The organism is Pseudomonas sp. DCA-1 (assembly GCF_046523955.1).
GTDB classification, from domain to species: domain Bacteria; phylum Pseudomonadota; class Gammaproteobacteria; order Pseudomonadales; family Pseudomonadaceae; genus Aquipseudomonas; species Aquipseudomonas putida_Y.
This window is the reverse complement of the sequence record NZ_CP169881.1, coordinates 5,120,886-5,347,740: the sequence shown is the minus strand read 5'-3', so window position 1 is coordinate 5,347,740 and position 226,855 is coordinate 5,120,886. Positions and strand designations below refer to the sequence as shown.

General features: G+C 59.5%; 206 protein-coding genes, 2 tRNA genes and 7 pseudogenes (2 of these 215 only partly in view). 125 read left to right on the top strand and 90 right to left on the bottom strand.

Going from position 1 to position 226,855, the window contains the following annotated elements; genetic code table 11:
* Positions 1-1,373: the 5' portion of an HDOD domain-containing protein gene (locus tag ACE4QZ_RS25215; protein ID WP_021783868.1), read on the bottom strand. Its footprint begins 163 nt before the window's first position; 1,373 of the gene's 1,536 nt are visible here — the first part of the coding sequence; it begins with the start codon at positions 1,371-1,373; its stop codon lies beyond the left edge, outside the window.
* A 130-nt stretch (positions 1,374-1,503) separates the two neighbouring features.
* On the opposite strand from ACE4QZ_RS25215, the gene motA reads away from it, so the two are divergent.
* Together motA and motB are read left to right on the top strand one after the other, a co-directional pair.
* Positions 1,504-2,355, top strand: coding sequence for a flagellar motor stator protein MotA (gene motA, locus ACE4QZ_RS25210; RefSeq protein WP_003249507.1), 852 nt, complete (start codon positions 1,504-1,506; stop codon positions 2,353-2,355).
* A gap of 3 nt (positions 2,356-2,358) precedes the next feature.
* Positions 2,359-3,387 carry a flagellar motor protein MotB gene (gene motB / locus ACE4QZ_RS25205; protein ID WP_021783869.1) on the top strand — a complete coding sequence of 343 codons (1,029 nt, stop codon included), beginning with the start codon at positions 2,359-2,361 and terminating at the stop codon, positions 3,385-3,387.
* Positions 3,388-3,702: 315 nt separating this feature from the next.
* Here the strand turns inward: motB and rsgA are convergent, their stop codons facing one another.
* Entirely contained in the window at positions 3,703-4,722 is a 1,020-nt protein-coding gene (gene rsgA / locus ACE4QZ_RS25200; RefSeq protein WP_031322455.1) for a small ribosomal subunit biogenesis GTPase RsgA, read from the bottom strand.
* Positions 4,723-4,873: 151 nt separating this feature from the next.
* Here rsgA and orn point away from each other — a divergent pair, with 151 nt between their 5' ends.
* Both orn and ACE4QZ_RS25190 read left to right on the top strand, forming a co-directional pair.
* A complete protein-coding gene (gene orn, locus ACE4QZ_RS25195) occupies positions 4,874-5,416 on the top strand; it encodes an oligoribonuclease (RefSeq protein WP_021783870.1) in 543 nt (180 codons plus the stop codon).
* Between the two features lie 91 nt (positions 5,417-5,507).
* Positions 5,508-6,119 (top strand): trimeric intracellular cation channel family protein, encoded by a 612-nt coding sequence (locus ACE4QZ_RS25190; protein WP_021783871.1) that lies wholly within the window; start codon positions 5,508-5,510, stop codon positions 6,117-6,119.
* A 140-nt stretch (positions 6,120-6,259) separates the two neighbouring features.
* Here ACE4QZ_RS25190 and queG read toward each other — a convergent pair whose 3' ends face one another.
* Entirely contained in the window at positions 6,260-7,324 is a 1,065-nt protein-coding gene (queG, locus tag ACE4QZ_RS25185; protein WP_028698114.1) for a tRNA epoxyqueuosine(34) reductase QueG, read from the bottom strand.
* Positions 7,325-7,389: 65 nt separating this feature from the next.
* Between queG and ACE4QZ_RS25180 the strand changes: the two genes are divergently transcribed.
* The 14 genes and pseudogenes from ACE4QZ_RS25180 to ACE4QZ_RS25115 all read left to right on the top strand — a co-directional run bounded on the left by ACE4QZ_RS25180 (position 7,390) and on the right by ACE4QZ_RS25115 (position 23,410).
* The gene (locus ACE4QZ_RS25180; protein ID WP_028698113.1) at positions 7,390-8,250 is read left to right on the top strand and encodes an NAD(P)H-hydrate dehydratase; all 861 of its coding nucleotides are present in this window, start codon (positions 7,390-7,392) and stop codon (positions 8,248-8,250) included.
* Positions 8,238-8,711 carry a tRNA (adenosine(37)-N6)-threonylcarbamoyltransferase complex ATPase subunit type 1 TsaE gene (gene tsaE, locus ACE4QZ_RS25175; RefSeq protein ID WP_003249523.1) on the top strand — a complete coding sequence of 158 codons (474 nt, stop codon included), beginning with the start codon at positions 8,238-8,240 and terminating at the stop codon, positions 8,709-8,711. Before ACE4QZ_RS25180 ends, tsaE begins: the two co-directional genes overlap by 13 nt.
* A gap of 11 nt (positions 8,712-8,722) precedes the next feature.
* Entirely contained in the window at positions 8,723-10,153 is a 1,431-nt protein-coding gene (locus tag ACE4QZ_RS25170; RefSeq protein WP_021783874.1) for an N-acetylmuramoyl-L-alanine amidase, read from the top strand.
* Positions 10,153-12,051, top strand: coding sequence for a DNA mismatch repair endonuclease MutL (gene mutL / locus ACE4QZ_RS25165; RefSeq protein WP_021783875.1), 1,899 nt, complete (start codon positions 10,153-10,155; stop codon positions 12,049-12,051). Before ACE4QZ_RS25170 ends, mutL begins: the two co-directional genes overlap by 1 nt.
* A gap of 1 nt (position 12,052) precedes the next feature.
* Positions 12,053-13,024 (top strand): tRNA (adenosine(37)-N6)-dimethylallyltransferase MiaA, encoded by a 972-nt coding sequence (gene miaA, locus ACE4QZ_RS25160; RefSeq protein WP_021783876.1) that lies wholly within the window; start codon positions 12,053-12,055, stop codon positions 13,022-13,024.
* 94 nt (positions 13,025-13,118) lie between these two features.
* Positions 13,119-13,379, top strand: coding sequence for an RNA chaperone Hfq (gene hfq / locus ACE4QZ_RS25155; RefSeq protein WP_003258160.1), 261 nt, complete (start codon positions 13,119-13,121; stop codon positions 13,377-13,379).
* 12 nt (positions 13,380-13,391) lie between these two features.
* On the top strand, positions 13,392-14,693 hold the full coding sequence (hflX, locus tag ACE4QZ_RS25150) for a ribosome rescue GTPase HflX (RefSeq protein WP_012274456.1): 1,302 nt from the start codon (positions 13,392-13,394) through the stop codon (positions 14,691-14,693).
* A 96-nt stretch (positions 14,694-14,789) separates the two neighbouring features.
* Entirely contained in the window at positions 14,790-15,971 is a 1,182-nt protein-coding gene (gene hflK, locus ACE4QZ_RS25145; RefSeq protein ID WP_021783877.1) for an FtsH protease activity modulator HflK, read from the top strand.
* Complete coding sequence (gene hflC / locus ACE4QZ_RS25140) at positions 15,971-16,840, top strand: protease modulator HflC (protein WP_014592592.1); 870 nt, start codon at positions 15,971-15,973, stop codon at positions 16,838-16,840. The genes hflK and hflC overlap by 1 nt, the downstream gene beginning before the upstream one ends.
* A gap of 301 nt (positions 16,841-17,141) precedes the next feature.
* Complete coding sequence (locus ACE4QZ_RS25135; protein WP_021783878.1) at positions 17,142-18,329, top strand: ATP phosphoribosyltransferase regulatory subunit; 1,188 nt, start codon at positions 17,142-17,144, stop codon at positions 18,327-18,329.
* Positions 18,330-18,385: 56 nt separating this feature from the next.
* Complete coding sequence (locus ACE4QZ_RS25130; protein WP_021783879.1) at positions 18,386-19,678, top strand: adenylosuccinate synthase; 1,293 nt, start codon at positions 18,386-18,388, stop codon at positions 19,676-19,678.
* Positions 19,679-20,017: 339 nt separating this feature from the next.
* Positions 20,018-21,952, top strand: a complete 1,935-nt coding sequence (locus tag ACE4QZ_RS25125) for a methyl-accepting chemotaxis protein (RefSeq protein WP_021783880.1) — start codon at positions 20,018-20,020, stop codon at positions 21,950-21,952.
* A 686-nt stretch (positions 21,953-22,638) separates the two neighbouring features.
* Positions 22,639-22,902, top strand: a pseudogene (locus tag ACE4QZ_RS25120) (type VI secretion system tube protein Hcp); the annotation flags it as partial.
* A 133-nt stretch (positions 22,903-23,035) separates the two neighbouring features.
* Positions 23,036-23,410 carry a hypothetical protein gene (locus ACE4QZ_RS25115; protein ID WP_028698112.1) on the top strand — a complete coding sequence of 125 codons (375 nt, stop codon included), beginning with the start codon at positions 23,036-23,038 and terminating at the stop codon, positions 23,408-23,410.
* Positions 23,411-23,451: 41 nt separating this feature from the next.
* Here the strand turns inward: ACE4QZ_RS25115 and ACE4QZ_RS25110 are convergent.
* Positions 23,452-23,606, bottom strand: a pseudogene (locus ACE4QZ_RS25110) (IS110 family transposase); the annotation flags it as partial.
* Positions 23,607-23,625: 19 nt separating this feature from the next.
* On the opposite strand from ACE4QZ_RS25110, the gene ACE4QZ_RS25105 reads away from it, so the two are divergent.
* Positions 23,626-24,000 (top strand): hypothetical protein, encoded by a 375-nt coding sequence (locus tag ACE4QZ_RS25105; RefSeq protein WP_135192562.1) that lies wholly within the window; start codon positions 23,626-23,628, stop codon positions 23,998-24,000.
* A 63-nt stretch (positions 24,001-24,063) separates the two neighbouring features.
* Here ACE4QZ_RS25105 and ACE4QZ_RS25100 read toward each other — a convergent pair whose 3' ends face one another.
* From ACE4QZ_RS25100 to ACE4QZ_RS25085, 4 genes are all read right to left on the bottom strand, one after another.
* Complete coding sequence (locus ACE4QZ_RS25100) at positions 24,064-25,629, bottom strand: ABC transporter permease (protein ID WP_003249548.1); 1,566 nt, start codon at positions 25,627-25,629, stop codon at positions 24,064-24,066.
* The gene (locus tag ACE4QZ_RS25095; protein ID WP_021783883.1) at positions 25,629-26,642 is read right to left on the bottom strand and encodes an iron ABC transporter substrate-binding protein; all 1,014 of its coding nucleotides are present in this window, start codon (positions 26,640-26,642) and stop codon (positions 25,629-25,631) included. Before ACE4QZ_RS25095 ends, ACE4QZ_RS25100 begins: the two co-directional genes overlap by 1 nt.
* 239 nt (positions 26,643-26,881) lie before the next feature.
* Positions 26,882-26,968, bottom strand: a tRNA-Leu gene (locus ACE4QZ_RS25090).
* A gap of 88 nt (positions 26,969-27,056) precedes the next feature.
* A tRNA-Leu gene (locus ACE4QZ_RS25085) sits at positions 27,057-27,143 on the bottom strand.
* 272 nt (positions 27,144-27,415) lie between these two features.
* Here ACE4QZ_RS25085 and rnr point away from each other — a divergent pair.
* From rnr to ACE4QZ_RS25045, 8 genes are all read left to right on the top strand, one after another.
* On the top strand, positions 27,416-29,989 hold the full coding sequence (gene rnr, locus ACE4QZ_RS25080) for a ribonuclease R (RefSeq protein ID WP_021783884.1): 2,574 nt from the start codon (positions 27,416-27,418) through the stop codon (positions 29,987-29,989).
* Positions 29,986-30,732, top strand: coding sequence for a 23S rRNA (guanosine(2251)-2'-O)-methyltransferase RlmB (gene rlmB / locus ACE4QZ_RS25075; protein WP_003249554.1), 747 nt, complete (start codon positions 29,986-29,988; stop codon positions 30,730-30,732). Before rnr ends, rlmB begins: the two co-directional genes overlap by 4 nt.
* Before the next feature lie 305 nt (positions 30,733-31,037).
* Positions 31,038-31,463, top strand: a complete 426-nt coding sequence (gene rpsF / locus ACE4QZ_RS25070; RefSeq protein ID WP_021783885.1) for a 30S ribosomal protein S6 — start codon at positions 31,038-31,040, stop codon at positions 31,461-31,463.
* Positions 31,464-31,491: 28 nt separating this feature from the next.
* Positions 31,492-31,722, top strand: a complete 231-nt coding sequence (gene rpsR, locus ACE4QZ_RS25065) for a 30S ribosomal protein S18 (protein WP_003249563.1) — start codon at positions 31,492-31,494, stop codon at positions 31,720-31,722.
* A gap of 33 nt (positions 31,723-31,755) precedes the next feature.
* Entirely contained in the window at positions 31,756-32,619 is an 864-nt protein-coding gene (locus ACE4QZ_RS25060) for a hypothetical protein (RefSeq protein ID WP_021783886.1), read from the top strand.
* 20 nt (positions 32,620-32,639) lie between these two features.
* Positions 32,640-33,086, top strand: a complete 447-nt coding sequence (gene rplI / locus ACE4QZ_RS25055) for a 50S ribosomal protein L9 (protein ID WP_003249568.1) — start codon at positions 32,640-32,642, stop codon at positions 33,084-33,086.
* A gap of 113 nt (positions 33,087-33,199) precedes the next feature.
* The gene (gene dnaB / locus ACE4QZ_RS25050) at positions 33,200-34,597 is read left to right on the top strand and encodes a replicative DNA helicase (protein WP_021783887.1); all 1,398 of its coding nucleotides are present in this window, start codon (positions 33,200-33,202) and stop codon (positions 34,595-34,597) included.
* A 97-nt stretch (positions 34,598-34,694) separates the two neighbouring features.
* A protein-coding gene (locus ACE4QZ_RS25045; protein WP_087785413.1) for an IS3 family transposase occupies positions 34,695-35,845 on the top strand; the annotation gives its coding sequence in 2 pieces (ribosomal slippage) (positions 34,695-34,929 and positions 34,929-35,845; 1,152 coding nt in all).
* Here ACE4QZ_RS25045 and ACE4QZ_RS25040 read toward each other — a convergent pair.
* Together ACE4QZ_RS25040 and ACE4QZ_RS25035 are read right to left on the bottom strand one after the other, a co-directional pair.
* On the bottom strand, positions 35,842-37,512 hold the full coding sequence (locus tag ACE4QZ_RS25040; RefSeq protein WP_410480259.1) for an ATP-binding cassette domain-containing protein: 1,671 nt from the start codon (positions 37,510-37,512) through the stop codon (positions 35,842-35,844). The two genes, ACE4QZ_RS25045 and ACE4QZ_RS25040, sit on opposite strands and share 4 nt — an antisense overlap.
* Before the next feature lies 1 nt (position 37,513).
* Positions 37,514-38,668 (bottom strand): YcaO-like family protein, encoded by a 1,155-nt coding sequence (locus ACE4QZ_RS25035; protein ID WP_279935238.1) that lies wholly within the window; start codon positions 38,666-38,668, stop codon positions 37,514-37,516.
* 614 nt (positions 38,669-39,282) lie between these two features.
* Here ACE4QZ_RS25035 and tnpB (ACE4QZ_RS25030) point away from each other — a divergent pair.
* The 4 genes and pseudogenes from tnpB (ACE4QZ_RS25030) (at position 39,283) to ACE4QZ_RS25015 (ending at position 43,875) form a co-directional block, all read left to right on the top strand.
* On the top strand, positions 39,283-39,642 hold the full coding sequence (gene tnpB, locus ACE4QZ_RS25030; protein ID WP_019437365.1) for an IS66 family insertion sequence element accessory protein TnpB: 360 nt from the start codon (positions 39,283-39,285) through the stop codon (positions 39,640-39,642).
* 18 nt (positions 39,643-39,660) lie between these two features.
* Positions 39,661-41,217, top strand: coding sequence for an IS66 family transposase (tnpC, locus tag ACE4QZ_RS25025; RefSeq protein WP_323601765.1), 1,557 nt, complete (start codon positions 39,661-39,663; stop codon positions 41,215-41,217).
* Between the two features lie 32 nt (positions 41,218-41,249).
* Positions 41,250-41,396 (top strand): annotated as a pseudogene (locus ACE4QZ_RS25020) (DUF3077 domain-containing protein); the annotation flags it as partial.
* Between the two features lie 178 nt (positions 41,397-41,574).
* A complete protein-coding gene (locus tag ACE4QZ_RS25015; protein ID WP_012053852.1) occupies positions 41,575-43,875 on the top strand; it encodes a YgiQ family radical SAM protein in 2,301 nt (766 codons plus the stop codon).
* A 121-nt stretch (positions 43,876-43,996) separates the two neighbouring features.
* On the opposite strand, the gene ACE4QZ_RS25010 is transcribed toward ACE4QZ_RS25015, so the two are convergent.
* Positions 43,997-44,584, bottom strand: a complete 588-nt coding sequence (locus ACE4QZ_RS25010) for a TIGR00730 family Rossman fold protein (RefSeq protein ID WP_021784449.1) — start codon at positions 44,582-44,584, stop codon at positions 43,997-43,999.
* 348 nt (positions 44,585-44,932) lie between these two features.
* On the opposite strand from ACE4QZ_RS25010, the gene azu reads away from it, so the two are divergent.
* Complete coding sequence (gene azu / locus ACE4QZ_RS25005; protein ID WP_028697883.1) at positions 44,933-45,379, top strand: azurin; 447 nt, start codon at positions 44,933-44,935, stop codon at positions 45,377-45,379.
* Between the two features lie 103 nt (positions 45,380-45,482).
* Here azu and nadE read toward each other — a convergent pair whose 3' ends face one another.
* Together nadE and pncB are read right to left on the bottom strand one after the other, a co-directional pair.
* Positions 45,483-46,310: an ammonia-dependent NAD(+) synthetase gene (nadE, locus tag ACE4QZ_RS25000; protein ID WP_021784448.1), complete on the bottom strand. Its 828-nt coding sequence runs from the start codon at positions 46,308-46,310 to the stop codon at positions 45,483-45,485.
* A 3-nt stretch (positions 46,311-46,313) separates the two neighbouring features.
* Positions 46,314-47,519 (bottom strand): nicotinate phosphoribosyltransferase, encoded by a 1,206-nt coding sequence (gene pncB, locus ACE4QZ_RS24995; RefSeq protein ID WP_021784447.1) that lies wholly within the window; start codon positions 47,517-47,519, stop codon positions 46,314-46,316.
* Between the two features lie 500 nt (positions 47,520-48,019).
* Here pncB and ACE4QZ_RS24990 point away from each other — a divergent pair, with 500 nt between their 5' ends.
* The 6 genes from ACE4QZ_RS24990 to ACE4QZ_RS24965 all read left to right on the top strand — a co-directional run bounded on the left by ACE4QZ_RS24990 (position 48,020) and on the right by ACE4QZ_RS24965 (position 54,470).
* Complete coding sequence (locus tag ACE4QZ_RS24990) at positions 48,020-49,156, top strand: branched-chain amino acid ABC transporter substrate-binding protein (RefSeq protein WP_021784446.1); 1,137 nt, start codon at positions 48,020-48,022, stop codon at positions 49,154-49,156.
* 154 nt (positions 49,157-49,310) lie between these two features.
* Positions 49,311-50,225 (top strand): ABC transporter permease subunit, encoded by a 915-nt coding sequence (locus ACE4QZ_RS24985; protein WP_014592581.1) that lies wholly within the window; start codon positions 49,311-49,313, stop codon positions 50,223-50,225.
* 2 nt (positions 50,226-50,227) lie between these two features.
* The gene (gene livM, locus ACE4QZ_RS24980; RefSeq protein ID WP_021784445.1) at positions 50,228-51,529 is read left to right on the top strand and encodes a high-affinity branched-chain amino acid ABC transporter permease LivM; all 1,302 of its coding nucleotides are present in this window, start codon (positions 50,228-50,230) and stop codon (positions 51,527-51,529) included.
* Positions 51,526-52,401: an ATP-binding cassette domain-containing protein gene (locus tag ACE4QZ_RS24975; RefSeq protein WP_021784444.1), complete on the top strand. Its 876-nt coding sequence runs from the start codon at positions 51,526-51,528 to the stop codon at positions 52,399-52,401. Before livM ends, ACE4QZ_RS24975 begins: the two co-directional genes overlap by 4 nt.
* Positions 52,398-53,114, top strand: a complete 717-nt coding sequence (locus ACE4QZ_RS24970; protein ID WP_021784443.1) for an ABC transporter ATP-binding protein — start codon at positions 52,398-52,400, stop codon at positions 53,112-53,114. Before ACE4QZ_RS24975 ends, ACE4QZ_RS24970 begins: the two co-directional genes overlap by 4 nt.
* A 591-nt stretch (positions 53,115-53,705) precedes the next feature.
* Positions 53,706-54,470, top strand: coding sequence for an SDR family oxidoreductase (locus ACE4QZ_RS24965; RefSeq protein ID WP_279935491.1), 765 nt, complete (start codon positions 53,706-53,708; stop codon positions 54,468-54,470).
* A 49-nt stretch (positions 54,471-54,519) separates the two neighbouring features.
* Here ACE4QZ_RS24965 and ACE4QZ_RS24960 read toward each other — a convergent pair whose 3' ends face one another.
* The 4 genes from ACE4QZ_RS24960 to ACE4QZ_RS24945 form a co-directional block, all read right to left on the bottom strand.
* Positions 54,520-54,768, bottom strand: coding sequence for a hypothetical protein (locus ACE4QZ_RS24960; RefSeq protein ID WP_021784441.1), 249 nt, complete (start codon positions 54,766-54,768; stop codon positions 54,520-54,522).
* A 105-nt stretch (positions 54,769-54,873) separates the two neighbouring features.
* A complete protein-coding gene (locus ACE4QZ_RS24955; RefSeq protein WP_028697880.1) occupies positions 54,874-55,974 on the bottom strand; it encodes an AGE family epimerase/isomerase in 1,101 nt (366 codons plus the stop codon).
* A gap of 51 nt (positions 55,975-56,025) precedes the next feature.
* Positions 56,026-56,661 (bottom strand): TetR family transcriptional regulator, encoded by a 636-nt coding sequence (locus ACE4QZ_RS24950; protein ID WP_021784439.1) that lies wholly within the window; start codon positions 56,659-56,661, stop codon positions 56,026-56,028.
* A gap of 122 nt (positions 56,662-56,783) precedes the next feature.
* Positions 56,784-57,326 carry a phage infection protein gene (locus ACE4QZ_RS24945; protein WP_103463101.1) on the bottom strand — a complete coding sequence of 181 codons (543 nt, stop codon included), beginning with the start codon at positions 57,324-57,326 and terminating at the stop codon, positions 56,784-56,786.
* Between the two features lie 340 nt (positions 57,327-57,666).
* Here ACE4QZ_RS24945 and ACE4QZ_RS24940 point away from each other — a divergent pair, with 340 nt between their 5' ends.
* Complete coding sequence (locus ACE4QZ_RS24940) at positions 57,667-59,733, top strand: AsmA family protein (protein WP_021784437.1); 2,067 nt, start codon at positions 57,667-57,669, stop codon at positions 59,731-59,733.
* Positions 59,734-59,770: 37 nt separating this feature from the next.
* Here ACE4QZ_RS24940 and ACE4QZ_RS24935 read toward each other — a convergent pair whose 3' ends face one another.
* Together ACE4QZ_RS24935 and osmE are read right to left on the bottom strand one after the other, a co-directional pair.
* Positions 59,771-60,301: a bacterioferritin gene (locus ACE4QZ_RS24935; protein ID WP_020192925.1), complete on the bottom strand. Its 531-nt coding sequence runs from the start codon at positions 60,299-60,301 to the stop codon at positions 59,771-59,773.
* A gap of 42 nt (positions 60,302-60,343) precedes the next feature.
* Positions 60,344-60,685, bottom strand: coding sequence for an osmotically-inducible lipoprotein OsmE (gene osmE, locus ACE4QZ_RS24930; protein ID WP_021784436.1), 342 nt, complete (start codon positions 60,683-60,685; stop codon positions 60,344-60,346).
* A 124-nt stretch (positions 60,686-60,809) separates the two neighbouring features.
* Between osmE and ACE4QZ_RS24925 the strand changes: the two genes are divergently transcribed.
* The 4 genes from ACE4QZ_RS24925 (at position 60,810) to ACE4QZ_RS24910 (ending at position 64,840) form a co-directional block, all read left to right on the top strand.
* A complete protein-coding gene (locus ACE4QZ_RS24925) occupies positions 60,810-61,700 on the top strand; it encodes an esterase/lipase family protein (RefSeq protein WP_021784435.1) in 891 nt (296 codons plus the stop codon).
* A gap of 452 nt (positions 61,701-62,152) precedes the next feature.
* Positions 62,153-63,148: an IS110 family transposase gene (locus tag ACE4QZ_RS24920; protein WP_410480109.1), complete on the top strand. Its 996-nt coding sequence runs from the start codon at positions 62,153-62,155 to the stop codon at positions 63,146-63,148.
* Positions 63,149-63,475: 327 nt separating this feature from the next.
* Entirely contained in the window at positions 63,476-63,763 is a 288-nt protein-coding gene (locus ACE4QZ_RS24915) for a PsiF family protein (RefSeq protein WP_014592571.1), read from the top strand.
* Between the two features lie 69 nt (positions 63,764-63,832).
* Positions 63,833-64,840, top strand: coding sequence for an AI-2E family transporter (locus ACE4QZ_RS24910; RefSeq protein WP_021784434.1), 1,008 nt, complete (start codon positions 63,833-63,835; stop codon positions 64,838-64,840).
* A 52-nt stretch (positions 64,841-64,892) separates the two neighbouring features.
* Here ACE4QZ_RS24910 and ACE4QZ_RS24905 read toward each other — a convergent pair whose 3' ends face one another.
* Positions 64,893-66,164 (bottom strand): Hsp70 family protein, encoded by a 1,272-nt coding sequence (locus tag ACE4QZ_RS24905; protein ID WP_021784433.1) that lies wholly within the window; start codon positions 66,162-66,164, stop codon positions 64,893-64,895.
* Positions 66,165-66,328: 164 nt separating this feature from the next.
* Here ACE4QZ_RS24905 and cbpA point away from each other — a divergent pair, with 164 nt between their 5' ends.
* Positions 66,329-67,288, top strand: a complete 960-nt coding sequence (cbpA, locus tag ACE4QZ_RS24900; protein ID WP_019437188.1) for a curved DNA-binding protein — start codon at positions 66,329-66,331, stop codon at positions 67,286-67,288.
* 2 nt (positions 67,289-67,290) lie between these two features.
* Positions 67,291-67,596 carry a chaperone modulator CbpM gene (locus tag ACE4QZ_RS24895; RefSeq protein WP_021784432.1) on the top strand — a complete coding sequence of 102 codons (306 nt, stop codon included), beginning with the start codon at positions 67,291-67,293 and terminating at the stop codon, positions 67,594-67,596.
* Positions 67,597-67,654: 58 nt separating this feature from the next.
* Here the strand turns inward: ACE4QZ_RS24895 and ACE4QZ_RS24890 are convergent, their stop codons facing one another.
* The 17 genes from ACE4QZ_RS24890 to ACE4QZ_RS24810 form a co-directional block, all read right to left on the bottom strand.
* Complete coding sequence (locus tag ACE4QZ_RS24890; protein WP_021784431.1) at positions 67,655-68,170, bottom strand: GNAT family N-acetyltransferase; 516 nt, start codon at positions 68,168-68,170, stop codon at positions 67,655-67,657.
* Between the two features lie 31 nt (positions 68,171-68,201).
* Positions 68,202-68,900, bottom strand: coding sequence for an urea ABC transporter ATP-binding subunit UrtE (urtE, locus tag ACE4QZ_RS24885; RefSeq protein ID WP_003249634.1), 699 nt, complete (start codon positions 68,898-68,900; stop codon positions 68,202-68,204).
* Positions 68,901-69,038: 138 nt separating this feature from the next.
* Positions 69,039-69,896 (bottom strand): urea ABC transporter ATP-binding protein UrtD, encoded by an 858-nt coding sequence (gene urtD, locus ACE4QZ_RS24880; RefSeq protein ID WP_021784430.1) that lies wholly within the window; start codon positions 69,894-69,896, stop codon positions 69,039-69,041.
* On the bottom strand, positions 69,893-70,972 hold the full coding sequence (gene urtC / locus ACE4QZ_RS24875; protein ID WP_021784429.1) for an urea ABC transporter permease subunit UrtC: 1,080 nt from the start codon (positions 70,970-70,972) through the stop codon (positions 69,893-69,895). Before urtC ends, urtD begins: the two co-directional genes overlap by 4 nt.
* Complete coding sequence (urtB, locus tag ACE4QZ_RS24870) at positions 70,972-72,459, bottom strand: urea ABC transporter permease subunit UrtB (RefSeq protein WP_021784428.1); 1,488 nt, start codon at positions 72,457-72,459, stop codon at positions 70,972-70,974. The genes urtC and urtB overlap by 1 nt, the downstream gene beginning before the upstream one ends.
* A gap of 138 nt (positions 72,460-72,597) precedes the next feature.
* The gene (gene urtA, locus ACE4QZ_RS24865) at positions 72,598-73,863 is read right to left on the bottom strand and encodes an urea ABC transporter substrate-binding protein (protein ID WP_003249642.1); all 1,266 of its coding nucleotides are present in this window, start codon (positions 73,861-73,863) and stop codon (positions 72,598-72,600) included.
* Between the two features lie 187 nt (positions 73,864-74,050).
* Positions 74,051-75,457, bottom strand: a complete 1,407-nt coding sequence (gene cycA / locus ACE4QZ_RS24860) for a D-serine/D-alanine/glycine transporter (protein WP_021784427.1) — start codon at positions 75,455-75,457, stop codon at positions 74,051-74,053.
* Positions 75,458-75,678: 221 nt separating this feature from the next.
* The gene (locus ACE4QZ_RS24855) at positions 75,679-77,046 is read right to left on the bottom strand and encodes a PepSY-associated TM helix domain-containing protein (protein WP_021784426.1); all 1,368 of its coding nucleotides are present in this window, start codon (positions 77,044-77,046) and stop codon (positions 75,679-75,681) included.
* Between the two features lie 55 nt (positions 77,047-77,101).
* Positions 77,102-79,168: a TonB-dependent copper receptor gene (locus tag ACE4QZ_RS24850; protein WP_279934981.1), complete on the bottom strand. Its 2,067-nt coding sequence runs from the start codon at positions 79,166-79,168 to the stop codon at positions 77,102-77,104.
* Between the two features lie 66 nt (positions 79,169-79,234).
* Complete coding sequence (locus tag ACE4QZ_RS24845; RefSeq protein ID WP_101196734.1) at positions 79,235-79,666, bottom strand: DUF2946 domain-containing protein; 432 nt, start codon at positions 79,664-79,666, stop codon at positions 79,235-79,237.
* A gap of 22 nt (positions 79,667-79,688) precedes the next feature.
* Complete coding sequence (locus ACE4QZ_RS24840) at positions 79,689-80,174, bottom strand: copper chaperone PCu(A)C (protein ID WP_103463098.1); 486 nt, start codon at positions 80,172-80,174, stop codon at positions 79,689-79,691.
* Positions 80,175-80,221: 47 nt separating this feature from the next.
* Positions 80,222-80,611 carry a DUF2946 domain-containing protein gene (locus ACE4QZ_RS24835; protein ID WP_021784422.1) on the bottom strand — a complete coding sequence of 130 codons (390 nt, stop codon included), beginning with the start codon at positions 80,609-80,611 and terminating at the stop codon, positions 80,222-80,224.
* 121 nt (positions 80,612-80,732) lie between these two features.
* Positions 80,733-81,587, bottom strand: a complete 855-nt coding sequence (locus ACE4QZ_RS24830) for an SPFH domain-containing protein (protein ID WP_021784421.1) — start codon at positions 81,585-81,587, stop codon at positions 80,733-80,735.
* Between the two features lie 26 nt (positions 81,588-81,613).
* On the bottom strand, positions 81,614-82,051 hold the full coding sequence (locus ACE4QZ_RS24825) for an NfeD family protein (protein ID WP_021784420.1): 438 nt from the start codon (positions 82,049-82,051) through the stop codon (positions 81,614-81,616).
* Between the two features lie 128 nt (positions 82,052-82,179).
* The gene (locus ACE4QZ_RS24820; RefSeq protein WP_028697869.1) at positions 82,180-82,899 is read right to left on the bottom strand and encodes a cobalt-precorrin-6A reductase; all 720 of its coding nucleotides are present in this window, start codon (positions 82,897-82,899) and stop codon (positions 82,180-82,182) included.
* Entirely contained in the window at positions 82,896-83,990 is a 1,095-nt protein-coding gene (locus ACE4QZ_RS24815) for a cobalt-precorrin-5B (C(1))-methyltransferase (protein WP_103463096.1), read from the bottom strand. The genes ACE4QZ_RS24820 and ACE4QZ_RS24815 overlap by 4 nt, the downstream gene beginning before the upstream one ends.
* Positions 83,983-85,194, bottom strand: coding sequence for a bifunctional cobalt-precorrin-7 (C(5))-methyltransferase/cobalt-precorrin-6B (C(15))-methyltransferase (locus tag ACE4QZ_RS24810; protein WP_021784417.1), 1,212 nt, complete (start codon positions 85,192-85,194; stop codon positions 83,983-83,985). The genes ACE4QZ_RS24815 and ACE4QZ_RS24810 overlap by 8 nt, the downstream gene beginning before the upstream one ends.
* A 243-nt stretch (positions 85,195-85,437) precedes the next feature.
* Between ACE4QZ_RS24810 and cobG the strand changes: the two genes are divergently transcribed.
* The 7 genes from cobG to ACE4QZ_RS24775 are packed head-to-tail and all read left to right on the top strand — an operon-like array spanning position 85,438 to position 91,995.
* Positions 85,438-86,769, top strand: coding sequence for a precorrin-3B synthase (cobG, locus tag ACE4QZ_RS24805; RefSeq protein WP_031322568.1), 1,332 nt, complete (start codon positions 85,438-85,440; stop codon positions 86,767-86,769).
* Positions 86,762-87,388 (top strand): precorrin-8X methylmutase, encoded by a 627-nt coding sequence (locus ACE4QZ_RS24800; RefSeq protein ID WP_003257545.1) that lies wholly within the window; start codon positions 86,762-86,764, stop codon positions 87,386-87,388. Before cobG ends, ACE4QZ_RS24800 begins: the two co-directional genes overlap by 8 nt.
* Entirely contained in the window at positions 87,388-88,119 is a 732-nt protein-coding gene (locus ACE4QZ_RS24795; RefSeq protein WP_031322566.1) for a precorrin-2 C(20)-methyltransferase, read from the top strand. Before ACE4QZ_RS24800 ends, ACE4QZ_RS24795 begins: the two co-directional genes overlap by 1 nt.
* On the top strand, positions 88,107-89,804 hold the full coding sequence (cobJ, locus tag ACE4QZ_RS24790; protein WP_021784414.1) for a precorrin-3B C(17)-methyltransferase: 1,698 nt from the start codon (positions 88,107-88,109) through the stop codon (positions 89,802-89,804). Before ACE4QZ_RS24795 ends, cobJ begins: the two co-directional genes overlap by 13 nt.
* 45 nt (positions 89,805-89,849) lie before the next feature.
* On the top strand, positions 89,850-90,605 hold the full coding sequence (locus tag ACE4QZ_RS24785; RefSeq protein ID WP_173401669.1) for a hypothetical protein: 756 nt from the start codon (positions 89,850-89,852) through the stop codon (positions 90,603-90,605).
* 51 nt (positions 90,606-90,656) lie between these two features.
* Positions 90,657-91,346 carry a hypothetical protein gene (locus ACE4QZ_RS24780; RefSeq protein WP_028697863.1) on the top strand — a complete coding sequence of 230 codons (690 nt, stop codon included), beginning with the start codon at positions 90,657-90,659 and terminating at the stop codon, positions 91,344-91,346.
* Positions 91,339-91,995 (top strand): hypothetical protein, encoded by a 657-nt coding sequence (locus ACE4QZ_RS24775; RefSeq protein WP_021784411.1) that lies wholly within the window; start codon positions 91,339-91,341, stop codon positions 91,993-91,995. The genes ACE4QZ_RS24780 and ACE4QZ_RS24775 overlap by 8 nt, the downstream gene beginning before the upstream one ends.
* 18 nt (positions 91,996-92,013) lie before the next feature.
* Here the strand turns inward: ACE4QZ_RS24775 and ACE4QZ_RS24770 are convergent, their stop codons facing one another.
* The 9 genes from ACE4QZ_RS24770 to ACE4QZ_RS24730 all read right to left on the bottom strand — a co-directional run bounded on the left by ACE4QZ_RS24770 (position 92,014) and on the right by ACE4QZ_RS24730 (position 103,099).
* Positions 92,014-92,610: a MarC family protein gene (locus tag ACE4QZ_RS24770; RefSeq protein ID WP_014592545.1), complete on the bottom strand. Its 597-nt coding sequence runs from the start codon at positions 92,608-92,610 to the stop codon at positions 92,014-92,016.
* A gap of 76 nt (positions 92,611-92,686) precedes the next feature.
* Positions 92,687-95,458: a response regulator gene (locus ACE4QZ_RS24765; RefSeq protein ID WP_410480258.1), complete on the bottom strand. Its 2,772-nt coding sequence runs from the start codon at positions 95,456-95,458 to the stop codon at positions 92,687-92,689.
* A 135-nt stretch (positions 95,459-95,593) separates the two neighbouring features.
* Positions 95,594-96,889 carry a phosphoribosylamine--glycine ligase gene (purD, locus tag ACE4QZ_RS24760; RefSeq protein ID WP_021784409.1) on the bottom strand — a complete coding sequence of 432 codons (1,296 nt, stop codon included), beginning with the start codon at positions 96,887-96,889 and terminating at the stop codon, positions 95,594-95,596.
* 146 nt (positions 96,890-97,035) lie between these two features.
* Positions 97,036-98,643, bottom strand: a complete 1,608-nt coding sequence (gene purH / locus ACE4QZ_RS24755; RefSeq protein ID WP_003249687.1) for a bifunctional phosphoribosylaminoimidazolecarboxamide formyltransferase/IMP cyclohydrolase — start codon at positions 98,641-98,643, stop codon at positions 97,036-97,038.
* A gap of 81 nt (positions 98,644-98,724) precedes the next feature.
* On the bottom strand, positions 98,725-99,045 hold the full coding sequence (gene fis / locus ACE4QZ_RS24750; RefSeq protein ID WP_003249693.1) for a DNA-binding transcriptional regulator Fis: 321 nt from the start codon (positions 99,043-99,045) through the stop codon (positions 98,725-98,727).
* The gene (dusB, locus tag ACE4QZ_RS24745) at positions 99,042-100,055 is read right to left on the bottom strand and encodes a tRNA dihydrouridine synthase DusB (RefSeq protein WP_021784408.1); all 1,014 of its coding nucleotides are present in this window, start codon (positions 100,053-100,055) and stop codon (positions 99,042-99,044) included. Before dusB ends, fis begins: the two co-directional genes overlap by 4 nt.
* 207 nt (positions 100,056-100,262) lie before the next feature.
* On the bottom strand, positions 100,263-101,606 hold the full coding sequence (locus ACE4QZ_RS24740; protein ID WP_021784407.1) for a DUF3426 domain-containing protein: 1,344 nt from the start codon (positions 101,604-101,606) through the stop codon (positions 100,263-100,265).
* Positions 101,607-101,648: 42 nt separating this feature from the next.
* On the bottom strand, positions 101,649-102,527 hold the full coding sequence (gene prmA / locus ACE4QZ_RS24735) for a 50S ribosomal protein L11 methyltransferase (RefSeq protein WP_021784406.1): 879 nt from the start codon (positions 102,525-102,527) through the stop codon (positions 101,649-101,651).
* 116 nt (positions 102,528-102,643) lie between these two features.
* Entirely contained in the window at positions 102,644-103,099 is a 456-nt protein-coding gene (locus tag ACE4QZ_RS24730) for a MaoC family dehydratase (protein ID WP_021784405.1), read from the bottom strand.
* Positions 103,100-103,242: 143 nt separating this feature from the next.
* Here ACE4QZ_RS24730 and ACE4QZ_RS24725 point away from each other — a divergent pair, with 143 nt between their 5' ends.
* The 3 genes from ACE4QZ_RS24725 to ACE4QZ_RS24715 are packed head-to-tail and all read left to right on the top strand — an operon-like array spanning position 103,243 to position 104,918.
* On the top strand, positions 103,243-103,605 hold the full coding sequence (locus ACE4QZ_RS24725) for a CidA/LrgA family protein (protein ID WP_021784404.1): 363 nt from the start codon (positions 103,243-103,245) through the stop codon (positions 103,603-103,605).
* Positions 103,602-104,318 carry an LrgB family protein gene (locus ACE4QZ_RS24720; RefSeq protein WP_004576852.1) on the top strand — a complete coding sequence of 239 codons (717 nt, stop codon included), beginning with the start codon at positions 103,602-103,604 and terminating at the stop codon, positions 104,316-104,318. The genes ACE4QZ_RS24725 and ACE4QZ_RS24720 overlap by 4 nt, the downstream gene beginning before the upstream one ends.
* Before the next feature lie 9 nt (positions 104,319-104,327).
* Positions 104,328-104,918, top strand: a complete 591-nt coding sequence (locus ACE4QZ_RS24715; protein WP_021784403.1) for an LON peptidase substrate-binding domain-containing protein — start codon at positions 104,328-104,330, stop codon at positions 104,916-104,918.
* Positions 104,919-104,948: 30 nt separating this feature from the next.
* Here the strand turns inward: ACE4QZ_RS24715 and ACE4QZ_RS24710 are convergent, their stop codons facing one another.
* Positions 104,949-106,265 carry a bifunctional DedA family/phosphatase PAP2 family protein gene (locus tag ACE4QZ_RS24710; protein ID WP_021784402.1) on the bottom strand — a complete coding sequence of 439 codons (1,317 nt, stop codon included), beginning with the start codon at positions 106,263-106,265 and terminating at the stop codon, positions 104,949-104,951.
* Positions 106,266-106,267: 2 nt separating this feature from the next.
* Positions 106,268-106,657 (bottom strand): annotated as a pseudogene (locus ACE4QZ_RS24705) (DNA-3-methyladenine glycosylase); the annotation flags it as partial.
* A gap of 47 nt (positions 106,658-106,704) precedes the next feature.
* Between ACE4QZ_RS24705 and ACE4QZ_RS24700 the strand changes: the two are divergent.
* From ACE4QZ_RS24700 to ACE4QZ_RS24685, 4 genes are all read left to right on the top strand, one after another.
* Positions 106,705-108,348: a recombinase family protein gene (locus ACE4QZ_RS24700; RefSeq protein WP_410480257.1), complete on the top strand. Its 1,644-nt coding sequence runs from the start codon at positions 106,705-106,707 to the stop codon at positions 108,346-108,348.
* Between the two features lie 366 nt (positions 108,349-108,714).
* Positions 108,715-109,077: a plasmid mobilization protein gene (locus ACE4QZ_RS24695; protein WP_410480256.1), complete on the top strand. Its 363-nt coding sequence runs from the start codon at positions 108,715-108,717 to the stop codon at positions 109,075-109,077.
* Positions 109,078-109,094: 17 nt separating this feature from the next.
* Positions 109,095-110,945 carry a relaxase/mobilization nuclease domain-containing protein gene (locus ACE4QZ_RS24690; protein WP_410480255.1) on the top strand — a complete coding sequence of 617 codons (1,851 nt, stop codon included), beginning with the start codon at positions 109,095-109,097 and terminating at the stop codon, positions 110,943-110,945.
* Between the two features lie 155 nt (positions 110,946-111,100).
* Positions 111,101-112,129 carry an IS30-like element ISPsp7 family transposase gene (locus tag ACE4QZ_RS24685; RefSeq protein ID WP_011911495.1) on the top strand — a complete coding sequence of 343 codons (1,029 nt, stop codon included), beginning with the start codon at positions 111,101-111,103 and terminating at the stop codon, positions 112,127-112,129.
* On the opposite strand, the gene ACE4QZ_RS24680 is transcribed toward ACE4QZ_RS24685, so the two are convergent.
* The 4 genes and pseudogenes from ACE4QZ_RS24680 to ACE4QZ_RS24665 form a co-directional block, all read right to left on the bottom strand.
* A complete protein-coding gene (locus ACE4QZ_RS24680) occupies positions 112,118-112,294 on the bottom strand; it encodes a hypothetical protein (RefSeq protein ID WP_410480254.1) in 177 nt (58 codons plus the stop codon). The genes ACE4QZ_RS24685 and ACE4QZ_RS24680 overlap by 12 nt on opposite strands.
* 402 nt (positions 112,295-112,696) lie before the next feature.
* Positions 112,697-114,280, bottom strand: a complete 1,584-nt coding sequence (locus ACE4QZ_RS24675; protein ID WP_410480253.1) for a replication endonuclease — start codon at positions 114,278-114,280, stop codon at positions 112,697-112,699.
* A gap of 223 nt (positions 114,281-114,503) precedes the next feature.
* Complete coding sequence (locus ACE4QZ_RS24670; RefSeq protein ID WP_131727727.1) at positions 114,504-114,737, bottom strand: hypothetical protein; 234 nt, start codon at positions 114,735-114,737, stop codon at positions 114,504-114,506.
* A gap of 724 nt (positions 114,738-115,461) precedes the next feature.
* A pseudogene (locus tag ACE4QZ_RS24665) lies at positions 115,462-115,752 on the bottom strand (DNA-3-methyladenine glycosylase); the annotation flags it as partial.
* 38 nt (positions 115,753-115,790) lie between these two features.
* Here ACE4QZ_RS24665 and ACE4QZ_RS24660 point away from each other — a divergent pair.
* The 14 genes from ACE4QZ_RS24660 to ACE4QZ_RS24595 all read left to right on the top strand — a co-directional run bounded on the left by ACE4QZ_RS24660 (position 115,791) and on the right by ACE4QZ_RS24595 (position 128,614).
* A complete protein-coding gene (locus ACE4QZ_RS24660; protein WP_153811168.1) occupies positions 115,791-115,964 on the top strand; it encodes a hypothetical protein in 174 nt (57 codons plus the stop codon).
* A gap of 268 nt (positions 115,965-116,232) precedes the next feature.
* Positions 116,233-117,504, top strand: coding sequence for a glutamate-5-semialdehyde dehydrogenase (locus ACE4QZ_RS24655; protein WP_021784399.1), 1,272 nt, complete (start codon positions 116,233-116,235; stop codon positions 117,502-117,504).
* On the top strand, positions 117,473-118,165 hold the full coding sequence (gene nadD / locus ACE4QZ_RS24650) for a nicotinate-nucleotide adenylyltransferase (RefSeq protein ID WP_021784398.1): 693 nt from the start codon (positions 117,473-117,475) through the stop codon (positions 118,163-118,165). Before ACE4QZ_RS24655 ends, nadD begins: the two co-directional genes overlap by 32 nt.
* Before the next feature lie 43 nt (positions 118,166-118,208).
* Positions 118,209-118,628, top strand: coding sequence for a ribosome silencing factor (gene rsfS / locus ACE4QZ_RS24645; protein ID WP_003249719.1), 420 nt, complete (start codon positions 118,209-118,211; stop codon positions 118,626-118,628).
* Positions 118,629-118,638: 10 nt separating this feature from the next.
* Complete coding sequence (gene rlmH / locus ACE4QZ_RS24640) at positions 118,639-119,106, top strand: 23S rRNA (pseudouridine(1915)-N(3))-methyltransferase RlmH (RefSeq protein WP_012274378.1); 468 nt, start codon at positions 118,639-118,641, stop codon at positions 119,104-119,106.
* A 16-nt stretch (positions 119,107-119,122) separates the two neighbouring features.
* Positions 119,123-121,012: a penicillin-binding protein 2 gene (mrdA, locus tag ACE4QZ_RS24635; RefSeq protein WP_021784397.1), complete on the top strand. Its 1,890-nt coding sequence runs from the start codon at positions 119,123-119,125 to the stop codon at positions 121,010-121,012.
* Between the two features lie 38 nt (positions 121,013-121,050).
* The gene (gene rodA, locus ACE4QZ_RS24630; RefSeq protein WP_003249727.1) at positions 121,051-122,154 is read left to right on the top strand and encodes a rod shape-determining protein RodA; all 1,104 of its coding nucleotides are present in this window, start codon (positions 121,051-121,053) and stop codon (positions 122,152-122,154) included.
* 17 nt (positions 122,155-122,171) lie between these two features.
* Positions 122,172-123,182: a lytic murein transglycosylase B gene (mltB, locus tag ACE4QZ_RS24625; RefSeq protein WP_021784396.1), complete on the top strand. Its 1,011-nt coding sequence runs from the start codon at positions 122,172-122,174 to the stop codon at positions 123,180-123,182.
* Entirely contained in the window at positions 123,182-124,183 is a 1,002-nt protein-coding gene (locus ACE4QZ_RS24620; RefSeq protein ID WP_021784395.1) for a septal ring lytic transglycosylase RlpA family protein, read from the top strand. The genes mltB and ACE4QZ_RS24620 overlap by 1 nt, the downstream gene beginning before the upstream one ends.
* A 220-nt stretch (positions 124,184-124,403) precedes the next feature.
* Positions 124,404-125,564, top strand: coding sequence for a D-alanyl-D-alanine carboxypeptidase family protein (locus ACE4QZ_RS24615; protein ID WP_021784394.1), 1,161 nt, complete (start codon positions 124,404-124,406; stop codon positions 125,562-125,564).
* 73 nt (positions 125,565-125,637) lie between these two features.
* Positions 125,638-125,913 carry a DUF493 domain-containing protein gene (locus ACE4QZ_RS24610; protein WP_003249736.1) on the top strand — a complete coding sequence of 92 codons (276 nt, stop codon included), beginning with the start codon at positions 125,638-125,640 and terminating at the stop codon, positions 125,911-125,913.
* On the top strand, positions 125,913-126,560 hold the full coding sequence (lipB, locus tag ACE4QZ_RS24605) for a lipoyl(octanoyl) transferase LipB (protein WP_021784393.1): 648 nt from the start codon (positions 125,913-125,915) through the stop codon (positions 126,558-126,560). Before ACE4QZ_RS24610 ends, lipB begins: the two co-directional genes overlap by 1 nt.
* A gap of 2 nt (positions 126,561-126,562) precedes the next feature.
* The gene (gene lipA, locus ACE4QZ_RS24600; RefSeq protein ID WP_003249742.1) at positions 126,563-127,579 is read left to right on the top strand and encodes a lipoyl synthase; all 1,017 of its coding nucleotides are present in this window, start codon (positions 126,563-126,565) and stop codon (positions 127,577-127,579) included.
* Positions 127,580-127,675: 96 nt separating this feature from the next.
* Entirely contained in the window at positions 127,676-128,614 is a 939-nt protein-coding gene (locus tag ACE4QZ_RS24595; protein WP_021784392.1) for an LD-carboxypeptidase, read from the top strand.
* 33 nt (positions 128,615-128,647) lie between these two features.
* Here ACE4QZ_RS24595 and ACE4QZ_RS24590 read toward each other — a convergent pair whose 3' ends face one another.
* From ACE4QZ_RS24590 to leuS, 5 genes are all read right to left on the bottom strand, one after another.
* Positions 128,648-129,964, bottom strand: a complete 1,317-nt coding sequence (locus tag ACE4QZ_RS24590; RefSeq protein ID WP_021784391.1) for a lytic murein transglycosylase — start codon at positions 129,962-129,964, stop codon at positions 128,648-128,650.
* Positions 129,965-130,024: 60 nt separating this feature from the next.
* A complete protein-coding gene (arfA, locus tag ACE4QZ_RS24585; RefSeq protein WP_003257578.1) occupies positions 130,025-130,189 on the bottom strand; it encodes an alternative ribosome rescue factor ArfA in 165 nt (54 codons plus the stop codon).
* Positions 130,190-130,305: 116 nt separating this feature from the next.
* Positions 130,306-131,343: a DNA polymerase III subunit delta gene (gene holA, locus ACE4QZ_RS24580; RefSeq protein ID WP_021784390.1), complete on the bottom strand. Its 1,038-nt coding sequence runs from the start codon at positions 131,341-131,343 to the stop codon at positions 130,306-130,308.
* Positions 131,344-131,382: 39 nt separating this feature from the next.
* The gene (gene lptE, locus ACE4QZ_RS24575) at positions 131,383-131,988 is read right to left on the bottom strand and encodes an LPS assembly lipoprotein LptE (RefSeq protein WP_021784389.1); all 606 of its coding nucleotides are present in this window, start codon (positions 131,986-131,988) and stop codon (positions 131,383-131,385) included.
* Positions 131,989-132,049: 61 nt separating this feature from the next.
* Entirely contained in the window at positions 132,050-134,656 is a 2,607-nt protein-coding gene (gene leuS, locus ACE4QZ_RS24570; RefSeq protein ID WP_021784388.1) for a leucine--tRNA ligase, read from the bottom strand.
* 226 nt (positions 134,657-134,882) lie between these two features.
* Here leuS and ACE4QZ_RS24565 point away from each other — a divergent pair, with 226 nt between their 5' ends.
* Together ACE4QZ_RS24565 and ACE4QZ_RS24560 are read left to right on the top strand one after the other, a co-directional pair.
* On the top strand, positions 134,883-135,197 hold the full coding sequence (locus ACE4QZ_RS24565; protein ID WP_021784387.1) for a hypothetical protein: 315 nt from the start codon (positions 134,883-134,885) through the stop codon (positions 135,195-135,197).
* A gap of 134 nt (positions 135,198-135,331) precedes the next feature.
* Positions 135,332-136,093, top strand: a complete 762-nt coding sequence (locus ACE4QZ_RS24560) for a YdcF family protein (protein ID WP_021784386.1) — start codon at positions 135,332-135,334, stop codon at positions 136,091-136,093.
* Positions 136,094-136,239: 146 nt separating this feature from the next.
* Here the strand turns inward: ACE4QZ_RS24560 and lnt are convergent, their stop codons facing one another.
* From lnt to ACE4QZ_RS24540, 4 genes are read right to left on the bottom strand one after another with little or no spacing between them, the layout of a single operon-like run.
* Positions 136,240-137,757 carry an apolipoprotein N-acyltransferase gene (lnt, locus tag ACE4QZ_RS24555; protein WP_021784385.1) on the bottom strand — a complete coding sequence of 506 codons (1,518 nt, stop codon included), beginning with the start codon at positions 137,755-137,757 and terminating at the stop codon, positions 136,240-136,242.
* A gap of 8 nt (positions 137,758-137,765) precedes the next feature.
* The gene (locus ACE4QZ_RS24550; protein WP_003249762.1) at positions 137,766-138,605 is read right to left on the bottom strand and encodes an HlyC/CorC family transporter; all 840 of its coding nucleotides are present in this window, start codon (positions 138,603-138,605) and stop codon (positions 137,766-137,768) included.
* 25 nt (positions 138,606-138,630) lie between these two features.
* Positions 138,631-139,104 (bottom strand): rRNA maturation RNase YbeY, encoded by a 474-nt coding sequence (gene ybeY, locus ACE4QZ_RS24545; RefSeq protein WP_021784384.1) that lies wholly within the window; start codon positions 139,102-139,104, stop codon positions 138,631-138,633.
* Positions 139,097-140,095 (bottom strand): PhoH family protein, encoded by a 999-nt coding sequence (locus ACE4QZ_RS24540; protein WP_021784383.1) that lies wholly within the window; start codon positions 140,093-140,095, stop codon positions 139,097-139,099. The genes ybeY and ACE4QZ_RS24540 overlap by 8 nt, the downstream gene beginning before the upstream one ends.
* Positions 140,096-140,327: 232 nt before the next feature.
* Between ACE4QZ_RS24540 and ACE4QZ_RS24535 the strand changes: the two genes are divergently transcribed.
* Positions 140,328-140,654, top strand: a complete 327-nt coding sequence (locus ACE4QZ_RS24535) for a DUF1820 family protein (RefSeq protein WP_003249769.1) — start codon at positions 140,328-140,330, stop codon at positions 140,652-140,654.
* A 3-nt stretch (positions 140,655-140,657) separates the two neighbouring features.
* Here ACE4QZ_RS24535 and ACE4QZ_RS24530 read toward each other — a convergent pair whose 3' ends face one another.
* The 4 genes from ACE4QZ_RS24530 to ACE4QZ_RS24515 all read right to left on the bottom strand — a co-directional run bounded on the left by ACE4QZ_RS24530 (position 140,658) and on the right by ACE4QZ_RS24515 (position 144,138).
* On the bottom strand, positions 140,658-141,203 hold the full coding sequence (locus ACE4QZ_RS24530; protein WP_021784382.1) for a tetratricopeptide repeat protein: 546 nt from the start codon (positions 141,201-141,203) through the stop codon (positions 140,658-140,660).
* 200 nt (positions 141,204-141,403) lie between these two features.
* Complete coding sequence (gene hemL, locus ACE4QZ_RS24525; RefSeq protein ID WP_012053798.1) at positions 141,404-142,687, bottom strand: glutamate-1-semialdehyde 2,1-aminomutase; 1,284 nt, start codon at positions 142,685-142,687, stop codon at positions 141,404-141,406.
* A gap of 16 nt (positions 142,688-142,703) precedes the next feature.
* Positions 142,704-143,327, bottom strand: coding sequence for a thiamine phosphate synthase (gene thiE / locus ACE4QZ_RS24520; protein WP_014592524.1), 624 nt, complete (start codon positions 143,325-143,327; stop codon positions 142,704-142,706).
* 13 nt (positions 143,328-143,340) lie between these two features.
* Positions 143,341-144,138 (bottom strand): hydroxymethylpyrimidine/phosphomethylpyrimidine kinase, encoded by a 798-nt coding sequence (locus tag ACE4QZ_RS24515; protein ID WP_010955404.1) that lies wholly within the window; start codon positions 144,136-144,138, stop codon positions 143,341-143,343.
* 265 nt (positions 144,139-144,403) lie between these two features.
* On the opposite strand from ACE4QZ_RS24515, the gene ACE4QZ_RS24510 reads away from it, so the two are divergent.
* The 4 genes from ACE4QZ_RS24510 to ACE4QZ_RS24495 all read left to right on the top strand — a co-directional run bounded on the left by ACE4QZ_RS24510 (position 144,404) and on the right by ACE4QZ_RS24495 (position 150,460).
* A complete protein-coding gene (locus ACE4QZ_RS24510; RefSeq protein WP_021784381.1) occupies positions 144,404-146,392 on the top strand; it encodes a sensor histidine kinase in 1,989 nt (662 codons plus the stop codon).
* Positions 146,393-146,599: 207 nt separating this feature from the next.
* Positions 146,600-148,252 carry an acyl-CoA dehydrogenase family protein gene (locus ACE4QZ_RS24505; protein WP_021784380.1) on the top strand — a complete coding sequence of 551 codons (1,653 nt, stop codon included), beginning with the start codon at positions 146,600-146,602 and terminating at the stop codon, positions 148,250-148,252.
* Between the two features lie 105 nt (positions 148,253-148,357).
* Entirely contained in the window at positions 148,358-149,821 is a 1,464-nt protein-coding gene (gene amn / locus ACE4QZ_RS24500) for an AMP nucleosidase (protein WP_021784379.1), read from the top strand.
* A gap of 6 nt (positions 149,822-149,827) precedes the next feature.
* The gene (locus tag ACE4QZ_RS24495; protein WP_021784378.1) at positions 149,828-150,460 is read left to right on the top strand and encodes a pseudouridine synthase; all 633 of its coding nucleotides are present in this window, start codon (positions 149,828-149,830) and stop codon (positions 150,458-150,460) included.
* Between the two features lie 113 nt (positions 150,461-150,573).
* Here ACE4QZ_RS24495 and ACE4QZ_RS24490 read toward each other — a convergent pair whose 3' ends face one another.
* Positions 150,574-150,777: a DUF2788 domain-containing protein gene (locus ACE4QZ_RS24490; RefSeq protein ID WP_003249787.1), complete on the bottom strand. Its 204-nt coding sequence runs from the start codon at positions 150,775-150,777 to the stop codon at positions 150,574-150,576.
* Positions 150,778-150,831: 54 nt separating this feature from the next.
* Positions 150,832-151,308 carry an Lrp/AsnC family transcriptional regulator gene (locus ACE4QZ_RS24485; protein WP_003249795.1) on the bottom strand — a complete coding sequence of 159 codons (477 nt, stop codon included), beginning with the start codon at positions 151,306-151,308 and terminating at the stop codon, positions 150,832-150,834.
* A gap of 394 nt (positions 151,309-151,702) precedes the next feature.
* Here ACE4QZ_RS24485 and ACE4QZ_RS24480 point away from each other — a divergent pair, with 394 nt between their 5' ends.
* Positions 151,703-152,503, top strand: a complete 801-nt coding sequence (locus ACE4QZ_RS24480) for a DUF6515 family protein (RefSeq protein WP_021784377.1) — start codon at positions 151,703-151,705, stop codon at positions 152,501-152,503.
* 144 nt (positions 152,504-152,647) lie between these two features.
* Here ACE4QZ_RS24480 and ACE4QZ_RS24475 read toward each other — a convergent pair whose 3' ends face one another.
* Together ACE4QZ_RS24475 and ACE4QZ_RS24470 are read right to left on the bottom strand one after the other, a co-directional pair.
* Positions 152,648-153,520: a cation diffusion facilitator family transporter gene (locus ACE4QZ_RS24475; protein ID WP_021784376.1), complete on the bottom strand. Its 873-nt coding sequence runs from the start codon at positions 153,518-153,520 to the stop codon at positions 152,648-152,650.
* 22 nt (positions 153,521-153,542) lie between these two features.
* Complete coding sequence (locus ACE4QZ_RS24470) at positions 153,543-153,962, bottom strand: hypothetical protein (protein WP_014592516.1); 420 nt, start codon at positions 153,960-153,962, stop codon at positions 153,543-153,545.
* Between the two features lie 115 nt (positions 153,963-154,077).
* Here ACE4QZ_RS24470 and ACE4QZ_RS24465 point away from each other — a divergent pair.
* The 3 genes and pseudogenes from ACE4QZ_RS24465 to ACE4QZ_RS24455 all read left to right on the top strand — a co-directional run.
* Positions 154,078-154,491: pseudogene (locus ACE4QZ_RS24465) on the top strand (DEAD/DEAH box helicase); the annotation flags it as partial.
* Positions 154,492-154,695: 204 nt separating this feature from the next.
* The gene (locus tag ACE4QZ_RS24460; protein WP_410480252.1) at positions 154,696-156,372 is read left to right on the top strand and encodes a hypothetical protein; all 1,677 of its coding nucleotides are present in this window, start codon (positions 154,696-154,698) and stop codon (positions 156,370-156,372) included.
* Between the two features lie 175 nt (positions 156,373-156,547).
* Complete coding sequence (locus ACE4QZ_RS24455; RefSeq protein ID WP_410480251.1) at positions 156,548-157,045, top strand: P-loop NTPase fold protein; 498 nt, start codon at positions 156,548-156,550, stop codon at positions 157,043-157,045.
* Here ACE4QZ_RS24455 and ACE4QZ_RS24450 read toward each other — a convergent pair.
* Positions 156,984-158,134 (bottom strand): IS3 family transposase gene (locus tag ACE4QZ_RS24450; RefSeq protein WP_087785413.1). Its coding sequence is split into 2 segments (ribosomal slippage): positions 156,984-157,900 and positions 157,900-158,134, totalling 1,152 coding nucleotides; the frame shifts between segments, so codons are not numbered across the junction. The genes ACE4QZ_RS24455 and ACE4QZ_RS24450 overlap by 62 nt on opposite strands.
* Before the next feature lie 77 nt (positions 158,135-158,211).
* Here ACE4QZ_RS24450 and ACE4QZ_RS24445 point away from each other — a divergent pair.
* The 7 genes from ACE4QZ_RS24445 to hrpB (ACE4QZ_RS24415) all read left to right on the top strand — a co-directional run bounded on the left by ACE4QZ_RS24445 (position 158,212) and on the right by hrpB (ACE4QZ_RS24415) (position 166,356).
* Positions 158,212-159,654, top strand: coding sequence for a P-loop NTPase fold protein (locus tag ACE4QZ_RS24445; protein ID WP_410480250.1), 1,443 nt, complete (start codon positions 158,212-158,214; stop codon positions 159,652-159,654).
* Between the two features lie 196 nt (positions 159,655-159,850).
* Positions 159,851-160,552 carry a Qat anti-phage system associated protein QatB gene (gene qatB, locus ACE4QZ_RS24440; RefSeq protein ID WP_410480249.1) on the top strand — a complete coding sequence of 234 codons (702 nt, stop codon included), beginning with the start codon at positions 159,851-159,853 and terminating at the stop codon, positions 160,550-160,552.
* Positions 160,549-161,817, top strand: coding sequence for a Qat anti-phage system QueC-like protein QatC (gene qatC / locus ACE4QZ_RS24435; RefSeq protein ID WP_410480248.1), 1,269 nt, complete (start codon positions 160,549-160,551; stop codon positions 161,815-161,817). The genes qatB and qatC overlap by 4 nt, the downstream gene beginning before the upstream one ends.
* A 579-nt stretch (positions 161,818-162,396) precedes the next feature.
* Positions 162,397-162,651, top strand: coding sequence for a hypothetical protein (locus tag ACE4QZ_RS24430; RefSeq protein WP_410480247.1), 255 nt, complete (start codon positions 162,397-162,399; stop codon positions 162,649-162,651).
* Between the two features lie 310 nt (positions 162,652-162,961).
* Positions 162,962-163,249 (top strand): hypothetical protein, encoded by a 288-nt coding sequence (locus tag ACE4QZ_RS24425; protein ID WP_027592646.1) that lies wholly within the window; start codon positions 162,962-162,964, stop codon positions 163,247-163,249.
* 51 nt (positions 163,250-163,300) lie between these two features.
* On the top strand, positions 163,301-163,705 hold the full coding sequence (locus ACE4QZ_RS24420) for a hypothetical protein (RefSeq protein ID WP_027592647.1): 405 nt from the start codon (positions 163,301-163,303) through the stop codon (positions 163,703-163,705).
* Between the two features lie 116 nt (positions 163,706-163,821).
* A complete protein-coding gene (gene hrpB / locus ACE4QZ_RS24415) occupies positions 163,822-166,356 on the top strand; it encodes an ATP-dependent helicase HrpB (RefSeq protein WP_027592648.1) in 2,535 nt (844 codons plus the stop codon).
* 79 nt (positions 166,357-166,435) lie between these two features.
* Here hrpB (ACE4QZ_RS24415) and ACE4QZ_RS24410 read toward each other — a convergent pair whose 3' ends face one another.
* Positions 166,436-166,921, bottom strand: coding sequence for a helix-turn-helix domain-containing protein (locus ACE4QZ_RS24410; RefSeq protein ID WP_027592649.1), 486 nt, complete (start codon positions 166,919-166,921; stop codon positions 166,436-166,438).
* A 283-nt stretch (positions 166,922-167,204) separates the two neighbouring features.
* Here ACE4QZ_RS24410 and ACE4QZ_RS24405 point away from each other — a divergent pair, with 283 nt between their 5' ends.
* The 11 genes from ACE4QZ_RS24405 (at position 167,205) to ACE4QZ_RS24355 (ending at position 173,259) form a co-directional block, all read left to right on the top strand.
* Positions 167,205-167,525 carry a hypothetical protein gene (locus tag ACE4QZ_RS24405; RefSeq protein WP_033693948.1) on the top strand — a complete coding sequence of 107 codons (321 nt, stop codon included), beginning with the start codon at positions 167,205-167,207 and terminating at the stop codon, positions 167,523-167,525.
* 3 nt (positions 167,526-167,528) lie between these two features.
* Entirely contained in the window at positions 167,529-167,924 is a 396-nt protein-coding gene (locus ACE4QZ_RS24400) for a DUF6957 family protein (protein WP_410480246.1), read from the top strand.
* An 81-nt stretch (positions 167,925-168,005) separates the two neighbouring features.
* Positions 168,006-168,734, top strand: a complete 729-nt coding sequence (locus ACE4QZ_RS24395) for a metallophosphoesterase (RefSeq protein ID WP_410480245.1) — start codon at positions 168,006-168,008, stop codon at positions 168,732-168,734.
* A gap of 64 nt (positions 168,735-168,798) precedes the next feature.
* The gene (locus ACE4QZ_RS24390) at positions 168,799-169,170 is read left to right on the top strand and encodes a hypothetical protein (protein WP_410480244.1); all 372 of its coding nucleotides are present in this window, start codon (positions 168,799-168,801) and stop codon (positions 169,168-169,170) included.
* A 239-nt stretch (positions 169,171-169,409) separates the two neighbouring features.
* The gene (locus ACE4QZ_RS24385) at positions 169,410-169,637 is read left to right on the top strand and encodes a hypothetical protein (RefSeq protein WP_410480243.1); all 228 of its coding nucleotides are present in this window, start codon (positions 169,410-169,412) and stop codon (positions 169,635-169,637) included.
* Between the two features lie 59 nt (positions 169,638-169,696).
* A complete protein-coding gene (locus ACE4QZ_RS24380) occupies positions 169,697-169,885 on the top strand; it encodes a hypothetical protein (RefSeq protein ID WP_410480467.1) in 189 nt (62 codons plus the stop codon).
* A gap of 290 nt (positions 169,886-170,175) precedes the next feature.
* Positions 170,176-170,319 (top strand): hypothetical protein, encoded by a 144-nt coding sequence (locus ACE4QZ_RS24375; RefSeq protein ID WP_410480242.1) that lies wholly within the window; start codon positions 170,176-170,178, stop codon positions 170,317-170,319.
* Between the two features lie 59 nt (positions 170,320-170,378).
* On the top strand, positions 170,379-170,699 hold the full coding sequence (gene tnpA, locus ACE4QZ_RS24370) for an IS66-like element accessory protein TnpA (protein ID WP_014754842.1): 321 nt from the start codon (positions 170,379-170,381) through the stop codon (positions 170,697-170,699).
* Positions 170,696-171,031, top strand: a complete 336-nt coding sequence (gene tnpB / locus ACE4QZ_RS24365; protein WP_014754843.1) for an IS66 family insertion sequence element accessory protein TnpB — start codon at positions 170,696-170,698, stop codon at positions 171,029-171,031. The genes tnpA and tnpB (ACE4QZ_RS24365) overlap by 4 nt, the downstream gene beginning before the upstream one ends.
* Positions 171,032-171,094: 63 nt before the next feature.
* Positions 171,095-172,630 (top strand): IS66 family transposase, encoded by a 1,536-nt coding sequence (gene tnpC, locus ACE4QZ_RS24360; RefSeq protein ID WP_014754844.1) that lies wholly within the window; start codon positions 171,095-171,097, stop codon positions 172,628-172,630.
* A 32-nt stretch (positions 172,631-172,662) separates the two neighbouring features.
* Positions 172,663-173,259 (top strand): hypothetical protein, encoded by a 597-nt coding sequence (locus ACE4QZ_RS24355; protein WP_410480241.1) that lies wholly within the window; start codon positions 172,663-172,665, stop codon positions 173,257-173,259.
* A 160-nt stretch (positions 173,260-173,419) separates the two neighbouring features.
* Here ACE4QZ_RS24355 and ACE4QZ_RS24350 read toward each other — a convergent pair whose 3' ends face one another.
* Positions 173,420-174,832, bottom strand: coding sequence for an SH3 domain-containing protein (locus tag ACE4QZ_RS24350; RefSeq protein WP_410480240.1), 1,413 nt, complete (start codon positions 174,830-174,832; stop codon positions 173,420-173,422).
* A gap of 357 nt (positions 174,833-175,189) precedes the next feature.
* On the opposite strand from ACE4QZ_RS24350, the gene ACE4QZ_RS24345 reads away from it, so the two are divergent.
* Positions 175,190-176,572 (top strand): hypothetical protein, encoded by a 1,383-nt coding sequence (locus tag ACE4QZ_RS24345; protein ID WP_027592657.1) that lies wholly within the window; start codon positions 175,190-175,192, stop codon positions 176,570-176,572.
* A 174-nt stretch (positions 176,573-176,746) separates the two neighbouring features.
* On the opposite strand, the gene ACE4QZ_RS24340 is transcribed toward ACE4QZ_RS24345, so the two are convergent.
* Positions 176,747-177,496 (bottom strand): hypothetical protein, encoded by a 750-nt coding sequence (locus tag ACE4QZ_RS24340; RefSeq protein WP_027592658.1) that lies wholly within the window; start codon positions 177,494-177,496, stop codon positions 176,747-176,749.
* 332 nt (positions 177,497-177,828) lie between these two features.
* Here ACE4QZ_RS24340 and ACE4QZ_RS24335 point away from each other — a divergent pair, with 332 nt between their 5' ends.
* Positions 177,829-178,512, top strand: a complete 684-nt coding sequence (locus tag ACE4QZ_RS24335; protein ID WP_027592659.1) for a metallophosphoesterase — start codon at positions 177,829-177,831, stop codon at positions 178,510-178,512.
* A 414-nt stretch (positions 178,513-178,926) separates the two neighbouring features.
* Here the strand turns inward: ACE4QZ_RS24335 and ACE4QZ_RS24330 are convergent, their stop codons facing one another.
* Positions 178,927-179,193, bottom strand: a complete 267-nt coding sequence (locus ACE4QZ_RS24330; protein WP_053868132.1) for a hypothetical protein — start codon at positions 179,191-179,193, stop codon at positions 178,927-178,929.
* Entirely contained in the window at positions 179,190-180,746 is a 1,557-nt protein-coding gene (locus tag ACE4QZ_RS24325; RefSeq protein ID WP_027595103.1) for a tetratricopeptide repeat protein, read from the bottom strand. Before ACE4QZ_RS24325 ends, ACE4QZ_RS24330 begins: the two co-directional genes overlap by 4 nt.
* A 477-nt stretch (positions 180,747-181,223) precedes the next feature.
* On the opposite strand from ACE4QZ_RS24325, the gene ACE4QZ_RS24320 reads away from it, so the two are divergent.
* Positions 181,224-182,084, top strand: a complete 861-nt coding sequence (locus ACE4QZ_RS24320; protein ID WP_410480239.1) for a hypothetical protein — start codon at positions 181,224-181,226, stop codon at positions 182,082-182,084.
* A gap of 164 nt (positions 182,085-182,248) precedes the next feature.
* On the opposite strand, the gene ACE4QZ_RS24315 is transcribed toward ACE4QZ_RS24320, so the two are convergent.
* Both ACE4QZ_RS24315 and ACE4QZ_RS24310 read right to left on the bottom strand, forming a co-directional pair.
* On the bottom strand, positions 182,249-183,415 hold the full coding sequence (locus tag ACE4QZ_RS24315) for a reverse transcriptase family protein (RefSeq protein ID WP_410480238.1): 1,167 nt from the start codon (positions 183,413-183,415) through the stop codon (positions 182,249-182,251).
* Positions 183,416-183,578: 163 nt separating this feature from the next.
* Entirely contained in the window at positions 183,579-184,838 is a 1,260-nt protein-coding gene (locus tag ACE4QZ_RS24310) for a hypothetical protein (RefSeq protein WP_410480237.1), read from the bottom strand.
* Positions 184,839-185,628: 790 nt separating this feature from the next.
* Between ACE4QZ_RS24310 and ACE4QZ_RS24305 the strand changes: the two genes are divergently transcribed.
* On the top strand, positions 185,629-186,126 hold the full coding sequence (locus tag ACE4QZ_RS24305) for a hypothetical protein (RefSeq protein ID WP_410480236.1): 498 nt from the start codon (positions 185,629-185,631) through the stop codon (positions 186,124-186,126).
* A gap of 956 nt (positions 186,127-187,082) precedes the next feature.
* Here the strand turns inward: ACE4QZ_RS24305 and ACE4QZ_RS24300 are convergent.
* A complete protein-coding gene (locus ACE4QZ_RS24300) occupies positions 187,083-188,054 on the bottom strand; it encodes an Abi family protein (protein WP_410480235.1) in 972 nt (323 codons plus the stop codon).
* 68 nt (positions 188,055-188,122) lie between these two features.
* Positions 188,123-188,530: a hypothetical protein gene (locus ACE4QZ_RS24295; protein ID WP_027595093.1), complete on the bottom strand. Its 408-nt coding sequence runs from the start codon at positions 188,528-188,530 to the stop codon at positions 188,123-188,125.
* Positions 188,531-188,920: 390 nt separating this feature from the next.
* On the opposite strand from ACE4QZ_RS24295, the gene ACE4QZ_RS24290 reads away from it, so the two are divergent.
* Both ACE4QZ_RS24290 and ACE4QZ_RS24285 read left to right on the top strand, forming a co-directional pair.
* A complete protein-coding gene (locus ACE4QZ_RS24290; RefSeq protein ID WP_027595092.1) occupies positions 188,921-189,379 on the top strand; it encodes a hypothetical protein in 459 nt (152 codons plus the stop codon).
* On the top strand, positions 189,376-190,410 hold the full coding sequence (locus ACE4QZ_RS24285) for a serine/threonine-protein kinase (protein WP_027595091.1): 1,035 nt from the start codon (positions 189,376-189,378) through the stop codon (positions 190,408-190,410). Before ACE4QZ_RS24290 ends, ACE4QZ_RS24285 begins: the two co-directional genes overlap by 4 nt.
* A 548-nt stretch (positions 190,411-190,958) precedes the next feature.
* Here ACE4QZ_RS24285 and ACE4QZ_RS24280 read toward each other — a convergent pair.
* Genes ACE4QZ_RS24280 through ACE4QZ_RS24265 form a run of 4 tightly spaced genes read right to left on the bottom strand, consistent with a single transcriptional unit; the run spans position 190,959 to position 197,306 of the window.
* Entirely contained in the window at positions 190,959-192,362 is a 1,404-nt protein-coding gene (locus ACE4QZ_RS24280; RefSeq protein ID WP_410480234.1) for a tyrosine-type recombinase/integrase, read from the bottom strand.
* Positions 192,355-192,963, bottom strand: a complete 609-nt coding sequence (locus tag ACE4QZ_RS24275; protein ID WP_410480233.1) for a hypothetical protein — start codon at positions 192,961-192,963, stop codon at positions 192,355-192,357. Before ACE4QZ_RS24275 ends, ACE4QZ_RS24280 begins: the two co-directional genes overlap by 8 nt.
* Positions 192,950-195,046, bottom strand: a complete 2,097-nt coding sequence (locus tag ACE4QZ_RS24270) for a hypothetical protein (protein WP_410480232.1) — start codon at positions 195,044-195,046, stop codon at positions 192,950-192,952. Before ACE4QZ_RS24270 ends, ACE4QZ_RS24275 begins: the two co-directional genes overlap by 14 nt.
* Positions 195,033-197,306: a hypothetical protein gene (locus ACE4QZ_RS24265; protein ID WP_410480231.1), complete on the bottom strand. Its 2,274-nt coding sequence runs from the start codon at positions 197,304-197,306 to the stop codon at positions 195,033-195,035. The genes ACE4QZ_RS24270 and ACE4QZ_RS24265 overlap by 14 nt, the downstream gene beginning before the upstream one ends.
* Positions 197,307-197,394: 88 nt before the next feature.
* Here ACE4QZ_RS24265 and hrpB (ACE4QZ_RS24260) point away from each other — a divergent pair.
* A pseudogene (gene hrpB / locus ACE4QZ_RS24260) lies at positions 197,395-199,542 on the top strand (ATP-dependent helicase HrpB); the annotation flags it as partial.
* A 69-nt stretch (positions 199,543-199,611) separates the two neighbouring features.
* Here the strand turns inward: hrpB (ACE4QZ_RS24260) and ACE4QZ_RS24255 are convergent.
* On the bottom strand, positions 199,612-200,130 hold the full coding sequence (locus ACE4QZ_RS24255; protein ID WP_021784373.1) for a hypothetical protein: 519 nt from the start codon (positions 200,128-200,130) through the stop codon (positions 199,612-199,614).
* A gap of 86 nt (positions 200,131-200,216) precedes the next feature.
* Positions 200,217-200,873 carry a YciC family protein gene (locus tag ACE4QZ_RS24250; RefSeq protein ID WP_021784372.1) on the bottom strand — a complete coding sequence of 219 codons (657 nt, stop codon included), beginning with the start codon at positions 200,871-200,873 and terminating at the stop codon, positions 200,217-200,219.
* A 167-nt stretch (positions 200,874-201,040) separates the two neighbouring features.
* Between ACE4QZ_RS24250 and ACE4QZ_RS24245 the strand changes: the two genes are divergently transcribed.
* The 5 genes from ACE4QZ_RS24245 to ACE4QZ_RS24225 all read left to right on the top strand — a co-directional run bounded on the left by ACE4QZ_RS24245 (position 201,041) and on the right by ACE4QZ_RS24225 (position 205,504).
* Entirely contained in the window at positions 201,041-201,799 is a 759-nt protein-coding gene (locus ACE4QZ_RS24245; RefSeq protein WP_021784371.1) for a DUF2076 domain-containing protein, read from the top strand.
* A gap of 159 nt (positions 201,800-201,958) precedes the next feature.
* On the top strand, positions 201,959-202,438 hold the full coding sequence (locus tag ACE4QZ_RS24240) for an NYN domain-containing protein (RefSeq protein WP_004576858.1): 480 nt from the start codon (positions 201,959-201,961) through the stop codon (positions 202,436-202,438).
* A 10-nt stretch (positions 202,439-202,448) separates the two neighbouring features.
* The gene (locus ACE4QZ_RS24235; RefSeq protein ID WP_084851506.1) at positions 202,449-203,060 is read left to right on the top strand and encodes a PolC-type DNA polymerase III; all 612 of its coding nucleotides are present in this window, start codon (positions 202,449-202,451) and stop codon (positions 203,058-203,060) included.
* Between the two features lie 136 nt (positions 203,061-203,196).
* The gene (gene yedA, locus ACE4QZ_RS24230) at positions 203,197-204,117 is read left to right on the top strand and encodes a drug/metabolite exporter YedA (RefSeq protein WP_021784369.1); all 921 of its coding nucleotides are present in this window, start codon (positions 203,197-203,199) and stop codon (positions 204,115-204,117) included.
* Between the two features lie 55 nt (positions 204,118-204,172).
* Complete coding sequence (locus ACE4QZ_RS24225) at positions 204,173-205,504, top strand: DEAD/DEAH box helicase (RefSeq protein ID WP_003249817.1); 1,332 nt, start codon at positions 204,173-204,175, stop codon at positions 205,502-205,504.
* 33 nt (positions 205,505-205,537) lie between these two features.
* Here the strand turns inward: ACE4QZ_RS24225 and ACE4QZ_RS24220 are convergent, their stop codons facing one another.
* The 3 genes from ACE4QZ_RS24220 to ACE4QZ_RS24210 all read right to left on the bottom strand — a co-directional run bounded on the left by ACE4QZ_RS24220 (position 205,538) and on the right by ACE4QZ_RS24210 (position 208,622).
* On the bottom strand, positions 205,538-206,779 hold the full coding sequence (locus ACE4QZ_RS24220; RefSeq protein ID WP_021784368.1) for a TIGR03862 family flavoprotein: 1,242 nt from the start codon (positions 206,777-206,779) through the stop codon (positions 205,538-205,540).
* Between the two features lie 148 nt (positions 206,780-206,927).
* A complete protein-coding gene (locus ACE4QZ_RS24215; protein WP_021784367.1) occupies positions 206,928-207,842 on the bottom strand; it encodes a histone deacetylase in 915 nt (304 codons plus the stop codon).
* A 93-nt stretch (positions 207,843-207,935) separates the two neighbouring features.
* The gene (locus ACE4QZ_RS24210) at positions 207,936-208,622 is read right to left on the bottom strand and encodes a phosphohistidine phosphatase (protein ID WP_021784366.1); all 687 of its coding nucleotides are present in this window, start codon (positions 208,620-208,622) and stop codon (positions 207,936-207,938) included.
* A gap of 179 nt (positions 208,623-208,801) precedes the next feature.
* Here ACE4QZ_RS24210 and ACE4QZ_RS24205 point away from each other — a divergent pair, with 179 nt between their 5' ends.
* The 4 genes from ACE4QZ_RS24205 (at position 208,802) to ACE4QZ_RS24190 (ending at position 212,152) form a co-directional block, all read left to right on the top strand.
* Positions 208,802-209,371 carry a GNAT family N-acetyltransferase gene (locus ACE4QZ_RS24205; protein ID WP_021784365.1) on the top strand — a complete coding sequence of 190 codons (570 nt, stop codon included), beginning with the start codon at positions 208,802-208,804 and terminating at the stop codon, positions 209,369-209,371.
* Positions 209,372-209,520: 149 nt separating this feature from the next.
* Entirely contained in the window at positions 209,521-210,390 is an 870-nt protein-coding gene (gene tesB / locus ACE4QZ_RS24200) for an acyl-CoA thioesterase II (protein ID WP_003249851.1), read from the top strand.
* The gene (locus tag ACE4QZ_RS24195; protein ID WP_021784364.1) at positions 210,387-210,977 is read left to right on the top strand and encodes an HAD family hydrolase; all 591 of its coding nucleotides are present in this window, start codon (positions 210,387-210,389) and stop codon (positions 210,975-210,977) included. The genes tesB and ACE4QZ_RS24195 overlap by 4 nt, the downstream gene beginning before the upstream one ends.
* Before the next feature lie 164 nt (positions 210,978-211,141).
* Positions 211,142-212,152 (top strand): zinc-dependent alcohol dehydrogenase family protein, encoded by a 1,011-nt coding sequence (locus tag ACE4QZ_RS24190; RefSeq protein WP_021784363.1) that lies wholly within the window; start codon positions 211,142-211,144, stop codon positions 212,150-212,152.
* Between the two features lie 89 nt (positions 212,153-212,241).
* On the opposite strand, the gene ACE4QZ_RS24185 is transcribed toward ACE4QZ_RS24190, so the two are convergent.
* On the bottom strand, positions 212,242-212,943 hold the full coding sequence (locus tag ACE4QZ_RS24185) for a FadR/GntR family transcriptional regulator (protein ID WP_021784362.1): 702 nt from the start codon (positions 212,941-212,943) through the stop codon (positions 212,242-212,244).
* 259 nt (positions 212,944-213,202) lie between these two features.
* Between ACE4QZ_RS24185 and ACE4QZ_RS24180 the strand changes: the two genes are divergently transcribed.
* The 4 genes from ACE4QZ_RS24180 (at position 213,203) to ACE4QZ_RS24165 (ending at position 220,452) form a co-directional block, all read left to right on the top strand.
* On the top strand, positions 213,203-214,555 hold the full coding sequence (locus ACE4QZ_RS24180) for an MFS transporter (protein ID WP_021784361.1): 1,353 nt from the start codon (positions 213,203-213,205) through the stop codon (positions 214,553-214,555).
* Positions 214,556-214,574: 19 nt separating this feature from the next.
* Complete coding sequence (gene gudD / locus ACE4QZ_RS24175; RefSeq protein WP_021784360.1) at positions 214,575-215,930, top strand: glucarate dehydratase; 1,356 nt, start codon at positions 214,575-214,577, stop codon at positions 215,928-215,930.
* A gap of 520 nt (positions 215,931-216,450) precedes the next feature.
* The gene (locus ACE4QZ_RS24170; RefSeq protein ID WP_103469505.1) at positions 216,451-217,842 is read left to right on the top strand and encodes an amino acid permease; all 1,392 of its coding nucleotides are present in this window, start codon (positions 216,451-216,453) and stop codon (positions 217,840-217,842) included.
* A 216-nt stretch (positions 217,843-218,058) separates the two neighbouring features.
* Entirely contained in the window at positions 218,059-220,452 is a 2,394-nt protein-coding gene (locus ACE4QZ_RS24165; protein ID WP_410480230.1) for a TonB-dependent siderophore receptor, read from the top strand.
* 237 nt (positions 220,453-220,689) lie between these two features.
* On the opposite strand, the gene ACE4QZ_RS24160 is transcribed toward ACE4QZ_RS24165, so the two are convergent.
* Entirely contained in the window at positions 220,690-221,337 is a 648-nt protein-coding gene (locus tag ACE4QZ_RS24160; RefSeq protein ID WP_021784357.1) for a HEPN domain-containing protein, read from the bottom strand.
* A 219-nt stretch (positions 221,338-221,556) separates the two neighbouring features.
* On the opposite strand from ACE4QZ_RS24160, the gene ACE4QZ_RS24155 reads away from it, so the two are divergent.
* The 3 genes in view from ACE4QZ_RS24155 to ACE4QZ_RS24145 are tightly spaced (at most 23 nt apart) and all read left to right on the top strand, a layout consistent with a single transcriptional unit that may run on beyond the window.
* Entirely contained in the window at positions 221,557-223,032 is a 1,476-nt protein-coding gene (locus ACE4QZ_RS24155; RefSeq protein ID WP_084851524.1) for a hypothetical protein, read from the top strand.
* A gap of 23 nt (positions 223,033-223,055) precedes the next feature.
* Positions 223,056-226,457, top strand: a complete 3,402-nt coding sequence (locus tag ACE4QZ_RS24150; RefSeq protein WP_275966515.1) for a TM0106 family RecB-like putative nuclease — start codon at positions 223,056-223,058, stop codon at positions 226,455-226,457.
* Between the two features lie 20 nt (positions 226,458-226,477).
* Positions 226,478-226,855, top strand: partial view of an ankyrin repeat domain-containing protein gene (locus ACE4QZ_RS24145; RefSeq protein ID WP_279934973.1) — the 5' portion only. 282 nt of this gene lie beyond the right edge of the window; only the first 378 of its 660 coding nucleotides appear in the window; its start codon is at positions 226,478-226,480; the stop codon falls past the right edge of the window.

Sequence of the window (226,855 nt, the reverse complement as noted above, 5' to 3'; positions counted from 1 at the left end):
TCGCTGCGAAACAAAGCGCGCAGCGGGGCGGGCAGCAGCGCCGAGAACTGGCTGTGGTTTTCCGGTGTGATGCGCAGTTGTCCGGCCTGACTCAGCAGCTTTTGCAGCAGCTTGTTCTGCGATACCTGCAGGGCCAAAGCCCCGGCCTCCTTGGGCAGGCCGGCAATTTGCTGCACGCGCAGGCAGTCACTGGCCTTGTCCAGGCTAAGCAGCATGATGCGTTGCATGCCGCAGGCCAGCAGGGCCTCTTGTGCCTGGGTGGCCAGGTGCACGGCGTTGGTGAACGGGCTGGGTTGGGCCAGCAGGTGCTGGCACAGCGTGCGCCAGCGTGCCAGATCGTCGTTGCTGGGCGGGGGTGGGGCCAGCATATCCGGGTGAGGCCGGCGTTGGTGCCATGGCCAGATCAAAGCCTCGGCCGGGTGGAACAGGGCATGTCGGGCATGGCGGCGGGCACTGGCGGCCGCCTGCTGGTGCACTTGCTGCTGCACGTCTTCCAGCGAGGTTTGCAGGTACAGCGCGGTCAGCAGTTGCCAGCGCAGCAGGTGCGGGTTATCCCAGCCGACCTGTGCCGCCAGGGCCAGGTTGTTGGCCAGCAGCACGGTATTGGCCGGCTGGTTGAACCAGCGTCGCAAGCCGGGCTCGGCGTCCAGGCGGTGCTGTTGGCTGAGCAGGTCTTCGTCGCGGGCAATGTTCAGCACCTTGGCCAGTTGCTCGCGCTCTTCCAGCAGCAGGCGATAACCCTGGGTGACCCACTGGGGCAGGCGCCAATACTCGGCTATGGTCTGGCACAGCGCCATGATGCGCACGCCAAACAGTTCTTCCTCGACGTGGGCGGCGTCTTCACCTTTGTGGATAACCCGCAGTTCCCAGGCGTCGAGCAGCTTGGGGTAGGCCAGTGCCAGTGGCCAGAGTGGCGACAGGAACAGCAGGCTGCCCCAGTGAATCTCTTGCCACAGCCGTGCCAGGCGGCTGGCGAACAGGCCGCTGGCCTGCTGTGCCGCATGCTGGCTGATCATCTGGAACTGGCACAGTACCGGCGGAATCTCCTCCACGGGCAGTGTCGGCAAGCGTTTGAGAAGCTGCTCGCTGCGCTCCAGGCCCAGGCGGTTGAGGGCGACTTCCAGGCTCTCGGCGGGCTCGGCGAGGCTGGCATTGGTGGGGTGATTGGCTTCGCGCATCACTGACAGCACCAGCGCCGGGCTATCTTGCATCAGTTCGGCGATATCGCGCAGCGAGCGGCGGCTATCGTGGATGGCAGCCATGACCCGGTCGTAACTGTGCTTCGGCACGGGGATGCGAACACTCTCGAGCAGCTTTACCCAGGCCTCTAGCGTACGCGGGGCCTGAGTGGGCACCTTGGTTTCAATTGGCATTTTGACATCAGTCCGAACTGGCTTTTCGCATTGAGTGGCTATAGTCTGGCGCAGTTCTGCCGATAAGTAGAAGAAGAGTTTTAAAGCTCCCGTCTCTTCCCCTGACCACGACAGCAAGTGCTTTGAACCTATGGCTAAAATTATCGGCATCATCGTCGTATTCGCGAGCGTGCTCGGCGGCTACGTACTCTCCCACGGCAAGATCGCAGCCCTTATCCAGCCGTTCGAAGTACTGATCATCGGCGGTGCGGCCTTTGGTGCATTCCTGCAGGCCAACCCTGGCCACATGACCATGCATGTCATCAAGAAGTCGATGAAGATGTTCGGCTCGCGCTTCAGCCATGCCTTCTACCTGGAGGTGTTGGGCCTTGTTTACGAAATCCTCAACAAGAGCCGTCGCGAAGGCATGATGGCCATCGAGGCCGACATCGAGGACGCCGCTGCCAGCCCGATCTTCGCCAAGTACCCGACGGTACTGGCCGATGAGCGCATGACTGCGTTCGTCTGTGACTACCTGCGCATCATGTCCACCGGCAACATGGCCCCGCACGAGCTCGAGGGCCTGTTCGACATGGAACTGCTGAGCATGAAAGAAGAGCTGGAGCACCCGTCCCATGCGGTGACCGGCATTGCCGACGGTATGCCCGGCTTCGGTATCGTTGCGGCGGTACTGGGTATCGTGGTGACCATGGCCTCGCTGGGCGATGGCGACCAGGCCGCCATCGGCATGCACGTAGGTGCGGCGCTGGTGGGTACCTTCTTCGGTATTCTGGCGGCTTACGGTTTCTTCGGTCCTTTGGCCAAGTGCCTGGAACACGATGCCAAGGAAGAGCTGAACCTCTACGAATCAATCAAGGCCTCGCTGGTCGCCTCCGCCTCGGGCATGCCACCTTCGCTTGCAGTCGAGTTCGGGCGCAAGGTGCTGTATCCCAAGCATCGCCCAAGCTTCGCCGAACTGGAACAAGCGGTTCGCGGTCGCTGAGTCATGGAGAACAATCAGCCCATCATCGTCAAGCGCGTAAAGCGCTTTGGCGGCGGCCACCATGGTGGCGCCTGGAAAATCGCCTTTGCCGACTTCGCCACGGCGATGATGGCGTTCTTCCTGGTGCTGTGGCTGTTGTCCACGGCCACGCCAGAGCAGAAGATCGCCATTGCCGGCTACTTCAAGGACCCGATCGGTTTCTCGGAAAGCGGCACGCCCTACGTCATCGACCTGGGCGGTTCGCCTGAGCTGGCGCCGGAGAAGACCATCAACCCGGAAGTGAAGGCCGAACCGACGCAGGAGTCCACCACACAGCTAAGCAAGGACCAGGTCGAGACCATGGCCGAGCAGGTGGAGCGTGAGCGTCTGGAGCTGTTGCTGCAGGAACTGCAGAACAAGGTGGAAGAGAATCCACAGTTGCAGAAGTTCAAGGACCAGATCCTGTTCGAGATCACCCAGGACGGCCTGCGCATCCAGATCATGGATGCCGAGAACCGGCCGATGTTCGATATTGGTAGCGCGCGCCTGCAGCCATACTTCGAAGATATCCTGCTGGCCATGGCCGATACCATCAAGGCGGTGCCTAACAAGATCAGCATCAGCGGCCACACCGATGCCAAGCCGTATGCTGGCACCGGTGAGTACGGTAACTGGGAGCTGTCGGCCAACCGCGCCAACGCCGCACGTCGTGCTCTGGTGGCGGGTGGTTACCCGGACAGCCAGGTGGCGCGGGTGGTGGGTTACGCCTCGTCATCGCTGTTCGACCGCAAGGACCCGTTCAACCCGGTCAATCGGCGCATCGACATCATCGTGCTGACCAAGAAAGCCCAGCGCAATATCGAGGGTGAGCAGGGTACGCCACAAGCTCCGGCCGCCGAGCCCGCTGCACCGCCAGCCGGTGACGCGGCGCCAGGGGCTTCGGCACCGGCTGCGCAGAGCGAACAGGCGCCGATGCAGCCGCGTGAACTGCGCCAGAAGCTGAACATCTTCGAAGAGGGTACGCTTAAGATGGATGACGCCAAGGAGCAGTAGGTCCTGGCGGCATCAGGGCTGACAGGGGGTTGGCGGAAAGGTTGAAGCGCCGGTGAGATCGAGCGCCGCCCGCGCGGCGCATCGCGAGCTGCGCTCGCTCCTACGTTTGTTTCGGGCCAGTAACGCCAGTGCAGGCGCGCGCGACCGCCTGTTCGTGCCACGCGATATCGAGACATGCGCCAAGGCATTCGCGCACAAATCCCACAGGAATGATTGGCCCGAAACAAACGTAGGAGCGAGCGCAGCTCGCGATGCGCCGCGCGGGCGGCGCTCGATCTCACCGGCAGCGCAAATGCCACGGCGAGAGTAGCTGTTTCAAGTCAGGCTGGCGATGATCGAGCGATAGCTGTTCATGCGCTGCGGCTTGATGCGCCCCTCTTCCAGTGCCTTGAGCAGCGCGCAGCCCGGTTCGCGGTCATGCTTGCAGTCGCGGAAGCGGCAGGTGCCGAACAAGTCGCGAAACTCGATGAAGCCATCTTCCACGTCGTCGCGGCTGACATGGCCAAGGCCGAACTCGCGAATGCCCGGCGAGTCGATCAGGTCGCCGCCGTTGGGGAAGTGGTACAGCCGCGCCGTGGTGGTGGTGTGAGTACCCTGGCCAGACCATTCCGACAGGTCTCCGACACGGGTGCCGGCGTCCGGCAGCAGGCTGTTGACCAGCGACGACTTGCCTACCCCTGACTGGCCGACGAACACACTGATGTGGCCGTCAAGGAGCTGCTGCAGGCGCTGCATGCCGTCGCCCTGATGTGCCGATACTTCCAGCAGCGGGTAACCCAGCTCGCGGTAGACCTCCAGCAGCGCATGCAGGCCGGGGCCGTTCTCGTCGTTGATCAGGTCGGCCTTGTTCAGCAGCAGCAGCGGACGCAGGCCGGCGTGCTCGGCCGCTACCAGATAGCGGTCGATCAGGTTCGGGTGTGGTTCCGGCGCCGGGGCGAACACGATCACGATCAGGTCGACGTTGGCAGCCACGGGCTTGAGCTGGCCATGGTTGTTCGGCCGGCACAATTCGGTGCTGCGTGGCATCTGTGCCACGATCACGCCAATGCCCTGGTTGCCCGCACGCCATACCACGCGGTCGCCGGTGACCAGTGCTGGCAGGTTGGCACGCAAGTGACAGCGGAACACCTGGCCCGCGGTGTCGCCGTCCTGGGCTTCCACTTCTACCTGTACGCCGAAGTGTGCGATCACCAGGCCAAGTTGCTCCGGCCCCAGGTCGCCACCCTCCAGTTCCTGCAGTGCATGCTGCTCGCGTTTGGCCGCGCGAGCGGCGCGCTCACCCTGGATTTTTTCGATCCGCCAGTTTTGGCGGCGATTGAGCTGGCGTTTGGCCATGAAGGTACCGTAAGAGAGGCCCGGCGTGGGCATTGAAAACGGCACGCAGTTTAGCACGCCAGCCGCTGGACTATTCCGCCCAGCTTTATGCCGTGAATGGGCGTGCCTTGGCCACTAGGCTAATATGATCGCCTATATGAGGAGCCCCTGCATGCAAAACCCACAGAACCTGATCTGGATCGACCTGGAAATGACCGGCCTGGATCCGGACAGCGATGTCATCATCGAAATGGCCACCATCGTCACTGACAGCGAGCTGAACACCTTGGCCGAAGGGCCGGTGATCGCCATCCACCACAGTGACGAAGTGCTGGCGCGCATGGACGAGTGGAATACCCGTACCCATGGTGCTTCGGGGCTGACCCAGCGCGTGCGCGAGAGCAAGATCAGCATGGCCGAAGCCGAGGCACAGACCATCGCCTTCCTTGAGCAGTGGGTGCCTAAAGGCAAGTCGCCGATCTGCGGCAACAGCATTTGCCAGGATCGTCGTTTCCTCTACCGTCACATGCGCAATCTGGAAAACTACTTCCACTACCGCAACCTGGATGTCTCTACGCTGAAGGAACTGGCCGCGCGCTGGGCGCCGAACGTGCGTGACAGCTTCAAGAAGGGCAATACCCACCTGGCGCTTGACGATATCCGCGAATCGATCGCCGAATTGCGTCACTATCGCGAGCACTTCATCAAGTTGTGATTCAAAACGGCGCAGATATTGTATCTGCGCCCCCTTTTGGTGCCTTGGGCAACTGGTTAGACTGCGCGCCTTTCCTGCACGGACCCGCACCATGTTGCTGATGCTCTACCTTATCGCCATTACCGCCGAAGCCATGACTGGCGCGCTGTCTGCCGGGCGTCGCGGCATGGACTGGTTTGGCGTGGTGCTGATCGCCTGCGTTACTGCGCTTGGGGGCGGCTCGGTGCGTGATGTGCTGCTCGGGCACTACCCGCTGACCTGGGTGAAGCACCCTGAGTACCTGGTGCTGACCAGCCTTGCGGCGCTGCTGACCATTTTCATTGCGCCAATGATGCGCCGCCTTCGCTCGCTGTTCCTGGTACTCGATGCCCTGGGGCTGGTGGCATTTACCCTGATTGGCTGCATGACGGCGCTGGAGATGGGGCAGGGCATGCTGGTGGCGTCGATCAGCGGGGTGATCACCGGTGTGTTTGGCGGGATCCTGCGGGATATCTTCTGCAACGACATCCCGCTGGTGTTCCGCCGAGAGCTGTATGCCAGCGTGTCGTTTGCGGCAGCCTGGTTTTATCTGGGTTGCGTGTATTTCAAGGTGCCGGCAGAACAGGCGATGTTGCTCACACTGTTTGGCGGCTTCCTGGTGCGCCTGTTGGCAATCCGCTTCCACTGGGAAATGCCCAAGTTCCACTACAACGACCAGCAGTGACGCAATTTACAAGCGCAACATGGCCCTTGTGGGAGCGGGCGTGCCCGCGAACACCGGCGAAGCCGGTGCCATTACCTGTGTTGCCTGCTTCGCGGGCGCGCCCGCTCCCACAAGGATGGCGCATGCTCTGAGGCTGGTCGCTATTGAGCTCCGTGTCGGGCCAGCGCCCACTCCACATGCTCGCGCACCAATTCCGATTCATCGTCACGCCTGGCCTTCAGCGCCTCGATCACCGGAATCGTCGACGGCGCATTGCCCAACCCTACCGCCAGGTTGCGCAAAAAACGCTCGTACCCCGCCCGCCGCAAAGGCCCGCCCTCGGTCTTGCGCAGGAAGGTGCGTTCGTCCCACAGGAACATCGCCGCCAGGTCCGTATTTTCCAGCCCATGCCGTGGCTGGAAATCCTGCTCCTGGCTGTGCTTGGTAAAGCGGTTCCACGGGCAGACGATCTGACAGTCGTCGCAACCGAACACCCGGTTGCCCATCTTTGCGCGTAACTCGACAGGGATCGCGCCCCTCAGCTCGATGGTCAGGTACGAGATGCAGCGTCGCGCATCCAGCACGTAAGGCCCGACAAACGCCTGTGTCGGGCAGATGTCCAGACAGGCCTGGCAACGCCCGCAGTGTTCGCTGGTGGTGGCTTCGTCCACCGGTAGCGGCAGGTCGACGAACAGTTCGGCAAGAAAGAAATAGCTACCCGCCTTGCGGTTGAGCAACAGCGTGTTCTTGCCGATCCAGCCCAGCCCGGCCTGTTCGGCCAGGGCTTTTTCCAGTACCGGGGCGCTGTCTACAAACGCGCGGTAGCCGAACGGGCCGACAGCTTCCTGGATGCGGTCGGCGAGGAACTGCACGCGCTTACGCACCAGCTTGTGGTAGTCCCGGCCAAGCGCGTAGCGCGACACGTAGGCCTTCTCCGGCTGGGCCAGACGCTGCGCCATCTGCGTGTCGCCGGGCAGGTAGTCCATACGTAGCGAGACCACGCGTACGGTGCCGGGGATCAGTTGGTCGGGGTGTGACCTTTTGCTGCCGTGGGCGCCCAGGTATTCCATCTCACCCTGATAGCCGGCGTCGAGCCAACGCTGCAGGTGGTGTTCGTGTTCGCCAAGGTCGACCCCGGCGATGCCAACATGGGCAAAACCGAGTTCCTGGCCCCACATCTTGATCGATTGGGCCAATTGGGCGAGGTCAGGTGTGGAGGCGGACATGGATGGGCAAGGCAATACGGGCTCAGGTGCGTATAATTCTGCCAGACATTGGAGCCTTTGACCCCATGCCACAGACCAAACACCCCAGTAATGCCCCTCAATTGCTCAGCAGCGTGACGGTTGCCCGCCTGCCGGCACGGCATGCGCATGCCCACAAAGGCGACTTTGGCCATGTACTGGTGGTCGGTGGCGACCTTGGTACCGGTGGCGCTGTATTGCTCAGCGCCGAAGCCGCCCTGCGTTGCGGCGCCGGGCTGGTCAGCGTGGCAACCCGGCCCGAGCACGTGTCGGCCAGCCTGGCGCGCCTGCCCGAAGTCATGTGCCTGGGTGTCCGTTCGGCCAACCAGCTGATGGGCGTGCTGGAGCGCGCCTCGGTACTGGTGGTCGGGCCCGGCCTGGGGCAGGCGGCGTGGGGCTGCAGCCTGTTGTCGGCGGTGGCCAACGCCCAGCGGCCGCAAGTGTGGGATGCCGATGCCTTGAATTTGCTGGCGCGCACCCCGCTGGCCCTGCCCAGTGGCAGCATCCTTACCCCGCACCCGGGGGAGGCGGCGCGGCTGCTGGGTATTTCCACCGAGGCGGTGCAGGCCGACCGCCCTGGCGCCGCGCGCAAGCTGGCGCGCCGTTATAACAGCGTCTGTGTACTCAAAGGTGCCGGCACACTGGTGGCAGCCCCAAGCGGCCAACTGGCTGTGTGCGAGCGCGGGCACCCGGCGATGGCCGGCGCCGGTCTGGGCGATGTGCTGACTGGCGTGTTGGCGGCACTGGTGGCCCAAGGCCTGGATGCCTGGGGCGCGGGTTGTCTGGGGGTGTGGTTGCACGCCTGTGCCGGCGAGCGCCTTGGGATAAAAGGTAGAGGCCTGGCGGCCAGTGATCTGGCGCCGGTCATTCGTGAGTTGTTGGAGGAGCATTCTGCGTGTCTGGCTTAAATCTGTTTCTGGCCGATGAAGAGGCCACGGTCAAATTCGGTGCAGCACTGGCCGAGGTGACCGGTGGTCGCGGCGTGATTTTCCTTGAAGGCGACCTGGGTGCGGGTAAAACTACCCTGTCGCGTGGCCTGATCCGCGGTCTGGGCCATACTGGTGCTGTGAAAAGCCCGACATTCACCGTGGTCGAACCCTATGAAATCGGCGAGGTCCGAGCCTTTCACTTCGACCTGTATCGCCTGGTCGACCCGGAGGAGCTTGAGTTCATGGGCATTCGTGACTATTTCGAAGGCGACCCGCTGTGCCTGTTCGAATGGCCACAAAAGGGTGCGGGCGTTTTGCCAAAGCCTGACCTGACCATTACCATAAGCCCCCAAGCGAGTGGACGCTCGCTGAACCTTTCGCCGCAGGGGGCTCGCGGCGAGGCCTGGTGCGTGGCACTGGCCGAACACTATAAACAGTAAGTGGGGTAGGTATGCGCATACGCGCACTGGTCGCCATCGTTGGGCTGCTGCTGACAACGGTGACCGTTGACGCTCTGGCCGTCACTCAAGTCAAGAGCATGCGCCTGTGGCGCGCACCGGACAACACGCGGCTGGTTTTCGACCTGTCTGGCCCCGTGCAGCACAGTGTCTTCACCCTGAGCGCACCCGATCGTCTGGTCATCGACATCAATGGCGCAACACTGGCCGCGCCACTGAATGTGGCTACCTCCAACACGCCGATAAGCAATGTGCGTTCGGCCCAGCGTACGCCAACCGACCTTCGGGTTGTGATCGACCTGAAAAAGTCGGTAACCCCGAAAAGCTTCACCTTGGCGCCCAATGCACAGTACGGCAACCGCTTGGTGGTCGATCTGTATGACCAGGAAGCTGACGCTATCGCGGCCAGCGCGCCACCGCCTGCACGGGCACCTGTGCAAACGCCTGCGACCACGCCGGCGGTGCCAGTGACGCCGGCCCAGCCGGCGATCAAGCTGCCCCCGGTACCCAGTGGCAAGCGTGACATCGTGGTTGCTATCGATGCCGGGCATGGCGGCGAAGACCCTGGCGCTTCCGGCTCGCGTGGCCAACACGAGAAAGACATCGTGTTGCAAATCGCCAAAGAACTGCAGCGTCAGATCAACAGCGAAAAAGGTTTCCGTGCTGAGCTGACCCGCACCGGCGATTACTTCATCCCGCTGCGCAAGCGTACGGAAATCGCCCGCAAGAAAGGCGCCGACCTGTTCATTTCGATTCACGCCGATGCGGCCCCGTCGCGCGCAGCCTTTGGCGCCTCGGTGTTCGCCCTGTCCGATCGTGGCGCCACCTCCGAGACTGCGCGCTGGCTGGCCGACACGGAAAACCGCTCCGACTTGATCGGTGGTGCGGGTAATGTCAGCCTCGACGACAAGGACCGCATGCTCGCTGGTGTGCTGCTTGATCTGTCGATGACAGCTACGCTCAGTTCCAGCCTCAACGTGGGGCAAAAGGTATTGGGCAACATGGGGCGCGTCACCTCGTTGCACAAGCAGCGCGTTGAACAGGCCGGTTTCATGGTGCTTAAGTCGCCAGACATCCCGTCGATCCTCGTTGAAACCGGGTTCATCTCGAACAACAACGAAGCCGCCAAGCTGGCCTCATCCAGCCACCAGCAGGCTCTGGCCAGGTCGATCCGCACCGGGGTGCACCAGTACTTCCAGCAGAACCCGCCACCTGGCACCTATATCGCCTGGCTGCGTGACACCGGCAAGATTGCCGCCGGTCCGCGTGAACACACCGTGCGCCCTGGCGAAACCCTGGCGATGCTCGCCGTGCGTTACCAGGTCAGTGTGGCCAGCCTGCGCAGCACCAACAAGCTGAAGACCGATGAGCTGAAGGTTGGTCAGCGCCTCGACGTGCCCGCCACAACCTTGGCCGCGCAATAATGAGTGGCGGTTCGCGAATTCAGCTGCTCAGCCCGCGGCTGGCCAACCAGATTGCTGCCGGCGAGGTTGTGGAGCGCCCGGCATCTGTAGCCAAGGAGCTGCTGGAAAACAGCCTGGACTCCGGTGCCCGGCGCATCGATGTGGAAGTAGAGCAGGGCGGCGTCAAACTGCTGAAGGTGCGGGACGATGGCAGCGGCATTTCTGCCGACGACCTGCCGCTGGCCCTGGCCCGCCACGCCACCAGCAAGATCCGCGAGCTGGAAGACCTTGAAGGGGTATTGAGCCTGGGTTTCCGTGGCGAGGCTTTGGCCTCGATCAGTTCGGTGGCGCGCCTGACCCTGACCTCGCGTACCGCCAGTGCCAGCGAGGCCTGGCAAGTAGAAACCGAAGGTCGCGACATGACGCCGCGGGTGCAGCCGGCGGCGCACCCGGTCGGTACTTCGGTGGAAGTGCGCGATTTGTTCTTCAATACCCCGGCCCGACGCAAGTTCCTCAAGGCCGAGAAAACCGAATTCGATCACTTGCAGGAAGTGATCCGCCGGCTGGCGCTGGCCCGTTTCGATGTCGCCTTCCACCTGCGCCACAACGGCAAGAGCATCCTTAGCCTGCACGAGGCCCACGACGAAGTCGCCCGTGCGCGGAGGGTGGGTGCCATCTGTGGCCCTGGCTTCATGGAGCAGGCGCTGCCGATCGACGTGGAGCGCAACGGCCTGCGCCTTTGGGGCTGGGTCGGTTTGCCGACGTTCTCGCGCAGCCAGGCTGACCTGCAGTACTTCTTCGTCAATGGCCGGGCAGTGCGCGACAAACTGGTCGCCCATGCTGTGCGTCAGGCTTACCGGGACGTGCTGTTCAACGGCCGCCACCCCACGTTCGTGCTGTTCCTGGAGCTGGAGCCCAACGGCGTCGATGTGAACGTGCATCCTACCAAGCATGAAGTGCGATTCCGTGAAGGGCGCTCGGTGCACGACTTCCTGTATGGCACCTTGCACCGTGCCTTGGCCGACGTGCGCCCGGAAGACCAGCTGGCCGCACCTGCGGCGGTGCCTGAGCTGGTTCGCCCCACTGGCCAGCAGGCCGGTGAGTTCGGGCCCCAGGGTGAAATGCGCCTGGCCTCGCCGGTGCTTGAACAGCCTCGAGCCCCACAGCAGTCGTTTTCCAATGGCGGCAGTGGCGCCGGTTACCAGTATCAATACACCCCACGTCCCTCGCAGCCGCTGCCGGCCGCAGAGGCACAGGCGGTGTATCGCGAGTTCTACAAGCCACTGGAAACCGGTGCAGCGCCTGCGACGGCCCTGCCCGAAAGCCAGGGCGACATTCCCCCGCTAGGCTACGCACTGGCGCAGCTCAAGGGCATCTACATCCTGGCCGAAAATGCTGTTGGCCTGGTGCTGGTGGACATGCACGCCGCCCACGAGCGGATAATGTACGAGCGCCTCAAGGTAGCCATGGCCAGCGAGGGTCTGAGCGGCCAGCCGTTACTGGTGCCGGAAACCCTTGCCCTTAGCCAGCGTGAAGCCGACTGTGCCGAAGAGCATGCCCAGTGGTTCCAGCGCCTGGGCTTCGAATTGCAGCGCCTGGGCCCCGAGACCTTGGCGATTCGCCAGATCCCGGCCTTGCTCAAGCAAGCCGAAGCCAATCGCCTGGTGCAGGACGTGCTTGCCGACCTTATGGAGTACGGCACCAGTGATCGCATTCAGGCGCACCTCAACGAACTGCTCGGTACCATGGCCTGTCACGGTGCCGTGCGCGCCAACCGGCGCCTGGCAATTCCCGAGATGAACGCCCTGCTGCGCGATATGGAAAACACCGAGCGCAGCGGCCAGTGCAACCATGGTCGTCCTACCTGGACCCAGATGGGCCTGGACGATCTGGACAAACTTTTCCTGCGCGGTCGATGAAATGAGCGGCAAGCCCCCTGCAATATTCCTGATGGGCCCGACGGCGGCCGGCAAGACCGACCTTGCCATCGAACTGACCACAGTGCTGCCGTGTGAACTGATCAGCGTCGATTCGGCACTTGTCTACCGTGGCATGGATATCGGTTCGGCCAAACCGTCGAAAGAAATCCTCGCCGCCCACCCGCACCGGCTGATCGACATTCGCGACCCGGCCGAGAGCTATTCGGCCGCGCAGTTCCGTACCGACGCCCTGGAGGCCATGGCCGAGATCACCGCGCGCGGCAAGATCCCGCTGCTGGTCGGTGGCACCATGCTCTATTACAAGGCGTTGATCGATGGCTTGGCCGACATGCCAGCGGCCGATGCGGCGGTGCGCGCCGAGCTGGAGGCACAGGCTGAAGCCCTGGGCCTGGCCGAGCTGCACCGCCAGTTGGCCGAGGTTGACCCAGAGTCAGCGGCACGTATTCACCCCAATGACCCGCAGCGGCTGATCCGGGCGTTGGAGGTGTACCGGGTGAGCGGTGAGAGCATGACAGTTCATCGCCGGCGTCAATTCGCGGAAAGTCGCGGCGCAGACGCAGGCGCTGGCGGACAATTGCCCTATACTGTCGCCAGTTTGGCGATTGCTCCTACAGATCGTCACATTTTGCATCAGCGAATTGCGTTACGATTTTCGCAGATGCTGGAACAGGGCTTCGTTGACGAGGTCCGATCGCTGCGAGCCAGAAGTGACTTGCACGCCGGGCTGCCGTCTATACGGGCAGTGGGTTATCGGCAAGTCTGGGATTACCTGGATGGCAAGCTGACTGAGAATGAGATGCGTGAACGCGGTATCATTGCTACCCGGCAGCTGGCCAAGCGGCAGTTCACCTGGTTGCGTGGCTGGCCTGAAGTGCACTGGCTTGACAGCCTGGCCTGCGACAATCTGTCCCGCACCTTGAAATACCTTGGGGCCATCTCCATATTGAGCTGAGTCCCTGCTGATTGCCGTCTATTCTTGCGAAGGGGCGGCCTAATTTATCGATTTTATTGAATTTCTATTATTTATCCTTACAGGAGTGCGGCATATGTCAAAAGGGCATTCGCTACAAGACCCTTACTTGAACACCTTGAGAAAAGAAAAGGTCCCGGTATCCATTTACCTGGTCAACGGTATCAAACTGCAGGGCTCGATCGAATCGTTCGACCAGTTCGTGGTATTGCTGAAGAACACCGTCAGCCAGATGGTCTACAAGCACGCCATCTCGACCGTAGTTCCGGCCCGTCCGGTCCGCCTGCCAAGCCCGTCCGACAGCGAGCACGGCGACAGCGAGCCAGGCAACGCCTGATAGGAGCCTGCATTGTTCTTTGAGCGCCACGGCGGTGGTGAGCGGGCATTGCTCGTTCACTTGGAAGGTCAGAACCCTGAGGCGCGAGAAGACCCGCAGGAGTTTCAGGAGTTGGCATTGTCGGCCGGGGCCGACATCGTCTCGCTGGTCACGGTGACAAGGCATCAGCCTTCCGCCAAATACCTGATTGGCAGTGGCAAGGTCGAAGAGTTACACGACCTGGTCCATGCCGAACAGGTAGATCTGGTGATTTTCAATCACACCCTCACGCCCAGTCAGGAGCGCAACCTCGAACGTGTGTTCGAGTGTCGTGTGCTGGACCGAACCGGGCTGATCCTCGATATCTTCGCCCAACGGGCGCGTACCCATGAAGGCAAGCTGCAGGTCGAACTGGCCCAGCTGGAGCATATGAGCACGCGGCTGGTGCGCGGCTGGACTCACCTTGAGCGACAAAAAGGTGGTATCGGCCTGCGCGGTCCGGGTGAAACCCAGCTGGAAACCGACCGCCGCCTGTTGCGGGTGCGTATACGCCAGATCAAGTCACGCCTGGAGAAAGTGCGCAGTCAGCGCGAGCAGGCGCGGCGCGGGCGCAAGCGCGCGGATATCCCATCGGTGTCGCTGGTGGGTTATACCAATGCCGGCAAGTCCACGCTGTTCAACGCCCTGACCGAGTCCGAGGTGTATGCCGCGGACCAGCTGTTCGCCACACTCGACCCGACCCTGCGCCGGCTCGAGCTCAACGACCTGGGGCCGATTGTGCTGGCCGACACCGTAGGCTTCATTCGTCACCTGCCGCACAAGCTGGTCGAGGCATTTCGGGCTACGCTCGAAGAGTCGAGCAACTCCGACCTGTTGCTGCATGTGATCGACGCCCATGAGCCAGAGCGCATGGAGCAGATCGAGCAGGTGCTGGCGGTGTTGGGCGAGATTGGTGCCGAGGGGTTGCCGATCCTCGAGGTGTACAACAAACTCGACTTGCTCGAAGATGTCGAGCCACAGATCCAGCGCAATGCCGATGGCAAGCCGGAACGGGTCTGGGTATCGGCACGCGATGGGCGTGGTCTGGAGCTGGTTGGCCAGGCGGTTGCCGAGTTGCTGGGGGATGATCTGTTTGTCGGTACCCTGTGTCTGGAGCAGCGTTTTGCCCGCTTGCGCGCGCAATTCTTTGCCCTGGGTGCCGTGCAGAGTGAAGAGCATGATGAAGAGGGGCGCAGCCTGCTGAGCGTGCGACTGCCCATGGTCGAACTGAATCGCCTGGTCAGCCGCGAAGGCATGGAGCCGCAAGTGTTTGTCGAGCAACACACTTTGCAATAAATGCTCGTCGAGGTCGCCGGGCAGCAGTGACAGGCATTCTGTAGCATTGGACGGCGCGCCGTGGGCGCGTCTTTGCTTTATCAGATGGAGAGCGCTATGGCTTGGAACGAGCCGGGTGGCAACTCGAACAATCAGGATCCCTGGGGCGGCCGCCGTGGTGGCGGTGGCGGCGGTGGTGACAAGAAAGGTCCACCGGATCTGGACGAGGCCTTCCGCAAACTGCAGGACAGCCTGAATGGCATGTTCGGCGGCAGCAAGAAACGTGGCGGCGGTGACCGCAATGTCGGCAAGGGCGGTGGCCTGGGCCTGCTGGGCATCGGCCTGGCGGTGCTGGCTGCAATCTGGCTGTACAACGCCGTGTATGTGGTCGACGAGCAGGAGCAGGCGGTTGTGCTGCGCTTCGGCAAGTACTATGAGACGGTCGGTCCCGGCCTGAACATCTACTTCCCGCCGATTGATCGCAAGTACATGGAAAACGTCACGCGTGAGCGTGCCTACACCAAGCAGGGCCAGATGCTGACCGAAGACGAGAACATCGTCGAGGTGCCGCTGACCGTCCAGTACAAGATCAGCAACCTGCAGGACTTCGTGCTCAATGTCGACCAGCCTGAGGTGAGCTTGCAGCACGCGACCGAGAGTGCTCTGCGCCACGTGGTTGGCTCCACTTCGATGGACCAGGTGTTGACCGAGGGTCGTGAGCAGATGGCCGTGGATATCCGCGAACGCCTGCAGCGCTTCCTCGACAACTACCGTACCGGTATCACCGTTACCCAGGTCAACGTACAAAGCGCGGCAGCTCCGCGTGAAGTGCAGGAAGCCTTCGACGACGTGATCCGAGCCCGCGAAGACGAGCAGCGTGCCCGCAACCAGGCCGAGTCCTATGCCAATGGCGTGGTGCCGGAAGCCCGTGGTCAGGCCCAGCGCATCATCGAGGACGCCAATGGTTACCGCGACGAAGTCATCGCTCGCGCCAAGGGTGAGGCAGACCGCTTCACCAAGCTGCTTGTCGAGTACCGCAAGGCACCTGACGTAACCCGTGAGCGTCTGTATCTGGAGACCATGCAAGAGGTCTACAGCAACTCGAGCAAGGTCATGGTGGCAACCAAGGACGGGCAGAGCAACCTGCTCTACCTGCCGCTGGACAAGATGGTCGAAGGCAGCCGCAGGCCGTCCGTGCCAACCACCAGCGTGTCGCCATCGACCAACGATGCGGCCGCCCGTGCCGCGCAGGACATGCAACAGCAACAGCAGCCGCTGCGTACTAGGGAGAGCCGCTGATGAGCAATAGATCGCTGATCGCCCTGATCGCCGCTGTGGTCCTGGCTATCGTGGCCTGGAACAGCTTCTACATCGTGTCCCAGACCGAGCGAGCGGTACTGCTGCGCTTCGGTAAGGTGGTCGAGGCGGATGTTCAGCCAGGCCTGCACGTGAAGATTCCGTACGTGAACCAGGTGCGCAGGTTCGACGCCCGACTGATGACCCTCGATGCTCCTACCCAGCGGTTCCTGACCCTGGAAAAGAAAGCGGTGATGGTCGACGCCTACGCCAAGTGGCGCGTCAAGGACGCTGAACGCTTCTACACCGCCACGTCCGGCATGAAGCAGATCGCCGACGAGCGTCTGTCGCGCCGTCTGGAAAGTGGCCTGCGCGACCAGTTCGGTAAACGTACCCTGCACGAAGTGGTTTCCGGTGAACGTGACGCGCTGATGGCTGACATCACTGCATCGCTGAACCGCATGGCGAGCAAGGAGCTGGGCATTGAGGTGGTCGACGTGCGCGTCAAGGCCATCGACCTGCCGAAGGAAGTCAACCGCAGCGTGTTCGACCGTATGAGCACCGAGCGTGAGCGTGAAGCCCGCGAGCACCGTGCCAAGGGTAACGAGCTGGCTGAAGGTATCCGTGCCGATGCCGACCGTCAGCGCCGTGTGCTGCTGGCCGAGGCTTATCGCGAAGCAGAAGAAACCCGTGGTGATGGCGACGCCCAGGCGGCCGCTATCTATGCCAAGGCCTACAGCCAGGACGCTGATTTCTATGCGTTCCACCGTAGCCTGCAGGCATACCGCGAGAGCTTCTCGAGCAAGAGCGACGTGATGGTCCTGGACCCGAAGAACGAGTTCTTCCGTTACCTGGACAAGAGCAGGCCTTGATGCTCAGGCCCTGATTTTCATGCAGCGGCGTCCCGCCTGGCAGCTAATGCACCAGGCGGGGTGCATCCTGAATGAAAAGGGGTGTATGATGAGGCAGCCGGGAAATTTCCCGGCTTTTTTGCGTCTGCAAGGTTGATTGGCACAGCGCCAGTCGACAGTTTGGTCAGCTCGCAAGGCAATTTGAGGGTGTCGGGTACGGTGGCTGCGCTGGGATCAGTGCTGCCCGCTGCTGTGCGCGATACCGGCTTTTCTGACGGCTTGCCTGCTGGCAAGCCGCCCGGACCAGAGGGGAAATGGCGTAATGGCAACGGTAGACCGCTGGCTGCTGCCAGATGGCATCGAGGAAGTACTGCCACCTGAGGCTGCGCGCATCGAGATCGCGCGCCGCCAGGTGTTGGACCTGTTCCAGAGTTGGGGCTACGAACTGGTCGTCACCCCGCATATCGAGTACCTGGAGTCGCTGCTTACCGGCGCCGGCCAGGACCTGGATCAGCGCACCTTCAAGGTAGTGGACCCGCAGTCCGGCCGCCTGATGGGCTTCCGCGCCGACTTCACCCCGCAGGTGGCGCGTATCGATGCGCACACACTGCGCCGTGAAGGCCCGAGCCGCCTGTGCTATGCCGGTAGCGTGCTGCACGCCCAGCCGCGTGCCCTGTCCACCTCGCGCAGCCCGATCCAGCTGGGTGCCGAGCTGTACGGTGATGCCAGCCCTACCAGTGATGTCGAGGTCATCAGCCTGATGCTCGCCACGCTGCAGCTGACCGATGTGCCGGATGTGCACATGGACCTGGGCCATGTCGGTATTTACCGCGGCCTGGCCCGTGCCGCCGGCCTGTCTGGCGCGGTCGAACAGCAGCTGTTCGACGCCATGCAGCGCAAGGCTGTCGATGAAGTGCAGGCACTGACCGCCGACCTGCCGAAAGACCTGGGCAGCATGCTGCGCGCCCTGGTCGAGCTGTGCGGTGGTCGTGAAGTACTGACTGAAGCCCGCGTGCGCCTGGGTCGCGCCCCGGCCAGCGTACTGGCGGCGCTGGACGACCTGCTGGCGATCGCTGATCGCCTGGCGTCGCGCTACCCGGACCTGCCGCTGTACTTCGACCTCGGTGAGCTGCGTGGCTACCACTATCACACCGGCGTGGTGTTCGCCGTGTTCGTGCCGGGCGAAGGCCAATCGATCGCCCAAGGCGGGCGCTACGACGATATTGGCGCTGATTTTGGCCGGGCGCGCCCGGCCACTGGTTTCTCCACGGATTTGAAGACCCTGGTCACACTGGGGCGAGCGGAGGTCGTATTGCCAACTGGCGGCATCTGGATGCCGGACAGTGGCGACGCGGCCCTCTGGCAGCAAGTCTGCCAGTTGCGCAGCGAGGGCCAGCGTGTGGTTCAGGCTCTGCCTGGCCAGCCGTTGAGTGCTGCTCTCGAGGCGGATTGTGATCGTCAATTGATTCAGCAAGACGGGCGCTGGCAGGTTCTGCCGCTGGCCCAGTGAGTTTCTGCGTCGGCAACAGGCCGGCAACCAAGTTTGCGTGAATGAGGACCAATGTAATGGGTAAGAATGTCGTCGTCCTGGGCACCCAGTGGGGTGATGAGGGCAAAGGCAAGATCGTCGATCTGCTGACCGAACATGCTGCCGCCGTAGTGCGCTACCAAGGTGGCCACAATGCGGGTCACACCCTGGTGATCAACGGTGAAAAAACCGTTCTGCACCTGATTCCGTCCGGCATCCTGCGTGAAGGCGTACAGTGCCTGATCGGTAACGGCGTGGTCGTTGCCCCGGACGCACTGATGCGCGAAATCACCAAGCTGGAAGAGAAAGGCGTGCCGGTGCGTGAGCGTCTGCGCATTTCCCCGGCTGCGCCGCTGATCCTGTCGTACCATGTGGCCCTGGACCAGGCCCGCGAAAAAGCCCGTGGCGAAGCCAAGATCGGCACCACTGGCCGTGGTATTGGCCCAGCCTACGAAGACAAGGTGGCACGTCGCGGCCTGCGCGTGGGCGACCTGTTCCACCGCGAGCGTTTCGCTGCCAAGCTGGGTGAGCTGCTGGATTACCACAACTTCCAGCTGGTGAACTACTACAAAGAGCCGGCGATCGACTTCCAGCAGACGCTGGACGAGTGCATGGCTTACGCCGATCAGCTCAAGCCGATGATGCTCGACGTCACCGCCGAGCTGCACAACCTGCGTCGCGCCGGCAAGGACATCATGTTCGAAGGCGCCCAGGGCTCGCTGCTGGACATCGACCACGGCACCTACCCGTACGTCACCAGCTCCAACACCACTGCTGGCGGTATTTCCACCGGTTCCGGCGTTGGCCCGATGTACCTGGACTACATCCTGGGTATCACCAAGGCCTACACCACTCGCGTGGGTTCCGGTCCGTTCCCGACCGAACTGTTCGACGAGACCGGCGCTACCCTGGCCAAGCGTGGTCACGAGTTCGGTTCCACCACCGGCCGTGCCCGTCGTTGCGGCTGGTTCGACGCCGTCATCCTGCGTCGCGCCATCGACGTCAACAGCATCTCGGGCATCTGCCTGACCAAGCTGGACGTACTGGACGGCCTGGAAACCATCAACATCTGTGTTGGCTACAAGAACGAGAACGGTGCCGTCATCGACGCGCCTTCCGATGCCGACAGCTACATCGGCCTGGAGCCGGTGTACGAAGAGATGCCAGGCTGGAGCGAGTCCACTCTGGGTGTGAAAACCCTGGAAGAGCTGCCGCAAGCTGCGCGTGACTACATCAAGCGTATCGAAGAGCTGGTTGGCGCGCCGATCGACATCATTTCGACCGGCCCGGACCGCAACGAGACCATCGTGCTGCGTCATCCGTTCGCCTGATCTGCCCTCCAGGCTGATCTGACGCCGTGGCCCTGAAAAGGGCTGCGGCGTTTTCATTTGTGGGTATGCCGGGGCTGGCCAATCCATCGGCAATCCACCGTTGCCGCCGCTACCGTATTCGCGGGTAAACCCGCTCCTACACTGATTGGGTGTGGGCACGCAACGGAGGTTGGGCGCAGGCCGTTGTAGGAGCGGGTTTACCCGCGAAAGGGCCGGCACACGAAACCCCATTGCTAGACCTTGGCGCATTTCCCTGCTGCCTACGGCACAACCCTTGCTGTAAGAAGTTTCTGTAGATGCCATCAAAATAGTGGCGCCAGAAAACACGAGGGTTACACCGTGTCTGCCATCCTCTCACTGTTACGAAGCCGCCTCTTGCGGCCTGTGTTTGTTGCCCTTGGTATCGCTCTTTTGGTGCAGGTGCTGGTTGCCGTTGCGCTTACCCGAAGCACAGTCACCGCTTTGGAGGCTGACCTTGGCGAGCGACTGGGTAATGACAGCCGCCAACTCGCAAGCGAACTGGAGCAAGCCGGGCAAGATGTGCGCTCTGGGCTCGACGGCCTGTCCAGCAGCACCCGCCAGCGCCTGAGCGCAGGGTTGTCGGAGCGCCTGCAAAGCGAACAGCAGCAACTTCGCAGTACCCTGGAAAAGAACCTCAAGGATTCCGCCAACGACATGGCCGAGCTGCTGGCTTCGGTTGCGCCGCGGGCGATCTGGGACAACGACGTGCCTGTACTTTCGGACTTTGCCCGACGCGCGCAGCGCAATCCGAACGTGTTGTTCGTGGTGTACGACGACGCACAGGGTCAGCACCTGACTCGCTACCTCAACCGGCAAAACCCGATCAACCAGGCCTTGATGGAAAAAGGCCAGGGCGAGCGTGCGCTGGACAAGGTGATTGATGCTGCCCGGCGTGACCCGGCGGTGTACTTCGTCGAAGCCTCGATCAGCCCCAATGGCACGGAAATCGGTAAGGTGGTAATGGGGGTTTCCACTGCCGGCATCGACCATGAGCTAAAGGCGCTGGACCAGCGCTTCGCGGCGCTGATCGCTAGCGGAGAGCAGTTGGTTGGCGACAGCCTGGTCGGTGCTGCTGCCGATAGCGGCAAGACCCTGCGTGAGCGCCTTGAGAAGGCGCAGGGCAGTGCTGCCGCCATGCAGGCCAATACCGCGCAAACCGTGCGCGATGCCGCTGCAGAGCTGCGCTGGCGTATCGGTCTGGGCCTGGTGCTGGTCGGCCTCGGGGTGTTGGTAGTGGTGGCTCTGGTGTTAGGCCGCCGGGTACTGAGCAAGCTGCGCCTGTTGATTGCCGCTCTTGATGACCTGGCGGCCGGCGAAGGTGACTTGACCAAGCGCGTGCCGCTCGACAGCCGCGATGAAATCGGCGACATGGCCTCGGCAGTGAACCGCTTTGTCGACAAGTTGCAGCCGATTGTGCGCGAAGCCGGCGAGGTGGCGCAGCGCACGGGTGTGGAGATTGGTGCGATGGCCCAGCGCAACGCCGGCGCAGATGCTGCCGCCGCGTTGCAGCGCGACGAAGTAGCGGCGAGCCTGCGCGACCTGTCGAGCATGGCTGATGAAGCACAAGCCGAAAGTCATGCGATGCAGGCGGCGTTGCAGCAAGTGGTGGATATCCGCCAGGCGACCGATGAAAACAGCCGCACCTCGACCCAGCTTGCCGGGTTGATCGAGAACCTGGCTGGGCAGGTGGATGCCGGCTCCCAGGTGATCGAGCGCCTGGCCAAGCAGAGCGAGCAGATTGAAGTGGTGCTGACGGTGATCCACGGCATCGCCGAGCAGACCAACCTGTTGGCCTTGAATGCCGCCATCGAGGCGGCCCGTGCTGGCGAAACCGGGCGCGGCTTTGCCGTGGTGGCCGACGAGGTGCGCGCGCTGGCGAGCAAGACGCAAAGCTCTACGGGCGATATCCAGGCGCACATCGCAGCGCTGCAGAAGGGCGCCAAGGAAGCTGTGGCCACCATCAGCCAGGCTGGGCTCAAGGCTAGCGAAGGCTTGCTGGTGCTGCGTGACAACGAGCGTCGGCAGCAGTCAGTGCAGGCGGCGGTGGAGCAGGTGCATGCGGCCATTGGCCTGGCGACCCGAGCGGCCGAGCAGCAGGCGAATGGCGCGCAGGCGGTGCGTGGGCGAGTGGAGACTATCCATGCTCAGGCTGAGCGTTCGGCTGAGGTGGTGATGCAGACTACGGCCAGCAGCAAGGTGCTGGATGAGTTGGCCGCGCAACTGCGGGCGAGCCTGGGTCAATTCAGGGCTTGATTGCCTGGGCTGGCCCTGTCGCCGGCGAGCCGGTTCCCACAGGTATTGCGCAGGTTTTGGAGCGGCGCGGTGGCCGTCAGGGTTGGCAGGTGTTCGTCACAGCATCTTCATCGCGTGTGAGATCGAGCGCCGCCTGCGCGGCGCGCATCGCGAGCTGGCGCTCGCTCCTACGTTTGTTTCGTGCCAATTATTCCTATGGGATTTGCGCGCGAACGCCTTGGCGCATGGCGCGATATTGCGTCGTACAAACAAGGCGGTCGCGCGCGCCTATCACAGGCGTGACTGGCCCGAAACAAACGTAGGAGCGAGCGCCAGCTCGCGATGCGCGCCGCGCGGGCGGCGCTCGATCCCACACGCGCTGCATATCTTGTGGCAAACACCTGTCAGCCCTGATGCGATCCCTGTCTGAGCTGGCTATCGGCCGATTGTGTGCCGAATGTTGGCCAATCTCGACTCGAAACATTTTTGACGTGATCACCCGGCATTCATCATCAAATTTGTAGGCAATTTCCCAAATTGGCCCTGGCCGGACGCGTATGATTCCGGCATCGGGCCTAGGGCGCTAGGGTCAGTCGCATCTGAAGGCACGCAGCGCCAATCCGCCATTCGCCTTCGGGAACAACCTCACGGCAGCGATGTCCGGACACCGTCGTTATCAGTCCAATCATTACCAAGGAGAGGTAAGCTTGGCCTTCGATGCTTATATTCAAATCGCAGAGATCACTGGCGAAGCACTGGACGAGCAGTACGCCAACTGGGTCGAAATCATCGGCTACAAGTTCGGTGCCAACCAGAGCATCTCTGCCACCGCAAGCTCCGCGGGCGGCGCATCATCAGGCCGCACCACACTCACCAACGTCACCTTCACTAGGTATCTGGACAGTGCCAGCTACAAGCTGCTGGAGGCGAGCTGTGCCGGGCAGCACCTGAAGGAAGTGAAGCTGTCGCTGTAGGTATTCCCACCGGTGGAGCAGCAACTTTCGCATGTGCGGTATTGGGGGGAGCGGCTGGAGGTATTGCTGGCGGTGAGTTTGGTGAGGTATTGGGAGAAAGCGTAGGGGAGATTTTGTATGAGGCAGTGCGATGAGTAACTTGCACCTGGCAGTGCTTGGTGTGTTTGTAATTATCTCGCCGTTTTTGATGTTTGGTGTGTGGGTATTCGTTGCGTATCGATATCTGGATCGTATCGAATCAATCTTGTCAAATAGCCGAATGGTGGCTGTGAACAGAGAAATATATTCTCATGCTGGGCTACTTGGGAAAGTCATGCGGCTAGGATCAATTTCTGCAATGCTGTCTATGAAATATTTTAGCGTTCGAAAGGGCCTATTAGATCGCAATGATATTGCTAAGGTTTCCGCCGACCTGCAAAGGCTGTTAGTGCGCTTGTGGACTGTACAAATTTTGCTGATTGCATTGATTGTTCTTTTTTTTGTTTGGATAGAGTACTTGAGGTAAGCTCTGGTCAAACAGAATGCAACCCATTGTTTTCTAAGCACTCAAGCAGTCACCAACTGATACCCCAGTTTTCGGGCTTTGCGAAGCAAAGCCCTGACCTGCCGGTCTCGGTTCCGAACTCTTCAAGACCTTGTTCAACATAAGCCTGCTTCTTGGTTAACAGGCTGTACACCAGACGTACCAACTGATGCGCAGTGATTTATGAGAGTGCGGAAATGAGTACCGAAGCAATGACGATAATCGCATCTATCCTGCTCGCTTGTATGTCAATCAGCGTGTGTGTGATGATTTACTTTGCTTGTCGATCTATAGAAGCTATCGAAAAAGCTTTAGCGAAATGCAAGTATATTCAGGATAATAGGGGGAACTTTTCAGCGGCTGGCCTTGCTGGAAAATTAATGCGTACTTGCCTGGCGGCAAATATGCTCATGATTCCAGGGTTGTTTGTTCGAAAAGGTGTGGCAGATATTTCAGATCTCGAGAGTTTCCCAAGGTCTATGGAAAGAGTTTTGTTGCCCTCTTGGGTGGGGCTTGTAGTATCTACGACCTTGTTCTTTGCTTTCAACTGGCTAGTGGGAGTTTTAAAGTGAACTTGTGATGAAGTCTAGGCACTCAGGCTTGTGCCCAGGCCACATGGCGGCCTGGGCAAGCTTTCAAGCCTTGTTCAAATACATCCGCGTAGTCAGCAAGTAAACCGGCAACCCCGACACCACGATCAGCAGCGCCGCATACGGCGCCGCCGCCGCGAACTCGACATTGGCCGTATGCGCCCACACTTCGGTGGCCAGGGTGGTCATGCCGGTCGGGCTGAGCAGCAGGGTAGCCGTCAGCTCCTTCATGGCATCCAGGAACACCAGTGCAAAGGCCGCTGCCATGGCCGGGAAGATGATCGGCAAGGTCACCCGGCAGAACGCGGCAAAGCTGCTGGCGCCCAGGGTGCGTGCGGCTTCTTCCAGCGTCGGCGAAGCCTTGTTAAGCGCGGTGCGCACCGGCGACTGGGCCAGCGGCAGGAACAGCAGCGCGTAGGCCAGCAGCAGCAGCGCCGTGGTCTGGTACAGCGCCGGCACGTAGTGCAGGGCGAAAAACACCAGGGTCAGGGCAATCACCAAGCCGGGCAGGGCGTGCAGCAGATAGGGCAGGCGCTCGGCCCAGATCGCCAGGCGGCCTTTGTAGCGCACCACTAAAAAGCTGATAGGCAGAGCCAGCAGCACACAGAAGCCAGCACCGCCCAGCGACACCGACAGCGAGGTGAACAACGCCTTCGAGATGGCCGCCACCGGAAATGCCGCCGACGAACCTACGCTCAGCCAGTAACCGAGCATCGCCAGCGGAATGCCGCTGCCCAGCACCGCCAGGCCCACGCAGAACAGTTGCGCCAGCACCGCCCAGCCGCGCAGCCGCACCGGTTGCGCACGCCGCGCTACGCCCTGGCCAATACGTACATGGCGGGCTTTGCCGCGCACCCGCAGTTCCAGCCACAGCATTGCCAGGCACATCGCCAACAGCACGGCAGACAGCATGGCCGCGTTGGCATTGCTGAACTCCAGTTCGAACTGCTGGTAGATCGCCGTGGTAAAGGTTTGCAGGCCGAGGATCGACAGCGCGCCAAACTCCACCAGCATATGCAGGGCAATCAGTAGCGCACCGCCGAGCATCGACGGCCACAGCAGCGGCAGGGTGACTTTGCTGAACACGCCCCAGCGGCTGCAACCCAAGGTGCGTGCCGACTCCTCCAGCGAGGTGTCAAGGTTGCGCAGGGTTGCGGCAACGGGCAGGAACACCAGCGGGTACTTGGACAGGGCCATGACCATGATCGCGCCGCCCAGGCCTTCAAAGTCCGAACTTAGCGACACCCAGGTGAAGCTGCTGACGAACGACGGCACGGCGAATGGCAGGCACAGCACCACGCCCCACAACCGGCGGCCGGCCAGGTTGCTGCGCTCCAGCAGCCAGGCCAGTGCCAGGCCGACCACCATGCAGGTCAGCGTCACCCCGACCATCAGCATCAGGGTGTTGCGCATCAGCCCCCAGACAAAGGGCCGCCACAGCAGGTGCAAAGCTTCGCGCCAGCCGGCTTCCCAGGCTTTGATGGCGACATAAGCCAGTGGCAGCAAGCTCATTGCCACTAGGAACAGCACAGGCAGCACTACCCAGATGGAAGGGCGCTTGCGGCGCGGTACGAAGCGTACCGGCACCGGTTCGGACAGGGCGGCAGTCATCAGAGCAGGCCGACCTCACGCTCAAGTTCGATGGCTTCCTCGGCATTGCCCAGGTCAGCTGGCGAGATCTTCGGCGGGCGCAGTTCGTCGAACGGCTTCAGGCCGCGGTCAGAAACCATGCCCTTGTGCAGCGGGTACTCGGCGGTGGTCTGGGTAATCACGCGCTGGCCTTCCTCGCTGGCCATCCAGTTGAGCAGGGCCTGGGCTTCTTTCGGGTGTTTGCTGGCCTTGACCACGCCTGCGCCGGAGATAGTAACCAGGTTGCCAGCATCGCCGTCGGCCAGGTAATAGAGCTTGGTGTCCAGCTTGCCGCGTTCGCGTTCAAGCGCGTACCAGTAGTAGTTGTTCACCAGTACCGCAGCCACTTCACCCTTTTCTACGGCTTTGAGGGCAACCATGTTGTTGGTGTAGGTCTTGCCGAAGGCTTTCAGGCCGGTCAACCATTCTTCGGTGGCTTCACGCCCGTGCATCTTCAGAATGGCCACGGCCTGCTCCTGGAACGCACCGCTGGTGGGGACGTAGCCGACGCGGCCTTCCCACTCAGGGTTGGCGAAGTCCATCACTGTGGTCGGCAGGTCTTTCTCGTCGACTTTCTTCGGGTTGTACACCACGATGCGCGTACGGGCGGTGATACCCATCCAGGTGCCGTTGGCGCCAACGTACTCCTTGGGCATCATGTTCAACGTGGCGTCGTCAATCTTGGCCAGCAGGTCCAGCTCACCCAGGTTGTTCAGGGGCGGGGACTCTTCTGTGTAGATGATGTCGGCCGGCGAGCGGTCGCCTTCCTCGATGATCTGGCTGGCAAGCTGATTGCTGCTGCCTTTGCGGATGTCGATGTGGATGCCGGTCTTGGCCTCATAGGCCTTGGCAATGGCTTCGCCGATTTCCTTGTGCTGACCGTTGTACATGGTCAGCGTGACCGGTGCGTCTGCCATGGCGGCCGGAGCGCCGATGACCAGGCTCAGCAGTGCGGCGGCCAAGGTACGCATCAGCGGTTGCGGGCGGATCGTCATGCGGGTACTTCCTCGCTTACGGCTACATATTTGGAAACAATGGTAAACGAAATTCTTTCTCAAGTGGCCGGGTGACGAGAAATTCATGGTCAGACCATGGTGCAAGGGGTTGGGGTGTGTTGCCTGTAGGGGGGGGATTCGCGGGTGAGCCCGCTCTTACAACGTGCGCGTATCGAGGAGGGGGGCACAAAAAATCGCAGGCAAGAAAAAACCCACTAGCAAGCTAGTGGGTTTTTGTATGGTGCCCAGGAGAAGACTCGAACTTCCACGACCTTGCGGTCACTGATACCTGAAACCAGCGCGTCTACCAATTCCGCCACCTGGGCAAAGCTTTACATCATCTGCAGAAGGCGACTATCGTTCGCTTTCACACAGTAGTAACAGATCCTTGGTCATCTGTTACTTGAAAATATTTGGTGCCCAGGAGAAGACTCGAACTTCCACGACCTTGCGGTCACTGATACCTGAAACCAGCGCGTCTACCAATTCCGCCACCTGGGCACACATTCGAGGTTACTTGATGCTTTACAGCGTCGTTCATCTCTACTACAACTTCGGGGTTGTCCGTCGTTGTGGTGCGCACTATACGGACGCTCCCCAAGGCTGTAAAGCCCCCAGCCGAAAAAAAATTCAAAAAATTCAACCCGTTGATTCCACAAGCCTATTTCTGCTGTTTATGCACTGCAGCGGGGGCTGTCCAAGGCAGACATTTCCGGTTTCAATACGCCTATGCCAGAATTCATATCTATATACCCCAAGGTGAACCCCTTCTGATGGCCGATTGGCAATCCCTCGATCCCGAGGCCGCTCGCGAAGCGGAAAAATACGACAACCCCATTCCCAGCCGTGAGCTGATCCTGCAGCGTCTCGCCGACCGAGGCGAACCTGCTGCCCGCGAGGAGCTGGCAAAAGAGTTCGGTCTGTATGAAGAAGACCAGATCGAAGCCCTGCGCCGCCGCCTGCGTGCCATGGAGCGCGATGGCCAGCTTATCTATACCCGGCGCGGCACTTATGCCCCGGTAGACAAGCTGGACCTGATCTGTGGTCGCGTCTCCGGCCATCGCGACGGCTTCGGCTTCCTTATTCCCGATGACGGCAGCGAAGATCTGTTCCTCAGCCCGTCGCAGATGCGACTGGTGTTTGATGGTGACCGCGGCCTGGCCCGCGTCTCCGGTGTCGACCGTCGTGGCCGCCGTGAGGGCGTGCTGGTCGAAGTCATCTCTCGTGCCCACGAAAGCGTGGTCGGCCGCTATTTCGAAGAAGGCGGCATCGGTTACGTAACCCCGGACAACCCGAAGATCCAGCAGGAAGTGCTGGTGACCGCCGGGCGTAACGGCGGTGCCAAGATCGGCCAGTTCGTCGAGATCAAGATCACCCACTGGCCAACGCCGCGCTTCCAGCCGCAAGGCGATGTGGTCGAGGTCATCGGCAACTACATGGCGCCGGGCATGGAAATCGACGTTGCCCTGCGCAGCTACGACATTCCGCACGTGTGGCCCAATGATGTGGTCAAGGAAGCACGCAAGTTCCGCTCCGAAGTCGAGGAGAAGGACAAAGAGAAGCGTGTCGACCTGCGCCATCTGCCGTTCGTCACCATCGACGGTGAAGACGCCCGCGACTTCGACGATGCCGTTTATTGCGAACCGCTGGGCAAGCTGCGTCTGTTCTCCGGTGGCTGGCGCCTGTACGTGGCCATCGCTGACGTTTCCAGCTACGTGCGTCTGGGCTCTGCCCTGGATGTCGAAGCCCAGCAGCGCGGCAACTCGGTGTACTTCCCCGAGCGCGTGGTGCCGATGCTCCCCGAAGAGCTGTCCAACGGCCTGTGCTCGCTGAACCCGCACGTCGACCGGTTGGCCATGGTCTGTGAAATGACCATGAACAAAGCCGGCCAGATGGTCGACTATCAGTTCTACGAAGGCGTGATCCACTCCCACGCCCGCCTGACCTACAACAAGGTCAGCAGCATGCTCGAGCATGCCCGCACCCGTGAGGGCAAGGCGCTGCGCGAGGAGTACAAGGAGGTCGTGCCCGACCTGAAAAACCTGTACAACCTGTACAAGGTGCTGGTGGAAGCGCGTCACACGCGTGGTGCCATCGACTTCGAAACCCAGGAAACCCGCATCATTTTCGGTGATCAGCGCAAGATCGCTGAAATTCGCCCGACAGTGCGTAACGATGCCCACAAGCTGATCGAGGAATGCATGCTGGCGGCCAACGTGGCCACTGCCGAGTTCCTGCAGAAGCACGGTGTACCGGCGTTGTACCGCGTGCACGACGGCCCTCCACCGGAGCGCCTGGAAAAACTGCGTGCCTTCCTGGGTGAGTTGGGCCTGAGCCTGCACAAGGGCAAGGACCCGTCGCCGAAGGATTACCAGGCCCTGCTGGCGAGCATCGCCGGCCGCCCGGACTTCCACCTGATCCAGACGGTGATGCTGCGCTCGCTGAGCCAGGCCGTGTACAGCACCGAGAACAACGGCCACTTCGGCCTGAACTACGAGGCGTACACCCACTTCACCTCGCCGATTCGCCGGTACCCTGACCTGCTGGTGCACCGCGCCATCCGCAGCATCATCCGCTCCAAGGTTGATACCCCGCACGTCAAGCGTGCCGGTGCCATGAGCATCCCCAAGGCGCGTATCTACCCGTACGACGAAAACACCCTGGAGCAACTCGGCGAGCAGTGCTCGATGACCGAGCGTCGGGCTGACGAAGCCACCCGTGACGTGGTCAACTGGCTCAAGTGCGAGTTCATGAAGGATCGCGTGGGCGAGACCTTCCCGGGCGTGATCACCGCGGTGACCGGTTTCGGCCTGTTCGTCGAGCTGACCGATATCTATGTAGAGGGCCTGGTGCACGTCAGTGCGTTGCCGGGTGACTACTACCACTTCGACCCGGTACACCATCGCCTGGCCGGCGAGCGTACCGGTCGCAGCTTCCGCTTGGGCGACACCATCGAAGTGAAGGTCATGCGTGTTGACCTGGATGAGCGCAAGATCGACTTCGAAGTGTCGGAAAAGACCCTTGCCGCACCGATCGGCCGCAAGCAGCGGGGTGCCGCGCCGGCTGCCGAAAAAACCGAGCAACAGCCGGCAACCGAAGCGAAAGCCACGCCCAAGCCGCGCAGCCGCAAAAGCGAAGCGTCCGAAGCGTACTTCCCCAAGGATGCTGTGCAGCGTAACGCTGAAGTGCGTAAAAGCCGCGAGATGAAGAAAGCGCTGATGACCGACGCGCGCAGCAGTGCCGGCAGCAAATCCGAGAAAGGTGGCAAGCCGTCCGGTAAGCCGACCAAGCACCGTAAAGGCCCGTCGAAGTCCGGCGCGCCACGCAAAAGCAAGAGCAATTCATGAGTCAGCTGGAAAAGATCTACGGCGTACACGCCGTGCAGGCATTGCTGCAGCACCATCCAAAGCGGGTCAAGCAGATCTGGCTGTCGGAAGGGCGCAGCGAGCCACGCCTCGAGACCTTGCTGGCGCTGGCCGCGGAAAACCGCGTGCCGGTCGGCCAGGCCGAGCGCCGTGAGATGGATGCCTGGGTCGAAGGTGTGCACCAGGGCGTTGTAGCCGAGGTCAGCCCGAGCCAGGTGTGGGGCGAGCTGATGCTCGAAGAGCTGCTTGAGCGCACAGAGACGCCGCCGCTGATCCTGGTGCTGGACGGCGTGACCGACCCGCACAACCTCGGCGCCTGCCTGCGTACCGCGGATGCGGCCGGTGCCACGGCAGTGATCGTGCCCAAGGACAAGTCGGCAACGCTGACGCCGGTTGTTCGAAAGGTGGCTTGTGGCGCGGCAGAAGTCATTCCGCTGGTGGCTGTGACCAACCTGGCGCGTACGCTTGAGAAGTTGCAGCAGCGTGGCCTTTGGGTCGTGGGTACCGCTGGCGAGGCCGAGCAGGAGATCTACCAGCAGGACCTCACCGGGCCACTGGTGATGATCATGGGCGCGGAAGGCAAGGGCATGCGCCGGCTCACCCGCGAGCATTGCGACTTTCTGGTGAAGTTGCCGATGGCGGGTAGCGTCAGCAGCCTTAACGTGTCGGTAGCGACCGGGGTTTGCCTGTTCGAAGCCGTCCGTCAGCGTCAGGCCAAGCGCTGATCTTCAGCCTGTATCGGCCTATTCGCGGGCGCGCCCGCTCCCACAGGTAATCTGCAATGCCAGAGGCAGCAGTGAGCCTGTGGGAGCGGGCGTGCCCGCGAATAGGGGCTGACACATTCTGAATATCTCAGGCTGTTCAAATATTCGCCAATTGCCTTGCGTGTGCGGCACGCCTTCTCTACAATTGCGCCCCTTGCCGAGCTGGCAGGCGCTCATGTGCCTCCCCTCCGTGCAAGACATACAGTGTCATTCACTCCTTGTCTGACCAGATTCGCTGGCAGACTACTAACCCGTAAGGAGCATTCATGCGTCATTACGAAATCATCTTCCTGGTTCACCCGGACCAGAGCGAGCAAGTCGGCGGCATGGTTGAGCGTTACACCAAGCTGATCGAAGAAGATGGTGGCAAGATCCACCGCCTGGAAGACTGGGGCCGTCGTCAACTGGCCTACGCAATCAACAATGTTCACAAGGCTCACTACGTGATGCTGAACGTTGAGTGCACCGGCAAGGCCCTGGCCGAGCTGGAAGACAACTTCCGCTACAACGATGCCGTTATCCGTAACCTGGTCATCCGTCGCGACGAAGCCGTTACCGGCCAGTCCGAGATGCTGAAGGCTGAAGAAAACCGCAGCGAGCGCCGTGAGCGTCGTGAGCGTCCTGAGCATGCTGAATCCGCCGAAGGCGATGACAGCAATGACAGCGACTCCAGCGATAACGCTGACGAGTAATCCACGGACCTTTAGAGGAGCCTATTAAATGGCACGTTTCTTCCGTCGTCGTAAATTCTGCCGCTTCACTGCTGAAGACGTGAAAGAGATCGACTTCAAAGATCTCAACACCCTGAAAGCTTACGTATCCGAAACCGGCAAGATCGTTCCAAGCCGTATCACCGGTACCAAAGCTCGTTATCAGCGTCAGCTGGCTACCGCTATCAAGCGTGCCCGCTTCCTGGCCCTGCTGCCCTACACCGACAGCCACGGCCGCTGAGACCGGGTCGTCGACAAGCAGTAAGGGGTTAGCATGCGAGCGTTAGCAAGTTTCATCATGCGCGGTCGTGTGCAGGCCACCCTCGTGGTGGTCATCAGCGCGGTACTGCCGCTGCTGTTCTGGTTGAGTGCCGCTGCCTGCAGCCTTGTGCTGCTGCGGCGTGGGTTCAAGGATGCTACAACGGTCATCGCCGGCGGCCTGCTGGCCGGGCTGGCCGTGTGGGTCATGGGCGATCCCATCACCTTTCTGGTGATTGCGGGTGCCATTGCCCTGGCCGCCATGTTGCGTGCCGAGTATCCCTGGAGCCGGGTGTTGCTCGCCAGTGCCGTGTTCGCCGTGGCTTTCAGCCTCGTGCTCGATCTGGCGCTGGCGCAAACCTTCGATGTGCTGGCCAAGGCGTTTGCCGAAGCCATGCCGAAAATCGAGGGGCAACCGGTACTCTCCGACGAGCTGATCCGCCCTGTGCTGGTCGCTTCTACAGCAGTGACGGTGCAATTGTTCAGTGTGCTGGCCTTGGTGCTGGCGCGCTATTGGCAGGCAGCGTTGTACAACCCTGGAGGCTTCGGTCGCGAGTTTCGCGAACTGAAGTTGCCGAAACAGGCCACGGCGGCCTTGGTGGCAGTGATGGTGGTGGCTCCGTTTATCGGGCCGCAGTTCATCATCCTGGCATCTGCCTCGAGCCTGGTATTGGTGCTGGCCGGCATCGCCTTGATGCACGGGCTGGTGGCACAGGGCCGACTGGCCGGTTTCTGGCTGGTGGGGATGTACGTGACGCTGCCGCTGATCATGCAGCTGATTTATCCGTTGCTGATGGTTTTGGCCATTGTCGACAGCCTGATTGATTTTCGCGGTCGCAAGTCCCCTCCGGGGAAAGACTCCGCGAACGGTGAAGGTTAAAAGTTAAGAGGTTTTACCAAATGGAACTGATCCTGCTGGAAAAAGTCGCTAACCTGGGCAACCTGGGCGACAAAGTAAAAGTTAAGGCTGGTTACGGCCGTAACTTCCTGCTGCCATTCGGCAAGGCCACCGTTGCCAACGCCGCCAACCTGGCTGCGTTCGAAGAGCGTCGTGCCGAGCTGGAAAAAGCAGCCGCTGACAAGAAAGCTTCGGCTGAAAGCCGCGCTGCCCAACTGGCCGAGCTGGAAGTGACCATCACTGCCACCGCTGGCGACGAAGGCAAGCTGTTCGGTTCGATCGGCACCCACGACATCGCTGACGCCCTGACCGCCTCCGGCGTTGAAGTGGCCAAAGCTGAAGTTCGTCTGCCGAACGGCACCATCCGTCAGGTTGGCGAATACGACGTAGCCGTGCACCTGCACAGCGACGTTGAAGCCACCGTACGCGTGGTCGTCGTAGCTGCCTAAGCTGCGCTAACTGGCTGGCTCCTTGCGAGTCAGGCGGTTAACATCGGGCACGGTCCTGTTTTCGACAGGCCGTGCCCTTTGTCTTTTTCGTCCTCCAGAATTCTTTCGTGGCCATGAACGAGATCACCACTTCCGAACAGCTAGACCTGCAAACCGCAGCCCTGAAGGTGCCGCCGCATTCCATCGAGGCCGAACAGGCCGTACTCGGTGGCCTGATGCTGGACAACAACGCCTGGGAGCGGGTGCTGGACCAAGTGTCGGATGGCGATTTCTACCGGCATGACCACCGCCTGATTTTCCGTGCCGTGCACAAGTTGGCCGATGCCAACCAGCCATTTGACGTGGTTACCCTGCACGAGCAACTGGACAAGGAAGGCCTGTCCTCGCAAGTCGGCGGCTTGGCCTACCTGGCCGAGCTGGCCAAGAACACTCCCTCGGTAGCCAACATCAAGGCATACGCCGCGATCATTCGCGAGCGGGCCACGTTGCGCCAACTGATCAGCATCAGTACCGACATCGCCGACAACGCCTTTAATCCGCAAGGGCGCAACGCCGAAGAAATCCTCGACGACGCCGAGCGGCAGATCTTCCAGATCGCCGAGGCCCGGCCAAAAACCGGCGGCCCGGTGGGTGTCAACGAACTGTTGACCATGGCCATCGACCGCATCGATACGCTGTTCAACTCCGACAGCGACATCACCGGTATCTCCACCGGTTACACTGACCTGGACGAGAAGACCAGCGGCCTGCAGGCAGCCGACCTGATCATCGTCGCGGGTCGTCCGTCGATGGGTAAGACCACCTTCGCCATGAACCTGGTGGAAAACGCCGTACTGCGTACCGACAAGGCGGTGCTGGTGTTCTCCCTGGAGATGCCAGGTGAGTCGCTGATCATGCGTATGCTCTCGTCCCTGGGGCGTATCGACCAGACCAAGGTCCGTTCCGGCCAGCTGGACGACGACGACTGGCCGCGCCTGACCTCGGCAGTGAACCTGCTCAACGACCGCAAATTGTTCATCGACGATACGGCGGGAATCAGCCCCTCGGAAATGCGCGCTCGCACCCGTCGCCTGGCCCGTGAGCATGGCGAGATCGCCATGATCATGGTCGACTACCTGCAGCTGATGCAGATTCCGGGGTCGGCCGGTGACAACCGTACCAACGAAATTTCCGAGATTTCCCGCTCGCTGAAGGCCCTGGCCAAGGAATTCAACTGCCCGGTTATTGCCCTTTCGCAGCTGAACCGCTCGCTGGAGCAGCGCCCGAACAAACGCCCGGTGAACTCCGACTTGCGTGAATCCGGTGCAATCGAGCAGGACGCCGACGTGATCATGTTCGTATACCGCGACGAGGTGTACCACCCCGAGACCGAGCACAAGGGCGTGGCGGAAATCATCATCGGCAAACAGCGTAACGGCCCCATCGGCTTCGTGCGTTTGGCGTTTATCGGCAAGTACACCCGGTTCGAGAACCTTGCGCCGGGCATGTACAACTTTGATGATGATGAATAACCCATTGAGCTAGCAAGGCTGCTCCTACAAGGTTTGAATCGCCCCTGGTTTCGTAGACACCTCCAAGCCTCATAATGAGGCCCAAATAGGAGGTGCCATGAGTCGTCAGCGTTACCCCGAAGAGTTCAAGATCGAAGCGGTCAAGCAAGTGACCGAGAAAGGCAAACCCGTCGCCGATGTCGCCCAGCGCCTGGGCATGTCCGTACATAGCCTTTACGCCTGGATCAAGGTCTACACCAAGCCCCAAGAGCAGCGTCAGCAAGACGACGATCAGCAGGCCGAATTGCGCAAGCTACGCGCTGAACTCAAGCGCGTGACTGAAGAGCGAGACATCTTAAAAAAGGCCGCCGCGTACTTTGCCAAGGAGTGCGGCTGAAGTACGCCTTCATCAAGAAGCACTCGACTGATTACCCGGTGCGGCGCCTTTGCCAAACCCTCAAGGTGCACCCCAGCGGCTACTACGCCTGGCTGGCCGAGCCTCAATCTGCCCGAGCAAAAGAAGATCAACGTCTGCTTGGCTTGATCAAGCACGCTTGGCTAGAAAGCGGAGGTGTATACGGCTACCGCAAAATTCACGATGACCTACGTGAGCTGGGAGAGGAATGCGGACGAAATCGAGTCGGGCGCTTGATGCAGGCGGAGGGGCTGCGTTCGCAAACGGGCTATCGGCGGCGTCCAGGGTTTTACGGTGGAAAACCAACAGTGGCCTCGCCCAACCACCTCGCGCGGCAGTTCAAGGTCAGTGAGCCGAACAAGGTCTGGGTGACAGATATCACTTACATCCGCACCTATGAAGGATGGCTCTATCTAGCGGTAGTGCTGGATCTGTTCTCACGCCAAGTAATTGGTTGGTCAATGAAGCCAAGGATGTGCAGCGACCTGGCTATCGACGCAATGTTGATGGCTGTGTGGCGACGCAAGCCACAGCAGCAAGTGATGATTCACTCAGATCAAGGTAGTCAGTTCAGTAGCTCAGATTGGCAAAGCTTCTTGAAGGCTAACAATGTAATCAGCAGCATGAGTCGGCGGGGAAACTGCCACGACAATGCCGTAGCCGAGAGCTTTTTCCAACTTTTGAAGCGGGAGCGCATCCGACGAAAGATCTACACAACCCGTGAAGAAGCCCGAAGTGATATTTTCGATTACATCGAAATGTTCTATAACCCTAAACGCCGACACAGCAGTGCTATGCAGCTGTCTCCAATAGAGTATGAGAAACGCTATTTCCTGAGCTTGGAGAGTGTCTAGGAAACCAGGGGCGATTCAGTTTGCGGTGCGCCTGCTAGCTCTGAAATCTGAGCGATCTTCGTTTGCCCTTGGCTGATGATCCGCCCCTCGCTCAGGGTGATCACCCGGTCAAACCGCGACAGTGCGCTCTGATCATGCGTCACGCAAATCAGCCCTCGCCCTTTAAATGCTTCGAACAACAGGTCCCAGGTACGCTCTGCCGACGCGGCATCGAGCCCGGCTGTGGGCTCGTCAAAGAAATTGAATTCCCCAGGCTGATTAAGAAGGCGTAGCAGCGTCAGCCTGCGTGCTTCGCCGCCCGATATCGATTCTGCGCGTGCATCCAGATCAAGTTCGTACCAGTCTTTGCTCAGGCCCAACCGTTCAAGCCATCGTTCGATTTGAGCGCGATCATGAGCTTGCTCGAACAGCACGGCGCGGGGCAGGGGGCCAGGTATGAAATGCGCCTCCTGAGGGCAGAGTCGTAATCGACTGAATTGTTCACTAGCGTTGAGCGACGCCAGGCACCTGCCGTGCAGGTGCACATCCTTGCGCAACGGGAATATCGTTCCCGCCAGCGTATGCAGAAGTGTCGATTTACCACATCCGCTGGGCCCGATCAGTGCGACCCGTTCTCCTTTGTGCAGTACCAAGGGTTCTTCGATGTGAAGTTGTACATTATCTCGAGCGCTCAACTGGCACGGGGCGATGCTTAGGCCAGCGTCCTTGTCTTGGGACTTCGCCTTAGTAGTGCATGCAGGGCCGAACGAGGGGAGCTGGAGCCATTGTTCGAGTTTGCGTTTGTCTAGCCGAAACTGGTCTAGCAATCGCCAGGCCTCAGCAAGTTGCGCAACCCCTGCCAGCAATCCGCTCACCAAGGTGAAGAGAGCAACCAGCTCGCCCAGGCTCAATTGCGGTGTTGCCAGAGCCTGATCATGGATACCCCACATGAGCAAACCGCCACTGCCCAGGCCTATGAACAGGGTGCGCAGGCTCTGAATCCAACCCCCACTGTGAGCTACCTGCACTGCTGAGTCGGCATAGTGCGAAAGTGTCTGGTTGACCGGGAGCATTGCAGCATCCTCGGCCTTTTCCAGTTTGACCGTTGCCGCGCTGGCGAAGGTATCCACCCATTGTTCCGCCAGTTCATCCTCGCGAGCGTTCACTGCCTCGATATGTGGCCGGCGCCAGCGCACCAGACGATCGTTGGCCCACAGGTAGGCCAGGCTCAAAGGGATGAGGCCGATCAATACCGAAGTAGCTCCCAGGTAAGCGAAGAGCGTTATCAGCACTGCAGCTTCGGCTAGCACCGGCCACGCCGAGCCAATCAGAAAGCCCAACCACCGCTCCTGTGCGGTAATGCCCCTATCCAGTACTTTTACCAGTGTTCCGCCATGGAGTTGTCCATAGGCCTCGAAGCGCTTGTCCAGCAATTCGCGGCACCAGCGGATGGAAAGTTGCTTCACGCGTTCCTGGCAAAGCCGCGCCAGGCACCAGGCTTGTAGAGGGGTCATAGAGGCTTGTAATGCGACAAGGCATATGAAAGCTCCGAGCAGAAGCTGGGAAGACGCGGCTGAGGTGGCCAGGTTGTCAATGATGTCGGCCAAGACTAGAGCAGGTACGACGGTCGCGATTTTCAGGAGCAGTGTCGCGCCGAGGGCGGCGAGAATTCCTCTATAGATTTGCATGTCATTGCCTTATGCCTTTGAGTGCACTCTGTGGCGCGACTGGAATACCTGATCTGATCAGGTGGAAGCGTTCAAGTCCGGGTATGAACACCTGAACAACCGTAGCGAGATTCGGGTGCTCATAAAGTGTGCGATAGAATGCGATCTTGTTATGTTTTTCCAAGTTGATCAGTGTTCGCTTGACTTGCCCGCGCACGCTGAGATCGGTATGCGGAGGGTGAAAAGCGGGTACAGCATATGTGGGGCATGGGTGTATAAGAGCTGAAAGGCGGGTTGAATGAGTAAGCATTTTTTCAGTAGAGAGATCTTCTTGTTTTTCTGTGGCCCCAGAAAGCTGCTCGCACTGAATCTGCTCCGTTACGGCGCGGTACATTGCAATGGAGGGGTTGATGGAGCTGCCGGAGCCAATGCTGCTGAGTGAGCCTTCTTTTTTACTACGAGAAACAGCAATGCAAAATGAAACTTCGTAGAAGTCGTGCGTCAAGTATATTTCTAGTTTTCTGGCCCGGCGGAGAAGCTCGGTATCATGGGCAAATGTCTCTTCCAGAAAAGAATTCGAAGGTTGGTAAAGTTTGGGTGGGGAAGTCAGGCCACAAAGTGATAGGTAGTACATAGAAAGTGCGTGACGTTCGATAGCTTCATTGATGGCGTGGAGCAGAGCCTCGTTCTCCGTGCAGCCAAGTGCTGTACCAGAGTTGGTCGAATATTTGGAAAGAAAGCTCGCTGCAGTTTTTTCGATTTCATCAATGTTTCTGGAGGAAGGTGCTATCAATATCGCGGGAATGGCTATTTCGTCGTAGCTGTTCAATGCCTGAAGACTGAAATAAGGTATTCGGCAATCCGGGGGAATGGATTTTAGGAGCCAATCGTCAAATGGGGCTATCGATTGCAAAATTTGGTCGCTTTCGATGAGTGGTGGAGTACTCTTGTCGACGAAGTAATGCTCTAGGCTCTCGGCAAGTGCTCCTAGTTCGCAATGTTCCCCTTTTCCTGCACCGCAAGAAACTTCTTTGTAGGCGCTGTCGTATAAGTGGCATGTGGCGACCAGGGTACTTTTTTTTGATAGTTTTGTTTTCGATTGAAGCCCTAAGTGATGATGCAGCCTTGTCAGACGGTTGTAGGCCTCTTCTATGTTCAGTTCGCGTTCGGTAATCATGTTCTGCTCCTTGGTAGAGCCAGAAGGGGCTAAGCCCCTTCTGGTTTGTCACTTACAGAAGGTTGAGAAATTCAACCTCGGACTCGGTGAATGTGTAGTTCATCACGCGTGGGATCTGCAGAGTGTGGATTTCAGAACGACGACGTCCCATGGCTAGTGCTCCTATAGAGTTGGTTTGAGTGCGCCTTCCAGCGCGTCACTGTTGTATCACTTGTTTTTTTATTGGTTCAAGATCCGCTCGGAATTTGTTGAGGAAAGTTGTCGTAGGATTTTTTACTAGGACTTGAAGTTCGATTCCTACATTTTTTAAGATCTAGAGAAAATCTACTAATAATTAGCCGGTTAGCATTTTCTGAGGGTTGGAGAGGCTAAATATTTAGTAAAAATCTGAAGGGATTGCGATCGCTCAGCAGGGGCGCGCGATCGCCATCGGTCTAAGCAGGCTCAGGTTTTCCTGCGAGTAATCGCCTTGCTCTTGAGGCAGACCCGTACGTAGCCGCTACCCATCAAATGCAATTGTCGTCGTGGCGTAAGTGCTCCATGAACCCCACATTCAAAGCGCTTACCTGATGCCCGATGCTGTGCTCCCGATTTCCTTCTGGAGCCAGCCCTGCATGATGCGCCCCGACAGCAAAGTCGAAAAAGTCTACCTCTACCCCAAGCCTGTGGACTTTCGAAAGTCCATCGACGGCCTTACTGCCTTGGTAGAACTGGATATCAAAGTCGCCGTGTTCGACCCCGTGCTCTTCGTCTTCCTCAACAAGGCGCGTAATCGGATCAAAGTGTTGTACTGGGAGCGCAACGGCTTCTGCCTCTGGCTCAAGCGCCTGGAAGCCGAGCGCTTCAAAATGTCGCCTGAGCCCAGCGACGAAGCGATTGTCCTGACCGTCCAAGAACTCAATTGGCTGCTCGACGGTTTCGACCTTTGGCGCAACCGTCCTCATCAGGTTTTGACTCCGCGCTACGTCGCCTGACCCGGTATAATCCGCGGCATGATTTCCGTGCCCGACAATCTCCCAGACGATCCTGCCCTGCTCAAGCAATTATTGCTTGAGAGCTATGCTGCCCGTTTGCGCGAGCAGGAAGTCAATCAGGCCCACATCGTCCAAATTGACGATCTGAAAGAGCAAATCAAGTTATGGCGTGACCGTTTTTTTGGCCGCAAGTCCGAGCAAACCGTCGATCCCAAAACGCCGCAACTGGCCATGTTCGATGAAGCGGAAAATGACCCTCTGCTGGCTGTAGTTGATGATGCCAATGAAGAAGTCGTTGTCCCGGTCAAGCGCCGTGGCAAGCGCAAGTCATTGGCGGCTAATCTGCCACGTATCGAAGTTATCCATGAGTTGCCCGAACACGAACTGACCTGCGCCTGCGGTTGCCGCAAGCATGTCATCGGCGAAGAAACCAGCGAGCAGCTCGATATCGTGCCGATGCAGATCCGCGTACTCAAACACGTGCGCAAGATCTATGGCTGCCGTGGTTGCGAGACTGCTCCTGTCACTGCTGACAAGCCCGCCCAGTTAATCGAAAAAAGCATGGCCAGCCCAAGCGTGCTGGCCATGCTGCTGACGACCAAGTACGTCGATGGCTTGCCGCTACACAGGTTTGAAAGTGTGCTGTCCCGCCACGGCATCGAGGTTCCACGACAAACCCTGGCGCGTTGGGTGATCCAGTGCAGTAAATACTTCCAGCCGCTGTTGAACCTGATGCGTGATCGGCTGCTGGAAAGTCCGGTGATTCATTGCGATGAGACCCGCGTCCAGGTGTTGAAAGAACCGGATCGAGACCCGACCAGCCAATCCTGGATGTGGGTGCAAGCCAGTGGCCCGCCTGATCGACAAGTTGTGCTGTTCGACTACACCACCAGCCGTGCGCAGGAAGTACCATTGCGTCTGCTGCAAGGCTATCGCGGCTATGTGATGACCGACGATTATGCGGGTTACAACGCTTTGGCGTTGCAGCCCGGTATCGAGCGACTGGCATGCATGGTTCACGCGCGCCGCAAGTTCGTCGAAGCACAAAAGGTGCAGCCCAAGGGTAAGACCGGACGAGCCGATGTGGCGCTGACGATGATCAATAAGCTGTATGACATCGAGCGCGACCTCAAGGAGGTCAGCGACGAACAGCGGTTCATCGGTCGCCAGGAAAGAAGCTTACCGATCCTCGGTCAGCTGAAAAGCTGGCTGGACAAGACGTACGCCCAGGTGACGCCGCAAAGCGTATTGGGCAAGGCGGTGCATTACCTGGCAAACAACTGGAGCCGCCTGGAACGGTATGTCGAAGCGGGCCATTTGCCAATCGACAACAACCTGGCAGAGCGTGCGATAAAACCGTTTGTCATTGGGCGCAAGGCTTGGCTGTTCAGTGACACGCCCAAGGGCGCCACGGCAAGTGCGCAGATATACAGCTTGGTCGAGACCGCCAAGGTCAACGGCCAGGAGCCCTATACGTGGCTGCGCCACGTACTTGAGCGCCTGCCGTATGCGTCGTCGGTCTCAGACTACGAAGCCTTGCTGCCATGGAACTGCTCGCCAGAGATACCACGGTAAGCTGAGGCCCTATCTTTTAGAAGGTGGGGTTCATGGATCGCACTCGTCGTGGCGACGTCCGCGAGCAGTCTTCGGAGTTGATGGGCTATGTGCGCGAACTGACCATCACCGGGTTGATGGATGAGAAGCCGATGATGATCTGGGCTGCCCATTACCTGAGTGCGATGGCCAAGGCGCTGCAAGGATTCTGTCGAACACCTGGCAACCCCACTACACCCCTCAAGCCAACCACCTGCCACGTCCATCCCCCAACCGTCGCCCCGCCCACCAATCCCCACGAATCCAGTCGGATTTGGTCAAAATTTGTGCTATATTCCGCGCCCGCGATTTCCCTGCACACCAGAACCGGTCACTGACATGCAAGCAGCCAAACCTCTCTACGACTATCCCAAGTACTGGGCCGAATGCTTCGGACCAGCACCTTTCCTGCCAATGAGCAGGGAGGAGATGGATCTGCTCGGCTGGGATTCCTGCGACATCATCATCGTGACCGGTGATGCCTACGTCGACCATCCGTCGTTCGGCATGGCCATCATTGGCCGTCTGCTGGAAGCCCAGGGCTTCCGTGTGGGCATCATTGCCCAGCCGAACTGGCAGTCGAAAGACGACTTCATGAAACTCGGCGAGCCAAACCTGTTCTTCGGTGTGGCCGCCGGCAACATGGACTCGATGATCAACCGCTACACCGCGGACAAGAAGATCCGTTCCGACGACGCCTACACCCCGGGTGGCCTGGCCGGCAGCCGTCCGGACCGTGCCAGCCTGGTGTACAGCCAGCGCTGCAAGGAAGCCTACAAGCATGTGCCGATCGTGCTCGGCGGCATCGAGGCTTCGCTGCGCCGCATCGCCCACTACGACTACTGGCAGGACAAGGTTCGTCATTCGATCCTGATCGACGCCAGCGCCGACATCCTGCTGTTCGGCAACGCCGAGCGTGCGGTGGTCGAGGTGGCCCAGCGCCTGTCAAGCGGTGAGAAGATCGAGACCATCACCGACGTTCGCGGCACCGCCTTCGTGCGCCGCGATACCCCTCAGGGCTGGTACGAGATCGACTCCACCCGTATCGACCGCCCGGGGCGCGTCGACAAGATCATCAACCCGTACGTGAACACCCAGGACACCCAGGCCTGTGCCATCGAACAGGCCAAGGGCGACCAGGAAGACCCGAACGAAGCCAAGGTGGTGCAGATTCTCGACAGCCCGGCCGTGACCCGGGAAAAGTCGGTGATCCGCCTGCCATCGTTCGAAAAGGTGCGTAACGACCCGGTGCTGTATGCCCATGCCAACCGCGTGCTGCACCTGGAGACCAACCCGGGCAACGCCCGCGCGTTGGTGCAGAAGCACGGCGAAGTGGATGTGTGGTTCAACCCGCCACCCATCCCCATGAGCACCGAAGAAATGGACTACGTGTTCGGCATGCCTTACGCCCGTGTGCCGCACCCGGCCTATGGCAAGGAGCGCATCCCGGCCTACGAGATGATCCGTTTCTCGGTGAACATCATGCGTGGCTGCTTCGGTGGCTGTACCTTCTGCTCGATCACCGAACACGAAGGCCGCATCATCCAGAACCGCTCGCACGAGTCGATCCTGCACGAAATCGAAGAGATGCGTGACAAGGTGCCGGGCTTCACCGGCGTGGTCTCGGACCTTGGCGGGCCGACTGCCAACATGTACCGCATCGCCTGCAAAAGCCCCGAAATCGAAAAGCACTGCCGCAAGCCGTCGTGCGTGTTCCCGGGTATCTGCGAAAACCTCAATACCGACCACAGCTCGCTGATCGAGCTGTACCGCAAGGCCCGTGCCTTGCCGGGTGTGAAAAAGATCCTGATTGCTTCCGGCCTGCGCTACGACCTGGCGGTGGAATCGCCGGAGTACGTCAAGGAACTGGTCACCCATCACGTTGGCGGCTACCTGAAGATTGCCCCGGAGCACACCGAGCGTGGCCCGCTGGACAAGATGATGAAGCCGGGTATCGGCACCTATGACCGCTTCAAGCGCATGTTCGAGAAGTTCTCGAAAGAAGCGGGCAAGGAGCAGTACCTGATTCCGTACTTCATTGCTGCGCACCCGGGCACCACCGACGAAGATATGATGAACCTGGCCCTGTGGCTGAAGGGCAATGGCTTCCGTGCCGATCAGGTGCAGGCGTTCTACCCGTCGCCAATGGCCTCGGCCACGGCCATGTATCACTCGGGCAAGAACCCGCTGCGCAAGGTGACCTACAAGAGCGAAGGGGTGGAGATCGTCAAGAGCGACGAGCAACGCCGTCTGCACAAGGCGTTCTTGCGCTATCACGACCCGAAGGGCTGGCCAATGCTACGTGAAGCGCTACAGCGGATGGGCCGCGCCGACCTGATCGGGCCGGGCAAGCACCAGCTGATTCCGGCGCACCAGCCGCAGACCGACAGCTACCAGAGTGCGCGCCGCAAGAACTCGACCCCGGCCGGGAGCCACAAGGTGGGCAAGGACCAGAAGATCCTCACCCAGCACACCGGCCTGCCGCCGCGTGGCAGCGATGGCAGCAAACCGTGGGACAAGCGCGAGAAGGCCAAGGCCGAAGCGTTCGCGCGTAACCAGCAGGCGGCCAAGGAGCGCAAAGAGGCGAGCAAGGGCGGCAAGGGCAACAAGAAGCCGCGTCAGCCTGTCATTCCCCGCTGATCTTGAAGGCTACATAGAGCCCTGTGGGAGCGGGTTCACCCGCGAATGCGTCGGTAGATCCACTATCGATTCGCGGGTGAACCCGCTCCCACGGGGCCAGTGTTCGGCCCATCCATCTGGGTCAGTCAGGCTGCTTGTCGACCCACTTCGGCGCCACCGGCGCGATAAAGCGGTCCATCCCGTCCAGCAGCTCGTATGGCTGCTGACCCAGCAGCAACATCGCCCGGTGTTGCGGGCGCACGAAGCCTTCTTCGACGATATGGTCGAGGAACCCGCCCAACTTGTCGTAGAAACCGTTCACATCCAGTAGGCCGAGCGGCTTGGCGTGATAGCCCAGCTGCCCCCAGGTCCACACTTCGAACAGTTCCTCCAGCGTACCCAGCCCACCCGGCAAGGCAATAAAGGCATCGCTCAGCTCGGCCATGCGGGCCTTGCGCGCATGCATGCCATCCACCACTTCCAGACGGGTCAGGCCTTTGTGGCCGACCTCAGCGTCCAGCAGGCTCTGCGGGATGATCCCCACCACTTCGCCACCGGCTGCCATGGCTGCGTCGGCAACCACGCCCATCAAGCCGACCGCGCCACCGCCGTACACCAGGGTCAAACCGCGGTGGGCAATGGCCTGGCCTAGCGCGACGGCTGCTTCACGGTAGGCAGGGTTGGCGCCGATGCTGGCGCCGCAGAACACACAAACGGAACGTACGGGCATTGCTCATCTCCTGTCACTCAGGTGCACAGGGTACGGCGCAAGCCCGTCACTTCCAAGGCCGGTTCATTCTGGCCGGGAGAATTCGCAGATTGCACCTGTAGCCCCGTGGGCGTAGGCAGCGAGCAGGCTATTGAGGAAATTGGAGATGGGCATTTGGTATTGCTCCTAAATGAGAGGTTGTCCCATCGTCCAATAAAAGGGCATGATGTGCCCTTAAATTGGTTGTATACAATCTATTGAACAATTCTACTGGCTGACCCCTTGACACCCCCTTGACCCATATCAGCAAGGGGCTGAACGGTTTCAGGCAGTCTCGCAATTGATAAAACCCTGCCAAGGAGATTCATGATGTTTGCGAAAGCTGTAGCGGTATCCCTGCTGACCCTCGCCAGCGCCTCTGTCTTCGCAGCCGAATGCTCGGTCACTGTCGACTCCACCGATCAGATGTCCTTCAATACCAAGGAAATCGTCATCGACAAGAGCTGCAAGCAATTCACCGTGAACCTGGAACATTCGGGCAACCTGCCGAAAAATGTCATGGGGCACAACGTAGTAATCAGCAAGGCCGCAGACATGCAGGCAATCGCTACTGACGGTTTGAGCGCCGGTATCGAAAAGGCTTACTTGAAAGAGGGCGATGAGCGTGTCATTGCTCACACCAAGATCATTGGCGCGGGCGAAAAAGACTCGGTGACCTTTGACGTGGCCAAGCTGGTTGCTGGCACGGACTACGGCTTCTTCTGCTCTTTCCCAGGCCACATCTCCATGATGAAGGGCACGGTCGTCGTCAAGTGAAGGCGGCTGTGTAGGCCTCTAGGGCCTATTCGCGGGCACGTCCCACAAGTTGATCACTGTTTTCAAGGACAGGGATTAACCTGCGGGTGCGCCCGCGAAGCTTTTATGGGGCGAACGGCAGTTCGCGCTTGTGCTGGGTCTTGCGGTATGTGGCGACGATGATGTCGAACGCTGCCTGGTCAACCGGCTGCCCGTGCAGGAAGGCATCGATCTGCTGGTAGGTCACACCATGTGATGCTTCGTCCGGCTTGCCCGGCTCCAGGTCTTCCAGGTCGGCCGTTGGCACCTTCTCCACCAGTGACTCCGGCGCACCGAAGCTGCGCGCAATCGCCCGCACCTGATTCTTCACCAGCCCACTCAGCGGCGCCAGGTCGCAGGCACCATCACCAAACTTGGTAAAGAAGCCCATCACTGCCTCGGCGGCATGGTCGGTTCCGATCACCAGACCTGCGCGGGCGCCCGCGATGGTGTACTGGGCGACCATCCGGGTGCGCGCCTTGACGTTGCCAACCACGAAGTCCACCAGCGTCGGCGAGCCGTTCTTCAACTCCACCACTTCGGCCGCTAATGCACGCACTGCCGGGGCGATATCCACAGTGTGAACTTCATCAGCCTTGATCACGTCAAGGCATGCCTGGGCGTCATGCTCGTCATGCTGTACCTGGTACGGCAGGCGCACGGCAATGAAGGTGTATGCCTTGTCGCCGGTCTCGGCGCGCAGCTCGTTGATGGCGCGTTGGGCGAGCAGGGCGGCAGTCAGTGAGTCGACGCCACCGCTGATGCCCAGCACCAAGGTCTTGAGTCGCGCGTTGGCCAGGCAGTTCTTGATGAACGCCACGCGCCGGGCGACTTCGGCCTCGAGCGCTGCCGCGTCGACGAACGGCGGCTGTACCTTCAGCGCCTGGGCAATCTCTTGCTGAACCGCTTGCATGGGTTACTCCTTGCTGGGGACTTTGAATACGTGACGCATGTAGGCGACGAAGTTCTCGTCGCGGCACTGGGTCTTGGCGGCTTCGTCAGAGATCTTGGCCACCGGTGCGCCGTTGCAGTCGGTCATTTTAAGCACGATGCTCATTGGCGCCACACCTGGGATGTCGCAGGTCAGGTTGGTGCCGATGCCAAAGCTGACGTTGATGCGGCCGCGCAGGGCGCGGAAAATTTCCAGCGAGCGGGTCAGGTTGAGGCCGTCTGAAAACACCAGGGTCTTGGTCATCGGGTCGATACCCAGCTTCTGGTAATGGGCAATGGCCTTTTCCGCCCAGGCTACCGGCTCGCCTGAATCATGGCGCAGGCCGTCGAACAGCTTGGCAAAGTACAGGTCGAAATCGCCGAGGAAGGCATCCATGGTGATGCAGTCGGTCAGGGCGATGCCGAGCAGACCACGGTACTCGCGTACCCAGCAGTCCAGCGCGGCAATCTGGCTGTCGATAAGCCGTGGGCCGAGCTGCTGGTGGGCCATGATCCACTCGTGGGCCATGGTGCCCAGCGGCTTGATATCCAGTTTCCATGCCAGGTCGACGTTGCTGGTACCGACAAAGCGGCCGGGGAAGTCGTCGCGCAGCACCCGTACCACTTCCGCCTGCACGCGGCTGGAAAAACGCCGGCGGGTGCCGAAATCGGCCACCTGCAGTTCGGCCAGCTCGTCGTCGCTGGCATGCGCGCGCAGCCAGTCGAACTTGCGGTACAACTGGTCCCGCGCCTCGGCCAGGCGCATGTGCGGGTGCAGATTGCGATTGCGTACTTCGCTGATGATGGCCAGCAGCGGCACTTCGAACAGGATCACATGCAGCCATGGACCTTTCAGGCGCAGGAACAGCTGGTCGTTTTCAATGCCGACGTGCACGTAACGCAGGTTGAAGCGGAACAGTCGCAAAAAACGTAAAAAGTCGGGTTTGAGGAAGCTGATGCGTTCGAGGAAGGCCAGCTGGCCATCGTCCAGGGTGAGGTCGCCAAGCCGTTCGAGCTGATTGCGAATTTCGCCGAGGTAGGGGCGCAGGTCCTCACCGTTGCGGCAGCGGAATTCCCATTCGACGTCGGCGTCCGGGTAGTTGTGCAGCACTCCCTGCATCATGGTGAGTTTGTAGAAGTCGGTGTCGAGCAGGTTGTGCACGATGCGCTCGGCGAATGCGCTTTCGCTCATCAAGGGGGCTCCGGAAGCGGCGATTGGGGGACATTGTGCCAGCCTTTTACCCCTTGTGTGGCTGTTCCGGCCTCTTCGCGGGCAAGCCCGCTCCTACATGGTGCTGGAACGAGGAGCGGGCTTGCCCGCGAAGAGGCCGGAACGGCCAAAACAGAGGTGTTTTTCCGTGCACCGGCTAGCCTTGAAACGGTGCCGCCTGTAGCACTCGCGCACCAGTGGTGTGCACTTCGGTGACGTTGGCTGTTACAGGGCGGTTGCACGTAAACACTTGCAAGGGTTGCAATGATGGCACTCGATGGTTGCTCCTTGTCTGTACGTGTGGTGGCGCCTGCCGCGTGGCAGACGGTTGCACGCTCAATAAAGAAAAGGCCGCCCGTCGCCTGCAGGCACCCTTCACAGTGTGTTTTCCCGGAACACAAAACCTATGGCACGGCCCTTGCTCGGAGTACCGGGCTGAGAAGTTGTAGTGCCAACCAAAAAAACTCTAGGAGCACCACCTCATGTCGCAGACGTTTTACAAGAAAGGTTTCCTGGCTCTGGCCGTAGCTACGGCACTGGGTGTTTCTTCGTATGTCCAGGCCGACGTCAAGATCGGCGTAGCGGGCCCCATGACCGGGGCAAACGCAGCGTTTGGCGAGCAGTACATGAAAGGTGCGCAGGCAGCGGCCGACAAGATCAACGCCGCCGGTGGCGTGAATGGCGAGAAAATCGTCCTGGTCAAAGGCGATGACGCCTGTGAACCGAAGCAAGCCGTGTCCGTGGCCAACCGCCTGGTCGATCAGGACAAGGTGATCGGCGTGGTGGGCCACTTCTGTTCCTCCAACACGATCCCGGCGTCCGAGGTATATGACGAGGCGGGCGTGATTGCCATCACCCCAGGCTCCACCAACCCAGCGGTCACTGAGCGCGGCCTGAGCGCCATGTTCCGCATGTGCGGCCGTGACGACCAGCAGGGTATCGTCGCAGGCGACTACATCGTCGACGTGCTCAAGGGCAAGAAGGTCGCGGTGTTGCACGACAAGGACACCTACGGCCAGGGCCTGGCTGACGCGACCAAGGCGCAGCTGGAGAAACGTGGCGTGAAGCCTGTGCTGTACGAAGGCCTGACCCGTGGCGAGAAAGACTTCAGCGCTGTAGTCACCAAGATCCGCTCTACCGGTGCCGACGTGGTCTACTTCGGCGGCCTGCACCCGGAAGCCGGCCCGCTGGTTCGCCAGCTGCGCGAGCAGGGCCTGAAAGACGTCAAGTTCATGTCCGATGATGGCATTGTCACCGACGAACTGGTGTCCACCGCCGGTGGCGCGCAGTACGTGGATGGCGTTTACATGACCTTCGGTGCCGACCCGCGCCTGCTGCCAGACAGCAAGGCGGTGGTGGAGGAGTTCCGCAAGGCCGGCACCGAACCTGAGGGCTACACCCTGTACGCCTACGCTTCGCTGCAAGCTCTGGCTGCCGCGTTCAATGGCGCGAAGTCGAACAAGGGCGAAGACGCTGCCAAGTGGCTCAAGGCCAACCCGGTGCAGACCGTCATGGGCGAGAAGAAGTGGGACAGCAAGGGCGACCTGACCGTCTCCGACTACGTGGTCTACCAGTGGGACAAGAACGGTAAATACCACCAGCTGGAAAAACAAAAATAACAATGGCCCTCGGCCCGGGCTGTTGCTCGGGCCCAAGCCCCGCGGTACCTGTCTTTATTCGTAGATCTGCACAGTTCTGCGCGGCAAGGGCCCCGCACAGGTGGCCCGCGCCGTGGTCGGCGCTCGTGCAATCTCAATCAGGTGAGATTGCGTTATGGATGGTATTTTCCTGCAGCAACTGGTCAACGGCCTGACCCTCGGGTCGGTCTATGGCCTGATCGCCATCGGCTACACAATGGTCTATGGCATTATCGGCATGATCAACTTCGCGCACGGCGAGGTGTACATGATCTCCGCTTACCTCGCGGCGATCAGCCTGGCATTGCTGGCTTACTTCGGTGTCGAATCGTTCCCCCTGCTGATGCTGGGCACCCTGTTGTTCACCATCGTCGTCACCGGCGTGTATGGCTTCACCATCGAACGCATCGCTTACAAACCGCTGCGTAACTCCACCCGCCTGGCACCGCTGATCAGCGCCATCGGCATTTCGCTGATCCTGCAAAACTACGCGCAGATCAGCCAGGGCGCCCGCCAGCAAGGCGTGCCAACCCTGCTGGAAGGCGCCATGCGTGTCGAAGTCGGCACCGGCTTCGTGCAACTGACATATACCAAGATCTTCATCCTGGTGGCGGCCTTCGTCGGCATGGGCCTGCTGACCTACGTGATCAAGTACACCAAACTCGGCCGCATGTGCCGTGCCACCCAGCAAGACCGCAAGATGGCCTCGATCCTGGGCATCAACACCGACCGGGTGATCTCCTACGTGTTCGTCATCGGTGCAGTGATGGCCGCCCTGGCTGGCGTGCTTATCACCATGAACTACGGCACCTTCGACTTCTACGCCGGCTTCATCATCGGTATCAAGGCGTTCACTGCCGCAGTGCTCGGTGGTATCGGCTCGCTGCCGGGTGCCATGCTCGGCGGGATCATCCTGGGTATTTCCGAGTCGCTGTTCTCAGGCCTGATCAACTCCGACTACAAGGATGTGTTCAGCTTCTCACTGCTGGTGATGATCCTTATCTTCCGCCCACAAGGTCTGCTGGGTCGCCCGCTCGTGGCTAAGGTGTGAACATGTCCGTTGCCAAAACTGCCTCTGTTAGTGAAACCAAGGGTTTCGACCTTAAACGCAGCCTGCTGGAGACCATTGTCGCAGGCCTGCTTGCACTCATCGTGTTCGGCCCGGTCGTTGGCGTGGTACTCGACGGCTACACCTTCAATGCCGAGCCGCGCCGCGTAGCCTGGCTGGTCGGCGGTGTGATGGTTGGGCGCTTCCTGCTCAGCCTGTTCCTGCAGACTGCCCCCGGGCAACGCATGCTCCTGGGCTTCGACAGCGGCGGCTCGGGCGTGCATGTGACCGCCCCGGACTACAAGTCGCGCCTGCGCTACATCATTCCTGCGCTGATCGTTATTGCCATCGTTTTCCCGATTTTCGCCAACAAGTACCTGCTGACCGTGGTCATCCTCGGCCTGATCTACGTACTGCTGGGCCTTGGCCTGAACATCGTGGTCGGCCTGGCCGGCCTGCTCGACCTGGGGTACGTGGCGTTCTATGCCATCGGTGCCTACGGCCTGGCGCTCGGTTATCAATACCTGGGGCTGGGTTTCTGGAGCGTGCTGCCGTTGGCGGCCATTGCTGCGGCGCTGGCGGGTTGCATCCTCGGCTTCCCGGTGTTGCGCATGCACGGTGACTACCTGGCGATCGTGACGCTGGGCTTTGGCGAGATCATCCGTCTAGTGCTGAACAACTGGCTATCGTTCACCGGTGGCCCCAATGGCATGCCGGCGCCTTCACCCACCTTTTTCGGCCTGGAGTTCGGCCGTCGGGCCAAGGATGGCGGGGTGCCGATCCACGAGTTCTTCGGCTTCGAGTACAACGCCAGCCTCAAGTTCGTGTTCATCTACGCGGTGCTTTTCATGGTCGTGCTGGCTGTGCTGTACATCAAGCATCGCCTGACCCGCATGCCGGTCGGCCGGGCCTGGGAAGCGCTGCGTGAAGACGAGATCGCCTGTCGTTCGATGGGCCTGAACCACGTGTTGGTCAAGCTGTCGGCCTTTACCCTGGGTGCCTCGACTGCCGGTTTGGCGGGGGTGTTCTTCGCCACCTACCAGGGCTTCGTCAACCCATCGTCATTCACATTCTTCGAGTCGGCGCTGATCCTCGCCATTGTCGTGCTGGGCGGCATGGGCTCGACCGTGGGCGTGGTCATCGCCGCGTTCGTGCTGACCGTGGCGCCGGAACTGCTGCGTAGCTTCTCCGAGTATCGGGTGCTGTTGTTCGGCGTGCTGATGGTGCTGATGATGATCTGGCGACCGCGTGGGCTGATCCGCATCAGCCGTGCCGGTGTGACCCCGCGTAAAGGAGTGGCGCCATGAGCGACGATATCATTCTCTCGGTCGACAACCTGATGATGCAGTTCGGTGGCATCAAGGCGCTCAGCGACGTCAGCCTGAAGGTCCGGCGCAACCAGATCTTTGCCCTGATCGGCCCCAACGGCGCCGGCAAGACCACGGTGTTCAACTGCCTGACCGGCTTTTACAAGGCCAGTGGCGGACGCATCGAGCTGAACGTGCGCGGCAGCCACACCAACGTCATCCAACTGCTCGGCGAACGCTTCCAGGCCGCCGACTTCGTGTCGCCTGCGCGCTTTGCCAGCCGTATCTACTACAAGATGTTCGGCGGTACCCACCTGGTCAATCGCGCCGGCCTGGCGCGCACCTTCCAGAACATTCGCCTGTTCAAGGAAATGTCGGTGGTGGAGAACCTGCTGGTGGCCCAGCACATGTGGGTCAACCGCAACTTGCTGGCCGGGGTGCTCAACACCAAGGCCTACCGCAAGGCCGAAAGCGATGCACTGGACCACGCCTTCTACTGGCTGGAAGTGGTCGATCTGGTCGATTGCGCCAACCGCCTGGCCGGCGAGCTGTCGTACGGCCAGCAGCGGCGTCTGGAAATTGCCCGGGCCATGTGCACGCGGCCGAAGATCATCTGCCTGGACGAACCGGCGGCGGGCCTGAACCCGCAGGAAACCGAAGCACTCAGCCGCATGATCCGTGTGCTGCGTGACGAGCACGACATCACGGTGGTGCTGATCGAGCACGACATGGGCATGGTCATGAGCATCTCCGACCATATCGTGGTGCTGGACCACGGCAACGTGATTGCCGAAGGTGCACCGCAGGACATCCGCCACAACCCGACGGTGATTGCCGCCTACCTGGGTGCAGACGAAGAGGAACTGGTATGAGTGCACCCATTCTCGAGCTGAAGGACCTGGACGTGTTCTATGGGCCGATCCAGGCGCTGAAGAAGGTCTCGATGCACATCAACGAGGGCGAGACGGTAAGCCTGATCGGTGCCAACGGTGCTGGCAAGTCGACCCTGCTGATGTCGATTTTCGGCCAGCCGCGGGCGGCATCCGGGCATATCGTGTATCGCGGCACCGACATCACCCGCAAATCCTCGCACTACATCGCCTCCAACGGCATTGCCCAGTCGCCGGAAGGGCGTCGGGTGTTTCCCGACATGTCCGTCGAGGAAAACCTGATGATGGGAACCATCCCCATCGGCGACAAGCATGCCGACGAAGACATGCAGCGCATGTACGAACTGTTCCCGCGGTTGAAGGAGCGGCGTAACCAGCGGGCCATGACCATGTCCGGTGGCGAGCAGCAAATGCTGGCGATTGCCCGGGCGCTGATGAGCCGGCCGAAGTTGCTGTTGCTGGACGAGCCCTCGCTGGGGCTGGCGCCGATCGTGGTCAAGCAGATCTTCTCGACCCTGCGAGAGTTGGCCAAGACCGGGATGACCATCTTCCTGGTGGAGCAGAACGCCAATCATGCGCTGAAACTGTCGGACCGGGCCTATGTGATGGTCAACGGGCAGATTCGCATGACCGGGACCGGGCAGGAACTGTTGGTCAATGAGGAAGTGCGTAACGCTTATCTGGGTGGGCACTGAGTTGTATGCAGGGGCTGCAATGCAGCCCCCTTTCCAATGTGGAAAACTTGTCGTTCCCTTCTCCCGACACACGCCAATATTCCCCCGCAAGCCATTGTTTCCACAGGCCATATCTTTTCCACGGATAATGTGGAGCCGCCTGTGGAAAACATGGTGGCATATCGCTCTAGGCCTTTATAATCAAGCCCTGTAGGCATATGATCATTTTTTGTTCATATCCCCTTTGTGGATGATTTTCTCTGATTTTCACAACCCCTGCGTGCACTTCAAACGCAGCGAAAATCCTGTGGATAAGTCTGTGAGAAAACGTTGGACAGACCGTTGCAGGCGGCATGTTTGAAAGCCTTGCGCCATCACCTAAAAGATATCCACCGACCGCAACCCGCTGAAAGGGTTCCGTGCAGTGGACAAGTTGCCCCCAATCCGTGGGGAAAGCCCTGTGGATAACATGCGCATACCTGGCGGCGAGCCCTCTGTCGCAAGGGTTTGACGAATATGAACAAAAAATGAACAGCCCCTGAGCGGCTTGCTGCCAGCGCTGTCCGCGGGCATGCTGCAAAGCTGGCATGAACCTACCGCGAGGAACAGAGCATGACGTCCACCGTATTCATCACTGGCGCGACTTCCGGTTTCGGCGAGGCCACTGCCCGCCGCTTCGCCGAAGCCGGCTGGAAGCTGGTACTCACTGGGCGCCGCAAAGAGCGCCTGGATGCCTTGTGCGCTGAACTGTCGGCCAAGACCGAAGTGCATGGCCTGGTGCTGGACGTGCGTGACCGCAAGGCCATGGAGCAGGCTATTGCCAATCTGCCGACCGGTTTTGAAAAGATTCGCGGTCTGGTCAACAACGCCGGCCTGGCGCTGGGTGTGGATGCTGCGCAGAACTGCAGCCTGGACGACTGGGAAACCATGGTCGACACCAACATCAAGGGCCTGATGTACACCACTCGCCTGCTGCTGCCACGGCTTATCGCCCATGGCCGTGGCGCGTCGATCCTGAACGTCGGGTCCGTGGCGGGCAACTATCCGTACCCGGGCAGCAACGTGTATGGCGGCACCAAGGCCTTCGTCGGCCAGTTCTCGCTGAGCCTGCGTTGCGACCTGCGCGGTACTGGCGTGCGTGTGAGTAACATCGAGCCTGGCCTGTGCGAGAGCGAGTTCTCGCTGGTGCGCTTCGGTGGTGACCAGGCCAAGTACGATGCTACCTACGCGGGTGCGGAGCCGATCCAGCCACAGGATATTGCCGAGACCATCTTCTGGATCCTCAACCAGCCGGCGCACATCAACATCAACAGCCTGGAACTGATGCCGGTGAGCCAGGATTGGGCAGGGTTTTCGATCGACCGATCAAAAGGCTAGGCACAAGCCGCGAACCGGAAAGACCCGGTTCGCGAAACAACCGCATCGCTCAGTTGATAAAGCTAAAGCCGGTTCTGTCTTCAGGGATGATGCCTAACGCTTGAAGGACATCGTTGATGGCGTCATGGCGGCCCATGTCCTCAGCCGTTGCTTCGCAGTTGATGACACGGCGCAGGCTTAGCAGGTAGCTGAGTTTGCCATGAGAGTGCTCGTCATAGCGGTGGCCGTGATCGATAATCTTCTGTGCCGCTCGGTTGATCTGCTCTTCGACAAATGCCTTGAAGGCTTCTGCTTCCATTTTGGTAACTCCTGAACGTTCGAGAAAGGAGCACCAACATAGGCGTGGGGAGATGCTTCCGGCAGAGGGAAGCGCTCACCCCTGACAGGTTCGTTGTATGGACAGTCAGGTGTTCGCCTGATTCAGCCCTTCCAGGCAGGTAGCCAAGTGATAAGGCGTGGTCGATGGCATGTCATCCCTGCTCACCGCGCCGTCACCACCTCGGCACTCATACCAGCCCGCGTCACGCAGGAACCGCGCTGAAAGCGCGCCTAACTGCCCAGCTAGCTTTGCTTCGCTACCTTCACGCAATGTAAGCGCCCGCAGGTACTCGGCCTGCGCCCAGATACGCTGGGAGGCATCAAGCACCCGGCCATCCGCCTTCAGCATGGCCAGTACCGCCGCATCCTTCACCCCGCATTGCTCGGCAAAGCCGAAAGCCCGGTCAATTGAGGCATGCAGCGGCGTCTCACGCAGCAGCGGGGAGGTATGCAACAGATAGAACCACTCGAACTGGTGCCCCGGCTCGAACCAGTTATCCACAGCCCCGCGTGGCTTTTCCAGCATCAGGCCATGGACCGGGTCAATGAAATGCGTCTCCAGCGCCTGACACAATTGCAGCAGTGACTGGCGGACATGTTCGTCGCCACGCACAGCCAGTACCTGCAGGAACGCTTCGGCCAGGTGCATCTGTGGGTTTTGCAGCGGGCCAGTGCCGAGGTCGGCCCAGTCTTCGCCCAGGCAGGCTTCGTACAGGCCATCGTCACGGGCAAACTGCTGGTCGATGATGTCCAGCGCGGCATTCAAACTGGACTCCACCAGGCTTTCGCGCACTTTGCCCCAGTAGTGCGCGCAGGCGAACACGATGAAGGCGTGGGTATACAGGTCCTTGCGCCGGTCCAGCGGCTTGCCGTGGGCGTCGATGCTGTAGAACCAGCCACCGTGCTCGGCGTCGTGGAAGTGCTTTTGCAGCGAGCGAAACAGGGCTGCGGCACGCTCGGCGGCTCCCGGCTGCCCGATACGGCTGCTGAACAGGTAAAGCTGGCGCGCACAGGCCATGGCGCGGTAGCGCTGCACCGGCAACGGATGGTGCTGGGCGTCCAGCGCTTCGTAGGGCAGGGCCATGTCGGCGTTCCAGCCCGGGCCTTGCCACAGCGGCACGATACGTTCGGCGAAGTGCTGGTTGAAGCGGGCCAGTTCGGGCAGGGTGGGGCGGGGGTCGGACATTTAGGCGCTCGTCGCTGTCGGGCAGGGCGCCATGGTAGCAGAAGTGGGGTTTCAGTAGCCTGGGTTGCCGAGTCCCTGCCAATGCCGTGCCCCGACAAAGATGAAGCGCAATTGCTGGGTGATCTTTTCCTGCGGCGTCAGGACCTGTGGATAACCCGCTTCCGGGTTGTCGATAAGCTCGGGCAGGGTGGCGAATACGGTCTTGACCACCAGGTCGGCCATCACCGCCAGCGCAGCGCTGTCCAGGTGTTGCCATCGCTTCATCCGCGCAAGGTCGGTGGCAAGGTCGTCGCTGATATCCTGGCGCAGGCGGGCAATGGCCTGGCGCACGGCCTGTGAACCGCCGTACTGCTCGCGGGCCAGGAACAGGAACTGCGCGTGGTGGGCGGCTACCACATCGAGAAAGATGCGCACCGAAGCGTCGGTGATGCCGCCCAGTTCGAACTCGTTCTGGCGCACCAGGCGGATGGTCTGGCGGAAGGTGGTGTCGATTTCGGCGACAAGGGCCAGGCCCAGGGCGTCCATGTCGGAGAAATGCCGGTAGAAGCCGGTCGGCACGATGCCGGCTGTTTTCGCCACCTCGCGCAGGCTGATACTGCCGAAACCACGGCCACTCTCCATGAGCAGGCAGGCGGCATCGAGCAGGGCCTGGCGGGTCTGTAGCTTCTGTTCGGCGCGCGGCAGCATGGTGCGGGCTTCTGTAACGGTCAGGCTGGGCACTCTAGATAAAAAAACAAAGCCCGGTCAATGGACCGGGCCTGGAGGGGAGCAAGCGTTTTGACATAAGTTGTTCTTTTCGGCCATGGCGATCAGCTCACACGGCTGAGTTCAACCAGGCGATCCGAGCCACCCTCAGCGACACGGCCAGCTTGTTCGATCAGGCGATCCGAGCCACCTTCAGCAACTCGGCCACTTTGTTCGATCAGGCGGTCCGAGCCACCTTCAGCGACACGGCCAGCTTGTTCGATCAGGCGATCCGAGCCACCTTCAGCAACTCGGCCACTTTGTTCGATCAGGCGATCCGAGCCACCTTCGGCGACACGGCCAGCTTGTTCGATCAGGCGATCCGAGCCACCTTCAGCAACACGGCCACTTTGTTCGATCAGGCGATCCGAGCCACCTTCAGCGACACGGCCAGCTTGTTCGATCAGGCGATCCGAGCCACCTTCGGCGACACGGCCAGTGCGTTCGATCAGGCGATCAGAACCACCTTCAGCTACGGCTTTCAGCGGCTGGGCAATTTCGGCAGCGCTGGAGCGCGCTTCGGACGTCAGGTGTTGCTCGGACGCTGGCAGGGCGAAAGCGTTGGCGGCCAGAAGGGACAGGGTCAGGGTCAGCAGATGGCGTTTCATGATTTCGGTGCTCCTCTCGGGGGCTGGAAAGTGGGTACGGAGCCAATGCTACGCCGCGTAACGCCAGAGAGAAGTTCATATGGGTAATGGTAACAATCGACCATATTGATAGAGGTTGGAAAGGCCTCTATTCCAAGCCTTGCAGGCGTAATGACAATCCCCTGACCCTGTTGATGGTAGGTAACATGTGCGCCGTGGCGCGACAGATTCCTGAGCAAAAGGCCAGGAAAAACTTCGCTATCATGGCGCCATCGATAAAACCTCGCGGGTTTTCATCAGTCGGAGTTATTGAGGCCATCGCTGCGCCTGTTTTCTGTCATGCCGCAAGGAGAATTACGCAATGACGCGTCCCGCCAGAATCCTCGTCTGGACCCTCGCCAGCCTGCTCACCGTGCTGGCGATCCTGGTGGTAGTGATTGCCACCTTCGACTGGAACCGCGTCAAGCCATTGCTCAACGAGAAGGTCTCCGAAGCCTTGCATCGGCCCTTCGCGATCAACGGCAACCTCGCCGTGCACTGGCGTACCGAACCCGAAGAGGGCGGTTGGCGTGCCTGGGTGCCTTGGCCGCACTTCATTGCCGAAGACCTGACGCTGGGCAACCCCGAGTGGCTCAAGGAGCCGAAGATGGTCGGCCTTGAGCGCGTGGAGTTTCGCCTGGCGCCGCTGCCGCTGGTGTTCCAGCAGATCAGCATACCCCGCATCAACCTCACCAAGCCCACTGCCAGCCTCACTCGCCTGGCCGATGGCCGTGCCAACTGGGTCTTCGACTTCGGCCCCAAGGATGAAAACGCTGAACCTTCCAAATGGCAGCTGGACATCGGCGCCATCGGCTTCGATCAGGGCAACGTCAGCTTCGACGACCAGACCCTGAAAACCAGCATGAAGCTGCAGATCGACCCGCTTGGCAAACCAATCCCGTTCAGTGAGATTGTCGGCAAGGCCAGTGCCGAGAAGGTCGGTGGTGCGCAGGACTATGCCTTCGGCCTCAAGGCCCAGGGCCGCTATAAAGGCCAGCCAGTGTCCGGCACCGGCAAGATCGGTGGCCTGCTGGCCCTGCAGGACGCCAGCCAGCCGTTCCCGCTGCAGGCCGACGTGCGCATCGCCGACACCCATGTGGTCCTCGCCGGCACCCTCACCGACCCGCGTAATCTTGGCGCCCTCGACCTGCGCCTGCGTTTGTCGGGTGCCAGCCTGGGTAACCTCTACCCCTTGACCGGGGTCACCTTGCCTGACACCCCGGCCTATTCCACCGACGGTCGCCTCAGCGCCAACCTGCATGCGGCGGCAGGGGCGACGTTCAATTACCAGGGCTTCAACGGCAAGATCGGCGACAGCGATATCCACGGGGACCTGGCCTTCGTTGCCAGTCAGCCACGGCCCAGACTGTCCGGTAACCTGGTATCGAACCAGTTGCTGTTCAAGGACCTGGCGCCGCTGATCGGCGCCGACTCCAATGCCGAACAGAAGGCCCGCGGCGGTGCCAGCAAGCAGCCTGCAGGTAAGGTGCTGCCAGTGGAGGCGTTTCGCACCGAGCGCTGGCGCACGATGGACGCTGACGTCACTTTTGCTGGCAAGCGCATCGTGCACAGCGCGCAGCTGCCGTTCAATGACCTGTCGGCCCATGTGGTTCTCGAAGACGGCTTGTTGCGTCTGGAGCCCCTGCGCTTTGGCGTGGCTGGCGGCAGTCTGGCCTCCAACATCCGCCTGGACGGGCGCAGCGTGCCCTTGCAGGGGCGTGCGAAGTTGACTGCGCGGGGCTTCAAGCTCAAGCAGCTGTTCCCCACCTTTGCGCCTATGCAGACCAGTTTTGGTGAGCTCAATGGTGACGCCGACATCAGCGGCCGTGGCAACTCGGTAGCCGCCTTGCTGGGTACAGCCAATGGCGACCTGCGCATGCTGATCAACGATGGCGCCATCAGCCGCAGCCTGATGGAAATTGCCGGGTTGAACGTGGGCAACTATGTGGTCGGCAAGCTGTTTGGTGATGAGGACGTGAAGATCAACTGTGCGGCTGCCGATGTTGGCATCAAGGATGGCCTGGCGACTACGCGACTGTTCATCTTCGATACCGAGAACGCGATCATCTACATCAACGGCACGGCAAATTTCGCTTCCGAGCAACTGGATTTGAACATCACCCCGGAATCGAAAGGGCTGCGGTTGTTCTCGCTACGGTCACCGTTGTATGTGCGCGGACCGTTTGTCAAACCGAGCGCCGGTGTGCAGGCACTGCCGCTGGCGTTGCGCGGCGCAGGGATGGTTGCGCTGGGTGTTGTTGCCGGGCCGGCGGCGGGGTTGCTGGCGCTGATTGCGCCCAGCAGCGGGGATGACCCGAACCAGTGCACACCGTTGTTGCAGCAGATGAAGGCAGGCAAGGCGCCGGCAACGGTAAAGGCGCAGAAATAGCAGGGGCCGCAAAGCGGCCCCAGAAGGGTGTCGGAAATCAAAGGCCTTGCAGCAGGTCGGACATATCGTCCGCGTGTTCTTCTTCCTGCGCCAGGATGTCTTCGAATATGCGACGGGTAGTCGGGTCCTTATCCCCGATGTACTGAATGATTTCCCGGTAGCTGTCTATGGCGATCCGCTCTGCCACCAGGTCTTCCAGCACCATCTCTTTCAGCGAATTGCCGGCCACGTACTGGGCATGCGAGTTCTTGGTCAGGTTGTCGGGGTTGAAGTCCGGCTCTCCGCCAAGTTGCACAATGCGCTCGGCCAACTTGTCGGCATGTTCGGCTTCCTGGTTGGCATGTTCCAGAAATTCCTCGGCAGCCACACTCGCTTTTATGCCGCTGGCCATGAAGTAGTGGCGTTTGTAGCGCAGCACACAGACCAGCTCGGTGGCCAGCGATTCATTAAGCAGGCGCAGGATCTGCTCACGGTCGGCGTGGTAACCCTCGGTCACTGCGCCTTGCTCCACATGCTGGCGTGCACGCTCGCGCAGGGTTTTCACATCGGTCAATTCAACATTGCTCATGGTTATCTCCAGCAGGGGTCAGGGTCAGGTTGGAGCGCAGGCTTACGCGCCATGCAGGGCGTCGCTGTCCTCTTGGCGTTGTTTGCAGGTCTTGAAGCCTTTGGCATCGACATGGCCGGTGGCATCGAAGCGCACGTAGTAGGGCTGCTGATTGCCATCGCGGTTGAGGATGTAGTTGTTGCAGGTGCCCCCGTGCGGCAGGTCGATCACGTTCGACGGGCTGCCGCCAATGGCGATGACCTTCTGCATGGTCATACCGTTCTCCACCTGCTTGACCAGCGGCTCGTCGCGGTAGGTGACGTAATCCACCGGGTTTTCCGGGCGGCTGCCGCAGGCGGTCAGGGTGGCGCTTGCCAGAAGGATTGCCAGGGTCTGCTTGTACATTTTCCCGCTCCTTGCAAAGGGTCTGTGTGGTTTTGAACCACAACGCGCGCCGGGAGTTCGATTGCGATGGTCATGATGGCCGCTGTAGTGTTGGCCTGTCGTCCACGCAAAAGGGGCTGCGTCAATGCAGCAGGATTTGGCCACGCGATACCCGCTGGTGCTGGTGCCGGGCATGCTCGGGTTTGTCCGGATGGTGCTCTACCCCTACTGGTTCGGTATTGTGCCGGCCCTGCGCAAGGGCGGGGCGCAGGTGTTTCCGGTGCAGGTTTCGCCGCTGCATTCCAGCGAGGTACGTGGCGAGCAGTTGCTGGCGATCATTGACGACATCTGCCAACGTACTGGCGTCGACAAGGTCAACCTCATCGGCCACAGCCAGGGCGCCCTGAGCGCGCGTTACGCAGCGGCCAAACGGCCGGGGCGGGTGGCATCGGTCACGTCGGTGGCGGGGCCCAACCATGGTTCTGAGCTGGCCGACCACCTGGAACGCACTGCACCCGGCAATTCACCCCAGGGGCGCATCCTCAAGGCTGTGCTGCATGGGTTTGCCGTGCTGCTGGTGTGGCTGGAAACCGGCTGGCGTCGTGAGCCGCTGCCGGTAGATGTGCACGCCTCGCACCAGTCGCTGACCAGCGCCGGGGTGGCACTGTTCAACCAGGCTTATCCACAGGGCCTGCCGCAAACCTGGGGTGGGGAAGGGGCTTATGAGGTCAATGGCGTACGCTATTACTCCTGGTCCGGCACCCTGCAACCGGGCCTGACAGACCAGGGGCGCAACCGCTTCGACGGCAGCAGCCGCTTCTGCCGCCTCTTCGCACGCAGCTTTATCAAGGAAAAGGGCCATTGCGACGGCATGGTCGGGCGTTTCAGTTCGCACCTGGGGCAAGTGATCGGCGACGATTACCCGCTCGATCACCTGGACATCGTCAACCAGTCACTCGGTGCCGTGGGCAAAGGCGCCGAGCCGGTGCGGCTGTTCACCGAACATGCCGCCCGGCTCAAGGCGGCGGGGCTTTAGCTCAAGCGCCTTGGCGCTAGCCGACATCTTGGTGAGCACGGTGCTTCCGGCCCAGGAGAGGATGGCGGTGAGGGGAATAGGTAATTCATTTAGCAGGTCTCGAAAAGCAGTTTTTGGAGGCGTTCGCCGTTACAGCAGATGCGCCTGTAAGGTCGAGCGCCGCCCGCGCGGCGCATCGCGAGCTGCGCTCGCTCCTTGTATGTTGTCCTTAGCCTGGCGGGAGAGGTTATTCTCGCCAGGCTGAAGAAGCACTTCCGGGGAGGCCGATCGCTCCTAAAGGCAGGGATTGCCCCTGACCTTGTACGTAGAGAGGCCCCCCGCCTCATTGCCCACTGCGAAGAGTATCGAGAAGCCGACAAGTCGGACTTCGCATTACAAGGTTGCAGCAGCATGAAGTTCGAGGTCGGGGAACCGGAGGCCATTGTTACCTAATTCGCTGGGGAGAGGGAAGAATGAGTGTCTGTGTTGGCCTCGATATCGGCTCACGCACTTCGATCGTCGGGGTACGTAAAGATGGGCGTCCGGCCGGACAGTGGGATATCGCTCAAACCCCTGCAGGCCGTAAGGCTGCGGTGAAAAAGCTGCTGGCACTCAAGCCCAAGTCGATCGTGATGGAGGCGACCGGAATCTATTACCTAGACTTGGCTCTTGAGCTACATGCGGCTGACCTCCCTGTTTCAGTGATCAACCCCAAGAGCTTTCACAATTTCGCCAAACTGATGCTGGCGAATAGCAAGACCGATGCAATAGATGCTCAGTTGCTGTCCGAGTACGGCGAGCGTATGACACCGCGCTTGTGGACGCCTCCAAGCCCTGTGCAGCTTGAGCTGAGGGCTCTGGGCCGGCACATCAACCGTTTGGTGGGACACCGTACCAGGGCGAAGAACGAACTCCATGCGCTGCAGGCGACCTCTACGACCGTGTCGATGCTGATCGAAGATCAAGAAGAAGCCATTGCTTCACTGGATAATCGAATTGAACGCTTTCGTAAGGCTGGCCGCGAGATGGTCGCCCAGTGTCCGACGCTTACTCGGCAGTACAAGCAGCTGCTCGCAGGCCCAGGAATAGGAGAAGTCTCAGCACTTGCTGCATTGGCTGAGCTGACCACCCTTCCTCAAATGCTCAAGTCCTCGCAGGTAGCTCGTCACGCGGGGCTGGATGTTCGGCAGACACAGTCGGGGACGAGCATTGACAAGCCCGGTCGGCTCGGCAAAAGCGGGAATGCTTATCTGCGGGCAGCCATGTACATGCCTGCCTTGACCGCAGTGCGCTGCGACCCTTATGCGAAGGCTTTTTACGAATCCCTGGTCAGTAGGGGCAAGAAAAAAATGCAGGCTATCGCTGCTGTCATGCGCAAGTATCTGACAGGCATCTGGGCATGCATGCGTGGGGATGTGCCATTTGATACGGTGAAGCTTTTCAGCTCTGAACACCTCGGAAAAGCTTGACCGCCAACAGAGTATCTACGTTTGTTTCGGGCCAGTTATGCCTGTGACAGGCGCGCGCGACCGCCTTGTTTGTACGACGCGATATCGCGGCATGCGCAAAGGCGGGCGCGCGCAACTCCCCCCAGGAATAATTGGCCCGAAACAAACGTAGGAGCGAGCGCAGCTCGCGATGCGCCGCGCGGGCGGCGCTCGCTCTATGCACCACCTCAGAACTCACGTCAGGCATCTCTTGCCCGCACCTCGCCAGGCGCGGGGGGGCGTTGAACATTCTTGGCTACACTCAGCTCGACCCCCGTGCATCGGGCGCGGAGCCAAGGAGACCACTCCATGAAAGTGCTGCAAATCCCATTACTGGCGCTGGCGGTGTTGTTCAGTGCCCAAGGTTTCGCTGCCAATACCGCGCAGCAGGAGAAAATGAAAACCTGCAACGCCGACGCCACCGCCAAGGCCCTCAAGGGCGATGAACGCAAAGCGTTCATGAGCACCTGCCTGAAAAAGGATGTGCCACAAACCCAGCAAGAGAAAATGAAGACCTGCAATGCTGACGCTACCACCAAAGCCCTGAAGGGGGACGAGCGCAAGGCCTTCATGAGCGATTGCCTGAAGAAGAAATGACCTGCGCCTATGCCTGCGCCGCCAAGGCTGGCAGACTGCGGCATTCCCGCTGTCTGCCGTCGAGGCTGTATGACCTTTACTCCCCGTCAGATCACCCTGGCCAGCCTGATCATCGTCATGGCCGGGTTGCTGCTGACTTTGCCCCTGAAGTTGCTGCCCAGCCTGCTGGCCGGTTTACTGGTGTTCGAACTGGTCAACATGCTGACCCCGCGCCTGCAGCCGCTGCTTGCTGGTCAACGCGCGCGTTGGCTGGCCGTGGCGCTGCTCGGCACTTTGGTGGTCAGCACCCTGACACTGCTGATTGCCGGTGCCTTCAGCTTCCTGCTGCACGAGGCGGAAAACCCCGGTGCCTCGCTGGACAAGTTCATGTCCTTGGTCGAGCGAGCCCGCAGCCAGTTGCCCCCCTTCATCGAAGGCTACCTGCCTGCCAGTGCCGCAGAGTTCAAGGTGGCCATCGGCGACTGGATCAAGAGCCACCTGAGCGATTTGCAGCTGGTGGGCAAGGGCATGGCGCACATGTTCGTGACGATGCTGATTGGCATGATCCTCGGCGCTATCATCGCTTTGCAGCGCATTCCCGATATTTCCCGGCGCAAGCCCCTGGCGGCGGCGCTGTTCGAGCGTCTTAGCCTGCTGGTGAAGGCGTTTCGCAACATCGTGTTCGCGCAGATCAAGATCTCGATGCTCAACACGATCTTCACCGGCATTTTCTTGGCCGTGGTGATGCCACTGTTCGACGTGCACCTGCCGTTGACCAAGACGCTGATCGTGCTGACCTTCCTGCTGGGCCTGCTGCCGGTGATCGGCAACCTGATGTCCAATACCTTGATCACCATCGTCGGCCTGTCGCTGTCGATCTGGGTGGCGGCGGCTGCGCTGGGTTACCTGGTCGTTATCCACAAGGTCGAGTACTTCCTCAACGCGCGGATCGTGGGTGGGCAGATCAGTGCCAAGGCATGGGAATTGCTGCTGGCGATGCTGGTATTCGAGGCGGCGTTCGGGCTACCCGGTGTCGTGGCGGGGCCCATCTACTATGCCTATCTGAAGAGTGAGCTGAAGCGGGCGGAGCTGGTTTGATCATGTATTGGCCTGTACCGGCGTGTTCGCTGGTACAGGCTAAACAAACAAATCAGGCAGCGCCGTAACGCTTGCGCGCCTCGATAGCCAGCCCGCTACCAATGCTGCCAAAGATGTTGCCTTCTACATGCCGCGCATTCGGCAGCATCGCCGAAACACTGTTGCGCAGCGCTGGAATGCCGCTGGAGCCACCCGTGAAGAACACCGTATCGACCTGGCCTTCGCTTACCCCGGCCTTGGCCAGCAGTTCGGTGACGCTGCCGCGCACGCGCTCCAGCAGGCCTTCGATCGCCTCTTCGAACAGTGCGCGGGTCAGTTCCGCAGTCAGTTCGGGCTCGACGCGGCGCAGGTCGATGTGGCGGCTGTCGCGCTCGGTCAGTTCGATCTTGCTGGCTTCCACTTCCATCGCCAGCCAGTGCCCGGCGCGTTGCTCGATCAATTTGAACAGGCGATCGATGCCGAAGCTGTCCTCGATGTCATAGCGCATGCTGCCCAGCGCCAACTGCGATTTCTGCGAGTACAAGGCGTTGATGGTGTGCCAGGTGGCCAGGTTGAGGTGGTAGCTGGTCGGCATCAGCGCACCGCTCTTCATGCGGCTGCCGTAGCCAAACAACGGCATCACGCCCTGAAGGCTCAGTTGCTTGTCGAAGTCGGTACCGCCAATGTGCACACCGCCGGTGGCGAGGATGTCACTTTGGCGCTCGGCGACCAGGTGGCGCTCGGGCGACAGGCGGATCAGGGTGAAGTCCGAGGTACCACCGCCGATGTCGACGATCAGCACCAGCTCTTCGCGGCTGATGCTCGACTCATAGTCGAAGGCCGCGGCAATCGGCTCGTACTGGAACGACACGTCCTTGAAGCCGATTTTGCGCGCCACCTCGGCCAAGGTGTCCTCGGCCTCCTGGTCAGCAGCCGGGTCTTCGTCGACGAAGAACACCGGGCGGCCCAGCACTACCTGGTCGAATTCACGGCCAGCGGCTGCTTCAGCGCGCTTCTTGAGCTCGCCGATGAACATGCCCAGCAGGTCCTTGAACGGCAAGGCGCTGCCCAGCACGCTGGTGTCGTGCTTGATCAGCTTCGAGCCCAGCAGGCTTTTCAGCGAGCGCATCAGGCGGCCTTCGTAGCCTTCCAGGTACTCGTGCAGCGCCAGGCGGCCATACACCGGGCGCCGCTCTTCGATATTGAAGAACACCACCGAGGGCAAGGTGATCTTGCCGTCTTCCAGGGCAATCAGCGACTCGACGCCAGGCCGGTGCCAGCCGACCGTGGAGTTGGAGGTGCCGAAGTCGATGCCCAGGGCGCGGGCCGGGGATACGTCAGACATGGGAAATGGGCTTCCGGAGGCAAAACGGCCGCGCAGTGTATGCCAGTTGGCTACAGAATCAAGACCAGTCGTCTGCCTTGAGACAAACCCAAGTCGGTCTTGAAAGGCTATGCTTGACCCCTATCTTCAGTTGCAACATGCACATTCACATTGGTGATCCATAAATGGACTTCAAAGACTATTACAAGATACTCGGCGTAGAGCCCACTGCGGACGACAAGGCGATCAAGGCCGCTTACCGCAAACTGGCGCGCAAGTATCACCCCGATGTCAGCAAGGAGCGCGACGCCGAAGAAAAATTCAAGGAGGCCAACGAGGCCTATGAGGTGCTGGGCGACGCGCAGAAACGTGCCGAGTTCGACGAAATTCGCAAGTACGGCGGCCAGCATGGCCGGCCGTTCCAGGCACCACCGGGTTGGGAAAACCGTGGCGGTGGCGGCGGCTTCGAAGGCGGCGACTTCTCCGACTTCTTCAGCTCGATCTTCGGTGGGCGCAGTGCTGGTGGCAATCCCTTCGGTGGCGCCCGGCAGCAGCAACGCAGTGCCGGCAGGCGGGGGCAGGACGTGGAGCTTGAACTGGCAGTATTCCTTGAAGAGACCCTGAGCAAGGAGTCCAAGCAGATCAGCTTCCAGGTGCCGCAAACCAATGCCATGGGCCAGCGCACCGGCTTCACCACCAAGACCTTGAACGTGAGGATTCCGGCCGGGGTGACCGACGGCGAGCGCATCCGCCTCAAGGGCCAGGGCGCGCCGGGCAGCGGTGGCGGGGCCAACGGTGACCTGTTCCTGACCATCCGCATGGCACCCCACCCGCTGTTCGATGTCGAAGGTCATGACCTGATCATCACTGTGCCGTTGGCACCGTGGGAGGCGGCCCTGGGCGCCAAGGTGGCGGTTCCGACCCTGGATGGCAAGATCAACCTGACCATCCGCCCTGACAGCCAGAGCGGCCAGCGCCTACGTGTACCGGGCAAGGGCCTGGCGAACAAGCAGGGAGAGCGCGGCAACCTTTATGCGCAGCTCAAAGTGGTGATGCCACCCGCGTCGGACGAATCTGCCCGCGAACTCTGGACCAAGCTTTCCGAGAAAGCTGCGTTCAACCCGAGGACACAATGGAGTAAGTGATCATGAGCAGCACCCTGATCGTTCAACTGGACATGCGTACCCTGTGTCAGGAAGCCGATGTCACGGCTGAATGCGTGATCGAAATTGTCGAGCACGGCATTGTCGAACCTTCCGGGCGAACGCCGGAGGACTGGCTGTTTGACGATCAGGCGCCGCTGGTGGCCAAACGAGCGGTGAAGCTGCACCAGGAGCTGGAACTGGAGTGGGAAGGGGTGGCGCTGGCGCTGGAACTGTTGCAGGAAGTGCAGCAGTTGCGCAGTGAGAACAGCATGCTGAAGCAGCGGCTGGGCCGGTTTATCCAGATGTAGGCTCCCTTGCCGACATCTGTGGGGGCGACACAAGGCCGCTCCCACAATGGACCGCATTTCAGGCCGGTTCGGCGCCCGGGTTCAGCACCAGCTGCATGAAGGTCAGATCCAGCCAGCGGCCAAACTTCACCCCCACCTGCGGCATCTGTCCGGTCACCACGAAGCCCAGTCGCTCATGCAGGCGCACCGACGCTGCATTGCCACGCTCGATCGCTGCCACCATCACATGCTTGCCACACCCGCGCGCGCGCTCGACCAGTGCCGCCATCAACACCGGCCCGAGCCCTTTGCCACGCTGGTCACTGCGGACGTACACCGAGTGCTCAACGGTCAGGCGAAAGCCCTCGAACGGCCGCCAGTCGCCGAACGAGGCATACCCCAGTACGCCCGTCTCATCTGTAGCTACCAAAATCGGGTAGCCCTGCTGCGCCCGCGCTTCAAACCAGGTCTGGCGGTTGCCGAGGTCTACCGGGTTTTCGTTCCAGATCGCCGTGGTGTTGAGCACCGCGTCGTTGTAGATGTCGAGTATGCCTGGCACATCGGTGGGCAGGGCATCGCGGATTTCGTAGCTCATGACAGCGTCTCGCAAGGTCGTTGCTCGCAGATTAAATGGTTACCAGCCCGCGTACACCTTCGGCTTGCATGTTTTCGCCGCGACCGCGCTGGATGATTTCGCCGCGGGCCATGACCAGGTACTGGTCAGCCAGTGCTTCGGCGAAGTCGTAGAACTGCTCCACCAGCAAAATTGCCATGTCGCCACGCTCGGCCAGGCGGCGGATGACCGCTCCGATCTCCTTGATCACCGACGGCTGGATGCCTTCGGTCGGCTCGTCGAGAATCAGCAGGCGCGGGCGGCTGGCCAGGGCGCGGCCGATGGCCAGCTGTTGCTGCTGGCCGCCAGAGAGGTCGCCACCACGGCGCTGCTTCATCTGCTCCAGCACAGGGAACAGTTCGTAGATGAAGGCCGGTACCTCGCGGGCTTCGCGGGCGGGGAAGCGCGACAGGCCCATCAGCAGGTTTTCCTCGACGGTGAGGCGCGGGAAGATTTCGCGGCCCTGGGGCACGTAGGCGATGCCGGCCTGCACCCGTTGCTGTGGTTTGAACGCGGTGATCGGCTTGCCTTCCCATTCGATGCTGCCGTCGCGGGCGGGCACCAGGCCCATCAGGCAGCGCAGCAAGGTGGTCTTGCCCACGCCGTTACGGCCCAGCAGGCAGGTCACTTCGCCGACCTTGGCTTCGAAGGACAGGCCACGCAGGATGTGGCTGCCGCCGTAGTACTGGTGCAGGGTGTCGATCTTGAGCATGTGAGAGTTCCTGAAAGGGATGCTGTGCCTGTGCCCGCCTTTTCGCTACAGGAGGCGTAATGCCATGGGGCGGTTCCCGTTGTAGGAGCGGGCTTGCCCGCGAAGAGGCCGGCACAGGCGCCAAAAATTCAAATCCGGTCAACGGCCCAGATACACCTCGACCACCCGCTCATCCGCCTGCACCTGCTCCAGCGAGCCTTCCGCCAGCACGCTCCCCTGGTGCAGCACGGTCACATGGTCGGCAATGCTGCCGACAAAGCCCATGTCATGTTCCACCACCATCAGCGAATGCTTGCCGGCCAGGCCCTTGAACAGCTCGGCGGTAAACTCGGTCTCGGCATCGGTCATGCCGGCTACCGGTTCATCCAGCAGCAGCAGTTGCGGCTCCTGCACCAGCAGCATGCCGATCTCCAGAAACTGCTTCTGCCCGTGCGACAGCAAGCCGGCCTGGCGCTGGGCCAGCGGCAGCAGGCGCAAGGTGGCCAGCACTTCCTCGATGCGCTGGCGCTGGTCACCGCTAAGGCGCGCCGCCAGGCTGGCCCATACCGACTTGTCGGTCTTCAGCGCCAGTTCCAGGTTCTCGAATACGGTCAGCGCCTCGAACACTGTGGGCTTCTGGAACTTGCGGCCAATGCCGGCCTGGGCGATCTGGTATTCGCTCATGCGGGTCAGGTCGAGGGTATCGCCGAAGTAAGCCGTGCCGCTGTCGGGACGAGTCTTGCCGGTGATTACGTCCATCATCGTGGTCTTGCCGGCGCCGTTGGGGCCGATGATGCAGCGCAGCTCGCCCACCCCGATGTACAGGTTCAGCGTGTTGAGCGCCTTGAAACCATCGAAGCTGACGCTGATGTCTTCCAGGCTCAGCACCGTACCGTGGCGGGTGTCGAGGCCGGCCTTGCGGCTGTGGCCCAGGCCAATGGCATCGCGCCCGGCACCGAGGTTGTCGAATACCGGTTCCAGCATGAATTCCGGGTGGACTGGGGGCACGCCTCTCATGGCTGGCTCCTTTTCTTCAACAGGCCGACCACGCCCTTGGGCAGGTACAGGGTGACGAGGATGAACAACGCGCCGAGGAAGAACAGCCAGAACTCGGGGAAGGCCACGGTGAACCAGCTTTTCATGCCATTGACCAGACCGGCACCGAGCAGTGGGCCGATCAGCGTGCCGCGCCCGCCCAAGGCTACCCAGACGGCGGCTTCGATCGAGTTGGTCGGCGACATCTCGCTGGGGTTGATGATGCCCACCTGCGGCACGTACAGCGCACCGGCCAGGCCGCACAGCACGGCGCTCAGTACCCATACCAGCAGCTTGAAGCCGCGCGGGTCGTAGCCACAGAACATCATGCGGTTTTCAGCGTCACGCACGGCGGTGAGCAGGCGGCCGAACTTGCTGCGGGTCAGGCGCCAGCACAGGTACAGGCTGGCCAGCAGCAGGGCCACGGTCAGCAGGAACAACACCGCGCGTGTGCCTTGGGCCGCAATGTCGAAGCCGAGGATGGTGCGGAAGCTGGTGAAGCCGTTGTTACCGCCGAAGCCGGTTTCGTTGCGGAAGAACAGCAGCATGCCGGCAAAGGTCAGGGCCTGGGTCATGATCGAGAAGTACACGCCCTTGATCCGCGAGCGGAAGGCGAACCAGCCGAACACCAGCGCCAGCAGCCCGGGCGCCAGCACCACCAGGCACAGGGCCCAGGCGAAATGCTGGGTACCGGCCCAGTACCAAGGCAGCTCGGTCCACGACAGAAAGGCCATGAACCCGGGCAGGCCGTCGCCGGCTGCCTGCCGCATCAGGTACATGCCCATGGCATAGCCGCCCAAGGCGAAGAACAGGCCATGGCCCAGCGACAGCAGCCCGGCATAGCCCCAGACCAGGTCCAGGGCCAGGGCGACGATGGCGTAGCAGAGAATCTTGCCGACCAGGGTCAGGGTGTAGGCCGACACCTGCAGGGCGTGGTCTGCCGGCAGCAGTGAGCACAGTGGCAAGGCCACCAGCAGCAGGACGACGACGGCGCCGATGGCAAGGGTCAGGCGCGGGCCCGCCTTTTGCGTAGCAGTGACAAGCAGTGGCTGGTTCATCAGTCGATTACCCGTCCCTTGAGGGCGAACAGGCCTTGCGGGCGTTTCTGGATGAACAGAATGATCAACGCAAGGATGAGGATCTTGCCGAGCACGGCACCGATCTGCGGCTCCAGCAGCTTGTTGGCGATGCCCAGGCCGAACGCGGCCCAGAGGCTACCGGCCAACTGCCCGACGCCGCCGAGCACCACCACCAGGAACGAGTCGATGATGTAGCTCTGGCCCAGGTCCGGGCCGACATTGCCCACCTGGCTCAAGGCCACGCCACCGAGCCCGGCGATACCCGAGCCAAGGCCAAAGGCGAGCATGTCGACGCGCCCGGTGGACACGCCGCAGCAGGCGGCCATGTTGCGGTTCTGGGTGACTGCGCGCACGTTCAGGCCCAACCGGGTACGGTTGAGCAGCAGCCAGGTGAGCAGCACCACGGCCAGGGCGAAGCCGATGATGACCAGGCGGTTGTACGGCAGCACCAGGTTGGGCAGCAGCTGGATGCCACCGGACAGCCAGGCCGGGTTGCTCACCTCGACGTTCTGCGCACCGAAAAGCAGGCGGATGGCCTGGATCAGGATCAGGCTGATGCCCCAGGTGGCCAGCAGGGTTTCCAGTGGGCGGCCGTACAGGTGGCGGATCACCGTGCGCTCCAGCGCCATGCCTACCCCGGCACTGACAGCAAACGCCACCGGCAGTGCAATCAGCGGGTAGAACTCGATGGCGCCTGGGGCGAAACGCTGCAGCAGTACCTGGACCATGTAGGTGCTGTAGGCGCCGAGCATCAACATTTCGCCATGGGCCATGTTGATCACCCCGAGCAGGCCGAAGGTGATCGCAAGGCCCAGCGCTGCCAGCAGCAGGACCGAACCCAGCGACAGGCCGCTGAAGGCCTGGCCGAGCAGTTCGCCGACCAGCAGTTTGCGTTTGACCTGGGCCAGGCTCGTTTCGGCGGCTGTACGCACGCCCGGGTCGCGTTCCGCATCGGGCTGCAGCAGGGCTTCGAGGCGGGTGCGGGCCAGCGGGTCGCCGGTTTCACCCAGCAGGCGCACGGCGGCCAGGCGTACCGCAGGCTCGCTGGCGCCCAGTTGCAGGTTGGCCAGTGCCAGGCCGAGGGCGGCCTGCACGGCGGCGTCCGGCTCGCTGGCGAAGCGCCGGTCAAGGAAGGCCATTTGCGCGGGTTTTGCGGTTTTTTGCAGTTGTTGTGCGGCGGCCAGGCGGGTGTCGCTGTTGTCGCTGAGCAACTGATGGCTAGCCAGGGCGTTGTTGATCAGGCCGCGCAGGCGGTTGTTCAGGCGTACCTTGCGCGTGTCATCGGTGGCGATGCGGCCCTGGCGCAGGTTTTCCAGTAGCGGCAGGCGCGTGGCATCGGGTTGCGCCGCCCAGCCTTCGAGCAGGCGGGCCTGCTCGGCGGGCTTGGCGGTGAGAAAGAATTCACCCTCGCTGGCGTGGGTTGCCAAGGGCATTAGCAGGAGAAGTGTGAGCAGGAGTCTGAGCATGCGGGCAATCCTGGAAATCGGTGTTGGATTCTTCGCGGGTGAACCCGCTCCTACAGGGATTTCACCGGTCCAGAGGGCAGTGGGGATCCTGTGGGAGCGGGCAAGCTCGCGAATGGGCTGCAAAGCAGCCCCATGCACTCAGTTACCTTTCACGGCGTAATCTGGCCGCTTGTCATTGCCCGGAATGAACGGGCTCCATGGCTGCGCCCGCAGTGGCTGCTCGGTTTCCCACACTACGCTGAACTGCCCGTCATCCTGAATCTCGCCGATCATCACCGGCTTGTGCAGGTGGTGGTTGGTCTTGTCCATGGTCAGGGTGAAGCCCGACGGTGCCTCGAAGCTCTGCCCGGCAAGCGCTTCACGCACCTTGTCGACGTCGGTGGACTTGGCTTTTTCCACCGCTTGCGCCCACATGTGGATGCCTACGTAGGTGGCTTCCATGGGGTCGTTGGTCACGGCCTTGTCGGCACCCGGCAGGCCCTTGGCCTTGGCGTAGGCCTTCCAGTCGGCGACAAATTTCTGGTTGACCGGGTTATCCACCGATTCGAAGTAGTTCCATGCCGCCAAGTGGCCCACCAGCGGTTTGGTGTCGATGCCGCGCAGTTCCTCCTCGCCCACCGAGAAGGCCACCACCGGCACGTCGGTGGCCTTCAGTCCCTGGTTGGCCAGTTCCTTGTAGAACGGCACGTTGGAGTCACCATTGACTGTGGAAATGACAGCGGTCTTGCCGCCGGCGGAGAACTTTTTGATGCTGGCGACAATGGTCTGGTAATCAGCGTGGCCGAACGGCGTGTACACCTCTTCGATGTCCTTGTCGGCCACGCCTTTGCTGTGCAGGAATGCGCGCAGGATCTTGTTGGTAGTGCGCGGGTAGACGTAGTCGGTGCCCAACAGGAAGAAGCGCTTGGCGCTGCCGCCGTCCTCGCTCATCAGGTATTCCACGGCCGGGATGGCCTGCTGGTTCGGGGCGGCGCCCGTGTAGAACACGTTCGGCGACATTTCTTCGCCCTCGTACTGCACCGGGTAGAACAGCAGGCCGTTGAGTTCTTCGAATACCGGCAGAACGGACTTGCGCGACACGGAGGTCCAGCAGCCGAACACCACGGCCACTTTGTCCTGGGTCAGCAGTTGGCGGCTCTTTTCAGCGAACAGCGGCCAGTTGGAAGCCGGGTCGACCACCACCGGTTCCAGCATCTTGCCGTTCACGCCACCCTTGGCGTTGATCTGCTCGATGGTCATCAGCGCCATGTCCTTGAGCGATGTCTCGGAAATGGCCATGGTCCCGGAAAGCGAATGCAGGATACCGACCTTGATGGTCTCGGCGGCCTGGATACTCCAGCTCAGGCCCATCGCCGCAATCGATGCGCTGAGGGTAAGGGCCTTGATCAGACTGCGACGCTTCATGTGCTCTCTCCGCTGAGTTTTTTATGGTGTTGGGCAAGCGGGGAGGGCGTTGCAAGGGGTGTGCCTAGTGGAGAAAGGTGCGGGATAGAGGGGTTGTGCGAGGTGTTGGGGCGTTGGTTGGATCCAGGTTGGTGCCTGATGGATTTGTGTGCACAGGATTGGGGCTGCAGAGCAGCCCCAGAGGCCATCAGCCGTTACGCACTGCCGTGCGCGGATGACGCTTGCTGCGCACACCCTGATAGGTCACCGCCAGCAATACAAACCAGATCGGCGTTACCACCAGCGCTGAACGCGTATCCGCCTCCAGGCTCAGCAGCACCAGGATGAACGCAAAGAACGACAGGCACACGTAGCACATGAAGCGCCCGCCCGGCATCTTGTAGTTCGAGGCCTGATGCAGCGCCGCGCGGTTTTTGCGGTACTTCAGGTACGACAGCAGGATCAGCGTCCACACGAACATGAACAGCACCGCCGAGACGGTGGTGACCAGGGTGAACGCCTCGACCACGTTCGGCACCAGGTAGATCAGCACCGCACCGAGCAACAGGCAGGTGCACGAGAAGTACAGGCCGTTGGCCGGCACCGAACGGCTCGACAGTTTTTCGAAGGCCTTGGGCGCGTCACCTTCCTGCGACAGGCCGTAGAGCATGCGGCTGGTGGAGAATACGCCGCTGTTGGCCGACGAGGCCGCTGAGGTCAGCACCACGAAGTTGATGATGCTCGCCGCCGCTGGCAGGCCTGCCAGCACGAACAACTCAACGAACGGGCTCTTGCCTGGCACCACGTCGCGCCACGGGGTTACGGCCATGATCGCGATCAGCGCCAGCACATAAAACACGATGATACGGATCGGGATCGAGTTGATCGCCCGCGGCAGGGTGCGTTCCGGGTTCTTCGCTTCGGCGGCGGTGGTACCCACCAGCTCGATGCCGACGAAGGCGAACACGGCGATCTGGAAACCGGCGAAGAAACCCATCAGGCCATGGGGGAACATGCCGCCATCATTCCACAGGTTGGCCAGTTGGGCGGTGCGCCCGCTGGGCGAGGTGAAGCCGGTGATGACCATGTACAGGCCGGTGGCAACCAGGCCAAGGATGGCCACGATCTTGACCAGGGCAAACCAGAACTCCAGTTCGCCGAACATTTTTACGGTTACCAGGTTCAGCGACAGCAGCAACCCTACGCAGGTCAGCGCTGGAATCCACTGCGGCAGGTCGGGGAACCAGAACTGCGTGTAGGCGGCGATCGCGACCACATCGGCAATGCCGGTGACCACCCAGCAGAACCAGTAGGTCCAGCCGGTAAAGTAGCCGGCCCAAGGGCCGAGCAGGTCCGCGGAGAAGTCGATGAACGATTTGTAGTTCAGGTTCGACAGCAGCAGTTCGCCCATGGCGCGCATGACGAAGAACAGCATGAAGCCGATAATCATGTAGACGAAGATGATGGATGGCCCAGCCAGGCTGATGGTTTTGCCCGAGCCCATGAACAGGCCGGTACCGATCGCGCCGCCGATGGCGATCAGCTGGATGTGGCGGTTGGTCAGGTTGCGTTGCAGGTGCGGTTCATCTGTCGCTATGGGTGAGGTTTGCGTCATAGGCTGCATTCCCTTGTAAAGGCCAGTCTTCTTGTCAGAGGTAGCCGGCTAGGCTAACACGCGCGTTCCAGTTCGGGGCGCGACAGATCGACTCTCCATTTGCAGCTCAGCATTTGGCCTGTACCGGCCTCTTCGCGGGTAAACCCGCCCCTACAAAGGCAACGCGGTCCCCTGTAGGAGCGGGTTTACCCGCGAAGAGGCCAGCACAGGCAACACAAGGCTCAAGCGCTGGCCAAGACCCTGCGGCGCCTCACCACCAAACTATCCACCCCCCACATCACCACCATCGACACCCCTACCAGCGGGAACATCACCCCCAGCACCAGCATCACTGCCACCGCCGCCTTCCAGCGTGGCAGGTCATGACGCAAAGGCGGTACGCCCAGGCCGCCGTCCGGCCGGCGCTTCCACCACATCACCAGCCCGCTCACCGAACCCAGCAGGATCATCAGGCACACCAGCAGGATGATGATCTGGTTCAGCGGCCCGAACATCTTGCCTTCGTGCAGCATCACGCCCAGCTCGGTGGCGCGGGCAACCGGGCTGTAGTCGTGCCAGCGCACATCGGCCAGAACCTTGCCGGTGTATTGGTCGACATGCAGGGTGGCGTCGTTGCGCGGGTCATCGGCGAACACGGCAATGGTGAACACGCCGCCGGCAGTGGTGGGCAGAGTAATGCTGTAGCCCGGCTCGACCTGACGCGAGGTGGCAATGTCTTCGACTTGCTGCAAGCTCACCAGGGGCGCTGCGGGCATGTCCGACATCATGTGGTGCCCGGCATGCTCAGCGTGTGCACCGGACTGCGGCATCGGCGTGTTTTCCATGGCCCAGGGCACAGTCTGACGGTGCGCGCTGTTCAGTTCACGCGCCTGCTGGTCCGACTTGGGCACGTCGTTCCACATGGCTGCCGGGAAGCGGTTCCACAAATCAGCGTACTGCTTGCCCCACAGGCCGGTCCAGGTCATGCCGCTGAGCAGCATCAACAACAGCAAGGCCGAACCCCAAAAGCCGGTTACCGCGTGCAGGTCACGCCACAGCAGTCGGCCGCGTGCCGACAGCCGCGGCCAAAGCACGCCGGCGCCATTGCGCCCGCGCGGCCACCACAGGTACAGGCCCGATACCACCAGCACGATGCCCCAGCCCGCAGCCAGTTCCACCAGCCGGTCGCCGACCGTGCCGACCATCAGTTCGCCGTGCAGGGCGCGGGCGACGGCCTGCAGGTTCTGCTTGCCGTCCTGCTCACCGAGGACCTTGCCGCTGTATGGGTCGACGAACACGTTCAGTTCACGCCCGCCGTCCTGCACCACGAACTGCGCACTACGCTCTGCATTCAGTGGCGGCAGGTATTGGCTGATGTGGCCCTTGGGGTAGGCCTGGCGCACTTCAGCCAGCATCATGTCTGCGCCCTGGCGGTGGTGGCCGGCCTCGACCACCATCAGATCGCGGTACAGCAGCGGGTCGAGCTGGGGCTTGAACAGGTAGATGATGCCGGTGATTGCCAGCAGGATCATGAACGGGGCCACGAAAAGCCCTGCATAGAAATGCCAACGCCAGGCCAGGTTATAGAATGAGACGCGTGTTCCTCTCATGGGAACCTCCTTTTTGACCAGCTGAGGGGCGCAACCGAAGCTGCGCCCGTTGTTGTCAGAAGCTGAAGTCGACCTTGGTCCAGAAGGTCCTGCCTGGCTCGTTGACCGGCTGTGGATCTGTAGCCGGGTAGCCAAACCCGGCGTTCCCGGCCAGGTTCAAGTGCTCGGCGTAGGTTTTGTCGAACAGGTTGTCGACCCCTGCGCTGAGCTTGAGGTTGTTGTTCACCTTGTAGGCGCCGTTCAGGGAGAACACGCCGAAGCCGGCGCTCTTGTCGTAGTCCTTGCCAACGACGTTCCCTTGGTTTTCGGCAATGCGGTTTTGCGCCGCCACCAGCCGCCACAGTGCGCCGACGCTCCACACATCGCGGCTGTACGTCAGGCCCATGCGGCTTTCCAGGGGAGGCATTTGAGGTAGCGCTTTGCCATCGCTGCTGTTCTTGCCCCAAGCGTAGGCAAGCGTGGCGTCGGCCTTCCAGTTTTCAGTCAGCTGGTAGGCGGCGCCCAGTTCGCCACCCATGATGCGGGCGTCGATGTTCTGCGCCTGCGAGGTGCTCATGCCCATCATGCCAGTGCGATAGTCGAACAGGATGTAGTCGCGAATCTGCCCGACATAGCCCGAAGCCCAGGCCTCCAGGCGTTCAGTGCGGTACTGGATGCCGAAGTCGAGCTGGGTGGTTTTTTCTGGCTTGATGCTGTCGAAGGCATTGGCCGAGCCGGGTGGTGCCAGCTTGGGTGAGAACAGCTCCCAGTAGTCGGGGAAGCGCTGGGCATGGCCGAGGCCGATGTAGGTGGTGGCCGGGATGGCCGCCAGGTCGTGCTCGTAACGGATGAAGCCGCTTGGCAGGGTATCGGCGCGGGTGTCGCCTTCGGTGGCGCTCGTTTTGCGGAAGTCGCGCGCCGAGGCGCGGTCCAGACGGGCGCCGGTAATCAAGCGGTCCTCACCGCTGACGTACCAGGTCAGTTCGCTGAAGGCGCCGTAGTTGTGGAAGTCGGCGTCCTTGGTCCAGGCCTGGCCCTTGTGTGCGTCCACACCTATACCGCCACGCTGTCGATGTTCATTGGTTTGCGCGTCGATGCCGCTGATCAGCTGCACGTCGGCCCAGCGCCAGGTGGCTTTGATGCGTGCCCCCATGGTGCGGCGGTCGACGTTGCTGACCATCGGCATGCCCATCATGCCGGTGCCCGACGGTGTGCGAAGGCTGTAGTTGTCCATCACATGGTCGGCGTAGTTGTAGTAGACCTGCGCCTCGACCTTGTCGAGCACCTCGCCGAGGTTGGACTTCTCAAAGCGCAGGCCCAGGCTTTCGCGCTTGAACTGCGAGCCGTCCATGCCGCGCCCGGCGTACCGGGCTTCGCCATCACCCTTGCCGGCAGTCAGCTCCAGCAATGTGTCCTGGTCGGGAGTCCAACCGAGAGCGACATCGCCGTTCCACTTGTCCCAGCGCGACGGCACGGTGTCGTTGTTGCCGTCGTGGTAGTCATCCGAACGTGACTGGTTGCCGACGAAGCGGGCGTAGGCCTGACTGTTGCCGGCCGCGGCATCCAGCACCTTGTCGAAGCGGCCGTTGGAGCCGGCCAGCAGGCTTGCGTTGACGCGGCTGCCGAGGGTGCCGAATTTCTCCGGTTCGCGCTCGAAGAGGATGGTGCCTGCCGAGCCGCCGGGGCCCCAGATGACGCTCTGCGGGCCTTTGATCACGGTCAGGCGGTCATAGGTTTCTGGCGAAATATAGGACGTGGGCGCGTCCATGCGATTGGGGCAGGCCCCAAGCATCAGGCCTCCGTTGGTGAGGATGTTCAGACGCGAGCCGAACATGCCGCGCAATACCGGGTCGCCGTTGGTACCGCCGGCACGGATTGCCGAGAAGCCGGGGATGGTCTTCAGGTAGTCGGCTCCGTCGCTGGCCGGCACTGGCTGGCGCGGGTCTTTCGGGTTGGTGACCACGGTCAGCGGCGAACTCGGGGCCACGGCGGTGATCACCGTCGGGCTCAACTCGGGTGCGTCGTGCACATGGCCTTCATGGCCAGGGTCGGCGGCAAGGGCCATGGGGGCGAGCAGCGAGCCGCACAGGGCGGCGATGGTCCCACGCAGGGACAAGGCAAAAACAGGGGTGCAGCCGGACATAATGATTCCAGTCGATCAGTCATGAGTTAGCGCGAAGCCTCCTGGCGTCGTGCGCAAAATGTGGTTTCAGACGTTGATCGAAGAAGGCGGGGCGCGGCTGCGCGCACCGGGGAATACAGCCTGCCGGGCATGGCCCTGGTGCGTTGGCGCAAGCAGGTGGCTGGTGGGGACGATGCTGCCGGCGCTGAGCGGGCTGAGGGTCTGGGGCAGGGCCGGGCAATTGAACAACAGGCTGCAGTAACCGCACTTTTCCCACATCACATGCAGCTGGCCATCGCCGCCGTGGCCGTGATGGGTGTCACCGCCATGCTGATGGGCAGCCGCCATCGGCATGTCCATCGGCATGTTCATGCCCGCGTGGTGGTCCATCGGCATCGACTGGGAAATCAGCGGGCCGATGAAGATCATCCACATGGCGAACAGGCTCAGCCATCCGCCACCGGCGCGCCTGAATTCAGGGCGGGTGGTACGGCCGATGCGGTTGCGCGGCAGGCTCATGGCGAGTGCCTGTCAGCAGGTGTCAGTGTGCGTGTTCGTGGGCTTGCGACTGGTCCGCTGGCGCCTGCTTCTGCACGGCCACTTCGACGGTGATATCGCCGGCCTTTTCGAAGTGCAGGGTCAACGGGAAGCGCTTGCCGTCGCTGAGCAGGCTATTGTCCTTGGGCTGCATCAGCATCACGTGGTACGCGCCGGGGGCAAAGGTCAGGTCCTTGCCGGCAGGCACTACCACGCTGGGCACCTGTTGCATCTTCATGGCGCCGCTGGCGCTCATGGCATGCTCGTGCAGTTGCGCGTCATCGCTGATGGGGCTGTCCACGCTGAGCAGGCGGTCATCGGCCTGGCCATTGTTGTGCACCACGAAATATGCGGCGACGTTGGGCGCGTTGGGTGGCAGTTGCAGCGACCACGGGTGAGCAATATGCAGGTCACCCACGCTGTATTCGTGGGCGTTGGCAAAGGCGCCAGGCAGCAGCAGGGCGGCCATGACGAGGGCGTGCTTGAGCATGGTGAATCTCCGTTTCCGTTCTGGTTCAGGCAGACAGCGTGATGAACTCAGGTTAGCGGAGAGGCACGAGGGTTTAGCCCAGGCCAGAGCTGGCGCGGCGTAGGCTGGTACTTGGCAGGTGGCGGCAGCAGCCCGCCGAGCAGTGTCGGCGGGTTGTGCAACTGTGGCGGGTAGCTGGGCAGGGCCAGCAGCGGCACGGCACCGGAGCAGCACCAGCAGTTCATCATGCCGGCGCTGGCATCACTTTGCGGGCCGAGGTCGATCTTGGCCAAGGCCTGGACGTCGACGTTGGCCTTGTTGGCCATGCTGGAACAGAAAGCCCCCCACAGCAGCTGCTCGGCCGGGCCCTTGGGCGCAGCAGAGGACAGCGGCATGGCCAGCAGGTTGAACAGCACTGCAAGGCAGGCTATCCAGGCAATGTGCCGACGTGGGGGCATGGAGAGATCCGGTCAGGAATCGTGGTGGCTATTGTACGGCGGAGTATAGGTAAAAATGCCGGGGTGCGGTGAAGTGACGCAGGGGCCGGGTATCGGGGCTGCGCAGCCGCCCCTGGCATGCTCAAACCTTGCCACGCCCCATCAAGCCACGCACGGTCTCCTGCAGATCCGCGGGTAACACCACCACCTTGGCATTGCTGCTGCCCGCCAGGTTCTCCATCGCGCCCACATAGCGCTCGCCCAGCAGGTACATGGCCGGTACGGTCTCGTTGCCCACCGCTTCCTTCACCAGCGAAATCGCCCGCGCCGATGCCTCGGCCAGGCTGATCTGTGCCTCGGCATCCAGCCTGGCCGCCTGCAGGCGCGCTTCTGCTTCGAGGATTGCTGCCTGCTTGGCCCCTTCGGCACGGGTGACGTCGGCCTTGCGCTCACGCTCGGCCGCGGCCTGGCGTTCCATGGCCAGTTGCATGTTTTCCGAAGGTTTGATGTCTTGAATTTCCACCGAGCGCACGGTCACGCCCCAGTCTTCGGTCTGCTCGGACATTGCATCGCGCAGGCGGGCCTTGATCTGCTCGCGGCTGGACAGCGCCTCGTCGAGGTCCATTGCACCGACGATGGCGCGCAGCGAGGTCATGGTCAGGCTGGTGACGGCGAACGAGAAGTCCTGCACGCCATACGAGGCTTTCTGCGGGTCGACTACCTTGGCGAAACACAGGGCGTTGGCGACGATTACCGCGTTGTCCTTGGTGATGATTTCCTGCTGCTGCACATCGAGGATGATGTCCTTGGTCGGCAGGCGGTAGGCGACCACGTCCATGTAGGGGATGACGATGTTGAGGCCCGGCTTGAGGGTGTTGTTGTAGCGGCCCAGGCGTTCGACGATCCACTCCTCGCCCTGGGGCACGATGCGCACCCCCTTGAACACGGTGATCAGGACGAACAGGGCGATGGCGCCGACGACGATGAGGCTGGTCATGCTGCAAAATTCCTTTTAATGCGGATTCAGGCCCGGATAACACGGGCGGTGTTTCCCTCGATGGCGGTCAGGCGTACTCGCTCGCCGACGGCGATCTGGCTATCGGCGATGCAGGTCCACTCTTCGTTGCCGAGGATCGGCTTCTGGAAGCGTACGCGGCCCTTCTGAAACTCCGACACGGCAGCGGTCAGCAGGCCCACTTCGCCGATCACGCTATCGGCGGTCCAGCGCACATCCGGCTGCTTGCGCCGAAACACTTTGAACCACAGTACAGTGGTGGCCGACGACAGCAGTACCCACAGCAGGGCCTGCATGTCCAGTTGCAGGCTGGGTGCGGCGAGCGAGATAAGCGAGACCAGCACGGCGCCGATGCCGAACCAGAGTATGAAGAACGTTGGCAGGACCAGTTCAAGCAGGATCAGCGCGATGCCGAAGACCAGCCAGATCCACCATTGCATTTCCATATGGGTGAAACCTTCCGAGGGAGGGGCGTTGAGTTTAAGGCAGCAGGGCTGCAACAGGCCACTTGGTTAGTTGGAAGAAAAGTCTGAAATCGTTGTAGGAGCGCCTTTGGGCAGCGAAAAGGCAGCGCCTAAAGGGCGAGCGCTGTTGCCAGCTCCGCCAGTGAGTCGAATGTCCGGTCCACCTCCGGCAGCGTCGGACGTTTCAGGACAAGCACCGGCACGCCAAGCTCCCGCGCCACTTCCAGCTTCGGCTCGGTCGCCACACTGCCGCTGTTCTTGCTGATCAGCACATCGATGTAGCGGCGCTGGAACAACGCCCGCTCATCCTCGATATGGAACGGCCCACGTGCGCCAATCACTTCGCAGCGCTCGTTGCCAGGGCACGCCTCCAGCGCACGCAGGGTCCAGAACTGCTCCGGCGGAATCTCGTCCAGGTGCTGCAGCGGCTCGCGCCCCAGCGTGAACAGTGGCCTGCGGAACGGCTTCAGTGCTTCGATCAACCCTGCCCAGTCCTCGACTTCTCGCCAGTCGTCGCCTGCTTGTGCCTGCCAGGCGGGGCGACGCAAGGCCCAGCACGGGATGCCGGCGTTGCGTGCGGCGCTGGCGGCATTGCGGCTGATTTGCGCGGCATAGGGATGGGTGGCGTCGATCAGCAGGGTGATCCCTGCTTCGCGCAGGTAGCGGGTCAGGCCCTCGACACCGCCATAGCCCCCGACCCGGACCTGGCATTGCAAGCCCTGTGGCACGCGGCCGATACCGGCCAGGCTATAGACGTGTTGAGGCCCGAGCCGGCGGGCCATAGCCAGGGCTTCAGTGACCCCCCCCAGCAACAGGATGCGCGCGGTCATTGCACACCCGCCTGGCCGACGATGCCGCCTTGCCGGTCGATGGCGAACACTTCCACTTGCACCTGCGCCGACACGACGCTACGGGCAAAGGCCAGGGCGTGGGCACACACCGCGTCACCCAAGGCAATGCCGGCCGCATGAGCCAGGGCGAGCGCTTGCTGGCTGGTGTTGGCAGCAATGATGGCGGCCTGTAACGCTTCGTCAGCGCCAATGTCTGCGGCCCAACCGGCCAGTTGCGGCAAGTCGATGCTGGAGTGACGGCTGTGCAGGTCCATGTGCCCGGCGGCCAGTTTGCTGATCTTGCCGAAGCCGCCACACAGGGTCAGGCGTGGCACCGGTACCTTGCGCAGGTGCTTGAGCACCGCACCGACGAAATCGCCCATTTCGATCAGGGCGATTTCCGGCAGACCGTAGACGCGGCGCATGGTGTCTTCGCTGGCATTGCCGGTGCACGCGGCTATGTGTGTGTAGCCGTTGGTGTGGGCCACGTCGATGCCTTGGTGGATCGAGGCAATGTAGGCCGCGCAGGAGAACGGCCGGACGATTCCGCTGGTGCCGAGGATCGACAGCCCGCCGAGGATGCCCAGACGCGGGTTCATGGTTTTCAGGGCCAGTTGCTCGCCACCTTGCACATTGACCGTGACCTCGAAGCCGCCAAGGTAGCCGCACGCGTCGGCCAGGCGTTGCAGGTGCTCACTGATCATGCGCCGAGGTACCGGGTTGATGGCCGGTTCACCCACCGCCAGCACCAGCCCCGGCCGGGTCACCGTGCCCACGCCGCTGCCGGCGACAAAACCAATGCCAGGTTCCGCCAGCAGGCGCACCTGGCTATAGAGCAGGGCACCGTGGGTCACGTCCGGGTCGTCACCCGCATCCTTGAGGGTGCCGGCTTCGGCGTACTCGTCAGTCAGGCGGCAGAACTCCAGGCGCATCTGCACGACCTTGCCTTTGGGCAGGGTGATGTCCACCGCATCGTCACGCTGCCCGGTGAGCAGCAGCTTGGCCGCTGCCAGGCTGGTGGCGGTGGCGCAGCTGCCGGTGGTAAGGCCGCTGCGCAGAGGTGCGGGCTGTTCGCGGGTTTCTTCACGCATCGGCGGGTTTCAATACTTCCAGGAGGGTGATCGGCAGTGCCTGGCGCCAAGTGTCAAACGCACCCAAGGGCTGGGCATGAGCGACATGGATGCGGGTCAGCTCACCACCGTGCTGTTCGCGAAAATGCGCCAGGGCCAGTTCGCTTTGCAGGGTTACGGCGTTGGCCACCAGGCGGCCGCCGGGGCGCAGGCTTGCCCAGCACAGGTCCAGTACACCTTCGCGGGTAACGCCACCTCCGATGAAGATCGCATCCGGTTGCTCCAGGCCTTGCAGCGCCGCTGGCGCCTTGCCGCGAACCAGTTGCAGGCCAGGTACCCCCAACGTATCGCGGTTATGCTCGATCAAACCCTGGCGGCCTTCGTCGGCCTCGATGGCCAGGGCACGGCATGACGGATGGGCGCGCATCCATTCGATGCCGATCGAGCCGCAGCCCGCGCCCACATCCCACAACAGTTCGCCAGGCTGCGGTGCCAGGCGCGCCAGGGTGATGGCGCGGACATCACGCTTGGTCAACTGGCCATCGTGCCGGAATGCGGTGTCTGGCAGCCCGGCCAGCCGGTGCAGGCGGGGCGCATCGGGTGTAGCCAGGCATTCGATGGCTACCAGGTTGAGCGCCGCGATCCCGGTGTGCGGCCAGTCCTGGGCGGTGCCGGCCAGTGCACGTTCGTCCACGCCCCCCAGGTGCTCGAACACCTGCAGGCGGCTTGGGCCGAAGCCTTGCTCGCGCAGCTGCGCGGCAATTGCCGCCGGGCTGTCGCCATCGTTGCTCAGCACCAGCAGGCGCATGCCGCTGTGCAAGTGGGCATTGAGCGCTGCCAGGGGGCGGGCCACCAGCGACACCACCTGCAGGTCTTGCAGCGGCCAGCCCAGGCGGGCAGCGGCCAGGGCGCAGGAAGAGGGCATCGACAGCACGCGCATTTCTGCAGCAGGCACCTGGCGCGCCAGGCTGGCGCCGACGCCGTAGAACATGGGGTCGCCGCTGGCCAGCACGCACACCGGCTCGCCACGCAGGCTCAACACCGGGGCCAGCGAGAACGGGCTGGGCCAGGCCAGTTGTTCAGCGGTCACGCAACGTGGCAGCAAGGCCAACTGGCGCGGGCTGCCGAAGACCCGCCCAGCGCCCAGCAGGGCGCGTCGGGCTTGCTTGCCCAGGCCGCTGAAGCCGTCTTCACCGATGCCTACTACCGTCAGCCAGGGTGTCATGTATTTCAATCCGCCATTTTTGGGGCCGCTTCGCGCCCCTTCGCGGGCAAGCCCGCTCCTACAGATACAGTGCAGCATGTGCGGCCTGCAGTGATCCTGTGGGAGCGGGCGAGCCCGCGAAGAAGGCGACGCGGTCCTGAATTTCTACTTAATCGCCGAGGATGCTCGACCACCGGCTTTTCATGCCGCCGGACAAAGCAGGCATAATACCGCGCCTTCTACACTCAAGCGCACTTTCACAGACTGCCGGATGCCCCTTTGACGCAGGCTCATACCCCCCACATATCGCCTCGCCCCTCGGCCTGCCCGGGGTTGTGGCGCATTGTCAGTGCCCGTGATGGCGGTATCTGTCGCATCAAGCTGCCGGGCGGCCTGCTGCTGGCCGAGCAGGCCGAAGCCGTGGCGGCGGCGGCCGAGCGCTTTGCTGGCGGCGTGATCGAGGCTACTAACCGTGGCAACCTGCAGATTCGCGGCATCGGTAACGAGCACCGAGCCCTGGTCGACACCCTGCTCGCTGCCGGCCTGGGCCCACGCGAGGCGGCCGGTGACGATGTGCGCAACCTGATGCTCAGCCCGCTGGCCGGGCATGACCCGGCGATGCTGCTGGATGCCAGGCCGCTGGCCGGGCAGATCCTCGACCTGTTGGAAGGTACCCCGCGCTTTCACCAGTTGTCGGCCAAGTTCGCCGTGCAGCTGGATGCAGGCGAGCGCCTGGCGATGCTCGAACACCCCCATGACCTGTGGCTGTCGCCCCTGCACCTGGAGCAGCAGACCTGGCTGGCGTTTGGCCTGGCAGGTTGCCCGGCAGAGGGCCAGGTGCTCGGTGCGGTGCCGCTGGCGCAGGGCCTGATGCTGGTGCGCGCCGTGCTGGAGCGCTTCCTCGATCTGGCATCCCCGACGCAGGCGCGCATGCGCCAGCTGCTTGAGGTGTACCCGACAGCTGATTTTGTCGCTGGGCTCGGTCTGGACATCCGCCGCGATGCCGCCGTGCTCACATGGCGGCGTGAACAGCACCGCGCCTCGTGGTTGGGCAGGCTGCCCCAGGCGCAGGGTATTGCCCTTGGCGTCGCCCCGCCGCAAGGCCGCCTGACCCCCGCGATGCTGCGCGGTGCCGCACGTATTGCCCGTGAACTGGGCGATGCCAGCATGCGCCTTAGCCCTTGGCAAAGCCTGGTGCTGACCAACCTGCAAGAACAACACCTCGATCAGGCCCTGGCCGAACTGTCTGCGCTGGGGTTGCTGTGCCACGACCGTGAACCTCTGGCGCGTATCAGCGCCTGCACCGGTGCCAGCGGCTGCGCCAAGGCCCTTGCCGAGACCAAGGCCGACGCGGTTGTCCTGGCCGCGCTGCTGGGCCCTGGCGTGCCGGCCAGCGTGCACCTGTCCGGCTGCCCCCGTTCCTGTGCTGTGGCCCATGTTGCCCCGGCCACCCTGCTGGCCCGTTCCCCGGGCCGTTACGACCTGTACCTGCGTGATGCGCGCCAGCCGGGTTTCGGTGCCCTGCGCGCCACCGACCTTACCTTGAATGAAGCAGGCGCCATGCTCGACCTGCCGACGGAGCACCTTGATGATTGACTACATCCGCGATGGTCAGGAGATCTATCGCAATTCTTTCCGGATCATCCGCGAGGAAGCCCGACTCGAGCGGATCCCCGCAGACCTTGAAAAGCTCGCCGTGCGCGTGATCCACGCCTGTGGCATGGTCGACGCCATCGATGGCCTGCAGTTCTCCGAAGGTGCCGGACGGGCCGGGCGCGAGGCGCTGCTCAACGGCGCGCCGATCCTGTGCGATGCGCACATGGTGGCCGAAGGCATCACCCGGGCCCGCCTGCCAGCCGACAACAAAGTCATCTGCACCCTGCGTGACCCGAGCGTGCCGGGCCTGGCCAAAGACGCCGGCAACACCCGCTCCGCCGTAGCCCTGGAACTGTGGCGCCCGCACCTGGAAGGCAGTGTAGTGGTTATCGGCAATGCCCCTACCGCGCTGTTCTACCTGTTGGAAATGCTTGATGCCGGCGCGCCCAAACCGGCGCTGATCCTCGGTTTCCCGGTCGGTTTCGTCGGCGCTGCCGAGTCCAAGGCCATGCTCGCCGCCGACAGCCGTGGCGTGCCGTTCGTGATCATGCAAGGCCGCCTGGGCGGCAGCGCGATGGCCGCTGCGGCGGTCAACGCCCTGGCCACGGAGGTGGAATGATGGCCCTGCGCGGACGGCTGCTTGGCCTGGGCGTGGGCCCTGGCGATCCTGAACTGATTACCCTCAAGGCCCTGCGCCTGTTGCGTGAGGCGCCGGTGGTCGGCTACTTCGTGGCCAAGGGCAAGCGTGGCAATGCCTTCGGCATTATCGAGGCGCACCTGCAGCCCGAGCAGACCTTGCTGCCGCTGGTTTACCCGGTCACCACCGAAGTGCTGCCGGCGCCGCTGTCCTATGAGCAAGTGATCAGCGACTTCTACGACGAGGCCAGCGTGCAGGTGGCCGAGCACCTGGATGCCGGCCGCGACGTGGCGGTGATTTGCGAAGGCGACCCGTTCTTCTATGGCTCCTACATGTACTTGCATGACCGCCTGGCGCAGCGCTACGAGGCAGAAGTGATTCCCGGTGTCTGCTCGATGCTCGGTGGCGCTTCGGTGCTGGGGGCGCCGCTGGTGTACCGCAACCAGAGCCTGTCGGTGTTGTCTGGTGTGTTGCCCGCCGAAGAGCTCAAGCGCCGCCTGGCCGACGCCGATGCAGCGGTAATCATGAAACTTGGGCGCAACTTCCCCAAGGTGCGCGAAGTACTGGCCGAACTGGGGCTGGATCGGCGTGCGTTGTATGTGGAGCGGGCGACCATGGCCAACCAGAAGATCGTGCCGCTGGACCAGGTCGACCCGCAGTCGTCGCCCTACTTCTCGCTGATTATCGTGCCGGGGGAAAAATGGCAGGGCTGAACATGCACAAGGCACCGGCCATCGTCATTCTCGGCCCGGGCAGCCTTGCGACAGCGCAGCGTATCCAGGCCTGTTATCCACAGGCCACGATCCATGGCCTTGAGGGGCGTGTCGAGGGTGCGGACCAGTCGTACGCGTCCTTCGGCGATACCCTGCGCGGGTTGTACCAGCAAGACACGCCGATCATCGCGTTGTGCGCCGCGGGTATCGTCATCCGCAGCCTCGCCAGCCTGCTCAGCGAGAAGGGCAGCGAGCCGCCAGTACTGGCCGTGGCCGAGGATGGTAGCGCGGTAGTGCCGTTGCTCGGAGGCCTCGGCGGAGTGAACGTGATGGCGCGTGAAATCGCTGACGCACTGGGCGTTTCCGCGGCCATTACCACCAGTGGCGAGCTGCGCTTCGGTACTTGCCTGCTGAATCCGCCGCGGGGCTATGCATTGGCCGACATCGAGCAAGGCAAACGCTTTGTATCCGACCTGCTGGCGGGTGAGTCTGTGCGTATCGAAGGTAACGCTCCGTGGCTGCAACTGGCGCAGTTGCCTGCTAGCGAAGCGGCGCAGCGCACTATCCATGTGGGGCATCAGGCGCGCCCGGCCAACCGCGACGAGCTGCTGATCCACCCGCGCCTGGTGGTGGTGGGCGTTGCAGGTGGCAATCTGCACAGCATTCGCGCAGCACTGCAGCAGGCCGGCATCGCCGAGCCCTCGGTAGCCTGCGTGCTGGCAGACGAGCGAACCATGGCCGACAGCGCGTTGCACGAAGCTGCGCAGGCTCTGGGTGTCCCTTTGCGCTTCGCCACCCGCCCAGGCGATGTGGCCAGCATGGTCGCTGCGGCGGTGCCCGATAGTGAGTTGATAGCGCTTGGAGAAGTCGTGGTCGCGGTGGCGCCTGCCCCGGTCGACGTAGCGCAGATCGGCCGCCGCCGCGGTCGCCTGGCGGTCATCGGTCTTGGCCCAGGTGCGGCGGAACTGATGGTGCCGGCGGTCAAGGCCGAACTTGCGCAGGCCGAAGATGTGCTCGGTTACGAAACCTACGTGCGTATGGCTGGCCCGTTCCGCGGCGACCAGGTGCTGCACTGCACCGACAACCGCGAAGAGATGCAGCGCGCCCGACATGCCTTCGAACTGGCGGCTCAAGGCCGTTCGGTGGTGGTGGTGTCTTCGGGTGACCCGGGCGTTTTCGCCATGGCTGCTGCGGTGCTCGAAGCGCTGCACGAATCCAGTGACCCCGCCTGGCATCGCGTCGACCTGCAGATCCTGCCGGGGGTTTCAGCCTCGCTGGCAACCGCCGCCCAGGCAGGGGCACCGCTGGGGCATGACTTCTGTGTCATGTCGCTGTCGGACAACCTCAAGCCCTGGTCCATCATTGAAAGACGCCTGGACTTGGCTGCCCAGGCCGACCTGGTGCTGGCCTTCTACAACCCGATCTCCAAGGCCAGGCCGCACCAGCTCGGTGTGGCCCTGGAGGTAGTGCGCCGACACCGTGACGGGAACACGCCTGTAGTCCTTGGTCGTGACATCGGTAGGCCGGGGCAGACGCTGAAGGTAGTCACCCTGGCCGAACTGCTGCCAGAAATGGTCGACATGCGCACCATGGTGCTGGTTGGATCCTCCACTACCTGCACCTTCGACCGCGCAGCTGGGGGGCTCTGGGTCTATACCCCACGCTGGTATGGCGCAAAGCCGTAAGCGGCGGCAGCCCGGGCAGATGAGGAACTGCTTCGTGGCAGATTGATGGAAAGGTCACCGGTAGGTTTGCGGCTGGAGCCATTTGGCTTCAACCGTACCCTTCCTGGAGACCTTCCCATGACGACCGATAAAGAAAAGCTTCAGCTTCAGGTTCTGCCGGACAAGAATCTGTTCGTGTTCCCCGACCAAATGGGGGAGCAAAACCGCGATGCTGCAAAGGCCTGTCATGCCCTGGCAACGCAAGGTGCCAACAGGCAGCATGACCCCATCCGTGAAACACAGCTTTGGTTCAAGCACTACATCTACCTGATGTCCAAGATGGGCTGGGCGCCGACCAATGTCGATGTACAGCAGATTACTGAACGCAATATGCACCTTGAGATCAGCAACCTGCTAGGCAAGGGCTTGCAGGCAGCATATGGCGTTTTCACTGGCGATGTGGCAACCGCCCTGGACAATCTTGGCAAAACGGTTGTTTCAGCCTTGGCCGCCAGTACCAAAAACGTCGAGTTGCTCGATCGCAAGTCGGTGGAGGATGACCGAACCGAGCTGAGCCTGGTCAAGTGCGAGCAAACTGGCCAAGGTCAGGTGGCGATGCTGGTCAGTGCGATCCAGACCGACGCCAAGCCTGACAAGTCTGCCAACTATCTTTTGGCCAAGTGGGAAAGCAGCGGCACCTCCAATTTTGCCTGTGGTGCGGTGTTGAATTTCGATAAGCGCCAATACGACAAAGTTCGCGCCATTGTAGAAACCAAACTTGACGACAATGCCCTGCAGGTCCTGCTGGCACTGGAACTCTGACTATGAAGTTGGCCTGTCGACATGGCGTCGACAGGCCTGGAGGGCATACTGATGCACGCCAATTACACTTTGTGGTTGAACGGCAACAGCCTGGTATTGATCGACAACTCCGTCAGTGCTTCACGAGTAGAAGCACTGTTGGATGTTCAACTGGCAGCCTACCTGACCGCTAACAAGGGGCACGCCCTTCAGGACGCTGGGTGGCACAAGGAATATCTGCGAATTCAGGGTAACTTCGGCTGCACTGTCGCGACCTTGCATTCCAGCGCTGTGCCTGCTGCACCCGCAGTGGCCTGTGAGCCGTGGAAGATACTGCGGAGCAGTCTCTTGGCAGGTGTGCCCAGCGCCCTGCAGGGGTCGGTAGCCAAATGCCTCGACGCCTATTCCGCCCAACCAGACGGTGGCATAGAACAGTTGTTATGGGCGGAATGTGTTCGGTCCCCGGACGATAAAGGCATGAGCCATGTACGTATGGAGTTGCGCCTGATACTGGCCAATTCAGACGTCCTCAGCACTGAGTTGGGCTTTAGCACAGCAGAGAACCTGGCGACGGATTGGCTGTGGCAGCCGCTGAATCTTGCAAGTGCCCATGCCACTCAGCAGTTCGATGCCAGTTATTTCACCCATGAAAAGGTGATCAGTTCGATAAGTGCAGGCTTGCATGACTCTATCAAGGTCAAGCAATTGCAGTACCGCAGCCAGGTAAAACTTGCGACATCATCAGGAGTCGACGATGAGTGAATTCAATCTAAATGCCGCCAGTGGCAAACTCGTACACAGCAGCCTGCTGTCATTCTTGCCAGGTGTTAGCCGCGAAGCCCGTGACGATATCCTGTTGGCCAATGCGTTTGCCCAGCAAGTTGCCTGGGGGGACTATAACGAAGGCCTGGAGCCGGACTGGTTCAGGAACTACTGGCGTAACCTCGCGTTTCTGGGCTTTGATGGCAAGCTCGCGCCTACTGCGACTCGACCGGGGCCGGACAGGTCCAGCCTTGCCGAGCAGGCTCTTGCCCAGGTTCGTCAGAAAGGCTCCGCCGGTCATTATCAATCTGCCCAGTCGTCGCTTCAGGCACTGCGTAATCACAGCCAGACCTTGACCGCGTTTGAATCCCGGGCAGTCTCGAAAGCTGTTGGACGTTTTCAGTTGCTGCCTTGCTCTCAGCAGTCGAGCGGCTTCATCGACATGGTGTTGGTCCACATGGAAATGTCGATGAAAAAGACCTCCAAGGACTTCCTGTTCATGCAGTTGAGCAGTGAAGTAAAAATCCTGGACATGCGTGTCGAAGTGATCCACTTCAACTTGCAGGGGTTCCGCGAGGACTACCGCAAGCGGGCCCAGGCCAGTGTCGACAAGCAAAATGGCAAGGCTATCCTTGAGCTGAAATTGTAGGCGCCCGGCTTGGAAAGCTCAGGGCAGCAGGTAACCGCGAATCCCGGTAAAGATGATCTGTGCTGCCAGGGCACAGACGAATAGCCCCATCAGGCGGCTGACGATTTGCAAACCCTGGTCACCGAGCAGGCGCTCGATACCGTGCGATAGATACAGCACCAGGCCTACGGTAAAGCTGGCCAGGGCAATGCTGACGATGGCCAGCAGTTTTTCATCCCAGTGCGGCTGGCTTACCCCCATCACCAACAGCGCACCGATGGTACCGGGGCCAACCGTCAGCGGAATGGTCAGCGGTACGATGGTCACATCCTGCTGCACGTTGTCGGCCTGTACCGCCGGCTTGCCCTGGGCCATGCCCAGGGCTGAAATGAACAGCACGCTGCCGGCACCAATGCGGAAGGCATCGGCGGTGATGCCGAAAATACCGAAGATCGCCCGCCCGAACAGGTACAGCATCACGCTGGCGACCAAGGCTGCGAACGCGACCTTCCAGGCCAGTTGCTTGCGCTCCTTGCTGGAGTGGCCACGGGTCAGGCTGATGAAACACGACAGCACGAAAAACGGGCTGTAGAGCACGAGCATTTTCAAGTAGACGCTGAACAACTCATGGAGCATGAGCAGTGTTCCTTGGGGTTTATGCCGGCGCGGCCTTGTGTCGCGAGGCCGCTCCTGCAAGAGCATTGGATATCGGTCAGGACGTATGTGCCGGGTCCGCCTTGACTTCCCGTTGATTGGCCCAGTATTGAATCAGCTCGCGCAACTGCGACAACTCCACCGGCTTGGCCATGTGCCCGTCCATGCCCGCCAGCCGCGCGCGTTCCTTGTGTTCGGCCAGTATGTGCGCAGTCAGTGCAACCACCGGCGTGCGCTGGCGCTGGTTTTCAGCTTCCCAGGCCCGCAACTGCTGGGTGGCCGAAAAACCGTCCAGTATCGGCATCTCGCAGTCCATCAACACCAGGTCATAATGCTGCGTTTTCATTGCCTGCAAGGCCTCTTCGCCATTGCAGGCAGTATCGGGCCTGAGGTTGAGCTTGCCGAGCATGCTGCGGATCACCTTGGTCGAGATGCTGTTGTCTTCGGCGACCAGCACGCGGAAATCGCCTGGCAGGTCAAGCGCCTGAGGGATGTCCGGCAGGCTGGCAGGCATCGCCTGTTCCCGGCCGCGCTGGGCCAGCTCTTCGGCCAGGGTGGTCTTCAACGTGTAGCCGGCCACCGGCTTGGCCAGTATTCGCTTGACCCCGGCGTTGCGCGCGATGACTTTACTCGGCGCATTGCTGATGCCGGTGAGCATCACCACCAGAATGTCGTGGTTCAGGCTCGGGTCTTCCTTGATCTTGGCGGCCAGCTGCATGCCGGTCATGCCGGGCATGTTCTGGTCCAGCAGGACCGCGTCGAAGTAGTCGCGCAGGTGCGCCTTGGTGCGCAAAAGGGCCAGGGCCTCCTTGCCCGACGGCACCGCGCTGACGTTCATGCCCCAGGCGCTGCACTGCTGTACAAGCACCTTGCGGCACGTATCGTTGTCGTCGACCACCAGCACGCGGGCATCGCGCAGCGGGCTGTCGAGGTCCGCCGGTGGCTGTTCCAGGCGTGAAGGGTCCAGCGGTAAGGTCAGCCACAGAGTGTTGCCCATGCCGGTGCTGCTCTTGATGCCGAACTCACCCTGCATCAGGCCAATCAGCTGTTTGGCGATGACCAGCCCCAGGTGGCCGCCCAGCTTGTTGCTGGAAAGGAAGTGGTGGCTGTGCAGCTCGGCCTGCAACAAGGCTTCACGGTCGGCAGCGGGCAACGGTTCGCCGCTGTCCTGCACGGCGATACGCAGGCGTGGCACCTCGCCGCGTTGATCCAGCGCCACCACCAGCAGGATCTCGCCCTGATCGGTGTTTTTCAGGGCGTTTTCCAGCAGGCTCGACAAGGCCTGGCGCAGGCGCGTCGGGTCTCCGCTGATGACCCGCGGTACTTGTGGCTGGGTGAAGCTGATCAGCTCGATGTTCTGTTGCTCGGCCTTGGCGCGGAAGATGTTAAGGCAATCCTCGATGAGCGCGTTAAGGTCGAACTGCACATCATCCAGCTCGATCTGCCGGGATTCCAGCTTGGAAATGTCCAGAATTTCGTTGATCAGCGTCAGCAGCTCGTTGCCGGCGCTGTGGATGGTCTGTACATAATCACGCTGCTTCACCGACAGCGGTGTGCCCAGCAGCAGTTCAGTCATGCCTAGCACACCGTTCATTGGCGTGCGGATTTCGTGGCTGATCTTGGCCAGGAACTCGGCTTTGGCGTTGATTTCCGCATCGCTGGCGGCCAGCGCACGGCTGGCGCTGAAACGCTCCTCGCTTATACGCCGCAGCCGTTCACTGACTGCCAGATTGAGCAGCAGGCCACTGACCACGGTCAAGCCCAGCAGGATGCACAGCAGCCAGGGTGTCGAGGTACGTGTCAGGCCCAGCAGGGCTGGCAGCAGTACCAGGCCTCCGAGGTTGAACACCACCATGGCCAGGCTGAACAGGCGCCCGGGTGCATAGCCCTTGTACCAGTGGTAGCTGCTGACCAGCAGCATGCTCACGCTGCCCAGCGCCATCAGGGCGTAGGTCATCAGGTTCAGTGGCAAGGTATCGACGAACAGCAGCACCAGGCCACTGAGCCCGACAATCAACATCTCGCCCTGCAGCAAGCGATTCAGCCGTGGCGAATTGCACGGCGAAAAGAAATGTTGGGTGAAATACAGCCCTGACAGGCCGGCCAGGACCAGTGTCAGGTAGGCGGCAGGCGTTTGCGCACTGTGCCACAAATGCCACCAGGGGCCGCTGAGGTTCAGCAGGATCAGGCCGCTGAGCAGCATCAGGCCGTGGTACAGCGCCAGGATAAGGGTGGTGCTGGAGCGGGTGTAGAGGAAGCGGATCAGGTTGTGCATGATCAGCATGATCAGGCCGCCGAACAGCATACCGAACAGCAGCGGCTGGCGTTGGTCCGAGGCCGCTTTGGCCGCAGGCTCCAGGCTGATGGCCGGCCGCAGCTGGTGCTCTGAGACCAGGCGCAGGTAGATGTCCAGCGGTTGCCTGCTGTTGGGCAGGGGCAATACGTGGTCGCTGCCGCGCAGGGTCGGGCTGGCATTGCCGGCCTGGCGCCCGTGGTGCAGTTGACGCAGAAGTTGCTCGCCTTCGAGGGCGTAGAGGTCCAGGCCAGAAAGGTCCGGGGCAAATACCCGTAGCAGTTGCTCCTGGTCACCTGGAGGCAGACGATAGTGCAACCACAGGGCCTGCCCAGCCGGGGCAGCATCAATGTCGGCGAGAGGCAGTGGGCTGAACTGGTTGCGATAGCGCTCGGAGCGCACATCGCTCAGTTGCAGGTTGGCCTGTTCGTCGAGCAGAACAGTCCAGCCACCGTCATGTTCGGCCGCAGCCGGAAACATGCAGAGCAGGGTCAGCAAGCTGACGATCAGAGCTGAGGCAATCCGAAGCCGACGCACTACGAAATCCCTTCTTGGCCGATGTGCCGGGTACCCACTATGCGCGGCGCGCCAAGTCGAAGGCAAGGCCCATGCAGGGCCCTGTCGACGAGCCGGATGCCGCAAGCTGAATCAGCTACGGCAAACCGGTAGTACTTACTGCTGGTGCTCACCGCGCTCGCGGGCGATGGCCCGATAGCCAATGTCGGAACGGTAGAAGCTGCCGTTCCAGCTGACTTCCTTGGCCAGGCGATAAGCCTGCTGCTGCGCGTCGGCAACGGTGCTGCCCATGGCGGTGGCACACAGCACACGCCCGCCGTTGGTGGTTACCTTGCCATCCTTGAGCGCAGTACCGGCATGGAATACCTTGCCTTCGATCTTGGCGGCAGCGTCCAGGCCGTTGATCACGTCGCCCTTGGCGTAATCGCCCGGGTAACCGCCAGCTGCCAGGACCACGCCCAGGCTCGGGCGCGGGTCCCACTGTGCTTCGACCTTGTCCAGGGCCTTGGCGAATGCAGCTTCCACCAGCAGTACCAGGCTCGACTCCAGGCGCAGCATGACCGGCTGGGTTTCCGGGTCGCCGAAGCGGCAGTTGAACTCGATGACCTTGGGGTTGCCCGCCTTGTCGATCATCAGGCCGGCGTAGAGGAAGCCGGTGTAGACGTTACCTTCCTCGGCCATGCCGCGCACGGTTGGCCAGATCACCTGGTCCATCACGCGCTGGTGCACGTCGGCGGTAACGACCGGGGCAGGGGAGTAGGCGCCCATACCGCCCGTGTTCGGGCCGGTGTCCTGGTCGCCGACGCGCTTGTGGTCCTGGCTGGTGGCCATGGGCAGCACATTGTGGCCGTCGACCATGACGATGAAGCTGGCTTCCTCGCCGTCGAGGAACTCTTCGATCACGACGCGCGAACCGGCTTCACCGAAGGCGTTACCTGCCAGCATGTCACGCACGGCGGCTTCTGCTTCTTCCAGCGTCATGGCGACGATCACGCCCTTGCCTGCCGCCAGGCCGTCGGCCTTGATCACGATTGGCGCGCCTTTTTCCTGCAGGTAGGCCAGCGCGGGCTCGATCTCGGTGAAATTCTGGTAGTCGGCGGTCGGGATCTTGTGACGCGCGAGGAAGTCCTTGGTGAAGGCCTTGGAGCCTTCCAGCTGGGCCGCGCCCTTGGTTGGGCCGAAGCAGTCCAGGCCACGGCTGCGGAACAGGTCGACCACGCCGATAACCAGCGGTGCTTCCGGGCCGACAATGGTCAGGTCGACGTTTTTCTCGGCGAAGTCGGCCAATTGGTCCAGGGCGCACACGTCGATGGCGACGTTCTCGCACTTGGCTTCAATGGCGGTACCGGCGTTGCCGGGGGCAACGAAGACTTTCTCGACGCGTGGGTCCTGGGCGACTTTCCAGGCCAGGGCGTGCTCACGGCCGCCGCTGCCGATGATCAAAACTTTCATGTCAAAACCTCGATTCAGGTGATCCCGGGGCTTGCGCCGAACACTGTGGGAGCGGGCTTGCCCGCGAATGCGGCGGTGAACCCACCATCGTATTCGCGGGCAAGCCCGCTCCCACAGGATTTCGACTCGCCTCGGGATCCGCGTAATTAGTGGCGGAAGTGGCGCATGCCGGTGAAGACCATCGCGATGCCGGCTTCGTCGGCAGCCGCGATGACTTCAGCATCACGCATCGAACCACCCGGCTGGATCACGGCGCTGATACCCACTTTAGCTGCGTTGTCGATGCCGTCACGGAACGGGAAGAATGCATCCGACGCCATGACCGCGCCCTGCACCTGCAGGCCAGCGTGCTCGGCCTTGATTGCAGCAATGCGGGCGGAGTTGACGCGGCTCATCTGGCCGGCGCCGACGCCGATGGTCTGGCGCTGCTTGGCATAGACAATGGCGTTGGACTTGACGAACTTGGCCACTTTCCAGGCGAATACCAGGTCGTGGATCTCTTGCTCGGTTGGAGCACGCTTGGTGACGATCTTCAGGTCATCGGCGGTGATCATGCCGATATCGCGGCTTTGCACCAGCAGGCCACCGTTGACGCGCTTGAAGTCCCAACCGGCAGCGCGCTCTGCTGGCCACTCACCGCACTCCAGCAGACGTACGTTCTGCTTGGCAGCCACCACGTCGCGAGCGGCCTGGGAGATTTTCGGAGCGATGATCACTTCGACGAACTGGCGGTCGACAATGGCCTTGGCGGTTTCGCCGTCCAGTTCACGGTTGAATGCGATGATGCCGCCGAACGCCGATTCGGTGTCGGTCGCGTAGGCCAGGTCGTAGGCCTTGCGAATGCCGCCCTCGTCTTCCGGTACTACCGCCACGCCGCACGGGTTGGCGTGCTTGACGATGACGCAGGCCGGCTTGACGAAACTCTTTACGCATTCCAGCGCGGCGTCAGTGTCGGCCACGTTGTTGAATGACAGTTCCTTGCCTTGCAGCTGGACAGCGGTGGAAATGCTGGCTTCGCCTTTCTTGGCTTCGACATAGAACGCCGCGCTCTGGTGCGGGTTCTCGCCATAACGCATTTCCTGTGCCTTGACGAACTGGCTGTTGAAGGTGCGCGGGAATTCGCTGCGCGCCTCGGTGCTCAGGGTGTCCTTGGCCTGGTCGATGGTGCCCATGTAGTTGGCGATCATGCCGTCGTAGGCGGCAGTGTGCTCGAACGCCTTGAGCATCAGATCGAAGCGCTGGGCATAGGTCAGGCCACCGGCCTTGAGGCCTTCGACGATGCCGGCGTAGTCGCTGGCGTTGACCACGATGGCCACGTCCTTGTGGTTCTTGGCTGCCGAACGGACCATGGTCGGGCCGCCGATGTCGATGTTCTCGATGGCGGTCGGCAGGTCACAGCCAGGCTTGGAAATGGTGGCTTCGAACGGGTACAGGTTGACCGCAACCAGGTCGATCGGCTTGATGCCGTGCTCGTTCATGATGGCGTCGTCGGTGCCACGACGGCCGAGGATACCGCCGTGAATCTTCGGGTGCAGGGTTTTGACCCGGCCATCCATCATTTCGGCGAAGCCGGTGTAGTCGGCCACTTCCACCGCGTTTACGCCGTTGTCCTTGAGCAGCTTGTAGGTGCCGCCGGTGGACAGGATCTCGACACCGAGCTGCTGCAGCTCACGGGCGAATTCGAGGATACCGGTCTTGTCGGAGACGCTGATCAGGGCGCGGCGGACTGGCAGGCGGGTAGTCTGGTCGGTCATTTCGGGTTCCAATAACGCGGTGGAGTCAGCAAAAAAGGCGCCTCTGTTCAGGGAGTCGCCTTTTCTGGATGGGATTCTGGCTTACAACAAGTCGTACTGCTTGAGCTTCTTGCGCAGGGTGCCTCGGTTCAGCCCGAGCATCTCGCTGGCCTTGGTCTGGTTGCCCTTCACGTAGTTCATCACGCTTTCGAGCAGGGGCGCCTCGACTTCGGAGAGCACCAGGTTGTACACGTCCGTCACGGTCGCGCCTTCCAGGTGGGCGAAGTAGTTGTGCAGCGCCTTCTCGACGCTGTCGCGAAGGGTCTGGCCCTCTTCGCTCGGCGTGTTGAGGTGCTGTTTCAGGTTGGCGTTGTCGCTCACGGGCGTTGTTCCACTCACAAAATTCTCGGTCATCATCGTCATGCGGCCACCCCTTGTCCGTCCTCTGTCTCAAGGCTCTGTCGACGTTCGCTGAAAAACGCGCGAACGTTGGCGCACTGCGCTTGTGTGTCTTCCAAAGCGTTGAACCGGGCGCGAAACTCCTTGCCACCGGGTCGTGTTGCCAGGTACCAGCCAACGTGCTTGCGGGCGATACGTACGCCCATCACATCGCCATAGAAGGCATGCAGCGCGGCCAGGTGCTCCAGCAGGATGCGTTCCACTTCGTCCAGTTGCGGCGCTGGCAGGTGTTCACCAGTGCGCAGGTAATGCTCGATCTCGCGAAAGATCCATGGCCGCCCCTGGGCAGCCCGGCCAATCAACAGGCCATCGACCCCGGTGGTTTCCAGCACCGCCCGGGCCTTTTCTGGCGAGGTGATATCGCCGTTGGCAAAAACCGGGATTGACACCGCCTGCTTGATGGCAGCGATGGTGTCGTATTCGGCTTCGCCGGTGTACAGGTCGGCACGTGTGCGGCCATGCACCGCTAGCGCCTGGATGCCAGCCTGTTCAGCGATCTTCGCCACGTTCAGGCCGTTCTTGTTCGCCCGGTCCCAGCCGGTGCGGATTTTCAGGGTCACCGGTACGTCCACGGCGCTGACCACGGCGTGGAGGATCTCGCTGACCAAGGCTTCATCTCTCAATAAAGCAGAGCCTGCGGCCTTGTTGCAGACTTTTTTTGCCGGGCAGCCCATGTTGATATCGATGATCTGGGCACCTGCCTCGACGTTGGCCTTTGCCGCCGCTGCCATCATCTGCGCATCACCGCCGGCGATCTGCACCGAGCGGGGCTCGGGATCACCTTCATGGATGCGGCGCAGGCTCGACTTGCGGCTGTTCCACAGGCTCATGTCGCTGCTTACCATCTCCGACACCACCATACCGGCGCCCATGCGCTGGCAAAGAGTACGGAAAGGCTGATCCGTCACCCCGGCCATGGGCGCGAGGATCAGGTTGTTACGTAGTGTGTATTGGCCGATGCGTACCGCCGACATAGGTGATCCCTGTTGTGGGGCCGAATCTTGGAGTTCGAAAAAGGGTTGGCATGATACCCGCTCTCGATGACTGGATAAAGATGGATTTGGATAAAATCTGAACAGTTGTCGGCTTATGCCTTTGCGCTTCAAGCAGCACGCGACAAGACAAAAAACGGCCGCAATTTGGGCGTCTTGTCTTGTGGCTTGCTGCTGGCCGCTTGTCGCTTACTCCGGCGAACGAAAGCTCAGGCTGTAATTCACCGCCTTCGGCCCTGGGTCGAGGATGTCCAGGGCAATGTGGATCGGCGTCTGACTGGGCATTTCGCCACGCCCTGCCAGTTCGCCCGACAGGTACTCGCTGGGCTTGAAGCGGCGGCTGGCGATCAGTTGGCCATTGAGGTCGGCGAAGCGCAGCTCCAGCAACGGAAACGGCTGGGCGAAAGGCGCGCGGTTGTAGATGATCGCGTCGACGATCAGGGCGCCCTTGAAGTCCGGGTGGCTACGCACCACCAGATTGCTGCTCTTGATTCGTGCAATATCGACGCGGGTGGGTACCTGGCAACCGACCATTGGGCAGATCTGCTGGAAAATCGGCCGATACTGGTCCTGGCGGGCCATTTCGTCGAAGTGGAACCACACATACTGGAACGCCAGCAGGCCGGCAGCCAGCAGGGTCAGCACGCCCCACAGCAGGCGCTTGCCCCAATTGGGCGCGGGTTTTTCCCAGCCCAGTTGCAGCGGATCGTCGACTACGTCGACCAGCGGCTCCTTGCGCGAGGGGCGCTCGGGTTTGCCGGCAAGGCCTGGTTCCAGGCGGTCTCCGGGTAGCGGCTCGACTGGCTCGTCGTCATGCGCCGTGAGGCTCAGCGCCACTGGCTCTTCGTCGCGGGCGCTCAGGCCTTTTTCCGGGGTTTCGTCCTCGCTGACGCGCAGCGGCTCGCTGAATGCTGGCGGGTCATCGCGTTTGGCCGCTCGGTGCTCGGGCGGCTCGCCATCGATGTCCAGGTCAAGGTTGCTGCCCAGGGTCGGCTCGGTGCGCTCGCCGGGCGCAGGCTCCAGGTCCAGATCCTGGGGGGCCGGCTCCAGCAGTACTGGGCCAGGCTTTGCAGGCTCCTGCGCAGGGTAGGGCTCTTCGGTCGCCGTGCCGAAAAGGTCTTCTGCGTGCTCGTCCGGGTGAAGTTCGTCGCGCCGAGCCTGCAACTGGTCATCCTGGCTGGCCGGGCGTGTCGGGGCCGGTTGGCCGCGACGCTCCAGGCGCTCCAGTTCCTTGTCGAGGTCGAGCTCGTCCAGCGCTTGGGCGGTAAGCGCCCAATCCTGGTCAGAGGGGCTACCGCGTGGACTGATGGCAGGCTCAGGCGCAGGCTCGGCAGGCGTTGCAGGTGCCGGCGCCGTTACTGCGGGTGCGCTGCTGGGAGCGGTGCGGTTCTGCTCCAGCAACTGCTTGGCGGCGTTGAATACCTGCAGGCAGTGACCGCAGCGCACCACACCGCGGGCCACGCTCAACTGGTGGTGGGTGACGCGAAAGCTGGTCTGGCAATGCGGGCACTGGGTGACGAAACTGTCGGTCATGCGGCGATCCGGGATCTGTGCAGAAAAGTATTCAAGGCCCGCTTAGCGACGCCGACCACTGATGCGCACCCAGCCGTCGCGCACGACGATCGGGTCCAGTTCAAAGTCGGCGGCGTAAGCGGCGGCCACGTCTTCACCTTGCTCGGCGAGGATGCCCGACAGCGCCAGCAGGCCACCTGGGCGAACCAGGCCAGACAACTGTGGCGCCAGCGACACCAGCGGGCCGGCGAGGATGTTGGCAACCAGCACGTCGGCCTGCATTGCCGGCATGTGCTCGGGCAAGTGCAGCGCCAGTTTCTCATCGGCAATGCCGTTGCGCTGGGCGTTGTCGCGCGAAGCCTCGATGGCCTGCACGTCGATGTCGGTGCCTACCGCTTCGCGGGCGCCCAGCAGCAACGCCGCGATGGCCAGGATGCCCGAACCGCAGCCAAAGTCCAGCACCTGTGTGCCTTCAAGCTGCTGGCCGTCTAGCCATTCCAGGCACAGGGCCGTGGTGGGGTGGGTGCCGGTGCCAAAGGCCAGGCCCGGGTCGAGCAGCAGGTTCACGGCGTCCTTTTCCGGGGCATCGTGCCAGCTGGGCACGATCCACAGGCGGCGGCCGAAGCGCATCGGCTGGAAGTTGTCCATCCAGCTGCGTTCCCAGTCCTGGTCCTCGATCACCTCGGCCTGGTGTTCGGGCAACTCGGCGCCGGTCAACAGGCGCAGGTGGGCGAACACCTGTTCAGGGTCGGCATCGGCCTCGAACAGCGCCAGCAGGTGGGTGTGCGACCACAGCGGGGTGGTATTGAGGTCTGGTTCGAAGATCGGTTGATCTTCGGCATCCATGAACGTGACCGAGACGGCGCCTACTTCAAGCAGCGCATCTTCATAGGTTTCGGCTTGTTCCGGGCTGATGGCCAGGCGTACTTGCAGCCAGGGCATGGCGGGCACCTTTGATAAATCGACAGGGGCAGCCCTAGGCTGCGCGAAGGCTGGCAGTTTACGCGAGTGCGGGGGATTTGTGGATCGGGGGCTGCACAGCAGCCCCCGGGCAGGTATCAGACAAAACAGAGCGACAGTGATTCGGCAATATAAGCAGGCTTCTCTTCACCTTCGATCTCCAGCGTGGCAATCGCCTTGAGTAGCCACTGCCCCGGTTTTTTCTCCATCACCTCGCCCAGCTTCACCTTCAGCCGAACGCGGCTGTCGACCTTGACCGGCTGAATGAAGCGCACGCTGTCCAGGCCGTAGTTCACCACCATCTTCAACCCTTGCGGCAGGACGAGGATGTCCTCGATCAGCTTTGGGATCAGCGACAAGGTCAGGAAACCATGGGCGATCGTGCCGCCAAACGGGGTTTTGGCCGCCTTCTCAGGGTCGACATGGATGAACTGGAAGTCGCCGGTCGCCTCGGCGAACAGGTTGATGCGCTGCTGGTCGATCTTCAACCACTCAGAGTGGCCCAGCTCCTTGCCAACGTACTGCGAAAGCTCTGTAACCGGTACATGGGGCATCGCGGACTCTCCGGGCTGTCAATTGGTACGAAAGTACAAGATCAGCACGGCTAACCGTTTCAGTCAAGTTGCCCGCTTTTCGGCGAATATCGGTCTGAACCTGCGCGTGCTTATAATGACGGCCATGCCCGAGGGAGATGCTTATGCTGTTGCGTGGTTTGACCTGGCTGGTGTTGTTCCAGTTGCTGGGGACGGCGATCAATCACCTGTTTGTGCCGTTTTTGCCTGGGCCGATCATCGGCCTGTTGTTGTTGCTGTGCTTCCTCATGGCCCGCGGTGAGGTTGGCACGCCGCTGAACGAGGCCGCCAGCAGTTTGCTGCGCTATCTGCCGCTGTTGCTGGTACCGCCTGCAGTGGGGGTGATGGTATATGCCAAGGATATTGCCGCCGACTTCTGGGCGATTGCCGGGGCCTTGCTGATTTCCTGCCTGATGACCCTGGTGTTCGTCGGTGTGCTGATGCAAAAGCTCATCCAGCGCCAGGGCAAGCGTGAGGAGCAGCCATGATGCTCGACTGGCAGGGCGCACTCGATGCGGTCATACATCACCCATTGTTCGGTATCGGCATCACGCTGGGGGCCTATCAGGTAGTGCTGGCGGCCTACGAGAAAACCCGCTGGATCTTCTTGCAGCCTGTACTGGTATCGATGCTGCTGGTGATCGGCGTGTTGCTGCTGTGCGGTATCGATTACAGCGAGTACCGCAAAAGCACCGAAATCATGAACATTCTCCTGGGGCCCGCCACCGTGGCCCTGGCTGTGCCGCTCTATCTCAACCTGCGGCGTATTCGCCAGCTGTTCTGGCCTACATTTACTACGCTGGTAGTCGGAGGCCTGTTCGCCACGCTCTGCTGCCTGGTGCTGGGCTGGTGGTTCGGTGCCGAGCACATGATTCTGATGACCATGGCGCCGAAGTCCGTCACTTCGCCGATCGCCATGCTGGTGGCCGAGCAGATTGGCGGCGTGGCGGCCCTGGCGGCAGTGTTCGTGTTGATTACCGGGGTGATCGGGGCGATCTTCGGCCCGGCGTTGCTGAGCCGCTTTGGCGTGCACAGCCCAGAGGCACGCGGCATGTCCCTGGGCGTGACCGCACATGCAGTGGGCACTTCGGTGGCCCTGCAGGAAAGTGACGAATGCGGCGCCTTTGCCGCGCTGGCGATGAGCCTGATGGGGGTGGCTACAGCGGTGTTCCTGCCGCTGGCGGTCAGCCTGGTGGCTTGAGGAGTTGTGATGACGCTACCGCTGTTTCCGCTCAATACCGTGCTGTTTCCTGGCTGCTTTCTCGATTTGCAGATTTTCGAGGCGCGCTACCTGGACATGATCGGGCGCTGCATGAAGCAGGGCGAAGGTTTTGGTGTGGTGTGCATCCTTGAGGGCGAACAAGTCGGCAAGGCGCCGCCGGTGGTCGCCTCGATCGGCTGTGAAGCGATGATCCGCGACTTCGTGCAGCAGGATAACGGCTTGCTGGGTATTCGTGTCGAGGGCGTGCGGCGCTTCAATCTGGAAAGCTCCGAGGTGCAGAAGGACCAGCTGCTGGTGGGGCAGGTGCAATGGCTGCCGGAGCAGGCAGACAGCCCGTTGCTCGAGGCCGATGACGACCTGCTGGCGCTGCTGGTGGCCCTGGGTGAGCACCCCATGGTCGAAGCGCTGGGCATGCCGCGCCCGGTGGACGGGCGTCAGGCGCTGGCCAATCAGCTGGCGTACCTGTTGCCGTTCATGGAGGAGGACAAGCTGGACCTGCTGACCCTCGATTCGCCCCAGCAGCGACTGGGGGAAATCCAGAAGCTGCTGGAACGGATTCAGGGTGAACTGTTTGCCTGATGACCCTGTGCTGCGAAGAAGCCGGCAGCATCAATACTGATATCGCAGCAAAGCCTGAGGCAGCGCATGCATGGCAAAGAACGCCAGCAACGCCATGCATGCCGGCAACACCAGCCACCATACCCGCAGTGGCAGAGCCGACAGTGCCTGCTGGCGTTGCACCAATGTCAGGCTGAGTGCGCACACGCAGCAGGCCAGAAGAGCCCCGGCCAGGATGTCGGTTGGCCAGTGCGCCCCCAGGTACACCCGTGACAGGGCAATCGACAGCGCCGGAATGCACCCCAGCATCACCCAGGTCAGGCGCATCCGTGGTGGCTGCCCACGTCCTGCCAGCACGGCCATAACCAGAAAGAACGCGAACGATGCCGAGCTGTGCCCGCTGGGCATGCTGTAGCTGGTCAGTGGGTCGGTCAATACTTCCGGTCTGGCCCGGGCAAATAGCCATTTCAGTGTGCCGTTGGCGATCGCAGTGCCCATCAACGCGCCAGCAGCGAAAAATGCGTGCCGCCACTGGCGGGCAAGCAGCAGCAGGCCGGTCAGCAGGCCGCCGAGGAAGAACTGGGTGCGGAAATCGCCTAGTCGTGTCACCAGTACCACGGTGCTGTCGATGGCCTGGCTGCGATGCTCCTGGACCAGTGTCATCACGCCTTGGTCGAACTCATGGAAGTAGGGCCAGCCAAGGAATACACCGGCCAGGGCGATAAAGCTGAGAGCGGCAACCAGCCGCGTGCCGTGGCGCTGGTCACGCAGGCTGGTATTCAGGCTCAGGCCGATCAGCACTGCGAGGGCGCCGGCAATGATCCCGGCGTCCAGCCAGAAGCCTTCCGGCAGGGGCAGGCGCATGGCGGCGCCGGTGGCCCAGCCGGGTAGCAGGTAGGCTACCGACCAGCCGGCACCCGCCAACAGGCTGACAGCGATGAAACGCGGCAGGGGCATGTCGAACATGCCGGCGACCATTGGCAGCATCGGCCTCAGCGGGCCGATGAAGCGGCCTACCAGCAGGCTGGCGATGCCATAACGCTGGAAGTAGCTTTCGGCGCTGCCGATCCATTCTGGATGGTGGCGGAGCAGCGGCAGGCGGCGGATGTTCTGGTGAAAGTACTTGCCCACTGCGTAAGACAGGGCGTCGCCCAGCAGGCCGCCGAGAAAGCCGAGGAGCAGCGTTTCGCCCAGGCTGAACGCGCCGTTGCCGGCCAGTACCGCAACGGCGAAAAGCAGTATGGTGCCCGGCACGATAATGCCGGCGATGGCCAGGCATTCGATGCAGGCCACCAGGAAAATCGCCAGGCCAAGCCACTGCGGGTTGGCGCTGAGCCAGCCGGTCAGGCTGTCGAGCCATTGGCCCATGTTCAGCTTCCTTGTTCGAGAATGAAGAAATCACGGCCTTCGACTTGGCCGCGACGTAACGGGTTCCGTGTGCAGAAACGGGCGTACTCGGCGTCGACGAAGCGGTACGGCAGGTGCTCGTCGCGCCCGTGCGGGATGCCCAGGCGAGCGGCCTGGATCACCCGGGGCACGACATTGCCACAGTCCTCGACGTACAGACGTTCGGCGTCGAAACGCTGGGCGTCCCACTGCGGCACTTTCAGGCCCAGGGCCCGGCATAGCAGGGTCTGGCCGGCGCACAGGCGCTCTTGCGGGCGGATATTGCCGCTTGCATCGGGGTTGTTCAGTTGCATCTGCGCCAGGCTGTCGGGCCCCGAGAGGGTGTCCTGCCAAGGATAGGCAGACTTGATCAAGTCTGTCGTATAATACCTGTAACGCCAAGGCTCACAGGTATCAAGCAATGCCGCGTCTAATCTCATACGTTCGTATGTCCACAAGCGAGCAGTTAAAGGGGTTCTCGCTGGAACGCCAGCGGAACCTGATTGCAGATTTTGCCCGAAAAAATGGGCTATCGCTTGAAGATAGTCATATTCTTGAAGACATTGGACGTTCATCGTTTTCGGACGATACAGAGCAAAAAGAACTTACAAAATTCTTTGAAGACCTTGAAAAAGACAAATTCCAACCGGGTGATGTTTTTGCTTTAGAAAACATTGACCGTTTAACACGGCGTGGCCCAATTGACGCTTTAATGAAGGTTAATCAAATAATTTCAAAAGGTTTGAAATTAGCGATTATCAGTGATAAAGAACAACGTATCCTTGAAGAAATAGACGTTTTCTCAATCATTACATTGTCGATTGACGCATCCCGTGCAAATAAAGAAAGTCAGGTCAAATCCGATAAAGGTTTACAGAATTGGGCTTTTAAACGTGAGCTTGCTGCTACTCATAAAATTGCCATGACAGCCCAAGCACCTGCTTGGATTGATACAGAAACATATTACATATTGGACGAAACAAAAAACAAACAAGTAAAGCGTCGTCGATATGTTTTGAATGAAGGTAAAGCCGAAACTGTAAAAATGATTTTTGAACTATTCCAGAATGGCAATGGCTCCTTGAAAATCAAAAACATTCTCAATAAACAGAACATCCCAACATTCAAAGGCATTGAATATTGGGAGCCTTCTACAATCTCTAAGCTGCTTCGCAATCCTGCAACCTTTGGGCTATATCAGCCCAAGAAACAAAACACCGGAAAACGTGATTTAGTGGCTATTGGCGAGCCTATTGAAGACTATTTCCCAGCGGTTATAAGCAAAGAGATATTCGACCAATGCCAGCAGATTGCAGCTACTAACACCACCAGAAAAGGACGCAGAGGTAAACATTTCACAAACCTTTTCACAGGGTTATTGAAGTGTGCCGACTGTAACGGCCCCATTCATTTGCTCAATCCCGGTATTGATAAAAGGGCCAAGAACCCGAAGTCTGTAAACTACTTGATATGTAAGAAGGGTAAATTTACCAAGGAGTGCATTACTAAAAGACTTCGCTATGAGGACTTTGAGAATGTAATGCTTAAAGCTATTCAAGAAATAAACCTTGCAGATGTTTTGCATGAAAACAATCCACTTGAAAGCCTAATCAAGAAACAAAGGAGCTTGCAGGCGGATATTGAGAAAAAGAAAAAGCTGCTTGAAAACTTTGAGCGAAACTTTGTTGAGAACGATGGTGATTTGCCTTCGTTTATGATTACACAAGCCAAACAAGCAGAAATAGACATTAAATCTCTTGATAGTGAAATCAAATCTATTCGGCTTGAAATATCTCAATTGAATGTTTATAACTCAAACATAGACAATGCAATTGATGAATTAAAAGTCAATGGCACCTATGAGGCACGGTCAAAAATCAATCTCATCTTGCATGAAATAATTAAGCATATTGTCATTGATTTTGAACTTGATGATTATGGTGTGATGTTCAAAAATGGTGCCAAGCGATTCATTAACAATGGCATTATTCAAAATGTGTTCAGGACAGAAAACACCAAGCAACGTGATGATGAAATCAACGAGATTTTGAATCACAAGAACTAATTTACTATCTGCTTTTATTTCCAGAATACGGCCACCTTCTTAGGTGGCTTTTTTATTCCTATACCTTTCCTATACCAGTCCTAGGCAGTCTCCTAGGTACGTCATCAATAACTATTGTTCCTATACACTATTGAAATCTTTTAAACTTGAGTTAGCATAATAATATGAAGTCAAGAGAAAAGAAGGCGAGCAATGGGAATGTATAGGACAAAAACTTCGTTTTTCTCCTACCGTTCAAAAGTCTTCGACATTTTTCACTTACTTCCCTGCTCGATTTTCTGCACTTCGTTTGAAAATAAAATCAAAAGCAGGTAGCTGAAATGCTTTCGGGCATTCCAGAAAAATAAACAAATTACGAGGATAACTATGAGTAAGAAAAAAAGAAATGGTGAGCAATTTAATATCAGGATTTCAAAAGAAGCAAAAGAAAGAATTGTTGCTAATGCAGCTTTGTTAGACATTAGTCAAGCGAAGTATATTGAGCATCTAGCAGTGAATGGGTGCAATGTAATCGAAATAAGAAATGATAAGTTTATTGAGTATGTTGAGAAGGCAGAAGCCGACTTGAATAAAATGGGGAATAATTTAAACCAGATGGCCAGAGCTATTAACTCTGGAAAACTTGACTTGGTGGAAAGAAACATTGAGATGTTCAATAATGCCAAGAACTCATTTGACAAACTCTATTCAATGCTCGTTGAGCATGAAGAAAAGATAATCTTAAAATAAACAATCACTAGGACAATATGATAAGAAAAAAACTCAGCACGCAGAAAAGTAAAGGAGAGACACAGAACACACTTGGGTATGGTTTAAAAAAATCTATTCTCATAGATAGCAACAGACTTCAAACCGGAACAACGCAAGAGTTCATTGAGTTCTTGGCGAAAAAAATTGACAGGTCTTGTAAAGGAAAGCAGCAAAATACCAGCTTTCACGAAATGGTATCCTTTGACCCATCCGACAAAATCACACCTGAGCAAGCCCTCGCCATAGCAAAAGAACTTTACTCAGATACTCACGGATTAAACCGTGAGCACGCTTTTGCTGTTCATACAGATACTACGCAAATCCACGTTCACTTTATTTGGGCACCCAGAGATTTCAACAACAAGATATATAATCAAGTTGATGACTACCGCATCATTGAGCAGAAACTAACCGAACTCGAAAAGAAACACGGATTGTTTCAAGTTGTTAACAGAAAATCTTTAAACCCTGACTTAGAAACAAAACCACCAGAGAGCAACAACGAAAAAGCTCTTGAAGTAAGGGGTATCAAATCACATAAAAAACAATTCAAGTCTCAAATTGAAAAAGCTTTCATTGGTGCAGCCACAACAACGGCTTTCCTTGCTAATATTCACAAGCAGGGCTTTGATATCATCCCGAATGGACAAAACGCCTATTCATTAGAAAAAGAAGGCCAAACATTCAAGGCCAGTGAATTGGGTATTCAATACTCGAAGCTAAAAAACAAGCTTCAAGAGCAGCATCAATTCAGTCAATTGATGGAGCACTATTCAAAAAAATCTCGTAGATACAATGATGAATTAAACCTATCTACAAATGAAGATGTTGAGTTTCTTAAAAAGAATAAATACAAAACGGTCCTTGAAAAGAAATTTACATATCAAGAATCCGGCAGCAATGTGGAGTATTTCTTTAAAAACTCTACCAGCCAGAAGGCTTTTGAATACTATAAAGACCCTTCAAAAGTTACATTTCAAGACTTATCAAGAGACAGTATAAAGGCTGGGCTTCAACGTCTTACAACTGACATGAAGAAGCCGGGACCACTGTATGTCAGCGGTCCAGACTACGCTAAAAAGAAAATGTGGATGGAGTTCAAGATGATGAATCTTGAAGCCAAGGGCTTCACATTGTCAGGATATAAACCCACTCAACAAGACTTGAAAGAGCTTGAGCAAAGAAAAGCTGACTATGAATTGCAAGCTCAGAAATGGAAGGCGAAGGAAGCCGTAGAAGAGCCTAAATCAGTTGAGCCTGTCATTGTTCCACCGGCCATGCCTACGCCTGCTCAAAACGCACCAGAGAAGCCAGCAGAGGCTACACAGCAGGTGGCAGCCACCAATGACGATTTGATAGATGAGTTGATGAGAGAGTTTGAAACAGCCAACCATATACCAGTCGCAGAAGCCCCTACGGAAGCTATGGAATCATCTAAACCATTAGAGCCTACCATAGATGACCTTTACACACCGATGGCACCAGAGACGCTTCCAGAGCCTGAAAATCACAAGGTTGATGGCGACTATTCAACATATTCAAATGACGAGCTTATTGATGAATTTGAATGGTTGCAACCGAGACTAAAGAAAAGTTCATTTCCGGGCAACAGCACACGAGACATTGCGGGGCATAGAGAAATGGACAACATTCCAGACAATCGTAATGGCATAAAAACTGGCGAGGTTAAGCGTCAATATGAGTTCAGGCAGAAGCTATATAATTTATTTGATGAAATTAAAGAAAGAGACCCATCGGCGGCAAAACAGCTTGAGCAAGCTTTTAAAGCACAGATGGCAAACAAAAGAGCGGTTACGTTTGACCTAAAACCGCAGTTTGAAAAATAGCCCTATCAGGGCTTTTATTTGTTTTGGAAATTTCTAATCCCTACATGCAGCATTACGTCTTTTTGAAAGTCTCGACCACTACTTACGTTCAAATATTCTTGGCGGCGGCAAAAACTGAGTGCAACACCTGACCTTTCCGGTACGGTGCTGCCCCTATGTCTTATACCGAACTCAGCGTTGAAGAGCGCGCCACCATTCAAATCGGTCGTACCCAAGGCTTCAGCCTGCGCAGGATTGCCTGCTTGATCAACCGATCCCCTTCGACCATCAGCCGTGAGCTGCGCCGTAACCGAGGTGCTTGCGGTGGCTACTCGGCCCGCCTGGCCCAGCAGCAAATGCAGGCCCGCCGCCAGGTTTGTCGACCGATGCGAAAACTGTTGCCGGGTAGCGAGCGCTTCGAACTGGTGACCCATATGCTGCGTGAGCGTTTGTCTCCCGAGCAGATTGCCGGCAAGCTGCGCAGCATGAACATACCCAACCTGCGAGATGCCTACGTCTGTCGCGAGACGATCTACAACGCGATCTATGCCCTGCCAGTGGGTGAGCTGCGTAAGGAGCTGATCATCTGTCTGCGCCAAGGCAAGACGACGCGCCGGCCGCGCTCTGGTGGCGTGGATCGGCGCGGCCAGATCCCCGAGATGGTCAGTATTCATGTGCGCCCGCCGGAGATTGAAGACAGGCTGATGCCGGGGCATTGGGAAGGCGACCTCATCAAGGGTAAGGCCAACGCCTCGTCCGTCGGTACGCTGGTGGAACGCACCAGTGGCTACCTGATGTTGGTGAAGATGAACGACGCGACGGCGACTTCGGCGCTGGAAGGCTTCAGCGCCGCGCTCAATAGCATGCCGCTGGAGATGCGCAAGAGCATGACTTACGACCAGGGCCGGGAGATGGCGCGACACGCCGAGATCACCCAAAGAACCGGCGTGGCGATCTACTTCTGCGACCCGCACAGCCCCTGGCAGCGCGGCAGCAACGAAAACATCAACGGCCTGATTCGCCAGTACTTGCCCAAGGGCACAGACCTGTCGGTACATAGCCAGGAGGAGCTGGACGCCATTGCGCTGCAACTGAACATGCGACCGCGCAAGCGCTTCGACTTCAAATGCCCCATCGAGGTGATGGGAGAGGTCATGCAAAATGCCATGGCAATGCGGCATGATGCTCCGGTTTCAATTCAATAACCGTGTTGCACTCAGCTCCTGCAACCGCCCTTTCATGCAATCATTCACAAAGCGAGACAGAGGGAACTTATGCTCTTTTGCGACAGCCTTGAATTGATTGAGTGTTTCGGCGTCCAATATGATAGTGCAGGATTTTAAATTGGCTTTTGCTTTTGGTTTTCTCATGATGCTCCTTTTCTTATATGTATATATTTATTAGAGCACAAATAAAAGCAAAGTCAAATAAATACATATATTTAGCATCATGAAATTCGGGCACAAAAAAACCAGCATTTGCTGGCTTAGTTATAGGTCCCTTATAGATGCATCTTGATATTCGTAAGGGACTCTACTTTGGTCCTCCAAAACCTTAAACGTGCCATCTAGTGGGTCAAAAATCAAATGGCAAACGCTTTTGCTATGTGCATTCTTAACGTTCGTATACAAACCATCAAGTCCTAGTTTTTTAGTATATTTTAAGATTTCCTTCCTTTTGCTAGTAACTCTTATTAGTTGCATTGTCATAATCTCCTGTTCATGGTTATAATATAACATAGGATTGTAAATATTCAATAGATAAATATATATTTATTGAGTTCCGGCGGCGTCAAGCAGTGCGGTATCAACAATTTTGAAATCCGACTTTATGTCAATCATCTCGTTTGTGCTTAAATCAATGATGTATTTGCCTATTAATCTTTTTCCGAACACATCACCGAGCAGGTCATTCTTAAAGACCTGCATTTTGCTGTATAGTCTCATTATTTTTAGCATTCCATTTGCAAGCATAGAGAACCCAATGAAGTCGTTGTTTTCCACAAATGCGAACGCTCTATCAATAACTTCGTTCTTGCCTTTTAAAAAAGGCTTTCTTTTCAGTTCCCTCCATAAAGAAAGCGTGTTTTTAACGCCAAACATTGCATATCTACGCACACCCCACAATGCTTGAACGGCTCTCACTTTTTTGTGATTATTGATTTCCAACTTGTCTACATTTAGGACGCCGCCTTTCAGCTCGAAATCCATATTGAATGACTTAGTTAGATACTTCATCACGTATGATGTTGCCTTGCTTTTCTTTGTGTCGATTTCTTCAATTCTTACGGCGTTTTCCGAGTGTCTAAAATGTTTGTTAATCAAGATTACTAATTCGTCATAATGTTTCTTATTGACATACATTAAAGCGTGCTTATGAAAGCACTGGTCTTTGTGAGGTTCAACAGCCCAGAAACCATTCATCTCAATCTTATGTCTATGGATGTCTTTTCTAAAAGCATTCCATAAGCCTTTCAGGTAATCATTGCTTTCTTTTGGTGTTGAGCCATCCCATGAGCTAACACCCTTCGATGGTTTAGGGTGAAATCTTGCCGGGGCAGTGAACGTGATAAATAGAGGCTTATAGTCAAGATTTTTAGCGTAAGCATCTAATGATGATACTTGAATATATAGCTCGGCAAATCTTTGCTTTTCAGTGCTTGCTACTTTCCATAGTGGGATTTTCTTATTGTTTTCATTAACAAGAGTTTTCTTCATGATGTAATCAAGCTGGCTGGCTTCGTCAGCTTCTCTATTGCGAACAACTTCATCACTACAAATCTCATATGCTTGGCCCGAACCAATCAAGCCTGAGTGCAGCTTTGAAAGTTCGCTTCGCTGTTTTTGTATTCTTTTTATTTGTAGTTTGAGCTTTTTCTCATCAGCAATGTTGATGAGCTTGTCTTTTATAGTTGACCCTTTGATATCTTTTATTTTGATGCCGTAGCCGATATCCCAATTATGATTTATATGTGAGAGCACGTTTTCGCCGCAATCGTCATTTTTGAGATTTCTTTTCTTTATAATTAGGTTTTCTTGAATTTTCTTGAAAACGAACGTGATATTCTTGACGATTTCGTCCAAGTCGCCAGTAAGTGCATACTTGTTTTGTATCTTCCAGCATTTATATTCGTCGCACGATGCAACCCAAGTGATTTTTTGTTTAAGGTTTCGTATTTCTTTGACTAAGGCTTCATGCTTTCTTTCTGATGAATTATTTAACTTGTTTTCATAATATTCTTTCGAGGTCAGTTTCTTTTCGATAGCTCGCTCAAAAATATACTGTCTTTCGCATTCTGCAAAGAAGAATTCAGGTGTAAGATTTTCAAGAATTATTGTTTGTGGAAGAAATATCATGCGAGCCTTTTTTGTTTACTTACTAATACTAATATCACGCCATATTAGATTGTCAAATAAATACATAGTTTTTATTAATCGAATTTAAGAGATGCTAGTTTTTTCAAAATCAGAAACGGTCAGAAAACCTTGTAAAATCAGCTTGCGACACTTATTTAAGAGTTATCCAAGGAGAGCAAAATCAAAATCAAAAGCAAAAAAAACCAGCATTTTGCTGGTTTGTTTAAATTATTTCTGTTTGGGTTATGTGATATGCAGCAACGAAATGCGTTAAAAATTTCGTTCCGTTTCGTGTTCCACCCCTTCCACTAACAACATAAGCAATAGGCTTGGCATTAGCCTTTACTTTTCTATTATTTAATCTCCAATATCCCGCAGTATCAATATCTTGCGGCTTCACATTAAAAAGCAAACCTTTTTGTCTTTCGTAAAATTTCAGTTGTGGATTATCCTGCATCAATCTCTCTTTTTCATTTATCAATCTGTCAATTACTGCTTTTCTTCTCATATTGTTATATATATATTGCCTTGCTATCAATATAGCATTTTTTTATAAAAAATCAAATCGCATGTAACTATAAGTAATATTCAAAAGCATCAAAGTCAAAAGCATCTGGGTATTGCGAACTTTGTTCGCTAATTAAAACCATGGCGTCGATGTTTAGTAACATTCCTGAAAGTCAATTTTATAACTGTTCTTTGGTTCGGGGATATGTCCCCGAGCCTCAAAAGAATTTGGTGCTTCAAAAGTCATCAAGGCTAGTAATTTTTCTAAAAATTAAAATTCATAAAATGGCCCTTTTTAGAGCTTGAAATTTCTTTCGTGTATAACAATACCGATAATAAAAACGTAGCGTATTTTGTCCGATTCCGTTAGCTCATTGAAAATTAAGTTCGACGTTATTTTCTTTTTTTATGAACTTTTTTTGAGTTTTAAGTTTTGAGGGCAGTCAATAAATGGCTTAAAATCAACTAAATATCGTGTCAATAGCAAATTGAAAATATATTTAAGGTTGGATAGTAATTGTCAAAATTTAAAAATTAGCGTTCGACCTTAATCGGTGCTTTTATATAAAATTTTATATGTGCTCAATTTTCATGCTTGAACAAGTTCAACCACAAAAATCGACCTTGAGTAAAATGGCGGCGAATGCAGACGATTCCTACAGGTAAAATATGGACGACTTGATCAGCACCGCGTTGCCCGGCCCGTGGGCGCTGAAGTTGAGCGAATCGCCGCCGCGGGCGTAGTACATGTAGATGTGCCCGCCCTCCAGGAACAGCGCCTTGCGTTTTTCGGTGTAGCCGAGCGAAGCGTGGCTACCTTTGTCGGTGAGGTAGTAGGCCTCGGTCTCGATGATTCGCGCGGCCAGCCACAGGTCGCCGTGGCGGTGGCGAATGACCTTGCCGAGCAGGGCCTTGGCCAGGGTCTGGGCGTCGCGGTCGAAAAAGCTGTCGGGCAGGGCTGGCATGCGGGCGGTTCGTGGCTGGAGGGGCAGGGATGATAGCAATGAATGACTTAATCGAGGCTGAACCTGTAGGGCAATTGATTGGTATCCATATGTTTCATTGGCAGGGGCTGCTGGGTGTTCGCCTTGAGGTGTTTGATTTGTGTGAGATCGAGCGCCGCCCGCGCGGCGCATCGCGAGCTACGCTCGCTCCTACGTTTGTTTCTGGCCAGTAACGCCTGTGACAGGTGCGCGCGACCGCCCTGGTTTGTACGCCGTAATATTAAGTCATGCACCAGGGCGTCCGCGCGCAAGTTTCCCAGGAAAGCAGACGTAGGAGCGAGCGTAGCTCGCGATGCGCCGCGCGGGCGGCGCTCGATCTCACAGGCACCAAACACCTTCAGGGCAAACACCCATTTTCTACCATCCGCCACCCGCCGCTGGGCGTACACCTGCGCGGCAGTTATAATCAGCCGATTTCCCCTTCGCCAAGACACCGAACCCATGACTGAGTCCGTTCTTGACTATATGACCCGCTTGGGTCGCGCTGCCCGTGAGGCTTCCCGGGTCATTGGCCGTGCCAGCACCGCGCAGAAGAACCGCGCCCTGCAGGCTGCCGCCGACGCGCTGGACGCCGCCCGTGCCGAACTCACCGCTGCCAACGAGCTGGACCTGGCCGCCGGCCGCGCCAGTGGGCTGGAGCCCGCACTGCTCGACCGTCTGGCGCTGACCCCGGCGCGTATCGACGGCATGATCACCGGCTTGCGCCAGGTGGCCAGCCTGCCGGACCCGGTCGGTGCCATCCGCGACATGAGCTACCGCCCATCGGGCATTCAGGTAGGCAAGATGCGTACCCCGCTGGGGGTGATCGGGATCATCTATGAATCGCGCCCGAACGTGACCATCGATGCTGCCAGCCTGTGCCTCAAGTCGGGTAACGCAACCATCCTGCGTGGCGGTTCCGAAGCCATCCATTCCAACCGCGCCATTGCCACCTGCATTCAGCGTGGCCTGGCCGAAGCCGGCCTGCCGGCGGCGGTGGTGCAGGTGGTCGAAACCACCGACCGCGAAGCCGTGGGCGCGCTGATCAGCATGCCGGAATTCGTCGATGTCATCGTGCCGCGCGGTGGCCGTGGCCTTATCGAGCGTATCAGTCGCGATGCCCGCGTGCCGGTGATCAAGCACCTGGACGGCATCTGCCACATCTATGTCAGCCAGCATGCCGACCTGGACAAAGCCTGGAATGTGGCCTTCAACGCCAAGACCTACCGCTATGGCATCTGCGGGGCCATGGAAACGCTGCTGGTCGACCAGCAAGTGGCTGAGCGCTTCCTGCCAGAAATGGCCCGCCGCTTCGTCGAGAAGGGCGTGGAACTGCGCGGTTGTGAGCGCACCCAGGCCATCATCAGCGTCAAACCGGCTACCGAAAGCGACTGGCACACCGAATACCTCGATGCGATCCTGTCGATTCGCGTGGTCGACGGCCTGAACCAGGCCATCGAACACATCAACCACTATGGCTCGCACCACACCGACTCGATCATCACCGAACACCAGGGTGAAGCCCGCCAGTTCATGGCTGAAGTCGATTCGGCGTCGGTCATGCTCAACACCCCGACCTGCTTTGCCGACGGCTTCGAGTACGGCCTGGGTGCGGAAATCGGTATTTCCACCGACAAGCTACATGCCCGCGGCCCTGTGGGCCTGGAAGGCCTGACCTGCGAGAAGTATGTGGTGATCGGCGATGGCCAGTTGCGCGGCCAAGGGTCCTGCTGAGTTGAGCAAGGCTCACGCAGTCCGGCGCATCGGCATTCTAGGTGGTACCTTCGACCCCGTGCATATCGGCCACCTGCGCAGCGCGCTGGAAGTGGCCGAGTTCATGGGGCTGGATGAGCTACGCCTGTTGCCCAATGCCCGGCCGCCGCACCGCGATACGCCACAGGTGGCCGCGCAGGATCGCCTGGCCATGGTCCGTGAAGCGGTGCAGGGCGTCGCTTGCCTGAGCGTCGATGCCCGCGAGCTGGAGCGTGACAAGCCGTCGTACACCATTGATACGCTGGAATCGATCCGCGCCGAATTGTCCGGCGACGACCAGCTGTTCCTGGTGCTGGGTTGGGATGCCTTCTGTGGCCTGCCCGCCTGGCATCGCTGGGAAGAATTGCTGCAACACTGTCACATCCTGGTACTGCAACGTCCGGATGCTGACGTAGAACCCCCTGACGAGTTGCGCAACCTGTTGGCTGCGCGCTCGGAGAGCGATCCCACCGCCATGTCCGGCCCGGCGGGAAATATTTCGTTCGTCTGGCAGACGCCGCTTGCGGTGTCGGCTACACAGATCCGACAGCTGCTGGCCAGCGGCAGATCGGTGAGGTTCCTGGTGCCGGACGCCGTACTGGCCTATATCGAGGCGCACGAACTGTATCGTGCGCCCAACTGACGGTGCCTCTGGCGCCTCATCCAACGAGTTGAACGAGTTTTATATGACCAAGCAGAAAATTTACGGCGAAGAACTGGTCGCAGTGACCAAGGCAGCGCTGGAAGACGTCAAGGCCCAGGACATCCAGGTCATCGACGTGCGCGACAAGCACAGCCTGACCGACTACATGATCATTGCCACCGGTACCTCCAACCGCCAGATCAACGCGATGGCCGAAAAGGTCCGTGAAGCGGTCAAGGCCAAGGGCGCCCAGCCACTGGGTGAAGAAGGCAAGGGCGACAGCGACTGGGTGCTGCTGGACCTGAACGACGTCATCGTGCACATGATGACCGCCGCTGCCCGCCAGTTCTACGACCTTGAGCGTCTGTGGCAGGGTGCCGAGCAAAGCCGTGCCGCCGATGGCAAGCACCACAGCCCGGACCATGCTCACGAGTACTCCGACAAGCTCAAAGACCGCGAGTGAGGAAAGCGCTGTGCGTCTGCGCCTGATTGCGGTCGGCTCGCGCATGCCGAAGTGGGTCGAGGAAGGCTGGCATGAATATGCCAAGCGCCTGCCCACCGAGCTGTCGCTTGAGCTGGTGGAAATCCCGCTGAACACCCGTGGCAAGAATGCCGACGTCGCCCGCCTGATCCGTCAGGAGGGCGAAGCCATGCTAAGCAAGGTGCAGCCTGGGGAACGCATTGTCACCCTCGAGGTCCATGGCAAGCCCTGGAGTACCGAGCAGTTGGCCACCGAGCTGGACCGCTGGCGCCTGGATGCGCGCACGGTGAATTTGATGGTGGGCGGCCCGGAGGGCCTGGCACCTGAGGTTTGCGCGCGCGCCGAGCAACGTTGGTCGCTGTCGCCGCTGACTTTGCCGCACCCGTTGGTAAGGATACTCATCGGCGAGCAGATCTACCGCGCCTGGACCGTGTTGTCCGGGCACCCTTACCACAAATGAGCCTGTAAGCAGTCCGATGTCGCAGCCGATCCGTCTCAAGGACCACGAGAAAGACGCCCGCCTGGTGCGCAAGCGCGTCGTCGTCGGCGCAGTGGCGATCATGCTGCTTATTTGCGTGCTGATCGCGCGGCTGTACTACCTGCAGATCATCCAGTACGACTACCACTCCACGCTGTCGGAGAACAACCGGGTGCATGTGCAGCCGATCCCGCCGACTCGCGGGCTGATCTTCGACCGCAACGGCGTGATCGTTGCCGATAACCGGCCCAGCTTCAGCCTGTCGATGACCCGCGAACGTGCAGGTAACTGGCAGGAAGTGCTGGATACCATCGTCGAAGTGCTTGAGCTCGACGCTGACGATCGTGCCCTGTTCGAGAAGCGCATGCGCCAAGGCCGCCGGCCATTCGAGCCGGTGCCGATCCTGTTCGAACTCAACGAAGAGCAGATCGCCCGTGTGGCGGTAAACCAGTTCCGCCTGCCGGGTGTGGAAGTGGTGGCCCAGCTGGTGCGGCATTACCCGCAGGGTGCGCACTTCGCCCATTCGGTGGGTTATGTTGGGCGGATCAACGAGAAAGAGCTGAAAACGCTCGACCCGGTGAACTACAGCGGCACTCACCATATCGGCAAGACCGGCATCGAGCGCTTCTACGAAGACGCCCTGCACGGTCAGGTGGGTTATGAGGAAGTCGAGACCAACGCCCGTGGCCGCGTGCTTCGGGTGCTCAAGCGCACCGACCCGAAGCCGGGCAAGGACATTGTGCTGAGCCTGGACATCAAGCTGCAGGAGGCCGCCGAAGCCGCCCTGGGCGGCCGGCGTGGTGCAGTGGTTGCGCTCGACCCACGAACCGGCGAAGTGCTGGCGATGGTGAGTCAGCCGAGCTTCGACCCCAACCTGTTCGTCACTGGCATCAGCTTCAAGGCCTATGGCGAATTGCGCGACTCGATCGATCGGCCGTTATTCAACCGCGTGCTGCGTGGCCTGTACCCGCCGGGTTCGACCATCAAGCCGGCGGTGGCTATTGCCGGCCTGGACAGTGGCGTAGTCAATGCCAGCACCAGGGTGTTCGACCCGGGCTACTACCAGCTGCCCAACTACGACCACAAATACCGGAACTGGAACCGCTCCGGTGATGGCTGGGTCGATCTGGACACCGCCATCATGCGCTCGAACGACACCTACTTCTATGACCTTGCACACAAGATGGGCATCGATCGGTTGTCCAGCTACATGAACAAGTTCGGCATCGGCCAGCGGGTTTCCCTCGATATGTTCGAGGAGTCTGCGGGGTTGATGCCCTCGCGCGAATGGAAGCGTGCCACCCGTCGCCAGGCCTGGTTCCCCGGCGAAACCCTGATTCTCGGCATCGGCCAGGGTTACATGCAGGCCACGCCGCTGCAGCTGGCCCAGGCCACTGCACTGATCGCCAACAAAGGCGTGTGGAACCGCCCGCACCTGGCCAAGACCATCGAAGGCCTGCCGCCGGTAGACGACAACCCGCCGGAAGACATCGTGCTGCGTGACAAGTCTGACTGGGCCAAGGTCACCCATGGCATGGAGCAGGTGATGCACAACCCCCGCGGTACCGCGCGCAAGGCAGCTGCCGGTGCCCAGTACCGCATTGCCGGCAAGAGCGGTACCGCCCAGGTGGTGGCGATCAAGCAGGGCGAGAAATACGACCGCAACAAACTCCAGGAGCGCCACCGCGACCATGCCCTGTTCGTCGCTTTTGCCCCAGCCGAAGCCCCGAGAATCGTGGTCTCGGTGATGGTCGAGAACGGTGAGTCCGGCTCGGGTGTCGCCGCACCGGTGGTACGCCAGATCATGGACGCCTGGCTGCTCGACGAAAATGGCCGGCTCAAACCCGAGTTCGCGCCAGCCACCGTTACCCAGGAATCGGCCCTGTGATGAACAATTTCGATCGCATGCTCTCCAGCGAGGATGTGATGCGTCGGCGTGCCAGCTTTTTGCAGCGCATCCATATCGACGGCCCCTTGCTGATCATTCTGCTGACCCTTGCGGCCGGTAGCCTGTTCGTACTGTATTCGGCCAGTGGCAAGAACTGGGACCTGCTGCTCAAGCAAGCCACCTCGTTTGGCATCGGCCTGGTGTCGATGTTCGTCATTGCCCAGCTGGAGCCGCGCTTCATGGCGCGTTGGGTGCCGCTGGCCTACCTGGCCGGGGTGTTGTTGCTGGTGGTGGTGGACGTGATGGGCCACAACGCCATGGGTGCCACACGCTGGATCAACATCCCCGGCGTGATCCGCTTCCAGCCCTCGGAATTCATGAAGATCATCATGCCGGCGACCATCGCCTGGTACCTGTCCAAGCGCACCCTGCCGCCACATTTGAAGCACGTGGCGATCAGCCTGGTGCTGATCGGCGTGCCGTTCATGCTGATCGTGCGTCAGCCCGACCTGGGGACCGCGCTGCTGATCCTGGCCTCCGGTGCCTTCGTGCTGTTCATGGGCGGCTTGCGCTGGCGCTGGATCCTCAGCGTGCTGGCGGCAGCCGTACCCGTCGCGGTGGCAATGTGGTTCTTCGTCATGCACGACTACCAGAAGCAGCGGGTATTGACCTTTCTCGACCCTGAAAGCGACCCGTTGGGGACCGGTTGGAACATCATCCAGTCCAAGGCGGCGATCGGCTCGGGCGGGGTATTTGGCAAAGGCTGGTTGCTTGGCACACAGTCGCATCTGGACTTTCTGCCGGAAAGCCACACCGACTTCATCATCGCCGTGCTCGGCGAGGAGTTCGGCCTGGTTGGCATCTGTCTGCTGCTGATTGTCTACCTGCTGCTGATCGGCCGTGGCCTGGTGATCACGGCCCAGGCGCAGACCCTCTTCGGCAAGCTGCTTGCGGGCAGCCTGACCATGACCTTTTTTGTATACGTGTTCGTCAATATCGGAATGGTGAGCGGCCTTCTGCCCGTGGTGGGCGTGCCGCTGCCTTTCATCAGCTATGGCGGAACATCGTTGGTGACGCTGCTGTCAGCGTTTGGCGTTTTGATGTCGATCCATACGCACCGCAAGTGGATCGCGCAGGTTTGAATAAGGTGAACAATTTCATGCAAGCAGTGCGTAACTGGGCTGCCCGTTGTGCGCCTTGGATTGGTGCGGTGGGCCTGTTCGGCGCTGTACAGTTGGCCCATGCCGGCGAATACGAAGGCTCGCCGCAGGTAGCTGCGTTTGTTGGCGAAATGAGCCGCGACTATGGTTTTGCGCCGGAGCAACTGATGGGCGTGTTTCGTGAGGTACAGCGCAAGCAGTCGATCCTCGACGCCATCTCGCGACCGGCCGAGCGGGTCAAACCGTGGAAGGACTACCGGCCGATGTTCATCACCGATGCGCGTATCGCTCGCGGTGTGGATTTCTGGCGCCAGCACGAGGCCGTATTGACGCGGGCCGAGCAGGATTACGGCGTACCTGCGCAGTACATTGTCGCGATCATTGGCGTGGAAACCTTTTTTGGCCGCAATACCGGCAACTACCGGGTGATCGACGCCCTGTCGACGCTGGGCTTCGACTACCCGCCACGTGCCGAGTTCTTCCGCAAGGAGCTGCGTGAGTTCTTGCTGCTGGCCCGCGAGGAGCAACTCGACCCCTTGACGCTCAAGGGCTCGTACGCCGGCGCCATGGGCCTGCCGCAGTTCATGCCGAGCAGCTTCCGCAACTACGCGGTGGACTTCGACGGGGACGGCCATATCAATATCTGGAACAATCCTGACGATGCCATCGGCAGCGTGGCCAGCTACTTCAAGCGCCACGGTTGGGTGGCCGGGGAGGGCGTGGTCAGTCGCGCCAGGGTGGAAGGTGAGCGCGCCGACGAAGGCCTGACCACCGGCATCGAACCGGTGAAAACGGTCGGGGAGTTGCGTACGCTTGGCTGGTCGGTTCATGATTCCCTGCGCGATGATCTGCCGGTTACCGCCTTCCGTCTCGAGGGCGAGAGCGGCCCTGAATACTGGATGGGCCTGAAAAACTTCTACGCGATCACTCGCTACAACCGCAGCGTGATGTATGCCATGGCGGTACATCAGCTTGCGGAACAGCTGGTTCAAGTACGGGGCGTCAAGTAATGCGCGCAATCATCTCTGGCAATTCTTTCAAGCTGCTCACCTGCCTCGCCGTCGGCGTGGTGCTGGCCAGCTGCTCCTCCAATCGCCCGACCCAGCAAAGCAGCGGCAGCGTCGTACGTAGCCAGCCCGGCTTGGACATCAACCGGGCACACAAGGACGGCGCGCCGTGGTGGGACGTGGATGTGAACAAGATCCCTGATGCCACGCCGACCGTGCACACCGGTAACTACAAGGCCAACCCGTACACTGTGCTTGGCAAGACCTACTATCCGATGCAGGACTCGCGCAACTATCGCGCCGAGGGTACGGCGTCGTGGTATGGCACCAAGTTCCACGGGCAGAACACTGCCAACGGTGAGCTGTACGACCTGTATGGCATGAGCGCGGCGCACAAGACCCTGCCACTGCCGGCCTATGTGCGGGTGACCAACCTGGCGAACGGCCGCAGCGTGATCCTTCGGGTGAACGACCGTGGCCCGTTCTATTCCGACCGTATCATCGACTTGTCCTATGCTGCGGCGAAAAAGCTCGGCTATGCCGAGATCGGCACCGCGCACGTGCGCGTCGAGGGCATCGACCCGAAGCAGTGGTGGGCTGAGCGTGGCCAAACGCCGCCGATGGTACTGAAGGAGCCGCAAGTGGCGCAGACCCAGGCAATACCGGCCAGCACCGGGCGTGTCGAGCAATGGACTCCGCCACCACAGCAGCACGCAGCGCCAGTGGTACCGGTGCAGGTGGGTGGCAATAACGTGCCTGGCGGCAACGCTGGCAGTTTCTTGCAGGTAGGCGCGTTTGCCAACCCGGACGCTGCCGAGTTGCTGCGCGCCAAGCTCAGTACCATGGTCAATGCCCCCGTGTTCATCAGCTCGATCGTGCGTAACCAGCAGACCCTGCACCGCGTGCGCCTGGGGCCTATCGGCAGCCAGGGCGAGGTCCAGCAAGCGCAAGACAGCATTCGCCTGGCGAACTTGGGGCAGGCCAAGCTGGTCACAGCAGACTGACTGTGGGAGCGGGCGCGCCCGCGAAGACGGCAACACCAAACTGTCGGTTTTGTCATGAATTGCCGGGCTCGGCCATGTACAATGACAGCTTTTGCCCGCAGCGACATAAAGCCGCACTGTCGCGGGCCAGGCCAACGGCCATAAAACTAGACTGACTGGCGCTGGGCGCATGATCTTGCCCAGGGAACATCTCAGACCATTAGCGATTTTCGAGAGACGGATGAACATCACCAACCTTGCCAAACGACTTTGCCTGCCTGTACTGCTGCTGATCACGCCTGCCGCCTTCGCGGCGGAGCAGATGACGCCGGCGCCACCACAACTGGCCGCCAAGTCCTACGTACTCATGGACGCGTCCAGCGGCAACGTGCTGGTCGAGAACAACGGTGACGAGCGTCTGCCGCCAGCCAGCCTGACCAAGCTGATGACCGCCTACATCGCGACCCTGGATATCCGCCGCGGCCAGATCGGTGAAAGTGACCCGGTTACCGTCAGCGAAAACGCATGGCGTACCGGCGGTTCGCGCATGTTCATCAAGGTTGGTAGCCAGGTATCGGTCAGCGACCTGCTGCACGGCATCATCATCCAGTCCGGTAACGACGCCTCGGTCGCCTTGGCCGAGCATATCGCCGGCAGCGAAGACGCCTTCGCCGACATGATGAACAAGACGGCTGCCGACCTGGGCATGACCAACAGCCACTTCATGAACCCGACCGGCCTGCCGAACCCCGAGCACTACTCGTCGGCGCACGACATGGCGACCCTGGCCCGTGCGATCATCAACGTCGACCCGGCTCACTACGCCATCTACTCGCAGAAAGAGTTCTTCTGGAACAACATCAAGCAGCCTAACCGCAACCTGCTGCTGTGGCGTGACAAGACCGTCGATGGCCTGAAAACCGGTCACACCGACGAAGCCGGCTACTGCATGGTGGCTTCGGCCGTTCGCGATGGCCAGCGCCTGATCGCCGTGGTCTTCGGTACCAACAGCGAACAATCGCGTGCTGCCGAAACCCAGAAGCTGCTGACCTACGGTTTCCGCTTCTTCGAAACCCAGACCTTCTATCAGAAGGGCACCGAGCTGACCCAGGCACCGGTCTGGAAGGGCGCTACCAGCCAAGTCAAGGCTGGCCTGGCTGACGACCTGACCATGACTATGCCTAAAGGCCAATTGAAGCGCCTGCAGGCTTCGATGACCATGAACCCGCAGCTCACCGCACCGATCGCCAAAGGTGACGTGATCGGCAAAGTGGAAGTCAAACTGGACGAGAAAGTGGTTCACAGCGCCGACCTGATCGCCCTTGATGGCGTCGAGGAAGGTGGTTTCTTCCGCCGTATGTGGGATAGCATCCGTCTATTCTTCTACGGGTTGTTCAACTGATACGTGACCTGCATGCCCCCGCGCATACCGCGGGGGTGTTGTTGTTGCCACGGCTTACGAGGCCGTTTCCGCCATGAGCGAACCAGACGTCAAGTCGCACAAGATCGAATTCCCTTGCGACGATTACCCGATCAAGGTCATCGGTGACACCGTTGTCGGTTTCAAGGACACGGTCATCGAGATTCTCAGCAAGCACGCCAAAGTCGACCTTTCTACCCTGGCCGAGCGCCAGAGCAAGGAAGGCAAGTACACCACCGTGCAATTGCACATCGTTGCCGAAAGCGAGAACCAGCTGCACGATATCAACAGCGCCCTGCGCGCTACCGGCATCGTGAAAATGGTGCTCTGATGCCCGCCTGTCTCGGTTTTCGCGATCTTGGCCTGCAGCCCTACGAACCGGTGCTTGAGGCCATGCGTCGTTTTACCGAGCAGCGTAGCCCGGACAGCCAGGATGAAATCTGGCTGGTCGAGCACCCTTCGGTCTTCACCCAGGGGCAGGCCGGCAAGGCCGAGCACCTGCTGGTGCCGGGCGACATCCCGGTGGTGCAGACCGACCGCGGCGGCCAGGTCACCTACCATGGCCCCGGTCAGCTGGTGGCCTACCTGCTGCTGGATGTCCGCCGGCTGGGCTTTGGCGTGCGTGAGCTGGTCAGCCGTATCGAGCAGGCCCTCATCGACCTGCTCGCCAGCTATGCTGTTCAGGCGTCTGCCAAGCCCCATGCCCCGGGTGTCTATGTCGACGGAGCGAAAATTGCCTCCCTCGGCCTGCGAATTCGCAACGGCCGTTCGTTTCACGGCCTTGCCCTGAACGTGGACATGGACCTTGCGCCATTCCGCCGAATCAACCCCTGCGGCTATGCGGGGCTGGCGATGACCCAGCTGCGCGATCTGGCAGGCCCGATCGAACTCGACGAGGTCAGGACAAGGCTGCGCGGACAGCTGGTCAAGCACCTCGACTACGCTGAGCAGACGACCCTCACGGGCGGAATCGACTGAATATGACAACTGTGCAAGAAGCCGTGCCGAACCTGATACCTACCCAGGATGCCACCCCGCGCCCAGCGCCGAAGAAGGTGGAAGCTGGGGTCAAGCTGCGTGGCGCCGACAAGGTCGCGCGCATCCCGGTGAAGATCATCCCTACCGACGAGCTGCCAAAGAAGCCCGACTGGATCCGCGTGCGTATCCCGGTGTCGCCCGAGGTAGACCGCATCAAGCAACTGCTGCGCAAGCACAAACTGCACAGCGTGTGCGAAGAGGCCTCCTGCCCGAACCTGGGCGAATGCTTCTCGGGTGGTACCGCCACCTTCATGATCATGGGTGACATCTGCACCCGTCGTTGCCCGTTCTGCGACGTTGGCCACGGCCGACCGAAGCCGCTGGATCTGGACGAGCCGAAAAACCTGGCGGTTGCCATTGCCGACCTGCGCCTGAAGTACGTGGTGATCACCTCGGTGGACCGCGACGACCTGCGTGATGGTGGTGCCCAGCACTTTGCTGACTGCATCCGGGAAATCCGCGCGCTGTCGCCAGGCGTGCAGTTGGAGACCTTGGTGCCGGACTACCGTGGCCGTATGGACGTTGCCCTGGAAATCACCGCGCAAGAGCCGCCGGATGTGTTCAACCACAACCTCGAGACCGTACCGCGCCTGTACAAGGCCGCGCGCCCGGGTTCGGACTATGACTGGTCGCTGGACCTGCTGCAGAAGTTCAAGCAGTTGGTGCCGCACGTACCGACCAAGTCGGGCCTGATGCTCGGCCTGGGTGAAACCGACGAGGAAGTGATCGAAGTGATGCACCGCATGCGCGAGCATGACATCGACATGCTTACCCTCGGCCAGTACCTGCAGCCGTCGCGCAGCCACTTGCCGGTGCAGCGTTTCGTTCACCCGGACACCTTTGCCTGGTTTGCCGAGGAAGGTTACAAGATGGGCTTCAAGAACGTTGCTTCTGGCCCGCTGGTGCGTTCTTCGTACCACGCCGACCAGCAGGCTCACGAAGCCAAAATCAAGCTCTGAGCTATGCTCTAGCCAAGAGCAGAGCCACATATGCCGATGCACGCCCAAGGGCGGCATCGGCATTTTTGTTTGTGTCCCATGCTGCAAGGAGCCGCGATGTATTGCGCCAAAACCTTCCAACCCACTCTGCCAGCCGCGCTGCCGGCCAACGCATGCTTTGCCATTGTCGCCCCGGCGGGCGCGGCGCGGCTTGATGCGCACAAGGTCAGCCAGTGGTTCGTTGACCGCGGCTACCGTTGCTGTATTTACCCGGGTGCCCTGCAGGCACAGGGTTACCTGGCGGGGCCGGACCAGCAGCGTTTGCAGGACCTGCACGCAGCCTTTGCCGATCCGGCCATTGACGCCATTCTGTGCATGCGTGGGGGCTACGGCAGCATGCGCCTGCTTGACCAGCTCGACTTCGAACTGATCCGGCGCAACCCCAAGCCGCTGATCGGCTACAGCGACATCACTGCACTGCATACGGCGATCTACCGGCATGCCGGACTGGTGACCTTCCATGGGGGCATGCTCAATGCCGACCTGCTGGGGGCCAAGTTGCCACCGACCGAGTCGTCGTTGCTGGCGCAGCTGGGTGGGCTTGTGAAGGCAGGCGAGCAGGTCGTGCACCCGCAGGGTTTCGCATTGGACAGCGTGTTACCGGGGGTAGCCTGCGGGCCGCTGCTGGGTGGCAACCTGTCGATGCTGGGTGCGACCATCGGAACGCTTGCCGAGCTGGATACCCAGGGCTGCATCCTGTTCATCGAGGACGTCAACGAGCCGCTGTACAGGGTGGATCGGCTGCTGACCCAGTTACGCCTGGCAGGCAAGCTGGAGGGGATCAAAGGCGTGCTGGTGGGCGACTTTGCCGGGATTACCACAGCGGCGCTGACGCCGTTGCTGGAGGATATGTTTGCGCCGCTTGGGGTGCCGGTGCTGGCGGGCTGGCGCAGCGGGCATTGTGACCCGAATGTATGCTTGCCCCTGGGGGCTCGGGTGAGGCTCGACAGTGGTCAGCAAACACTGGTGCTGGAGCAGGATCTGTTCAGGGCATGAAATTGCCGGGGCCGCGCAGCGGCCCCGAAATGCTTACTGCTGGCGCAGGTTCTCAAGCAGCTTATGGGTCGGGTACCCATCCGCCGGCCATCCAAGCCCTTGCTGGGCATTGCGGATCGCCTTGCGGGTATTGGCCCCGATAATGCCATCGGCATTACCTGCATCATGCCCGCGGCTGTTCAACAAGTGCTGCAGCTCCATGCGCTCGCTGCGACTGAGCGGCATATCGTCTTTCGGCCAGCTGCCGGCAATGAAGCCCCAGCCGCTGAAGCGATCCCCGAGCAGGCTCACCGCCAAGGCATAGGACGACGAGTTGTTGTACTTGAGGATGGCGCGGAAGTTGTCCAGCACCAGGAACGCCGGGCCGCGTGCACCGGCCGGCAGCAGCAGGGCGGCAGACAGCTGGTTGCTACCTGCCGGCAGGCGAGTGCCTGCTGGCAGTTTCACGCCCATCGCCAGCCATTCACTCACCGGTTTGCGCTGTGCGCCATCGGCCTGCCAGAAGTCGAAACCAGCTGGCACCTGTACCTCGAAGCCCCACGGTTGGCCGCGTTTCCAGCCCGAACTCTGCAGGTAGTGCGCTGTTGAGGCCAGGGCGTCTGGTGTGCTGTTCCAGATGTCGCGTCGGCCATCGCCGTCGAAGTCCACGGCATGGGTGTTGTAGGTGGTCGGGATGAACTGGGTCTGGCCCATGGCGCCGGCCCACGAGCCCCGCATGGCTTCAGGCTGGATGTCACCATGCTGGATGATCTGCAGCGCGGCAATCAGCTGGTCCTGGGCAAACTGTGGGCGGCGGCCCTCATAGGCCAAAGTGGCTAGCGAGCGGATCACCGACTTGCTGCCCTGGAACTGGCCGAAGTTGCTTTCCATGCCCCACACCGCGACCAGCACCTGGCGGTCCACGCCATATTGTTGCTCGAGGCGAGTCAGCAACTCAGCGTTCTGCACCAGCAGCTTCTTGCCGTTGCGCACGCGCAGGGGCGACAGGGCGCCTTCGAGGTACTCCCACACCGGGCGGGTGAACTCCGGCTGGCTGCGATCTGCCTTGATCACGTCCAGGTCAGGGGTGACACCGAGGAAGGCGCGGTCGAAGGTGCTCGGCGAAATGCCGGCTTGCAGGGCCTGCTCGCGGAAGCCCGCTTGCCATTGGGCGAAGGTTTGCAGAGGCTGGATTTCAGTGCTGACGTCGGGCATTGCGCCGGGCACGGTCACCACTGGATTGGGTTGGGCAGGGGCCAGCGGCAGCGCGTCGGCGGCGGTGGGCTTTTCCGCACAGGCCACGAGCAGGATGAAGCTGGAGGCCGCGATCAGCTGGCGGGTTTCCCAGCGGGGGATAATACGGAAGAGCATGCACAGATCCAGAGTTGCAGGTCAGGTGACGACCATATCATGCCTGCGCTTGCGATGCTTTCATGCAGCCAAAAAGTAGGAAGCCTCCCAATCTCTCGATTGGAAGGCTTCGCGGCGGTAGCTGCCTTTGCCCTTGTTCGGTTGTTCCTGGCGGCAGCGGAACAGTGGCTGGGCGATGATGGACTTGGCCTTGTTGGGGCCGTGCTTTTTCGGCTTTTTGCTCATGGCGGTATCCCGGGTTGGGTGGGTTTCGGGGCGCACTGTAGGGCTTGGGCTGCCGGGGAGCCAATTGATTGTGTTTATGGTCGAGAACCTGGGCCTTGCAGCCCTGTGGTGGGGGGTTACTCGGGAGGAAGAGTCAGGCGCTGGCCGGCCATCAGCAGCGACAGCCGCGCCAGGCCAATCCAGGGCGAACCTTCTGCCTGCCCTTTGATCTGCGCATCGATACGCTGGGCATCCTGCAGCAATTGCGCCCAGCGCTGCGCCGAGAGGCGCTGCAGGGCCTTGCTGACCAGCGGTCGGCGTTTGTCCCAGATGGGCGGGCGGGCCTGGCTGAACGCTTTGTCCAATGGCACGCCTTGGCTGAACTGCTGGGCCAGCCCCGCCAGTTGGCGCAGCTCACGGGCCAAGGCCCAGAGGATGACGGGCGGCTCCACACCTTCACCGCGCAAGCCTTCGAGCATGCGCAGGGCATGCGCAGCCTCGCCGTTGAGAATGGCGTCGACCAGGCCGAAGACATCGAAGCGGGCGCTGTCGGCGACGGCAGCCTGCACGGTTTCCACGGTGATCTGGCTGCCTTCGGCCAGCAACTTGAGCTTTTCGATTTCCTGCGCAGCTGCCAGCAGGTTGCCTTCCACGCGCGCGGCAATCAGGTCGATGGCATCACGCTGGGCTGACAGGCCGGCCTGTTGCAGGCGCTGGTTGATCCACTGAGGAAGCTGATGCACATCCACCGGCCAGATCTGGATGAACTGGCAATGGGCGCCTTCGATCAATGCCTTGCCCCACTTGGTCTTCTGCGCACTGCTGTCGAGCTTGGGCAGGCTGATCAGCAGCAGCGTGTCTTCGGCGGGGTTGGCGCAGTATTCCATCAGTGCAGCGGCACCCTTGTCACCGGGCTTGCCCGAGGGCAGGCGCAGTTCCAGCAGGCGGCGCTGGGCGAACAGCGACAGGCTTGCGCCGGCCTGGAGCAGGGTGCCCCAGTCGAAGTTGGCGTCGGCACTGAATACCTGGCGTTCATCGAAGCCTTGCTGACGCGCGGTATTGCGGATGGCGTCGGCGGCTTCCTGGCACAGCAGCGGGTCGTCGCCGCTGACCACGTAGACCGGTGCCAGGGCGCCTTGCAGGTGCTTGTTGAGTTGGGCGGGGGCGAGCTTCATGGGGAGCAGGCGGGGCGCCCGAGGGCGCCCCTCACGGGCTTAGTTGCCCGGCACTTCCAATGGCGATTGCTGAGGCGTCTCGGCCTGCTGGCGGCGTGCAGCCTCCAGCGCGGCAGCTTCGGCTTTGGCGCGCTCGTCGGCTTCACGCTGCAGCTCGTCCAGCTGGGCTGGGGACAGCATTTGCAGGCGTACGACCATGGCGTTGACCAGGTCGCGGCGCATTTCTTCGCGTGCGCGGTCGGCTTCCTGCTCGGAGCCGGTGATGTTCGAGCCGTCACGCAGGTAGATCTTGCGCACCTCCAGCTTGTCGCTCATCAGCTCCAGGTTGTTCAGGCCCAGGATGCTGTAGTCCAGCTTGGTGGTCAGCTCGTACTCGGCGGTACGGTTGCCACCGCTGTAGGTAGCCGAGCGCTCACGCTCCTGTTCGTTGGTCAGCACCAGGCGATACGGTGCGCCGGCATGCACGTTGACGCCGCTACGTTCCAGTACTTCACGCAGCTGGACCACGGTCGGGCCATAGGCATTGCGCGCGCTGACGTCCATTTCCTTCACGCTCAGCTCGGTGGAGCCGGTGCCGCGCAGCTGGAAACCGCAGGCGCTGAGCATGACCGCCAGGCCGATTACCAGCAAATTGCGTTTAATCATGTTGTTGCTCCCTTTGGGGCCTGTTCCGCCCACCCGCAGCCAATGCGGGTGGGCGTTTTCATCAGTTGGCGACGATGTTGACCAGCTTGCCCGGTACCACGATGACCTTGCGGATGGTCAGGCCATCGATGAAGCGCAGGACATTCTCGTTGCTGCGGGCAGCGGCTTCGACTTCTTCGCGGCTGGCAGCGGCAGGCATCTCGACCTGGCCGCGCAGTTTGCCGTTGACCTGAACCACCAAGGTAATGGTGTCCTGGACCAGCGCCTGTTCGTCGACGCTTGGCCAGGCGGCATCGATCACCGAGCCTGCATGGCCCAGTTGCTGCCACAGCTCATGAGAGATGTGCGGAGTGATCGGTGCCAGCAGCAGGGTGACGGCTTCCAGGCCTTCCTGAAGCAGGGCGCGGTCCTGTTCGGTGGCTTGCGGGGCCTTTTCCAGTACGTTCATCACGGTCATCACCTGGGCGATGGCGGTATTGAACTTGTGGAACTGGCCCACGTCGATGCTGGCCTGTTTGATGGCAGCGTGAATGGCGCGGCGGATGACTTTTTGTGCGTCGTCCAGGGCGGTAACATCCAGCTTGCCTGGCAGGCCTTGGCTGACGTGAGCCTGAGCCAGGCGCCAGACACGACGCAGGAAGCGGCTGGCACCTTCGACGCCGGAGTCGGACCATTCCAGGCTCATGTCGGGCGGCGAGGCGAACATCATGAACAGGCGGCAGGTGTCGGCGCCGTAGGCTTCGATCATGGACTGCGGGTCGACGCCGTTGTTCTTCGATTTCGACATTTTCTCGGTGCCGCCGATTTCCACCGGCAGGCCGTCGGTCTTCAGGCGAGCGCCAATGATCTTGGCTTTGGCATCACGCTCGATCTCGACATCGGCCGGGTTGAACCAGTCCTTGCCGCCGTTGCTGGCAACGCGGTAGTAGGTCTCTGCGACCACCATGCCCTGGGTCAGCAGGTTCTTGAATGGCTCGTTCGAGGTGACCAGGCCTTCGTCACGCATCAGCTTGTGGAAGAAACGCGCGTACAGCAGGTGCAGGATCGCGTGTTCGATACCACCGATGTACTGATCTACCGGCAGCCAGTGGTTGGCGGCTTTGGGGTCGACCAGGCCTTTGTCGTAGTTTGGCGAGGCGTAGCGGGCGAAGTACCAGGACGACTCGACGAAGGTGTCCATGGTGTCGGTTTCGCGCTTGGCCGCAGCACCGCATTTCGGGCAGCTGCATTCGTAGAATTCAGGCATGCGCGCCAGTGGCGAACCGGCGCCGTCCGGCACCACGTTCTCCGGCAGGGTGACCGGCAGCTGGTCTTCCGGCACCGGTACGTCGCCGCAGGACGGGCAGTGGATGATCGGGATCGGGCAGCCCCAGTAGCGCTGGCGGCTGATACCCCAGTCGCGCAGGCGGAACTGGGTACGCGATTTGCCCAGTTCCTTGCGGATCAGGGCCGCTTCGATGGCATCGAAGGCGCCAGCAAAGTCCAGGCCGTCGAACTCTGCGGAGTTGATCAGCTGGCCGTGCTCGCCATAGGCGGCCTGCCACTCGCTGCCGACTTCGTCGCCAGCGCTGGTGCGCACCACGGCTTTGACCGGCAGGTTGTACTTGTGGGCGAATTCGAAGTCGCGCTCGTCGTGGGCCGGCACGGCCATTACCGCGCCATCACCGTAGTGCATCAGCACATAGTTGGCGACCCATACTGGCAGCTTCTCGCCAGTGAGCGGGTGCTCGACCAGCAGGGAAGTGGCCATGCCCTTCTTCTCCTGGGTGGCCATGTCGGCTTCGGCAACGCTGCCGCTCTTGCACTCATCGATGAACGCCTGCAGCGCCGGGTTGCCCTGCGCGGCCTGGGTGGCCAGCGGGTGCTCGGCGGCGACGGCGACGTAGGTGGCGCCCATCAGCGTGTCCGGACGGGTGGTGAAGACCTTGAGGGTGCCTTCGTGGCCGATGCTGGCCTGGTCGTACGGGAACTGTACTTCCATGCCGCGCGATTTGCCGATCCAGTTGCGCTGCATGGTCTTGACCTGCTCAGGCCAGCCCGGCAGCTCGTCGAGGCTCTCCAGCAGCTCGTCGGCGTAATCGGTGATGCGGAAGTAGTACATCGGGATTTCGCGCTTCTCGATCAGCGCGCCCGAACGCCAGCCACGGCCGTCGATGACTTGTTCGTTGGCCAGAACGGTCTGGTCCGCCGGGTCCCAGTTCACGGTACCGTTCTTGCGGTAGATGATGCCTTTCTCGAACAGGCGGGTGAACAGCCACTGCTCCCAACGGTAGTAGTCGGGTTTGCAGGTGGTGACTTCACGTGCCCAGTCGATGGCCAGGCCCAGGCTCTTGAGCTGGGTCTTCATGTAGTCGATGTTTTCGTACGTCCACTTGGCCGGGGCGACGTTGTTTTTCATCGCCGCGTTTTCCGCGGGCATGCCGAAAGCGTCCCAGCCCATCGGTTGCAGGACGTTCTTGCCCAGCATGCGCTGGTAACGGGCAATCACGTCACCGATGGTGTAGTTGCGCACGTGGCCCATGTGTAGCTTGCCGCTCGGGTACGGGAACATCGATAGGCAATAGTAGGTGTCTTTGCCTGGCTGTTCGGTCACAGCGAACGATTGTTGCTCGTCCCAGAACTTCTGGGCGGCGGCTTCGATATCACGGGGCGTGTATTGTTCGTGCATGGCTACTTTTGGCTGAGAGAGAAGAGACCTTGTTCCAGGCAGCGGAACCTCGCTGCGTCCGGCACTCCGGTGTCGTTTAGAGTGAACGCCGTAGCATACAGCAGCGCCGAGCATCGTGGGAAACCTTCGTTGCGAATGCCCGCTGGTCGCGGCACACGGCTGCTTTTTGCAGCGACGCTAAGCTCAGGTGTGGGGGGGATATTCTTACCTTCAATGAGGTGAACGGATGGGAGAGACGCAGCTACCCGCAATCAGACCGGAGCTTTACGAGCGCCTTATCGACCGGCTTGGCCTGGCACTGGAAACGGCCAGGACCTCGGTTCGATTGCGCGACGAGATGCCAGCTGAGCTTGAGTTGCGTGGCCTGAGCCACGCGGAGTTTGAAGTGATCAAGGCGTACCTGGACTCCCTCCCGGAGCGCCACAATGCCGCTGTCGGCAGTTACCCACAAGCGGAGCCGACGTCGGCCAAGATCATCTGGCTCAAGGACAAGAAACGCCCCGCCAGCAAGGCGAGACCCAGGACGCTGCCGCATCGCTAGCCGTTCAGGACGCCAGGTGCAGGCCATCGCGCGCCGGTTCTTCACTATCACACAACTCACGATCGACGCCGGTACGCACTTGTTGACCGGCGTCGATCCTTCTAGGCTGCACACCTGCCAAGGAGGTGTGGCCGATGCCGATCCGATTCTTCATCAAACAATGGCTGATGCCGCCGGGCCTGCTGTTCTTGCTGCTGCTTGCGGCCTGGTGGCTGCGCACGCGGCGGCCACGGTTGGCGGCGCTTTGCTTTGCCGTAGGATTGGGTGGCCTGTGGCTGATGAGCCTGCCGCTGGTGGTGCAGGAAACCGCCCGTGTACTGGAAAGTGAGCCGCCGCTGGCCGTGAGCGACTGGGCCCGCCTGGCGAGCCAGGCGGATGCCATTGTGGTGCTGGGCGCCGGGCGCGAGCGCGGGGATCCGGCCTGGGGCGGCGCAGACCAGCCCACGGCCACGGCGCTGGAGCGTATGCGCTTTGCGGCGCGTCTGGCCAAGGCCTCGGGCCTGCCAGTGCTGACCAGTGGCGGGTTGCATTTCGGGACGCCGCCCAGCGAGGCGAGGCTAATGGCTGATCGCCTGCGTGAAGATTTCGCTGTCGAGGTGAAATGGCGCGAAGAGGCCAGCCGCACGACCTGGGAAAATGCCCAGCTGACGGCCAAGGTGCTGCAGCCTTTGGGAATTCGTCGGGTGGTGCTGGTGACCCAGGCCTGGCACATGCAGCGTTCACGCTGGAGTTTTGAACAGGCGGGGTTCGAGGTGGTGCCGGCGCCGGTGGGGTTCCTGGGGCGCGATCATGCGCGGCCGTTTGGCGGGCTGCTGCCAGAGAGCCGGGCGATGTGGCAGAGCGGGCAACTGCTTAATGAAGTGGTGGGGTTGGTGGGGTACCGGGTGTTTTACTGATTCACCGGCTTACATAATCCCCTGTAGGAGCGGGCTTGCCCGCGAAAGGGCCTGCCCTGCCGGCCAATCTCCACCCGCCGTTCACCGTTGCCGCCACTACCGTATTCGCGGGTAAACCCGCTCCTACAGTGGCCGCGTATCGCCAATCAGACGGTTTTTGCAATACGCCCTGCCAGCAACGCCCAGCCCAGCAACAGCGTGCAGACAATCGCCAATGGCCATGAGCGCCATTGCAGGTAAGGTGTCAGCTGCTGCATCGGCACCACTTCGCCATACAGCACCGCCTGCTGGAACTGTGGAACCTGCGTGGTAATGCGGCCAAAGGGGTCGATCAGCGCGGTCACGCCGTTGTTGGTGGCGCGGATCATCCAGCGGCCGGCTTCCAGCGCGCGCATCTGCGCCATCTGCAGGTGCTGCAAGGGGCCGATGGATTTGCCGAACCAGGTGTCGTTGCTGATGGTCAGCAGCAGGTCGCTACGCGCAGCCAGGCCGGCGGCGAACTCGGGGTAGACCACCTCGTAGCAGATGTAAGGTGCAATCTGATAGCCCTTGGCCTGCAGCAGCGGCTGGTCTTCCGGGCCGCGGGCGAAGTCCGACATGGGCAGGTTGAAGAACTCGATGGCCCCACGCAGCACGTCTTGCAGCGGTACATACTCGCCAAACGGCACCAGCTTCTGCTTGAGGTAAGTACCATCGCCTTCGCCCGTGACGGTGATGCCGTTGTAGTAGCGGCGCTGGTGGTGCACTTCTTCACGCACCGGCACCCCCGTGATCAGCGCCGAATGCCGCTCGGCGGCGAAGCGGCCCATCACGTCGATGTAGCCCTGGGCCTGGTCCTTGAGCACCGGAACAGCAGTTTCCGGCCACACCAGCAGGTCCACCGGCCTGGAGCTGAAGCTCAGGTCGCGGTATAGCGCCAGTTGCGCATCGATGTGCGCGGGGTCCCATTTAAGGTCCTGCTCGACGTTGCCCTGGATCGCCGCCACTTTCAGCGGCTCGCCTGCCGGAATGGTCCAGGCATGGCCCTTGAGCGCCAGGCCCAGCACCCAGGGGGCCAGCAACAGCACACTGGCCACGGCCAGGAACGAGGGGCGGGTGCGCAGGCGGTGCAGGTTGCACAGCAGGGCGGCGGTGAGGGCGAGAGTGAAGGAAATCAGCCATACGCCGCCCAGCGGTGCAAGGCCGGCCAATGGGCCATCCAGTTGGCTATAACCAGCGTAGAGCCAGGGGAAACCGGTCAGGAACCAGCCGCGGAAGGCCTCTTGCAGGAGCCAGAGGGCGGCGAAACACAGGGCGTCGGCCAGTGGTGCTTCGTTGCGTCGTAGCCAGCGCGCCCACAGCCAGGTGGGCAGGGCGAAGAACCAGGCCAGTGCGGCGAAGAACACCAACAACAACACGATTGCCAGCAGCGGCGAGGCGCCGCCGTAGGTGTTCATGCTGACGTAGATCCACCAGGTGCCGGCGCCATACAGGCCAAACCCGAACCACCAGCCACGCCACATGGCCTGGCGCGGGCTGAGCTCGCGCAGGCCAAGGTAGAGCACCGCGATGGACAACACCGCCAACGGCCAGAAGTCGAACGGCGCCAGGGCCAGGAGGGTGGAAGCACCGGCCGACAGGGCCAGCAGGTTACCGGGCCAGCCGGGGCGGGTGAACCAACGCATGTTTGTCCTTAACGGGTGATCGGAGTCAGGCGCAGCAAGTGTATCCGCCGGCTGTCGGCATTGAGAATACGGAACTTGTAAGACCCGATCTCGGTGGTTTCGTTGCGCTTGGGCAGGTGGCCAAAGGCGCTCATCACCAGGCCGCCGACCGTGTCGAACTCGTCATCGGAGAACTCGCTGTCGAAGAACTCGTTGAAGTTCTCGATCGGAGTAAGCGCTTTGACCAGAAAATCACCGCTGGGCAGTGGCTTGATGTAGCTGTCTTCCTCGACGTCGTGCTCGTCTTCGATATCGCCGACGATTTGCTCCAGCACGTCCTCAATGGTGACCAGGCCCGCCACGCCGCCATATTCGTCGATGACGATGGCCATGTGGTTGTGGTTGGCGCGGAACTCGCGCAGCAACACGTTCAGGCGCTTGGACTCGGGTACGAAGGTGGCCGGGCGCAGCAAGTCCTTGATGTTGAAGCTGTCACCGTTCTCCTTGAGGATCAACGGCAGCAAGTCTTTGGCGAGCAGGATCCCGAGCACATCGTCGTGGCTTTCGCCGATTACCGGGTAACGCGAGTGCGCGGCGTCGATCACCGCCGGCAGGAACTCGCGGGGCGATTGGCCGGCCTTGATGCTGTTCATCTGCGAGCGCGGCACCATGATGTCGCGAACCTGCAGGTCGGCGACCTGAATGGCGCCTTCGACGATGGTCAGCGCTTCGCTGTCCAGCAGTTTGTTCTGATGGGCTTCGCGCAGCAGCTCAAGCAGCTCCTGGCGGTTTTTCGGCTCATGGGCAAAAGCCTGGGTCAGTTTACCCAGCCAGGACTTCTGCCCGTTGCTCGATCGATCTTCGCTCATGGCGGTTCTCGTGATCCTTCGTGTATCAGTGTGTGATTGGGTCGGTTTCATCATCGGCATAAGGGTCGGGGTGACCCAGTTCTGCCAGCAATTCTCGTTCCAGGCTTTCCATTTCCTCGGCCTCCTCATCCTCGATGTGGTCATAGCCGAGCAAGTGCAGGCAACCGTGGATGACCAGGTGCGCCCAGTGAGCTTCCAGCGATTTGCCTTGTTCGGCCGCTTCGCGCTCGACCACCGCTACACAGATCACCAGGTCGCCCAGCAGCGGGATATCGAGCAGGTCATCGGGCACATCGGCCGGGAACGACAACACATTGGTTGCGTAGTCCTTGTGCCGGTAGGTGTGGTTCAGCTCTCGGCCTTCGGTTTCGTCGACCAGGCGAATGGTCATTTCCGAGTCGGCGCTGCGCTGGCGCAGCGCCAATTCGCACCAGCGGCGAAAGGCGGCGTCATCTGGAGTGGCAGCATCCGTGGCCCGTTGGATATCAAGTTCAAGCATCTTTGCCAGGCGCCTCGGACTTGGGCTGGCGGGCTTCGAAGCGGTCGTAGGCTTCGACAATACGCTGTACCAGTGGGTGACGAACCACATCCTTGGGTTGGAAATGGGTAAAGCTGATCCCGGGAACGTCCTTCAGCACCTCGATGACGTGCGCCAGGCCCGACTTGGTGCCACGGGGCAGGTCGACCTGGGTGATGTCACCGGTAATCACCGCGGTAGAGCCGAAACCGATGCGGGTCAGGAACATCTTCATCTGCTCGAGCGTGGTGTTCTGGCTTTCGTCGAGGATGATGAAGCTGTTGTTCAGGGTGCGGCCACGCATGTAGGCCAGAGGGGCGATTTCGATCACCTGGCGTTCGATCAGCTTGGCCACGTGTTCGAAGCCGAGCATTTCGTACAGGGCGTCGTACAGCGGGCGCAGGTACGGGTCGATTTTCTGTGCCAGGTCGCCGGGCAGGAAGCCGAGTTTTTCACCCGCCTCGACCGCGGGGCGCACCAGCAGGATGCGGCGCACCTGTTCGCGTTCCAGCGCGTCCACAGCGCAGGCTACGGCCAGGTAGGTCTTGCCGGTACCGGCCGGGCCGATGCCGAAATTGATGTCGTTGGCCAGGATTTCCTTGACGTAGCGCTGCTGGTTGAGCCCGCGCGGGCGGATGTTGCCCTTGCGCGTGCGCAGCGACACGCTGACCTCGTTGACGGCCGGGTTGTCGATGTTTTCGACAGCCGACTCCTGCAGGTACAGGTGCACGGTTTCCGGTGACAGGTCGGTGGCCTTGGTCTCGCGATAGAGACGGCGCAGCAGCTGTTCGGCAGCAGAGGTGGTCCTGGGTTCGCCGATCAGTTCGAACTGATTGCCGCGGTTGCGGATCTCGATGGCCAGGCGTTGTTCGATCAGGCGCAGGTGCTCGTCGAACTGGCCGCACAAGTTGGCGAAACGGTGGGCCTCGAAGGGTTCGAGGATGAAACGATGGGGTTCTATGGGTGCGTTCAAGGTCGTTTTTAGCCGCTCGACGGCGATGGAGTTGAACTCAAGAATAACCCTTGAATGGCAGTGGCGAAAGCACTGAAACGTTCAACGGTATGTACGGGCTGTTCTGGCCACTTCGCGGGTGAGCCCGCTCCTGCAAGGCCGGTGGAGATCCTTTGGGTGCGGGCTCACCCGCGAAGACGGCAGAACAGGTATCATGCCCACCTTTTCTTACGCATGTGTTATCTGGCCGAACATGAGCAAACGCGAACCCGCCATCTATAAAGTGATCTTCCTGAACCAGGGCCAGGTCTTCGAGATGTACGCCAAGCAGATCTACCAGAGTGACCTTTGGGGTTTTCTGGAGATCGAGGAGTTCGTGTTCGGAGAGCGCTCGCAACTGGTAGTGGACCCGAGTGAAGAGAAGCTCAAGAGCCAGTTCGACGGAGTGGTCCGCAGTTTCGTGCCAATGCACTCGATTGTGCGTATCGATGAGGTGGAGCGCCTGGGCACGGCGAAGATCAGCGAGGCCAAGGGTGGCGGCAATGTGATGCCGTTCCCGATGCCAATGCCGGAAAAGTGACCTTCAGGGAAGTGGCGAGAACGGCGTGCGCCCTTCGGCGTTCTGCAGTTCCAGCAGGTACTTGCGGAAAATCTGGCCGAGCACCTGGGTGGCATGCTCCAGTTCGTCACGGGGCATTTGCTCGGTCACTTCGTCGGCCATGTCCAGCGCATCTTCGGCGCCATTGACCGCAGCCATCTTCAGCAGGATGTAGGCCTGCACGTTGTTGGCCTTGACCCCTTCGCCATGGAAGAACATGGCACCCAGGCGGTATTGGGCGTCGGCATGGCCTTGCAGCGAGGCCTTCTGGAACCAGTCCAGGGCTTTGTCCAGGTTTTTTGGCGTTTGCGTGTAGTAATAGTCGCCCAGTTCGAATTGCGCCTGGGCATCCCCCGCAGTCGCCGTCTGCTCGCAGGCCTTGAGGGCGTTTGCCAGGTCTTCAGGCTGAACATTCAAGGTGCAGCGGCCCGCCGCCGGAATCAGCAACGAGTTACCGCCCTCCGCCAGGGCCAGCAGGGGCTGAAGAAGCAACAGGCAGCCCAGGGTCAGGGCGCGGCCGGTGCGGTTCATGGGGATCGACTTACCTCTGCAAAGCTGCGGCCAATGTCTCTGGTGGCACATTATGGGATAAGCAGCGCCAACCTTACAAAGTTTTACTCGAATTTCTGCTTGGTTGGGGAAGTCAGCTGATTGTGCGTGCGTAATTATTGCCTGTACCGGCCTCTTCGCGGGGCAAGCCCGCTCCCACGGAGGCCGGCGCAGGCTGGCAATTACTTCAATGCAGCAAAGGCTTTTTCAGCAGCATCCAGGGTGATCTGCAGCTCCTTGTCGCCATGGGCGATGGAGGTGAAGCCCGCCTCGAACGCGCTCGGTGCCAGGTACACGCCACCGTCGAGCATCAGGTGGAAGAAGCGCTTGAAGCGCTCGGCATCGCTGGCCATCACGTCTTCGAAGGTGACGATGTCGTCGGCGCCGCTGAAGTAAAGGCCGAACATGGCACCGGCCTGGGTGGTGACGAATGGCACACCAGCGGCATCGGCGCGCTGCTGCAGGCCGTCGAGCATGCGGCTGGTGTAGTCGGTCAGCTCGGCGTGGAAGCCTGGGCGGCTGATCAGCTTGAGGGTAGTCAGGCCGGCGGCCATGGCCAGCGGATTGCCCGACAGGGTGCCGGCCTGGTAGACCGGGCCGAGCGGGGCGATGCAGCCCATGATTTCACGCTTGCCGCCGAAGCAGCCGACCGGCATGCCGCCACCGACGATCTTGCCGAAGGTCGACAGGTCCGGCGTGATGCCGTAATGGCCCTGGGCGCCGCCGAGCGAGACGCGGAAACCGGTCATCACTTCGTCGAAAATCAGCACCACGCCATGCTTGTCGCATTGCTCACGCAGGCCCTCGAGGAAGCCCGGTGCCGGTGGTACGCAGTTCATGTTGCCGGCCACGGGCTCCACGATGATGCAGGCCACGGTCTGGCCAACTTCGGCCAGGGTCTTCTCGACGGCGGCGATGTCGTTGAACGGCAGGGTCAGGGTGTGTTTGGCGAAATCCGCTGGTACGCCTGCCGAGCTTGGTACGCCTTGGGTCAGCAAGCCGGAGCCGGCTTTTACCAGCAGGCTGTCGGAGTGGCCGTGGTAGCAGCCTTCGAACTTGATGATGGCATCACGGCCAGTGTAGCCACGGGCCAGTCGGATGGCACTCATGGTGGCTTCAGTGCCCGAGCTGACCATGCGCACCATTTCCATCGACGGCACGATCGAGCAGACCAGGTCGGCCATCTCGGTTTCCATGGCGGTCGGCGCGCCGTAGGACAGGCCGTGCTCCAGCTGCTTGCGTACCGAGTCCAGCACGTCCGGGTGGCCGTGGCCGAGGATCATCGGGCCCCACGAGCCGACGTAGTCGACGTAGCGTTTGTCGTCCTCGTCAACGACATAGGCGCCTTCGGCATGCTTGAAGAACAGCGGCGTGCCGCCAACGCTCTTGAAAGCGCGGACTGGCGAGTTGACGCCGCCGGGGATGTGCTTCTGGGCTTGGGCGAACAGGGCTTCGGAACGGGACATGGGAGTATCTCTCGAATCAGGATGCGAACAAGGCGTTGAAGGCGCGGGCGCGGCGGGTGACTTCCTGCGCGCTGTCGGCACCGAACAAGCCGTGGATCACCGCCAGCAGGTCGGCACCGTGGGCGACCAGCGGGGCGGCGTTGTCGAGGGTGATGCCGCCGATTACCGCGATCGGCAGTTTCACCTGGGCGCGGGCCTGCTCAAGCAGGCCGACATTGGCAGCGGGCGCGCCCGGCTTGGTGACAGAATTGAAAAAGCGGCCAAAGGCCACGTAGCTGGCGCCTTCGCTGGCAGCCTGGGTGGCCAGTTCGAGGCTGGCGTGACAGGTGGAGCCGATGATTGCCTGACGGCCGAGCAGTGCGCGGGCCGGGGTCAGTGGGCCGTCGGTCTGGCCCAGGTGCACGCCGACACCCAGGCGTGCGGCCAGCTCGGCGTCGTCGTTGATCAGCAACTGGGTGCCGTAACGCTCGCAGAGCTTCATCAGCCCTTCCGCTTCACGCAGGCGGCGCGCTGCATCGTCGCTCTTGTCGCGGTACTGCAGCAGACACACGCCGCCTTCCAGGGCCGCCTCGACATGGGACAGGAAACGGCCGGCGAGCAGCTGGCTGTCGGTGATGGCATACAGACCGCGTAGCTTCATTGAAGGCCTCGTATCAGGAGCAGAAGTCCAGGGGCAGGCGGCGCGGCACGTACTGGCCTTTGCCCAGTTGCTCGGCGTCACGCAGGGTGCGCCAGGTGTAGTCCAGGGCGGTGCGCACGGCGCTTTCCAGCTGCTCGCCGAGTGCCAGGCGGCCAGCCAGGGCGCTGGCCAGGGTGCAGCCCGAGCCGTGGTAGCTGCCTGGCAGGCGCTGGCAAGTCCAGGTGAAGTGCTGGCCGTCCTGGGTGTACAGGCGGTTGTGGATTTCGTCTTCGTCGCCGTGACCGCCGGTAATCAGCAGGTGTCTACAGAACGGCAACAGTTTCTCGGCACATTCGTCAGCGGTGCCTTCGGGCAGTTCGGCGAGGATCCGTGCTTCCGGCAGGTTCGGCGTGGCGATGGTTGCCAGCGGCAGCAGGCGTTCGCGCAGGGCGTAGCCCACTTCGTCCTTGCCCAGGCGGCCACCGCCACCGGCACGCAGCACCGGGTCGCAGACCAGCGGCAGGTGGGGGTGGGCGGCCAGCAGTTCGGCGACGGTGTCGACCATCTCGATCGAGCCGAGCATGCCCAACTTGACGGCGGCCACCGTGGAGTCGGCCAGCACGGCGTTGGCCTGGGCCAGCACCCACTCGCGGTCGAGCACGCGGAAGTCGGAAACGTTGACGGTATCCTGCACGGTCAAGGCGGTCACTGCAGGTGCAGCGTGGCAGCCTTGGGCGATCAGGGCTTCGATATCTGCCTGCAAGCCGGCGCCGCCACTGGGGTCGTGGCCGGAGAGACAGAGGACAACGGGGCGGGAGCTGTAGGTATTCATGGTCGGCGAGCTTACCACCAAACCTGTTTGGGCGGATCGTCCGACAAACGAGTTTTACTGATCGATCGGTCAGGTTGTCGTTTGTTTTTCTATTGAAAGCATTGATTTAGAGCCTTTTCTTTGTGTTTTTGTATGGCCCATTGCCAGGTTGTGAAGCTATGCTAGAGTGCTCGGATAACTCTACAAACGGGTTCTGCAGGATCACGTCGTCTCAAACGGATGGGAGGCTACCGCGACGCGACCGGACAGGCCATGCTGGGGCTGTATGCGCTATTTGCTGATTGTGCTTCTGGGCTTGCTGCCCGTGCTGGCCGGAGCGGTCGATTTCGACGACGCTACCCGGCATCTTCCACTGGGCAAGGCCATGCAGGTTTATGAAGACCCCGATGGCAATGCCAGCATCGCTCAGGTCAGTGCCCCCGGGTTTGCCAAACACTTTCAGCCCCATCATGAAGATGTGCTGAACGCCGGTTACTCCACCTCGGTGTTCTGGCTCAAGGTCGAGCTGCGCCCCGTTGCCGCGCCCAGTGCAGCCCCGCGGCAATGGCTGCTGGAGCTGGCCTACCCGCCGCTGGACCACCTCGAACTGTATCTGCCTGACAGCAGCGGCATGTACCGACTGGCACAGCGCACCGGCGATGCCTTGCCCTACGACAGCCGGCAGATCCGGCAGAACAACTACTTGTTCGAACTGCAATTGCCCCCTGGCAAGGTGACTACCGCGTACCTGCGGCTGCACAGCCAAGGGTCGGTGCAAGCGCCGCTGGCGCTATGGTCCCCTGAAGCCTACCTGGAAGAGCAGCCAACACGCCTGTATGTGCTGGGGATGATCTACGGCGTGTTGCTGGTGATGCTGGCATACAACCTGTTCATCTACCTGAGCGTGCGCGACGTCAGCTACCTCTACTACATCCTTTACATCGCTTCGTTCGGCCTTTACCAGGTCTCGGTGAACGGCGCCGGTGTAGCCTATTTCTGGCCGGACAGCCCTTGGTGGGCGAATGCCTCCACGCCATTGTTCATTGGTGCAGCCGGCCTGTTCGGTTGCCAGTTCGCCCGGCACTTCCTGCAATTGGGCGGCATCAGCCGTGGTTTCGACCGCCTGTTGCAACTGCTGATGCTGGGTGGTGCGCTGGTCATGGTGCTGGCGGTGAGCATGCCCTACGGCATTGCTCTGCGCATGGCCACGCTGCTGGCACTGCTGTTCACCGTAAGCATCTTCAGCGCCGGCTTGTACGCCTGGTGGCGCGGCTTTCGAGTGGCGCGCTGGTTCATCATCGCCTGGACGGCGTTCCTGCTTGGCGGCCTGGTCAACACCTTGATGGTGTTGGGTTACCTGCCGAATGTGTTCATCACCATGTATGCCAGCCAGTTGGGTTCGGCGCTGGAGGTGGCCTTGCTGTCGCTGGCGCTGGCCGACCGCATCAACAGCCTGCGCGAGCAGCAGGCGCAGACCTTGCGCGACACTGGGCGTACGCTGGAGCAACTGAACCTGCAACTGGCCAGGAGCAATCGCCTGAAGGACGAGTTCCTGGCCAGCGTGACCCATGAGCTGCGTACCCCGATGAACGGGGTGATTGGCTCGCTCGAGCTGATGCACACCCTGCCGATGGATGTTGAAATGGCTCAGTACCATCACACGGCAGTGGGGTCTGCCCAAGGCATGATGGATATGGTCGACGCCATTCTTACCCTGTCCGAATTGCAGGCCGGCCGCCTGCGGGCGCAGTCGGCACCGTTCAGTCTGCGCAGCCTGTTGCAGGGCTTGCGCGCCGGTTATGCCGGGCAGGCTCTGGGCAAAGGCTTGTACCTGAGCCTGGATATTCCGGCCGACCTGCCGGACGAATTGCTCGGTGACGGGCAGAAACTGGCGCGCTGCCTGGGCTGCCTGGTGGACAACGGTTTGAAGTTCACCCATCAGGGCGGGGTGATGATCCAGGTGCGTGGTCGCCGGGTGGGGCCGGGTGATCTGGCCTTGACCTTTACCGTCAGCGACAGCGGTATCGGTTTCGATGATCTGGAGCAGTCGATCCTGTACCAGCGGTTCTTCCAGGTCGATGGTTCGATGACCCGACGGTATGGCGGTTTGGGGATTGGCTTGTCGATTTGCCGGCAGATGGGGGAGTTGTTGGGGGCCAGATTGGCACATGAATCGACGCGCGGGTTGGGTAGCCGCTTCGAGTTGAGTTTGGACATGGCGATTTCGCAGGCGCAGATGAGCCCGAACATGCTGCAGGCGCGGCGCTCGCTGTAGGAGCGGGTTCACCCGCGAAAGGGCCGGGTCTGCTGGCCGATATCCACCCGCCGTTCACCGTTGCCGCCACCACCGTATTCGCGGGTAAACCCGCTCCTACACGCGCGCGCCAGCAACCACACGTTTAGTCATTAATACCCCTTTGACTACCCTGCAAGCAGTGCTTCACTGGGGCTCTCAAGCTTACCCGGATCCAGGAGCCCTCCAATGAACCTGCACCAGTACGCTGAAACCCACGAAGTCACCAACCAGCCGCCATCCCTCGACGGTGCCAACCTGTACCGCCTCGACATTCCACTGCAGGAATGGTCACGGCGTTTTGGTGCAGGTTGGGCCGAGTCGCGGATCGATGCCTATGGTGCCCTGGCCGGTGGCCCGCTGATGCGGGCAGGCTTCCTGGCCAACGCACACAAACCTGAATTCAGCAGCCACGACCGTTACGGCCATCGCATCGACCTGGTCGAGTTCCACCCGGCCTACCATGAGCTGATGCGTACCGCCGTCGAACATGGCCTGCCTTCCTTGCCGTGGGCCGAACCCCGCGCAGGTGCCCATGTTGCTCGGGCGTCGATGACCTACCTGCACAGCCAGGCCGAGGCCGGCACCGGTTGCCCGCTGACCATGACGTTTGCCGCCGTGCCGGCATTGCACCTGCAGCCTGAGCTGGCTGAGTACTGGCTGCCTAAGGTCCTTGCCTGCGAATATGACCCGCGCAACATTGGCGACCGCCACAAGGCCGGGGTCACCCTGGGCATGGCCATGACTGAAAAGCAGGGCGGCACCGATGTGCGCGCCAACACTACCCGGGCCTATCCGGTCGGTGCACCGGGCCCGGGGCAGGCCTATGAGCTGGTTGGCCACAAGTGGTTCTGCTCGGCGCCGATGTGCGACGCTTTCCTGACCTTGGCGCAAACCGAAAAAGGCCTGAGCTGCTTCCTGCTGCCGCGCCACCGCCCGGATGACAACCGCAATCAGTTCTATATCCAGCGCCTGAAGAACAAGCTGGGCAACAGCTCCAACGCCTCCAGCGAGGTGGAGTTCCGCGGTGCGCTGGCGTGGATGATTGGCGAAGAGGGGCGCGGTGTGCCGACCATCATCGAGATGGTCGCCATGACCCGGTTCGACTGCATGGTCGGCTCCAGCGCACTGATGCGCCAGGCGTTGACGCAGGCAGCCCACCATTGTGCACATCGCAAGGTCGGCGGGCGGGTGCTCAATGAGCAACCCCTGATGCAGAACGTGTTGGCCGACCTGGCCCTGGAAAGCGAGGCTGCGCTTGCCCTGAGCTTGCGCATGGGCCAGGCGCTGGAGCAACTGGACGACCCGCAGCAGGCGCATTTCGCCCGGTTGGTCACGGCGGTGGGCAAGTACTGGATCTGCAAACGTGCGCCGGCCATGATCAACGAGGCCGCCGAATGCCTGGGTGGCGCGGGTTATGTGGAAGACAGCATTCTGCCACGGCTGTACCGCGAGGCACCGGTCAACTCTACCTGGGAGGGCTCGGGCAACGTGCAGTGCCTGGATGTGCTGCGGGCCTTGTCCAAGGAGCCGGGAGTACTCGATGCACTGTTTGCCGAGCTGGGTGACGGGCATGGCGACCCGCGCCTGGCGGCGCATATCGGCAACCTCAAGGGGGCGTTTGCCGACACCGGTGACATGCAGTACCGCGCGCGCCAACTGACCGAGGATATTGCCCTGGCGTTGCAGGCCAAGCTGCTGCTGGAGGCGGGGAATACGGAGGTCAGTGATGCGTTTATCGGCAGCCGCTTGGCCGGTGGTGGCCGGGTGTATGGGGCGCTGCCGCGAGGTGTGGATGTGATGGCATTGGTAACAAGGGCTACGCCTGCCTGGCCGCTGTAGCAGCGGGCTCGCCCGCGAATCAACCCAACAGCGATCAATGGGGGTGTATTTAGCCAAGAAGGCAGGCAAGATGGATCACATGCATGTCCAGACAGGAAGCACAGTGTGAGCCACGCTTTTGTAGTCGTTGATACCCCCGAACAGGCCGTCGACCGTCTGGCGGCCTTGCATGAACAGGCCACAGGGGCCCTTAGTAAGGCCTTGAAGCGTTACCTGAAGGACCGTACCGAGCCCGATGCCGATGAGCGCGACCTGTTCCGCTACCCGGCACTGCGTCTGACCTACTACAGCCATGGCGAAGTCGCCGCCACCACCCGCGCCTACGCCAAGGTCCAGGTTGCCGGCACCTACAGCGTCACCGTCACCCAGCCCGCTGCGTTCCGTGGCTACCTGCTGGAACAACTGCGCCCGCTGATGCATGACTACACCGTCACGGTAGAGGTCGGCGTCAGCGAGCAGAACATCCCTTACCCCTATGTGGTCGACCAGGGCGACGAGCTGGCTGGCAGCGGCATTACCGCTGCGCAACTGGCGCGGGTGTTCCCCAGCACCGACCTGTCGGCGGCCACCGACAACATCGCTGATGGCCTGTACGACTGGGACCGTGCCGAAATCATGCCACTGGCGTTGTTCGATGCCGCGCGGGTCGACTTCTCGCTGCGCCGCCTGGTGCACTACACCGGCAGCGACTGGCGCCATGTACAGCCGTGGATCCTGCTGACCAACTACCACCGCTATGTCGACCAGTTCATCAGCCATGGCCTGGAACAGCTGCGTGACGACTCGCGCTTCGTGCGTATGGTGCTGCCGGGCAACGTCGTGATCGAAAAGGGCATGGACCATGGCGAAACCCAGGCTCTGGTGGCCAGCGTGGTCTGGCACCGCTTCCAGATGCCGGCCTACCACCTGATCGCCGCCGACGGCAATGGCGTTACCTTGGTCAACATTGGTGTCGGCCCGTCCAACGCCAAGAACATCACCGACCACCTGGCCGTGCTGCGCCCGCATTGCTGGCTGATGATCGGCCACTGCGGCGGCCTGCGGCAGTCGCAGACCATCGGCGACTACGTGCTGGCACACGCCTATATGCGCCGTGACGGCATTCTCGACCGGGTCGTGCCGCCGAATATCCCGATCCCGGCCCTGGCCGAAGTGCAGATGGCCTTGCAGGAGGCTGCCGCACAGGTCACTGGCGAGCGTGGCGAGCAGTTGAAAAAACGCCTGCGCACCGGCACCGTGCTGACCTACGACGACCGCAACTGGGAGCTGCGCTGGGCCCAGGAACGCCCGCTGATCAACCTGTCGCGTGCCGTGGCGGTGGATATGGAAAGCGGCACCATTGCTGCCCAGGGCTACCGTTTGCGCGTGCCTTACGGCACCTTGCTGTGTGTGTCCGACAAGCCGCTGCACAGCGAGATCAAACTGCCAGGTTCGGCCAACGCCTTCTACAACCGGGCGGTCAGCCAGCACCTGAAGATCGGCATTGCCGCCCTCGACCTGCTGCGCACCGAGCTCAACTCGCTGCACTCGCGTAAACTGCGCAGCTTCGATGAGCCGCCGTTCCGCTGAGGATCCATGTCACTGCCACCCCGTAACAAGCCGCGCCGCCCCCAGGCGCGGCCTGCCGCCGGCCCGCGTCGCCAGGCCAAGGCGCTCCCCGCCGAGCCGCGCCTGATCCTGTTCAACAAACCGTTCGATGTGCTGACCCAGTTCAGCGACGGTGAAGGGCGCGCGACGCTCAAGGACTTCATCGACATCCCGGGCGTATACCCGGCCGGGCGTTTGGACCGCGACAGCGAAGGCTTGCTGTTGCTGACCAACGATGGTGGGCTACAGGCGCGGATTGCCGACCCGAAGCACAAGCTGGCCAAGACCTACTGGGTCCAGGTGGAAGGCGAACCGAGTGACGAGCAGTTGCAGCGTTTGCGCGATGGTGTGGAGCTGAACGATGGGCCGACCTTGCCGGCCGAGGCGCGGCGCCTGGAAGAACCCGAGCTGTGGCCGCGCAACCCGCCGGTACGGTTTCGCAAAAGTGTGCCGACCAGCTGGCTGGAGCTGGTGATTCGCGAAGGGCGTAACCGCCAGGTGCGGCGGATGACGGCGGCTGTGGGCTTGCCGACCTTGCGCCTGGTGCGCGTGCGGATTGGTGACTGGGCGCTGGATGGGCTGGAGCAGGGTTGCTGGCGGGAGGTCCCTGCCAAGCTCTAGTTCAGGTCAGGGCCTGTTCGCGGGCACGCCCGCTCCCACAGGGACGGTGCAGTACTTGAAAGCAGCGCCCAACCTGTGGGAGCGGGCGTGCCCGCGAATGGCCCTGAAATGTTTTATACGCCTTCCAGAAACCCCACCACCACGCTTTTGATGATGAAGGCCAGCACCCCCAGGCCCAGCACGAAGAACAGGATCAGCGTGCCGAACTTGCCTGCCTTGGACTTTTTCGCCAGGTCCCAGACGATGAAGCCCATGAAACCGATCAATACGGTGACCAGGATAATCATCATCCATTCTTCGAATACGGCGGGATCCATCGGTGTTCTCCAGGCGGGTTGAGCGTCCGATTATACGCCGGCTGGCGTGAGCATTTAACGCAGGTGGGTCAATGGCAGCTCGGTGCTGGCCAGTACCTGGTTGAGCACGAAGCTCGAACGCACGCTGGTGACGCCTTCGATACGCGTCAGGCTGCCTAGAAGCAGTTTCTGGTAGTGGTCCATGTCCGGCACCACCACTTTCAGCTGATAGTCCGCATCCATGCCGGTGACCAGGCTGCACTCGAGCACCTGCGGCAGGTTACGGATGGCGGCCTCGAATGTTTCAAAGCGCTCAGGGGTGTGGCGGTCCATGCCTATCAACACATAGGCGGTCAGGCTCAAGCCCAGCTTCTTGCGGTCGAGCAGGGCCACCTGGCGCGAGATGTAGCCGTCGTCTTCCAATTGCTTGACCCGACGCGAGCATGGCGATGGCGACAGGCCGATGCGTTCGGCCAGTTCCTGGTTGGAAATGCGCGCATCGCGCTGCAATTCGGCGAGGATGCTCAGGTCGTAGCGGTCAAGTTTGCTCATGGCATTTGCCTTTTCTGTTCGGATTGCTGCGAATTATCAATCCAGGGTGAAAAATTGCGCAAGTGCTATTTATCTGAGCAATCTTCGCAATCCTCTGTCGCAACCCCTCCGGTATCTTTATCACCAGAATCACTGCCCGGACATCAGTCCACGGCGACGCGCCCTAGGCGGGCGGTCGCGGCCAGCCATCCAACAGGATCTGCAGGCCCCCGGGCTACACACCCTCCAGAAGACGGTGTGAGGTGAGCCGGCGCCACAAGTGCCGAGCACGGACGACAATTCCTGAAGGGAGGCCCTGTGGCCTCCCTTTTTTCATGCCGGAAATTTAATTGGCCTGTGTCATGGGCGCGGTAGACTGGCGGTGGTTGCAGTTTTTTCTACCGAGAGGAACACCATGACGTCGCGCATCTGGCAGTTGGCAGGTGTTGGTTTGCTAGGTTTGAGCATCAGCCTTGGGGCCCTGGCTGAAGGGCCTGGCGAGGGGCCGTCGGGGCGCTCGCTCAACTCGCGCGACGAAGTGCGCCAGACCCAGCCGCCGCGCCAGGGGTATTACCAGGACATTCCCCGCCGCCACGGTGATGATCACCACTGGCAAGCCGGTGGCCCGGGGCAACGGCCCGGTGGCGACTGGCAGGGGCGTCCGGATGGCCACGGCAATGGCTGGGGGCCTGGGCCGCAGTATCGCCCAGGGCACAGGGTGGACCATTTTTCTGACCGCTACTGGAAAGTACCCTACCGGGGCGCTGACTATTTCTACTCCGGGGGTTACTGGTACCGCCCGCACGGGGGCAATTACATCGTGGTGACCCCGCCGTACGGCGTGCGGGTCAATTACCTGCCGCCTTATGCGCGGGAAGTGTGGTTGGGTGGCGCGCTGTTCTTTCTGGTGGCCGATACCTATTACCAGTACCTGGCAGACAGCCAGGAATATGTGGTGGTCAACCCGCCGGTCGGCGTGCCTTCGCCCGTGCCGGTGGCCCCGGCAAATGGCGGGTATGACGTGGTGGCCTATCCGATGTATGGCCAGGGGCAGGAACAGCAGGAGCAGGACCGCTACCAGTGTCATCGCTGGGCTGTGAGCCAGTCTGGCTTCGACCCGGCGACGGCGACTTACGCACCGGCGGCCAATGTGCTCGACAACTATCGGCGGGCGCTGGGTGCCTGTTTCAGTGGCCGGGGTTACAGCATCAACTGAACCCTGCACGGAACCCCTGTAGGAGCGGGTTTACCCGCGAATACGGTAGCGGCGGCAACGGCAAACGGCGGGTGGAAATTGGCCAGCAGCCCCGGCCCTTTCGCGATGAACCCGCGCCTACAAGGGGTGGGGCATGGGGTTACCTCATACCGGGTCGGCGTGCACCATCACGTCTGCCTGTGGATAACGCTGGCGGATCACCCGCGAGGCCTCCACGCACAAGCCATGCGCCTCATGCAGCGGCAGGTGCCCCGGCAGCTCCAGGTGCAGTTGCACAAACCACTGGTTGCCCGAGACGCGCGTGCGCAGGTCATGCACGCCTTTCACGCCTGCAACGGCCAGCACCAGCGCGGCCATGTCCTCGCCAACATCGCCGGGTAACGCCTTGTCCATCAGGATCGCCGTACTTTCGCGGGCAATTTGCAGCGCGCTCCAGAGGATGTAAAAGGCGATGCCCAGGCCGAACAGCGCATCCAGCTGCGGCCAGCCAAAGCGCGCCAGCAACAGGGCCAGCAGAATGCTGCCGTTGAGCAGCAAGTCCGAGCGGTAGTGCAGGGAATCTGCCCGTACTGCAGTAGAGCCGGTGAGCCGGACCACTTTGTGCTGCAGTGCCAGCAGGGCGACGGTCAGCACCAGCGACAGCAGCATCACCGCGATGCCGATGGAGGTATCACCCAGCGGTTGTGGGGTGTAAAGGCGCTCGACCGCCTGCACCCCGATCAGCACCGCACTGCCGCCGATGAACAGCGCCTGAGCCATACCGGCCAAGGCCTCGGCCTTGCCATGGCCGAACCGGTGATCGTCGTCGGCCGGACGCAGGGCGTAGTGTACCGCCAGCAGGTTGAGGAACGAGGCCACTGCGTCCAGTGCCGAGTCGGTCAACCCTGCCAGCAGGCTCACGGACCCGCTCAGCCACCAGGCCAGCGCCTTGCTCAGCACCAGGATGCTGGCGACCGTCAGTGACGCGCGAGTGGCCAGGCGCAGCAGGCGCTGGTGTTCGGCTGGGGTAGTGATCATCCGTGGACAGTGTCCTTGTGGATCAGGCTGCCGGGACCAGGCCCAGGCTGGCCAGTTGTTCGATGCTGCCGCGGTGCTGGATCAGCCTTGGGTCGTTCAGCGGCAGGCGCTGGCCCAGTTCGCTTTCCAGAATGGCCTGCAACTTCAGGTTGTCGACCTTGCCATCGGGGCTGACGGCTTCTTGCAGTTTGGCCGGGTCAACCTGAGCAGTACGGCCACCCGGGTAATAGATGGCGCCGGTGGCGAAGTCGATACCGAAGGCAATCAGCCCCGGGATCACATAGAACAGGATGCCGATCGCATCCATGGCGGCAACCACAGGGTCAATCTTGCCGCCGATCTGGCCGCGCCGGTCCGGGTAGAAAATGGTGCCGCAGGCCGTCAATTGGGTCAGCAGGGTGGCGATGAGGGCGCCACCGATGACGCGGGTCGAGATACGCATGTAAATCTCCGAAAAGTAATCAGCAGGGCAAGCGAAGCGCCTGCGCCTGATGCTAAGACCATGATAGAGCAGGCTGGGTTCGCCGTTATACTCGCGACACTGTTCGAGGACCACCATGATTTCATTACCCATTGATGCTGCCTTGCCCGCCCTGCGCCAGGCTCTGGAAAACCGTGACGAAGTGGTGCTTGAAGCCCCGCCCGGTGCTGGCAAGACCACCCGCGTGCCGCTGGCGCTGCTGCACGAACCGTGGCTGGCCGGGCAGACCATCCTCATGCTCGAGCCAAGGCGCCTGGCAGCGCGGGCAGCAGCCGAACGGCTGGCCAGTGAGCTGGGCGAGCAGGTTGGGGAAACGGTGGGTTACCGCATCCGCCTGGACAGCAAGGTCGGGCCGAAAACCCGTATCGAAGTGGTGACCGAAGGCATCCTCACACGCCGCCTGCAAGCGGACCCGGCGCTGGAAGGTGTGGGCCTGCTGATTTTCGACGAATTTCACGTTTTGCTGATCGGTCATTCTTCAGCTCTGGCTTGTCAGGCTTTTCAGTCAAAGCCCACAAGGCTTTGATGCTCCTGCTCCTGCTCCTGCTTCATCTACCTGCCTTCACCGTCCCCTCCAGCTCCAGCTCGCAGAACCCACCCGCCTCCATGGTCATCACGCCCCCATCACCACCATCGCAATCACCTCAAATTCCTAGCATCATCAGCACATCCAAATTCATCACCGGGACAGTGCATGAGCGGGTCGAAAGCTAAGTCAACAACCAGCGCTAAGAAGAAAGCCGAAGCCAAGCCAAAGCGTGACGACTTCGTAGGATCAACACCGCAAAAGATTCGCGACAGTGCTGGAAATGTGTGCTCTTACCCTGGCTGTCACGTACACACTCATGGTGCGAAATCAAACGGAGAGGGCACTGTAAGCGTTGGTGTTGCATGCCACATCAAAGCCGCTGCGCCAGGTGGCCCGAGGTACGACGAGCAGCAAACCTCAGAACAGCGAAAGCACTTCGATAACGGCATCTGGATGTGCCAGACACATTCAAGGTTGATCGATGCGGACGATTCTGCCTTTAGCGTCGAAACCCTCCTTCAGTGGAAGCGCGATGCGGAAGCTAGATCCAACTCGTTACTGAATCAGAAAAGCTTCACCGAAAAGGAAGTGAAGGTAGCCGCAGAGCAAGGCTCAGTAGATCTGCTCCATCGGTTCGTGAATCGAGCTAATGACCCGCTCGAGACACCTGTAGCGGAGATAGTGAAGGGCTACGAATCTAACCTAGAAAACCTCGATTCGCGCTTCACTGTTGAGGTGAACAAAAGCGGAAATCACTACACGCATGTGATTCAGGCAGCTCAAGACAAGGTCAGCATCGACTTGGTATTGCAGAACCTCGATAAGCTGGATGATTTCTGGGCGGCGCAAAAGGCGTTTGTTGAAGAAGGCAGGGAGCTTAGGATCCCCGGTAAGCATTTTGAGCTCAAGGGTTCCAAACTCTTCGATGCTATTCAGCAGAAAGCCAATGGTGTTGGCCAAGGGGTGTTGACTATCGGTGGGGTCAAGAAACCGATCGCCGCCAATCTCTATATCCGCACCGATGGCGGGAGCGAAGTATTCATTGAGTCATTCACGTGCTACTACACCTCCGGCACTATGAGGACAGTCTTCGAGGGCTCGGCCTTGGAAGGCTTCATCGCGATCAAAGCCCATTGCTCGCATGAGGGGCAGGATCATCAGTTTGATCTGTCATTCAATGTTGAGCCTTGGAAGGGGAAAAACATACTCGAGCTGCCTCGTTTTGCTCGACTGTTAAAAGCAGCCCAGCTGATGGACAAGGGCAGGCTGGTTTTTGAGCTGGAGGTTGGCAGCAATGCTGCATCGTTTGACTCCAAATCGAGCATGATCTCCGATGAGTTCCACGCCCAGTTGCAATGGGTGATTCTCTATTTAGACGTGGCACGCAAGATCGCTGAGCAGTGCGATAAGCCTGTGCTGCTGCATGAGCTCGACTTCGATTATCAGCTTTATAAGGAGCTGAAGAAGTACGCAAAGCTTTTAGCTGGCCCCATCCATACGCAGCAGAACCCTGGTTTTGTTTGCTCAGGGGTACTGAATGAGTACGAGCCTGGTGCAATGGAGCGCGCTCAGTCCAGAGGCTGTTCTTCTCAGATAAAGCTGGCGCAAGAGGATTCGTTGGTGTTTGGGCTGTTTGGGACGGTCATACGGGCTCCAAGGAGGGAGTACATTTATACGGGCGTTGAAACGCTCTACTTCAGCGACATCGAAGAGCGCGGTGAGCCAAGGGTTGAGATTCACGCGACTCCTGAAACGAATGTTGTTGTTCAACTGCAGCCTGGCGAAGCGTGGACTGTTTTGGACGACTGGGATGGATCAGAGCTGCCGGCAGTAATTGACTGATCTCAGCAGAGCCCCTCAGCCTGGTTGACCCCCTTAAGCGAGCGGAGCACATGCAAGGCGGCGACAGACGATCACCTCTCATGTAGGTCGTGTCGGTTGTAGTGGCAAGTTGCCACGCGCCACGGCTACTATTGGCCGACGCTGCTTCACGCCGAGACTTCCAAGGAGGGTCGCCATGTGGGTTGATAACGAGACGGATACAGACTTTCTCAACTTCTCTGGTGTGGCTGACACTGTCGCTGAGATCATCTACTCAGCGAACGGCCGTCCGATTTCCATCGGCGTCTCTGGTGCCTGGGGCGCCGGCAAGTCGTCGATGATCAAGCTGATCCAAGCCTCCTTAAAAAACCCGCCCGAGCCAGGTGAAAAGCCGGCCAAAGACTTCGTGTTCGTTGAGTTCAATGCCTGGCTCTACCAAGGCTACGACGATGCACGCGCAGCGCTGATGGACGTGATCGCATCGCAACTGGAAGCTGAGGCGAAAGCCCGTAGGAAAGGTTTGGACAAAGTTGCTGATCTCGCCGCACGGGTGAATTGGCTGCGCGTCGCCAAGCTTGCCGGTAATGGCATTGTATCCCTCGCCACAGGCATTCTGAATCGCCCCTGGTTTCCTAGACACTCTCCAAGCTCAGGAAATAGCGTTTCTCATACTCTATTGGAGACAGCTGCATAGCACTGCTGTGTCGGCGTTTAGGGTTATAGAACATTTCGATGTAATCGAAAATATCACTTCGGGCTTCTTCACGGGTTGTGTAGATCTTTCGTCGGATGCGCTCCCGCTTCAAAAGTTGGAAAAAGCTCTCGGCTACGGCATTGTCGTGGCAGTTTCCCCGCCGACTCATGCTGCTGATTACATTGTTAGCCTTCAAGAAGCTTTGCCAATCTGAGCTACTGAACTGACTACCTTGATCTGAGTGAATCATCACTTGCTGCTGTGGCTTGCGTCGCCACACAGCCATCAACATTGCGTCGATAGCCAGGTCGCTGCACATCCTTGGCTTCATTGACCAACCAATTACTTGGCGTGAGAACAGATCCAGCACTACCGCTAGATAGAGCCATCCTTCATAGGTGCGGATGTAAGTGATATCTGTCACCCAGACCTTGTTCGGCTCACTGACCTTGAACTGCCGCGCGAGGTGGTTGGGCGAGGCCACTGTTGGTTTTCCACCGTAAAACCCTGGACGCCGCCGATAGCCCGTTTGCGAACGCAGCCCCTCCGCCTGCATCAAGCGCCCGACTCGATTTCGTCCGCATTCCTCTCCCAGCTCACGTAGGTCATCGTGAATTTTGCGGTAGCCGTATACACCTCCGCTTTCTAGCCAAGCGTGCTTGATCAAGCCAAGCAGACGTTGATCTTCTTTTGCTCGGGCAGATTGAGGCTCGGCCAGCCAGGCGTAGTAGCCGCTGGGGTGCACCTTGAGGGTTTGGCAAAGGCGCCGCACCGGGTAATCAGTCGAGTGCTTCTTGATGAAGGCGTACTTCAGCCGCACTCCTTGGCAAAGTACGCGGCGGCCTTTTTTAAGATGTCTCGCTCTTCAGTCACGCGCTTGAGTTCAGCGCGTAGCTTGCGCAATTCGGCCTGCTGATCGTCGTCTTGCTGACGCTGCTCTTGGGGCTTGGTGTAGACCTTGATCCAGGCGTAAAGGCTATGTACGGACATGCCCAGGCGCTGGGCGACATCGGCGACGGGTTTGCCTTTCTCGGTCACTTGCTTGACCGCTTCGATCTTGAACTCTTCGGGGTAACGCTGACGACTCATGGCACCTCCTATTTGGGCCTCATTATGAGGCTTGGAGGTGTCTACGAAACCAGGGGCGATTCATTCCAGCGCCTGGCTTGATAAGCGATGTAGTAGGACTGTACCACCGAGTCCGTTCTGGTGGAGTCGATCAAGAGGCGATTGAGGCGGCGCACGATGCCGCTGAGCAGGCGAAAGGTGAGGCGGAAAAACTGTTCCGCAGCGCGCCTCCCAAGACGTCGCCACCGAAAGAAATCCAAGCGCTCAGGGATAACTTTGAGGCCATCCTTGACGAGCTGGGCGTGACGCTGGTTGTCCTCATTGACGACCTTGATCGCTGCCTTCCTGAGACGACGATCTCTACCCTCGAAGCTATCCGCCTCTTCTTGTTCCTGCGCAACACTGCGTTCGTGATCGCCGCCGATAACGAGATGATCAAGCACGCGGTGCGTAAGCACTTCAGCGGCGTACCGGATGATTTCCTGGTCACCAGCTACTTCGACAAGCTGATCCAGGTGCCCATTCGTGTTCCTCCACTGGGTACCCAAGAGGTGAGGGCGTACATGATGATGCTGTTCCTTGAGAACAGTGCGTTGCCGAAAGAGGTGCTCGAGGACATCCGGCTCAAGGTACGCGGCCAGCTCCGTACGACCTGGCAAGGCAATCGCGTGGATCGAGCCTTCATGCAGGGCTTGTACAAAGACTACCCCTCCGAACTGATTGGCAAGTTCGACACTGCCGAGCGCTTGGCAGCAGTCATGACTTCTGCCTCAGGTATTCAAGGCAACCCGCGACTCATCAAGCGCTTCCTCAACGCGCTGGCCATCCGTATGAGTATCTCGCGCGCCCAAGGCGTAGGAGTTGATGAAGCTGTGCTGGTTAAGCTGATGCTGTTCGAGCGCAGCGGTAACCCGAAGGCCTACGAAGAGCTGATGAAGGCAGTGGCTACCGACAAACACGGGAAGCCGGCCATGCTTCGAGACTGGGAAGACCATATAGACAAAGGCAAGACCCTAGCTCTATCCCAGCCTTGGGATCAGCCATTTGTGAAAGAGTGGTTGGCTCTCCCTCCCGCGTTGGCAGACAAAGATCTTCGTGGTGCGATCTACGTGAGCCGCGAGCATGCACCGATCATTACAGATGAGGATCGACTGTCGTCAGAAGCTGCAGAGCTGTTGACGGCTCTGCTCGAGATACCTGAGATGGCGCCTCAACTGAAGGAGCGTCTGGGAGCCCTTGCACCTGTTGAGATCAACGTTGTTATGGATCGCTTGCTGGACAAAGCAGGTGGAGAACAGGAATGGGGCGTGCCAGACATTCTTGAAGCAATGCTGGTTGTTGCAAGGCTGGATGCGCAACAAGGGCTTCGGCTGGCTGCATTTTTGAAGGAGCGTCCACCAGCGCAGATTCAGGCCGGTATCGTGCCTAAATTGAGCGATGAAACATGGGCGAAATCGGTCTGCGATTTCTGGCTGAGTGCCGACGTCGGCATGCCGGTAAAAACTGCGATAAGGAAGTTGAATGGGAACGTCACAAAATAACGACGGGCCAGGGAAGGGTACGCCGTACGTACCACCTTGGACGCCGCCATTGCCCCCGGTGCCCCCTCAGCCGCCTGTTCCTCCCGAGCCGTTAGATCCGACTGATCCAGAGTGTGGCCCACCAGACGAAGGGCCTCCTGATCCAGACAAGGAGGCAACTGATGATGGAGAGGAAGGTACAGATGATAGAGGGCCGGTGCCGCAAGCGCCGCAGCCAATAGCGCCACCTGGACGATTTGGTGGTGCACGTCGTGGCCTAGGTGACTATGCGAGCAACGGTGATCGACGCAGCCTGCGCAAAAGCCTCCGCGACTACGTGCGCCAGGGTTATGGCGGATCTAAAACGACCACTGCACGATTCGGTGGTACTGCCTCGGTTGCCGGCGCTCTGGGTCAAGCACTCGAATCCGCCGCTGATAGTGCCAACCAAGCTGCACCAGGCGTGCTCGATCCCGCTATGTGGCAAGGTCGTTCGCCTTCCGAGGTCATGGATGCGCTGGTAGAAGCGGTGCGTCCTGTGGACGGAACTCAAGACGCCGAGGCCGAGCGCGCGTCTATTCGAGGTTCTCTGTCTGATGTGCTCGTGCGTTATCCGGATGCCGACCTGCTCAATCTTTCAACAGAGCAACGGGCATTTGTGATTGAGCGATTCACCGCGATGGATGTGTTCCACCGATATGAACTCGACCTTGGCAAAACCATTCAAGAGAAGGCTAAATCGGCAACCGTAGCTGTACGCCGCTTGAAGGAAGTCAAGGACTACATCAAAGAATGTGTCTCTGCGTCGTTTCGCAAGATCGCGGCAACTGGGGCCCGCCTGACAACGGGCCGGATTTCGCAGGTGGTCAGCCAGGCATTGCAGGACACCTTTGAAGTGTTTGAGGGGTACGTCGAATGAGGTTCATATGCGGCCCAGCCGATTTCACAGTGCCGGGTGTCGATGATGCGATGCAGGTGGTGATCTACGGCAAGGCAGAGAAAGGGCAGGTGAGTGTCGGAGGGTATGCTCGCGAGCTTCTGGAGAAAGCCCACTTGGAGATCGACCCCCGAGCCTGGGATTTCCTGAGCATTGCGCTTGCGGTTGTCGCAGCAGACTTCACTGCTCTTCGTGCAAAAAGCGCTGATGCTTGGACGCGTGTGATTGATCTAGATATTGCCGTTCAAGATCCGGAGTTCTGGAACACTCAAGCTCGAGCGCTTGAAGGAGCTTTGCGCTTTCTCACCACGGATCGTTGGACGCTCACATTCCATGCGGGTGGATTCGGGCCTCCTGCGCAGCTGCAGGCTCTGCATCCTAGCGAAGACGCTGTCGTGCTTCTGTCGGGTGGCTTGGACAGTTTGATCGGTGCTATCGATTTGGTGGAGCAAGGTGTGAAGCCATACGCGGTGAGCCAGATCGTTAGGGGTGATGGAGAAAAGCAGGATCGCTTCGCCAAGAGTTTGGGCTTGGAGCGACTTGGCCTTAACCATGTCACGAAATCACCCGGCCAGCAGGAGCCATCGCAGCGTGCTCGTTCGATAATCTTCTTGGCGTTTGGGTTGGCGGTGGGGACGTCGCTTGACCGTTATCACAGGGGCCAGACTGTGCCGCTCTACATCTGTGAGAACGGCTTCATTGCAATCAACCCTCCATTGACGATATCCAGGCTCGGTAGCCTGAGTACGCGTACAGCCCATCCTGAATACCTTGGGCGGCTTCAACAGATCCTCGATGCTGCTGGCATCAATGTGCAGATTCGAAATCCCTATGCCTTGATGACCAAGGGTGAAATGCTCGCTGCATGCCGAAACCAGAGTTTGCTCAAAGAGCATGCTGTGGCTTCAACAAGTTGCGGACGATTTCAGCGTTTCGGGTACAAGCACTGCGGTCGTTGTGTGCCTTGCCAGGTGCGGCGCGCCTCTTTCAAACGATGGTCTGCGATACGCGACGACACCCGGTACGTCTATGACAACCTGAGCCTGGATGATCTGCAGCATGGGAAGTTTGAGGACGTACGGTCTGTCGGCATGGCTTTAGCCAATGTTGCCCACGAGGGATTTGAGCACTGGCTGGGACATAGTCTGTTCTCGCCCTTTATCCAGGATCGAGCTGGTTACAGTGCGATGCTTGCCAGAGGATTGGACGAGCTTGGCCGTCTGCACCAAGCCTACAAGCTCAGCTAAATGCTTCATCGCTAAGCCCAGTAAAATGCAATGCCAGTCGACGCCTCGCGGATGGGGTGTCGACTTGCCCGAGAGGGGGTGCCCACTAGAAATGCGCACGCTATATCGGCGCAAAATCCTGCCAGATTGCGTCGCTCAGTGCCGGGAAATGGTGCGGTTGGATAAAGAAAAAGGATATTTGTAACAAGATAAAACAGGATTGAAACCGAGAAACCCTTGTCCCATGCGGGCTGTGCATGCGTACAGTACAAAAATGGGATCCAAGACACAGTTTGCGCACAAGTTATCCACACCCCATCAACTTGCGCGTCTCGAAATAGCCCCTTATCTTGTAGCTAAGTCGTAACGAGGCCACTATATCTTGGGTTTCGGCGGCTAAGGCGGAATCGAAAAAGCTAGCAGGCACATGCGCAACGTTTGCAGACACAACGCATGAACCTGCCACCCGATACCGCTCATGAAAGCGGTGGGATGCGCATTTAGAGATAACCAGGGGAGGGTGTCAACGCTCTACCAGAGGTTTCTGCTCAACGTGCTCCCGCCTGAATCTCGATTCAAGACTGTGGAGTATTCCCTGCTATGTCTAAAAATACGAAAGAAACGTCCCCGAAGGTTGCCACCCTGGCATCTGAAACCCTGCGCGACTCGAACTCTTCTGCGATTCAGAAGAAGCTCGCAGCATCTGCCATGTCCCAGGCGTCCTCTGGTAAGCAGACCAGTGCTGAGATGGAAGCGGTAGCTGGTCGCGTGTTGGAAAGCGACAAGTACAGCTCTACTACCAAAACGTTGGCAGCCTCGGTGCTCGCTCAGTCCAACAAAGAGCGGGGTAACTAATCATGGCTCGTTATTACGTGAACAAAAACGCGCAAGCCAACGGCGATCATGAAGTGCACACGGGTAGCTGCACCTTCCTCCCTTCGATTTACAACCGCCAAGATTTGGGCGAGCACACCTCGTGCTTGACTGCTGTTCGTCAGGCTCGGGTGACGTACCCACAGTCCAATGGCTGCCGGTTCTGCTCTTCTCTCTGCCATACCAGCTAACCATTGGCCAGGGTCGACTCTCCTTGTTTGGGAGTGTCGTCCCCTGGTGTTTATGCAGCGGTTTGCTGCGCGTAGAAATCTCGAAGCCTAGGAGGCAGGACATGGCAGTAACGGTGAAGCATTTGGATCTGCAGCAGCAGAAGTACAAATACACCTGGAAGCGCGATAAAGGGGATGGGACGTACGCCGGCCCACTTGACCGAGCTAAGGTCGACAAAGACGAGGGCTATGAGGTCGCTGACTTCATCGAGAAATTGATGAATGACCATGGCAAGTCCGGAGCGGCAAATATCCGTGCCGCAGAGGAAGCTCTCAAGGCACCTCAACTCAGCACCATGACTTCTCGAGCGGATCTCTATAAGGCGGTCAAGGCTGATCTGCGCTGGTAGGTCTGCTAGCCAGTACCTTTCACGATAGTCATGAGATCTATGGGGAAGCGCATGTTGGATGCACCGTTTTTCGATCCGCGTATGCCTTGGTGGTTTGACCAGGTCGCGAAGGATTACAGCCAGAAGCTGGCCACGCTTGGAAAATGGCTTTTTGTAGGAAGCGGCGCGCTGTTCTTTGTTCCGCTAACTCAGTGGCTAGCTTTGGGGTTGGCCGGGGTGCTGCTTGCGACTGCGGTCATCCTAGGGCGTGCTTACAATAAGCATGTTGATGAGTTTATCGAGCACACTTCGCTCGCAAACCTCATCAAAATTTTCGCTCCCACGTGGCGATTTGTGCTCATGACGAGCATTCTCCTCGGGGTTGGCTGTGGGCTGACTGAGTGGAGCTTCTTCGCCGAGTACAAGCAGATCATTATTGGTCTGTTCGTTTCGGGCGGGATTTTGGATCTGGCTTAAGGTCTCTTCAGCAACTGAAGAATGGCAGGTAGCGGCCCGTTTTGGCCAGCTATCCGCTACACAGATCCGTCACCTGACGAACCTTTGTATACTGCGCTCCTGCCGCAGGAGTACTCATGAGTTTGTTGCCAATCAACGCCGCGTTGCCGGCCCTTCTTGAAGCCCTTCAAAATCGAAATGAGGTGGTACTTCAAGCACCGCCTGGCGCCGGTAAAACGACTCGCGTCCCGCTTGCCTTGCTCAATGAACCATGGCTCCAAGGGCAGACGATCATCATGTTGGAACCTCGCCGGCTCGCAGCCCGAGCTGCCGCCGAGCGCATGGCGAACGAGCTAGGCGAGAAGGTCGGTGAGACCGTTGGCTATCGTATTCGCCTGGACAGCAAAGTCGGGCCAAAGACGCGGATCGAGGTGGTGACCGAAGGAATACTGACGCGCCGTCTGCAGAGCGATCCTGCACTTGAAGGTGTGGGGCTCGTAATCTTCGACGAATTCCATTTGAGAAACCTAGATGCCGATCTCGCCTTGGCCCTGACGCTCAATGGTCGCGAGCTTTTCCGGGACGACGCTCCACTCAAGGTGCTGCTGATGTCGGCAACGCTGGAAGGTGAAAGGTTGTCGCGCTTGCTGGATGACGCACCGATCGTGACGAGTGAAGGCCGGATGTTCCCGGTCTCGACAGTCTGGGGAAAACCTCAGCAACCTGGAGAATACGTCGAGCCTCAAGTGATTAGTGCGTGCCTTGAGGCGCTTGCTGATCAGCCTGGCAGCTTGTTGGTTTTCCTTCCTGGTCAAGCCGAGATCCGTCGAGTCGTGACAGGCCTGGAAGATGCTTTGACCCAGTCACCATCACTTCAGCGTGACGTTCTACTTTGCCCCCTTCATGGTGAACTCGATCTGAATCAGCAGCGGGCTGCGATTGATCCGGCACCGGCAGGAAAGCGGAAGGTTGTGCTGGCCACAAACATCGCTGAGACCAGTGTCACCATCGACGGCGTGCGTGTCGTTATCGATGCAGGTCTTGAACGTGTACCACGTTTCGATCCTCGCAGCGGTATGACACGGTTGGACACCCAACGCATATCGAAAGCCAGTGCTACTCAACGTGCTGGTCGAGCAGGGCGGGTCGAGTCAGGTGTGTGCTACCGACTCTGGTCTGAAACCCAGCACGACCAAATGGCGGGTTTCAGTTCGCCCGAAATTCAACAAGCGGATCTCACAGGTTTGGCCCTGCAGCTCGCTAAATGGGGCGTCCAGCCAAGTGACCTGAAGTGGCTTGATGCTCCGCCTACAGCTGCTTACTCGCAAGCGAACGATTTGCTTCGACGGCTTGGCGCCCTGCAACCAGATGGGCAATTAACTAGGCACGGCCAAGCTATGGCTGAGCTGCCGAGTCATCCTCGGATCGCACATTTGCTACTGCGTGGCCATGAGCTTGGTCTGGCTGAAACCGCATGCAACATCGCTGCGTTGCTCGGCGAGCGTGATATTCAGCGTGGCGGTGGAGCAGACCTTCACAGTCGTTTGGCCATCCTGTCCGGTGAGCAGAGAGCACAGCGGGGTGAGCAAGGCGGTGCTCAAAGAGCGAAGCAAATAGCAAGGCAATATCGGTCGTACTTGCGCGGCCAAGCATCGCAACCAGTCGCCGATCCCGACCACTCAAGGTGGGTGGGCTGCTTGCTTGCCTTGGCGTATCCAGATCGTGTTGCACAACAGCGTCGTGCTGGTGGGGCTGAGTATCGTCTGGCTAATGGTCGAGCTGCGATGTTCACCGAAGCTGATGCACTGATGAAGCATTCTTGGCTGGTGATCGCCGACTTGGGAAGCCGGCAGGGCCAGCGTGAGGAGCGGATCTACCTGGCTGCCGATTTGGATGAAGCGTTGTTCGACACTGTCCTTCAAGAACAGGTCTCCCGGGTGGATGAACTTGATTGGGATGAGCGTGAAGGTGTGCTCCGCGCCGAGCGGCAGGAGAAAGTCGGGGAGTTGATTTTGTCGCGTGCGCCTCTGGTCGACCTAAGCGATGAAGCGCGCGTTCAGGCCTTGCTCAACTACGTTCGCCGGAAGGGGCTGGAGCTTCTTCCGTGGACGCCTGACCTGCGTCAGTGGCTGGCAAGGGTGGAGCTGCTGCGCATACTGGATGAAGAATCGGGTAAGCAGAGCGAGTGGCCCGATCTTCGTGATGAAGCCTTGCTGGTGTCGCTCGAGCAGTGGTTGGGCCCCTACGTCGGTAAAGTTACGCGGCTCAGCCATTTTGGTCAGCTCGATCTGTCCTCTATCATCCGCAACCTGCTGCCGTGGCCCCTTCCGCAGCAGTTGGATGCGCAGGCGCCCCAGACGGTTTCGGTACCGTCCGGGTCGAATATTCGAATCGACTACAGCGAGCGTCCGCCCGTACTCGCGGTGAGGCTGCAGGAACTGTTCGGGCAAGCTGACACGCCACGCATCGCGAATGGTCGCCAAGTGCTCAAGCTGCATCTGCTATCGCCGGCGCGGCGTCCCGTACAGGTGACCCAGGACTTGGCAAACTTCTGGGCATCGACCTACGTTGAGGTGAAGAAGGATCTGAAGGGCAGATACCCCAAGCATTTCTGGCCTGACGACCCCCTCGTCGCTCAAGCTACTGCGAGAGCCAAGCCGAGGGGTACCTAATCTGGTCGTAGGCAAGACAAAGACTCAGGGTTGCAATTGTAAGGTCGCTGTCGTCCCGTGGTGTTATCGCTATCCCACTTCACTCATCTGCCGCTGGCATGTGCCAGAACTTGTGTACGGTGGAGTAAGGAATCTCCAGCTTCACTGAGGTCGCTTTCTGGCTGAGGCCGTCAGCCTTGCAGTCGAGGATTGCTTTGATCCTGTCTGGAGGAGTCGGCGGCTTGCCGGACTTCGCCGCTATAAGCGCCCCATTCGAGAATTGCGCAGGCAGGCTTTCCATCACACGCATCTCACGAAGCTTACTCAGCTCTGTCCAGAGGTGCGTCATGAACTCTTCAAGTTGTTCTTGGCGCTCGTAGCAAGAGGCAGCTGCGAGGAGTGCTACCGAATCGACGTCCAGGCGTTTACTGATGTCTTCGAGCATCTCGAAGCTGATGTTGGATTTCGCGTGCTCGATCCTGTGCAAATGCCGAGGCTCCACCGTGGATGCGAGCTGTTCTTGGGACAGGCCGCGAGCAGCACGGGTGGCGCGGAGGACGGCTGCCAGAGTGTATCGCGTTGGCATGGTAGAGCTTCCCGCAAAGGGAAGCATAAGGCCACACCGAAAATTCTACATCCACGTACTATAGGCAGTGAATGCGGAATGATGGTATGGTGGCCCCATCCGTTCCCGCATGTCGCTTTTGTTCTGAGAGCACGATCATCTGTGGGTGCTAAGTTGTCAATTTATATGAATTGTTTAAGGGCCTAGTTCTAGCTAAGCGCCCATGATTTATGGGGGCTACACGTTGTTAGTTACTAACCAGACAGAGCTTCGAGGTCAGTTTCAAGCCCATGACAGTCTGCGCATGCTGTGGAACTCAGCGAGCCTCGATCCGACCGGCTATTACTTCGTGGTGGAAGGGAGCGGAGTTACTGATGCGGGGGTTGGGCCTACTGTGCGGTTGGTGTCGAGCGTCGAAGCTGTTGATGCTTTGTGCAAGGGGAGTTCGCCCGAATTTCTGAGCGTCAACCGGGTTCAGTTGATCGCGCCGCCAGCGATGACCAAACAGCCTGAAATATCGATGCAGCTGCTCAGTGAGATTCGTGTCGAGGAAGGCAGCGAGGCAGATCCTGTGTACGTGTTCGTCACTCGGGACGGGCAGATTTTCACCAGTGCTCGGAGGTGAGGGATGCCAGTTTCCCTGCAAGACGCAATGTCGTTCCTCTACGGAGCCGGTGAGCTCACCCAAGGCTGGACTGGAGAGAGAGCCGACCTGATCGATGTTGCGCAGCAGCGCTTCCCAGGTAAGGCGTTTTGCTTAGTGAAGCGGTGGATCATTGTTGAAATCCCCACGGACGAGGTTGAGTCGCTGCCGGGTGGGATCGCGCCGATGATCGTACTCGCTCATGAGGTCATTCATGACAGTCGAGGACGTTTCGTGCCTGGCAGCTGGGTGAGAACAACCTACGCAATTTCGCATGAGCAGCCATGGATATTCGAGACTCGCAACACGATCTATTTACTAGTCGGCGACGGATACACGAAGCAAGCATCTCTGGAAATGGTGCTGTCGTTTCGTCCCTGAGCACTTCAGATTTTGTAGCCCGGTCGTCCTTCGGACTGGCCCGGGAGTAGCTACGCAGCCCATGCACGACGGAGCGCGAGTATGAAGATCGCGGTTTATTCGGATCTACACAATGAGTTTTCCCCGTTTGAACCACCTCAGCTAGACGTCGACCTGGTTGTGCTCGCTGGGGATATTTCTGTGCGCGGTCGAGGAGTCAAGTGGGCCAACGATACGTTCGACTGTCCGGTGATCTACGTTTGCGGGAATCACGAATACTACGGCGGTCACCTCGATCGGACGCTGACGAAGATGAAGCAGGCGGCAGCCGAGCACGTGCGGGTATTGGACAACGAGTCTTTGATCGTCGGCGATGTCAGATTTTTGGTGGCGACTGCGTGGACGGATTTCACCTCAACCGGCAATTACAGGCTAGCGATGTCATTGTGCTGGGAGCGTATGAACGATTTCAGCCAGATCCGACATGGTGAAGGCTACAGCCGGCTTCGCCCGGTCGACCTCATTGCTCGCAACATCAGCACGCGCGCATTTCTGGCTGAAGAGCTGGCCAACGACTTCGAAGGCAAGACCGTCGTCATCACCCATCATTGCCCGATCGAAGAGGTCGCGGGGGATGGTCATGAAGGCCATCTTGGCGCCGCTTACTTCAATCGGTGGGATGACTTGGTCTCGCAGGCTGATGCCTGGGTTTTTGGCCACACCCACTACGCAGTCGACACTGTCATCGATGGGTGTCGACTGGTTTCAAATCCTAGGGGATATCCCGGTGAAAAGGCCGGCTTTTTGCCGGACTTCGTCTTAGAAATTTAAGCGTTCCCTAGGAGCCTTGGGTGCTTGGGAGAGGGCTAATTTGCATGCAGGAGCGCAAGAACAGATGACAGCTGAGATCATCAGGTATCCAGGCAAAGAGCTAACGGCTTTCCAGCTCAAACGTATCGTTCGAGCTATGAGTCAGAAGTACCCTATTCCGATAACGGCCTATCTGAGCGATGTGGTCATTGCTAACGACTGCGCGATCGGTGCGGTGTTTGGTCAAAGCGCCTCGGGGGTTATCGAAAAGCGCACAGATGCATACTCGTTGACGACTGCGCCGATTTTCACATTGATGAAAATTGAGCAGTTCTGGGTGGTTACTACGAAGGGAGGGAATTTCGTCCTGACGTCGTTCAGACGTGGAATGGGGAGAGCCAGCCTCCGAGCGTTGATCGCTACAGCTGACAAGCCAGACGCGATCACTGCCGTCTAAACCTGCTCGCCACCCGCATTAGGGCACCGGCTAGACCACACAAGCCATTCCTGGCGGTACAGCTTTAGACTGCGGTTCGAAGTAATTCAATGGCAGGTTCAGAAATCGGAGTTGCGTTAAGCCTACACGGATGATGGGCAGCTGAAAAAAGATAGTTTTGATGCTATCCGTGGCGGTTTCCATCGGGCTTTGCAGGTCGACTTATTGGCTGATAGCCTGGCCCAGCACAGGGATTCTCCATGAAAGACTATAAAGCTAGGTTGAATGAGGCGACCGCAGGCCTTCACTATTGCGATTTGATTCTCACGAGCCAAGAAGCTGCAGAGTTGAAGCAGCTGGTCGTAGAGCTTCAAGCAGCCGGTCAGCATCCAAGACTGGCTGGCGTATTCAAGAGCATTCTCGAGTATACGTGGAGTAGCGAAGGGGGGATCGACATGCTCAACTCCCCCAAGCCTGAGCAGGGTTGAGCTCACGTCATCCGGAGCCATTGTCCATTGGAGCAGACGTCGTGAAAGACCTCAGCAAAATGCTTCTCCCCGATCACCCGATGTACACAGGAGCTGTTGAAGCGCTTAGGCGGTATCACCAGGCCCAAGCTGATGGCCTTTCAGGTATTGAGCTTGAGCATCTCCGACTCACAGCGGAGCATCTCTTCCAAGCTGTCACTGACTTTCAGCTCCAAGCAGTGGGGCATCAGAGAGTGACGGCTCACTGAAAAACCTTGTTTGCTCGAAAGTGCGAGGGCCTGAAGCGTACCTTCCTCGAAACGCCCCAGTCGCCCGCATGCTGGCGTCGAGCGTTCGTAAGCGTGCGGCGATCTTGCTTTCCGGACTCCAGCATTAGGGTGATGGTGTCCGCGTATTTTTGATCGGACGCGATCACCCATATCGCCAAGATTTCCATGCTCGAACGAAGCTCTTACGAATCGAGCGTAGCATCTTGGTTGGTAGCCTAGTATGGGGAAGGCGGACTGTATCTCTTACCCTTATCAGGAGCATTTCTAAGATGGAAATCTTCGACGACCCATCGGAAAAAGCGGCGGCGTTGCTACACCGTCTGGGTGTCCATGAAGTGTCTTCGGGAGTCTGGGCGTTCACGGACGTGGACGGTAAGCGTCCGGCGAACTCACCTTCCGAACTCCAGCATTAAGGGCGATGGTGTCCGCGTATTTTTAAGCGGACGCGATCACCCTTATCGCCAGGATTTCCATGCGCCAACGAAGCTCTTATCCGAAACCATTCAAAGCCCAAGTCGTTCAGGAATGCCTGCAACCTGGCGCGACGGTGTCCAGTGTTGCCATCAGCCACGGCATCAATGCCAACGTCATCCGCAAATGGCTGCCGCTCTATCGAGATCAGCCTGCAGCAGCTTCACTACCGGCTTTCGTCCCGCTAAAAGCCCCACCTAAACGGCCAGTCGAGGCGTCAGTGATCATCGAGTTGCCCATGGCCGGGCAAGTGATCACGGTGAAATGGCCAACCTCAGATCCTGAGGGCTGCGCGCAATTTATCCGGGCTGTCTCTCAATGATCCGCATCGATGCGATCTGGCTGGCCACCGAGCCGATGGACATGCGCGCCGGTACCGAAACCGCTTTAGCCCGAGTAATCGCGGTGTTTGGTGCGGCGAAGCCGCACTGCGCTTATCTGTTCGCCAATCGCCGGGCCAACCGGATGAAAGTGCTGGTGCACGACGGCGTGGGCGTCTGGCTTGCCGCACGGCGACTGAACCAAGGCAAGTTCCACTGGCCCGGCATTCGCCATGGCTGCGAGGTCGAGCTCGACAATGAACAACTCCAGGCGTTGGTACTGGGCTTGCCGTGGCAGCGCGTTGGCGCCGGCGGTGTGATCAGCATGCTGTAAACGCCGGCCATTTGGCCGGTCTACTTGTCGTCGTCCCGCGCCTGCTCTGGCACAATCGGCGGCATGACTTTCTCGCCCAACCTCGACCAGATGACCCCGGAACAGCTTCGTGCCTTGGCGGCACAGGCGTTGCAGTTGCAATCACAGGTCGAGGCGATGAGCAGGAAGATCCAAAACGATGAAATCCTCATCGAACAGTTCAAGTTCGAAATCGCCCTGCTCAAACGGCACAAGTTTGCCAAGCGCAGCGAGCAAATCAGCCCGGCTCAAAGCAGCTTGCTGGATGACCTGCTCGACACAGACCTTGAAGCTATCGAGGCCGAGCTAAAACAGCTCCTCCCAGCTGCGCCACAGTCCGAACCACGGCAATCCCCGAAACGTGCGCCCTTGCCGCCGCAGTTTCCACGCACCGTCATTCGCCATGAACCCGAAAACACTCAGTGCGCCTGTGGTTGCCAGCTCCAACGCATCGGCGAAGACGTCAGCGAAAAGCTGGATTACACGCCGGGCGTGTTTACCGTCGAGCAACATGTGCGGGGCAAATGGGCCTGCCGTCAGTGTGAAACACTGATCCAGGCGCCGGTGCCGGCGCAGGTTATCGATAAAGGTATCCCGACCTCAGGTTTGTTGGCCCACGTGATGGTGGCCAAGTTTGCCGATCACTTGCCGCTGTATCGGCAGGAGAAGATTTTTGGCCGCGCCGGGCTGGCAATTGCTCGCTCGACCCTGGCGCAGTGGGTTGGACAAACCGGTGTGCGACTTCAGCCGTTGGTCGATGCACTGCGTGAAGCGGTGCTGAACCAGGGTGTGATCCACGCCGACGAAACACCGGTGCAAATGCTTGCGCCAGGCGAGAAGAAAACCCACCGGGCTTATGTCTGGGCCTACAGCACCACGCCGTTTTCGGCGCTCAAGGCGGTGGTTTACGACTTCAGCCCAAGCCGTGCTGGCGAACATGCGCGCAACTTCCTGGGTGACTGGAACGGCAAGCTGGTCTGCGACGACTTCGCTGGCTACAAAGCCGGGTTTGAACAAGGCATCACTGAAATCGGTTGCATGGCCCACGCCCGTCGCAAGTTTTTCGATCTGCATGTGGCGAACAAAAGCCAATTGGCCGAACAGGCGCTGCACTCGATCAGCGGCCTGTACGAGGTCGAACGCCAGGCGCGAGACATGAGTGATGAAGATCGTTGGCGAATACGTCAGGAACTAGCGGTACCGATCAGCAAAACACTGCATGAGTGGATGTTGGCCCAGCGTGACCTGGTGCCCAACGGATCAGCCACGGCCAAAGCCCTCGATTACAGCCTGAAACGCTGGGTAGCGCTGACGCGCTACCTGGACGATGGGGCTGTGCCCATCGACAACAACCAGGTCGAGAACCAGATACGGCCATGGGCACTCGGGCGCTCGAACTGGTTGTTTGCCGGGTCGTTGCGCAGCGGCAAACGCGCGGCGGCGATCATGAGCTTGATCCAGTCGGCACGCATGAATGGGCATGATCCGTATGCCTATCTCAAGGATGTGCTGACGCGGCTGCCGACCCAACGGGCCAGTGAGATCGGGCAGTTGCTGCCGCATCAGTGGGTACCGGCCTGACTTACGCAAGGTGAGTTGGGCGGACGCTTACCGTGGACGTCGCGAGCCACGGCCATGTGCATCACTCTCAGCAGCCGGTTGCTCTTGCTGCGTACGCCGCCATCAACACGACGTTTGCAGCCGGTCGCTTTCCCGGATACACGCTGATCGACCTGGTTGAAAAAGTGAGTTGCATGGACGGCACAGAAAATGCCGCCTTAGCGAAGGTTTGCCAGGTACCTCCACCAATAGACTGGTCACCCAAGGAACGAGGGGAAAAGTTCGGAGAGGTCGCTTGGCACATCGTTAAGAAATACGAGCTGGATGCCTGCTTCACACGAAGTAGGCCGTGGGGAATCCAAGAAGGTAGTCATTACAGCATGCGTCCTTGCGGCTTCGATCATGATCGGTCAGAGCCTGACCCTGATGGGTTAAAAGCGATGCGCCGTGCGTACAGAGAAATGACCGATTTACAGCGAGTGATGGTACTGACGCTGCTTCACCTATATTCACCAGGAAAGGACGACTTCTACCTGATAGGTGGCTGTCCGACCCAGATTTCTGCAGCTGCAGCACTTGGAGTTTTGCGAGCAAATGGAAATGCGATAAGGGAATGGGGACTGCTCGTAACTCATTACGCAGGCTGGTAATGCTGCCAGCGCGCCTTATTGGCGCGCTCGTCTGGCATTCTCAAGTGCAAGAGTCTGCTCAGCAAGGATGTCCATCGGCCTGGTGGCCAGCCGCGCAGGACGCTGGCTACGCGGGGAATCTTGGTCATGACCGATCAACAGACGCTGTTGAAGCCTTTCGCTATTTTTTGCCCGGTACCGCAAATGGCACCGTATACCGCCGCGCAATCCAACCCTCTTGGATTTCGCCTGAGACATCAACGGATACCTTTATCCACGCCTCCCCATCCTCCAGTACCTCAAGAACAGCTCCGATTTTAGGAAGCGCTTTAATTTCTGACTCTTCGGATGGTTCCGTTCGGAGATTGACCTTGTCGCCTATCAGCACCCGATGGCCTGAAAGCAAGCTCACCTGATCTTGAGGAATCTGAGCAATACACGCCTTGACCTCAGCTGGGCTTTTCGCATCAGATAGTTGGCCCTGCGAGAACACGACTGCCTGCCACACATTCATGAGGTACATGATCACATTCATGAAGTGATACAGGTACATCATGTACTGCAGCAGGTGAGCTCTGGCTGGTGCAGGCAATTGCTCAACCGCGTCGCCGCTGTAAATTTTGTCGACGATCTGACGTTCCATCGCTGGGACGTCTTCATGCTCAGCTGTGTTGCTCGAGAATAACGACTCTGGATTCTGAAGTGCGACCTCTGCAAAGATCGCCGAGATGTCATGTGCTTCGTCTGATGCCAGATAGCCGAGGAGAGGGGAGTCTAGATCTCCCCAAGATCCGATGGCCACAGCAGCCATACGTAGCGCAGAACTGCTAGTGATCGAGTCCAGCTCAGTGAAAGCATTCCTCCATGAGGATACCGTCAGTGACTCGAGTACAGCTCTAGCCGCTGTCAATCCCGGATTGTTGATCGACTTCAGCGCTGCCTCTATGGCTTGCTTCCATGGCGGATTTTGAGCTGACTCGATAGCCACCATTGCTTTTATCCAAGGCGGATTGTTCAGCGAATCGGCGGCCGCCAGGGCTTGCTTCCACGGAGGATTTTCGGTCGATTCGATTACTGCCATCGCCTTCTTCCAAGCGGGGTTGTTCATCGAGTCAACTGCGGCCAAGGCCTGCCTCCATGGCGGGTTCTCTATTGATTCAATAGCAGCCATGGCCTTTTTCCAGGAGGGGTTACCACTCGAATCGGCCGCTGCTAGAGCTTTTTTCCAGGGCGGATTTTCCATTGCTTCGATAGCCGCCATGGCCTTCTTCCAGGGCGGATTCTCGATTGATTCGATCATCGCCATGGCCTTTTTCCACGGTGGGTTGTTGATTGATTCGATCAGCGCCACGGTCTTCATCCACGGTTGGTTGCTGATTGAGTTCAACCTGTCTATCGCGTTCAGCGAAGCTCTTGCCTGATCTAGGGCAGTGACGCGCGGAAGGTCGTAAGACAGATCCGCTTCTGTCAGTGCGGTACTGTCGACCCCGATAGGCGGAGTCTCGCCCTTGAAAGCTTGGTCTGGGGGCAAGGCCGAAGAAATTTGATTAGGTACTTCTGTTTCGGTGCGTGGAGGTCGGTTTTTATCTTTCAAGTCGCTCACCCTTTCCCTCGCCGTCCGCTGAAATGGACGGCCTGAATTATGGCGATTCTAAGTCATTTCCCCCTATCACAAGCTGCGAGGAGGGCGAGGGAGGGTGGAGGTTTCGGCAGTTTAGACGCCAGCGCGTGACACCTAACGTCATCTGCGTTCTCTGGGTTGTCCGATGCAAGCGCGGCTCAAAGACATCGCTCATCCCCGAAGGGGCTAGAGTCGTAACATGCTGCTCCGATTGGCCTGGTTTCAGTGTGACGGGTCGACTCTCCATGGAGCTCGAGCGCTCGAAGTGCGTGGTGGCACGGTGATATCGGATCAGAGTATTCTCCGTGTTCCCCACATGGAGAGACCACAATGGATGCTGTCAGTCGGGTTGAGCGCGCAAGGATCAAAGCGTTTTATAAGTTGCTCGTAGATAGGCTTGGAGCTGAAGCTTGGGCTCAGCGCAGAGCTGCGTACGTGAAGCGCGTCCGAGAGAAAGATTCGAGTTTCGATGTCAGGCTGCCGATCGAGCCCCAGCTCTTCATGCCGGAAGAGAACGACATCGACTGGTACATTCTGGTTGCCTACCTGGCGCACGATTTTCCACTCTGTGATTCTGCCTATAGCAGCAGACGCATCTACCCGTACGCCATGGCCATCGGCGCCGTTGCAGATCAGCTTCGCAAGGTGCCGAATGTTGAGGACGTTCTCGACAAAATGTTGGCGAACAACAACAACCCTGAAACTCAGCTGTTCGAGCTGCTGACGGCCTCTTTCTACATCAAGAATGGCTATGAGGTTTCCTTCATCCCCGAGAACAGTATCACCTGGCCCAACGGGAAGAAAAAGTCTCCAGACCTCCTGGTTAGATCTGGAGACCTGGAATTCTATGTAGAGTGCAAGCGCTCGATTATGCAAACCAAGTACTCTCAAGCTGAAGAGCAAGCTTGGGCTGACATTTGGGCAACGCTGAGCCATCACATGCTCAAGGCTGCCCCTTGGAGCATTGCTGACCTGACATTCCATGACCAAGTTTCTGTTGTGACAGCTGAGGATGTGATCAAGGTAGTCAACCTTGCCATCAAGGCAGGTGGGGTTAGGGTTAGAGAGGGCTCAATCAGCGCTCATGTCCGTGTCATCGATAAGAAGCAACTCAAGCGCCATTACCGAGATTTCTCTGTGCGCCCTCACAGCCCGCAACAAGAGAAGCTGGTGTTCGGCCATATCGATAGCAACGAGAAGCGAAGCATCGCGACCGTTGCTAGCCGGGTCATTCGACCCGGTACCAATGACGATATCCTCAACATGTTCGTCAAGGACGTCGCCAACTGCGTAGCTGCCCAATGGCGCTGTGACCATGAGGAGTCGATCTCGACTCGCTCCAAGCATTTCAAAAGCCTAGTCAACGATGGCGTCAGTCAGATTCCGCCTGACCGGGCTGGTGTAGTGCATGTCTGGTACGAGACCCGTGACGGTATCCAGATAGAAGAGCTGCGCCGGGAAAAAAATATCGACAACATCTCGGCATACAATGCGTCCGAAACCACGGTGCTCGGCGTGTTCGTGCATGCGGTCAACTACTACCCATTCGAGGAGAACTACGAATGGGCAGAGACCGTACAAGACTTTGCCCGAATACCGCACCTAATGGACATTTTCCCTCGCCAAAGCTTGATGCTGGGATCTGACGGGGTTGACGAGATTCCGGATATCACCCATTGGGAGCAGGATAAGGCGGCGAGAACGCAGCTCTAACGAGAGACGATACAGAGGCGTGAATGTACCTCACGCATCCCTAGATTGATTGGAGTAGACAGTTGGTACGGGTGCCCCATGTGCACCCGTACCGCGTCATGCCCTTCAACGCTGATGCCTGTTCTTCAGTATCTACTGTGAATGCTAGAGAACGTATCTGGGGCCAGGCTTCTTTCAGAAGTCTTCCGCTCGCTCATCCAGCGCAGCGTTGATTCTCCGCTGCAGATCTCCTGCAAAATTCCGGATGGTACTGATCGCTTCGTTTACCTGTTCTAGCCCAATCTCGATCGGCTCATCATGAACGGTCTTTCCATTTCGGTGAACGATGTCATGGCGCGTTATGCAAATGCGGGCGATTGCAGCTAGGTCTAAGCCATTCATGTGCCTACCGAACATCGCCTCCAGGATTTGTTTGATCGTTGCTACGTTGTGGAACGTCAGTTCGGACAAGGTCTGCTGAGCAATGCTCTCCAAGAGCTTTGGTTGCTCAGCAATTTCCTTGAGCGTGATGGTCTTGCCGCTCAATTTTCCGTAGCCGGCAACAAGGTTTGTCAGGAACTGTGCGTCTTTCACGATCAGGTGGCGTACGACAGAGCTGATCAGAGCCTCCAGAAGGGTGACGGTGTGGGCGTAGACTAGTTTGTTGAGGGTGTCGGCGTGGCTTGGGTTATTAGCAGTCAAAAGTAAGCTTGATGCTGTGCCAAGCTCCTGCGAGAACTGACGGAAAAACTCGCTGGGTGTATGCCGGTTCAGCCATTCGTACTCGTACTCCTGAGCATCGAGCATCGCTGAGTATTCTCCCGCTAGCTCCTCCCAGGTGTCAGGGTTTACGTCTGGATCGATTTCGATCCCATACTGCTGCCGAATCCAAGCTATGCAGTTGTCCTGCTGAACCTCGAATAAATGATCCTTGACCGAGCTCATGGTGTGCCTTGTCCTCTTGACGTTCGTAGAGTGATCGCCGCTTAGCTTTCTGTGGCTCTTTGAATCAGGCGCGCAAGCGAACGGGTCATCTATAGGTTGGTGCCGTCCGCCTCATCGGCAATCATGCACCTTTTCACCGATGGCGGTACTTTGCCATCATCCGCAGTACGGAGGTCGCGGTAGCGAATGTTTGCTTTCAAGCGCAATAGAGTGCTCTGCTGTAGGCACGACGATACAGCTACGCTAGTGGAGCAATGCCGGCGAGGATGAGGTACCAACGGGCGCTTCATCCAGGCTTTGACGAATCGCGACTTTGCAGCAGGGTCTAAAAAATGATTTGGTTCCTCGGGGACGTGCATGGCCGTTTTGATCATGTGATCCGACACGTGAAAAACCATCGGCCCGAGGCCGTCGTCTTCCTGGGTGACATTGAATGTAGCTTACCCCTAGACGTCATTCTTCGGCCCATCCTAGGGCTCACGGAGATATGGTTCATCCATGGTAACCACGACGTCGACGAACTCTCTTATTGGGAGAATCTCTATGGAAGCGGCCTTTCCGAGCGTAGCTTGCATGGACGAGTAGTCGAAATCGCTGGCTATCGCATTGGTGGACTGGGAGGTACTTTTGAGCCTCCAGTTTGGCGTCCAGGGAGTCCTGATACAGGTATTCAAAGCTACGGCGACTTTCTTGAGCGTTTGGCCCTCAGGCCGCAGCACGCTGATGTCCTTGCGACGAAAAAGCAGCACGCGCTTTCGGCAATTTTCCCAGACGACTATTTTTCACTCGCGCTTAAGAGCGCGGACATCTTAGTCACCCACGAAGCTCCGAGCTGCCATCCGCATGGCTTCTATGAAATTGATGAGCTCGCATTGTCCATGGGGGCCAAAATGGTTGTGCATGGACACCATCACGATTGCTTGGATTACAAATCTGACTGGCCCCGGCTCGGCTTTGAGGCCTACGGCGTTGCTTTCAGGTCAATCATGGGAATCGACGGCTCGGTCATCCTTTGATGATTTGGTGCCGAGCTGTGAGGCTTCTTGTGTAGCTGGCATCGCGGCTTCGGGCTCGTAGAGCCGGCTACTCTGTGCACGACAGGGCGGTGATGCGGTTGGCCGTCTACGGCAGCTTTCTAAATACGCGGACACCATCGCTCAAAGCTGGACTACGGAAGGTGTATTCGCCGGACGCTAATCGGGGGAAAACCCAAAATAGCGGGTTACCGCAGGCATCTGCCAGTAGCAAGCCGCCTTCAGGCTGGCAGTCGGGTGTCGGTTACGCGATCTGGTTGAGTGTAGATGGAGAGCAAATGTGCTCTCTTGGGGGCAATTTATGGCCATTTGAAGATGAGCCGACGGTTTGCCCTTGCTTGATCGAGAGGTACCGCCACCCACCATTTGGGTGGCAGGTGGCGGCAGTTGAAAGGATCAGTCGCCCACTAGATCTTCATAGTGCTCTTCGCAGTAGAAGGTTGAGCCTAAGGCGTGCGCTGCAGGTTCAGGGCAATAATCGCAAGGATGGCCATCCAGATCGGCACTGAACTGGCAGCTCGGGCAGCGGCACTCGACTTCGTCAAATTCTGTGTCAACGAACTCGAAGTCGTGCAGCGAAAACTCACAGCCGCATTGGCTGCAGGTGAAACCCTCGTCCGCCGCTTCTTCGCCGTCAAAGTCGGTATCTAGGATGGAGGTCATACCTGACCCTCCCACTGGATGCGCATTTCACGGGCCATTGGATGCCCTTGGGCTTCCGCCTGCTTAAGTAGCTCACATGCTAGCTCAACGTCTTGCTCGACCCCTTGACCGGTTACCAGGCACCGCGCTTGGTTAGCCAGCCCAATGACTGAGCCCATTTGGGCGGCCTCCGAGAAGAGAAGCCAGGCCAGGCGATGATTCGGTGTACCGCACTGACCATTGAACTCGATCGTGCCCAGTACATTGAACGCATCACCATTTCCATGGGCTGCAGACATTTCGAGCCAATACCGTGCTTCAAACGAGTCAACTGGGATACCCTCGCCATTGAGATACATCAGCCCCAGATTCATTGCCGCGTCGGCATCGCCCGCGTTGGCAGCTATGCGGAACAGCCGTCGCGCTTTCACCACATTCTTGCCAACTCCGTTGCCGTGCAGGAAACACAGCCCCAGATTGTAGATGGGCATGACGTGATTGAGCTGACGGGCTGAGCGAGCAGCCTTCCGGTACAGAGCAAAGGACTCAGGAGTGGATGCTCCACCGTTCTGATGGTCGAGGATGGTCGCTACCGTATTGATGCTGTGATCGTCGTCCAGATAAGCGGCCCGCATCAGCAAGTCGATGGCACGATTCCGGTCTTCGGGCACCCCATTACCATTGAGGTAGATCATTCCTAGGCAGCCGATCGAAGCGGCAATGTCGCCCTCAGCAGCCAGCTCGAAATGCCGGATAGCGTCGGGGATGCTTTTGGGGAAGTGTTCATCCCCCTCTAGGTGCATCCTGCCCAGGTTGTGGTGGGCGGTGAGAACGCCGAGGTCGGCTGCACGCTCGTACAGCTCGGCTGCTCTGGTGAAATCACGATCTCGGCCTAACCCTTCACTGTACATCCAGCCAAGGTTGAAGGACGCCATGGGATGACCTTTCTCATGGGCTTCCTGAAGGCGTTGATGGGCAGTGTTGTAGTCTTTCTTCCAAAGGGCCGACAGTCCAGCGTGGTATGAGCGATCCTTCAGGTGGCGCCCAGTCATGTCATCGGCGATGGAATTATCAGCTTCTCGACGAGTAATCCACTCCGGAGTAAAAACATCCCGGCAGAGCCAGAACGGTACTGGTGAGCGGTTACACAAAGCCCACTTGCCATCACCCATAGGCTTTATGTAGGGCTCAGCGTCGACATAGCCGTCGTGCCACACGCCGTCGATCTCCATCTTGCTCAGGGCATGCTTCAGCGCGGCTTGCCAGATCTCAATGCGTTCTGCTGGACTGAGATTGAAGGCCACAGGAAGTGGCCATCGCCAGAATTCTGATGGCATCGCGATCCCATACGCCAGCTGTACTGCAGAACTCAAGCGTTCGAATGCTGCAGCGCCGAACGGGATGGGGGAGTGCTTGAGCTGGTCATTCACGAGCCCATTGCTGGGCATGTCCGCAAGCGCATGAGACACGAGCTCGCGTACAGCACTGAGGCTGTCGCCGAAGTCAGGATGGTGTTGCTTGAGGTACTGCTGAAGGGCTTTAACGAACGGGCTGAACTGATCTTTGTCGATCATGGCTAACTCCGATATCTAATCCCTCCCCCAATATCGAGTTAGAACCATAGCAATGCGTGAGCTGCGTTGAGCTCAGATGCTGGTGTCACAGAAGGCGATTCGGTAGGGGAGGGATGCCCTGGCTCACCTTAGGCTCTTCGAGCCGCTTAGCCAGTGGCCATAGGTTAGGACAGATCCGCAGGGGAATCAAGGGAGGGTGGAGCGGCTAGCTCTGGGAACCTTCAACTGACTTTGCGGTGGCGGCCTGGTAACTGAGGTTGGAGTGATCCTTGTCGGGCCAACGTCTGAGCAGTACGACTTGAGCCCAGGCCATAGCGGCATAAGCACAGTCCTCGGCCCCACTTGCTAAGCCGAGTTGTGGGGCCACTCCGCCAGCCCCTCCAGATCAGGAAATTACTTCTTGAAGCGGGTGAGTTGCGCTGGCGGAGGGCTCACGATCGGGCGATCATGACGGCCTTACAAATCTGGAGGTGTCAGGTGCAGATCACCAACAAGGAAGTCATCGAAGCGTTGATAGCCGATTTCAAATTAATGCACTTCAGCATCCTACAACCGGATGTGAGATGCGATTTCGACGGCGACCCCGCTGTACTTGCCCAAGTCGTTAAGGTGGCGGGCATCCCGACATTGAGATTCTCCTACCGCTTTGCTGACAACGTGGTGAGTAATCACACGGATATGTTTTACTGCCTAATCATCGCAGCCCATGAGCTGGCCCACTGGACGAACGCTCATACCAAGCATTTGGACAGGGACGATCTCGATAGTAAAGCCATCGAGATGTGGGCAGACTTTTTTGGTACCAGACTTCTGTTCACTGCCGTAGCCCGGTGTAAGCATTTGGCGGCTATCATCAACCGTTTGAGTACTCCCGCTTTCGATGCTGAAGGGTCAGACGGGCTGCTCTCGCCGTACGGTGAAGCACTACGTCAAGTATATGATCGCGTATTCGTGCCGGCTGGTGAATCGCCCAAGTACCCTTCCCCAGCTGAGCGAGCGCAGATCTGCGGTACTGGAGTTCCGTCGTTCTTCCACCGTCACTTCGGTGAACTGTATGAGGGGAGGACGATATTCTCGTTGAATAAAGTCCTAGTCGAACCGTTTAGCGACATCCTTGAAATTTTCTCAGGCGAGATGGATTCCGAAGCAGCTGAAGAGCTGACATTCAGGAATGTTGAAATACATCTGGGTCTCAAAGATGGCAGGCCCTTGATCACGCCTGGAATACGCCCTGAATTCAACCTTCTGGTTGGTACCCACTATCTGGGGCAGAGCGAAAGCAAGGCACACCGTGAGGCGTTGAAGGAAAAAATTCGGTCGTGGGGAGTGGAAATTTAGCCAGCTAATTGTCGACGCGCTGGAGTGTGAGAGGGTTGACTCGAACAGCGGATAAAAGCCCTATGCTGTTTAACCTTTTCAGCCAGCTCCGGTGATGTTCAATGGTGCCATGCGACAGATATCTGGAGGATAATCCGGTCTAGGAGCGGAGATAAGGGCGGCGCTTAGGGGAATAGCACATGATCAACCTCTTTCTTGGAGCAGATCTCCTTGAGCCTCGCTCCATGCACCTTGGCCCAGTGTGGCTCAATGCTGAAACCGTAGGCGATCTTCCCGCTGATGTGGTTAATCAACCCCTGAAGCGATTGAAAACCACGATGCCTAGCATGAGTCATCGCGTCGATATTAGGGTGGGCCAAGTAGTAGAGGTGATCGCTGACATACTTCTTGTAGGATTTCGTAAGCCGGGGTCTATCGCCGTCGACTAACAGTCCTAGGACGATCTTGCGGGCCCCCGGTGGAACAATTTTCGTCTTGGCCTCGTTAAGCCAAAACCCTTCCTCAATCAAGCACGCATTGATCATCTTGATGTGTCTGGTCGCCAGTGACCTATCAAAAGCATTTTTTGATGAGAACACCAGATCGTCCGCATATCGGGAGTAAACTAGCTCGTTTTCCCGTGCGTAATCTTGCAGGCTCTCATCCAAGGACTGCATGACAAGGTTGGCGATTCGCGGAGAGGTGGCGGCACCTTGGGGTAGATGGCCAATACGAGGGTCGCCAGAGTAGGGGAGCCCTGCAGGAAGTGCGGTGTTACCGAACCTTCGATCCGGGTTGCCGCTTTTACGTACGCGCGTGCAAAGCCTGGCAAGCTCGAATGCCACGAGTGGTTGGTATCCGAATGACCTGAAAAGCTTATAAACCCGTGGTTCAAGGATCGATTCGAAGAAGTTAGTGAGGTCGAGCTTGATCAGCCATTCAGCCCCGCAATGGAGCTCGGCTGACTCCAACACCCCGTGGCGTTTGTCATAGGCGTAACTGGCCTCGTGGGGATCAACCTTCGACAGAATGTGGGTATTTATCCATCGTTGCACCCGGAGTAAGTCTTCACTGGGCGCACAGATCCACCTGAAGCGATCTGGGCTATGACCCACATTGGCCTTTCTAAGCTTGAAGACGTTGTACGCCTCTGCCCTGTAGGTTCGGCTGATCGTTCGATGCAAAAATGGGTAGGGAACACCCGCCAGGTGGGCGAGGTGGTTCAGGGTGAGGATGGGAGGGCAACCGTGTTCCATCTGCTTTGCCGTCTGCACGGCATTCTGCAGTATGTCCCTAGGCACACCAGCCTTACGACCCGTGGTTAAATAAAGCTGAGAGCTCCAGCGACTCATCTACCTTTAGATTCCGCCCTGGCGGATGGAAGCCTTCTGGCGCCAGACTTCGATAGCGAACACCATGAAGGCTGCCAACCTCCAGCAGGCGTGAGATCGTTCGACGGTAAGCATAATTTGCTCCCAAAACGCCCCGCGCAACGCGCGGGAATACTAGATTCCGCTACTGCGGAGCCCTCAGCTGCGTTGGATAATACGAAGTGAAGGGGGCTGGGGCTACCAAAAACTTTTTCCCCTGGCGACGGAGGTAGCGGATGGCTCTATGTCCAGCTAGGGTCAGTGCTCCAGTTTGTGTCAGCCAGCCCCTTTTGACGGCACGGTCTTTTGCGGCTATCAGGGCGTCCAGAGACAGCGGCAACACCCGGCGCAGCTCTGCTATACGTCGTTTGCCCTGCGAGTGAGCGAGCAAAATAATGATTGCGGATTTGCTCTGATCGCTTGACCTCTGAAAACGATAGGATTTTGAGATTTCCGGGGCGTTCAGCTCGTCTAGTGCGTGACGGATCACTTTCTTCATGTCGACCTCGGTCGACCGCCAAAGGGTCTCAGTGACACGCTTGGGAAATAGAGGCGCCCATTTCTTCGCACCTGTGGTCTTCGAGGAAACGAAAATGGCTGGCATGTTGTTCGGAGCACCGTGTTCGAACGCCATAAGGGCTGCTGTGTTTTTCCAACCCAATGGGTCTTTGCTGTGTCCCCCATATTTCTTGCATAGTTCAATCATGTCATCGAGGTCTTCACCAAAGCTATTGTGAAGTGTAGGGCATTCTGTGACGACCTTAACTTTGGGCGCGAACCTATGCTGCTCAACTTTTTTTATGCCCTGCGTGGAGCCGCTGTAGGCTAATACCCAGAAGCTGATAAATTTCCCGGAGTACCAGCTTCTGATCGAGGCCACATTCCACATTGAGTCCAGCATGGCTGATGCCCGATCCCCACTGCCAATGAAGTCCGTTAAAATTACAAAATGCCTGACCTGAGAGTTTCTAACGTTGTCTGCCGCTGGCTGTAGCAAGAATCGTGTAGGGTTTGAGCGACTAAGCGAGCTTGCAATCAGGGTTACTAATGTTTCACTACCTAGGTCTTGTGTTTTATACGTGAGCGACTGAACGGCATGCACTGCAGCGCCGTAAGCTCGCAAGTGCTTTTTCTTTGACCTGGGGTTATAGGTCTTGATTGATTTGTAGATGGGTGGAGGCAGCTCTGCTGTCGTGGGCTGCAGCTCTCGCTCAATGAACAGGGCCGAAGTAGATTTTGGCGGGAGTGTTCTCTTGATTAAATTAAATAGGCTTTGCTTGAACTCATTAAGTGGGCAGTAGTTGACAGAGTCGAGTAATTTTTCCGCTAATTGACGGTCGTTGGCATTGTTGTCGAACTGGCTGAGCCAAAGCTGCGTTTTTTCTTGTTCCTTCAGTGCATGCACGGCGCTAGTCCCTTATTCAATGCTTGTGGCTGATAGGCGTCCGGTGCACACAGTTGTTGTGGATGTGCTGGCGAAGCTTCGGAGCCAACCGGCTGTCCTGGATAGGTTTGCTCACCTCATGGCTCCGTGTCCGGGTTTTGGAGTGCATGATGAGGCCCGGTCGATTGCTGAGTCCAGCGGTGCGGTAGGGCGGAGATTGGTTGATTAGGTGGATTGCTCGTTGCTGATGACTGCGGCTGTGGCTTGCCTCTCTGAAGGTGGGGGGTCTCCAAGGAGCGGGATGGCAGCTAGGGGCGGCGACTTCGGACAAATCAGTCTTGGGAGGTGCTTCAGTAAAGTTCAGGCGGGATAGGATTACTGGTAGGAGAGGGGGCGTGGCATCGGGGGCTGAGCTACTGGGAACTGCTCAAAAGCGGGATAGTAGATGTGAATGGGTAGGGCTACTAATCTGGAGGCTAGGGGCTACGGGGCCTTCAGGTTTGATAGTAGGGTTTCCATTTGGACTGGCGGTAGTTTATGAGATATGAGCGTGCGTGAAAGTGTGAGTTGTGAAGTGTCCTACAGGAGGCCGGGCTCTGCCCGGCCTCCTGTAGGACAGAAAAAAACAGTACCCGATCGTCTTTTCTAGTTAGCCATCTGTCAAGAATAAAGTCAACTGGGTGCCTTTTATTTTCAAGTTTAACCATCTACTTGGTCGAGGCAGTGGCGAAAGGGGGCAATCAGAACAGTTTGAGAAACTGTGGCAAAATAAAGGCACGCCCGCAGGGGACTGCCACTGGATGAAGACCACTTGACTGCATTGATGCCCCTTGCGCCGCTGTTTGACTACGCGACCCTAGACATAGAGCTCTGCGTGCCGCACCCGGTCACCGGCTTGCTCACCTATGGCTACATCGAGCCCTACGCGAGCCGTAACCTTACGGTGCCTGGCGGCGAGATCTACCTGCGGGTAGGCAAGCACCATGGCTTCAGTAAGGGCTTTGGTGTTCGCCATATTTGGGAGGGGCATGGTCACGAGCTGGCCAAGGTTGGCTGCTCTGCGATCGAGGATGTTCCAACCTTTGTGGCCGGTATCTTGTCGCAAGGCGCGCAGATTCTGTGTGAGGGATACCAGACCCGTGATGGCTACCGCTTGACGATCGTCAGGGGTGCGAAGGGGGTGGTTATTCTGTCGCCGCAGCTGGATGCGGCTGGCGAGAATTTCTACTCTGTGGTGACGGCGTACAAAGTCTTGAAAAAGCAGAGTGCAATGAAAGTGGGCACCCTGAAAGCAAAAAAGACGCCCTAGGCGCCTTTTTAGAGAAGTCATTGAGGGCTGGTAGTCGCAGCGCTTGCTTAGCACGTCCAGGCAAAGCTGCCTGAAAGGGGTCGGAAGCTAACCATTGTTGCCGGTTACCGCTACCGCACAGGTGGCGACCTGCGCAATCCACACTGATCTGTCGATATCGCCATGAGCCAGATCAGCCCTGCTCTTATTGAGCCCTCGGTGATCATTTTTGAGCAACGGGCGGCACTATGTCAACCACTTAAAGTGGAAAGCCTCGGCAGCTGCCGGCGTTTTGAGGGTTGAAAGCCTGGTCAAGTGGCTTGACGCCGAGTCCGTCTCAGGCCGCTGCAAGCCACGGGCGATGAGGTCTTGAGCGTTCTCAGGATGAGCGCTCGCGGGACGAAATCGTCGGAGTATGGCGCAGTGTTGAACTCCACATGTCGTGGAGTCGACAGTGTCAGATGGCTATCATCTCGGGAGTCCTTCCAGCTCTCTTTAACGCGGGAGTGCTCGATTGCCTTGTAGGTCATGCTCTGTATGGGTCGCTGCTTCGGACTCGGAGAGGCCGTGCTAAAGAGGTTGGACAATCAGGCCCTGGATCATCCCTTTTGGGTGTGAATGTCTATCGAGCGGGGAGATACCCGCTAGAAATGGGGTGGGCAGGGCCGCCCAAGCGATGGGTTAAACTCGCATAGGCTGGAGCTCTTTGGAGGATTACAGCCTTGGAGGCTTGTCTGATTCCCCCTAGGGATGGTAGCCTAGAAGGGCTTGGGTGTTGACCTCGGTATTTTTTCGCCTAAAAATAGAAAATATCTATCAGGTTGTGTTAGGTCTATAGCTAGACTCGTCGTTTTTTTTGACATAGTATTCCTCTCGTAGGCGCTTGGAGCAAATCGTCAGCAGGTTAATAGCACCACTGAAGATCCAAGGGCAATGAGAAGCATGAAAAGGCCATCCCTAAAGGGTGGCCTTTTCTTTTATTCGGGATAAATGTGCCCGATTACGCTGCCTTTGTGCATCAGCTGGAAAGGCATTCGCTCTTGGAGGAGGGGTTTCATCCTCCGAGTTTTAGCCAGGCTACTAATAGGGTAGGCTCGTGCGGCTCTTCCTCGCTTAAATTGGTCTAAGCCCGCCTGGGTCAGTAAATAGCTCGTCTTTTTGTGAAGGTCACTGCTTTGATGATCTGCAGCACGCTCGGGCGACATCCAATACAGAAGCTGCGTGATACGATCATAAATTGTTTGTAGTCTGACGAGCGCTTCTGTTTCGTTAACGGGAGCTAAATACTCGATCCGCGGTGTTACTCCCCTAATCGCCCGAATTTCTTCCGGCATGTCCTTGATCTTCCAGATCGGTTCGAAGTGAGCAGCTCGGTTTCGGATATCTCTCACGGCATTGAGCCGTTCATAGATAGTACCAATGCGTGCTTGATTCCAGTAATTGGCAGTGGCCGCATATCGGTGCTTTGAGAAAATTTGCGGAATCAGCGTTTTCCACGGCAGATTTAGATCCAGCAGTGGAGCCCAGAAGCCAAAGGTCATGCTTGAGACAACATTATTAGGGCTTACAAAGTGTGGCTTCGGAGTGTAAATTTTTCGCTGGCTACGCTGATCATAGCGAGCATCATGCGTGATTGCTTTTACCTTGTCCTCGCTCTTGCCTCTCAAGCTCGCATGACTGTACCAGTCATTTGAATCTGGCGAGCCCACATAAGGCCACTGTACGGTATGGGCGTGCTGGCTAAGGTGTAAGTGAAATTTGTTGCGCAGCGTTACCTCAACGCTTCCAATCAAGCGAAGAAAGTTGCTTCCGAGCACCTCATTCCAGCAGTAAATGCCGTAAAGCTCTTCGTCATTGGCTGGATTGAAGAACTGTCGATATGTCGACAGGCGAGGTACGGAAATAGCATCAAGAGATGTAATTATGTTGCAGGGAGTTGGATTGTACATTTCTTATTAACTGCTGTTTAATTCCGCTTGGTACTGTGCTTCTGCCTGGGGGCAGTTAGCGGCAGCAGTCATGATAAGCGACGCTTGTCTCTTATCTGCGGTTTTTTGCTGGCCTTGGCGTCATCAAGGTCTTCTTCTTCGATTTCGTCCTCGAAATCAGCCTCTACGCCCGTTTCAAAATCAATTTTTTCGGTAAGCTGCCGAATTAGGTTGTTAGGAGCTTTTCTCCAGTTCCTTACAAATCGCTCATCAGCGAAAGCGAAGCTATCGTCCAAATCGATAACTGTGAGTCCTCTGTTCAGGCACTCAGTCGTAAATGCCTCTACGTCCATGGTCGACAGCCTGCTCACGCCCAGTAATTGCTTGAGGCTCTCTCGAGAGATCAAGAATTTGCCAAGCGTTTTGCCACCAAAGGTTTCTGTATAAATTTTCTGTTTAAGCGCGGTGGCTACTAAGCCGATGCGAGTCGAGTCCATGGAGTACCTGTTAAGTCTTGCCGTCTTACCGTGTTGCGCTACTTGCGAGGCTTGCGTTAATTTCTGATAGCGAATTTACACCTAAAAATTGGATTGTCAAAGCCTATGGTGGTTTTTTTTCGCGATAGGCGGCTAATTCCAATCTTTTGCCGCAAAAAAACCATTTGATGGCCATTCCGTGCCACTGAAATGGGGTGGATCTTCGACAAGGAGGGACGGAAAGGCCCGGTTGTCGAGGTAGGTGTCGCCCATGGCACGTGCATGACGCTGCTTCGGGCGCGGAGCGGCCGCCTACCTACCCAAACTAGGATGCCAAGGGCTTATGGTCGGCTCTAGCGATCTGATGCTAGGGTTAGCACTCCACCGACTCCACAGTACGCAGGGAGCGCTATGCGATCACTCGGAATCCGCGCTGAGCCCAAAAAGGCGACCTTCGTCATTTACGACGATGAAGCGATGCAAATCTTGAACGTCGAATCCTTGGTAATCCCGCAAATTCTGAATAAGCCAGAGCAGCTCAAATTTGCTCGTCACAGCATCCTCGACATCCTTCGGGAGTACCAGGTGGACGTAGCTGGCATCCGGGTCGCAGAGGGCAACTCTCAGAACCAGGATGCTGACCGGCTGTACCTGGAAGCCGTCTTCATGGAGTCGTTCGCAAGTAGCAGCATCAAAGGCTACTTTGTGGGGCGCAAGACCAGCATTGGTGCCCGGCTGGGTATCACCGCAGCAGAGTTCGCCTCGATCGTAAAATGTGAATCCGAGCTTGAGGGCGTCAAAGGTTGGCCGCCAGGAAAGGCTGCGGCAGTTCGTGAGGCCATCCTCGTTGCTGTAGGAGCGACTCGATGATCATCCCTTACCAAACGGCGCAGGTGTCCTTCAAGAAGCAGCAACGCATTGGCGAAAACGGCGAGAACTCAGAGGTGTACGTCGTCCATGACGAGCACCTGGATGCCGAGCTTGTGATCAAACAGGTCAAGACTGACGGGTTCAATGAAGAGCGTTACCTGCTCGAAGCTCAGCTGCTGTACAAGAGTGTCCACCCCTACGTCGTGCAGGTTCTATACGCCTGCAAAGATGCTCAGCACATCTTCATCGCCATGCCCTATTACCGCAGAGGATCTCTTCACCAGGTCGTAGAGGCGGAAGGGCTGACTTGCAGGCAGCTGATTCGCTACTCCATCCAATTCCTGAGTGGCCTCAACAACATCCACTCCAAGGGGCTGCTCCACTTCGATATCAAGCCAGACAACATCCTGATCTCCGATACAGACGAGGCTCTGTTGTCCGACTTTGGGTTCTCGAAGAACATGGATGACGATGGCTTTGCAACGCCTGAGCTCAGCTACCGCCTGCATCTGCCGCCCGAAGGATCGGTGACCAGTGACTTCAACAACAGTGCGGACATTTATCAGGTCGGCCTGACCTTGTACCGCCTGCTGGCTGGACTGGACTCGCTGCAACGCCAGAGAGACTCGTTCAAGCTGGGCGCTGAGTTGGCGCGTGCCCAGCGCACAGAAACCTACCCAGACCTCAAGCAATTGCCGCTTCATGTCCCGAAGAAACTGAAGAGCATCATCAAGAAGTGCTTGAGGTACGACCCTGACTCGCGCTATCAATCAGTAATGGATCTACTGAATGATCTGTCGTCCATCGAAGATGTAGGCCTGGATTGGCGCTTCTCCACCGATGGGGGCGTCCGGCGTTGGGAAAGCATTTCGTCGGATGGAACAGGTCTTTTGGTAGAGGTGGCCGATAATGGCCAATGTGTCGCCTCGAAAAAGACGTCGGGCGGCACATATCGCAAGAAGCCCAAGCTCTGCGAAGAGAACGTAACCTCGGAGCGGATTCATGAAATCCTCATGTCATCAGAGTGGTAAGCCGGCAGGCAGGAAGGATGGGGACGGTTACCTGACCAGATCCCAGATCTCCACGGGACGTAGCCAGACAAGCTCTGGTCGCGCTCGCTCGTCCGTGCCTCTGGTGAAAGTCGAAGACCTTATTGGTGACTCGAAGATCGTCTATCACGAGCGTTAGCCCCACCGGGCTTGCACGATTTGTGTGTGAGCCTTGCGTCCACCGCATCGTCCGACGCACTCCCTAATTAGGTGCTTGGCTTTTGCTCCTCCTTGTGGACGATGGAGCGCGCTGCAGACCTAGTCAGCAATCAAAAAGGGCTAGAGGTTAAGCTCGTATTGCGTCCATGCAGTTTGTTGACGGCTTAGCAACAGAATGCAGGTCGTCGACTGCGCTGCAGCCCATGCCATAGCTGGTCGCTAATACGGGCTCGAAGGGCCGCCTATGCCTCTAGTTCAACAAGCTACCAATTTTAGAGGAGCTATCAGCAAGTCTGCGCCCAGGCAGCAGGAAAAGCCCGGGGCAGGTGGGGATCAACACACTCTTTCAACTTTTTTTGAATCTAGTAAGGTTACTTCGTTTTTTTAATATCGTGCCTAGAAAGCTCCAAGTCGCGTAACGCCATCAGCTCATCGCTTCGACGAATGAACTCGGGATGAGTAATTAAGTTGTTTTTAAACTCGTTATAAAGCGCGTCGGATTTTTCTTGGTATAGACTCAGCGTTGAGGCTCTGTGTACACCTTCGGCTGAATCGCCTATGCCTTTCTCTCCCTCAAAGACAGTAGTCAAGTACTCTCTCAGAGATTCGATGCTCTTGTGGCCTGTCCATTGACGGACTTTTCTCAAGAAGTCCTTATCACTGATCAGGGCGGCTTCGAATTCATCTTTACTATTGAATTTGTGGCGTTCTACAAGTAGCGTAAAAAGATTTGTGATGAATGCGTGGCGGAACATGTGCGCGCATGCTTGCTCTTCAATTCCTGCCGCTGATCTCACTTTGAATATTATCGAGGTGACTGTCTCAATCGCAATAGGGGCGCCTGTGGTTTCAGAGATAAACAAATAATCGTTTTTATTTTCCGGGTGTTGCTTCTCTATCTTACGTCTTTCCGCAAGATATATTTTTACATCGTTTAGTGCGATAGCGTTGATAGGTATTTCACGGATAAATATCTCGCCCCGTTTAAGTGTGACTAAGCGTAGCATAGGGTACTTCATGAGTTGGGCTTCTCGCAAAGCAGTCAAAGTCAAAGAGGCGATTTCCGCTCTTCGAGCTCCTGTGTGCTGCAGAAGAGTAATCAGTGCCAAGTGCCTGGCTCTCAGAAAACTGGATCGGGTATTGTCACGGATTGCTTGTTCCATTTTTTCAATGTTGTGTTTGGGTATAGGGCTTCGAGTATGCTCCCGATGCGGTAATGGGAAAGAGTGGTGAGATTTCGTGAGAATGGACTTTCGGGCGTTTTTGAAATTTCTAATAATTCCTTCTGTGGTTATTCTGATCGTTCCGCTTTCGGATACAAAGTTCGGATCACCATGAAACCCTCCAACCCAAGCTAGAAACTTTAAGCATTCTCTTCCGATATTGATTGTAGTGTTGTCTTTTCTTTTAAGTCTTCCCGGCTTGTTGGGTTTTAGCTCCACAATTAGCTCAATTATGAAGTCTTCGAAAAATTTATCATCGATGTGATAAGGATCAATCCCGTGAAGCCAGCATCGTTTAAGTAGGAGGCTTATATTGCTTGCATACTGTCCTATAGTTCCACCTTTACTATCTGGTCTTCTCCCGTCAGCGGATATCTGCGTGTGCAGGCGCGATAGATCTAGCAAGTAAAGATTTGCTATGTGACAGGGCTCGTTATTAGGCCAGCTTATAAAAGGGAATCTATAAAATTGGCAGCTTCGCACGCTACGTGGCGTGACGCGTTGGAACAAATTGACATAATCAATTGTTTCAACCAGGAAATTATCAGTCATTTTTCCTTTCCTTGGGCTTTATTGGCACCACCGTCGCTGTGGAAATTGCTGGTATTTTATAAGCTTCTGGGTTGAGGCTGGTGATCGCCGTTATTCTCTTCAAGATTGCGGACATTCGAGTCTGGCGCGTAAATTCATCCTGGGCGCTGACGATACCATCTAACTTACTTCTCACGTCCGATAGGGTTTGCAGTAATATTAGATTTGAGCGTTTCTGGATATCTAACTCTATATGGAGATCTTCCACTTTTTGAGATAATGCATCTCTGCTGCGATTGTTTTTGGGTTGTGGCTTGTTTTTTTCTTTATGGATGGCCTGTGCTGCGCTTTTGCGTAAGCTATCGATAGCTGCAAAGCCGCCAGGAAGCCTTTCTTCGCTTCGCTGCTTAAATGTATTTAGGCTGAGCGAAAATATGTGAATGTCCTCATCCTCGGAGGTTTTTTGCAGCGAGAGCTTGGCTAGAGATGTTTGGCTAACCAAGCAACTAATTATAACCTCGTCCTCGAGGTACTTGGATGGCGTTGCTATTATCGAAAATAGGAGCCTCCTGGTATTTTCAATGGATTCGGTTTGTGAATCTTTCAGCTCATCCCGTTTCATTGCTCTTCCTCACTACAGTAAAGATTTCGACACGAAAGCCATTGTCATCTTCCAAAAATTGAGGTTCGATAGTCAATTGACCTCCCTCTATTAGAAACTCCAAGTACTCGGTGAGCTGTTCGGCATCCATGATGGAGACATTTCGGGTGTTGAATGTTTCCTCGATTAGCTCAATCACATCTGTGTAGTGTGTGGCTCCTCCTGTTGTTATGCGCTCACTAAGGGCTTGAGATAATGTATTTTGAAGTTCCTTACCTGGAAGTTCTTCAGTAATGTAATTCCAGATATGCTCAGGGTCAGTATGTCCGAACATCCACTGTAGAATTCCGATGCTAGCGGCATAGCCGCAGTTAAGGAACACCAAAGCAAAAAAACGTCTTAACTGATGTTGACGAATATAAAATCGACGGCCAAGCTTGTCTGTGTCGACTTGAAAATAATCGCAGAACAGGTCTATATTCTTGTAATACAAATACACATCGCATGCTGTTAACTGGCTCGTGCCAAATATGCCAGGTGATGAAAATAAAGGCAGTTTTTCTTTGATGTAACCTATTTGGGTCAGTTCATGTTGGAAATGGATAATCTCTTGGATCATCTCTGCTGCGAGAGGATCGATAGGTCTAGCGTTTCTTGACCGTCGGCCCTGAAGGCTGCGGGTGGATTTGGAGAGGGGTGCAATAAGATAATCATGATTTTCGCTCAAGCACGTTTCTGGGTCGAGACCTCGTAGTTCGGAACCTCGCTTCGCCATGGTAGCCCCGACGACTAACTGCACCGCTCCAAAATAGACGGCAATAAGCTCGAGTAATCCCTTGTTGTTCCGTAAGCGGGTAAAATATATTTCTTTTGATTCTTTTAGCTCTGACCCCGGTTCGTTGCCAGCGGAACGGGTTGACAGACCTAGTTGACTTACGCCAGCTTGAGCGATAGATGGTTCAAGAAGAGAAACAATAGTCTCATCTGAAATGCTTGTAATGCTAACACTATTCTTAATGGAGTATTTGGCGATATTTACATAGCTTTGCAGCAGTTTAGGGCCATGCTCATAATGAAATTCGATGCCTTTCTGGATGGCATTGAATATGATTGGAGTTGGAACGTTTTTGAAGCGACCCATTGTTGTGCCTGAGACCTTGTATATGGCCAACTCTCTGAGATCATTCAGGCTGGGAAGGGAGAGGCCTAGTTTGATAATTTTCTGCAGGCTGACGAAACAGGATCGGTAAAGCACTAATTCCCGCTTGGTCATGCGGTCACGATTGCCGTTAGTAACTGGAACACTGTCCAGTTCGCGCATGAAGCTTTCCTTCCGCCAAACAAACCCCAAAATACGATGGGTAGGCTTAAAGCGCTTTTTTCCCGCGAGCGTGCTCTTATATAACTCGGCGCTAATTTTAACGGAGCTAACATTATGGCCGCCAATAGGAACGCTGTGGTACATGTCGCTTAAAAATAATGCGGCCCTTACTCTCGGGATCATCTCGACTGGGATGTCAAGCTTGTTGTCCTCTAGCTGAATAGGGCTAATATCGCTTAGCGCGGGATTGTTTAACAAGCATTCATCAATAGCCGTCGGGTCAGTATTTTCGAGGGTTTTGACGCAGTATTCCTTCAGGCGGCGGTTCCAATCATAGGTACTAACCGCAACATAACTGCTGGAGCCAATCTGATCAATGATTTCACACATGATTTCATACGTAAGCGCTGCAAGCCCGTACTCAATCAGCTGCAGTTCCTCGGCGCACTGAAGAATATAGTCGATAAGCGTAAGTGTGCGGCGGAAATCTATCGCTTGCGTTTGCATTCCGTTAGTGTGGTTCGTAGTTGCTGAATTTTGGGTTGAGGCAATAATCCAACATTTTAAGGATTTCAAAAGTCCTTCGTTACATGGGTCTGTAAGGCATGACCCATCATACATAAGTACTTTCCAGTCAAGCTCCTGGTCTCTCGCGAACGAGAAGTTATATTTCCAAACATGAGCATCAAAACTTGAAACGAGCCAAGGCGCAGACATAAAATCACCCAGCTCACGTTTTTTAAACAAGCTAGCAAAGTGTGCGAGATGTTCAGGGCGCTGCATGAATCATTTCCCTATATACGCCTGGGTCACAGCTTTTCAACGCTGCATTCAAGTGGCTGCGTAAATCATTGTCGCGGCATTTTTTAATGTAATTCTCAACTGCATCACAAACTGATGCCCAATATTTTGCCAAACCCCTAACTCTAGTTGGAGTAGGGCTTTGCCTAATAGCCTCGCGTATTGATATCAGCGCACTCATGCTTTCAGCTGATACTGATACACCTACCTCGACAACCTCACCTTGCGCTATTTTATTCTCTTCTAAGTTTCTGAGGTTTTCAGGCACTTCTTTCAAAGCATACCGGCTCAGGAAATTATGTAGCTGGTCGATAGTTTCAAATTTCGTTGCCTGCAGGAAGTATCTGCTTTCTTTCATTGCTTCGCAAATGATGCCTTTCTGGAAAATTCTCACGTATCGCGTGGCAAAAAAATCATAGATCGCGGTGGGGAGGTATGAGTCGAGTAGATCCTTTGAGAAAAACGCGTGTCCGAGCTTTTTCGCCAGGCGAGTTAAGCTATGATTTTGGATGTAGTCGGCCACAGCTGACTGAGCTCGAACCCTAGATATACAAAGCTTTTTAATGAAATCTACCAAGTCTTCGCCACGTTTATGCGTGAATGGTGAAAGTTTAGCGATAAAAAGCTCTCTGGTGCCTTTATGCTTTTTCACTGCGCTGCTGTTTAATGCGTTGCTATTGGCGACTTGGGGGTAGTTGAAGCTTGAGCCAGAGGTTAAGAAAAGTTTTTGCCAATTGGGATCGCCTTGTTTTTTTAGATAGACACGCAGAGGGTTTGTGATTTCCTCCACGATACGAACGAGAGCTGCTGCTCGAGGCGATAGAAGAATTTTCTGTTCCGAATGCTTGCTGCCGCGTCGGTCTTTGAATCCTGTCAACTCATAGCCTTTGTCGGTTTTAATGAAAGAAACTCTCGTGTCTCCATCCCAAATAGCCAGGTCGTCTAAAAATGAAGTTGTGATTTCAGGATGGTAAAGCGTCAAGAGGCACTGAAAAGGAAATAAAGAGAAAGTTGTTGGCAATCCAAGGAATTCAGCTAATACTGGCAGTCGCTGTGTGTACCTGCTACGCGCATCATCTGTAGTGCACAATCCCTCTTTTTCAAAGGTGTGACAAATATCTTGAATGCCAGTTTTTTCGAAGCTGTCGTAGTGCCGTGATCCTCTATAATGGTTCCTAAGGATGCTTCCTGTTTTTGCCTCTCTTAGTCTGCGACGTTGTGCTCTGCGGATTTTTAAGGCTTCCGAGATGCCATATTTTTCTACGGTGCGTAGATCAGACTTTATCTCCCCATATAACAAATCGATGGCTTGTATATCGCTTACATGGAGAGGGACTTCAGTAAGTAGTTTGTCTTTTATTTGTATGCCATGCTTGTTGATTTTTATATTTTGCTCGGCGCCCGGCTTGCTTTTTATTGGAGGCAAAACAATGACGCTTTCGTCTGCATTCCATATTCGAGGTTTGAGTAAGGCTCGAATAATAATGACGCGTAGGGCGCGCCAAGAGCGAATATTGGAGCTCTGATCTTCGTTTCTTTCCCATTCCGTGGTCTGATAGTGCCAGAAAAATTCTTCGAAGAATCCTTCCATCATCTCGTGAGATTTGAAAGCTTGTGGGGGGAATCGAAAAGCTTCTTTAGAAATGAAAGCGGCCAATTTATTGATCATGCCGCTGGAGACCTTGCAGATTTTTAAACAATCACGCCGGATGGCTTCATGGAATTGAGATGTAAACTGTGAGCCATGGGAGCCATACATATCCACCAGCTTGAGATAGACTGTCTTTCCTTTTTTTGCCTTAACAGGCCAGCATCCCCAGAACGATGCCGTTTCTGGATCGATCTTGGGTTTTGATTCATTCCAAGTGTAGTTGTAGCCAGACTCAGCTCCGCTTGACCAGATCACCGACTGAAGGCCTGGAACCTTGTCGATCAAAGTTGTAATCATTTGTCCGAGAGCCAATGAACGCAATCTGATCGACTCTGCGGCTAGGTCAATCAACTCACCAGATCTCAGGTGTCCGTAGAAAGATTCGACAAGCCAACGGAGTTTAGCGGCATCGAGACTGGCAAGCGACAAGCGTTCGCCTAGGCAGTGACAGTGACAGTCGAATAGCTGGAGGGCAGTTCGCTTGTACTTCTCAGCTTTGATGGGCGCCTGTAGAAGCATGAGCGCCAGGTCTTCGTCGATGGCCTGTAGCGGGTAGTCCAAGAGGTAGGCGCTGCTTTTGATAATTGTCAAGGTTACGCTCGCTTCGGAAGACTGGCATGATCCCCTGAGCGTAGCCCTTGTGTTGATTTTGACAAGATGACAAATCAGCAAACTCAGCGAGCGCAGCCTGGATGCCGACCTGGCGCTGGCGCTGAGCCTTAACGGCCGCGAGCTGCTACGTGACGACCCGCCCCTGAAGATTCTGCTGATGTCGGCGACGCTGGAAGGTGAGCGCCTGTCGCGGCTGTTGGACGACGCCCCGGTGGTCAGCAGTGAAGGGCGCATGCATCCGGTGGATATCCGCTGGGGGCGGCCGTTCCAGCCAGGCGAGTTCATCGAGCCACGGGTGGTGGACAGCGTGCTGCATGCGCTGGCCGAGCAGGCCGGCAGCGTGCTGGTGTTCCTGCCTGGGCAAGCCGAGATCCGCCGGGTTCACCAAAGCCTTCAGGACGCCCTGGGGGCACGCCCCGAGATTCTGCTGTGCCCGTTGCATGGCGAGCTCGACCTCAATGCCCAGCGCGCCGCTATCGACCCGCCGGCCAAGGGCCTGCGCAAGGTGGTGCTGGCCACCAACATCGCCGAGACCAGCCTGACCATCGATGGCGTACGCGTGGTGATCGATGCCGGCCTGGCCCGGGTGCCGCGCTTCGACCCCGGCAGCGGCATGACCCGTCTGGATACTCAGCGCATTTCCCGCGCCAGTGCCACCCAGCGCGCCGGGCGTGCCGGCCGTCTGGAGCCTGGCGTGTGCTACCGCCTTTGGTCCGAGGCCCAGCATGATCAACTGGCCGCCCATGGCAGTGCCGAGATCCTGCAGGCCGATCTGGCCGGGCTGGCCCTGCAACTGGCGCGCTGGGGTGTAACCCCCGAGCAGTTGCGCTGGCTGGACCAGCCGCCTGCTGCAGCGTTCGCCCAGGCACAGGACCTGTTGGCGCGGCTCAGCGCCTTCAAGCCGGGCAGCCGCGACAACCTCAGCGAACATGGCCAGGCCATGGCCGAACTGCCGGCTCACCCACGCATCGCGCATTTGTTGCTGCGTGGCCAGGACCTGGGCCTGGCACAGATGGCATGCGATGTGGCTGCGCTGCTGGGGGAGCGGGACATTCAACGTGGCGGTGGTGCCGACTTGCACAGCCGGCTTGCGCTGGTCAGCGGTGAGAGCAAGGCTGTGCGTGGTGGCCAGGGTGGGGTGCAGCGTGCTCGCCAGCTGGCCCGCCAATACCGTGGCCTGTTGCGTGGCAAGGTCGGTGCGCCGGTCGCCGACCCGGACCACCCTCGTTGGCTGGGCGCCCTGCTGGCGCTGGCCTACCCTGACCGGGTCGCCCAGCAGCGCCGGGCGGGCGGGGCTGAGTATCGACTCGCCAACGGCCGTGCGGCCCTGTTTGGTGAAGTCGATGCCTTGATGAAGTGCCCATGGCTGGTGATCGCTGACCTGGGTAGCCGCCAGGGGCAGCGTGAGGAGCGGATCTATCTGGCAGCCGAATTCGATCCCGCGTTGCTCGAGGGCGTGCTGGCCGAGCAGGTTGAGCGAGTCGATATCCTGGATTGGGACGAGCGTGAGCAGGTGCTGCGCGCCGAACGTCAGGTCAAGGTGGGCGAACTGGTCCTCAGCCGCGAACCGCTGCCCAGGCTGGATGACGAAGCCAGGGCCCGAGCGCTGCTTGGCCTGGTCCGGCGCAAAGGTTTGAACCTGCTGACCTGGACGCCAGAGCTGCGGCAGTGGCAGGCACGTGTGGCGCTGCTGCGGCAGCTCGACCTGGAGAAGGATGGCCACACTGAATGGCCTGACCTTAGGGACGAGGCCCTGCTGGCCAGCCTGGAAGACTGGTTACAGCCTTACCTGAGCAAAGTGTCGCGCCTCAGCCACTTTGCTGCGCTGGACTTGCCGTCGATGCTGCGCAACCTGTTGCCCTGGCCGCTGCCGCAACGCCTGGAAGAACAGGCTCCGGCGCATCTGGCCGTGCCATCCGGCTCGAACATCCGCCTGGATTACAGCGAAACCCCGCCGATTCTCGCCGTGCGTCTGCAAGAACTGTTCGGCCTTGCCGACACCCCGCGCATCGCCAATGGCCGGCAGCAGGTCAAGCTTCACCTGCTGTCACCGGCACGTCGGCCGGTGCAGGTGACCCAGGACCTGGCCAACTTCTGGCGCACGACCTATGCCGAGGTGAAGAAAGACCTGAAAGGGCGTTATCCGAAGCATTATTGGCCGGACGACCCTCTGGTGGCCGAGGCTACGGCGCGGGCCAAGCCGAGAGGGAGCTGATGCACAACACCGAGTGCGGCAGGTCGAAAAAATCATGTGCTGGGCACGACGTGTTAGTGGTCGTGCCATTCATCGTATTGCACCCGCCAGTGAAGCTTGATCTGCTTGTCTCAATAGGAAAGTGATCACTTCGCCTTCCTCGACGTTGAGCAAGGCTACCCACTCCCCACTCCTGTGCGGCGTATCCGTGAGGGCGCCGACCCTGTAGCCCCGCTGGTCGCGCAGATGGCAGACAAGGCCTTCATCTGTCAGCGCCAGCGGCTCGATTTTCCAGTATTCGCTAACGTTTGCATGCCAGTAAAAGCCCAGATAGCCATTACGGCTGACTCCTAGCTTCTTGGTTTCCGGGCGCCCAGGCATGCTGATGCGGTAGTGCAGGCGATCGTTGGTCCGCGAGTGGTAATGAAAGTCCATCACCGGCGAGTCCTGCCTTCCCCCCGCCTGTAACCAGTCATCCTCGGGGGTAATGCCCCAGCCGAACTTGTCTGTACTGCGGCTGAGTCGCAGCGGGATGTCCCGGTGGCGGGCGCGCATGTACAGCTGGCCGCGAAATGAGCGGGCGTAACCGGCCTGAATGTCTTCGTTCATGGTGCACTCCTTGAATGGCGTTGAGGAAGTGCACTCTGGCGCCAGGGCTGGGCAGCCCATCAGATCGAAAACATTCCCCGCTGGCCTCAGGTGCCGGCTTCACCTTCCAGCAACATGAACAGGCGATACAGCACCACCGTGCTGAACAGTTGCAGGAAGCCGCTGAGGCTGTCCATGGCCAGTTCCATCCCAGGTGATGGCTCGGGGAAGGCCATCAGCAGCAGCCCGTCGATCAGCCAGATCGGCGCCAGCACGCTTACAACGCAGATCATGATGCGCATGAAGTGCCCGGTGGTCATGCTTGCGCTTTCGCGCATCGCCTGCACCACCGGCCGGCCGCGCAGTACCAGCAGGTACTCGGCGAACACCAGGTTGATCATGATCCACACCCCCGGGAAGATGAACAGCGCAAGGCCGGCCATGATCAATAGCGAGCTGATCAGGATCAGCAGGGCCAGTTGCGGCCACAGCTGCAGGGCGCGGGCGAACAGGTCGCGCTTGGCGATTTCCTGGCCGTTGCTGCGTGTGTCCAGGTACAGGATCAGGGCTGCGCTGTACAGCGGGTAGAACAACAGGCTGACCAGCATGCCGTAGGCCGGTGATGCCTGGTCGCCCATCTGCCGGTACAGCAATTGGGTGAGCAGGGCTTCCACCACCACCAGCGGCAGGCACAGCTGGAGGATGTTTGGCAGGTGACGGCGGAAGAAGTACAGGGAGTCGCGCAGAACGCTCAGCGGATTCATCAGTCAACATCGCATGGCAGTAAAAACAGGGGCCTAACTTTAGCCCAAAGCAGGCCTGGGGCTGTCACTTGCTGAAAAAAGTTTCACCGCAACAGTGATTGAATCCCGCGCCTGTACGCCCCATCTTTGACGCTGTCCGTTGTCCCGCTACCCCACGAGGTCGCCCCATGAACACTGAAGAACAAACCCTTATCGACGGCCTGTTCGGCCGCCTCAAGCAAGCCGAAGACCCGAGCCAGCCGCGTGACGCACAAGCCCAGGCGTGCATCGAGCAGCATGTGCGTCAGCAACCGGCAGCGCCTTACTACATGGCCCAGGCGATTCTGGTGCAGGAGGCCGCGATCAAACGCCTCGACGAACAGAACAAGCAGCTGCAAGCCGAGCTGCAACAGGCCCGTGCCCAGGCTCAGGCGGCACAGGCTGCCAGCAGTGCGCCGAGCAATGGCGGGGGTGGTTTCTTGTCCAGCATCTTTGGTTCGGGTGGGCGCAACGCAGCGCCGGCGGTGCAGCCACAGCGTCCTTCGGCGCCCCCGGTAGCGTCCGGTGGTGGCTGGCGCGAGCCGTCGGCACCTGGTTTTGGCCAACCTCAGGCGCCGCAGCCTGGCTATGGTGCCGCGCCTGCGCGCAGTGGGGCCAGCAGTTTCCTTGGCGGGGCCATGCAGACCGCTGCCGGCGTGGCCGGTGGTGTGTTGCTGGCGCAGGGTATCAGCAGCCTGTTCAACCACAACTCGCAACCGGAAGAAGTGGTCGAGGTCATCAAGGAAGAGCCGGTGCCAGCCAGCGACAGTGGCGGCTGGAACGATCAGGGCGGGCAGCAGCAAGTGGCTGATAACGGTGGCTGGGGTAACGACCAGGGCAGTTACGCCGACAGTGATTATGGCAGCGATGATGGCGGGTTCTTCTCGGACGACGATTCTTACGTCTGACAGGTCTGGCATACTGCTGGCATTTCCGGGGGCGCTTTGCGCCCCTTCGCGGGCACGCCCGCTCCCACAGATATACGCGTGATACCTGTGGGAGCGGGCGTGCCCGCGAAGGGCTGCGGAACTGCCCCCAGCACTCCAGGCCATAAATAAGGTTCCCAGGTGAAAAAGATCGCGTTGTTCGCCGATGTGCAGAACCTCTACTACACCGTGCGCCAGGCTCACGGCTGCCATTTCAACTACACCGCCCTGTGGGCCGACGTCAGCCGCGAAGGCCAGATCGTCGAGGCCGTGGCCTATGCCATCGACCGTGGCGACAGCAAACAGCAGCAATTCCAGCAGATCTTGCGCAACCTCGGTTTCGATGTGCGCCTCAAACCGTTTATCCAGCGCAGCGATGGCTCGGCCAAAGGCGACTGGGATGTGGGCATTACCCTGGATGTGATCGACGCGGCCAGCCGGGTCGACCAAGTGGTGCTGGCCTCCGGTGACGGTGACTTCGACCTGCTGCTGGAACGGGTAATCCAGCGCCATGGCACCGAAGCGGTGGTGTATGGCGTGCCGGGGCTGACGGCGTTGTCACTGATCCGTGCTGCCACCCGCTACGTGCCCATCGAAGGCGCGCTGTTGCTTAAACACTAAGGTCTTTTTCATGGAACGTATCGCTGTCATCGACTTTGAAACCACCGGCATTTCCCCCGCTACCGGCTGCCGTGCCACCGAGGTGGCGGTGGTAATGCTTGAGGGGGGGCGCATTGTCGAGCGCTACCAGAGCCTGATGAACGCTGGCGTGCCGGTGCCGGCCTTCGTCGCAGGACTGACCGGCATCACCACCGCCATGCTGCGTAGTGCGCCGCCGGTGGACAAAGTGATGAACGAGGTGGCCGAGTTCGTTGGGAGCACCCCATTGTTGGCGCACAACGCTGCTTTCGACCAGAAGTTCTGGGACTATGAGCTGGGCCGTATTGGCCGCAGCCGCAGTCAGCCCTTCGCGTGTTCCTTGTTGCTGTCACGGCGCCTGCTGCCCGCAGCGCCAAACCACAAGCTGGGCACTTTGACACGCTGGGCTGGGTTGCCTGCCACGGGCACCGCGCACCGGGCCATGGCCGATGCCGAAATGGCCGCCAACCTGCTGCAGCATCTGGCGGGTGTGTTGCACCAGGACCACGGGGTTCAGCAGCTCTCGCACGATCTGCTTTGCCGGCTGCAGAAAACCCCAGCTGCGAAGGTGCGCGAAGCGCTGGCCAAGTATCGTCAGGGCTAGCAGGTGATCGTCTGGGGTGTCGCCTACGCCGCACGCACCCGAATTGTGCCGCTCATTTGCACCCGTTCTGTAACGTCCCTTCACCCAGGCAGGCCGTTAAACTGAGCCACCCGTAAACGGATTTCGAGTTTTCCCCATGCCTGCCTCCCGTCGTTTCCCGCTGTTGCTGATTGGCGCCTTCCTGGCCCTTTATCTGGTCTGGGGTTCCACTTACCTGTTCATTCGCATCGGCGTCGAGAGCTGGCCTCCGATGCTCATGGCCGGTGTGCGCTTCCTGATTGCCGGGGGCCTGTTGTACGGTTTTCTGCGTTGGCGCGGCGTGCCGGCGCCTGCCTGGCCGCAATGGCGGGCGGCAGGGGCGATCGGTTTCTTGCTGCTCAGCTGTGGCAACGGCGGGGTGACCGTGGCCGAGCATGCCGGTGTGGCTTCGGGCGTGGCGGCTTTGGCGGTGGCGACGGTGCCACTGTTCACCTTGCTGTTCGGCCTGTTGTTCGGGCACCGTAATTCGAAGCTGGAATGGGCGGGGATCGCCCTTGGGCTGGTGGGCATCGGCCTGCTGAACCTGGGCTCCAACCTGCAGGCAAGCCCGATAGGTGCGGCGCTGATCATCTTCGCGGCGGCGTCCTGGGCATTCGGCTCGGTGTGGAGCAAGACCTTGCCGCTGCCCCAGGGGCCGATGGCCAGCGCAGCGGAAATGCTGGTCGGTGGTGCGGTGCTGTTGCTGGGCAGTGTGCTGTCGGGCGAACGCATGACCCAGCTGCCGACCGCCGCGGGCTGGGGTGCGCTGGCCTACCTGGTGTTCTTCGGTTCGATCCTGGCGTTCAGTGCCTACATGTACCTGCTCAAGCACGTGCGCCCGGCAGCGGCCACCAGCTACGCCTACGTCAACCCGGCGGTGGCGGTGCTGCTGGGTATCGTCTTTGCCGGTGAGCAGATTGGCGCTGAAGAGTGCGTGGCAATGGCCGTGATCATCGGCGCGGTGGTGCTGATCGGCCTGCCACAGTGGCGCAAGGCGCCTGTACCTGTGCCACCGTTGAAAGGTGAAATCTGCAAGTAGGCAGGGGCGATGCGGTAAACTTGCCGCCTTCGCTGAACCCCCTGACGGTATTGCCATGAATTTCGCCAAACTCGGCCTGATCGAACCGCTGCTGCGCACGCTGCAGCAACTGGACTACACCACCCCGACCCCGGTGCAGGCCAAAGCCATCCCCGCCGTGCTGGCCGGCCGCGACCTGATGGCCGCAGCCCAGACCGGTACTGGCAAAACCGCAGGCTTCGCCCTGCCTGTGCTGCAGCGCCTGGCGCTGGAGGGCGAGAAGGTGGCCAGCAATTCGATCCGCGCCTTGGTGCTGGTACCCACTCGCGAGCTGGCCGAGCAGGTGCACAACAACGTGCGCGAATACGCGGAGAACCTGCCGCTGAGTACTTACGCGGTGTATGGCGGGGTCAGTATCAACCCACAGATGATGCGCCTGCGCCGGGGTGTCGACCTGCTGGTGGCTACCCCTGGCCGCTTGCTCGACCTGTTCCGGCAGAACGCCGTGAAATTCAACCAAGTGCAAACCCTGGTGCTGGATGAAGCCGACCGCATGCTTGACCTGGGCTTTGCCGAAGAACTGCAGTCGGTGTATGCGGCACTGCCACGCAAGCGCCAGACGCTGCTGTTCTCTGCCACTTTCTCTGATCAGATTCGCATGCTGGCGGGGCTGGCGCTGAATGACCCGCTCAGTATCGAAGTGAGCCCGCGCAACGCCACGGCCACCAGCGTCAAGCAGTGGCTGGTGCCTGTGGACAAGAAGCGCAAGGCCGACCTGTTCTGCCACCTGCTGCGCAAACAGCGCTGGAAGCAGGTGCTGGTGTTTGCCAAGACCCGCAATGGCGTCGATCAACTGGTGGAGCGCTTGCTGGCCGAAGGCGTAAATGCCGACGGCATCCACGGTGATCGCCCACAGGCGACCCGCCAGCGCGCGCTGGACAGCTTCAAGGCCCGTGAGGTGCAAGTGCTGGTGGCGACCGATGTGGCGGCCCGTGGCCTGGATATCGATGACTTGCCGCTGGTCGTCAACCTCGATCTGCCGATCGTTGCCGAAGACTACGTGCACCGCATCGGGCGTACCGGGCGGGCGGGCAACAAGGGCGAGGCGATTTCGCTGGTGTGTGCGGATGAAGTGCAACTGCTGGCGGCTATCGAGGTGCTGACCCGGCAGACCCTGCCGCGTCATGAAGAGCCGGATTTCATCCCCGAGCACCGGGTGCCGATGACCGATGCCAGCGGGCAGGTTATCAAGAAACCGAAGAAGCCCAAGAAGCCGAAAGAAAACAGCGCCAAGCGCGGGCTGGGGCGCTGGATGGACAGCAGTGAAGCTGGCAGTGCGGAGCCAGCGGTGAAGGCTGTGCGCAAGGTGCCGAGCTTCAATGGTGGGCCGCGCAAGCGTAAGCCTTGAGGTTTTGGGGCCGCTTTGCGGCCCCGCAATCCATCAGGCTGACCGCATCAGCCAGTTCGCCGCTGCCCGCCCGGCGCGCAAGCCGCTGGCAAAGCACGCCGTGAGCAGATAACCCCCGGTCGGCGCCTCCCAGTCCAGCATCTCGCCGGCACAGAATACCCCCGGCACGGCCTTGACCATCAACCCCTCATCCAGCCCCTCGAAGCGGACCCCGCCGGCACTGCTGATCGCTTCATCCAGCGGCCGCGTGCGTACCAGGGTGATGGGCAATGCCTTGATGGCTCCAGCCAAGGCATCAACGTCGGTAAAGGTCGCCGGATCCGTCAGCTCGCGCAGCAGTGCTGCCTTGACCCCATCAATCCCCAGCTGGCTGTGCAGGTGCTTGGCCATGGAGCGTGAACCGCGTGGTTTGGCCAGTGCCTGGGCAATCTTGTCCACAGGCTTGTCCGGCAGCAGATCCAGCAACAACACCCCGCGGCCTTCACGGTGGATGGCCTCGCGTACCGGTGCCGACCAGGCATACACCAGGCTGCCTTCCACACCTTGAGCGGTGAGGATGAACTCGCCCTTGCGCGGTGCGCTGCCCGGGACGCTGAGGGCGATGTTCTTCAGCGGTGCGCCCGCGAACTTGTCCTTGAGCAGCGCGCTCCAGCCCTCTACTTCAAAACCGCAGTTGCTCGGCTGCAAAGGCGAGATATCCACAGCCCGTTCTGCCAGCAGCGGTTGCCAGCTGCCGTCAGAACCCAGGCGCGCCCAGCTGGCGCCACCCAGCGCCAGCACCACGACCGAGGCGTTCACCTGCCGTTCGCCCTGTGGATAAGCAATTCGCAAGCTGCCATCGGTGTTCCAGCCCAGCCAGCGATGGCGGGTGTGGATAACTACCCCGTTGTCGCGCAGGCGCTTGAGCCAGGCACGCAGCAACGGTGCGGCTTTCATGTCGGTGGGGAACACCCGACCCGAGGTGCCGACGAAGGTTTCGATGCCCAAACCATGAATCCACTGGCGCAACGCGTCAGCATCGAAGTCGCGTAGCAGGGCCTCGATTTCGCCCTGGCGTTCGGCATAACGGGCCACGAACGCCGGATAAGGCTCGGAATGGGTGATGTTCATGCCGCCGACACCCGCCAGCAGGAACTTGCGGCCCACTGAAGGCATGGCATCGAACACCTCGACCGCCAGGCCTGCCTTGGCCAGTGCTTCGGCGGCCATCAGGCCGGCGGGGCCGCCACCGATGACGACAGCGGGGGGAGGGGATGCGGGGGTCAGATCGGGCATGGTGGGCAGCAGGCTGTGGAAAAGAGGCGCATTCTACCGCAGCGCTGCCCACGGAAGCACTGGTCAAAAAATAGGCAGCGTCACGCAGGCCTTGCCAGTAAAGGGCTACAGCGCCTTTCGCGCAGGTTATCCACAAGCGGTTCCACAGTCATTGTGAACAACCCATGACACGTGCCGCGCTGTGGTGAAGGATGCCGTGGCGTTTGGCCAGGGCTGTGCGGTCCTTGCTGTAGCCACCGCCGATCACGCCCACCACCGGGATATCGCGGCCCAGGCAATGGCGCAGCACGGCTTCGTCACGGGCGGCAACGCCTGCGTCAGTCAGCTGCAGGTAGCCCAGGGCGTCGTCCTTGTGCACATCGACACCGGCGTCATACAACACCAGGTCGGGTTGATAAAGCGGCAGCAGGTAGTTGAGGGCGTCGTCCACCACTTTCAGGTAGGCCGCGTCGCCCATGCCTCGGGGCAGAGGGATGTCCCAGTCGCTTTGTGCCTTGCGGGCGGGGAAGTTCTGTTCGCAGTGCAGCGACACGGTGATGGCCTCGGGCGTGTCATGCAGGATGCGCGCGGTGCCGTCACCCTGGTGCACGTCGCAGTCGAAGATCAGCACCCGGTGTACCCTGCCTGCTTCCAGCAGGTAGCGGCTGATGACCGCCAGGTCGTTGAAAATGCAGAAGCCGGCGGGGTGGTCGTAATGGGCGTGATGGGTGCCACCGGCGAGGTGGCAGGCGATGCCATGCTGCAACGCCATCTCGGCAGTCAGCAGTGAACCGCCGACGGCGCGCACGGTACGCCGGGCCAGGGCCTCGCTCCAGGGCAGGCCGAGGCGGCGCTGGTCCTCGCGCGACAGCTCGCCGTTCATGTAGCGCTCGATGTAGCTGCGGTCATGGGCCAGGGCGAGGATGTCGTTGGGGCAGATGTCCGGGCGCAGCAGGGCCTGGTCGGTGGTCAGCCCGCTGCCGACCAGGTGGTCGTGCAGCAGTCGGAACTTGTCCATCGGGAAGCGGTGTTCAGCGGGGAACTCCGGGCTGTAATCTTCGTGGTAGATCAGCGGCAACGGCATGGTTGAGGTCGTAATCAGGGCCAGGTCCTGATCTTGCCATGGCCGGGCCAGCTTTGCTGCTCAATCGCCTGCACGGGATTGCTGTGGCCCGTATCACTTTGCGGCGCTGGCCAGTACCCGTTGCCAGTCCGGTTCGTTCAGGCGCCCCAGGATGCGGGCCTTGCCATTGCTATCCACCGATACGAACAGGGCGCTGGCATAGTTGCTTTGACGTTCGCCGCCGGCAACGTGCTGCTGGCGGGCAAAGTGGTCGATGCAGCCGTTGTGAGTCACCAGCACCAGGTTGTGGCCCGCGCGTTTGTGTGCAAGCGCTTCGTTGGCGAACTGGCTGTCGCAGCTTTCCAGCCAGTCTTCGCTGGCCACCGCCTGGCCGAGGATGAAGTGCGCGGTTTGCCGGGTGCGCAGTTTCGGGCTGGTGAGCAAGTCGGCGTTGTTCAGGCCCAGCCGGTGCAGCCCCTGGCCAACGCGGGCAGCGGCCTGGCTACCGCTCAGGGTGATACCCGTAGGGTCGTCCAGGCAAGGGCCGGGGGCGCTATCGCAGCGTTCAGCGTGGCGGATCATCACGATCACCGCACCTTCGGCCCAGTCCTGCAGCAGGCCGCTGTCACTCAGTTGTTGCTCGTTGCCAAGGTCCACGATATGCGTCCTCGTCGCCAGCCAGGTGGTCAACGCCGCCACGACCATGCACAGGCCCAGGGCGGCTCCGAGGGCTTTGCGGGTCAGGCGTCGCTTGCGCCGGGCGTGAATGGCAGAGTGCCCCAGGGTATTGCTCGATTGCATGTGTGGCTCCGTTGGCATAGCCGTGCTTGGCACGGCAGGGATGGCGGAATCCTGCCAAGTGGCCTGTCGGGGGCCGGTGAAGGGCGTGTGAAAATTGCATTCGGCTACTACCGGCTGGGTGAAACCCGCGCCCGCGCCTACGCTGTAAACTGCAACACGGCAAAACCGGAGCAGGCCCGATGACCCCTATTCTTGAACTGGAAAGCGCACGGCTGGTGCTGCGCCAATGGCATGACGACGACCTGCGCGAGTTCGCCGCGCTGTGCGCCGACCCGCAGGTAATGCGTTACTTTCCGGCGCCGTTGACGCGTCTTGAGGCCGCTGCGTTGATCGGCCGGGTGCGTGGGCACTTCAATGAATACGGTTTTGGTTTGTGGGCCCTGGAGCGCAAGGACAGCGGCGCGTTCATCGGCATGACCGGCTTGCTGCACGTGGGCTTTGACGCCGATTTCACCCCCGCCGTAGAGATTGGCTGGCGCCTGGCCCGTCGCCACTGGGGCCTTGGCTTTGCCAGCGAAGCGGCGTGGACCTGCCTGCGTTGTGCTTTTGCCCAATTGCGCCTGGAGGAGGTCGTGTCATTCACTAGCGAATGCAACCTGCCGTCGCAAAAGGTGATGCAAGCCATCGGCATGCAGCAGGACCCACACGGCAGTTTCGAGCACCCCCGCCTGCCCACTGGCCACCCACTGCGCCCGCATGTGTTGTACCGCATTGACCGCGCGCACTGGGAGCGCACCCTGCGCGCCTGAATGCACGGCCATGCCCGGCGCGAATGACAAACGCTGTATCATTTGCCCATCTTGGAAGGCGCTTGCCGTTACACGTTCAGCGCCTGTGAAATCGAGCGCCGCTCGGGCGGCGCATCGCGAGCTAGGCTCGCTCCTACGGAGATCCCCCGATGAGTCATGTGTTGGACGACCTGGTCGACCTGTTAAGCCTCGAATCCATCGAGGAGAACCTGTTCCGTGGACGTAGCCAGGACCTGGGCTTCCGCCAGCTTTACGGTGGGCAGGTGCTGGGCCAGTCGTTGTCGGCTGCCAGTCAGACAGTCGAGGACGCGCGCCATGTGCATTCGTTGCACGGCTACTTCCTGCGCCCGGGCGATGCCAGCCTTCCAGTGGTGTACTCGGTAGACCGCGTGCGCGATGGCGGCAGCTTCAGTACACGGCGGGTGACGGCGATCCAGAAGGGCCAGACCATCTTCACCTGCAGCGCGTCGTTCCAGTACGACGAGGAAGGCTTCGAGCATCAGGCGCAGATGCCTGACGTGGTCGGCCCGGAAAACCTGCCTACCGAAGTCGAACTGGCCCGTGCCATGGCCGACCAGCTGCCCGAGCGCATCCGCGACAAGGTGCTGTGCGCCAAGCCGATCGAGATCCGCCCGGTCACCGAGCGCGACCCGTTCAACCCCAAGCCAGGCGACCCGGTGAAATACGCCTGGTTCCGCGCCGACGGCAACCTGCCTGACGTGCCTGCCCTGCACAAGTACATGCTGGCCTACGCCTCGGACTTCGGCCTGCTGACCACGGCGTTGCTGCCCCATGGCAAATCGGTGTGGCAGCGCGACATGCAGATCGCCAGCCTCGACCATTCGCTGTGGTTTCACGGCAACCTGCGCGCCGACGAGTGGCTGCTGTACGCCACCGATAGTCCCTGGGCCGGCAATTCCCGTGGTTTCTGCCGCGGCAGCATTTTCAACCAGGCCGGGCAGCTGGTGGCATCGTCGAGCCAGGAAGGCCTGATTCGCCATCGCAAGGACTGGGCATGAGCCTGGGCGAGGTGCGCAACTGGGTGTTCGACATGGACGGCACCCTGACCGTGGCCGTGCACGACTTCGCCGCCATTCGGGTGGCGCTGGACATCCCGGCCGAACACGACATCCTCACCCACCTGGCGGCCTTGCCGGCGGCAGAAGCGGCGGCCAAGCATGCCTGGTTGCTGGAACACGAAAGGGACCTGGCAACGGCTTCCACGGCGGCCACCGGGGCGGTGGAACTGGTGCGCGAGTTGGCCGAGCGCGGGTGCCGGCTGGGTATTCTGACCCGCAATGCGCGTGAGCTTGCGCATGTAACGCTGGAGGCCATCGGCCTGGCGGACTGCTTCCCGGTGGAGCACATTCTCGGGCGTGACGAGGCTGCGCCCAAGCCGAGCCCGGATGGGCTGCTGAAGATTGCCAGCGCCTGGGGCGTGACACCGAGCGAACTGGTGATGGTGGGGGATTACCGCTTTGACCTGGACTGTGGGCGGGCTGCGGGAGCACGCACGGTGCTGGTGAACCTGCCGGACAACCCCTGGCCAGAGCTGGTGGATTGGCATGCGGCGGATTGCCGGGCGTTGAAGGTGATGCTGGGCTGACGCTTGTTTTGGCAATGCGGGCCTCTTCGCGGGCATGCCCGCTCCCACAGGTATTGCGCACCTCTCGGGGCCTGTGGTGCCCCTGTGGGGGCGGGCGTGCCCGCGAAAGGGCCGGATCTGTCTATGCTGAACCCCATTCTTTGCTCTGATACGGAGACCCACCCATGAGCAGCAAGGCCATCTACGTACAACCCGGCGGCGGCTACGACAAGGTTCAGGTCGGCACCTGTGAGGCCCAGGCCCCCCAGGCCGGCGAGATTACCGTGCGCCTGCACGCCAGTTCCCTCAACTACCACGATTTCGCCGTGGTCAGCGGCATGTGGGGCCCGAGCGAGCGACGCATCCCCATGGCCGATGGCGCCGGCGAGGTGGTTGCGGTGGGGGCTGGCGTCACTGAGTTCCAGGTCGGCGACAATGTGGTCAGCACCTTCTTCCCCGACTGGCTCGATGGCCAGGCCAATGTCGAGGGCTTTGCCGGGGTGCCCGGCGACGGCATCGATGGCTACGCCCGTGAGCAGGTGACTGCCCGCGCCACCGCCTTCACCCTGGCACCTCAGGGTTTCAGCCATGCCGAGGCTGCCACCCTGACCACCGCCGGCCTTACCGCCTGGCGCGCGCTGATGAGCGATGATCACCTCAAACCCGGCGACACGGTGCTGGTGCAGGGTACCGGCGGTGTATCGATTTTCGCCCTGCAGTTCGCCAAGCTGGCGGGCGCGACCGTGATCGCCACCTCGTCCAGCGATGCCAAGCTGGAGCGCCTGAAGGCCCTGGGTGCCGACCACCTGATCAACTACAAGAGCACCCCGGCCTGGGGTGAGAAGGTGCGCGAGCTGACTGGCAACCGCGGTGTCGATCATGTGATTGAAGTGGGCGGCCCGGCGACGCTGGAGCAGTCGATGATTGCTGCGCGCATTGGCGGGCATGTTTCGCTGATCGGCATCCTTACCGGGGTGGCCGGGCAGTTGCCGCTGGTGCAGGCGCTGGTGCGGCAGATTCGGCTGCAAGGGGTGCTGGTCGGCAGCCGAGCGCAGCAGCAGGCGATGGTGCGGGCGATCGATGCCAACGGCCTGCGGCCGGTGGTGGACAAGCATTTCGAGCTGGAACAGATCGTCGAGGCGTTCCGTTACCAGGAGAGCAACCGGCACTTCGGCAAGATCTGCCTGACCTGGTGAAGTGAGGGCAGGGTAGCTGGATGTGACGGCCACCCTGCACGCCACTCTATTCGTAGCATCAAGCCCGAGTGCCTTGCACTGCCTGACAGTCAGTCCGGCAGTAGCCGGTCGCGGCTGTTGGACAGGTGCAGGCACACCGCCGCCCGCGCGGCATCCGGGTCTTGTCGGCGGATGGCATTGAGGATCGCCTCATGCTCCAGGTTGGCCAGGTACGCTTGCCGCGCCAGCTTGGCCCCCGCGCGCTCGGCCTGGGCCATGCGGTTGCGCGGGATCATGCCGTTACCCAGTTGCTGCAGCATCTCGGTGAAGTACAGATTGCCGGTGGCCTCGGCAATCAGCAGGTGAAAGCGCCGGTCGGCTTCGATGCAGCTGTCGCCGGCAGCTGCCAGGTCCTGATAGTCATCCAGCGCCTGGCGCATGCGCGCCAATTGCCCCTCATCACGACGCAGTGCGGCCAGCGCGGCAGCCTGGCCCTCAAGGCCAATACGCAGCTCCAGCAGATCGCGCACATTCGCCGCGCTCTCCGCCGCAACGCGCAGGCCGGCCTGGGCCTGGCGCTCCATCACGAACGTACCGATCCCGTGGCGCGGCTCCACCAACCCCGAGGCTTGCAGCTTCGACAAGGCTTCGCGGACCACTGTGCGGCTGACCCCGTGCTCGCGCACCAAGGTGTTTTCCGAAGGCAGTTTGTCGCCTGGTTTGAAGGTGCCCAGCAAAATCTGCTGGGTCAGGCTGGAAACCAGGTCGTGGGCACGGCTGTGGCCGCGTTTGCGCGCGTGTTCAGGTTCCATGTGTGATCCGGTTCTTGATTGGCTTGTACGACAAGTTAATCGATAGAAATATTTTTTGCCGATTTTTCGCGCATCCAATTCAGCATGTAGTTGAGCTGTTTTTGCACGTTAGGATCAGATTGGCATTATGACAGCTTGTATTTTGCTATTTTGCCGACGTTAATGATCTTGTCGTACAACCTCGCTGCGCATAAGCTCCTCCCCACTGCCATGTCAGACAACCCGACCCGCACAAAAACAATTAGTGGGAGATCCGCAAGTGAACGACACCCTCGCTCCGTCTGCCCGGCATGAAGGCGACGCGTTGGCCAGTGCCGTGGCCAAGGTCAAGCGCCACGTCCTGCCGCTGTTCGTCATCATGTTCATCGTCAACTACCTCGACCGCGTCAACATCGGCTTCGTCCGCCCGCACCTGGAAAGCGACCTGGGCATCAGCGCTGCGGCCTTTGGCTTTGGTGCCGGGCTGTTCTTCATCGGTTACGCGCTGTTCGAAGTCCCTTCGAACATGCTGCTGCAAAAGGTCGGTGCCCGGCTGTGGCTGACCCGTATCATGTTCACCTGGGGGCTGGTGGCCACGGCCATGGCCTTCGTGCAGAACGAAACCCAGTTCTACGTGTTGCGGTTTCTGCTCGGGGTGGCCGAAGCAGGCTTCTTTCCTGGCGTGATCTACTACTTCACCCGCTGGCTGCCGGCGGCAGAGCGCGGCAAGGCGATTGCCATCTTCCTCAGTGGCTCGGCGCTGGCTTCGCTGATTTCCGGGCCGCTGGCCGGGGCGTTGATGCAAATCCAGGGCCTGGGCCTGCATGGTTGGCAGTGGATGCTGTTCATTGAAGGCATGGCCTCAGTGGCGCTGTGCTTCTTCGTGTTCTTCTGGCTCGACTCCAAGCCGCAGGACGCCAAGTGGCTGAGCGAGGCCGAGCAGGACGCGCTGGTCGCCACCATCGACCGCGAGCAGCAAGCGCGTGAGGCCATCGGCGCGGTCAGGCCGTCGGCCTGGAGCCTGCTCAAGGACCGCCAGATTGTGCTGTTCTGCCTGATCTACTTCTGCATCCAGCTGACCATCTATGCCGCTACCTTCTGGCTGCCCAGCATCATCAAGCGCATGGGCGACCTCAGTGACATGCAGGTCGGTTTCTTCAACTCGATCCCTTGGCTGATCTCGATCCTGGCCATGTACGCCTTCGCCGCCGGTTCCGCTCGCTGGAAGTTCCAGCAGGCCTGGGTGGCCGGCGCTCTGCTGGTCGCTGCCACGGGCATGTTCATGTCCACCACGGGTGGGCCGGTGTTCGCCTTCGTCGCCGTGTGCTTCGCCGCGATCGGCTTCAAGTCAGCGTCGTCACTGTTCTGGCCAATCCCCCAGGGCTACCTGGACGCCCGCATCGCTGCGGCGGTGATTGCCCTGATCAACTCGGTCGGCAACCTCGGCGGCTTCGTTGCCCCCACCACCTTCGGCTTGCTGGAGCAGCAGACTGGCTCGATCCAGGGCGGGCTGTACGGCCTGGCGGTGACCTCGGTGCTGGCGGCGATTGCCATCTTCTTCGTACGCACTCGCCCCAAGGGCGTCCCTTCCGATGACCTCAAGGCCCCTTCGGCCCTGGGCCAGACCCACTGATGACTGCGAGACAACAACCATGAATCTGCAGACCAATCCCGCCGTAAATGCCAGCACCCCGGTGGTCACCGACCTGCGCGTGGTCCCCGTGGCCGGCCATGACAGCATGCTGCTGAACCTCAGTGGCGCCCATGGCCCGTTCTTCACCCGCAATGTAGTGGTGCTGCGCGACAGCGCCGGCAATACCGGCCTGGGTGAAGTGCCCGGCGGCGAGAACATTCGCCAGACCCTGGAGGACGCCCGCAGCCTGGTGGTCGGTCAGCCGATCGGCCACTACCAGCGTGTGCTCAATGCCATGCGCCAGACCTTCGCCAACCGCGACTCGGCAGGCCGTGGCCTGCAGACCTTCGACCTGCGCATCACCGTGCATGCGGTAACGGCCATCGAGTCGGCGTTGCTCGACCTGCTCGGCCAGCACCTGAATGTGCCGATGGCAGCATTGCTGGGCGAGGGCCAGCAACGTGATGCGGTGAAGATGCTCGGCTATCTGTTCTACATCGGCGACCGCCAGCAGACCGACCTGGCTTATCGCAACGAAGCCGACAGCGATGACGACTGGTTCCGCCTGCGCCACGAAAAGGCCCTGACCCCGGAAGCAGTGGTGCGGCTGGCCGAGGCCGCCAAGGCGCGCTATGGCTTCAGCGACTTCAAGCTCAAGGGCGGCGTGCTGCGCGGTGAACAAGAGATGGAGGCCGTGACAGCGCTGGCCGAACGCTTCCCCGAAGCGCGCATCACGCTCGACCCCAATGGCGCGTGGTCGCTAAAGGAGGCCATTGCCCTGTGCCGCGACAAGCACGATGTCCTGGCGTACGCCGAAGACCCGTGCGGCGCCGAGAATGGTTACTCGGGCCGCGAGGTGATGGCCGAATTCCGCCGCGCCACCGGCCTGCCTACCGCGACCAACATGATTGCCACCGACTGGCGACAGATGGGCCATGCCATTCAGTTGCAGTCGGTGGACATTCCGCTGGCCGATCCGCACTTCTGGACCTTGCAGGGTTCGGTAAGGGTGGCGCAGATGTGCAACGACTGGGGGCTGACCTGGGGTTCTCACTCCAATAACCACTTCGACATTTCGCTGGCGATGTTCACCCAGGTAGCGGCTGCGGCGCCGGGTGAAATCACGGCGATCGACACCCACTGGATCTGGCAGGATGGCCAGCGCCTGACCCGTGAGCCGCTGCGCATTGTCGACGGGCATGTGCGGGTGCCGGCGCGCCCGGGCTTGGGCGTGGAACTGGATGAAGACCAGCTGGCCAAGGCCCATGAGTACTACCGCAACATGGGGCTGGGGGCACGGGATGACGGCGTGGCGATGCAGTACCTGATACCGGGATGGCGCTTCGATAACAAACGACCCTGCCTGGTGCGTTGAGGCTGCTGGCCTCTTCGCGGGCAAGCCCGCTCCTACATCAACCGGTGGTGTCGCTACGCACCCTTGTAGAAGCGGGTTCACCCGCGAATAGGCCCGACCTGCCGGCCAATCCCCCCAGTCATTCACCGCCCCCACCGCATTCATCAATCGGTACCGTCGCCACGCACCATCGTAGGAGCGGGTTCACCCGCGAAAGGGCCGGCACAGACAACACACATTCAAATGAAAAACAAAAGCTCCATTTGGGCCTGTGGCGCGTTCGGATATGCCATTCGCGACATTTGGCGTTGATGGAAATGCCCTGTCGTGATCGAACAGTTCCGGGGCGTTCTCGTGTAATTCCCTACAGCCATGCGGGGATTAAATGAAGCCCGCCCTGCACTGACACGTTGCTCTGTGAAGCGCTCCAAATATCAACAAAAGAGCGCGAGTAACGTGTCGACTTATTGATTTCAAAGGAGATATTTTTCGCCTACGCCTGCCCGTCCTTCCTTGTGTCAGCAAAAAGAGAACAACATCAATGAACACCGTGGGATCTGATGGCAACCTTGCACAAGGTTTCAAGCCACGTCACGTAACGATGCTGTCCATCGCCGGCATCATCGGCGCCGGACTTTTCGTAGGTTCTGGCCATGCCATCGCGGCAGCCGGGCCAGCAACCATAATTTCCTATTTCGTGGCCGGAACCTTGGTGGTACTGGTCATGCGCATGCTCGGCGAAATGGCCGTGGCACACCCCGACACCGGATCGTTTTCCACCTACGCTGACCAGGCCATTGGCCGCTGGGCCGGCTATACCATCGGCTGGTTGTACTGGTGGTTCTGGGTACTGGTCATTCCTATCGAAGCATTGGCCGCCGGGCATGTGCTGAACGCCTGGTTCCCGCAGGTGGACAGCTGGATCTTCGCCCTGGCTTCGGTGTTGCTGCTGGCAGGTACCAACCTGTTCAGCGTGGCCAAGTACGGCGAGTTCGAGTTCTGGTTCGCCATCCTCAAAGTCACCGCCATTCTGGGCTTCATCGGCCTGGGCTTTGCCGCGCTGATGGGCTGGCTGCCCAACCGCGAGGTCAGCGGCCTGAGTACCTTGGTTGCCGAGTACGGCGGCTTTGCGCCGAAAGGCTGGTCGGCAGTGGTGGGTGCATTCATCACCGTGATGTTCAGCTTCATCGGCACCGAGGCGGTGACCATCGCCGCGTCCGAGTCCAGCGACCCGTCGCGCAACATCGCCAAGGCCACTCGCTCGGTGATCTGGCGTATCAGCACCTTCTACATCCTGTCGATCTTCGTGATCATTTCGGTGGTGCCGTGGAACGACCCGCAGCTGGCGGTGGTGGGTTCGTACCAGCGTGCGCTGGAAATCATGAACATCCCCAACGCGGCATTCATGGTCGACCTGGTGGTACTGGTAGCTGTTACCAGCTGCATGAACTCGTCGATCTACATCGCTTCGCGGATGATGTTTTCGCTGGCCAAGCGCGGTGACGCCCCGGCCTTCCTCAACAAGACCTCCAAGGTCGGTGTACCGCGTGCAGCGGTGTTCGGCAGCACCCTGATCGGTGCGGCCATCGCGGTCCTCAACTACTTCGCACCGAAGGGCGTGTTCGAGTTCCTGCTGGCCAGCTCCGGCGCCATCGCCCTGTTGGTGTACATGGTTATCGCCATCTCCCAGCTGCGCATGCGCCGCCGTCTGGAGCGCGAGAACACCGAACTGAAGTTCCGCATGTGGCTGTTCCCGTACCTGACCTGGGCGGTGATCATTTTCATTGCCGGGGCGCTGGCGGTGATGATGTACACGCCTGAGCATCGGGCGGAAGTGAGCTCGACATTGGGCCTGGCGATCGTGATTTCCTTCCTGGGGATCGTGACGGCGAGGGGCCATGCGCAACCGGTAGGCGCGCGATCGATGGGGTGATTCAGTTCACCTGGCTGTAAGGCAAAGGGCACCCGAGGATGGGTGCCCTTTGTTTTTTGGGGTTTGAGCGTGCTTTTGGGTTAACAGGTGCTGGCAGGTACCCGCCCGGCAGCGCGTTTCATTGAAAATAAATGAGGTGTTTTCTCATTCTCGTTCGGCATGTAGAGAAGGCCGGATTACAGGCCAGCCCGCCGACCCCCGACACGGAGCGAGAGAATGAGTTTTACCCCGGTTCCACAGCGCCACCCCTTGAGCCGTGCCCTGCATGCTGCACTGTTGGGCCTGGCAGTCAGCACCTACGCACTGCCGTCGCTTGCACAGCCTTTGAGCGCTGATCACAACAACCCGCTCAAGCAATGGAGCATTCCTGCGGGCCCGCTGGCGCCGGCACTGGACCGCTTTGCGCGCGAGGCGGGTATCAGCCTTTCGTTCGATGCGCAGAACGTAGCCAACCGCAATACCAACGGGGTGCAGGGCGCACTGGATACACGCTCGGCACTGTCGTCGCTGCTGCGCGGAACCGAGTTGCAGATTGAGCCGCAGGGCCCGAATGCCTACCTGGTAATACCGCAGCCTAAACCTGCCGGCCCGCTGGAACTGGGCGCGACCGAGGACTACCGCCTGGCACCTGTCATCATCAATGCCAAGGTCAAGACCAGCGCCGACGATGACGCCAACTCGGTGGTTGCCAAGGAGCTGTGGGTAGGGGGCAAGGTGGCGACCAGCATCCTCAACACGCCCGCGTCCGTGTCTGTGGTGACCAACAAGGAAATGCAGCAGCGCAGCGTCAGCACCACCGAAGAGGCGCTGCAGTACACCCCCGGCGTGGTCAGCGACTATTACGGTTCGGACGACCGCAACGACTACTTCCTGATCCGCGGTTTCCAGGCCACCACCTATCGAGACGGCCTGACCCTCAGCTCGATGCGCGGTGTGCGCGAAGACCCTTACGCCTACGAGCGTATCGAAATTCTGCGGGGTGCCAACTCCACCCTGTTCGGCCCGGCAGACCCGGGTGGCTCGGTCAACTTCGTGACCAAGCAACCACGCTTCGAGAAGTTTGGCCAAGGCTACGTCACCTATGGCTCCTATGACCATGCCGAAACCGGGATCGATGTAGGCGATGCACTGAACGACGAACAAACCCTGGCCGGCCGCTTCACGGCCAAGATGCAGAACAGCGACCGCGAGTACGACCACTCCCAGGACGACAACCGCTTCGTGATGGGCGGCCTGACCTGGGCGCCAACCGATTTCACCTCGGCCACGGTGGTGCTGGATTACCTGAAGACCAACAGCTCGCCGAACAGCGGTGGCTACCCGCTGGACAAGGAGTACGACCGCAGCGACTTCTATGGCGAGCCCGGCTACAACTTCCACGATGTCGAGCGCACCAGCCTGAGCGGCAACATTACCCACGACTTCGACAACGGCTTCACCCTGCGCAGCAACCTGCGCTACAGCGAGCTGACCGATGACTTTGGCTACGTCTACCTGAGCGACAGTGCCTCGCGTGTTGGCACCACCATTCCACGCTACGTCTTCGGCACCGACAGCGATGCCGATCAGCTCAATGGCAACCTGATGCTGCAGTACGATGCCCAGTTCGAGCACATCGACAGCAGCACGCTGGTGGGCGTCGAGTACCTCGACTCGACGACCAAACAGAGCTCGGTCTACGGCCTGGCGCCCTCCATAGACATCGCCAACCCGGTGTTCACCGGCGTGCCTGGCGGCATCACGCCCTATACCCGCAAAAAGAATGACGCCACCACCAAGGCGGTTTTCCTGCAGCAGAACCTGTCGTTCTTTGACCGCGTCATCGCGACCGCAGGCGTGCGCAATGACTCGATGGACCTGTCGAGCAAGGAATACATCGGTGGCGAGCAGACGGAAAAGGACAACTTCTCCGAAACCTCCTACCGCGCGGCACTGACCTATATCGTCAACGATGAAGTGTCTACCTACGTGAGCATGGTGGAGTCCGTCTCGCCCCCGCAAGTAGGCGTTACTCCGCAGACCGGCAAGCAATACGAAGTGGGCATCAAGTATTCGCCCATGGGCATGGACGCACTCTTCTCCGCCGCTGTTTACGACCTGACCCAGGAGAACGTCACCATTGCCGTGGTGTTGCCAAGCGGCATCATCGAGCAGCAGACGGTGGGCGAGTCACGCGTGCGTGGCCTTGACCTGGAAGCCAAGGCACAAGTCACGCAGGACATCAGCGTGATTGGTGCTTACTCCTACATGGAGTCCGAGGTGCTGCGCGGATCGCTGTATGACGGCTCTTCCTTGAAGGGCAATGAGTTCACCACTGCGCCCAAACACACTGCATCGCTGTGGAGCTACTACGACATACCGGGCACTGACGTGAGCGTCGGCCTGGGCGCGCGGTATGTGGGGGCGTACTACATGGATGCTGCCAATACCAAGAAGAGCGATGGGACCACGTTGTTCGATGCGGCGCTGAACTACAAGATCGCCAAAGGGACCGACTTGGCGCTGAATGTGAGCAACCTGTTCGATGAGCAGCATGTGGTTGGGTCGGGGACGGCGAATTACTACAACCCGGGGCGGGAGGTGACGGCGAAGGTGAGTTATAGCTGGTAAGGCGGGTGAGGGGCACGGTCTTCGGCGGTGTTCGCGAGTAAGTTAGCCCCACTGGTGTGCCAACCTGAGGGGGCAACTGCCTTGCTCAAAGTCTGAAAGTTTGCGTGATCATTGTGGGAGCGGGCGTGCCCGCGAACACCGGCACAGCCGGTGCCAAACACCGCGTCGCGTTTTTTGCGGGAAGGCCAGCTCCCAAGGTTCGTCCCGGGCGACCCTAGTCCAAGCACGGTCACTGAGCTAAACGACCACGGGATAACATGCATCACCCCACAATGTATCCGGGTTATCCAGCATCAGCAGAATGATGACCGGAACCAGCTTGCCGAGCAGGCTGGCGCAGTCGCGCAGTTGATCTCGATTGACGCTGCTGTTCCAAGTGGCACCGCCATGCATGATCTGGTTGCGTAGGGTGTAGATCCGGTTGAACAACACCCCTAGCACGGCCGCGGTGTTGCGGTTGGCCAGAGCTTGCTGCGCGGTTTTACGACCTTTGGCAAAGCGTTCGGTCCAGAGTGGCTCACTGATCTTGCCGTTCTGATAATCCCAGAAACTCTGAAACACATAAGGGTTGTTAAGCAAGACGCGAATACTGCCAGAGAACTCCGACCACACCAGATTTTCGATCAGGTTGCTTTTGTCCAAGGCACAGAGTTTTTCGAGGAATGCCTTGAATGTGGCTTGTTCGGACAGGCGGAACTCTTCATCAATGTCCGTCGCGTATGCCGAGTTGAAGGCGATCCACAGAAAGATAAAGCGCCCATCAATATCATCCGTCTGTTCGGCGCGGTTCAGCCAGCTCAGTGCTCGATGAACACGCAAGGTCAGGTTGGGGTGATGGCCCTCACGTTCCTGGCGGTGTCGGGTCTTGAGTGCTTGATGGTCCATGAGGTGATGATCCTTGAGGGGGCGCACGGTCCGTAAAGAGATGATGTGTGTCTGAAAACTTTACAGTTTAATGAGCGACTCACCGTTGGCGCTGGAAGCTGTCTGGTCGAGGCACTGGAACCTGCTCCAATTGTTTACCTGTATGAACAGACAACGTGGACGCGGCCCGTCATTTTGCTTAGGGTATGGCCATTCGACATTACCCGCAAGGCGGCTGGCATGAAGCGTGATGAGTTCTTGGCACAACCCGAAGTCGAGGCGTTCATTGAATGGCTGGCAGCCAACCTGCCGGTGCTCACCTTCAAACTGCGATTCAAGTCCAGCAAGTTCGTACCCGGTGGTTTGACGGTCGATGTACAGGGGATTGAGCAGGTCCTTGAGCATTACCGCTGGAAAGCAAGCTGGCGCGACAGCCGCCAGAGCGCGGTCGACTCTGAAACCTGGAGGCAGACCCAGGGCTCGCTTGGGCAATTGCGTGAGTGGTTGTCGGCTGGAGTCAGCGCCGGTGATGATCAGCAAGCGCTTCAGGCCTGTTTGCAGATTCTGCGCTGGGGCGGTGTGCGGGGTGCCATTCCATTCTTGCATCGGCTGGCTACCAGCGGCGAGTTGTCGAGCTACCTGAAGAAGATGGCTGGGCTCATGGCGCTCGATGCCGACAATGATCTGGATGACCTTGGCAGTGTCGAGCGTTTCGATTCGGGCCTGACCAAGATTCACGCCTTGCTCGACTTGTCCGGTTCTCCCATCTATGACAGCCGTGTGGGCGCCGCGATTGCCATGTTCTATGCGCTCTTTCGCCAGCAGTGGGCTGGGCGTGGCAAACCTCTGCTGAGGTTCCCGTCCGGCGGCGCGCGTGGCGACCAGATCCGCAACCCAGGAGCGTTTGCCAACTGTCTGGCAGCACCGCAGTTCTCGGCGATCGAGTACGCCGAGTGGGCGCGCTGGCAGGTCCGTTTGGGTTGGATTGTCCGCGCTTTGCTCGGGCGCACAGGCTGGTTTGCCGACCAAGGGGCAATGCCCGCGCGATGCCATGCATTCGAGGCGAGCCTTTTCATGCTTGGCTATGACCTTCGCTGCTTTGGCCTGACGCCAGTACCTGAGGCCCAAGCAGTTGGCGAGCACGGCGATATATCGCTGCGCGAGTCTGGCAATAGCGGCTGGGTGCCCACGGGTCATCCTTTTGGCCAGGTGCTCAGTGACTACCTGGCCTTCCGTCACAGCGGTGCGCCCGACGATAAAGATGCGTTCGTTGACTGGCTGGTGGCTGAGCCGCGCAACGGAAAAACGCTCTCACGCGCGACTGCACAGAGCTACTGCTTCCCGTTTTCTATTGACGAGTTTGACTTGTTCGGCCGCCCGCTTGCTGCCCTTGAGCGCATTGTTGCCGGTGGTGAGGACGGACTGCGGGCAGCCTTGTCTGGCGAAACGCTCGAGCCGTTCACGGTGGGGGACGAGCGCGTCAGTGTCTGCCTGGTTGATGTATTGATCACCGGCAATGCCTATGCCCGCGCGGAGAGCGACAAGGAACGTGTCGACTACGTCGTCAGCGCTGGCTATGCCGGCACCGAGAACTCCGCAAGAACAATCATGGCCGTAGGGCGCAATGTAGGTAAGCACTTCGGCCTGCTCAATGCGCAGCATCTGCCGACGCCCCTGTTCGAGCAGTTCTACCAAGGTTGCTCGCTCGACGCCTGAGTCACGCTGGAGGCAATACAACTATGCAAACTCGAAACGGGACTCGGCTGTATTCCGCCTCGGACATCTGTGGCTTCCTGGAATGCCAGCATTTGACGGCGCTGGACCTGAAGCACCTGGTCGCGCCGATGGAGAAAGCCCCGGCAAGTGAGCAGAACCGCTTGATCCAGGACAAGGGGCTGGCCCACGAAGCGGCATTTCTTGAACAGCTCAAAAGCAGCCATGCCCAGGTAGTCGACGTCGCTGAGGGCAATCCGAGCTTCTCTCGGCGGGTGGAACTGACCATTGAGGCCATGCGCGCCGGCGCGGACATCATATTCCAGGCGTCGCTTCAGGAAGGCGCCTTTATCGGGCATGCCGACTTCCTGCGCAAAGTACCACGGCCGTCGGCGTTGGGGGGCCACAGCTATGAAGTGATCGACACCAAGTTGGCCAAGAGTGCAAAGGCCAAGTTTCTGGTGCAGGTTGCGCTTTATTCGCGGATGCTGATTGCGATTCAGGGCGTACAGCCTCAGTTCATGTACATCGTGCTGGGTGATGCTACGCGTACCGAGCAGGCCTATCGGGTTGCTGACTACGCGGATTACCTAGAGCAGGTGCTGCAGCGATTCAGTGCGTTCGTGAACACTGAGGGGCCATGGCTCACCTACCCGGATCCGTGTGGGCATTGTGGTTTTTGTGGGTGGCGTGATCGCTGTACTGAACAACGCCTGCAGGATGATCATCTTTCGGCAGTCGCCGGTATCAGCCGCTCGCAAATCAAGAAGTTGCAGGTTGGCGGTGTGACCACCCTGGAACAGTTGGCAGCCAGTGGCGATGACTTGCGTATCCATAAGCTGCAAGTGGAGTCGCTGAACAAGCTACGTCACCAGGCGCGCCTGCAGTTTCAGGGGCGCTCCAGCGATACCCCTCTGTACGAGCTGTTGCCGGTCATGGGGCAACGGCGTGGCTTTGGCCGCATGCCTCCTGCGGTCGAAGGTGATCTGTTCTTCGATATGGAAGGTAATCCTCTGGAGGAGGGCGGCCTGGAGTACCTCTTCGGCCTGTATATAGACGAAGGCGGTGAGCAAACTTTCAAAGCTTTTTGGGCGCACAGCCGGGACGAAGAAAAGATTGCATTCGAGCAGTTCATCGACTGGATCATCGCGCACCTTGAGCGTTACCCGAATGCGCATGTCTACCACTATGCCAGCTATGAAGAAACGGCCATCAAGCGCCTGATGAGCCAGCACGGCACTCGCGAGGCGCAAGTGGATTGGCTGCTGCGCAATGGCAAACTGATCGATCTTTACAAGGTGGTGCGCGAAGCGATCCGCGTGTCGGAACCCAGCTACTCGATCAAGAACATCGAACACTTCTACATGGCAAAGCGTGACGGCGACGTTACCAATGCCGGTGCGAGCATCGTGTTCTATGAGCGCTGGAAAGAGACTGGTGACCCAGCATTGCTTGAGCAGATCGAGCGCTACAACGAAGACGATGTGCTCTCTACGTACCTGTTACGCAACTGGCTTGCGAGCATTAGTCCATTGCGCGCAGGGGTTCCTGTCGTGTTGCAAGCCGAAGGCGAGAAAGCCGTAGCGGAGCAAAAGGAGATCGAGGTTCGGCTGGCAAAATACCGTGACCGATTGCTTGCGGGCTTGCCGTCCGACGATTGCGTCCTGAGCGACGAGGATCAGGTCCGGGTATTGACCTTCCAGCTACTCGACTTCTACCGCAGGGCGGAAAAGCCGGTGTGGTGGCAGTTGTTCAGCCGCCAGGACATGACTACCGAGGAGTTGCTGGACGATATCGAGAGCCTCGCCGGTTTGCAGCGCACAAAAACACCGCCGGTACCGATCAAGAATTCGTTCCTGTTCGAATACAGTTTCGAGCCTCAGGAAAGCAAGATGCGCTCCGGCTCAAAAGGTGTCATCCCTGAATCGTTGGCCAGTGTGCACCTGGTCAGCCTGGATAATGACGCATGCCTCGCGACATTCAAGGCCACCGCGAAAAAGGCGCCACCGGAAGCCTTTGACATGATCCCCGGCAGGCCGATCCCGTCAGGCATGCTGCGCGAGGCGTTGTTTCGCTATGCCGACAGCGTATTGTCCGGTGAGCAACGATTTCAGGCGGTGATGGACTTTCTTCATCGACGCGCACCACGGGTGAAAGGTATCGAGCCGGGTGCGCCTTTGCTTGATCCGCACTTGGCAACGACCGATGGCATCAAGCAGGTGGTACGTAACCTCGAGAACAGTGTGCTATTCATTCAGGGGCCGCCAGGGGCCGGGAAGACCTACACCGGCTCACACGTGATTGTTGACTTGCTCAAAGCCGGCAAGCGCATCGGGGTAACCTCCAATTCGCACTATGCCATCAATAACCTTTTGGCAGCAGTCGAGGCGCGTGCACAGGTGGAGGGCGTTACCTTCAAGGGACTGAAAAAATCATCGGAAGGCGAGGGCACGGAATTCAATGGCCGTTGCATCCGCTCTATCGAGGACAAAACGGAGTTCCTCGACAACTGGGGCCCGGCTATCGACCTGACTGCCGGCACTGCCTGGTTGTTTGCCGATGCGAGCTTCACCGAACAGTTGGATTATCTATTCATTGATGAAGCAGGCCAGGTGAGTGTGGCGAACCTGGTCACCATGGGCATGGCGGCACGTAACATCGTGCTGATGGGTGACCAGATGCAGTTGTCGCAGCCTGTGCAAGGTGTGCATCCGGGCCGCTCCGGTGACTCCGCCCTAGACTACCTGCTGGACGGCACACCTGCCATTGGACCCGACCGAGGTGTGTTCCTGGCGCAGACCTGGCGGATGCATCCACAGGTTTGTTCGTTCATTTCCGATGCTGTATACGAAGGGCAACTTTCGTCCGCGCCGGGTACCGAGCGGCAAGTATTGCACCTTGATGGGCAGCGGCCAGAAATACCGGCAAGCGGGCTGATGTTCTGCCCAGTAGAGCATGACGGCAACGGCCAGAGCTCCGATGAAGAGGCTGCGTACATCAAGGCGTTGTACATGTACTTTCTGCGCCAGTGGTACGAGGATAAGAACGCTGAGAAACACGCGATTTCCCTCGAAAATATCTTGGTGGTGGCGCCTTATAACTTGCAGGTACAGCTGTTGAAACAAATGCTGCCTGCGGGAGCTCGCGTTGGTACTGTGGACAAGTTTCAAGGACAGGAGGCTGAAATTGTAATTGTCTCGATGACCACATCGAATGAAGACTACCTGCCCAGAGACATTGGGTTCCTTTACTCGAAAAACCGTTTGAATGTTGCTGTCAGCCGCGCCAAGTCGTTGGCTTGCATCGTTGCCAGTCCAGGGCTTACGGCGATTCGCTGCCAGACACCAAAGGACATGAGCCTGGTCAATGGCTTGTGCATGGCAACGCGGTACGGACAACAGCAAGGCCTGCCCTCTGCGTGTGAATAAGGGTCGTGAGGAGTTGGGGCATGAGCTATCCACCTGCCTTGCTTGCCGTGCTAGATGAGACATTGAAAATCTCGCGTTTCAGCGTCGACGATCTGCCCGCGCTTGAAATTGGAGGCTGGCATGTCGCCGTGTTGCTCGATGATCTGGCGCACCTGCGGTCCCTTGCGGCTGCGGCGATGAATGACCGCGACGGCGCCGAGAGCACGCCACTGGACATCGCCTACCAGCTTAGCCGAACTGCCTGGATTGAGCGGTTGGAGGCGCTGGGTGCAGAAGGGGACAAGGAGCTGCTGGACTGGAAAGGCCTTGGCAGCTTCCTGAGCCCGGACAACTTTGCCCGTTTGCCGGGCAGGCAAGGCATCATAAAAACGCTTGTTAGGCGTTATCAGCAAGGCCGT

Bases quoted from the DNA above. Each gene is read 5' to 3' on its own strand.
- motA (WP_003249507.1), top strand. From the start codon at position 1,504: ATGGCTAAAATTATCGGCATCATCGTCGTATTCGCGAGCGTGCTCGGC.
- motB (WP_021783869.1), top strand. From the start codon at position 2,359: ATGGAGAACAATCAGCCCATCATCGTCAAGCGCGTAAAGCGCTTTGGC.
- rsgA (WP_031322455.1), bottom strand. From the start codon at position 4,722: ATGGCCAAACGCCAGCTCAATCGCCGCCAAAACTGGCGGATCGAAAAA.
- orn (WP_021783870.1), top strand. From the start codon at position 4,874: ATGCAAAACCCACAGAACCTGATCTGGATCGACCTGGAAATGACCGGC.
- ACE4QZ_RS25190 (WP_021783871.1), top strand. From the start codon at position 5,508: ATGTTGCTGATGCTCTACCTTATCGCCATTACCGCCGAAGCCATGACT.
- queG (WP_028698114.1), bottom strand. From the start codon at position 7,324: ATGTCCGCCTCCACACCTGACCTCGCCCAATTGGCCCAATCGATCAAG.
- ACE4QZ_RS25180 (WP_028698113.1), top strand. From the start codon at position 7,390: ATGCCACAGACCAAACACCCCAGTAATGCCCCTCAATTGCTCAGCAGC.
- ACE4QZ_RS25170 (WP_021783874.1), top strand. From the start codon at position 8,723: ATGCGCATACGCGCACTGGTCGCCATCGTTGGGCTGCTGCTGACAACG.
- mutL (WP_021783875.1), top strand. From the start codon at position 10,153: ATGAGTGGCGGTTCGCGAATTCAGCTGCTCAGCCCGCGGCTGGCCAAC.
- miaA (WP_021783876.1), top strand. From the start codon at position 12,053: ATGAGCGGCAAGCCCCCTGCAATATTCCTGATGGGCCCGACGGCGGCC.
- hfq (WP_003258160.1), top strand. From the start codon at position 13,119: ATGTCAAAAGGGCATTCGCTACAAGACCCTTACTTGAACACCTTGAGA.
- hflK (WP_021783877.1), top strand. From the start codon at position 14,790: ATGGCTTGGAACGAGCCGGGTGGCAACTCGAACAATCAGGATCCCTGG.
- hflC (WP_014592592.1), top strand. From the start codon at position 15,971: ATGAGCAATAGATCGCTGATCGCCCTGATCGCCGCTGTGGTCCTGGCT.
- ACE4QZ_RS25135 (WP_021783878.1), top strand. From the start codon at position 17,142: ATGGCAACGGTAGACCGCTGGCTGCTGCCAGATGGCATCGAGGAAGTA.
- ACE4QZ_RS25130 (WP_021783879.1), top strand. From the start codon at position 18,386: ATGGGTAAGAATGTCGTCGTCCTGGGCACCCAGTGGGGTGATGAGGGC.
- ACE4QZ_RS25115 (WP_028698112.1), top strand. From the start codon at position 23,036: ATGAGTAACTTGCACCTGGCAGTGCTTGGTGTGTTTGTAATTATCTCG.
- ACE4QZ_RS25105 (WP_135192562.1), top strand. From the start codon at position 23,626: ATGAGTACCGAAGCAATGACGATAATCGCATCTATCCTGCTCGCTTGT.
- ACE4QZ_RS25100 (WP_003249548.1), bottom strand. From the start codon at position 25,629: ATGACTGCCGCCCTGTCCGAACCGGTGCCGGTACGCTTCGTACCGCGC.
- ACE4QZ_RS25095 (WP_021783883.1), bottom strand. From the start codon at position 26,642: ATGACGATCCGCCCGCAACCGCTGATGCGTACCTTGGCCGCCGCACTG.
- rnr (WP_021783884.1), top strand. From the start codon at position 27,416: ATGGCCGATTGGCAATCCCTCGATCCCGAGGCCGCTCGCGAAGCGGAA.
- rlmB (WP_003249554.1), top strand. From the start codon at position 29,986: ATGAGTCAGCTGGAAAAGATCTACGGCGTACACGCCGTGCAGGCATTG.
- rpsF (WP_021783885.1), top strand. From the start codon at position 31,038: ATGCGTCATTACGAAATCATCTTCCTGGTTCACCCGGACCAGAGCGAG.
- rpsR (WP_003249563.1), top strand. From the start codon at position 31,492: ATGGCACGTTTCTTCCGTCGTCGTAAATTCTGCCGCTTCACTGCTGAA.
- ACE4QZ_RS25060 (WP_021783886.1), top strand. From the start codon at position 31,756: ATGCGAGCGTTAGCAAGTTTCATCATGCGCGGTCGTGTGCAGGCCACC.
- rplI (WP_003249568.1), top strand. From the start codon at position 32,640: ATGGAACTGATCCTGCTGGAAAAAGTCGCTAACCTGGGCAACCTGGGC.
- dnaB (WP_021783887.1), top strand. From the start codon at position 33,200: ATGAACGAGATCACCACTTCCGAACAGCTAGACCTGCAAACCGCAGCC.
- ACE4QZ_RS25040 (WP_410480259.1), bottom strand. From the start codon at position 37,512: ATGCAAATCTATAGAGGAATTCTCGCCGCCCTCGGCGCGACACTGCTC.
- ACE4QZ_RS25035 (WP_279935238.1), bottom strand. From the start codon at position 38,668: ATGATTACCGAACGCGAACTGAACATAGAAGAGGCCTACAACCGTCTG.
- tnpB (WP_019437365.1), top strand. From the start codon at position 39,283: ATGATGCGCCCCGACAGCAAAGTCGAAAAAGTCTACCTCTACCCCAAG.
- tnpC (WP_323601765.1), top strand. From the start codon at position 39,661: ATGATTTCCGTGCCCGACAATCTCCCAGACGATCCTGCCCTGCTCAAG.
- ACE4QZ_RS25015 (WP_012053852.1), top strand. From the start codon at position 41,575: ATGCAAGCAGCCAAACCTCTCTACGACTATCCCAAGTACTGGGCCGAA.
- ACE4QZ_RS25010 (WP_021784449.1), bottom strand. From the start codon at position 44,584: ATGCCCGTACGTTCCGTTTGTGTGTTCTGCGGCGCCAGCATCGGCGCC.
- azu (WP_028697883.1), top strand. From the start codon at position 44,933: ATGTTTGCGAAAGCTGTAGCGGTATCCCTGCTGACCCTCGCCAGCGCC.
- nadE (WP_021784448.1), bottom strand. From the start codon at position 46,310: ATGCAAGCGGTTCAGCAAGAGATTGCCCAGGCGCTGAAGGTACAGCCG.
- pncB (WP_021784447.1), bottom strand. From the start codon at position 47,519: ATGAGCGAAAGCGCATTCGCCGAGCGCATCGTGCACAACCTGCTCGAC.
- ACE4QZ_RS24990 (WP_021784446.1), top strand. From the start codon at position 48,020: ATGTCGCAGACGTTTTACAAGAAAGGTTTCCTGGCTCTGGCCGTAGCT.
- ACE4QZ_RS24985 (WP_014592581.1), top strand. From the start codon at position 49,311: ATGGATGGTATTTTCCTGCAGCAACTGGTCAACGGCCTGACCCTCGGG.
- livM (WP_021784445.1), top strand. From the start codon at position 50,228: ATGTCCGTTGCCAAAACTGCCTCTGTTAGTGAAACCAAGGGTTTCGAC.
- ACE4QZ_RS24975 (WP_021784444.1), top strand. From the start codon at position 51,526: ATGAGCGACGATATCATTCTCTCGGTCGACAACCTGATGATGCAGTTC.
- ACE4QZ_RS24970 (WP_021784443.1), top strand. From the start codon at position 52,398: ATGAGTGCACCCATTCTCGAGCTGAAGGACCTGGACGTGTTCTATGGG.
- ACE4QZ_RS24965 (WP_279935491.1), top strand. From the start codon at position 53,706: ATGACGTCCACCGTATTCATCACTGGCGCGACTTCCGGTTTCGGCGAG.
- ACE4QZ_RS24960 (WP_021784441.1), bottom strand. From the start codon at position 54,768: ATGGAAGCAGAAGCCTTCAAGGCATTTGTCGAAGAGCAGATCAACCGA.
- ACE4QZ_RS24955 (WP_028697880.1), bottom strand. From the start codon at position 55,974: ATGTCCGACCCCCGCCCCACCCTGCCCGAACTGGCCCGCTTCAACCAG.
- ACE4QZ_RS24950 (WP_021784439.1), bottom strand. From the start codon at position 56,661: ATGCTGCCGCGCGCCGAACAGAAGCTACAGACCCGCCAGGCCCTGCTC.
- ACE4QZ_RS24945 (WP_103463101.1), bottom strand. From the start codon at position 57,326: ATGAAACGCCATCTGCTGACCCTGACCCTGTCCCTTCTGGCCGCCAAC.
- ACE4QZ_RS24940 (WP_021784437.1), top strand. From the start codon at position 57,667: ATGACGCGTCCCGCCAGAATCCTCGTCTGGACCCTCGCCAGCCTGCTC.
- ACE4QZ_RS24935 (WP_020192925.1), bottom strand. From the start codon at position 60,301: ATGAGCAATGTTGAATTGACCGATGTGAAAACCCTGCGCGAGCGTGCA.
- osmE (WP_021784436.1), bottom strand. From the start codon at position 60,685: ATGTACAAGCAGACCCTGGCAATCCTTCTGGCAAGCGCCACCCTGACC.
- ACE4QZ_RS24925 (WP_021784435.1), top strand. From the start codon at position 60,810: ATGCAGCAGGATTTGGCCACGCGATACCCGCTGGTGCTGGTGCCGGGC.
- ACE4QZ_RS24920 (WP_410480109.1), top strand. From the start codon at position 62,153: ATGAGTGTCTGTGTTGGCCTCGATATCGGCTCACGCACTTCGATCGTC.
- ACE4QZ_RS24915 (WP_014592571.1), top strand. From the start codon at position 63,476: ATGAAAGTGCTGCAAATCCCATTACTGGCGCTGGCGGTGTTGTTCAGT.
- ACE4QZ_RS24910 (WP_021784434.1), top strand. From the start codon at position 63,833: ATGACCTTTACTCCCCGTCAGATCACCCTGGCCAGCCTGATCATCGTC.
- ACE4QZ_RS24905 (WP_021784433.1), bottom strand. From the start codon at position 66,164: ATGTCTGACGTATCCCCGGCCCGCGCCCTGGGCATCGACTTCGGCACC.
- cbpA (WP_019437188.1), top strand. From the start codon at position 66,329: ATGGACTTCAAAGACTATTACAAGATACTCGGCGTAGAGCCCACTGCG.
- ACE4QZ_RS24895 (WP_021784432.1), top strand. From the start codon at position 67,291: ATGAGCAGCACCCTGATCGTTCAACTGGACATGCGTACCCTGTGTCAG.
- ACE4QZ_RS24890 (WP_021784431.1), bottom strand. From the start codon at position 68,170: ATGAGCTACGAAATCCGCGATGCCCTGCCCACCGATGTGCCAGGCATA.
- urtE (WP_003249634.1), bottom strand. From the start codon at position 68,900: ATGCTCAAGATCGACACCCTGCACCAGTACTACGGCGGCAGCCACATC.
- urtD (WP_021784430.1), bottom strand. From the start codon at position 69,896: ATGAGAGGCGTGCCCCCAGTCCACCCGGAATTCATGCTGGAACCGGTA.
- urtC (WP_021784429.1), bottom strand. From the start codon at position 70,972: ATGAACCAGCCACTGCTTGTCACTGCTACGCAAAAGGCGGGCCCGCGC.
- urtB (WP_021784428.1), bottom strand. From the start codon at position 72,459: ATGCTCAGACTCCTGCTCACACTTCTCCTGCTAATGCCCTTGGCAACC.
- urtA (WP_003249642.1), bottom strand. From the start codon at position 73,863: ATGAAGCGTCGCAGTCTGATCAAGGCCCTTACCCTCAGCGCATCGATT.
- cycA (WP_021784427.1), bottom strand. From the start codon at position 75,457: ATGACGCAAACCTCACCCATAGCGACAGATGAACCGCACCTGCAACGC.
- ACE4QZ_RS24855 (WP_021784426.1), bottom strand. From the start codon at position 77,046: ATGAGAGGAACACGCGTCTCATTCTATAACCTGGCCTGGCGTTGGCAT.
- ACE4QZ_RS24850 (WP_279934981.1), bottom strand. From the start codon at position 79,168: ATGTCCGGCTGCACCCCTGTTTTTGCCTTGTCCCTGCGTGGGACCATC.
- ACE4QZ_RS24845 (WP_101196734.1), bottom strand. From the start codon at position 79,666: ATGAGCCTGCCGCGCAACCGCATCGGCCGTACCACCCGCCCTGAATTC.
- ACE4QZ_RS24840 (WP_103463098.1), bottom strand. From the start codon at position 80,174: ATGCTCAAGCACGCCCTCGTCATGGCCGCCCTGCTGCTGCCTGGCGCC.
- ACE4QZ_RS24835 (WP_021784422.1), bottom strand. From the start codon at position 80,611: ATGCCCCCACGTCGGCACATTGCCTGGATAGCCTGCCTTGCAGTGCTG.
- ACE4QZ_RS24830 (WP_021784421.1), bottom strand. From the start codon at position 81,587: ATGACCAGCCTCATCGTCGTCGGCGCCATCGCCCTGTTCGTCCTGATC.
- ACE4QZ_RS24825 (WP_021784420.1), bottom strand. From the start codon at position 82,051: ATGGAAATGCAATGGTGGATCTGGCTGGTCTTCGGCATCGCGCTGATC.
- ACE4QZ_RS24820 (WP_028697869.1), bottom strand. From the start codon at position 82,899: ATGACCGCGCGCATCCTGTTGCTGGGGGGGGTCACTGAAGCCCTGGCT.
- ACE4QZ_RS24815 (WP_103463096.1), bottom strand. From the start codon at position 83,990: ATGCGTGAAGAAACCCGCGAACAGCCCGCACCTCTGCGCAGCGGCCTT.
- ACE4QZ_RS24810 (WP_021784417.1), bottom strand. From the start codon at position 85,194: ATGACACCCTGGCTGACGGTAGTAGGCATCGGTGAAGACGGCTTCAGC.
- ACE4QZ_RS24800 (WP_003257545.1), top strand. From the start codon at position 86,762: ATGATTGACTACATCCGCGATGGTCAGGAGATCTATCGCAATTCTTTC.
- ACE4QZ_RS24795 (WP_031322566.1), top strand. From the start codon at position 87,388: ATGGCCCTGCGCGGACGGCTGCTTGGCCTGGGCGTGGGCCCTGGCGAT.
- cobJ (WP_021784414.1), top strand. From the start codon at position 88,107: ATGGCAGGGCTGAACATGCACAAGGCACCGGCCATCGTCATTCTCGGC.
- ACE4QZ_RS24785 (WP_173401669.1), top strand. From the start codon at position 89,850: ATGGAAAGGTCACCGGTAGGTTTGCGGCTGGAGCCATTTGGCTTCAAC.
- ACE4QZ_RS24780 (WP_028697863.1), top strand. From the start codon at position 90,657: ATGCACGCCAATTACACTTTGTGGTTGAACGGCAACAGCCTGGTATTG.
- ACE4QZ_RS24775 (WP_021784411.1), top strand. From the start codon at position 91,339: ATGAGTGAATTCAATCTAAATGCCGCCAGTGGCAAACTCGTACACAGC.
- ACE4QZ_RS24770 (WP_014592545.1), bottom strand. From the start codon at position 92,610: ATGCTCCATGAGTTGTTCAGCGTCTACTTGAAAATGCTCGTGCTCTAC.
- purD (WP_021784409.1), bottom strand. From the start codon at position 96,889: ATGAAAGTTTTGATCATCGGCAGCGGCGGCCGTGAGCACGCCCTGGCC.
- purH (WP_003249687.1), bottom strand. From the start codon at position 98,643: ATGACCGACCAGACTACCCGCCTGCCAGTCCGCCGCGCCCTGATCAGC.
- fis (WP_003249693.1), bottom strand. From the start codon at position 99,045: ATGACGATGATGACCGAGAATTTTGTGAGTGGAACAACGCCCGTGAGC.
- dusB (WP_021784408.1), bottom strand. From the start codon at position 100,055: ATGTCGGCGGTACGCATCGGCCAATACACACTACGTAACAACCTGATC.
- ACE4QZ_RS24740 (WP_021784407.1), bottom strand. From the start codon at position 101,606: ATGACCGACAGTTTCGTCACCCAGTGCCCGCATTGCCAGACCAGCTTT.
- prmA (WP_021784406.1), bottom strand. From the start codon at position 102,527: ATGCCCTGGCTGCAAGTACGCCTGGCCATCAGCCCGGAACAAGCCGAA.
- ACE4QZ_RS24730 (WP_021784405.1), bottom strand. From the start codon at position 103,099: ATGCCCCATGTACCGGTTACAGAGCTTTCGCAGTACGTTGGCAAGGAG.
- ACE4QZ_RS24725 (WP_021784404.1), top strand. From the start codon at position 103,243: ATGCTGTTGCGTGGTTTGACCTGGCTGGTGTTGTTCCAGTTGCTGGGG.
- ACE4QZ_RS24720 (WP_004576852.1), top strand. From the start codon at position 103,602: ATGATGCTCGACTGGCAGGGCGCACTCGATGCGGTCATACATCACCCA.
- ACE4QZ_RS24715 (WP_021784403.1), top strand. From the start codon at position 104,328: ATGACGCTACCGCTGTTTCCGCTCAATACCGTGCTGTTTCCTGGCTGC.
- ACE4QZ_RS24710 (WP_021784402.1), bottom strand. From the start codon at position 106,265: ATGGGCCAATGGCTCGACAGCCTGACCGGCTGGCTCAGCGCCAACCCG.
- ACE4QZ_RS24700 (WP_410480257.1), top strand. From the start codon at position 106,705: ATGCCGCGTCTAATCTCATACGTTCGTATGTCCACAAGCGAGCAGTTA.
- ACE4QZ_RS24695 (WP_410480256.1), top strand. From the start codon at position 108,715: ATGAGTAAGAAAAAAAGAAATGGTGAGCAATTTAATATCAGGATTTCA.
- ACE4QZ_RS24690 (WP_410480255.1), top strand. From the start codon at position 109,095: ATGATAAGAAAAAAACTCAGCACGCAGAAAAGTAAAGGAGAGACACAG.
- ACE4QZ_RS24685 (WP_011911495.1), top strand. From the start codon at position 111,101: ATGTCTTATACCGAACTCAGCGTTGAAGAGCGCGCCACCATTCAAATC.
- ACE4QZ_RS24680 (WP_410480254.1), bottom strand. From the start codon at position 112,294: ATGAGAAAACCAAAAGCAAAAGCCAATTTAAAATCCTGCACTATCATA.
- ACE4QZ_RS24675 (WP_410480253.1), bottom strand. From the start codon at position 114,280: ATGATATTTCTTCCACAAACAATAATTCTTGAAAATCTTACACCTGAA.
- ACE4QZ_RS24670 (WP_131727727.1), bottom strand. From the start codon at position 114,737: ATGCAGGATAATCCACAACTGAAATTTTACGAAAGACAAAAAGGTTTG.
- ACE4QZ_RS24660 (WP_153811168.1), top strand. From the start codon at position 115,791: ATGAATGACTTAATCGAGGCTGAACCTGTAGGGCAATTGATTGGTATC.
- ACE4QZ_RS24655 (WP_021784399.1), top strand. From the start codon at position 116,233: ATGACTGAGTCCGTTCTTGACTATATGACCCGCTTGGGTCGCGCTGCC.
- nadD (WP_021784398.1), top strand. From the start codon at position 117,473: ATGGCCAGTTGCGCGGCCAAGGGTCCTGCTGAGTTGAGCAAGGCTCAC.
- rsfS (WP_003249719.1), top strand. From the start codon at position 118,209: ATGACCAAGCAGAAAATTTACGGCGAAGAACTGGTCGCAGTGACCAAG.
- mrdA (WP_021784397.1), top strand. From the start codon at position 119,123: ATGTCGCAGCCGATCCGTCTCAAGGACCACGAGAAAGACGCCCGCCTG.
- rodA (WP_003249727.1), top strand. From the start codon at position 121,051: ATGCGTCGGCGTGCCAGCTTTTTGCAGCGCATCCATATCGACGGCCCC.
- mltB (WP_021784396.1), top strand. From the start codon at position 122,172: ATGCAAGCAGTGCGTAACTGGGCTGCCCGTTGTGCGCCTTGGATTGGT.
- ACE4QZ_RS24620 (WP_021784395.1), top strand. From the start codon at position 123,182: ATGCGCGCAATCATCTCTGGCAATTCTTTCAAGCTGCTCACCTGCCTC.
- ACE4QZ_RS24615 (WP_021784394.1), top strand. From the start codon at position 124,404: ATGAACATCACCAACCTTGCCAAACGACTTTGCCTGCCTGTACTGCTG.
- ACE4QZ_RS24610 (WP_003249736.1), top strand. From the start codon at position 125,638: ATGAGCGAACCAGACGTCAAGTCGCACAAGATCGAATTCCCTTGCGAC.
- lipB (WP_021784393.1), top strand. From the start codon at position 125,913: ATGCCCGCCTGTCTCGGTTTTCGCGATCTTGGCCTGCAGCCCTACGAA.
- lipA (WP_003249742.1), top strand. From the start codon at position 126,563: ATGACAACTGTGCAAGAAGCCGTGCCGAACCTGATACCTACCCAGGAT.
- ACE4QZ_RS24595 (WP_021784392.1), top strand. From the start codon at position 127,676: ATGTATTGCGCCAAAACCTTCCAACCCACTCTGCCAGCCGCGCTGCCG.
- ACE4QZ_RS24590 (WP_021784391.1), bottom strand. From the start codon at position 129,964: ATGCTCTTCCGTATTATCCCCCGCTGGGAAACCCGCCAGCTGATCGCG.
- arfA (WP_003257578.1), bottom strand. From the start codon at position 130,189: ATGAGCAAAAAGCCGAAAAAGCACGGCCCCAACAAGGCCAAGTCCATC.
- holA (WP_021784390.1), bottom strand. From the start codon at position 131,343: ATGAAGCTCGCCCCCGCCCAACTCAACAAGCACCTGCAAGGCGCCCTG.
- lptE (WP_021784389.1), bottom strand. From the start codon at position 131,988: ATGATTAAACGCAATTTGCTGGTAATCGGCCTGGCGGTCATGCTCAGC.
- leuS (WP_021784388.1), bottom strand. From the start codon at position 134,656: ATGCACGAACAATACACGCCCCGTGATATCGAAGCCGCCGCCCAGAAG.
- ACE4QZ_RS24565 (WP_021784387.1), top strand. From the start codon at position 134,883: ATGGGAGAGACGCAGCTACCCGCAATCAGACCGGAGCTTTACGAGCGC.
- ACE4QZ_RS24560 (WP_021784386.1), top strand. From the start codon at position 135,332: ATGCCGATCCGATTCTTCATCAAACAATGGCTGATGCCGCCGGGCCTG.
- lnt (WP_021784385.1), bottom strand. From the start codon at position 137,757: ATGCGTTGGTTCACCCGCCCCGGCTGGCCCGGTAACCTGCTGGCCCTG.
- ACE4QZ_RS24550 (WP_003249762.1), bottom strand. From the start codon at position 138,605: ATGAGCGAAGATCGATCGAGCAACGGGCAGAAGTCCTGGCTGGGTAAA.
- ybeY (WP_021784384.1), bottom strand. From the start codon at position 139,104: ATGCTTGAACTTGATATCCAACGGGCCACGGATGCTGCCACTCCAGAT.
- ACE4QZ_RS24535 (WP_003249769.1), top strand. From the start codon at position 140,328: ATGAGCAAACGCGAACCCGCCATCTATAAAGTGATCTTCCTGAACCAG.
- ACE4QZ_RS24530 (WP_021784382.1), bottom strand. From the start codon at position 141,203: ATGAACCGCACCGGCCGCGCCCTGACCCTGGGCTGCCTGTTGCTTCTT.
- hemL (WP_012053798.1), bottom strand. From the start codon at position 142,687: ATGTCCCGTTCCGAAGCCCTGTTCGCCCAAGCCCAGAAGCACATCCCC.
- thiE (WP_014592524.1), bottom strand. From the start codon at position 143,327: ATGAAGCTACGCGGTCTGTATGCCATCACCGACAGCCAGCTGCTCGCC.
- ACE4QZ_RS24515 (WP_010955404.1), bottom strand. From the start codon at position 144,138: ATGAATACCTACAGCTCCCGCCCCGTTGTCCTCTGTCTCTCCGGCCAC.
- ACE4QZ_RS24510 (WP_021784381.1), top strand. From the start codon at position 144,404: ATGCGCTATTTGCTGATTGTGCTTCTGGGCTTGCTGCCCGTGCTGGCC.
- ACE4QZ_RS24505 (WP_021784380.1), top strand. From the start codon at position 146,600: ATGAACCTGCACCAGTACGCTGAAACCCACGAAGTCACCAACCAGCCG.
- ACE4QZ_RS24495 (WP_021784378.1), top strand. From the start codon at position 149,828: ATGTCACTGCCACCCCGTAACAAGCCGCGCCGCCCCCAGGCGCGGCCT.
- ACE4QZ_RS24490 (WP_003249787.1), bottom strand. From the start codon at position 150,777: ATGGATCCCGCCGTATTCGAAGAATGGATGATGATTATCCTGGTCACC.
- ACE4QZ_RS24485 (WP_003249795.1), bottom strand. From the start codon at position 151,308: ATGAGCAAACTTGACCGCTACGACCTGAGCATCCTCGCCGAATTGCAG.
- ACE4QZ_RS24480 (WP_021784377.1), top strand. From the start codon at position 151,703: ATGACGTCGCGCATCTGGCAGTTGGCAGGTGTTGGTTTGCTAGGTTTG.
- ACE4QZ_RS24475 (WP_021784376.1), bottom strand. From the start codon at position 153,520: ATGATCACTACCCCAGCCGAACACCAGCGCCTGCTGCGCCTGGCCACT.
- ACE4QZ_RS24470 (WP_014592516.1), bottom strand. From the start codon at position 153,962: ATGCGTATCTCGACCCGCGTCATCGGTGGCGCCCTCATCGCCACCCTG.
- ACE4QZ_RS24460 (WP_410480252.1), top strand. From the start codon at position 154,696: ATGAGCGGGTCGAAAGCTAAGTCAACAACCAGCGCTAAGAAGAAAGCC.
- ACE4QZ_RS24455 (WP_410480251.1), top strand. From the start codon at position 156,548: ATGTGGGTTGATAACGAGACGGATACAGACTTTCTCAACTTCTCTGGT.
- qatC (WP_410480248.1), top strand. From the start codon at position 160,549: ATGAGGTTCATATGCGGCCCAGCCGATTTCACAGTGCCGGGTGTCGAT.
- ACE4QZ_RS24430 (WP_410480247.1), top strand. From the start codon at position 162,397: ATGTCTAAAAATACGAAAGAAACGTCCCCGAAGGTTGCCACCCTGGCA.
- ACE4QZ_RS24425 (WP_027592646.1), top strand. From the start codon at position 162,962: ATGGCAGTAACGGTGAAGCATTTGGATCTGCAGCAGCAGAAGTACAAA.
- ACE4QZ_RS24420 (WP_027592647.1), top strand. From the start codon at position 163,301: ATGTTGGATGCACCGTTTTTCGATCCGCGTATGCCTTGGTGGTTTGAC.
- hrpB (WP_027592648.1), top strand. From the start codon at position 163,822: ATGAGTTTGTTGCCAATCAACGCCGCGTTGCCGGCCCTTCTTGAAGCC.
- ACE4QZ_RS24410 (WP_027592649.1), bottom strand. From the start codon at position 166,921: ATGCCAACGCGATACACTCTGGCAGCCGTCCTCCGCGCCACCCGTGCT.
- ACE4QZ_RS24405 (WP_033693948.1), top strand. From the start codon at position 167,205: ATGCTGTGGAACTCAGCGAGCCTCGATCCGACCGGCTATTACTTCGTG.
- ACE4QZ_RS24400 (WP_410480246.1), top strand. From the start codon at position 167,529: ATGCCAGTTTCCCTGCAAGACGCAATGTCGTTCCTCTACGGAGCCGGT.
- ACE4QZ_RS24395 (WP_410480245.1), top strand. From the start codon at position 168,006: ATGAAGATCGCGGTTTATTCGGATCTACACAATGAGTTTTCCCCGTTT.
- ACE4QZ_RS24390 (WP_410480244.1), top strand. From the start codon at position 168,799: ATGACAGCTGAGATCATCAGGTATCCAGGCAAAGAGCTAACGGCTTTC.
- ACE4QZ_RS24385 (WP_410480243.1), top strand. From the start codon at position 169,410: ATGAAAGACTATAAAGCTAGGTTGAATGAGGCGACCGCAGGCCTTCAC.
- ACE4QZ_RS24380 (WP_410480467.1), top strand. From the start codon at position 169,697: ATGCTTCTCCCCGATCACCCGATGTACACAGGAGCTGTTGAAGCGCTT.
- ACE4QZ_RS24375 (WP_410480242.1), top strand. From the start codon at position 170,176: ATGGAAATCTTCGACGACCCATCGGAAAAAGCGGCGGCGTTGCTACAC.
- tnpA (WP_014754842.1), top strand. From the start codon at position 170,379: ATGCGCCAACGAAGCTCTTATCCGAAACCATTCAAAGCCCAAGTCGTT.
- tnpB (WP_014754843.1), top strand. From the start codon at position 170,696: ATGATCCGCATCGATGCGATCTGGCTGGCCACCGAGCCGATGGACATG.
- tnpC (WP_014754844.1), top strand. From the start codon at position 171,095: ATGACTTTCTCGCCCAACCTCGACCAGATGACCCCGGAACAGCTTCGT.
- ACE4QZ_RS24345 (WP_027592657.1), top strand. From the start codon at position 175,190: ATGGATGCTGTCAGTCGGGTTGAGCGCGCAAGGATCAAAGCGTTTTAT.
- ACE4QZ_RS24340 (WP_027592658.1), bottom strand. From the start codon at position 177,496: ATGAGCTCGGTCAAGGATCATTTATTCGAGGTTCAGCAGGACAACTGC.
- ACE4QZ_RS24335 (WP_027592659.1), top strand. From the start codon at position 177,829: ATGATTTGGTTCCTCGGGGACGTGCATGGCCGTTTTGATCATGTGATC.
- ACE4QZ_RS24330 (WP_053868132.1), bottom strand. From the start codon at position 179,193: ATGACCTCCATCCTAGATACCGACTTTGACGGCGAAGAAGCGGCGGAC.
- ACE4QZ_RS24325 (WP_027595103.1), bottom strand. From the start codon at position 180,746: ATGATCGACAAAGATCAGTTCAGCCCGTTCGTTAAAGCCCTTCAGCAG.
- ACE4QZ_RS24315 (WP_410480238.1), bottom strand. From the start codon at position 183,415: ATGAGTCGCTGGAGCTCTCAGCTTTATTTAACCACGGGTCGTAAGGCT.
- ACE4QZ_RS24300 (WP_410480235.1), bottom strand. From the start codon at position 188,054: ATGTACAATCCAACTCCCTGCAACATAATTACATCTCTTGATGCTATT.
- ACE4QZ_RS24295 (WP_027595093.1), bottom strand. From the start codon at position 188,530: ATGGACTCGACTCGCATCGGCTTAGTAGCCACCGCGCTTAAACAGAAA.
- ACE4QZ_RS24290 (WP_027595092.1), top strand. From the start codon at position 188,921: ATGCGATCACTCGGAATCCGCGCTGAGCCCAAAAAGGCGACCTTCGTC.
- ACE4QZ_RS24285 (WP_027595091.1), top strand. From the start codon at position 189,376: ATGATCATCCCTTACCAAACGGCGCAGGTGTCCTTCAAGAAGCAGCAA.
- ACE4QZ_RS24280 (WP_410480234.1), bottom strand. From the start codon at position 192,362: ATGACTGATAATTTCCTGGTTGAAACAATTGATTATGTCAATTTGTTC.
- ACE4QZ_RS24275 (WP_410480233.1), bottom strand. From the start codon at position 192,963: ATGAAACGGGATGAGCTGAAAGATTCACAAACCGAATCCATTGAAAAT.
- ACE4QZ_RS24270 (WP_410480232.1), bottom strand. From the start codon at position 195,046: ATGCAGCGCCCTGAACATCTCGCACACTTTGCTAGCTTGTTTAAAAAA.
- ACE4QZ_RS24255 (WP_021784373.1), bottom strand. From the start codon at position 200,130: ATGAACGAAGACATTCAGGCCGGTTACGCCCGCTCATTTCGCGGCCAG.
- ACE4QZ_RS24250 (WP_021784372.1), bottom strand. From the start codon at position 200,873: ATGAATCCGCTGAGCGTTCTGCGCGACTCCCTGTACTTCTTCCGCCGT.
- ACE4QZ_RS24245 (WP_021784371.1), top strand. From the start codon at position 201,041: ATGAACACTGAAGAACAAACCCTTATCGACGGCCTGTTCGGCCGCCTC.
- ACE4QZ_RS24235 (WP_084851506.1), top strand. From the start codon at position 202,449: ATGGAACGTATCGCTGTCATCGACTTTGAAACCACCGGCATTTCCCCC.
- yedA (WP_021784369.1), top strand. From the start codon at position 203,197: ATGCCTGCCTCCCGTCGTTTCCCGCTGTTGCTGATTGGCGCCTTCCTG.
- ACE4QZ_RS24225 (WP_003249817.1), top strand. From the start codon at position 204,173: ATGAATTTCGCCAAACTCGGCCTGATCGAACCGCTGCTGCGCACGCTG.
- ACE4QZ_RS24220 (WP_021784368.1), bottom strand. From the start codon at position 206,779: ATGCCCGATCTGACCCCCGCATCCCCTCCCCCCGCTGTCGTCATCGGT.
- ACE4QZ_RS24215 (WP_021784367.1), bottom strand. From the start codon at position 207,842: ATGCCGTTGCCGCTGATCTACCACGAAGATTACAGCCCGGAGTTCCCC.
- ACE4QZ_RS24210 (WP_021784366.1), bottom strand. From the start codon at position 208,622: ATGCAATCGAGCAATACCCTGGGGCACTCTGCCATTCACGCCCGGCGC.
- ACE4QZ_RS24205 (WP_021784365.1), top strand. From the start codon at position 208,802: ATGACCCCTATTCTTGAACTGGAAAGCGCACGGCTGGTGCTGCGCCAA.
- tesB (WP_003249851.1), top strand. From the start codon at position 209,521: ATGAGTCATGTGTTGGACGACCTGGTCGACCTGTTAAGCCTCGAATCC.
- ACE4QZ_RS24195 (WP_021784364.1), top strand. From the start codon at position 210,387: ATGAGCCTGGGCGAGGTGCGCAACTGGGTGTTCGACATGGACGGCACC.
- ACE4QZ_RS24190 (WP_021784363.1), top strand. From the start codon at position 211,142: ATGAGCAGCAAGGCCATCTACGTACAACCCGGCGGCGGCTACGACAAG.
- ACE4QZ_RS24185 (WP_021784362.1), bottom strand. From the start codon at position 212,943: ATGGAACCTGAACACGCGCGCAAACGCGGCCACAGCCGTGCCCACGAC.
- gudD (WP_021784360.1), top strand. From the start codon at position 214,575: ATGAATCTGCAGACCAATCCCGCCGTAAATGCCAGCACCCCGGTGGTC.
- ACE4QZ_RS24170 (WP_103469505.1), top strand. From the start codon at position 216,451: ATGAACACCGTGGGATCTGATGGCAACCTTGCACAAGGTTTCAAGCCA.
- ACE4QZ_RS24165 (WP_410480230.1), top strand. From the start codon at position 218,059: ATGAGTTTTACCCCGGTTCCACAGCGCCACCCCTTGAGCCGTGCCCTG.
- ACE4QZ_RS24160 (WP_021784357.1), bottom strand. From the start codon at position 221,337: ATGGACCATCAAGCACTCAAGACCCGACACCGCCAGGAACGTGAGGGC.
- ACE4QZ_RS24155 (WP_084851524.1), top strand. From the start codon at position 221,557: ATGAAGCGTGATGAGTTCTTGGCACAACCCGAAGTCGAGGCGTTCATT.
- ACE4QZ_RS24150 (WP_275966515.1), top strand. From the start codon at position 223,056: ATGCAAACTCGAAACGGGACTCGGCTGTATTCCGCCTCGGACATCTGT.